A 230,686-nucleotide genomic window follows, 5' to 3' on the forward strand; every position below is an offset into this window, starting at 1 on the left:
CCGCCGGCGGCGCCGCCCTTGACGCCGAAGTTCGGACCGAGCGAGGCCTCGCGGATACACACCACCGCCTTCTTGCCGATGCGGTTCAGGCCATCGCCGAGCCCCACCGTCGTCGTCGTCTTGCCTTCGCCGGCCGGTGTCGGGTTGATCGCCGTGACCAGGATCAGCTTGCCGTCCTTGTTGCCTTTGACCGACTTGATGAACTCGGCCGACACCTTCGCCTTGTCATGGCCATAGGGCAGCAAATGCTCGCTCGGTATGCCGATCTTGGCACCGATCGCCTGGATCGCCTGCTTCTTCGCGCCGCGCGCTATCTCAATGTCGCTCTTAAATTCGGCCATGGGGTTCTCCTCCCTTGTCTCGTTCGTTCCAGGTTTGTCTCTTGAACTGGCTTCGCTTCAGCTTTGTTGCCCGGTGGCGCGCGTGGCGGATGCCAGCGTGTTCGACATCAGAAGCGCGATCGTCATCGGGCCGACGCCCCCGGGGACAGGTGTGATCGCGCCGGCGGCGGGCAACGCCTCGTCATAGGCGACGTCGCCGACCAGCCGTGCCTTGCCGTTGTCGCCAGGAGGCAGCCGGTTGATGCCGACATCGATGACGACGGCGCCGGGCTTGACCCAATCGCCTTTGATCATCTCCGGGCGGCCGACGGCGGCGACGAGGATGTCGGCGGTGCGGCAGAGCTCGGGCAGGTTTTTGGTCTTCGAATGGGCGACGGTGACGGTGGCGTTGGCGGCCAGCAGCAGATTGGCCATCGGCTTGCCGACGATGTTGGAGCGGCCGACAACGACTGCGTTGAGGCCGGACAGATCCGGCCCCAGCGTGCGCTCGATGAGCAACATGGAACCCGCGGGCGTGCAGGGCACGAAAGCCTTTTCCAATTCACCTGCGCCCAGCTTGCCGACATTGACGAAGTGGAAGCCGTCGACATCCTTGTCAGGCGAGATGGTCTGGATGATGCGGCCGGCATCGATCTGCTTCGGCAACGGCAACTGCACGAGGATGCCGTGGATGGCGTTGTCGGCATTGAGGCGTTCGATCAGCGTGACGAGTTCGTCCTCTGACGTATCCCCGGGCAAGGTGTGCTGGATGGAATGGAAACCGCATTCCTTCGCCTTCTTGCCCTTGGACGAAACGTAGACCTGGCTGGCGGGATCTTCGCCGACGATGACAACCGCGATGCCGGGCTGGGTTCCGGTCCGCGCCACCAATTGCTGGGTGGCGTCCCTGATGTCGGCTACCAGCGCCTCGGCCACGGCCTTGCCGTCGATGATCTTGTTCATGAGACGGTCCTTGCTGTCGGAGTGATCCCGTTCAATGCGACGAAAGCCGGGAAGGGGAGGTTCGCGCGCCGGCGGTGTCGAGACCGGCGGGCGAAGGACCAGGTCCGTATGCCTTGCGGCAATGGGACAACATCAACCGGGCGCCGCGCGCATAGATGTCGCCGCTGTCTACGAGGTTGCTCTCATGCGCCGCAGCGAGCAGGGCATTGATGGATTCGCGGATGCGAAACGGTATCAGGTCAGTGCATTCCAGCATGGCGCCGAAGACGGCGGTTACCGGAACCGCGCAGCCTTCGACGAAAACGGAAGGCTCGTTCGACCCACTCTCGGTTTCGAGTGCGTCGAGGGCATCGTGAAAGGCCTGATGAAGGGTGATCGGGGCATGGCCCTGGTGAAGATCATGCAAAACTTTCGACACGGCTGCCTCATCGTCTCGAGTGAGCTTTCGCGACGCGTCGACGGCACAGTCTCGTCTTTGCATCTTGGGAAAGATATTTGCACACAAGGAAATATCAGGCAAGGCGTGAATCGCGCGAAATTGTCAGCCTTTCGTCCACATTCGCGCGCTCAAAGCGGTGCCGGTGGCGATGTGGCCAATTCTGTCGCTGCCGGTGCGAAGAGGCGCCAGAAGAAAAAAGGGCGGATCGCTCAGGGAGACAAGCGACCCGCCCGTAAGACGGCTCAAGAACGCGGCCTGGTTTTCTGCGGGTCGTAGTGAGCAAAGGGAACGACACGGGCAGGGAGGCGCTTTTGATGACCGTCGAGCTTGCCGACCTCGACTTCAGTACCGACCTCGGCATGGGTGACATCGAGCCTTGCCAGCGCAATGTTCTTGCCAAGGATCGGCGAGCGCATGGAGGAGGTGACCACGCCGATCTGGGCGCGGCCGATATGGACGCAGTCGCCATGGCCGACATCGACATTGCCGTCAATTTCCAGGCCGACGAGTTTATGGGTCGGATTATCCTTGCGCCGGATCAATGCCTCGCGGCCGATGAAGTCGTCGGTCTTGGACTTGAGCGGCACGGTGAAACCGATGCCGGCCTCGAACGGGTCGGTCTGGTCGGAAAACTCGTAACCGGCGAAGATCAGGCCCGCCTCGATGCGCACCATGTCGAGGCCCGCCATGCCCATCGGCACAAGACCGTGCGGCTGGCCTGCCTGCCAGACCGCGTCGAAGACCTTTTCAGCGTCGCGCGGATGGCACCAGATCTCATAACCGAGTTCGCCCGTATAACCCGTGCGTGAGACGACGATCGGCACGCCTTGGGCATCGCCGATGCGGCCGATGGTGAAGCGGAACCAGTCGACCTCGGCGAGCGCCGGCTGGTGCGGCGGCGTCCAGACGATCTCCTTCAGGATATCGCGGCTCTTGGGGCCTTGAACGGCGATGTTGTGCATCTGGTCGGTCGAGGACCGCACCAGGACCTTCAGGCCAAGTTCCTCGGCTTTCTCGCGCAGCCACTGGCCTGAGTACTCATCGCCGCCGATCCAGCGGAAATTATCCTTGCCGAGCCTGAGCAAGGTGCCGTCGTCGATCATGCCGCCGTGCTCGTAACACATGGCCGTGTAGACGACCTGGCCGATGCCGAGTTTCTTGACGTCACGGGTAAGCGTGTATTGCAGCAGCGCTTCGGCATCCGGGCCGGTGACCTCGAATTTGCGCAAAGCCGAAAGGTCCATCACCACCGCCTTCTCGCGGCAGGCCCAATATTCCTGCAGCGGCCCTTCCTTGGCGAAGGCGTTGGCGAGCCAATAGCCCTTATATTCGATGAAGTTGCGGGTGTGTTTGGCGAAGCTGGAATGGAAGGCGGTTTCGCGGGTCATCTTTGGCTCTGCGTCCGGGGTCATTCTTCTGGCGATCGCACGGGAGAATTTGTGCTGTCCGGAGTAGGTCCGGACATGGATGTCGGTCAGGTTCCAACCATTGGCCGGCGTGGTGTCGTCCGGGCAGGCCGATGACACGCAGACGATGTCGGTGAGCGCGCGCAGCAGCACATAGTCGCCGGGCCGCGACCACGGCTCGTCCGAGAACATGACGCCGTGCGCGTCGATGCCGGTGTTGAAGAAGAAGTTGACCGCCATCCAGCCGCCACGAGCGGTGACACCGTGCGGGGTCAGCGCGCCATTGAAGTTCTCCGAGCAGTTGATGTGGCCCGGATAGCCGATGTCGTCGTAATATTTGGCGTAGCAGGCGAGCGCGAAGGCATCGTGGCGACCGCAGGTGTCCTGCACGACCTCGACCAGCGGCTCGAAATCCTGGTCGTAATATTTCGAATGCAGGCCAGGCATCGGATAGGCGTGGCCCATCAAGGACCGGGTGGCGGTGACGTCGAGCGCGAGGTCGCGGCCCTTGTCCAGCTTGCGCGCCGAAAAGCACTGGAAGTCGGTGCATTGGCGGCCGTCTACATCGATGATCTGGATGTAGTCGCCGGCCTTGACGAAATAGGATTCCGCAGTGCGCGACTTCACCCTGAGATCGAGCACGGGGTCGGCGAGGGGATCGGGCAGGTCCGATTTTCCCTTGGGGCGAAGCGCCGCGCGGCGCACCATCACCACCAGCGGCGTTGCCGTGTCGTGGCCGTCCACCGCCATCGGGCCTCCGGGCGCCGCCACGACAAGCGAGCCGGCGCGCGTGACGGTGAAGCTTTCCTCGGTTCCGGCTGGCGTGGTGCCGGAGAAGATGCGCAAGGCGTCTGCCTTGGCCAGCTGCAGCTTCCGGCGTTCCAGCCCTACGCGCAGGGCCCGCAGGCTGTCGTCGCCACCGAGCAGCAGAGCCTTGAGGCCGGCGGCGTTGCTGTTGGTCTTGGCTCCAATGATACCAGGATCGCTGCGGCCCGATTGGTCGAAAGCTAGCAGTTCACTGGCCTGGCCACCTTCGGAATTGCGGACGGTGATCCTGTCGCCGGCTTCGATGTCGATGACGATGGCGCCACCACCGGTCACATGATAGCGCTCGGTGCCCGGCAAAAGCAGGCCCGGTCGCAGAATGAGGCTCGGCCGAGGGGGGCCGGCGACCACAGTGGGATAGGCTGTCTGCTGCATGACCACCTCACACGAATTTGCCCGTGTGTAAAATAATTTCAATGTAGAGAATACTCAATTCACCCTGCCGCGCAAGCGTTCGTTTCGGCATTGCAGGCGGGACGGCGGATTCAGATCCTCGTTCTTTCGTCCAGTTTCGGGCACCGAAGCCAGGTTCCGCAAGGCTTGATGACAGTTTGGACGCAAAGCTTATTGACAGCGGCAAAATGCCGTTATTATCATCACAGTGAAATTTTTTTCGCTATGGAAATCAACTGGGAGGTATTTCCGTATGAAAGCGCGCGTCGCCGTGATTGGAGCTGGCCCGTCGGGCCTCGCACAGCTGAGGGCATTTCAATCCGCCGCGGAGAAAGGCGCCGATATCCCCGAAATTGTCTGCTTCGAAAAGCAAGCCAATTGGGGCGGCCTGTGGAACTACACCTGGCGCACCGGTCTCGACCAGTATGGCGAGCCGGTCCATGGATCGATGTACCGCTACCTCTGGTCGAACGGTCCCAAGGAGGGCCTGGAGTTCGCCGACTATTCCTTCGAGGAGCATTTCGGCAAGCAGATCGCCTCCTATCCGCCGCGCGCCGTGCTGTTCGACTATATCGAGGGCCGGGTGAAGAAGGCCGGCGTTCGCAAATGGATCCGTTTCGAGACGGTCGTGCGCATGGTCACCTGGAACGAAAAGACCAGGAAATTCACCGTCACCGTGCAGGATCTGCCGAAGGACCATTGCTACTCCGAGGAATTCGACAACGTCATCGTCGCCTCGGGCCATTTTTCGACCCCGAACGTGCCTGAATTCCCCGGCTTCGACCGCTTCAACGGCCGCATCCTCCACGCCCACGACTTCCGCGATGCTCGCGAGTTTACCGGCAAGGACATCCTGATCGTCGGCACCAGCTATTCGGCCGAGGATATCGGCTCGCAGTGCTGGAAATATGGCGCCAAGTCGGTCACCAACTGCTACCGCACGGCGCCGATGGGCTTCAACTGGCCAGACAACTGGGAAGAGAAGCCGCTGCTGGAAAAGGTCGACATCAATACCGTCACCTTCAAGGACGGGTCGACGAAACGCGTCGACGCGATCATCCTGTGCACCGGCTACAAGCACCACTTCCCGTTCCTGCCTGACGATCTGCGCCTGAGGACTGCCAACCGGCTGGCGACCGCCGATCTCTACAAGGGGGTCGCTTATGTCCACAATCCGGCGCTGTTTTATCTCGGCATGCAGGACCAGTGGTTCACCTTCAACATGTTCGATGCGCAGGCCTGGTGGACACGTGACGTGATCCTCGGCCGCATCAAGTTGCCGGCTTCCAAGCAGGCGCTGATCGCCGACGTCCAGGACCGGGTAGTGCGCGAGGATGCCGGCAAGGATGCTCACGATGCGATCGAATATCAGGGCGACTACGTCAAGGAACTGATCGCGGAAACCGACTATCCGAGCTTCGATGTGGACGGCGCCAACGAGGCCTTCTTCGAGTGGAAGGAACACAAGAAGAAGGGCATCATGGAGTTCCGTAACCATTCCTACCGTTCGGTCATCACCGGCACGATGGCGCCGGCGCATCATACGCCGTGGAAGGATGCTCTCGACGATTCACTCGAATCGTATCTGCGCACCGCTTCGTCCGTTGCCGCCGAGTGAAGGCAGTCGGTCGAAACCCGAACCCGCTTGGATAAGCAGGCCAGATTGGAAAAAGCCCGTCGCACAGCGCGGCGGGCTTTTTCGACGGATAATTTGGCCGGCTCTATCGACTGCCGGATACCCCGGCTATCCGATTGGCTGTCTTGTATTTCATGCGGGCCCGGCGGTAGGCATCCGGGATCGACAGCGCCCACACGAACAGGCCGCCGGCATGACGGCCGATGAAGGATTGGTCTGGTGTCGTCGTCACATAGGTGAGCACGGAAAAGAACAGCACGAAGAAGGCGAAGACTAATCCACGCGGTGCTTCGCGGATGGCGACGTGGCCGGCGCCCGGCAAGACGATTGCCAGCGCCAGGACGAGATAAGGGTTGATCGTTTTTTTCATTCTCATGCCTCGATGGGCGCCAACGCACTGGCTTGCATGGTTCCGGTGCGGTCACCTGCCAGCGTCTCCGACAGCAATTGGGCTTCCGCAATGGCCGTGCGGATCAGATCGGCCGGTACCTGCTCGATCGGGAAACGGACCTGCCGCAGCACGAGATGCGCGCCACGGTCGCCCTCGGCGACCTGGCGGATCAGACGTACGCCGCGCGGCGTGATGACGGCTTCCTTGACCGTGGGATTGCGGAACAGGGCCTGGAAGATCGACGAAGCCTGTTTGAGCTCGGCCGGCGTGGCGGTCCCGTCGCCGCGCAGCAGAATGGAAGCCTCGGTCTGGGGCGGTGCCAGCCATTCGGGCAAATCATGCACCATGGAATAGAATTCGGCGCCGGTCGGTCGCGACAGCGCGCCGATCGATGGCCGGGCGACAGGCTCGTGTTCGGCCAGCGTCAGCTTCAGCCAGAGTTGCGGCAGCCGCCGGCAGACCAGTGTGTCGGCAATCAATTCGATGCGGATCCGTCGCCCGTCGGAAAGGCTGCCGTCGAGGATCGGAAAACCGTCAGGGGCGGCGCGAAGCCGGCTGTTGTCGAAGAGGCCAGCCGCGGCATCGAGAAGGCGGCTGCGCTGCCGGTTGAGTCTCAGGCGGTCGCGTTGCGCGACCGCCATGAACACGGCGATAGCGGCTATTGCCAGCAGGACAAGGGCGAGGTTGTCCATCATGTTCTAATCCGACGCCGCGCGGCAAGGTTGAGTTGATCGCGCGGCGTCATGGTTTCAATACCCGCTCGGCCGTGGCCACGGCATGGTGAACTGATCGCCGCGCCTGACGAAGCGATAGCGCCAGAAATGGAACCACAGCGAAGCGATGATGTAGAAGCACATCATGGCGATGAGCTGCGTGCCGTAACCGAGGAAGACCGCGACATAGGCGGTGGCGCAAAGCACCAGCAGAAGCAGCGCCGGTATTGGGTGGAACGGGTGCACATAACCACGCTTGATGGTGTCCAGCGGCCACTTCTTGCGGAACATCACCATGTTGAAGGTCATGAAGGTGTAGCCCAGCAGGCCGGACAGGATCGAGAACGTCACTACCTGATCGAGCGGGGCGCCGAGCGCGAAGATGAGCGCGATCGGGACCAGGAAGACGATCGACCGGTACGGCGTGCGGTAGGTGGGGTGCACGGCACCGAACCAGCTTGGCAGATAGCGGTCGCGTCCCATCGAGAACCAGGCGCGGGACGCGTCGTTGATGCAGCCATTGGCCGAGGCCAGCGTGGCGAAGGTTGTGCCCACGAAAAGCAGCAGCATCAGCCCGGTCGAGCCGGTGACGCGCGCCGCATCGAACAGCGGCGTGCCGGACTGGCCGAGATATTCCCACGGGATCAAGCCAGAACAGACATACCAGGTCAGGGTCGCCGCGATCAGCAGCGTCATGATGCCGGCCATTGTGCCGTAGGGCAGCGAGCGCGCCGGCGAACGCACTTCCTCGGCCGCCTGGCAGGTGCCCTCGATGCCGAGATAGTACCAGAGGCCGAAATGCAGGGCCGCGACGATGCCGACCCAGCCATAGGGCAGGGGATCGCTGGTGATCGCCGAGAAATCCAGCGGGACGGCCGAGGCGCCGAACTGCACCGAAAGGAACAGCACGATGATCGACACGAAGGCGATCGCGGTGATGACGAGGTTGAATGTCAGCGTTGCCAGCACGCCGCGATAATTCAGCCATGCCAGGAACATCACCGCGAGGATGATGAAGGGCTTCTGGTTGAGACCGGAATGACCCTGCATGCCTGCCACGGTGTCGAGCAGGAAGCCGACGGTGATGGCGTTGGCGGCCTCCAGCATGGTGTAGGCCATGACCAGGAAAAGACCGACGTTGAAGGCCATCAGTGGCCCGACGATATGCTTGGCCTGGGCATACTGGCCACCGGCGGCGGCGACCGTCGAGGTCACTTCGGAATCGATCATCGCCACGCAGGTATAAAGCAGGCCGGCCACCCAGCAGGCGACAAGGCCGGCGATCATGCCGCCTTTGCCGACCGAGAAGTTCCAGCCCATATATTCGCCGACCAGAACGATGCCGACGCCCAGGGCCCAGACATGGGCCGGACCCAGCACGCGCAGCAGTTGGAGCCGCTCCGGCGCGGCGGTTGAAGTCACGTTTGCCATCGCCGTTTCCCTCAGATCGTGTGACGTTCGGCCGTGGCCTCGATCTCGCCTTCGCGCGAAGAGGTCAGCAGATCGTTGTCATAGGTGGTATCGACCTTGATCAGGTCGATCAGCATCAAGGCGCCGAACAGTGCGGACAGCGCCCAGGCGGCGTATTCGAGAATGTTCCAGGTATCCATCGCGCGCTCCTATCGTTTCGGGCCGAAGCGTTCTTCGATGACTTCGCGGTATTCCCTGTCCGACAACCGCACGACCATCACGAAATAGCCGATGACGAGAACGGCCATGACGGCCAGCGCCACCCAGCTGAAGGAATAGTCGAAGCGGGCGGTGACGATGTCGCTGGCGGCTGCAGGGTCGGTAATGCCGAGCGCCGCCCACTGCTGTTGTTCGGTGGCGTTCTGGCCAAGCGCCTCCCAGGTCGGGTTGGCGATCGGCTGCGGCGTCTTCGCAGCACCCGCAAGGCCCAGATAGAGCGGGATATAGAGTGCGCCGACGGTGAGCAGGAGAAGGATGAAGACGTCGAAAACCTGTCCTGTCAGGCTCTGTTTCGGAGGTTTGTAAGCCATCGGTTTCTCCTCAGCCGCGTCGCTTGCGCATCTCGTCGAGATGCTTCAGGTCGAGCCCGTAGATGAAATGCTTGTCGTCGCCATAGTGGCGCAGCATGGCGATGATGGCCGCGGTGTTCAGAGCTAGAACAAGGGCTGCGGCTATCGCCAGGATCGCCCGGATCCCCGGCACGGTGATGTAAGGCCAGACGGTAAACAGCGTGAACAGTATCGCGATCCACGTTGCGGCCACAAAGGCGACCGCACCCATGCGGTCGCGGCCATGCATCTTGTCTATGCGTTCGTCAAAGGTGGTTGAACCAGCATGCTGGCTTGATGTCGCATCCATCTTCCCCTCCATGAGGCTGCGCGACTGCGGGGCATTGTTGTTGATTTTGCAGAAAACTATTTGCCCAAGGGGAATATTGAGAAACTGCGACAAACTGTCAAGGAAAAGCGCATGTTGCGGCGCATCAGTTCGCCATTGCACTGCGAAGGATGGCGCTTACAGTCCAGTCGGAGGGGGTGTGAGGCGGTGCCGGGGCTATTGCGAGCCGATATGGGTGCCGCGATTCCTTTCGCTGGCGAACAATGCAACAGCCATGGCGCGATTGCGGACGTCCAGCTTGTCGTAAAGATTCTTCAGGTGATATTTCACCGTGTTTTCTGAAATGCCGGTGCGCGTGGCGATCTGCAGGTTGGTCCAGCCGTCGGCCAGAACAGCCAGCAGTTCGCGTTCCCGTGGGGTCAGCCGCGACAATGGCGTGTCGTTGATGCGCGAGACGTCAACATAGGGGATGCAGATGCGGCCATGGGCGACCGCGATCAGCGTATCGAACAGGATTGCCGGGTCGTCGAACTGGTAGCAGAAGCCTTGCACGCCAAGGCGCACGCATTGCTTGAGGATGGCGATGTCGTGGTCATTGGAAAAGATGACGACGCGGGCGTGCAGGTTGCGTTTTTGCAGTTCCGCCAGAACGCCGCTGCCGTCCATGTCCGATAGTTTCCAGCCGAGAACGGCGAGGTCGAAACCTGGTTCTCCACCAGAGACCGCTGCGAGAAACGCCTCGCCACCCTGCACGGCGCCGACGAGATCGAAGCGGTCATCACGCCGGATCATGTCGCCCAGCGCCGCAACGACGAGCGGGTTGCGTTCCGCGATCAGGACCCTGAACTTCTTCTCTTCCGTCATGGGCGTGACATCGGTCTCCCAACCCGGATGCTGAACTTTCCATACAGCGGTCATCGGCTTCACGTGGGCTCCAGCGCGACCTAAATTAGTCGTAGATCGGGAATCGCCGCACCAGGGCTTCAACTTCCTCGCGCACTTCCGCTTCGATTTTGCCGTTGGCGTCCTCGCCATTGGCGGCCAGTCCGTCGATCACCCGCATGGTCAGTTGTCCAACCTGCCGGAATTCATCCGCACGGAAACCGCGCGTGGTGCAGGCCGGCGTGCCCAGCCGGACGCCGGAAGTCACGGCGGGTCCCTGCGGGTCGAACGGAATGCCGTTTTTATTGCAGGTGATATGCGCGCGCCCGAGTGCCGCTTCCACGGCCTTGCCGGTCAGGTTCTTGCGTCTCAGGTCCACCAGCATCAGATGCGTATCGGTACCGCCCGACACGATATCGACACCACCCGATGCCAGGGTTTGCGCAAGCGCCTTGGCATTGTCGACGACATTGGCGGCGTAGGTCTTGAACTCCGGTGCCAGCGCCTCGCCAAAGGCCACCGCCTTGGCGGCGATGACATGCATCAGCGGTCCGCCCTGCAGGCCGGGGAACACCGCCGAATTGACCTTCTTGGAGATCTCCTCGTCGTTGGTGAGCACCATGCCGCCGCGCGGGCCGCGCAAGGTTTTGTGGGTGGTGGTGGTCACGACATGCGCGTGGTCGAGCGGGTTCGGGTGGACGCCGCCGGCGACCAGACCGGCGAAATGCGCCATGTCGACGAACAGCTTGGCGCCGACCTCGTCGGCGATCTCGCGGAATGCCTTGAAGTCGATGAAGCGCGGATAGGCCGAGCCACCGGCCAGAAGCACCTTCGGCCGATGCTGGCGGGCAAGGTCGCGCACCTCGTCGAGGTCGATGCGCTGGTCCTGCGGACGCACGCCATAAGAAACGACCTTGAACCACTTGCCGGACTGATTGACAGGCGAGCCGTGGGTCAGGTGACCACCGGCGGCGAGGTTCAATCCCATGAAGGTATCGCCCGGCTGCATCAGCGCCATGAACACCGACTGGTTGGCCTGGCTGCCGGAATGCGGTTGCACATTGGCGAAAGCGCAGCCGAACAGTTGCCGGGCCCGCTCGCGCGCCAGTTCCTCGACCTCGTCGACATATTGGCAACCGCCATAATAACGACGACCCGGATAGCCCTCGGCGTATTTGTTGGTCAGAACCGAACCCTGGGCCTCTAGCACCGCCTTCGAGACGATGTTCTCGGAAGCGATCAGCTCGATTTCGTCGCGCTGCCTGCCCAGTTCGCGCGCCATGGCTGCACTGACGGCCGGGTCGGTTGTGGCGACGCTAGCGCGAAAGAACTGGCCGAGATTGCCGAGGCCCGGTCGCTGGGGGATGTTCATGCGTCCAATCCTTTCCGGCGCTGGGCGCCTGTCCCGTCTCTACCCTGTCCAGCCGAGGCCGGAGGATATGCAATTGATCGAGAGCAGAAGTGCGTTGATCGGGCGCCGCGACGCCGAAGCGTTTGCGGCCTGATCGCGCACTTCTCGCAACAGTTTCACCTGGAGCGCGTGGATGCTGTCCATTTCCGGCCGCAAACGGTCGAAATTGCGCTTGAAAGCGGGGAAGCGTGTCGAAAAGTCGGTATTTCCGACGATCTCGCGAACCATGCGGCTGGTGAGTTCGTATTCGGCTTCGATCTTTCCAAAGATGCGCCTGCCGGTCTCGCGCTCGACGACAAGCCCGGAATAGAGCCGGCCCACTTCGAGGTCTGCCTGGTAGAGCGTCTTGTCGACCTCATCGATGATCAGGCGAAAGAAGCGGGAGCGTTCGAACATCTGGCGAAGCAGGTCGCGGCCGGCCTCGCCACGAACGGCGATGAAGGAATTGATCGCGCTGCCGATGCCATACCAGCCCGTCAAAAGATGGCGGTTCTGGCTCCAGGCGAAGACCCAGGGAATGGCGCGCAGATCGCTGATGTCGCGGGCGCCGAAACGGCGTGCCGGCCGCGAGCCGATCTTGAGCAGCGACAATTCCTCGACCGGGCTCGCTTGGTTGAAATAGTCGATGAAGCCGGGCTCGTTGATCAGGCTGACATAAGAAGCCAGCGACATGCCGGTGAGCGCCTCCAGCGCCTCCTCGAATTCCGGAACGTCCTTCAGCTCGGCCTCATTGGGCGATTTGACGCTGTGCGCGAAGACGCTGGCGGCGAGAATTTCGAGTTGATGGAGGCCAGTGCCTCGGTTGGCGAATTTGGAGGAAACGACCTCGCCCTGTTCCGTGACGCGCATGGAACCGTCGATTGTGCCCGCCGGTTGCGCGGCGATCGCCCTGCCGGTCGGCGCGCCACCGCGACTGACCGAGCCGCCACGCCCATGGAAGAAGGAGATCCGGATCTTGTTCTTCTTGCCGAGTTTCGTGAGCTGCTTCTGCGCCTTGCTCAGTTCCCAGTTGGCCGCCAGGAAGCCGCCATCCTTGTTGGAGTCGGAATAGCCCAGCATGATTTCCTGGCGATTGCCGAAGTCGCGGATCGAGCGGCGGACGACGGAAATCCCAAGAAGCTGGTCGATGATCGCGGGCGCCGCGCGCAGGTCGGCAATCGTCTCGAACAGCGGCACGATCCGCAGGTTGATTGTGCCGCTGCCATCCGGGGCCGTCGCCAGACCGCAGAACTGTGCGAGCAGATAGACGGCGAGGATATCGTCGACCGATTGCGTCATCGACAGGATGAATGCGCCGACCGCACAGCTCTTGTCGGCGGAGGCCTCGCGGATCACGTCGAACAAAGCGAGCAACTCGCGTGTTTCTTCCGACAGGCGGGTGCGATCCAGGCCTGGGTCGAGCTGATCGCCTCTGCGGATGGCGTCGCGGATACGCCCGGACCAGCGCGGCGAAACCGCGGTGACCGGTTCGGCTTTTGGGTCGATGACGGTGAACAGTTCGGCAAGGGCCCGGTTCACCACCGTCGAATTCTGACGGATGTCCAGAGCAACCGTGCAGAAGCCGAAACTCTCGATTTGTTGCAGCAGCGGCCGGACAAGGCGTTGTGCCACCACCTTGCCGCCGATTTTCAGAAGCGTGTCGGAAAGGCATTCCAAATCGGTCCGGAAGGCCTCTGCATTGGGGTAGGGTACGCCGCTGCCCTTGCCCAGCATCGCCTCCAAACGCCGCAGCATGGCGGCGGTGAACTGGCGCAGCGGCTCGTCGACATTGCGGTGGGCGATCGCTTCGGCGCATCCGCTTGCACGCAGAATGCCCGCCAGGGCGGGAGCGAATTCGTCCGGTATGTCGACGACATTGGCGCTGACGCTCAGCATGGTCGTCAACCGGCGGACCTGGCCAAGATACCACTTGATCGCCGCATGGCGGTTTTCGGCCAGTGCATAGGCGGTCGTCTGGGCGGTGACGTTGGGGTTCCCGTCGCGGTCGCCGCCAATCCAGGAGGCAAAGCGCATGAAGGACGGAACGGTAAGCGCGTAGTCCGGGAAGTGTCGCTTCAACGCGCCCTCGACGAGGTCGTAGAGCTGCGGTGTGGTCTCGAACAGAACCTCCCGGAAGAAATGCAGGCCCCAGGCGATCTCCCGCTCGACCGACGGGCGCTCGAGCCTGAGTTCGCCGGTCATCCACAAGAGTTCGATCTCGCTCTTGAGATCGCAGACGAGCAGATCGTGTTCGCGCGGCGCCCAGCGCTGCTGCCCGATCTCCGTCAGTTTGCGATAGATGCGGCGATGGATTTGAAGGACCGTGACCCGCTTGGCTTCGGTCGGGTGCGCGGTCATGGTCGGGCCGACGCACAGACCGTCCAGAGCCTCCTGCACGGCTTCGGCGGAATAGCCCTCGGCGGCGATCTCGCCGACGACATTGGAAAAGGAGCCCACCACGTCGTCGGGATTTCCCGACTGTTCGGTTTCGCGGCGGGTGCGCATCGCCTGAAGTTCGTTGGAAATGGCGATCAGCTGAAACCAGATGCCTGTCGCCTGCAGCGCCGGGATGCGGAGTTCCCCGGGCAGCGTATCGAGCGACGCGCGACCCAGCAAAACTTCGGCGATCTCCGGTTCACGGGCCCTCACGACCGAAACGAGCAGCTCAAACAGCAACTCGCGCACGTCGTTGCGAGAGGCGAGGGGCTTGCCATCCTCCACCGCTACGATGGGCACGTCTTTCCAGGACGTGCGGATTTGCGCTGATCCGAGAATGTCCGTTGCCTCCTCAACAAACACTGGCGATAAATTCCTACCATGAATGTTTTTTTCATAATAGTGCTTTGGCAAGCATAAGCCATTCGCCGGCGTTGAAAACGCCTGGACGGGTAGAATCCTCGCCCGTTCGGGTAGTGCGGAGATTGGGCGAAAGAGCGAGATTTTGACGCCAAAGTCGCAATCCGGGGCCTAAAAACTAACATTTTGCCGGGTTCGCTAAAATCGCTTGACGGCGATCAGAATTCCGATGATCTTCACTTGTGGGAAACAAATAAGACTAAGCGGAAACCCGCTACGCATAACCCGCAATGTCGGGACGTCCGTGACGGGACAGTCAACAATGGGAAACCTAGCCATGAGTGCCATGGAAGATACCTACGTGGCGGAAGCCAGCGGGAACCTGCGTCGAACCATCGATTGGCGCGGCGCATTCTGGGTCGCCAGCGGCGTGCCGCCGCTGGTTCTGTTTTCGATCGGCGGCATCGCCGGCGTCGGCGGCAACATCGCCTTCGCGGTCTGGACGCTGTCCATCCTGATGGGCTTCATCCAGTCATTCACCTATGCCGAAATCGCCGGCCTGTTCCCGAACAAGTCGGGCGGTGCGTCGGTCTACGGGGCAACCGCGTGGTTGCGTTATTCGAAGTTCATCGCGCCGCTGTCGGTGTGGTGCAACTGGTTCGCCTGGTCGCCGGTGCTGTCGCTCGGCTGTTCAATCGCCGCCGCCTATATCCTCAACGCGCTGGCACCGATCCCGGGCTTCACCGAAACCTCACCGGAAGTGGTGGCCTATCTTGCCGCCCATGCCGGCACGAGTGCCGCAGATGCGGTGACGGCGGTGACCGCCGCAGCCACACCTGCGATCCGCAGCTGGACGCTCTACACCCATGCGCTCGGTCCGGTCTCGTTCTCGCTCAACGCCACCTTCTGGATTGGCGCGGTGCTGATGCTGATTACTTTCGCCGTGCAGCATCGTGGCATCCTCAGCACCGCAAACGTGCAGAAGGTCGTTGGTCTTCTCGTCATCGTGCCGCTGCTGATCGTCGGCATCGTGCCGATCCTGACCGGCCAGATCAACTGGGCGAACTACTCGCCTTTCGTGCCGCTCGCCGCCGCCTACGCCCCGGCGCCCGGCGCCTGGAACATAGCCGGCTGGACCCTGGTGCTTGGCGCCATGTTCATCGCAGCCTGGTCGACCTATGGGTTCGAGACGGCCGTCTGCTACACGCGCGAATTCAAGAACCCGGAGACGGACACGTTCAAGGCCATCTTCTATTCAGGCCTTCTGTGCGTGCTGCTCTACATCCTGGTTCCGTTCACCTTCCAGGGTGTGTTGGGCCTCAACGGGATGCTGGCCACGCCGATCGTCGACGGCTCCGGCGTCGCCGATGCGCTCGCTACGATGGTCGGTGGGGGCGGCATCGTCAAAACGCTGCTGATCATGTTGATGATCCTGGCGCTGCTGCTGGCGATCATGACGGCCATGGCCGGCTCCTCGCGCACGCTTTATCAGGGTTCGGTGGACGGCTGGCTGCCGAAATACCTCAGCCACGTCAACGATCACGGCGCGCCGACGCGGGCGATGTGGACCGACCTCGTCTTCAATCTGCTCCTGCTGGCGATCGCCGCCGCCGACGCCACCAGCTTCTTCTTCATCCTGGCCGTCGCCAATTGCGGCTACATCATCTTCAACTTCCTCAACCTCAATGCCGGCTGGATCCATCGCATCGACAATGGCCACATCAAGCGGCCGTGGCGGGCGCCGACCTGGCTGATCACGGCGGGTGCGGTGTTCGCCTTCGTCAACGCCGTCTTCATGGGGGCCGGTGCCAAGGTATGGAACCCGATGGCGCTCTGGGCGGGGCTGTTCACGGCCGCGCTGATCCTGCCGGTGTTCTGCTTCCGCCACTACGTTCAGGACGGCGGCAAGTTCCCCGATCACATGCTGGACGATCTCGGCATGAGCGAGAGCAGCCTGCGCGAGCGCAAGGCGGGCGTATTGCCTTACGTGACGCTGATCGCAGGTCTGATCGTGGTGCTGATCGCCAACTGGTACTTCGTGCTCTGACCGAGGACTGACCGCTGATCCCGCGCGGCCTCGACGGTCGCGCGGGGTTCTCCATAACAACCAGGGGAAGTGCTCCACGGAGCCACAGGGGAAGCCGAGCCATGACGACTACAACTGACATTGCAGCCCATGCCGGAGATGGTCAGCTTCATCGTTCCATCGACTGGCGCGGGGCATTCTGGGTGGCCAGCGGCGTGCCGGCGCTGGTGCTGTTTTCCATCGGCGGCATCGCCGGAACGGTCGGCACGCCCGCCTATCTGATCTGGACGGCCTCCATCATTCTCGGCCTGATCCAGTCTTTCACCTATGCCGAGATCGCGGGCCTGTTTCCGTCGAAGTCGGGCGGCGCGTCTGTCTATGGAGCCACGGCCTGGCTGCGCTATTCGAAGTTCATCGCGCCGTTGTCGGTGTGGTGCAACTGGCTGGCCTGGACGCCGGTGCTGTCGCTCGGCTGCTCGATTGCCGCCGCCTACATCTTGAATGCCCTGGCGCCGATCCCGGCTTTCACGGAAACCTCGCCGCAGGTTGCAACCTGGCTCGCCGATCCGGCCAATGTCGGCAAGACGGCGGCCGACGCCATCGCCGTGCTGACAAGCGCCGCGACGCCGGCCATTCGCAACTGGTCGCTGTTCCACGGCACGCTCGGGCCTGTCAGCTTTTCGCTGAACGCCATCTTCTTCATCGGCGTCGTCCTAATGCTGATCACCTTCGCCATCCAGCATCGCGGCATTCTTGGGACAGCCAGCGTGCAGAAGTACATCGGGCTGCTGGTCATCATTCCGATGCTGATCGTCGGGGTCGTGCCGATCATCACCGGCCAGATCAACTGGGCGAACTATTCGCCGCTCGTGCCGCTGGCTGCTGCCTACGCCCCGGCGCCTGGCGCCTGGAACGTCGCGGGATGGACCCTCGTGCTCGGCGGCATGTTCATCGCGGCCTGGTCGGCCTACGCTTTCGAAACCGCGATCTGCTACACTAGCGAATTCAAGAATCCGGGCCGCGACACGGTGCGGGCGATCTTCTATTCGGGCCTTCTTTGCCTGGCACTCTACACGCTGGTGCCGTTCACCTTCCAGGGTGTGCTCGGGCTCAACGGCATGCTGGCCACGCCGATTGTCGATGGCTCCGGCGTCGCCGATGCCATGGCCAGGATGGTTGGCGGTTCGGGCTTCATCACCTCGATCATGGTGATGCTGATGATCCTCGCTTTGATGCTGTCGATCATGACGGCGATGGCCGGGTCGTCGCGCACCCTCTATCAGGGTTCGGTCGACGGCTGGTTGCCCCGCTACCTCAATCACGCCAATGAGCATGGCGCGCCGACACGCGCGATGTGGACCGACCTGACCTTCAACGTTTTCCTGCTCGCGGTTGCGGCGGCCGATGCCACCAGTTTCTTCTTCGTGCTGGCCGTGTCGAACTGCGGCTACATCATCTTCAACTTCCTCAACCTCAATGCGGGCTGGATTCATCGCATCGACAATGGCCACATCAATCGGCCGTGGAAGGCACCGACGATCCTGATCGCGGTCGGGGCCGTTCTTTCCTATGTCAACGCCATGTTCATGGGTGCCGGCGCCAAGGTGTGGAATCCCTGGGCGCTGTGGGCCGGCTTCATCGCGGCCGCGCTGATCATTCCGGTGTTCTGCTTCCGGCATTATGTGCAGGACGGTGGCAGGTTCCCCGAACACATGCTCGACGACCTCGGCATCGCCCAAGAAGACCTGAAGGTGAGGAAAGCCGGTATCTTGCCTTATCTCACCCTGATCGCCGGTGCCGCCGTGGTGCTCGCCGCCAACTGGTTCTTCGTCATCTGAGCTTTCGGCTGGCGGCGGGCGGGACCCGTCGCCAGCCATCTCCGCTCGACATCTCCCCCATCGCTGAAATCGTCCAACGCGGACCGCTGCACGATACCTGGCGTCAGGGATCGGCCGTGCAACGTCGTGCATTCAAGGCCGATTTCGGACGCGGTTCGATCATCTCGCGACCATAAATCCAGTGAGTGGATTTATGACTTGATAAATCCACTCACTGGATTTACCTTGGCGGCCGCCGTGTGAGAACGGCGGTCAGTTTAGGGTTGGGAGGAGGATTTCATGAAGCATGTATGGGGTGCCGCCGCTTTGGCGGTTTCGCTGTTTGCCGCCGTGCCGTCATGGGCCGAGACGGTTTCGCTGTTCTGCTCGTCTTCGGGCGCCGAATACGAACTCTGCAGGAACGGTGCCGAGGCCTGGGCCAAGAAAACCGGCAACGAGGTCAAGATCAACAAGATGCCAGCCGCGTGGGACGAGGCGCTGCCGCTTTACCAGCAGCTTCTCTCCGCCCAATCGCAGGATGCCGACGTGCTTCTGCTCGACGTCGTCTGGATCGGCCTGCTGCAGAACCATCTGCTCGATCTTTCCGCCGTGCTGCCGAAGGAAGACATCGCCGCCAATTTCCCGTCGACGGTCGCCGCCGGCACGGTCAACGGCAAGTTCGTGGCCCAGCCCTGGTACACCGACACCGGCCTGATGTTCTATCGCAGGGACCTTCTGGAAAAATACAAGAAGCCGGTGCCGAAGACCTGGGCGGAATTCACGGAAACGGCCAAGGCCGTTCAGGATGGCGAGCGCGCCGCCGGCAACAAGGACATGTGGGGTTTCGCCTGGCAGGGCAAGTCGTATGAAGGCCTGACCTGCGATGCCATCGAATGGGTGAGCAGCTTCGACGGCGGCACCATCGTCGACGACAAGGGCAACATCACCATCGACAATGCTGGTGCCGCCGCGGCGCTCAAGCAGGCGCATGGCTGGGTCAACACGATCAGCCCGCAGGGCGTGCTGAACTACGATGAAGAGTCCTCGCGCAGCGTCTTCGAGGCTGGAAATGCCGTCTTCCTGCGCAACTGGGCTTATGTGTGGGGTACCTCGCAGGGCAAGGATCAGCCGCTGGTCGGCAAGGTCGGTGTCGCCGCGTTGCCGGTCGGCAAGGATGGCGCCAAGTCCAGCGGCTGCATGGGCACCGCCCATCTCGGCATCTCCAAATACACCAAGCACAAGGATGCCGCCGTCAGCCTGTTGAGCTTCATGGCCGGTAAGGACGAGCAGAAGCGCCGCGCCATCGAGGGAGCGTACAATCCGACGATCGCCTCGCTCTACGACGATGCCGATGTGCTGAAGGCTTTGCCTTTCCTCAAGGATGCGCAGACGGCTTTCGCCGACAGCGTCGCACGCCCCTCGGCGGTGACCGGCTCCGGCTACAATCGTGTCTCGCAGGCCTTCTACAAGGCCGTGCACGGCGTTCTGGCCGGAGAGGAGCAGCCGGAAGCGGCGCTGAAGGCGCTGGCGGCCGATCTCGAGACCATCAAGAAGCGCGGCAAGTGGTAACACGAACCGTGTGACGGCCGGCGCGCTCCTCCCTGCGCGCCGGCAATCCTTTTCAAACAGCAAGAGATCAGCATGCAAATCGGCAATGCGCCCTGTTCCTGGGGCGTCTTTTATCCCACTGGCAACAGCATCAACGCTGAGGGCTACCTCGATGCGGTGGCGCGCGCGGGCTATCGCGTCACGGAACTGGGGCCGCTCGGCTTCCTGCCAACCGACACTGGACAACTCGCCGACGCGCTTGCCGCACGTGACCTGACGCTGGCCGGTGCTGCCCATGTGCATGTCCTGGCCGAACCGGGATCATGGCCCGTGCTGAAGACGGCACTCGACAGCCTCGGCCCTATACTCGCCAAGCTGAATGCACCCAACCTGATCCTGATGGACGAAAGCGAATGGTATCCGGCCGACAGGCCGGGCGTCGTCGATGAAACAGGCTGGAAGACCATGATCGCCCATGTGCGTGATGCCCAGCATCATGTCGCCGAGACCTATGGTGTCAAGCTGACCTTCCATCCGCATGTCGGCACTTGCGTGGAGCGGGAAGCGCAGATCGATCGCCTGCTTGACGAAACGGATGTCGATTTGTGTTTCGACACCGGCCACCACGCCTTCTGGGATCAGGACCCCATCGCTTATATGCGCAAGGTCTGGGACCGGATCGGCTTCATGCATCTGAAGAATGTCGACGCCAAGGTCCGCGCGCGCGTGCTGGCGGGTGAGTTGGGGCCGAACGAGTCCTTCGCAGCCGGCGTGATGTGCCCGCTGCCGGACGGCGTTGTCGACATCCCCGCGGTGATCGCGCTGCTCAAGGAGAAGGGCTACTCGGGCCCGTGCATCGTCGAACAGGATCCGAGCGAGGATGCCGCTGAGACACCCGAGGCGCTTGCCGCCCGCAATCGTATCTATCTGGAAGGGCTGCTGGCATGAGCGCGATCAAACCACAGGTCTTCGACAATGCCGAAACGCTCGGTGACGCATTCGCCGCTCGGCTGCTTGGCATGATCGCGGACGCGGCTTCGGCCGGTCGAGATTTTCTCCTCGGCTGTCCCGGCGGACGTTCGCCACGCCCGGCCTATCAGGCGATGGGACATATGCTTGCCGCCGCGCCGCAGGACATCAGCCACGTCACCATCGTCATGATGGACGACTATCTGGTGGAGACGTCGGCAGGCCTGGACCATGTTTCGGTCGACAGCCATTTCTCCTGCCGGCGTTTTGCTTATGAAGAGATCGTCGGCGTCTTGAACGCCGCTCTGCCGGAGAATTTTCGCATTCCGGCCGAACAGATCTGGTTCCCCGACCCGAAAGATCCCGCGGCCTACGATGCCCGGATCGAGGCGGCGGGCGGCATCGATCTGTTCATCCTGGCATCGGGCGCGAGCGACGGCCATGTCGCCTTCAATCCTCGCGGCAGCGGACGGTGGAGCCGCACGCGCGTGGTGCCGCTGGCTGAGGAAACGCGCCGCGACAACATGAAGACTTTTCCGGACTTTCGGTCGCTCGACGAAGTGCCGGGCTTTGGCGTCACCGTCGGCATCGATACGATTGCAAGGCTGTCCAAGGCTGCGGTGATGATCGTCTGGGGCGATGGCAAACGCCTGGCCTTTGACCGGCTGACGTCGGTGCCCGACTACGATCCCGACTGGCCGGCGAGCGTGGTGGCTGCCTGCCGCGCCGGCGAGATCCTGGCTGACAGGGCGGCGGCCCAAGACTGATGCGCGCAGCCATTGGCATTGACATAGGCGGCACCAAGATCGCCGGCGGCCTGGTCGATCTAACCGTTGGCACTCTGGTCGACCAGGCCGAACTGCCCACGCCTCACGGGCAGGGGGCCGATGCGATCCTTGCGGTCGCGGCCGATATTGCGGAGCGCATGCAACGCAGCGCCGAGGCGAAAGGCATCGCTTCGGCCGGCATTGGCATCGGCCTGCCGGAATTGGTCGGCCTCGACGGTGTTCCGGCCAGCAGCTGGATCGCGGACTGGAGCCAAAGCGACATCGCCAGAGCCTTTGCCGGCCACGGTCCCGTTGCCGTCGACAGCGACGTACGTGTCGCAACGCTCGCCGAACTGCACTACGGCCACGGCAAGGCGTTGCCCAGCTTCGTCTTCGTCTCGGCGGGAACGGGTCTCAGCTTTGCAAGCTGCGTCGGCGGCATCGTCCAGCGCGGCGCCAATGGCTTTGCCATCCACTTCGCCTCAAGCGAACTGGTTGCGTTCGACGGTGTTTCCGGCCGGCGTGCGGACTTCGTGCTGGAATCCTTCGCCTCCGGCCTCGGCATGGCGCGTGTCTACAAGGCACGCACGGGACGGACGGCAACGGCACGCGATATCGTCGAAGGCCGCGCTGGCTCGGAAGGCGCGCAATTGCTTGACGAGGCGACGACGGCGCTGGCCAGCTATCTTGGTCAGATGATCAACATGATCGACCCGCATGGCGTCGTCATCGGCGGCGGCCTCGGCACGGCGCAGCCTTATTTCGACAGGCTTCGGTCGAAGGTTCCGACCTATGTTTGGGCCGAAGCCTGCCGGGGGCTGCCCGTTCTGGCGAGCGCGCTCGGGTCTGCTGCCGGCGTGATCGGTGCCGCCGCGCTGCACGCGGACAAGAATTCAGCTGGGGAATGAAACGATGTCCACCATTAGCCTGAAATCCGTATCCAAGAGCTTCGGCTCGGTCGACATCATCCGCAATGTCGACCTTGAGATCGCGGATGGCGAATTCGTCGTGTTCGTCGGGCCCTCGGGCTGCGGCAAGTCAACGCTGCTGCGCCTGATTGCCGGGCTGGTGCCCGTGTCGGCGGGCGACATCGACATCGACGGCGAAGACATGACCGAAGTGCCTGCCTCCAAGCGCGGCATCGCCATCGTCTTCCAGTCCTACGCGCTCTATCCGCACATGACGATCGCCCGCAACATCGGCTTCGCGCTGGAGACCAGCGGCATCGGGCGGGAGGCGATCCGCACCAAGGTTGAACAGGTTGCCGCGACGCTGAAGATCGGCCATCTGCTCGACAGGTTGCCGCGCGAGCTTTCCGGCGGCCAGCGCCAGCGTGTCGCCATCGGCCGTGCCCTTGTGCGCCAGCCGAAGGTGTTTCTGTTCGACGAACCGCTATCCAATCTCGACACCGACCTGCGCTCGGAAATGAGGGTCGAGATCGCGCGGCTGCACGAAGACCTCAAGACCACCATGGTCTATGTGACGCATGATCAGGTCGAGGCGATGACCCTGGCCGACAGGATCGTCGTTCTGAACGAGGGACGCATCGAGCAGGTTGGCACGCCGCAGGAACTCTACCATCGTCCGGCCAACCGTTTCGTCGCCGGTTTTATCGGCTCGCCGCGCATGAACTTCCTGCCGGTGACGGCGGCAAAAGCGGATGACGGCTGGCGGCTGAGCGGCGCGGGCGGGCTGGACCTCGCGATCGGAGCAGGCGCCTCTTCTCCCGCTTCGGTCGGCATCAGGCCGGAAGCATTGGCCATCGCGGGCGCGCGGCAACCTGCGCGGATTTCGGGTGAATTGCTGCGCGCCGAGGATCTCGGCCACGAGCATCTCGCTTATGTGCGCGTCGCCGAAGATCTGGTCTGGACGGTGCGTCTCTCGAACCATCTGGCGCTCGCGCGTGGAGAAAAAGTCGGGCTGACCTGGTCGGACGATGCGCTTTTTGCTTTCGACGGCGACGGCCGGCGGCTGGTCACCTCTCTTGCCAGGCAGGCCGCGGCATGAGCACGCGTCGCGGAAACGCATTGCAACGCAAGGAAACGCGCGCGGCGTGGATGTTCCTGACGCCGGCTCTCGTCGCGCTGACCCTCGTTGCCTTCTGGCCGCTCGCCCGCACGCTGTATTTTTCCTTCACCAATGCGACCCTCGACGATCCCTCGGTCTACGATTTCATCGGTTGGCAGAATTTCGTCGACATCGCGATGGACGGTCAGTGGTGGCGGGCGGTTGCCAACACGGTGGTGTTCACGATCATTTCGGTGTCGCTAGAAACCCTTCTCGGGCTGGGCATCGCGCTGCTGCTCAACCAGGCGCTGCCGGGCAGAGGCGCCTTGCGCGCTGCCATCCTCATTCCCTGGTCCATTCCGGTCGTCGTGTCGGCCAAGATCTGGGAATGGATGCTGCACGACCAGTTCGGCATTCTCAACAATTTGCTGATCGGTCTCGGTTTCATCGACCACGGCATTGCATGGACGGCGACGCCGTCGCTGGTCATGGGCGTCATCATCTTCGTCGATGTGTGGATCACCACGCCGTTCATGGTGCTGCTGATCCTGGCCGGGCTTCAGGTGATCCCAGAGGAGGTGCGCGAGGCCGCACTTGTGGATGGCGTTCCGTGGTGGAAGCGCTTCTGGTCGATCACCCTGCCGCTGCTCAGGCCGGCGATCGGCGTGGCGGTGCTGTTTCGCGCGCTGGATGCCATGCGCATGTTCGACCTTGCCTACATCCTCGCCGGCAATGGCGAGCGCACGCAGACCATCTCGATCTATGCGCGCAACCAGCTGATCTCCTTCCAGGAGACAGGCCTGGGTTCGGCTGCTTCCACCTGGGTGTTCTTCGTGATCGCGCTGGTCGCGATCCTCATCATCGGGACGATGCGGCTCGACCGCGCGGCGGGGAAATGACCATGGCCAGCACAACAGCGACGGCGAGACGCCGATCTTCCACTCGCTACCGTTGGCAAAGACGGGCACGCTCGGCCGGCCTTGTTATGCTCAGCCTGCTTGTGCTCGCCTACACGCTGTTCCCCTATTATTGGGCGATCGTCTCGTCCTTCCGCTCCGGCTCGGAACTGTTTTCGACCAGCCTCGTGCCGAGCTTTGACCTGGCCCACTACAAGGCCCTGCTGGCCGACCCCGTCTTCACCGGCTCAATCATCAATTCGCTGATCGTCGCCGGTTCGACCACCGTGATCTCGCTGGCGCTCGCAGTCGCCGCCGCCTATGCGCTCGGCCGGCTGAATTTCAGCGGCAGGCAGGCCATGCTGATGGCGATCCTGGTGGTCTCGATCTTCCCGCAGATCGCGGTGATGTCGGGCATGTTCGAACTGGTGCGCTGGCTCGGCCTCTACAATCGCGTTGGCGCGCTGATCCTTGCCTATCTGATCTTCACAGTGCCGTTCACGGTGTGGGTGCTGACCTCCTTCATGCGCGAATTTCCGCGCGAGCTGGAGGAGGCGGCGATCATGGACGGTTGTTCGCATTGGCGCATCCTGACCAGGATCCTTTTGCCACTGATGGGGCCGGCGCTGGCAAGCACCGGTCTGCTCGCCTTCATCCTGGCGTGGAACGAATTCCTGTTCGCGCTCACCTTCATCCTCAGCGACGAGAACCGTACCGTGCCGGTGGCGATCGGCCTGATCTCCGGCAACAGTCGCTACGAATACCCGTTCGGGCCGGTGATGGCGGCATCGATCATTGTCACGCTGCCGTTGCTGGTTCTGGTGCTGATCTTCCAGCGGCGGATTGTCAGCGGGCTGACCGCCGGTGCCATCAAGGGCTGACGGCCCATGCGGCCGGTCTCAATCCAGCCCGTAGAAGACGTCGACGATCTCACCGGCGATGTTCCATTTCGCCGAAGGCTGCGCTTCCAGGGTTGCCAGCAGGGGCATCGTCGCGGCGCCGAGCGCGATCATGTTGCGGTCGAGCAGGCCTTTCTGCAGGCGCGGCTCGGCGCGGTCGTCGCGCAGCGCGATCGTATGCGGCAGGGGTTCCAACCGTGTCAGCAGCCGGTCGAGCAGCCATTCGGGCAGATCGCTGCCGAGGATGATCGTTTCCGGGTCCAGCATGTTCTCGAGTGTGCCGACCAGCCAGTTGAGATGCGGCGCCACATCGGCCAGCCAGGCTTCCGCCCTGTCGGGATGGGCTCTGATGAGGCTGGCAAAACCATCTTCCGCGTCGCGCGCGCTGCCGCTGGCGCCGATCATGTCCAAAAGATGCTCCACGGACACGATCCGCTCCAGATAGACGCTCTCCCCATGATGCTGAATGAGGATGCGGCCGATCTCGCCGGCGTTCGACCAGCCGCCACGAAACAGCGCACCGTCATGCACCAATCCGGCGCCGAGGCCGTGCCCGAGCAGCAGATAACAGAAGTTGCGAACCGCACGGCCCTGCCCGAAGGTCAGTTCCGCCAGTGCGCCGGCATTGGCGTCGTTCTCGATGATGACGGCCATGCCCGTCTGCTCGGCCAGGCGGCGGTCGATTTCGTAACCGTGGAGTTCGCTCCAGAACGAACCTTCGAGATGGGGAGCGTCGAGGGTCAAGGCATCGCGCAGGCGCGGCGAAGCGATGCCGATGCCCCAGACGCGATCGGCCGGGACCGAAGCCGAAGCGACAAGATCATCGATCACGGCGGCAAGGGCGGTATGGACACCTTCGACCGTGCGCGCGCCGAGCGGCCGGCGCAGACCGACACACTCGACGAAGTTGAAGTCGACAAGGCTCGCCCGCACCAGGTCGCGATCGATGTGCAGGCCGATGCCGTAGCCGCGTTCGGCGGCGATGCGGTAGTTGGTCGGCGGCTGACCCTTGCCGCCATAGACCTTGCCGGTGCGTTCGATGAGCCCGGCCCGTTCGAGATCGTCGATGATGTTGGACAGCGATTGCGGACTCAACCGGGTCAGGCGAGCGAGATCGGCTCGGCTCTGCGCGGGCTCGCGGCGCAGAAGATCGAGCACCGTCTGGCGGTTCAGGCGTTTGGTGAACTCGTTGTTCTTGCCGAGACCGGCTTTTCTGACTTTCACGCGATCACCTAAATCCACTCAGTTGAATAAATCGACGATCCGTGTCATCTACCACAGGAATTCCTTGTAGTCCTTAGCATTTTGGAGACCACCATGGACATCCGCGTCGGCCTGATCGGCCTTGGCGAAGTCGCCCAGCTCATGCACCTGCCGCTCCTGGCCGACGACAGCCGCTATCGCATCGAAGCGGTGATGGACGTCGCGCCGTCCCTGGTCGATCATATCGCCGAACGCTACGGCGTCCCGCGTCGCTACCAGCGCGCCGAAGACCTGTTGGCCGATGCCAATCTGGACGCCGTTTTCATCCTGACGCCGGACCATATCCATGGCCGCCTGCTTGGGCAGGCGATGGACGCCGACAAACATATCTTCATCGAAAAGCCGGTCTGTCTGACCGCGGACGAGCTGACACCGCTGCTGCCGCGCGCGGAAAGCTACAGGAAGACGATCTTCGTCGGCTACATGCGTCGCTTCTCGCGGCCATTCCTGGAATTGAAGAAGCGCATGCCGGCCGTCGACACGGTGCTGCACGCCCGCGTGCGCGACATCATCTGCGAAGGCCCGTTCTTCATCCGCCAGACGCGCAACGTATTCTATCCGAAGGACGTGCCGCAGCCGATCATCGACGAGGGGCGGGTGGAGACCGAACGGCTGCTGCGTTCGGTCATGGGTGCCGACGCGACCCGCGATCAGCTGCGTGCCTATCAGGTGCTGACAGGCCTTTCATCGCACTCCTTCTCGGCGATGCGCGAATTGCTGGGTGCGCCGAAGGGGGTGCATGCGGCGCGCCAGCATCGCGGGGAGTCGATCTCCGTGCTGTTCGACTACGGTCATTTCACAGCTGTCTACGAAGCGCTGATCCACAACGTGGCGCGCTTCGACGCCGGTATCGATATCCTGACTGACCGGCAGCAATTCCGCGTCAATTATGACACGCCCTATATCCGCAACCTGCCGTCGCGGCTGGAGATCATCGATTCCACGGATACTGAGACGCGGACTGAAACCTTCGGGCCGAGCTACGAAGATCCGTTCCGCATCGAGCTCGACGCTTTCCACGACTGCGTGGTCAACGGAGCTAAGGCCAAGACGACGTTGAAGGATTCAGTTGCCGACCTTGACCTGTTCACCAAGGTGGGCCGGGCCTTCATGGCCGCATAACAATGATATCGCCCAGCCGGCCAGTGGGATTCCCCGATGGCCGGCTGGGTCGGTCCGACGCCTGGTATCAGGACGCCGGGGCCGGGGCCGGGCTTGCCGTTTGGGGGTTTACCGGCATGCCCGGCCCGATCTTCTGAAGGTTGCCGCTGATGATCTTGTCGGTTTCGCTGATGCCCTTGGTGATGGCGACCAGCTCACCGTCTGTCTGGCCGAGCTCGACCAGCCGCATACCGACCTTGTTGCCCTCGTCGATCACGTAGACATATTTGCCAAGCTGGCTGGAGCCGAGCGCGACTTGCGGCACCAGAAGCGTGTTCGGCGTCTCGCCGACCAGAAGGCGGATGTTCACATACTGGCCGGGCAGCAACGAGCGGTCGTCATTGGCGATGGTGGCACGGGCGATGATGGTGCCAGTGGCGGCATCCACCTTGTTGTCGATGAAGGTCAGTTCACCCTTGCGGGATGCATTCTTGTCGCCGGGGACCGAGACCTCTGCCGCGATCGCGCCATTCGTCCTGGCTTTCTGGATCAGCACGAGGTCGCCTTCGCTCGGCGTAAATGTGACATAGACCGGACTGATCTGGACCAGCGTGTTGAGCGAAGTGCCGCCGACATTGACGAGGGTGCCGACCGTTGCCTGGTTGCGACCGAGGCGACCGTCGAAGGGGGCATGGATTTCGGTGTAGCCAAGATTGATCTGGGCGGCCTCGATCGCGGCCTTGTCGGCCGCGACTGACGCTTCGCCCTGCTGCATGGTGCTGCTGCGCAGATCCAAACCATCCTTGGACAGGAAACCTGTCTTAATCAGATCGTTGCCGCGCGTCAGGCTCGCCTTGGTGTATTCGAGCGAGGCCTGATTGCGCTGCGCCTGTGCCTTCACCTGATCGAGCGCCACCTGATAGTCGCGCGGGTCGATCTTGTAGAGCAGGTCACCCTTCTTGACGTCGGCGCCGTCGTTGGCCGCCTGTTCGAGGATGTAGCCGGAAACCTTCGCCTGCAGGGCGACGGTGCGGATCGCCTCCGTGCGCGCGGTGTAGTCGAGATAGACCGGGAGCGTCTTCTTGACCACGCTGGTAACGGGGACGGGCATGGCCTGATGCGCGGCCGCGGGCGCGGCAGCGTCGGCAGGCTTGGCGAGCAGGCCGGACAGGACGGCCGGTTCACCATTGAAGTGGACATAGGCTGCCGCCGCCGCGATCACGGCAACGGCTGTGGTGATTTTCCAGGGACGCATGGGAGACTCCATTATTCGGCTGCCTCGGCCTGCGCCGGCAGCGCGGGCTGCTGGTCGCCGTGAGGCTTGGTATTGGTATGTGCAGTTTCAGCGCCGGACCGCCGTTCCCGCCATTGTTCGATGATGGCGTAGAAGACCGGCACGAAGACGAGCGTCAGGATGGTTGCGGCGAGCATGCCGCCGAACACCGCCGTGCCGAGGGACTGACGGCTGGCGGCACCCGCGCCGGTGGCCAGCATCAGGGGCACGACGCCCAGGATGAAGGCAAAGGCGGTCATCAGGATCGGGCGAAGGCGCAGTCTGCCCGCTTCCATGGCGGCCTCGACGATGCTCATGCCCTGCTCGCGAAGGTGCTTGGCGAATTCGACGATCAGGATCGCGTTCTTGGCCGCCAAGCCGATCAGCATGACGAAGCCGATCTGCGAATAGACGTCCATCTGCATGCCGCGCAGCCAGATGGCGAGCAGCGCGCCGAACAGAGCGGTTGGCACCGACAAAATCACCATGAACGGCATCGACCAGCTCTCGTACTGCGCGGCCAGGATCAGGAACACGAAGACGATGGCGAGTGCGAAGACCAGAATGGCGACCGAGCCTGCCTTCAGCTCCTGGTAGGTGATGCCCGTCCATTCGAAGCCGAAGTCGTTCGGCAGCGCGGTCGCGGCCGCCCGCTGCATGGCCTGGATGGCCTGGCCGGATGAGAAGCCGGGAGCCGCATTGCCATTGATCGAGGCCGAGCCGTAGTTGTTGTAGTGCGAGACCGTTTCGGGGCCGACGACCGACTTCATCATGCCAAGCGTCGACAATGGCACCATCTGACCGGTGTTGTTTCGGACGTAGAGCTTGGTCAGGTCGGTTGCTTCCGCGCGTGCGGCCTTGTCCGCCTGCATGGTGACGCGGAAGGTGCGACCGAACATGTTGAAGTCGTTCACATAGAGTGACCCGAGATAGATCTGCAGGGTGTTGAAGACATCGGGCAGGGCAAGGCCGAGCAGCTTGGCCTTGTTGCGGTCGAGGTCGAAGTTGAACTGCGGCGTCGAGGTCGAGAAGGTCGTGAACAGCGTTTGCGGGTTGAGCTCGGGCTGCTTGCGGGCTTCCGCCAGCAAGGCTTGCGTGGCCTCGTTGACCGCGTTGGCGCCACGGCCGGCAAGATCCTCAACCTGGAACTCGAAGCCGCCAGTGGTGCCGAGACCCTGGATGGACGGCGGTTCGAAAGCCAGCACAAGTCCGTCAGGCATGCCGAACAACTGTGGACGTACCTTGTTGACGATGTCGGTGGCGCTCATCCCCGCGCCGCGTTCATCCCATGGCTTCAGGATCGCAAACAGCGCCGCCGAGTTCGACTGGTTGGCGAAAGTCAGGAAGTTGAAGCCTGCAACGGTGATGACGTACTCGACACCAGGCGTGGCGAGCAGCTTTTCGCGCACCTTCCTGGACACCTCGTCCGTTCGCTCGAGCGAGGCGCCGTCGGGTAACTGCACGATGTTGAAGAAATAGCCCTGGTCCTCGACCGGAAGGAAGGCCGTCGGGACGCGCGTCGAGATGAGATAGGTCGCGGCAATCAGCGCCACGAACACGCCCATCATCAGCCAGCGCAGCTTGATGAACCCGCGCACGGATGCCGAATAGGCATGCGAGAGCCAGGTGAAACCGCTGTTGAACCAGCGATAGAGAACGAAGTTGGACGGCGGGCGATGGCGCAGGAAGGCCGCCGACAGCGCCGGTGAAAGCGTCAGCGAGTTGAAGGCCGAGATGCCGACCGAGATCGCGACTGTCAGCGCGAACTGGTTGTAGAGCTCGCCGGTGACACCCGGAATGAAGGCGACCGGAATGAATACGGCCATCAGCACCGCCGTGGTGGCAATGATCGGGCCTGTGACTTCCTTCATCGCCAGCCGGGCAGCTTCCAAAGGCGGATGTCCGGCTTCGAGCTGTCGCTCGACGTTTTCGACCACCACGATGGCATCGTCGACCACAAGGCCGATGGCGAGCACCATGCCGAGCAGCGATAGCATGTTGAGCGAGAAGCCGAGCGCCAGCATCACCACCATAGTGGCGATCAAAGAGACCGGGATGGCGATGACGGGGATAAGGGTCGTGCGCCAGTTCTGCAGGAAGATGAAGACGACGGCCACGACCAGGATCAGCGCTTCCAGCAGGGTCTTGACCACGTCGTCCATGGCGGCCGACACGAACTTAGTCGTGTCGTAGAAGATCGTATACTGGATGCCTTTCGGGAAGCGCGCCGACAGCTCCTTCATCTTGGCTTCGATGTTCTTCTTCAGCTCAAGCGCGTTGGAGCCCGGCATCTGGAAGGTCGCGATGACGACGGTCGGTTTCTCGTTGGCATAGGTGGACGAGTTGTAGAGCAGCGAACCCAGCTCGATGCGGGCGACGTCGCGCAGGCGCACCAGCGAACCGGTCGCGGAATTGGCGCGCACGACGATGTTGCCGAACTCCTTGGGATCGGACAGGCGGCCGGTGGCGTTGACCTGCATCTCGAAGGCCGTTCCGGCCGGTGCCGGGGACTGGCCGATCTTGCCGGCCGCGACCTGCACGTTTTGCTCAGCAATGGCGCTCTGCACGTCGACGGCGGTGATGCCGAGATTGGCCAGCTTGTCGGGATCGAGCCAGACGCGCATCGAATAGCGGCGCTCGCCGAAGATTTGCACATCGCCGACACCGGGGACGCGCTTGAGCGGATCCGCCACCTGCAAATAAGCATAGTTGCTGAGCGCGACGGGATCGACCGAGCCGTCCGGCGAGGTCAGGTTCACGATCAGCACGAAGCTCGGGTTCTGCTTTTTGACGGTAACGCCGGCCTGGTTGACGATGGCCGGCAGGGAGGATGCCGCCTGCGAGACACGGTTCTGCACGTCCATCGCGGCAATATCGAGCGGATAGCCGACATCGAAGGTCACGGTGATGCGCGAGGAGCCGTCATTGGAACTTGCCGAAGACATGTAGGTCATGCCTTGGACGCCGTTGATCGACTGTTCGAGCGGCGTCGTCACCGTATCGGCGACAACCTGCGAACTGGCGCCCGGATAATTGGCGCTGACGACGACCTGCGGCGGCGCGATGTTGGGGAACTGCGCGACGGGCAAAAGATAATAGGCGATCAACCCGGCGAGCACCATGATGATGGCGATCGCCGAGGCGAAGATCGGACGCTGGATAAAGAAATTGACCATGTTCAAACGGCTTTTCGGAGATCGGGAACGGGATCCGCCGGGAGAAAGGCGGCGTCGATGCCAGGGAGCGGCGTATCTTGGTCGGCGGCGCGCAGGCGCGCTGCGGTGCGGACAAGCATCGCCTTGAGAGCGGCCGGATCGACATGATCAGCCTGCATCACGGCGAGGGTCATCGGGTCATTCAGCAGCTGATCAATGGTCAGGGCTCTGTAATGAAATGCCATCGTGTGCCTCCTGATCGATGTTGCGGCGACAGATTCCCGATGACGAAAGCCGCATTTTTCGGCCATCGCCCTGATCCATCACCTTGTCCGACTTGGCCTATGGTCGACCTTGACGGGGACATTAAGGAATGTTACCGCTCGGTAACAGCCAGATAGTTACTGACCGGTAACACTCACGTCAAGCTATGAACGACAAAATTTTGCAGCATGCTGACATCAACGCTCAGGTAAACCTGCGTCCGCGCGAGCGCATCGTGTTGACGGCGCGCGAGATGTTTTACCATCACGGCATCCGCAGCGTCGGTATCGAAGCGATCACCGAAGCCGCCGGCACCAACAAGATGACGCTCTACCGGCATTTTGGTTCCAAGGACGATCTCATCGTCGAATGCATCCAGAAGGCGGTCGCGGAGGGATGCAACTTCTGGGACGAGCTCGAAGGCAAATATCCGGGCGACCCGAAAGCGCAATTGGCGGCCTGGGTCCAAAACTGCGCGGAACGCCTTGGCTCCGACGAACGCGGCTGCGAGATGGCCAACGCCGCGGTGGAACTTGCGGAAGAGGACCATCCCGCCCGCCGCGTCATCGAAGACGCCAAGAAGCGGTTTCGCGGCCGGCTTGCGGAACTTTGCGAAAGGGCAGGGCTGGAACAGCCCCGGATGGTGGCCGACATGCTCGGTCTGCTGCTTGAAGGGGCCAAGATCAGCCGCCAGAGCGAAGGCGCCGAAGGGCCGAGCGCCCGTTTCAAGCGCATGGCCGACGAAATCATCGCAACCGTGGGCGGGCAGGGCGACAAAGCCTGATCTGCCCCTGACTGCTTTCCGCCAGCCTCCCATCCGGTGACCATGTGCTGTTTGCCCACACGGCAGCTGTACGTCTGCGAGAAATGTTCGCTTTCCGATGGTGAATATGATGCGGCTGCAAGCATTGGGACAGGGCTGGGGTTTGGCGTTTCGTTATAGGCCGCCACTGTCTGCGCCTTCCCGCCATGGCAAGGTCAAGTCTTGTTTCGAAGGCGGATGACCGCCAGGCCGGCGCGGAAAATATGCCGCTTGACCTTCCCATGACTGGAAGCTTTATCTGTGTTGGCAACTGCTCAAGAAGAGAGTTGCAAAGTCATGAACGCCATACCCCAAAACCTGCCGGTGCAAACCGCTTCGAAATCCGCCACCACAATGCAGTTCGGCATTGAAGGCATGACCTGTGCCTCCTGCGTGCGCCGCGTGGAAAAGGCCATCGCGGCGGCTCCCGGTGTCATTGCCGCCAACGTCAATCTGGCCACCGAACGTGCCGAGGTCGTCTTTTCGGGCGAGCCGGACCTGCCAGCGGTGCTGACGGCGGTCACCGCTGTTGGCTATCAGCCGCGCAGCGAGACGGTCGAGTTGGCAATCAAGGGCATGACCTGCGCATCCTGCGTGGCCCGCATCGAGCGGGCATTGAAAGCGGTGCCGGGGGTCTCGAACGCCAACGTCAATCTGGCGACCGAACGGGCGACGGTGGATTTCACGCTTGGCGTGGTCGACGGCGCCGCCCTGGAGGCGGCGGTGGCGGCCGCCGGTTACGAAGCCCGGCAGATCGTCGCCAACCGGGCTTTCGAGCGCGACGCGGACAATCGGCAGGCGGAAATCAGGGCGCTTGGCCGCGCGCTGGCGATAGCTGCGATATTCACGCTGCCGGTCTTCATCCTTGAAATGGGTTCGCATCTGATCCCGTCTTTCCACCATTGGGTGATGGGCACGTTCGGGATCTGGAGCTGGCGCCTGCAATTCGTGCTGACCACGATCGTGCTTTTCGGTCCGGGTCTGCGGTTCTTCACCAAGGGCCTGCCGGCGCTGTTCAAGGGTGCTCCTGATATGAACGCGCTGGTGGCGATGGGCGCCGGCGCGGCCTGGGTCTATTCCGTGGTCGCCACCTTCCTGCCGGCCGCGCTGCCGGCCGGAACCGCCAATGTCTACTACGAGGCCGCGGCGGTCATCGTGACGCTGATCCTGCTTGGGCGCACCCTCGAAGCGCGTGCCAAGGGTCGAACCGGCGAGGCGATCAAGAAACTCGTCGGTCTCCAGGCGAAGACCGCGCGGGTCGTTCGAGATGGCGTCACCAGCGAGGTGGCGTTGGGCGACGTGCGCGTGGGCGACGTCGTCCTCGTGCGGCCCGGCGAGAAGATCGCAGTGGACGGAGAGGTTGTTGAAGGTTCATCCTTCGTCGATGAATCCATGATCACCGGAGAACCGGTGCCCGTTTCCAAGGGGATCGGCGCCGAGGTCGTGGGTGGCACCATCAACAAGACCGGCAGTTTCTCTTTTCGCGCTACCAAGGTCGGCTCGCAGACCCTGCTTGCCCAGATCATCCGCATGGTCGAGGCCGCGCAAGGGGCCAAGCTGCCGATCCAGGCCCTGGTCGACAAGGTAACGGCCTGGTTCGTGCCGGCGGTGATCGTTGCGGCGCTGCTGACATTCGCGATCTGGCTGGTCTTCGGCCCGGACCCCGCTTTGTCCTTCGCTTTGGTCAATGCCGTCGCCGTGCTGATCATCGCGTGCCCCTGCGCGATGGGCCTGGCCACGCCCACCTCGATCATGGTCGGCACCGGCCGCGCCGCCGAAATGGGCGTGTTGTTCCGCAAGGGCGATGCGCTGCAGACGCTGCGGGACGCTTCCGTCATCGCGCTGGACAAGACCGGGACCTTGACCGAAGGCAGGCCGGAACTCACCGACTTCATCGTCGCCGACGATTTCGAGGAGGATGAGCTGCTCGCCGTTGTTGCTTCGGTCGAAGCACGCTCCGAGCATCCGCTCGCCGAAGCGATCGTGCGGGCTGCCGAGGGACGCGGGCTGGAGTTGGTCGATGCCACCGACTTCGAAGCCATTCCAGGCTTTGGCGTTCGTGCCCGGGTCGGGGCACGCCGGGTCGAGATCGGGGCCGACCGCCTGATGGCGCAAATCGGCCTCGACGTCTCCGATTTCGCCGCCGTGGCCGAGCGACTGGCCGGCGAGGGCAAAAGTCCGCTCTATGCCGCGATTGACGGTGAACTCGCGGCGGTTGTCGCGGTCGCCGATCCGATCAAGCAGTCGACACCGGCCGCAATCAAGGCGCTGCAGGCATTGGGCCTCAGGGTGGCGATGATTACCGGCGACAACCGGCACACCGCCCAGGCGATCGGCCGCCAGATCGGCATAAACGAGATCGTCGCCGAGGTGCTGCCGGACGGCAAGGTCGAAGCGTTGAAACGGCTTCAGGCCGGCGGCGCCCGCGTGGCGTTTGTCGGCGACGGCATCAATGACGCGCCGGCCCTGGCGGCAGCCGATGTCGGCATCGCCATTGGCACCGGCACCGACATTGCCATCGAAAGCGCCGACGTGGTGTTGATGGCGGGCGATCTCCGCGGCGTTGCCAATGCAATCGCGCTGTCGAAGGCAACCATCCGCAACATCGGCCAGAACCTGTTCTGGGCCTTCGGTTACAACGTCGCGCTGGTTCCCGTGGCCGCTGGCCTGCTCTATCCGTTCAACGGCACCTTGCTGTCGCCGATGCTGGCCGCCGGCGCGATGGCGTTGTCCAGCGTGTTCGTATTGACCAATGCGCTGAGGTTGAAACGCTTCCGCGCTCCGTTGAAGGCGGGCTGATTGGGAGCGTGAAGGAAAGCGTATTGCGTAAACGCTCGTAAGTCATCCGCGGATAACGGATCAAGGGCGCGGTCTCTTCGTTGGACATAGTCTGATGAAGGGATCGCGCCTTTCGCTTGCGCGGCATTTTCCACAAACCCGGCAGCCGGCCGGGCGAGCAATCGCTGGACCTTTCGTAGTACCCATCTGACGGTTGCCGACGGCATCGGCTTCCCCTACACCCTGACCTCTCCGGAAGACGCCGAATCCAAACAGGACTATCGAACGGTTCGTCGCTGATGCGATAGCTGTGACGTATCGCCGGGGTTACGGTGGCGCAGGTATTTTCCCGGTCAATCCGGGTAGGCGGCCTTGCCGTTCAATCGAAGCCTGCCGGGCAAGATGCCTGGCGATGGGATCAGTTGGGAGAGAAAATATGAAAACACGCGCCGCCGTTGCCGTAGCCGCAGGCAAGCCGCTTGAAATCATGGAAGTGGACCTGGAAGGGCCGCGCGAAGGCGAAGTGCTGGTCGAAGTGAAGGCGACCGGTATCTGTCATACCGACGAGTTCACGCTGTCGGGCGCCGATCCGGAAGGCATCTTTCCGGCGATCCTGGGCCATGAGGGCGCCGCTGTCGTCGTCGATGTCGGCAAGGGGGTGACAAGCCTCAAGAAAGGCGACCACGTCATTCCGCTCTATACGCCCGAATGCCGTTCGTGCCCGTCTTGCCTGTCGCGCAAGACCAATCTGTGTACCGCGATCCGCGCCACCCAGGGCCAAGGCCTGATGCCGGACGGCACGTCGCGCTTCTCGATCGGCAAGGACAAGATCTTCCACTATATGGGCTGTTCGACGTTTTCGAACTTCACCGTGTTGCCCGAGATCGCGCTCGCCAAGGTCAATCCGAACGCGCCCTTCGACAAGATCTGTTACATCGGCTGCGGCGTGACCACCGGTATCGGTGCCGTCATCAACACCGCCAAGGTGGAAGAGGGGGCGACAGCAGTCGTCTTCGGTCTGGGCGGCATCGGTCTCAATGTCATCCAGGGCCTCCGCCTCGCCGGCGCCGACATGATCATCGGCGTCGATCTCAACAACGACAAGAAGGAATGGGGCAAGCGCTTCGGCATGACGCATTTCGTCAATCCGAAGGAAGTGGACGGCGACATCGTGCCTTACCTGGTCAACCTGACCAAGCGTGGCGCCGACCAGATCGGCGGCGCCGATTACACCTTCGACTGCACGGGCAACGTCAAGGTCATGCGCCAGGCGCTGGAAGCGGCGCATCGCGGTTGGGGCAAGTCGGTGGTCATCGGCGTTGCGGGCGCGGGCCAGGAGATTTCCACGCGGCCGTTCCAACTGGTGACGGGGCGCACCTGGATGGGCACCGCATTCGGCGGCGCGCGGGGGCGTACCGACGTGCCGAGGATCGTCGACTGGTACATGGACGGCAAGATCGAGATCGACCCGATGATCACGCATACGCTGAAGCTGGAAGAGATCAACAAAGGCTTCGACCTCATGCATGAGGGCAAGTCGATCCGGAGCGTCGTGGTGTATTGATGCCCGAGGTTGCGTTCGAGACGGACCTGCGGCGGCTGGACGAGTTTTCGGCACGCGACCTCTATACGATGCTGAAGATGCGCGTCGACGTGTTCGTGGTCGAGCAGAAATGCCCCTATCCGGAACTGGACGGCCGCGACGAAGACGCTTTACACATACGCTTGCTCGCTGGAGACGATCTGCTGGCGAGCGGTCGCATTCACCTATCTTCCGACGAGGACGGCCCCGCCTATATCAGCCGGGTCGTCGTCTCGCCGAGGCATCGCGGCAAACGGCTCGGCGAACATTTGATGAGCGAGGCAATCGGCGCCTGTGAACGGCTTTACCCAGGCCGTTCCATCGCATTGTCGGCACAAAGCCATCTGCAGGGTTTCTATTCGGCCTTCGGTTTCGTTGCCGTTTCGGATGAATATCTCGAGGACGGCATTCCCCATATCGACATGCAGCGGCCCTAGGGTTGGTGCAGTCGCGTCAGAAGCAGCCGACCGGAGTTTTTCGGCTGGCAAGACATCACTTGATTGGAAGGCAAGGCGGATGAAGACCGTTTCCACGTCCAGGTCGCATGGCGGTGTCCAGGGTGTCTATTCTCATGCGTCCGAGGCCTGCGCCTGTGACATGACTTTTGCCGTGTTCGTTCCACCGCAGGCCAAGGACGGGCCGGTGCCGGTGCTGTGGTATTTGTCCGGCCTCACCTGTACCCATGCCAATGTCATGGACAAGGGCGAATACCGTAGGCTGGCGGCTGAACTTGGCATGATGGTCGTGTGCCCGGACACCAGTCCGCGCGGCGATGGCGTGGCGGACGAAAAGGACAATTGGCAGTTCGGTCAAGGCGCTGGCTTCTACGTCGACGCCACACAGGAGCCATACGCGAAAAACTATCGCATGTACTCCTACGTGACCGAGGAATTGCCAGCTCTCATCGGCGCAAATTTTCCGGCGGACATGTCGCGCCAGGGAATCTTCGGCCATTCGATGGGCGGCCACGGAGCGCTGACCGTTGCACTGAAAAATCCCGATCGCTTCAAAAGCTGCTCGGCATTCGCGCCGATCGTGCAGCCGAGCACGGCCGGCTGGTCGAGGCCGGCGCTGGAAAAATACCTCGGTCCAGACAGTGCGGATTGGCGGGCTTATGACGCTACGTTGCTGATCGATGACGGAAACCGGTTCCCGGAATTTCTGGTCGACCAGGGCACGGCGGACGGCTTCCTCGATGAAGGCCTGAGGCCATGGTTGCTGGAAGAGGCGTGCAAGAAAGCAGACATCGCGCTCAGCCTTCGTATGCAGGATGGCTACGACCATTCCTACAATTTCATCTCGACCGTCATGGAAGATCATCTGCGCTGGCATGCCGAAAGGTTGGCCCGCTAGGCGCCGCCAGGCATCCGCTGGCTTTTTCGCAGCTGACCGGGTGAAGCGCTGTCCTAGCGGGCAGCGTCTTGAAGGAAGCTTTCCTCGAAAGCCTGGTCGATGATGGCCAGTTTGACCGCCTGCGCGTTCATGTATTCCTCGTAGAAGCCGCGCGAGACCCACATGACGGAACGGCCCCGTTGGCCGAGCCAGCCGATGCTGCCAAGATGCTCGGCGTCGCGCAGCTTGCGGGCGAGGTGGGTGCGGGACAGGTTCAGCCACTTCGCGAAGTCGCCGAGCGATACGACGCCAGTCGGGATACGGTCGATGTTGGCCTGGTCCGGATCGATGCTCGAGATCAGCCATTCCATGACGACGCCGCCATTGTTGAGCCAGGTGAACAGCGAAAAGGTCTGTTGCGGCTCACGCACGGGAGTAGACGTCAACAAACCATCCGCGATCGGCGGATGCAGCCGCGCGATCGCATCGGGATGCGCGGCGAAGGTCGCCAGCCTGGCGCCCTGGTCCAGGCCGTCGAGGGTGGCCAGATGTACCATCGCCCAGCCGGCCAGGACTTGCAGAGTTTCCTCGGTGGGCCGGAACGGGTGCGAGCGGCGGTCGGTCTTTTCCGGCAAATGCTCGACATAGTTGTATTTGAGCATTTCCTTGATGAAGGCATCGGCCGTGTTGCGACTGGCAACTGCGTGTTGCTCGACCGCCTGCAGGAAACGGGCGGTCGTCAAGGCGTCGTGACGAGTATGCGGGTCTGCACGGAAATGCAGGGCGAGGCCGGCATGCGCCATCAACCAGCGCTGTTGCGTCGCAAAGACCGACGACAGGCGCGGCGACCCCTCATAGGCGGAGAGCAGCGCCGTCGCTTGGCCGCGGACACACCGATGCAAGGCCGGATGTTCGGCAATTTCCTGCGCGCTGAACGCCATCAGCTTCTCCCGCCCAACACGTTCTTCATAACGAAACGCGCAGCAAAAGGCGAAGAAAACCGAACGCTAAGGAGCGTTTACGGTGACCGGAGTTCAGAAGAAATCGAGTTTCGGTAACCTGATTATTCGGCTGCAGCGCGCGATGCCGCCCTGGCGGCCGAATGCGCCCGCACGGCATCGCCGAAGGCCTTGAAGATGCGCTGCGAAACGCTGTCGGTCTGGACCCAATATTCCGGATGCCATTGTACGCCGACGGCGAAGGCGCGCGAATCGCGCACTGAAACCGCCTCGACCGTGCCGTCGGTGGCGACAGCCTCGAGCTGAAGCTTCGGCCCCAGTCTCTCCACTGCCTGCCGGTGCACGGAGTTGACCATCAGGTCGCCGGCACCGAACACGCCCGCCAAGCACGAACCCGGCTTGATGCTGACGGTCTGGCGGATGGCGAAGCGTTCGTCCTGGTTGTCGGAAACAGGCGCCCGATGATCGAGTACGCCCTCGCGTTCCTGGATCTCCGTGGCGAGCGTACCACCCAGCGCGACATTCATCTCCTGGATGCCGCGGCAGATCGCCAGCAGCGGCACGCCGCGCTCGATCGCCTTGCGGATCAAGGGCAGGGTGGTTGCGTCGCGATCGGTATCGTAGGGGCCGTTGGCTTCGCTGGCGTCGCCGCCATAGAGCGACGGATGCACATTCGACTTCGAGCCGGTCATCATGACGCCGTCGACCGAGGACAAGAGTTCATCGAGGTCGAGCCGATCGCCGAAGGACGGCACCAGGACAGGAAAGACGCCCGCGCCGGCAATGGCGGCTTCCAGATATTGCCTGGGAGCGGCGTGCCAGGTGTAGTTGTCGAACTGGCGGACATCGGTCGAGACGGCGACGAGCGGCTGGTGCATTTTGGGATCGTGTTCCATTGGGTCCAAAGCTGGAATGCCCATAAAATAGGCGATACCGGCGCGGTTTTCCACGACAAGTTTGCGGCTTTGCCAAGGCAAGTGAGCCGGATTGCACTGTGACGTTAGACTATAGTTGCAGAGCCGGGAAAGCTGGCCTTCTGGCGGTCCGGCCTCGCTGGACTCGGGTTTTACGGCGTGTATTGTTTCGCGCCATTACCAGTACTTAGTACATTTCTCGAAACGCACTTTCAGCAATTGATCCACAAGGGAGGAACTTCATGGATCGTCGTTCGTTCATCCGCAAGGCTGGCGCAGCCGGGGCGGGAGCGGCAGCCGTCGCCACGACGCTTGCCACACCAGCCATCGCCCAGTCCAATCCGAAGATAACCTGGCGTCTGACCTCGTCGTTCCCGAAGTCGCTGGACACGATCTATGGCGGTGCCGAAGTCTTTGCAAAGATGCTTTCGGAAGCCACGGACGGCAACTTCACCATACAGGTGTTTGCGTCGGGCGAACTCGTTCCCGGTCTGCAGGCGGCGGACGCAACGGCGGCGGGGACCGTCGAAGCCAGTCACACCGTAGCGTATTATTACTGGGGCAAGAATCCGACCTGGGCGCTCGGCGCGGCGGTGCCGTTCTCGCTCAACGCACGTGGCATGAACGCCTGGCACTATCATGGCGGCGGCATCGGCCTGTTCAATGAATTCCTCGGCAAGCAAGGGCTTTACGGCCTGCCCGGCGGCAATACTGGTGTGCAGATGGGCGGCTGGTTCCGCAAGGAAATCAACACCGTCGCCGATCTCAAGGGCCTCAAGATGCGCATCGGAGGTTTCGCCGGCAAGGTGATCGAGAAGCTTGGCGTGGTGCCGCAGCAGATCGCCGGCGGCGACATCTATCCGGCGCTGGAAAAGGGCACGATCGATGCGGCCGAGTGGGTCGGCCCCTATGACGACGAGAAGCTCGGGTTCCAGAAAGTCGCGCCGTATTATTATTATCCCGGTTGGTGGGAAGGCGGCCCGACCGTGCATCTGTTGTTCAACAAGGCGAAGTTCGAGGAACTGCCGGCAAATTACAAGTCGCTGGTGCACACGGCGGCCCAGGCGGCCGATGCCAACATGGTCCAGAAATACGACTACGTGAATCCGAAGGCTGTGAAGTCGCTGGTGGCTGCAGGCGCCAAGCTGCGTCCGTTCAGCCAGGAAATCATGCTGGCCTGCTTCGACAAGGCCAATGAGGTTTATGCCGAGATGGAAGCCGGCAACGCCGACTTCAAGAAGATCTGGGAATCGATCAAGGCCTTCCGCAAGGAACACTATCTCTGGGCGCAGGTGGCCGAATACAATTACGACACCTTCATGATGCTGCAGCAGCGCGGCAGCAAGCTCTGACATCTGTTGCGTAAGATGACGAAAAACCCGGGACTTGCTCCCGGGTTTTTCATTGGGTCCGGCTAAGACCACGGCTCAGTTGAAGCTAGGCGGTTTCGAAAGATCCGTTGCCGGCGATGCGGGTGGGGTGGGTTGCGCCGGTTGATCTCCGCCGAAGTTCGGTGGTTGCGAGAGATCGGTTCCGAGGGCGGGCGGTTGCGCTGGCGCGGTGCCGTCGGCGCCTGGTGGTGACCCCAGCGGCGGCAGGCCCATGCCCGGCAATTCCGGCACTTTGATCTCGATCGTGCTCGGATCGACGGTGGGGCCCTTGTAGTGCATGACCATCTGCGGGAAGGCGATGGTCAGGCCGATCATCACCACCTGGATGCAGACGAAAGGCACCGCGCCCCAATAGATCTGGCCGGTCGTGACCGGCGCGATCTGCTTGCCGGTGATGCGGTCGAGATAGGGCACGCGTGCCGCCACGGATCGCAGATAGAACAGCGCAAAACCGAAGGGGGGGTGCATGAAGGACGTCTGCATGTTGACGCCCAAAAGCACGCCGAACCAGATCAGATCGATGCCGAGCTTGTCGGCTGCCGGCGCCAGCAACGGCACGATGATGAAGGCCAGCTCGAAGAAGTCGAGGAAGAAGGCCAGGACGAAGACGAGGATGTTGACCGCGATGAGGAAGCCGAGTTCGCCGCCCGGCAGCGAGACCAGCAGGTGCTCGACCCACAAATGGCCGTTGACGCCATAGAAGGTGAGCGAGAAGACGCGTGCGCCGATCAGGATGAAGAGGACGAACGACGACAATCTGGTGGTCGAGGCGAGTGCCTGTTTGATGACGTCCATCGACAGCCGCCCTTTCAGGCCGGCCATCACCAGTGCACCAACCGCGCCCATGGCACCGCCTTCCGTCGGCGTGGCGATGCCGAGGAAAATGGTGCCGAGCACCAGGAAGATGAGCGCCAGCGGTGGGATCAGCACGATGATCACCTGCTGGGCCAGCCGCGACATCAGGTTGAAGTTGAGGGCGCGGTCGGCGAGCGCGAAGATGTAGATGACGATGACGCCGACGGTGGCGCCGAGGATGTCGGCATTGGCGCCTTGCGTGGGCGACAGATAGACATGCGCCGCATAGGCGATGACCGCGGTTACCAGCAACACGACGATCAACGAGGTCACGCCATGCCCCAGCGTGCGCGCCTCGAGCGGCAGGGCCGGCATCGAGTTGCGCTTCCAGAACGACATGATCAGGATATAGCTCATGTAGAGGCCGGTCAGCACCAGGCCGGGGATGAGCGCGCCCTTGTACATGTCGCCGACGGAGCGGCCGAGCTGGTCGGCCAGAACGATCAACACCAGCGATGGTGGAATGATCTGCGCCAGCGTTCCGGATGCGGCGATGACACCGGAAGCGACGCGCCGGTCGTAGCCGTAGCGCAGCATGATCGGCAACGAGATCAGGCCCATGGCGATGACCGAGGCTGCAACCACGCCGGTGGTTGCCGCAAGCAGCGCGCCGACGAAGATCACCGCATAGGCGAGGCCGCCGCGGATGGGACCGAACAGCTGGCCGACGGTATCGAGCAGGTCTTCGGCCATGCCGGAGCGTTCGAGCACGATGCCCATGAAGGTGAAGAACGGGATGGCAAGCAGCACGTCGTTCGACATCACCCGGTTGCCGTAGAAATTCTCCGGCAAGGCCCATAGCAATGGCCAGGACAGGTTGATCGACCCGCCGGAGAATGGCGCCAGTTCGACGCCGATGGCGAAGAAGGCGAGGCCGGTCGCTGCCAGCGAGAAGGCAACGGGGTACCCAACGAGCAGGAAGACGACCAGCGAAGCGAACATGATCGGCGCCATGTTCTGCGCGATGAATTCGATCACGAACGTACCTCGTCGGCCAGCGCCTTGCCTTCGAGTTCAGCCTGCTCGTGTACCGAAACAAAGGGGTTCGGATCGTCCATCTCGCCACGCATGATGGCGACCTTCTTGATGATCTCGGAAACACCCTGCAGCGCCAGCAGGAAGAACCCAACCAGCAGGATCGCCTTGGCCGGCCAGATGATGAGGCCGCCGGCATTGGTCGACACCTCGCCGGACCGGAAGGAGTGGAGGGTGTAAGGCACGAACATGTAGACCATCAGCAGCACGAACGGCATCAGGAAGAACAGATGGCCGATCAGGTCGATCCAATGCTGCACGCGGCGTGACCACATGCCGTAGACGATGTCGATGCGGATATGTTCGTTCTGCTTTAGCGTGTAGGCGGCAGCCAGCATGAAGGCGGCACCGAACAGATACCACTGCAGCTCCAGCCAGGCGTTCGACGAGATGTTGAATACCTTTCGGATGATGGCGTTGCCGGCGCTCACCAGGATCGACACCAGGATCAGCCAGGACACCCATTTTCCGATGATTTCGTTGAGACGATCAACGCCCCGGGACAGAGCCAGAAGCCCTTCCATGAAATTCCCTCCCTCTTTTGCAGGACGCGCCGCTCCCCTTCGTCGCGCAACACCCGCTTGGACCAACGGTATGCCGCGTCTGGTCGGCGGGTCAACACGAGGTCAGGCAGCTGCAACAGTGGGAGCGCGGCTCGCTCCAGCTTTCCCAAGGGTGCTGAGGACGCTCATGCAACGAAAGTTTAATGCAATCAGGCGGTTCGGTGGCTGTCGCGGCCGGCGCCGACCAGCACCAGGACGGCGACCAGGAACAGGAACATCCATGCGTCGCGCCATTCGATCGGGAAGTAGCCGGTCCAGAGCGACTCGGCCAAGCCGAAGGCTGCCGCGCCCAAGGCTGCGCGAGGCGGCGAGAGATAGCCGCCAACGGCCGTGACGAAGAGAACTTTCAGGCCGTAGATCATTCCCGCGCTGAAGCCGAGATTGCCATAATAGAGCGCCGCGAGCACGCCGGCGAGTGCGGCGCAGAGGCTGCCGCCAAGCACCGAAAGGCGAAAGACCCTGCGGACATTGGTTCCGCACATGGCCGCCGCGCGCGGATCGTCGGAAACGGCCCGCCACTGCCGGCCAAAGCGCGAGTAGGCGAGCGCGAACGTACCGATGAGGAGGACAAGGACAATCAGCGCGCAATTCAAGAGCTGAATGACAGTGAGCGTTGCTTTGAAACCATCCGCTTCGGCGAAGACGACGGGTTGGGCCAGCATCGGCTGCAACCAAAGGTCATGCGTGTTTGCGGCGATGCGGGAAAGCTCGGTCAAAACCAGGGCGACGCCGAGCGTGGCAGCGGCGATCGTGTTGGGGGAGCGGTTGGCAAGCGGTTCGAACAGCGAGCGCGCCAGCAAGCGGCTGGCCAGCGCGGCGTAGATGAACGTCACCACCGTGCCGAACAGGATGGTTGCCGGCAAGGTGAGCCACAGCACCTGGTAGCCGAAAACCGCGACAAGGATCATCGTTTGACCGCAGAAGGCGAACAAGGCGCCATAGGCGAGGTTGGTGCGATGCAGGATGCCGTTGGTCAAAGCATAGCCGAACGCCAGCAGGGCATAGAGCGCGCCCGAATGCAGCCCGTTCAGAATCTGCTGAATGAAATAAAGCATGCCACGCCCGTTCGGCCGCCGATGACGCGGCGCCCGAACAAGGCTGCACATATCGAATCTAACTTGTCAAATTGGTTTTACAGGTTAGATTTGAAGCATGACGGTTTCATGGATCCCTCATCGCTTCGCCGGTGGCATTCTGGCGCTCGACACAGCCAACACCGTTGTCCTGCGTGGTGACCCGGAGCGTGGTTTCGATCGTTTCGAGAATCCGGCCGAAATCGCTCGTTTCGCCGATGCGGCCAGCACCTTTCGTGCAGATGAACTGGGCGGGCGTCGATTGGAGGCAAGCGAACCGGGCCGGATCGCACCGGCGGTGCTGGACATTCGCGAGGCGACCGATCGCCTGTTTCGTGACGCGGTTCAGGAGGGCGCGGTCAACGCAGCCCATTTGCCAGCCTTTCTCAAGGCCTGTGCCAAGGGGCTTGCCGGCAGCGACGCCAGGATTGGCGGTCTTGAACAACCGTTCGGCAACCCGGCCACGCCGCTTGCCTTCGAGGCGGCGCTCGCCGTTTCGGCGCTGTCGTTGCTCAGCACGGAGACGGCCCGCCGTCTCAGGATATGCGCCAACTGCCACTGGCTGTTTGTCGACCGCAGCCGCAACTCCAGCCGGCTGTGGTGCGACATGGCGGTCTGCGGCAACCGGCGCAAGGCCAGCCGTCACTATCATCGTCGCAAGACGGCTCTGGGGGCAGATCATGTCTAGGAACGCGAAGATGGCCGGATGGTCCGGGCCGAAGCTGGGGGCGATGGGGCTGGCGCTGCTGTCCACGATTGCACTCGGCGCCTGCCGCCAATCCGAGGATGGCAAGTACTTCGAGGTTTCCGGACGCCTGTTTGAATTCAACTATCGGCTGGCGCGCGCAACCTATGTCGTCACGCTCAACCCGATGCGGCCCATGGAAGACGGACAGGTGGCGGTCGTGACCTTCGAGAACCCGGCTGGCGGGGCGCCGTTTGTCGTGGACCAGCCGATCTGGCCGAAAATGCAGCATGTGACGCTGACCAGCCCGGCGCTGACATGCGTGGTGAAGGATCGCCCCTATGCGGTTTCCATTCGCATCCAGGATGCGACGGGCAAACTGCTGCAGACGCTGCAGACGACGCTGATCTCCGACGAGGACCAGAGTGTGCTGCCTGACCGGCCGTTGGTTCTAGGTTCGGTCTATGAACTCAATCCGGAGCTGGCGGATCATCCGGATGGGCGATTGCCCGGCGAGCCGAAGCCCAACTGCCCCAAGGCTTGAAACCGGACCTAGCGTTCGCGCGACGCCATGTAGTTTAGCAGGGCCTTGCTGGCATCGCGGAAATGCCCGGTCAGATGGCCGACCGCGGCCACCCGGTCGCCTTGCATGCATGCGAGGAGCATGGCGCGATGTTCGTCCTGCGAGCGCTCACGGTAGTCGAGGTTGGACAGCACGATGCGCACATAGCGATCCGAGGCGGTGTGCTGCGCTTCGATCAAGTCGAGCAAGCGCCGGTTGCCGCAATCGCGATAGAGGGCCAGATGGAATTCGCGGTTGAGCTGTCCCCAACGGCCGACGTCGTTTTCGCGGTCGAGCTGCTCTAGCACTTCGGCGGCGAGGCGCAGGCTGTCGGGATTCTGCTTTTGTATCGAAAGCCTTAGCGCTTCGGCTTCGAGCAGCTCACGCAGCGCATAAAGCTCGCTAATGTCGGTGGCATTCATCGCCGCCACCACGGCACCGCGTGTCGGGTGGATGGCGACAAGACCTTCGGCTTCGAGATAGCGCAGAGCGTCGCGCACCGGCATTCGGCTGACGCCGAAATTCTTGGCCAGTTCGTCCTGCCTGAGCATGGCACCCGGCGCCAGCGTGCCGGTGGCGATCGCCTCCCGCAGGATCGCCGTTACGCCGTCGGCCGCCGTTTGCGGCCTGACGCTTCTGCCTTCCGCGATCTTGGCCAGCCTGTCCATGTGCCCATCCAGATTGTGAAACACGTCGTGCAGCAAAGCTCCTTGAACGTCAAATCGAATATGTATACTCGTATACGAGAATACAATAGGGGAGGGAAGAATGGAAAAACGAATGACGGAAGCGGTCGTCATCGGCGGCGGCATCGCGGGATGCACGCTGGCCTACGAACTGGCCTCGCGGGGTGTGGGGGTGACCGTGATCGAACAGAGCCTCATCGCGGCCGAATCGTCAGGGCGAAACACGGGGACACTGCTGTCCGGTCCTCAGCGCGCCGTGGTGGAGATGCTCGACAAAAGCGTCGAAGTGTATGGCGAACTTGCCGATGGTCCCGTTCCCTTCGAGTTCGCACGGATCGGCCACCTGCTCATTTCCGAGGACGACGCCAGTTTGGAGGAAGCAGCCACGGTCGCGGATCGTTATCGCGAAGCCGGCGTAGGCATGGAGAAAGTCAGCGGGGGCGAACTCGCGCGGGACCATCCGCGGCTCGGCTTCAACGTTGCCGGCGGCTACTTCGTCGAACGGGCATGGACGCTGGAACCGATGGGCGCCACCCACGCCTTTGCCCATGTCGCGCGTTTGGCAGGAGCCCATTTCAGAACCGGTCTCAGGGTCGCGCAGATCGCCTCGCGTGGCGGCAAGATCGCTGGTGTGCTGACGGATGACGGTATCATTGCCGCCGACATGGTGTTCATCGCCAACGGTCTGTGGATGTCGGACATGTTGCGCCGTACCGTGGGTGACGGGCCATTGCCCGGCTTGCCGTTCACTGCCGGGCGCGGTTGGCTGATCCAGCTGGGCAAGCTGGACTTCGAACTGCCTTGGATCGTCGAGGAATTGACCTGGCCCGACCAGGACGAACTCGGCCGCCGTATGTCCTTGGCGGGCCTCGCGGACGTCGCGGCCCAGAACGACGACAGGGCCGGGGTCGAGGCTATCTGCCTCAATCCGATGATGGGCGGCGATGCGCGCCTTGGTGCCTCCGTGCAGCCGGCTTTCCGCGATCTCTTGCGCAACACCGATATGCCGAGCCGCATCGCCGCGCGGGCGCTGCGCATGATTTCCGGGCTCGGTTCACCAGCCGTGAAGAACGTCTATCCCGGCAACCGGCCGATGCTGTCGGACGGCCTGCCGGTCGCCGGCCGGACAGCGGTCGAAGGCCTTTTCGTGCATGGCGGCATGGGTTCGATCGGCATGCACGCGGCGCCGGCGACGGCTCGCTGGCTGGTCGACGCGGTGCTGTCGGGAGACGGAAATCCGCTCCAGACATGGTTGCGGCCACAACGTTTCGCCGGATGGTAGACACTGAGGCCGCTCGACTACACAGATCAAAAAGCAGAGCCTGCGGCTGGAACGGCTCGCCACAAATCCAGCCGAATTGAATTGACGTTTGCGGATCGTGGCAGGAAGACTGCTTCCATTCCAGTCGCTGTAGCGAATCCCAACGGCTTCGCGCGGAGGTATCATGACGCTGCACGACGTTGCGCTCGACGACAAATTCGATCTCACCAAGGAACGGGTTTTCCTTTCCGGGGCGCAAGCCGTGGTGCGCATGCTCTTGATGCAGCGCGAGCGTGACCGTCAGGCTGGGCTTAAGACAGCTGGTTTTGTTTCCGGCTATCGCGGCTCGCCGCTCGGCGGGCTCGACCAGCAGCTGTGGCGGGCAAAAGCACAGCTTTCGGCCGCGGATGTCGTCTTCCAGCCTGGGCTCAATGAAGAGCTTGCCGCAACCGCGTGCTGGGGATCGCAGCAGGCCGAATTGCTGGGCGAAGGCAAGTATGATGGCGTCTTCTCAGTCTGGTATGGCAAGGGGCCGGGCGTCGACCGTTCGGGTGACGTTTTCCGCCACGCCAATCTTGCCGGCTCTTCCAGACATGGCGGTGTGCTTGCCCTGATGGGCGACGACCACAATGCGGAATCATCCACCAACGCGCATGCCACGGAATTCGCATTCGTCGACGCGATGATCCCGGTTCTCAATCCTGCAGGCGTGCAGGAGCTGATCGACTACAGCCTGCTCGGCTTTGCCATGTCGCGTTTCTCCGGAACCTGGACCGCGATCAAATGCGTGAAGGACAATATCGAATCGACCGCTTCGGTCGATGCCTCGCTTGGTCGTCTCAATATCGTTCTGCCCGATTTCGACATGCCTCCCGGCGGTCTCAACATCCGAAACGAGCTTGACCAGCTTGGGCAGGAAGCACGCCTGCACGAGGCCAAGCGTGCCGCCATGGCGGCTTTCATCCGCGAGAACGGATTGAACCGCATCGTCTATTCCGGCGGTCGCAAGGCAAAGCTTGGTATTGTCACCGTCGGCAAGAGCTATCTCGATGTACGCCAGGCGCTCGAGGATATCGGCATCGACGAGGCGACGGCCAATCGCCTCGGTATCCGCCTGTTCAAGGTCGGCTGTCCTTGGCCGCTCGATCTCCAGCACGTCGTGGAATTCGCGCGGGGGCTGGAGACAGTGGTGGTGGTGGAGGAGAAGCGCTCGCTGATCGAAGTTCAGCTGCGCGAAAATCTCTACGGCACGGCCAACCAACCCGTCATCGTGGGCAAGAAGGATGAGCGCGGCGACTGGCTGTTTCCGGCCAAGGGCGCGCTCGACCCGAACGAGATCGCGATCGCGCTTGGCGAACGGATCATCAAGACCATCGGCCCGTCGGACGAAATCACCCAGCGCGTCTCGAAGCTCAAGCAATTCCAGGCGATGCTGGCCGACACCAAGGACATTGGCTCGCGCACGCCTTTTTTCTGCTCAGGCTGCCCGCACAATTCCTCCACCAAGGTGCCGGATGGTTCCATCGCCGCGGCGGGGATCGGTTGCCATTTCATGGCATTGTGGATGGACCGCTCCACGGTCGGTTTCACCGCGATGGGCGGGGAGGGCGCTCAATGGGTAGGACAGGCACCGTTCTCCAAGCGCGACCATATTTTCCAGAATCTGGGCGACGGCACCTATAACCATTCCGGCACGCTGGCGCTGCGCTTCGCGCTGTCTTCGGGCTCCAACATCACCTACAAGATCCTCTACAACGATGCCGTGGCCATGACCGGCGGTCAACCGCATGAGGGTGGCCTGACCGTCGACATGATCGCCCGCCAGGTGCGTGCCGAAGGTGTCGACCGCATCGCCGTCGTCACCGACGAGCCGGAAAAATATGCCGGCAGGGCGGAGTTTCCCGTTGGTGTCACCATCAATCATCGTGACGACCTCGACCGCGTCCAGCGCGAGCTGCGGGAAGTCAAAGGCGTGTCGGTGTTGCTCTACGATCAAACCTGCGCGGCCGAGAAACGCCGGCGTCGCAAACGCGGCACCTTTCCCGATCCCGACAAGCGGGTCTTCATCAATGAACTGGTCTGCGAGGGATGCGGCGATTGCGGCGTGCAGTCCAATTGTGTTTCGATCCAGCCCGTCGAGACCGAATTTGGCCGCAAGCGCAGGATCGATCAGTCATCCTGCAATAAGGATTTTTCCTGCGTCAATGGTTTTTGCCCCTCCTTCGTGACGGTGCATGGCGCCAAGATCAGAAAGGCCGTCGGCGTTGCCGGCAAAGCGGATCCGCTGGCGGGCTTGCCAGAGCCGGAGCAGTTTCCGCTCAATAAGGACGGATGGGCGGCGATTATCGATGGGGTTGGTGGCACCGGAGTGGTCACCGTCGGCGCGATACTCGGTATGGCCGCGCACCTGGAGGGCAAGGGGTGCGGCATGATCGACATGGCCGGTCTCGCGCAGAAGGGCGGTTCGGTATTCACCCATGTCCGTGTTGCGCGATCGCCCGACGAGATCCACGCCATTCGCGTCTCGGCCGGCAAGGCCGACCTCGTGCTCGGCTGCGACCTCGTCGTTTCCGGCGCCAAGAAGGTGCTGGGGGCAGTGCGCGAGGGGCATACCATCTTTGTCGCCAATACCGCGGAGATCATGCCCGGTGAATTCGCGCGGTCGGCGGATTTTTCATTGCCGACTGAGCGCTTGAAGAAAGCAATCCGCCAAGCCGCAGGTGACGGCCATGCACATTTCTTCGACGCCACCCGCGCAGCCACCGCGCTGTTCGGCAATTCGTTAGGCGCCAACATGTTCATGCTGGGTTTTGCGTTCCAGCATGGTGGCTTGCCGCTGTCGGCGGAAGCCGTTGAGAAGGCGATCGAACTGAACGGCGAAGCAGTGGCGATGAATATTGCCGCCTTCCGTTGGGGACGCCGCGCGGCGCACGAACCGGAATTCGTGCGCGGTCAGGTAGACCGCCAGGCCAAGGGTGGCCAGCCGACTGAAAAAGCCGAGACGCTCGACGAAGTCATCGCGCGGCGTGTCGCGTTCCTCACGGCCTATCAGAACGCGGCCTATGCCGAGCGGTACTCCAGGCGCATCGCCGCGCTGCGCACCGCCGAGGAGAAAGCAATCCCGGGCTCAAAGACCGTCACCGAGATGGCGGCGCGGAACCTGTTCAAGCTGATGGCGATCAAGGACGAATACGAGGTTGCGCGCCTTTATACGGACGGTTCCTTCACACGGGCGCTCGCGCAGCAGTTCGAGAGCTACGGCAAGCTCGAATTCCATCTCGCGCCGCCGATCCTCGGCAGCCGCGATGCCGACGGCAAGGCGCGCAAGTCGAGTTTTGGCCCGTGGATGATGAAAGGCTTTGGTGTGCTTGCAGCACTCAAGGGGCTGCGTGGCACGATTTTTGACATCTTTGGCTATGCGACCGAGCGCCGACAGGAGCGGCAACTGCTTGCCGAATATGAACGCGATCTCGATCTGATTGCCCGCTCGCTGACCCCGGCTCGCATCGAAGCCGCCGCGGCCCTTGCCTCAGTGCCGGCGATGGTGCGCGGTTATGGCCACGTCAAGCATGCGGCGATGGAGAAAGCTGCGGGCGAGCGATTGCGGCTTCTGGAGCGATTGGAGGGCGCTCAGACAGGCGCACAATTGCAAGCCGCCGAGTGAAGTCTATAATCCTTGTGGCCGCGTGTTCGGCATCTGTCGTGTGCGCAGCTGTGATGCAGTAGGGAAACGTCTCTAATTTTAGTCTTTCTAAGCCTTTCTTAAGGCGGCTGTGTCAGGAGTTAGGTCCCGAGCACGGGAACCAGACGTGACAATCACGCGAACGAAAGAACTGCCAGACGACGTCTACGTCCCCTTCGTGGAAACCCTTTTTCGCGACGGGTTCACGTTGGCCATCGGCATTTCCGCGCAATCCGTGCTGATTTCGCTGGTTTGGGCGAAAACCGGCAACATAGCTTATTTCGCGGTGGTGCTTTGTCTTTTGGCTGTCGGCTTCGTGCGCGTGGTCAACATGCGCAACTATTCGGCCTTGCCCGTAGCTAAAACGCGTGAAGAAGCACGGCAGCGAGAAAACAGGTACATCACCTACGGTGCCTTGCATGGAGCCACGCTCGGTCTCTTCAGTCTCGTAGCTATCTATACCGCTGAAGATAGTTTCTCCGAGACTGCGGCAGTCTGCATTTCACTGGCGACAGCGACCGGTATCGCAGGGCGCAACTACGGTTCGCCCCGGATGGTCATTATCCTGATCATCACGCTGACCTGCCCAATGTCCCTTGGCTTTCTTTTGCGGGGCGATTTCTACCACATCGCTTTGGGTCTGCTCTCTGCGCCGTTCTTGTTGGCGATTCATCGGTATGCGGACACTGTCCGTGACGTTCTCTTTACCGCGATCTCCGCTGAAAAACGGGCTAATCGGATTGCCGGCCGCTTCAACCGCGCTCTAAACACGATGTCGCACGGCCTGGTCATGCTCGATCCTGACGGCAAGGTGATTGTCGCCAACGCCGAAGCCGCGCACCTGATGTCACTCAACTCGGCAGATCAGCTGCTCGGCAGGTCGATCCATTCGCTGCTGATGCGCGGCGTTGCCGGTGGTCTGCTGGCAGCCAAGGACTGCCGTTATGTCGAGGCGCAATTGACACGCGCCCTGCGCGAAGGTCGGGACCGCAAGGTGCTGGTGTCGTTGACCAATGGCCAGCACTACGAATTTTCGGCACGCGAAGGCTCCCAGGAACTTGGTGTCATCACCTTCGAGGATGTCACTCAACGTGTGTCGGCCGAGGAACGTATCCGTTTCATGGCACGCTACGACAGCCTCACCGGATTGATGAACCGCGCCTATTTTCACGAACTGGTCAGCGAGGCGATGTCGGGTGGCGACCGCAGCCGACTGTGTGGGCTGGTTGTCATCGATCTCGATGATTTCAAGAGCATCAACGACACGCTCGGTCACCCGGTTGGCGACGGGCTGATCTATGCGGCAGCGGAACGCTTGTCCGCCTTTGCGGCTCCCGGTGTCACGATCAGCCGCTTCGGTGGCGACGAGTTCATGTTGTTCTTCGACCGGGTCGAGGATGAAAGCTATCTGTCCGGTTTGATGGAGCACATCTTCTCGGGTCTTCAAGGTGAAGTGGATGTGGCTGGCCACGCGCTACGGATTCAGGCCAGCGCCGGCGCGGTGCTATCCAGGGTCGACAGCACGACTGTCGACGAGATGATCGTCAAGGCGGATCTCGCGCTCTACAAGGCCAAGGAACTCGGCAAGAATGGCTGGCGGCTCTTTGAAGCCTCCATGGATGCTGCCTTCCGCAATCGGCAATTGATGAAGGCCGATTTGCGTTCCGCGGTCGAGGCCAGCGCGCTGCGTATTGTCTACCAGCCCATCGTTGCCATGGAGACGATGCGCATCGTCAGCTGCGAGGCGCTCTGCCGATGGGATCATCCCGACCTCGGCCCGATCTCTCCGGCAATCTTCATTCCGCTCGCCGAGGAGATGGGGATCATCTCGCAGATCAGCGAATTGGTGCTGAAGGCGGCTTGCGCCGAATGCGCCAAATGGCCAGAGCAGATTTCGGTTTCGGTCAATCTTTCGGCGAAGGATTTTCGCGACAACGATGTCCTCGATAAGGTACGCAGAGCCCTTGCCGCCGCAAACCTGACGTCAAGTCGGCTGGAGATCGAGGTAACCGAAACGGCCCTTCTCGACGACAAGGCGCAAACGCGCGAGCTGATCGAAGAAATCAAGAAGCTGGGCGTGCGCATCGCCTTGGACGATTTTGGCACCGGTTACTCCAGCCTGAGCTATCTGCACAAACTGCCGCTGGACAAGGTCAAGATCGATCGCTCCTTCCTTATGGATGTGGCCCAAAGTCCGCGTTCGCTGGAATTGCTCAAGGGCATCGTCAACGTTTCGCGCTCACTTGGGCTTAGCGTTACGATCGAAGGGGTTGAGACCTTCGAGCAACTGAAAATCCTGTCTCAGCAGGTCGAACCTGACCTTGTACAAGGTTTTCTTTTTGGCTCTGCGCTCAGCGCTTCGGGGATCGAGACTATGTCGAGCACGATCTGGCCCTTTGTTGACGAGATGCAAACGGCCCCACGCGCTGTCAAACGCTAAGCCCCTTCAACGAGGGAGGGCGATTCCCGTTTGGCGCTACCGACAATGGAAGGGCTCTGATACATATTCGCCGGGGAGGGCGTTAACCTTAACAATCGGTAAATGAGATCGAGTGCTTTTTGACCTTTACATGCAGACGCCGTTGCATACCCTCCCCATCGCGGTGGAGTACGGGGTAAAGTGATGGGTACGCTGAGTGAACCGGGCAAGGATGCCGGGCTGGCACGAACTGTTGTGCCTGAAGGACCTAGTCTGAGCGACAAGGTCTTCGCGCTTCTCAACAAATCCGAGTACCGCCGTTGCGACAAGGGCGAAGACCTCGAAGACATCTATCGTCTGCGCTACAAGGCTTATCGCTCCAACGATATGATCCCCGACAACATCGCTCATATCATCAGTGATGATTTGGACGAGACCACGAATGTTTATCGCTTCGGAGTCTATGTCGAACAGCGCCTCGTAAGCACGATGCGCATCCATCACGTTACGCAGCAGACCCCGATATCTCCGTCGACAAAGGCCTTTGGCGATATTGTTTTCCCTATGCTTGAAGCCGGGGACACCTTCGTTTGCATGAGCAGATTTGCGTCGGACCCGGATTGGACGCGTGTTTATCCGCAGCTTGCTTACGTGACGCTGCGACTGGCGGGCATGGCCTGTTTCTACTTCGAGGCACCTTACGGTCTTTCGACCGTGCGCGAGGATCACGCGGGCTTCTATAAGCGCGTCTATTATTCGGAACAGATCAGCGAGCCGCGTTCCTACCCAGGTGTGTTCAACCGAGTTGTTCTGTTCCGCACGAATGCATATGCGAATCGCGACCGCTATTATGCGCGATTTCCGTTCTTTCGTTCGACCGCCGCTGAACGGCGCATGCTGTTCGAGAAGCAACGGCCCGGCGAACTGGCACCATTGACCATCTTGCCGACCGCAAAATATTTTCGCGACGCGGCCTGACGGAGCCGCCAAGACGGCGCCTTGACGCGATTCTAACGACGAAGCGGATTCTTCGTTGCCACTTGGGAGGAGCCGGGGATGACCATGTCCACCATCACCTTGACGCCGCTGATTTCGCTGATCGCCGGTGTGCTGATCCTGATCATGCCCAGGCTGTTGAACTATATCGTGGCGTTCTATCTGATCGTCGCCGGTCTGCTCGGTCTGTTCCCGCATCTGGCCGGCTGATAATCCGGACGATTGCCAGCGCTTTTGGACGACAATCGATCCGACCTTTGCGAGTTGATCGGAAGCTGGCTTTCAAGATTATCTTGACGCAGTTGGCGCTGGTTGTGCGGCAACTGCGCCATTGCCCTTGGCGGCGCTTTTCGCTATGTGCGCTTGAGATGTTTCCGGAGGGGAATTCTAATGGCCGATCACTCGCCGACTGGTCCTGTCGAACTGGGCGCCCAGATGGACTATGCCGAACATGAGCGCACCTATGCGGGATTTATCGCGCTCGCCAAATATGGCTCGCTTTTCTGCGTCGCGCTGCTGATCGCCATGGCCTTCGGTTTTTTTGCCGGCGGGTTCTTCTCAGGCTCGGTGCTGTTCGTGATCGTCCTGGCGATCGGCGGCTTTATTCTCCGATAATACCTTCCCATCCTGTGTGGGGCGGCACCGGCCGCTAGGCCGGCGCTCTGTAGGAAACTGAGTTCCAGCCGAAAGGATCATGCGGTGGGACAAGTCGTATTCATACCTCGCGAGATTGATGCGAACGAGGGGCGCGTTGCTGCGTCTCCCGATACGGTAAAACGCATAACCGGCCTGGGTTTTGATGTTGTCGTCGAAGCGGGAGCCGGAAACGCCTCGCGCATCCCAGACGCTGATTTCGCCAAGGCAGGTGCCACCATCGGCAAGGCCACCGACGTCGCCAAGGCTGACGTGGTTCTGAAGGTTCGTCGTCCAATCGAGGCCGAACTCAAGGCCTACAAAAAGGGCGCCACCGTCATCGCCATCATGGACCCCTACGGCAACGATGCCGGGGTCGCCGCCCTCGCTAAGGCTGGCGTGACATCCTTTGCCATGGAATTCATGCCGCGCATCACCCGTGCCCAGGTGATGGACGTGTTGTCGTCGCAGGCGAACCTTGCCGGCTACCAGGCGGTGATCGACGGTGCCGGCGAATATGACCGGGCACTGCCGATGATGATGACAGCCGCCGGAACAGTGCCGGCGGCAAAGGTGTTCATCATGGGGGTTGGCGTTGCCGGCCTCCAGGCCATCGCCACCGCGCGCCGCCTTGGTGCCGTCGTCACCGCCACCGATGTGCGGCCGGCAGTGAAGGAGCAGGTCCAGTCGCTTGGCGCGAAGTTCATCGCTGTCGAGGACGAAGAGTTCAAACAGGCCGAGACCGCTGGCGGCTACGCCAAGGAAATGTCGAAGGAATATCAGGCCAAGCAAGCGGCGCTGACAGCCGAGCATATCGCCAAGCAGGACATCGTCATCACCACGGCGCTGATCCCGGGCCGTCCGGCGCCGAAGCTGGTTTCGGCTGAAATGGTGGCGTCGATGCGACCTGGCTCGGTTCTGATCGATCTTGCGGTGGAGCGCGGCGGCAATGTCGCCGGTGCCGAGGCCGGCAAGATCGTCACCACCGGCAATGGGGTCAAGATCGTCGGCCATCTCAACGTGGCCGGTCGCGTCGCGGCGTCCGCTTCGTTGCTTTATGCCAAGAACCTGTTCGCCTTCCTCGAGACGCTGGTCGACAAGTCCTCGAAGCAGATCGCCATCAATCGCGAAGACGAACTGGTTAAGGCAACGCTGCTGACCGACGACGGCAAGGTTGTGCATCCGAACTTCGCCAAGGTTGACCAGAAGCCTCAAGTCGAACCAGCTGCCATCCCTGCCTCGACCATGGTCGCTGATGCATCGCCCAAACCTGCCGCGAAAAAGAAATCCGCCGCGGCTAAGTCGAAGGGGACCGCCTGATGGAAGCCTTGCAGAAAGCCCTCGATCAGCTTGACCAGGCTAGTGCCGCCGTTCGCCTGGCCCTCAAGGAGGCAGCCAACGCACCGGGTACCGCCGACGCGGTCGGCGGCGCCGCACATGCGCTGTCGGGCGGCGCGATCGATCCGTTCGTGTTCCGCTTTGCCATCTTCGTACTCGCCATCTTCGTTGGCTATTACGTTGTCTGGTCGGTGACGCCGGCGCTGCACACGCCGTTGATGGCGGTCACCAACGCGATTTCCTCGGTTATCGTGGTTGGCGCGCTTCTGGCCGTCGGTGTCTCCGCCGCGGGTGCCGCCACCGGCTTCGGCTTCATCGCCCTGGTGCTGGTCTCGGTCAACATCTTCGGCGGGTTCCTTGTCACCCAGCGCATGCTGGCGATGTACAAGAAGAAGGACAAGTGACGTGAACATCAATCTCGCCTCTTTCCTCTATCTGGTCTCCGGCATCCTGTTCATCCTGGCGCTGCGCGGCCTTTCGCACCCGACCACCAGCCGCAAGGGCAACCTCTACGGCATGATCGGCATGGCGATCGCCATTGTCACCACCTTGCTTTTGGCCAAGCCGTCCTTCGGCGGTTTCGCGCTCATCGTGCTCGGCCTCGCGATCGGCGGCAGCGTCGGCGCCTATACGGCGCGGCGGATTGCTATGACCTCGATGCCGCAGCTGGTCGCGGCCTTCCACTCGCTGGTGGGTATGGCTGCCGTGATGGTGGCTGCCGCCGCCATGTATGCGCCGGCCTCTTTCGGCATTGGCGAAGCTGGCGCGATCCACGCGCAGGCGCTGGTGGAAATGAGCCTCGGCGTCGCCATCGGCGCCATTACCTTCACCGGTTCGGTCATCGCCTTCCTGAAGCTCGACGGACGCATGTCGGGCAAGCCGATCATGCTGCCGTCGCGCCACCTGATCAACGCGGCACTTGGCATCGGCCTGGTCGTTTTGATCGTTCTGCTCGTCGCCACCCAGTCGACCACCATTTTCTGGCTGATCGTCATCGCTTCGCTGGCGTTGGGTGTACTGCTCATCATCCCGATCGGCGGCGCGGACATGCCTGTCGTGGTGTCGATGCTCAATTCCTATTCGGGCTGGGCGGCAGCCGCTCTCGGCTTCACGCTGGGCAATCTGGCGCTGATCATCACCGGTGCGCTGGTCGGTTCTTCCGGTGCGATCCTGTCCTACATCATGTGCAAGGGCATGAACCGCTCGTTCATCTCGGTCATTCTCGGCGGCTTTGGCGGCGAGACGGCCGCCGTTGCCGATGACGGCGTCCAGCGCACGGTCAAGACGGGTGCCGCCGACGATGCGGCGTACCTCATGATGAACGCCCAGAAAGTCATCATCGTGCCGGGCTACGGCATGGCGGTGGCGCAGGCCCAGCATGCGCTGCGCGAAATGGCCGACAAGTTGAAGGCCAACGGCGTCGAGGTGAAGTACGCCATTCACCCGGTCGCCGGACGTATGCCCGGGCACATGAACGTGCTGCTCGCTGAAGCAAATGTACCTTACGACGAGGTGTTCGAACTGGAGGATATCAACTCCGAGTTCGCGCAGGCCGACGTCGCCTATGTCATCGGTGCCAACGATGTCACCAACCCGTCGGCGCGTGACGACAAGAGCTCGCCGATCTACGGCATGCCGATCCTTGACGTCGACAAGGCCCGCACCTGCCTGTTCGTCAAACGCTCCTTGGGTTCCGGTTATGCAGGCATCGACAACACGCTGTTCTACAAGGACGGTACCATGATGCTGCTCGGCGACGCCAAGAAGATGACCGAGGAAATCGTCAAGGCAATGGACCATTGAGCATGGCCGCGCTCGCGGGCCAGCGTTGAGGACAAAGAAAAAAGCCCGGCACGTGCCGGGCTTTTTCTTTTTTGCGAAACTGGCTCGCTTGCGCACTGAGCGTCATCAGTCCGTGGTTGCGGAAATCTGGCCTGTCTTTGTATTTGATGATGGGGCCAGGGCCGGGGATCGCCTTCTCGTGAAGGGGGCGCCAGCACGTCGACGACCGCGCATTTGCCCGATTTCTTCGCCCTTGAAGACGGGCAAATCGGAAGTGCAGCAACTGTCGCCCGAAAATGCGGCCTTTTCTTCTGCGAAAGCTTTGGTTATTGGACCTGCACGAAGGAGAGGTCATTCGTAGCGGCGCACAGTCGGCCGACAGACCATGCTTGCCGGAAAGGCAACAGGCCCTTTGCGCGATATGCGCTCAGCCACGCTCGACCCACGACGAAAGAGAACGGAAATGGACCACGGTGTTGACGACGCCGAGCTCGACCGAGACAAAGCTCAGGGTTCGGCCGAAAAGTCGAAAACGGCGCCAGGCTCCCGAATGGCCGGGCGTCCCCAGATATTGACGGGTGCCGACTTCGCACAAGCCGGGCAACCGGGCGAACGGCTCGACATATTCTTCGAGCAACTTGCCGGGAAGTTCGCCACTTCGCCTGCTGTTATCTCGGATGGACGCGTCTGGACATATCGGGAACTGGACAAACGCGCAAATCAGTTCGCCCGTTTGCTCGTCGATCGGGGTGTGAAGCCGGGTGACCGGGTGGGTCTCCTGCTCGACCGCTCCGCGGAAACCTATGTCGCATTGCTGGCCGTAATGAAGGCCGGCGCGGCCTTCGTTCCGCTCGCCACTGCTTTCCCCGAAGAGCGGATGACGCTCATCATCGACGATGCGAGCGTGAAGCTGATCGTCACGATCGCGGCCTATTCCTCCCGGGCTGAGGGGTTGCCCGTGCCGTATGTCCTGGTCGATGGTCCGTCGGCCGAAATCGGGAAGAAGTCCGACAAGCCGCTGTCGCGGAAAGGGGCCACACCCGCTTCCGACGAAACCTGCTACATCCTCTACACGTCAGGCACGACCGGCCGCCCGAAGGGTGTGGTCGTCAATCACCAAAGCATCTGCAACTTCGTGCGTGTGGCCGCAGCATCCTATGGATATCGGCCGAGCGATCGCGTCTACCAGGGCATGACGATCGCCTTCGACTTCTCCACTGAGGAGATTTGGGTTCCGTTCGCGGCAGGCGCGACGGTCGTGCCGGCTCCGGGCCAGCTTACCCTTGTGGGCGAGGAGCTCGCCGATTTCCTCAGGGACAACAAGGTCACCTGCATGGCCTGCAGTCCAACCCTGCTGTCCTCGATCGAGAGCGATGTGCCCAGCTTGCGGGCGCTACTGGTCGGCGGCGAGGCTTGTCCTCACAATCTCGTCGTGCGCTGGTCGAAGCCGGGCCGACAGATCCTCAACACCTACGGCCCGACCGAGGCCACCGTTACGGCGACGATGGGCTTGCTCACGCCGGACAAGCCGGTGACGATCGGTGCACCGTTGCCCACCTATTCTGTCGTCATCGTCGACCCGACGGAAGCTGCGTTGACCAAGCCTGGTGAACTGGGCGAGATCGGTCTTGCCGGCATCGGGCTTGCCGTCGGTTATCTCAACCGGCCGGATCTGACCGAGCAGAAATTCATCCCCGACTTCGTTGGGCTGCCGAACAACCCTTCCAAGCGCATCTACCGCACCGGTGACCTTGGCCGCATCAACGATGACGGCGAGATCGAGTATAACGGGCGCATCGATACCCAGGTGAAAATCCGCGGATACCGTATCGAGCTCGGAGAGATCGAGGCCGTTCTGCTGGACCAGCCCGCCATTGCGCAGGCTGCGGTGACAACCTGGGAAATCGAACCCGGTCGCGTGGAATTGGTTGCCTACTACGCGCCCAAGACAGGGCTGCCGCCGATCTCGCGCGGTGACGTTGCCCGCGAACTGAAACGGCGTCTGCCCGACTACATGGTGCCTTCCTATCTGGAAGAGCTGCCAGCCATTCCGATGACGGTCTCAAACAAGGCGGATCTACGTCAGCTGCCAAAGCCGACAAATGTCCGGCTGACGGCGGATCGGGCGATCGTGCAACCGGGTAACGAGGACGAACGTTTTCTGGCTGCGGCGCTCTCCGATGTCTTGAATCTCAGCGAAGCCTCCGCCGGGGACAATTTCTTCGTATCGGCCGACGACAATTTCTTCGACGATCTCGGCGCCAATTCCTTGCTGATGGCGCGCTTCTGCGCCCGCGTCCGCACCAAGCCGGAATGGGCAACGGCATCGATGCGGGACATCTACCTGTACCCGACCGTTGCAAGCCTCGCGCAGCATTTGCGCATTCCCGAAGAGACGACGATAGCCACCGATGAGCGTGTTCTCACGCACCAGGCATCGAACTTCGCGTACTGGACCTGCGGCGCGGCTCAGCTACTGTTCTACGGCCTCTACAGCTATTTTAGCCTGTGGGCGTTCAACCTCGGTCTCAATTGGGTCTATGACAAGCTCGATGAGCCGTTCCAGCTGTATCTACGCTGCGTGCTGCTCTCGGGCGGTGTCTTCTTCGGCATGTCGGGTTTCGCCATCGTTGCCAAGTGGTTGCTGGTGGGACGCTGGAAAGCGGAAGCCTTTCCGATCTGGGGCCTGCGCTATTACCGGTTCTGGGTCATCCAGACCTTGATCCGCACGGCCCCGGTCGTTCTTTTCCGCGGCAACCCGCTGTACTCCATCTATCTGCGCCTTCTCGGCGCCAGGCTTGGGGAAAACACCGTCATCGAATGCCGCACCGTGCCCGTGTGTACGGACCTCATATCGATCGGCGACAACACGATCCTGCGCAAGGAATCGATGATCCTCGGCTACCGGGCGCAGTCCGGCTACATTCACACCGGACCGCTGACCATCGGCAAGGACGCCTTCGTGGGTGTCGGCAGCACCATGGATATCGACACCAGGATCGGGGATGGTGCCCAGCTCGGCCATGCGTCCTCGTTGCAGCGCGGACAGAGCATCCCGGACGGCGAACGCTGGCATGGGTCGCCGGCGGTGCCGACCGAGGCGAATTATTGCAAGGTCCGCAACGTCGATGCGTCCAACTATCGACGCATCCTGTTCGAAGCGGCTCAGCTCGTCGGGCTGTTCATGATCGTCACGCCGCTGCCGCTGCTCTTCCATGCCTACTGGCAGAATGTCAGCGACGACTATCAGGAGACGATTGGCATCGTCGCCATCGGCACCACGGTCACGCTGTTCGGCTACCTCGCGGTCGCCTTGCTGGCCGCGACGCTGCTGCCGCGCTTGATCCGCCTGATTTTGAAGCCGGGTCGTACCTACACGCTCTACGGGTTCCGGTACTGGCTTCAGACGGTGGTCGAGTTGTTCAGCAATGCACGCTTGCTGAATCTGCTGTTCGGCGACAGCTCGGCGATCGTGTATTACATGCGCGCCATTGGCTGGAAGCTCAACAAGGTGGTTCAGACCGGCTCCAACTTCGGTAGCAACCAGCAGCATGAGAATCCGCTCCTGTGTGAGATCGGCACCCAGACCATGGTGTCGGACGGGCTTTTCATGATCAACATGCACAAGTCCGCCTCCGCCTTCCGGCTCGACCACACACGGCTCGGCGAACGCAACTATCTGGGCAACAATATCTACTATCCGCCAGACGGACGGACCGGAAACAACTGCCTGCTCGGCACGAAGGTGATGGTGCCGATCGACGGACCGGTGCGCGAGAATGTCGGCCTGCTGGGTTCGCCTTCCTTCGAAATCCCGCGCATGGTCAACCGTGACAAGGAGTTGATCGCGGGCATCAACGAGGACGAGCGCCTGCGTCGTCTCAAATCCAAGAATGTCTACAATGCGGTGACGGCGCTTCTCTTCCTGTTCGCGCAATGGGCGATGTTGTTCGTGACGCTGGTGATCTGGGACCGCGCGCTGAACTATTACACCGACTGGGCGGAAATGGCGCTCTTTGTAGCGGTGCTGCTGACCTCGGCGATCACCATTCCGTTCTACGTCCTGTTGGAGCGGGCCAGCCTCGGCTTCGGCAAGCTGAAGCCTCGGATGACGACGATCTACGACGTCAGCTTCTGGCACCACGAGCGTCATTGGAAACTGTCGGATTCGCCGATAACGCGCCTGTTTGGCGGCACGCCGTTCCGGCCGATGATCATGCGCATGTTGGGCGTCAAGGTGGGTCGCAGGGTGTATGATGGCGGCAGCAACCTGACCGAGCGCTCGCTGGTCGAAATCGGCGATGATGCGACCCTCAACGAAGGCTGCGTCATCCAGGCCCATTCGCTGGAAGAGGGTGCCTTCAAGTCGGATTACATCCGGATCGGCAAGGGCTGCACGCTGGGACCGGCGGCGTTCATCCACTATGGCGTGGTGATGGGCGACGGGTCGGTCGTCGATGTCGATTCCTTCGTGATGAAGGGTGAAGTGCTGGAGCCCAATTCGATATGGCGGGGCAACCCAGCCAAGCTCCAACGCTTCGTCACGCCCGTTACGCGCGATGAGATCAAGACGGCCGCTTGAACGCCGGATCGACCACGAAAGGCGGTAGCCCGCTTGTCGTGGTCGAGGCGTCCGCGACATTCAGGCTGACGGCGGAGGCGATGTGTTGACGACGCATGTTCAGAAGGCTGCGCAGGTTCATCTCGTGCCGGTGACCGAGGCTAATCGGGCCCAGGTCACCGCGTTGGAGCTCGCACACGACCAGTTGGATTTCGTCGCCAGCAACACCGAGTCCCTCGAGGAGGCCGATCTGGACGAAGACGCCCGGCCACGCGTGGTGATGGCTGGTGATGGCGTTGTCGGCTTCCTGATGTATGAGGCGCCGCAGGATGATGACGAGGCGCGCATCTACCGCTTCATGATCGACCGTCAACATCAAGGCAGGGGCTATGGCAGAGCCGCGCTGCTGCAGGTTCTGGACGAAATTGCGCAGCTCGGCCATATCAGGCATATCTCGATTTGCTACGCGCCTGACAATGAAGGTGCACGGCACCTCTACCGCTCCGCCGGCTTCGTGGAAGAAGGCCTTGACGAGGACGGCGAAATGATCGCCGATCTCGTTGTGCCGTCGCCGACGGACGATCGTTGACGCGGCCGCCACCCATTCCCGCACGCTCCGCCGAGGAAGTCTCGTTGCTTGAAGCAATGGCCGCCATCGCGCCGCCTGGCGTCGGCGTCGGCTGCCGATCGATCCGCGACGGCGATGAGGCCCATCTCTTGCCCGAGGAGGCCGGTTCCATCCCGGCGCGCCGCCCGGCCATGCGCCGTGCCAGCGGCGCCGCGCGTTGGATCGCACACAGTCTGTTGTCGAATATCGGCATCAACGATTTCCCGGTCTTGCGCTCACCTTCCGGCGCTCCAGTCTGGCCTGACGGCATCTCCGGCTCGCTCGCCCATGACGATGAGATGGCGGTCGCTGCGGTTGCGTCGATTACCGACGTCGGCTCCCTGGGCATCGATGTCGAGCCTGCCATCGCGCTACCGGACGAGATCGCCGCGCTCGTCGCAACAAGCATAGACGTTGTCGGGGCAGTGGATCGGCAACTCGCCGGCCGCATCCTGTTTGCGGCCAAGGAAGCGGTCTACAAGGCGGTCTATCCGCTTGATCACGAAATCCTGGATTATGGGGATATCGCGATAGACCTGAGTGCGAGTAGGGCGACGACGACCACCGGACGTCGTGCAACGCTCGCATACTGCCTTGCTCCCCGCATCGTCGTGCTGGCGTTCGTTCGCTGAAAAAAAGCTCTGGTTCGGAAGACGCTCGCGATGCGGCTGAGATGCTGTGCCCGGCGCGGACGTCCGCCTCTCGAATGAATCGCGTTGTTTCGTCTCGATGCGATTAGACAGATCGTTCCGAACTCGGACGATATTCGCAAAAAGCTTTCTAAACTAATTCTACAAATTCAGTAGCGTTTAAGCCGATCAGCGACGTGCGCTGATGGTTCGGGGAACAAACCTCGATCAGCAAAGGGGTAAACGCATGCGCAAACTGTTCACCGCCGCTCTCGCGGGTCTCTCCATCGGCGCTCTCATCTCGTCGGCCTTTGCCGCTGACGAAAAGAAGGTGGTCATCGCTTATCAGACCGGCTCGGTGCCGTATTTCGTCGGTATCGCCAATGGCGAGATCGCCAAGAGGACCGGTTGGAACATCGAATTTCGCCGGTTCAATTCGGGCGCGGATATCTTTGCCGCCATTGCTTCCGGCGCTGTCCAGATCGGCGATGTCGGTTCCAGCCCGTATTCCGCGGCGGTTTCCAAGGGGCTGGACGTCAAAGCCTTCTACATCTCTTCGGTATCGCGCGACGGCGAGGCGCTGGTGGTGAGGCCGGAGATCAAGACGCCATCCGATCTCAAGGGCAAGAAGCTGGCCGCCGCACCGGTTTCGACCGACCATTATCAGCTGCTTGCCGTGCTCAAGCAGGAAGGCATTTCGGAAAAGGAAGCACAGGTCATCGCCATTCCGCAGCCTGAAATCGTGGCGGCCTGGAAACGCGGTGACATTGACGGTGCGTTCGTGTGGGATCCGGCGCTGTCGGAATTGAAGAAGAACGGCAAGGTGCTTCTGACGGCGGGGCAGGTGGCTGACCGCGGCGCGCCGACCTTCAGCGCCCTGGTGGCGACCGGCGAGTTCGCCAAGCAGCATCCCGAATTCCTGACGCAATATGTGCAGCAGGTGGATGGCTATTTTGTCTCCTTCGCCAAGGACAAGGCGGCCTGGGGTCCGGAATCGGAGAACGCGAAGCTCATTGCCGGGCTGCAGGGCGGAACACCGGCCGAGAATGCGGAGCGGCTGAAATCCACTGTGGTGCCGCCTTTGCAGGAACAGCTTTCCGACAAATGGCTGGGCGGCGGCGAAAAGAGCGGGGTCGCGAAAATCCTCAAAGATACGGCGAACTTCCTCAAGGAACAGCGCAAGATCACCGCCGTCAAGGACAGCTACGCTGCCTTCGTCGACCCGCGATACGCGGAAGCCGCCAAGGTTTCCAATTGACAAAAGCCAGAGCGATACGGGCCGGTTGAGGCCCGTATCGCCCGGAGGTTTCGATATGCTCCGCATCCGCGATGCCAGTGTCACCTTTCCAGCTTCCGACGGCAGCAGCGTTCACGCGCTCGACCGTGTCTCGCTGGATATTGCCCCGGATTCCATCGTTGTTGCCGTAGGGGCATCGGGGTGCGGTAAGTCCACATTGCTCAATGCCGTCGCCGGTTTCCTGCCGCTCACCGAGGGGTCGATTACCCTGGATGGGGAGCCTGTCGACCGCCCTGGCGGCGACCGCGGCGTCGTTTTTCAGAAGGATACGCTGCTGCCCTGGGCCAGTGTCATCGACAATGTCGCGCTCGGGCTGAAGTTCCGCGGTGTCGCCAGAAAGCAACGCCGCCAACAGGCGCAGGAATTGCTGGATCTGGTCGGGTTGTCCGAGTTTGGCGACAAACCGCCCTACGAACTTTCCGGCGGCATGCGCCAGCGTGTCGGTTTGGCACGGGCATTGGCCACCGATCCCAAGATTCTCTTGATGGACGAGCCGTTCGGCGCGCTGGACAGCCTGACACGCGAGACGATGCAGCAGTTGCTGGCGTCGGTGTGGGCGCGCACCGGCAAGCAGATCCTCTTCATCACCCATTCCATCGAAGAAGCACTGACGCTTGGCACCACCGTGGTGGTGATGTCGCCGAGGCCTGGCCGCATCGTCGCCCGCTTTGACGCGGATTTCGCGCGCGAATTCGCCGAGACCGGCGATATTGGTCCGATCCTGTCCGACCCGCGCTTCATCGAACTGCGCGAGGAAATCCGCGCTTTGATCCACCGTCCGGCAGCATCCGGCAAGGGAGTTCTGCAATGACGCTTGCCGCCGATCCGCGCACCGTATTCGCCCATGTTCAGCCGGCGCCGAAGCCGCACCGCTCGCGACCGATTGTTGGCACCACCACCACCTTGCTCATCAGCAGCATCACGCTGGTCGCGCTGATCGCGCTGTGGTTCGTCGCGACGCAATTCGGCTGGGCTTCGCCGCTGTTCCTACCTTCGCCTGCGGAAGTGCTGGCGCAGTTCCACGCGGTTGCCCAGGACGGCTATGCCGACGGCACGCTGCTGGAGCACACGCTGGCCAGCCTTGGCCGCATCCTGGCCGCTCTTGCCGTCGGTGTCGGTCTTGGTGTTCCGATCGGTCTTTTGATGGGGCTCAATCGTTGGGCCAAAGGCGTGCTTTCGGTGCCGATCGGCCTCTATTGGGGTCTGCCGCCGCTGGCGTACTTGCCCCTGCTGATCATCTGGCTGGGCATCGGCGAAACCTCGAAGATCGTGCTTTTGTCGCTCTCCACCTTCGCACCGATCTGCTTTTCGGCGCAAGCCGGAGTGCGTTCCGTGCCGGCCGAGCGCATCAACGCGGCGCTGTCGTTGGGCGCAAGCCGGCTGCAATTGTTCTTCAACATCATCTTGCCTTCGGCACTGCCCGAGATTTTGACCGGCCTGCGCATCGGCATCGCCGCCGGCCTGTCGACATTGGTGGCGGCCGAGCTGATCGCGGCACGATCCGGCCTTGGCTACATGATCATGTCGGCCGCGAACTTCCTGTCCACCGACGTCGTCTTCGTCGGCCTCATCATCATCGCGGTTCTTGCCTTTGCCTTCGCCACCGGCATGCGCTGGCTGGAGCGGCGGCTGGTGCCCTGGAAGGGCAAGCTCTGACCGTTTTCGAACAACGACCGCAGAAGGAAAATCCCATGTCCGATCCGAAGCGTCCGCTCGATCTCTACTGGTACCTGCCCACCCATGGCGACGGGCCGTATCTCGGCACCGACGAGCGCCACAGGCCGGCCACGTTCGGTTATTTGCGGGAGATCGCCCAGGCGGCGGATCGGCTGGGCTTCAAGGGCGTACTCTTGCCGACCGGCACGCGCTGCGAAGACGCCTGGATCACGGCGGCGGCGCTCATCCCGCAGACGGAAAGGCTGCGTTTCCTGGTTGCACTGCGCCCCGGCAGCGGCACGCCGGCCCTGTTTGCCCGCCATGCCGCCACGCTCGACCGCATTTCCAACGGCCGCGTGCTGCTGAATGTCGTTACCGGCGCCGATCCGAGCGACCTTGCCGGCGATGGCATCAAGCTCAACCACGGTGAACGCTACGCGCAGACGGACGAGTTCCTCTCGATCTGGCGAAGCATCTTGTCGGGCGAAGAGGTGGATTTCGAGGGCCAATATCTCTCGGCGCGTGGGTCCGACATTTCTTTCCCGCCGGTACAGCGGCCTTATCCGCCATTGTGGTTCGGCGGCTCGTCGGATGCCGGCATCGCGATCGCCGCCAAACATGTCGACGTTTATCTGAGCTGGGGTGAACCCGTCGAACAACTTGTCGAAAAGATCGAGCAGGTGCGCAAGGCCGCCGCGAAGGAAGGTCGAAACATCCGTTTTGGATTGCGCATCCATCTGATCGTGCGGGAAACCGAAGAAGAGGCATGGGCCGCCGCCGACCGGCTGATCAGCCATGTCTCCGATGAGGTGATCGCCGAAGCGCAGAACAACTTCGTCAATGTGTCGGAATCGGTCGGCCAGAAACGCATGGCCGCGCTGCATCAGGGCCGTCGCGACAAGCTGGTTGTCGGCCCCAATCTGTGGGCCGGGCTGGGGCTTGTGCGGGGCGGTGCGGGCACAGCGCTGGTCGGCAGTCCCGACAATGTCGCGGCGCGCATTCGCGAATACCAGGACATCGGCATCGAAACCATCATTGCATCGGCCTATCCGCATCTCGAGGAGGTCTACAACGTCGCCGAATTGCTGTTCCCGAAACTTGACCTTGCCAGCGCGTCGTCGCCGGCGCTGCGCGGTTGGGACGTCGAGTTTGGTCGTGGTGTGCGTCCGCGCGTTGCCGCATCAGCTTCCTGAGAGACCGAGCATCGAGAAAAGGGAGTTCGCCCGTGGCCAACACCAGCATTGTCGGCTTTTCCGGCAACATCACACGCCCGTCCAAGACCTTCGGCTTCGTCGACCATGTCGTGTCACAGATCGGACGCCGCAACCGGCTGTCTGCCGCGAGCTGGGACATCGAAGATCTGGGGGCGTCCTTCGCCACGGCGCGGCGGGCGTCCGATCTGGGGGATCAGGCAGGGACAATTCTGCGCGCCGTTGCGGAAGCCGATCTGCTGGTCGTCGGTTCACCAACCTACAAGGGCAGCTATACCGGGCTGTTCAAACATTTCTTCGATCTGCTCGATCCGACGGCACTGCGCGGCAAACCCGTGCTCTTGACCGCGACAGGCGGCGGCGACCGCCATGCGCTGATCGTCGAACACCAGCTTCGGCCACTGTTCGGGTTCTTCGAGGCTTATTCCCTGCCGACGGCCATCTATGCGACGGAGCGCGATTTCGCCGATGGCCAACCGGCATCGGAGGCCTTCGCGCGCCGTATCGACCAGGCACTCGACGAAGCCGGAGCGGCTCTCAGATCGCGTATTGGATTCGCCGTCGCTGCCGAATGATGCCGGCGGCATGGGCGTTTACGATGAGGCAGCGACCGAAATTTTGATGTCGGCCGCTGCCTGCAGCAATTGTGAAATTAGAGGCCGTTGTCCTTCAGGATCTGCGGCGCGTTTTCCTTGGTGATCTTCAAGGTCGGCAGGATAACGGTCTTTTCGACCTTCTCGCCGGCGAGATATTTCAACGCCTGGCGCAACCCCTCCGCTCCAGGCGTTGCGTAGAGGAAAGTCGCCGTCAGTTCACCCTTGTTGACGAGCTGCACGCCTTCATTGGGCAAGGCGTCGATGCCTATGAATTTGATGTCCTTGTCGCGACCGACATCCTTGGCGGCGAGATAGGCGCCATAGGCCATCGGATCGTTGTGGCCGTAGACCAGGTCGATCTTCTCGTTGTTGCGCAGTGCGGTCGCCATGATGTTGTAGGCCTGGTCCTGCTTCCAGTCGCCCGACTGCTTGTCGAGCAGATATTTGATGCCCGGTTCCTTGTCGGTGAATTCATGGAAGCCATCGTGACGGTCATGCGCCGGCTCGGTACCCATGCCGCCCCATATCTCGACGACATTGCCGGCTGCCTTGCCTTTGCCGCCCAGAAGTTCGACCGCATATTCACCGGCGGCGCGGCCGATCAACTTGTTGTCGCCGCCCACGAACTGGATGAAATCCTTCGTGTCGACGTTGCGGTCGAGCACGAAGACGGGGATTTTGGCATCGATTGCCTTCTGGACGACGCCGGTAAGACCGGCGGATTCCTTCGGTGAAATGAGCAGCGCGTCGACCTGCTGACGGATGAGGTTTTCGACATCCGCGACCTGCTTTTCGGTCTTGTCTTCGCCGTCGGTGATGATGAGATTGACGTTCGGGTGTTTGGCGGCTTCAGCAAGGATGTCCTTGTTGAACTGCGCCCGCCACGGCTCGATCGTGGTGACCTGGCTGAAGCCGATGGTCCACTTTTTGTCTTGTGCGAACGCGCTTTGACCCGGGACGAGCGCTGTCGTGGCGACAAGTGCTGTTGTCAGGGCCACCAGTCCAAGAAATTCACGGCGTTTCATTTGCGTTTCCTCCGATTGTTCGAGACTTGGTCTCTTTGATCGCCCGCTCATCAACGGACGTTGGCGTGTGCGCCGATCGCTTCCGCGAAAGTCGCATATGGGCGAAAAGATCAGCGGCGTTGCGCTCCTGGACCAGCACCGTGCCGATGATGATCAGGCCTTTGAGCACAAGCTGCAGGTTCGAATTGATGTTGTGCAGCTGCAGGATGTTGGACAGCAGCCCGAAGATCAGCACGCCGCACAAGGTCCCCGCGAGGCTGCCGCGCCCGCCCATCAGACTGGTGCCGCCAATGACGACGGCGGCGATCGCATCGAGTTCCAGCCCCGCACCCGCATCCGGTTTGCCCTGGCGGTATTGCGCCACATAGAGCACGGCGGCGATGCCGGCGAGCAGGCCCGAAATGGCATAGGTGGCGATCTTCACGCGACCGGCGGCGATACCCGAAAGCCGCGCGGCTTCCTCGTTGCCGCCGATCGCATAGACATAGCGGCCAAAGGGCGTGAAGCGCAGCACGGCGCCATAAATGACGATGGCGCCAAGGAAGAACAGGCCGGGCATGGGAATGATGCCGAAGGCGAGCGAGCGCAGGATTTCGAAATCCTCGGTGGCGTTGGAACCGGTATAGACGGGCAGCACCGCATTGTTCTGTCCTGCGGTGAGGCGGGCGATGCCCAGGGCCGTTACCATCATCGCAAGCGTGACGATGAAGGGCTGCAGCCGGCCACCAACGATGATCAGGCCGTTGAGCGCTCCGAACAGCAATCCGACGCAGGGTGCCACGATGAGAACGCCGAGCACGCCGAACTTCGTGTCGACTTGCGGCAGAAGAAACCAGAGCGTGAGGGCACACAGCAGGATGCCGACCACGGCCGGCAAAACGACACCACGCATCTTATCAAGATGTGGCATGCGGTGGAGTGTGACCCCGTTCGCCGACTTGGCGAAGTTGGCGAACAGGAAACGCGTGGTGGCAACGCCAATCAGCAGCGCAACCAGGCCGACCGCGGGTATGCCCATGAGGGCAGCCGGCGTGGCACCAGGCATTGTGAGCAGCATCGCCGTCACCACGGAGCAGATAGCCATCAGCGAACCGACCGAAAGATCGATGCCGCCGGTGATGATGACCGCCGTCATGCCCGTGGCAATGAGGCCGGTCGTGGAAACCTGTCTCAGCACATCGAGCAGATTGCCGTAGGACAGGAAGATGTTGGTGCCCTTGGAAGTGACCGGCGAGCCCAGAACGCCAATCAAAAAAATGGCGATCAGCCCCCAGTAGAGCTTTGTACGCGACACAAGTCTCAACGCATTCATGCTGCCGTCCGTCCGTTTGCGCGCCGGGGCGCAGCCAACTGCATGATCCGCTCCTCACTGGCTTGATGGCGTTGAAGCATGCCGGTCTGACGGCCCTCGGCCATCACCAGGATGCGGTCCGAAAGGTGCAGCAGTTCCGGCATCTCGGAACTGACCACCACAATGGCTAGCCCCTGATCAGCCAATCGGAAGATGAGATCGTAGATGTCGCGTTTGGCGCCGATGTCGATGCCGCGCGTTGGCTCGTCCAACAGCAGAATGCGTGGCTTGGTCGCCAGCCATTTGCCGATCACCACCTTCTGCTGATTGCCGCCTGAAAGGGTGTTGGCGACCTGGTCGATATCGCTGCAGCGGATTCCCAATGTCTTGACCGCTTCGTCGGCCAGCGCTTTCTCGCCGGCAACGGAGCGCAAGCCAAAACGGGAAAGGGCGTCGACGAGCGGAAGCGCGACATTGTCGGCGATGGAGGCCTTGAGATAGAGGCCCTCCGCCTTGCGGTCCTCGGTGACGAGGGCGATGCCAAGATGGCGGGCATCGCGGGGCGAGCGAATGTCGATGCCTTTTCCATCCAGCCTGATCTCGCCGCTAACCCGCCCTTGAGCACTGCCGAAGATCGATTGCAGGATTTCCGTTCGACCGGAACCGAGCAAGCCGCCGATGCCCAATATTTCGCCGCGTCCGAGATCGAAGTCGATATCCGACAAAACCGTCCGCCATCCGTTTCGGTCCGGCTTGTCTAGGCGAAGGTTCCTCACCGTCAGGATCGGCGTGTCGTAATGGGCATTGCGCGCGGTTGTCGAAGGATCGAGCAAGGTGCGGCCGACCATGGCGGCGATGAGCGCGTTTTCGTCCAGTCGATCCATCGAGCGTGTCAGAACGTGACGCCCGTCCCGGAAGACGGTGGTGCGGTCGGCCAGATGCATGACCTCATCGATGCGGTGCGAGATGTAGACGATCGCGACGCCTTGCGAGGCCAATTGGCGGACGATGCGGAACAGCCTTTGGCATTCAGCCGGCGACAAGGCGGACGTCGGTTCGTCCATGATGAGGATGCGTGCCGACTTGGACAGCGCCTTGGCGATCTCGACCAGCTGTTGTTCACCGACGCGCAATCTGCCGACACGCGCCTCGGGATCGAGTTCGATGCCAAGCGAGGCGAGGAGATCTCGGGCTGCCGAGAAACTCGCCTTGCGGTTGACGATCAGCCCACCGATCAGCTTTTCGCGGCCGAGGAAGATATTTTCGGCGACGCTCAGTTCGGGAACGAGGTTGAGTTCCTGGTGAATAATGGCGATGCCGGCATCCTCGGCGTCGCGTACGCCGGAAAACCGGACTGGTTGCGTGGCAACCGAAATCGTTCCCTCGTAATCCGTGTAGACGCCGGAGAGGATTTTCATCAGCGTCGACTTGCCGGCGCCGTTCTCGCCCATCAGGGCATGGATCTCGCCGCGTCTGAGGTCGAAACTCACATCGCTGAGCGCCGCGATGCCGCCGAAGGCCTTCGAAATGTTGTCGGCAGCAAGAATAGGTTGCCCCGGCGAGGGGGCACCATGATCCGGCGAAGTCGCAAATTCACGAGTGGCCATGACAGAAACGGCCTCCCTACCGCGCTGCCAGTCATGCGAAAAAGCTAATCTAAACGTTTCGATAGAGTCAAGATTGACGATCGTCCCTCCAGCCCATGTTTTTTTGATTCTTGCAAAAAACAAGGGAATTCCATAGGTGTTACGTCGACGTACACGCTGAAACGTTTAGAAGATGACCGAGCTAAAGGCGAGAAAGCATCGAAAAACCGGCGCTCCTACCATGTTGCACGTGGCGGAAGCAGCGCGTGTTTCCGTGGCGACCGTTTCGGCCTACATCAACGGCACGACGACCGTCAGCCAGGAGCTCAGCGCCCGCATCGAGCAGGCGATCCGCGAGATCGGCTATAAGCGTAATGCCATCGCGCGCAGTCTCAAGGTCGGCACGACCCGCACAGTCGGTCTCACCGTACCGCACATTACCAACCCCTTTTTCACCGACGTCGTTTCGGTCATCCAGCAGGCCTTCGACCGGGCAGGCTATGCGGTGATGTTGTGCTGCACTGATGAAGACCTGAACAACCAGGACGACCAGATCCGGCTTCTCCTCGACCGTATGGTCGACGGTCTCATCGTGGCCCGCGTGGGCGACAGCGCTTTCCTCAAGGAAACGGTCGAACGCGCCAACGTGCCGGTCGTTCTGCTCGATCGCGAATGCGAGAATGTCGACACCGACAGGGTCGTGCTCGACAATCATCAGGCCGTGTTCGAGGCGATCACCTACCTCGTCGATCTGGGCCACAAGCGTATCGGCTACATAACCGGCTCATTCGACATCTCGCCGATGCGCGACCGCATGGCCGGTTATCGCGCGGCGCTGCTCGCCGCCGGGCTGACATTCGACCAGAGCCTTGTCCGCTCCGGTGATCTGCATGAGGCCGACGGCTACACCGCCGCCATGCAACTGCTTTCCCTGCACGAACGCCCGACCGCGATCTTCTCCGCAAACAACCCGATGGTCGTCGGAGCCATGAAGGCGATCCGCGACATCGGCTTGTCCTGTCCGGAAGACATTTCGATCATCTGCTTCGACGATTTCCCATGGGCCGATGTGTTCCATCCTCAATTGACCACGATCGCGCAGCCGGTGCAGGCCATCGGCGAGCAGGCTGCCATGCTTCTGCTTGACCGCTTGAACGGCAATCGCGATGCGCCGTCGCGCCGCCTCGTTCTCAAAGGGCGCCTGATGGTGCGAAATTCCTGCCGGCCCTTGTCGGCAACAACTGGGGCGGCCACGCCAAAGATCGCCACCTCGCTGGTTTGACCGAACGACAGCTGGTGTTTTGCGTCGGCGGGAAGAGGGGATTCGTCTGCTGCTACTCCGGAGCGTGGAGGTCGCGTGCGATCGCCTCGCCAACGACTAACTGCGAAAATGATACGGTGAAACCCGGCCCTTGAGGCGAGCAGGCCGTGACGCCGATTTCAGCCCGCGTGGCCGAGAACGGGCATAGCCGCGCCATCTGCCAAGCCATTGCACCCACGGCATATTGCACGCGCACGGCATCGTCATGCCGCGTCAGCCGGATGCGGACCGGATCGCTCGGTCGAGCCGATGGCAGCGGTATCACGGACCAGTCCGAAACATCACGGGTGACGACAACGGAGAAATGCATCATTCCGTCGGTGTATTCGATCCCGGCCTTGATCCAATTTCGTTCGTCGAGCCGGAAAAAGAGACCAGCTTGGTCATAGAGTTCGGAATAGTCGCCAAGGACTGTCACTTCGGCTGTGAAATCGCCTTCGACCGGCCGCAGGTAGGCATGGCCGCTATCGCGGATGAAACCATAGAAGGTCTTGCGCCAGAAATCCGTATCGGCGTCCGTTTTAAGTTTTAGTCCCAGCGCATGACCAGACCAGGATTTGGGCTCGTTGAACCAGGAAAATTGCGATGCCATTCACGAAGACCGTTTGCTCGAGCGAAGACTTTGACGGCCCTTAATGTGATCAGGCGCCGATTTTTGTCAAAGCCGCATCGTGGCGGAAACGGTCAAGGCGGAGCGGAACATCGCATGGTCCGACCGCCCTTGGGTACCCTGTGCAAAGGGAACCAAGGGCGGCTCTATACAACTGGCGCTCCCGAACTGTTGCTGACGATCACATCAACCCAATAATTGGTGGAATTGTAGCTGCTCGTCGGGAAAGCGCTGGCGCCATAGATGTAGACCCCGTTGCCGCCGGCGCTCGCGCTGTCCGGTGCGAGCAGCATCGCGCTGGTATGGCCGGTGGTGAAGTAGGCGGACGTGGCGGAATAGTAGCCCGTCGTGGTGTGATATGACGCCACATAGATCGTGTTCGCGGTCAGCGGAACGGGCGAGGCAAAGGTCACGGTCTGCCAACCGCTTGCCGTTTCGCCGGCAAAAGTGGCAGTTGCCAGCAGCGTTCCCGTGCTGCTCCACAAATTGGCAACGTGGGGGCCGGTGTTTTGCGGTCCCTTGTAGAAGCGGATGCCGAGAGCCTGGACGGCACTGCTGCTCTGGAACTTGACCCCAAGTTCAACGGCATTCGGATCGTTTTGCGTTACCGTGGCCGGTGTGTCGTTGAGGCTGAAGAGGCTGTAGGTGCTCTGGCTGGTCGGCTGGAAGACGACGTCGACCCAGTAGTTGGTCGCGTTGTAGCTGCTCGTGGGGAAGGCGCTGCTCGCGCCATAGGCGTAGAGGCCATTGCCGCCGACAGGGCCGGTCGCCGGTGCTGTCAGGACCCCGCTCACATGCGCGGTCGAGAAGTAGCCGCTGTTTGCGGAATAATATCCGGTCTGCGTGTGATAGGACGCAACATAGACCGTGTTCGCGGAAATCGCGACCGCCGGAAAGGTTACCACTTGCCAGCCGCTTGCCGTCTCATTGACGAAGGTGGCGGTGGCGAGAAGGGTTCCGCTCGCGGTCCAGAGATTGGCGATGTGGGTCCCGGTGTTCTGCGGCCCCTTATAGAAGAGGATGCCGGTCACCTGTCCGGCCGCGGACGATTGGAACTGGACGCCCAATTCAACGGCGTTGTTGTCGTTCTCCGTCACAGTTGCCGGGACGTCGGATATACTGAACAGACTGACCGTGGTCTGTCCGCTCGGGTTGACGGCCAATGCCACATTCGCCGAGGCCGTGCCCCCATGTCCATTGGTGATCGAGTAGACGAAGCCGGCATCGCCGACATAGTTCGTCGTCGGCGTGAAGGTCGCGATCTGGGTTCCGGCATTGTAGGCAACCGTGCCGTTGGTCGGGCTGCTGACACCAGTCACCGAAAGCGTGTAGCCGTTGGGGTCGGTGTCGTTCGCAAGCAAGGACGATGCCGGAATGGCAAGCGCGGTGTTCTCCGTGGTGACGAATCCGCTGTCGTTGTTGGCGGTCGGCGGAAGATTTCCAGCCCCGCCGGCGCGGTTGAAGACGACATCGACCCAATAATTGGAATTGAGGAAGGAGCTCGAGGGGAACGAGCCGGCAGAACCGTAAACGAACACGCCGTTTCCCACGCTCAGCCCAGAGGGCGCGACCAGCGACCCAATGCTGCGCTGGCGATAGAAATAGTTGTAGTCGACCGAATAGAAGCCGTTGGAGGAATAGGAGACGACATAGGTGGCTCCCACGGTCAGCGTGACGGCTGTCGTCAGGTTCGCCTGCTGCCAGCCGCTGGCCGTCTCATTGGAAAAGCTGGCTGCCGCCAGCAGCGTCCCCGTCGAACTCCAGAGATGGCCAATATGCGCGCCGACATTGCTCGGGTTCTTGTAGAAGCGGATGGCGCTCACAGTACCGCCCGTGGTCGCCTTGAAGCGGAGCCCGATCTCCAGGGCGTTGTGATCGTCGGTGCTGAGGGTGAAGGGCACATCCTTCTGCGTGAACAGGCTGACGGTTGCAGCGGGCGTGACAGTGACGGAAACGCCCGCGCCGGGCGTCTCGACATTCATGCTGTCGTCGACCCCGCGCGCGGTGATCGTGTAGTTTCCGGGAAGCAGCGGTTGCCAGGTGAATGTCCAATTGGTGGTGCCCGTGGCGGGATGCCAGGTCGCGCCGCCGTCGGTCGAGACCTCCACGACCGCGACCAACCCGCCAGCATCTGAGGCAGTGCCACTGACCGTCACAGCCTGCTGCTGGACCAAGCTTGCGCCGGCCGCTGGCGTCGAGATTGTGGAGACAGGCGGCGTCAGGTCCGTCGACGCCGATGCCGTCACCAGATTACCCTGCAGGGTCTGCGGCTGGACGCCCATGTCGGCTAAGAGATTGACCGTCGCCTGCTGGACGTTCGGATCTTCCGGCGTGACCGTGACGGGGCCGTCATTGGCGTAGTCATGGTCGGTGTCGAGGCCGAACGACCAGAACACGGTGCCCGCCCCGAAAACGAGCGCGCCGCTGGGTGCGCGGTAGAGTGCAAGATTGTGCGTCGCCTGCGCCGGACCGACGGTGTTGCCGTAGTCCAGCAGATAGGTGTTGACCGAAAGCGTGGTTGCAGAAAGGTGGATCAGGCTCGGTGGGCGAAAGCCGTTGTCCGGCGATTCATCCCATTCGTAGCCCAGAATGCCTGTCGCCAGTGAGGCCACCTGGCCGGACTGGGTGCCCGCTACGGAGGTGTTGCGCCAGAACCGGAACTTGGATGGGCCGTAGGGAATGGTGATGGTGTCCGCCCGGAACGAATCCACCTGGAAAATGGTCCCGGTCAGCGCGTTTTCCGGTCGGCCGCCGTCAGAGATCGGCGTGAAGCTCGGATCGCGCCACGTTCCCGTCCATTGGCTGGAAGGATCGATCTTGGCGACGGCATGCGTTTCCTTGTAGGTCACCAGTGTCCGGTTCGGGGCGCCGCTGGCGTCCGCTTCCCAGCGCGTTTTCCAATAGACCTCATTGCCGCTGATGAAAATCAGATGGACGCCGGCATCGCGCGCGGCCTCGACATTGGCCCGCTGGTCGCCGGACCAGTATTCGTCGTGGCCGACCGACATATAGACCTTGTAGTTGGTCAACGGGTAGGCGCCGGGGCCGACATCGACGCCGGAGACGTAGGCGACGTCGAAACCGTTGCGCTCGAGCCAGCGGATCGCCGCATATTCGGCGCTGAACACAAAATCCTGCGGCCCCGCATAGGTGCCGATGCCGTCGCGGGTCACGAACGGCCGATTGTAGCTGACCTTGTAGGCACGGCCGTCCGAACTCGCTGTGGCATTGCCGCCATAGAGATTGGCGCCGCCCCAGCCATTATAGGCGTGCCAGGTCGTGTCCGAGGTCTGGAAGACGATGTCGCGCCGAACGCCGTCGTTGCGCACGATGAACGGAATGTGGCTGGCGCCTGCAGTGCTGTCCTGCCGCACCAGCTTGGCGATATAGATGCCGGAAACGGCATCCGAAGGAACGGCCCATGTGGCGGTGACCGCCCAATTGCTGGCATCGACTAGGCCGATGGCCGGCGTTCCGCCCGGCGCCGGCTGTACGGAAGCCGTCGTCTTCTGGATCGTTGTGATCAGCCGGGCGCCCAGTCCCGCATAGTATCCGAGCCGGTAGATGGCGATCCTGTAATTGGCCGAATCGGTGTTGATCTTGAGGGATACGGTGCCGCCCGCGTTGACGCTGATGGTCGTGGCAAAGCCCTGGATGTTGCTGGACGACGGTCCGTCGAGGTCCCACTCGCTTTGTGGGTTACCAGTCTTCTGGTTCTCGATCACAATCGGATTCAGGCCCGCCATCGCAACAGACTCCTTTGGACTGCGGCACGATGAAGTCAGGAAGGGCAATAAGTTTCGAAAGCGAATTCGCTGGCTGCCAGCATAGCCGTTACCGCCTCGCGAAACCAGCGCAACTGCTATGGCAAGGGGCTGGTCGATACAACCTAGCCATCCGTTGGATGGTGCCTGCCTATATTAGGAAGCAACTGGTTATCCACTTCAGGAAAGGCGGACCAGTTTCGTCAGATCACATGAGCCGCCAACCCGCTGTGGCAATTGACATGATCACACTGGCGGCATGTACCGGCAGCGGCGAGTGGCTGGGGGCCGTGTGATACTGCTCCTGCAGCGGACAGCCGCAAACTCGGTGCATCTAGGTACAAAATTATTCTGACAATGACACTCGTACTTAAGTGAGCCGGGATTGGGTCGGCTGCTTTGCGCCTTCATGTCAGTCGTTGAAATTCAGTTCGCGCCTCGTGGAAGCAGGCATGGCGGAGCGGTTGTGCCCGCCGAGTTCACGATTGGGCACTCCGGTCTCCAGATTGATCGCAGGCGCCTTCGAGTGGTCAGCGCGACTGGCACCTAAATGACCCTGCGTACGTCCTCTTCAAAGCTCAGAACGTGATGCAGCGCGATGCGCTCGGCAGTTTCGCCGTCGCCGCGGCAGACCGCTTCGAGCATCTGGGTCTGCTCGTGCAGGACCTTGTCGAGACCGGACATCAACTCGGGGAATCGCCGCGTCGCCACATGCAGGATCCGCAGCGACAGGTTGTGGTAGTGGTCGAGCGTGTCGAACAGATAGGGGTTCTTGGCGGCGCGGTAGATGAAGCGGTGAATACGACGATCGAGCGCCAGCAGGGGCTCGGGTTCTGGCCGATCCGAAAAAGCCGCGAGCTCCTCGAGTAATTTCCGCGCCTCCCTGCGTTCCGGTTCGCGCAGACGCTCCGCCGCCAGCCGTGTCGCCCAAGACTCGATGGTCGCGCGCGCTTCGTAGATCGCCGACAGATCACTGATATCGATGGTGCTGACGGAGGTGCCCCGGCGGCCGTTGACATCGACGAAGCCGTCGCGCTGCAGCCGCAGCAGCGCCTCGCGCACCGGCGTGCGACCGACGTCGAGCCGCCGCATCAGCTCGCTTTCGCGCAGCAACGTGCCGGGCGCCAGCTTTACCGTGATGATGTCCTCCCGCAGTTGCAGGTAGGTGCGCTCGGCCAGTGTCGTGCCGGCCTCATCAGCGTCTCCCTCACGCATCCGCGCGTCCATCACCTTGTCTCCACCGTACCGGGAAGCGATCGCCGAGAATCACTTGACAATGGATATGTATAATATACTGATCGATATATTACAAATATATTGATACGATGACAGGGAGGTATCGGTCATGAAAAAGGGGAAATTTTCGTCGTCGTCGCTCAAGGGAGGTTTCGCTGCCTTGCTGGGTTTCGGCATGGGATTGCTGGGCGTGTTTCAGCCGGCCTCAGCGGAGGATCTCGAAACGCTGAAACCCGGCGTGCTCCAGGTCACCATCCAGCCCTACATGCCTTATACGGCGATGAAGGATGACAGACTGGTCGGGCTGGACAGCGATATCCTCGCCGCGGTCGCCGACAAGCTCGGCCTCAAGATGGAAGTCAACGTCACCGATTTTCCCGGCATGCTTGCCTCGGTGCAGTCGCGGCGCGCCGACATCACCATCGGCGGTATCGCTTGGTCGGATGCGCGCCAGAAGGTCGGCCTGTTCACCGACCCGCCCTATTATTCGCCGCCAGCCATGGCCGTCGCGGGCTCCGACAAATATCCGGACGTCAAGAGCCTGGAAGGCAAGGACCTCGGCACGGTCACCGGCTATGTCTGGGCGAAATCGATCGCTCAGGTGCCGAATGCTACGCCGCACACCTATCCCTCGGCCGACAGCGTCTTCCAGGACCTCGCGTCGGGTCGGCTGAATGTCGGCTTCCTCGATCCGTTGCTGATCGTCTACCAGCAGAAGCAGCGGCCGGACATGAAGTTCAGCGTCGAATACCTGACGCCGCCGACCGCCGAAGAGGTCAAGGCCCATCCTGACTACCAGTATTTCCAGTCCTACATGACCGGCTTCTACCTGCCGAAGGAGGCGCCCAAGCTGGCCAAGGCGGTGTCCGACCAGATCGACGCCATGTACAAGGATGGCTCGCTCTCGGCGTTGATCACCAAATGGGGCGGCGACCCCAAGCAATTCCTGGTTCCTTCGCCGGAGATGGCAGCTCAACGCCGCGGCGTCGATCGTCCCGCGGACTGGTCGCCACCCTCGATCGCCCCTTGAAGAGCGGAGGGCCGGACAATGTCCCCTTCCGATGTCTTCACCGGATTTCTCCAGGTTCCCTGGAGCGACTACGCGGGCAATATCGGCTGGGGTCTGCTCAGGACCCTGGCCTACACAGTCGCCAGCTTCGCCGGTGCCGCGGTTCTCGGTCTGGTGCTCGCGTTGATGCGCCTCAACCGTCTGCGCCTGGTCCGGCTGCCGGCCGCCCTCTACACGGAGGTCTTCAAGAACGTCCCGCTGCTGGCGATCATCTTCGTCACCTATTTCGGCTTGCCGTCGGTCGGGGTGAAACTCAGCGTCTTCGCCGCCGGTGTGCTCAGCCTCGTCCTGTTCTACGCGGCCTATCTGTCCGAGATCTTCCGCGCGGCCATCGCCGGCATCCATTCCGGCCAGAACGAGGCGGCGCAGGCGCTGGGACTTGGCCGTGGCACCACCTTCGGCCATGTCGTCTTGCCACAGGCGCTGCGGCTGGCATTACCCGGCACCAACACCATGTTCGTCGACCTGCTCAAATCGACCTCGCTCTTGGTGACGATCTCGGCGGCCGAACTGATGACGCAGGCGCAGCTGATCGCGTCCGAGACGTTCCGGGCGCTGGAGGTCTATCTCGTCATCGCGGCCATCTATTTCGCGGTCTGCTATCCGCTGTCGCAAAGCCTGCTGTGGCTGGAGCGGACGATCCAGGCGGGCGTACCGCTGTCGCGCGGGCGGCGGCGGCGGTTACGGCTGGCCAGGACCTTGCTCGCGGGAGGAACCGCATGACACAGCATATCGTCAACGTAGCGGAGGCCGCCACCAGGCCGGCCGTCACCATCCGCGGCCTCAAGAAGTCCTTCGATGGCAGGCAGGTGCTCGGCGGCATCGATCTCGACGTGCCGGGCGGCCGCATCGTCAGCATCATCGGCCAGAGCGGCGGCGGCAAGACGACGCTGATGCGATGCGTCAACCTGCTTGAGCAGCCCGACGACGGCGTCATCGAGGTCAATGGCGAGGCGATCTGCGCCAGGGGGGCGGTGACATGCAAGGACCTCGCCAAGCTGCGCCAACGCGTCGGCATGGTGTTCCAACGCTTCAACCTGTTCCCGCATCTGACAGCGGTCGAGAACGTCGTTCTCGCGCAGATGCACGCTGCGGGGATCGGCGAGCGCGAGGCGGTGGAGCGTGCCGTGCGCCTGCTCACCCGTGTCGGCCTTGCACATCGCGCGACGGCCTATCCGGAGCGCATGTCGGGTGGCGAGCAGCAGCGCGTGGCGATTGCCCGGGCGCTCGCGCTTGGGCCCACTGTCCTTTTGTTCGACGAGCCGACCTCGGCGCTCGATCCGGAATCGACCGGCGAGGTGCTGCGGGTCATGCGCGAACTGGCCGCCGATGGCATGACGATGATCCTGGTCACCCACGAACTGCCCTTCGCGCGGGAAGTGTCGGACTGGGTCGTCTTCATCGACGGCGGCAAGATCATCGAGCAAGGCACTGCTGCGGATGTGCTCGACCGGCCACGCGAGGCGCGCACGCGCGCCTATGTCGCCAAATACGCAGCGTCCGGCTGAACGCCGGCACCGGTCGGCCCCACAACCGGCGGCGCCATGTGGTGGCGCCGTCCCCCTCCCAACCTGGTATGAATCAGATGAGCAGGATTTCGACCGACGTCGCCGTGATCGGCGGCGGCGTCATCGGTCTGGCAATTGCGCTTCGGCTTCGCGCCGACGGCCGCGAGGTCGTGGTGATCGAGCCGAACGAGCCGGGCAGCGGTGCCTCCTACGGCAATGCCGGCACTATCGCGGACTATGCGGTCCTGCCGGTGGGCACGCCCTCGGTCCTGCGCAACCTGCTGCCGCTGCTGTTCGACGCGGACAGCCCCCTGTCGATCCGCGCCGCCGCCTTGCCCGCCCTGTTTCCGTGGCTGGCGCGCTTCGCCTATGAATCGCTGCCGCACCGCTACCGTGACAACACCCGCCGCATTGCGGAACTCCTGTCCGACGCCCCGGCGGCATGGCGGGAGTTCGCGGCGCAAATCGGTGCATCGGACCTGCTCTCGGCGGAAGGCTGCCTCTATCTTTACCAGACCCGCAAGGCTTTCCAGGCAGCCGCGACAGACATCGCGCTGCGCCGCAGCTACGGCGTTGCCCTGGAGCTGCTCTCGCCCGACGAGGTGCTGCGACTGGAACCCCGGCTGACGCCTGTCGAGGGCGGCGGCCTGTTCTTTCCCGATGCGATCAATCTCGTCGATCCGGGCGAGACGATGCGCCGTCTTTCGATGGCGGCCCGCAGGGCGGGTGTCGAATTCGTGCCGGCTTGCGCGCACACGATCGCGCGTGCGTCCGCCGGGGTCCGCATCCTGGCCGGGCCGTTCGAGATCGGCGCGCGAGCCGTGGTCATCTCCGCAGGCGCACATTCCCAAAGGCTGGCGGCCCAGATCGGCGATCCGGTCCGCCTCGACACGGAGCGCGGCTACCATATCGAGTTCGACATGGAGAAGCCGCCGGTGGAACGGCCGGTCTGCCCGACCGCACACGGCTTCTATTTGTGCCCCATGCGTGGCCGGCTGCGCGTCGCCGGCCTGGTGGAACTCGGCGGTATCGCTGCTCCGGCCAACACCCGGCTGCTGCAGTCGCTGGTTGCGAATGCTCGCCGGGTTTTCCCGACCCTTGGCGAACCAGACCGCAGCTGGCTCGGCTTCCGCCCGTCCATGCCCGATTCCGTTCCCGTCATCCGGCCATCGAAGGGAGGGCGAGATGTTATCCTTGCCTTCGGCCATGGCCACATAGGGCTGACGCTTGCACCCCGTACCGCCCGTATGGTGAGCGCTATTCTTGCGGCTTAGTTCGATCGCTATTTCTATTGCATGTTCGATGGCAGCTAAGCGCCATCGCGTCGGACGTTCCGCCGGGCTATCGGCAACCAGAAACGGACATAAATGGCGGCCACGCTGAAGGTGGCGATGGTGTGAGACATTATGTCGGTTGTGGTAGGGCTTCACCACTAAGAATTAATTCAGCTGCTCTCGGCAGGACTTGGCCGCGCTAGGTCAATGACCTCAGCTATCGCCCCATATCGCGTCCGGCGCCACCACAAGCTTGCCGACAAAGCCCTTGGCCATGAAGTCAGTCTGGACACGGTGGAAGTCTGATAGCTTGTAGACCCCTCCGGCCAGAGGCTTGATGTTCTTTGCCCCGACATAGCGAACGATGGGACGGAAATCCGCTCGCGTGCCTTGGCTCGAGTCGAGCAACTGCAACTGCTTCAGATACACGGTGCGTAGGTCGAGTTGCACGACCGGACCGACAATAGCGCCTACCGTTGTGTAGCGTCCTTCAGCGCGCAGGATGCGCAGCAGGTTGTTGAAGATGACACCGCCAACAAGATCGGCAACCACGTCGATCGGCGGGCCTCCAGTCGCCTCATCGACGGCGGCCGGCAGATCAGTGACGCCGCGCGTGATCACCCTCTCGGCGCCAATGCCGAGCACCGCTTGCTCCTTGCCCTTGCCGACGGTGTGCGCACCATGTCGGTACCCTGGATGCGCGGGAAGGTCAGCGTGTTGCCTTGCCGGCGCCAGGTCAAGACCGCCCAGGCATCTTCCTCCGTGCCATAGGCGCCCTGGCGCATCCGGGCGTCGGGGTTGTTCATGCCACAGACGCTGACCTTGACCAGCACCTCGCCTGCAGCCGGTGCCGGCACCTTTACATCCGTGCGGTAGACGAGCTTTTCCAGGCCGCCATGGCCAGTAAGTTGCACTGTGGCCATCGTGGCGGGGATGGTTCGGGGCACGGCGGTCATGTCGCTTCTCAGATGTTGGCGAAGACGCTGTTCACCGCGTCGGCGGTCCTGGCGACGATGGTGTCGGCCTCCTCGCGTGTCAGGCAGAGTGGCGGAGCGAAGCCGAGGATGTCACCTTGCGGCATGGCGCGGCCGATGACGCCATTGGCCGCAAGCGCCGTGGCAATCTGCGGTCCGACCTTGAGCGCCGGGTCGAAGAGGACGTGGTCGTCGCGATCCTTGACGAACTCCACTGCTGCCAGCATGCCGTCGCCGCGCACCTCGCCGACGTGTTTGTGGCCGCCAACGGCCTTGGCAAGTTCGGCACGAAAATAGGCACCGGTCTCGCTGGCATTCCGCGCTAGGTCCATCTCATCGATCAGTTCGAGATTGGCCACGCCTGCGGCAACGCAGATAGGATGTGCCGAATAGGTCCAGCCATGGCCCAGCGAACCGAGCCTGTCGGAACCGTTGACCAGCACCCGCCAGACCTTGTCGGCGACGATCACGCCGGAGAGCGGCGCATAAGCCGAGGTCAGGCCCTTGGCGATGGTGATCAGGTCCGGCTTGATGCCGTAGTGGTCGGAACCGAACATGGTGCCGAGACGGCCGAAGCCGGTCACCACCTCGTCGGCGATGAGCAGCACGTCATATTTGGTCAGCACGGCCTGGATCTTTTCCCAATAGCCGGCCGGCGGCGGCACGATGCCGCCGGTGCCGAGGATCGGTTCGCCGATGAAGGCTGCGACCGTGTCCGGGCCTTCGGCGAGGATCATCTCCTCCAGCTTGTCGGCGCAATGTTGCGAGAACTGCTCCTCGCTCATCGAACGGTCGGCGCGACGGAAATAATACGGTGCCTCGGTGTGCAGGATCGGCGCCCGCGGCAGGTCGAAAGCGTTGTGGAACAACTCAAGGCCGGTCAGCGATCCCGTCATCACGCCGGAGCCGTGATAGCCGCGCCAGCGCGAGATGATCTTTTTCTTTTCGGGGCGTCCCAGAACGTTGTTGTAGTACCAGATCAGCTTGATGTTGGTCTCATTGGCGTCGGAACCGGAGAGGCCGAAATAGACCCTCGACATGCCTTTCGGCGCGCGGTCGATGATCATCTTGGCCAAGGTGATCGATGCCTCGGTGCCGTGCCCGACATAGGCGTGGTAATAGGCGAGGTTCCTGGCTTGGTTCGCTATGGCGTCGGCGATCTTCTGGCGGCCGTAGCCGACATTGACGCAATAGAGGCCGGCAAAGGCGTCGATGCTCTTCTTGCCGGTGTTGTCCCAAACGGTCACGCCTTCGCCGCCGGCCATGATGCGCGCCGGCGACTCGCCGCGCGCATGCGTGCCCATATGCGTCGAAGGATGGAAGAAGTGGTCGCGATCCCAGGCTGAGAGTTCGTTGGACTGTTCGAGCATTTTTTGACTCCTGAAATTTCCGGAATGGCCTTAGGTCATGTCCAAGCAAAGGTATTTGAGATCGGTGAAGGCTTCGAGGCCGTGGCGCGAGCCTTCGCGGCCGATGCCGGACTGCTTGACGCCGCCGAAGGGGATCGGCGCACCGGTGATCTTGACACGGTTGATGGCAACCATGCCGTATTCCAGGGCGCGGCCCAGGCGCGCCTGCCGGGCGCCGTTCTCGGTCACGACATAGGCGACGAGGCCATATTCGCTGGCGTTGGCGCGAGCGACAACCTCCGCCTCATCGTCGAACAGCGTCACCGCGGCGACCGGACCGAAGGTTTCCTCCTTCATGATCAGCGCCTCGTCGGGGACATCGACCAACAGCGTCGGCTGGTAAAACAGCAGGCCCGCCGCATGGCGCTTGCCACCGGTCAGGCAGCGCGCGCCTCGAGCGATTGCGTCGGCGACCTGCTCTTCCAGCTTCTTGACGGCACGTTCATGCATTAGCGGCCCGATCTCGACATCGCCGGAGAGCCCGTTGCCGGTGCGAAGCTGTTCGACGCGGCGGGCAAAAGCGGCGCAAAAGCGGTCGTAGATCGGGCGCTGCACATAGATGCGATTGGCGGCGAGGCAATCCTGGCCAGATGTGGCGAATTTGGCGTCGAGCGCAATCGCCACCGCCTTCTCGATATCGGCGTCGTCGAAGACGATCAGCGGTGCATGGCCGCCGAGTTCCATGACCAGCCGTTTCATCGTTGGCGCGCTCTGCGCGGCGATCAGCCGGCCGACTTCGGTCGAGCCGGTAAAGCTCATGGCGCGCACCCTTGCATCGGTACACATCGCGCTGACAATCGTGCGGGCGTCGCCGATCACGACGTTGAAAACACCCGCCGGCAGCCCGGCGCGTTCGCCGAGTTCGGCCAGAGCGAGCGCCGAGAGCGGCGTTTCGGAGGACGGATGCGCCACCACCGTGCAGCCGGCGGCTAAAGCGGCGGCGGCCTTGCGGGTGAGCATGGCCGACGGGAAATTCCATGGCGTGACGATGCCGACAACGCCGAGCGGTTCGCGGTGTACCGTCATCTGAGCATTCGGCAGATGGCTGGTGACGCTCTCGGTATTGAGACGCTTGGCTTCTTCAGCGTACCACTCGACGAAGGACGCGGCATAGTCGATCTCGCCAAGCGCCTCCTTCAGCGGCTTGCCCTGTTCCAGCGTCATCAGCAGTGCCAGATCGTCCTTTGCGGCGATGATCAGGTTGAACCATTTTCGCAGGATTTTGGCGCGCTCCTGCGGCAGCGCCGTGCGCCACGCGGGCAGGGCACGGGTGGCCGCGTCGACTGCTTCCGTCGTCTGCCCTGCGTCAAGCGCTGCGACGAAGGCCACGGTGGAGCCTGTCGCCGGATCCGTGACCTCGAAACTCGCGGCCGCTTCGCCCGCGGTCCAGTGGCCGTCGACATAGCCGAGATCGCGTAGCAAGCGGCGATCGGCAAGCCGGTCGAGTGCTTCGTGGCGGTGCGGGCGAGCGAAATGCGCGGACATCGGCGTCTCCATTCGATGCCGAAGCATCAGCCGTGCCGGGCAAAGAGTGAGACTGTTTCGACGCCTGTCGGTAGAGAGATTCTCTCTATTGGTGTCGAGCGGTAGACAATCTCTCCGCCTGCCAGCCCTGTTACGGCAGCAGGTCGGTCACCGGCAGCACGGTCTCGTCCTTGACCGTCTTGGTGACGATGTAGGTGAAGTAGCGATCGATTCCGATCTCGCGTTCGAGCAGGCTGTCGACCAGCCGCTGATAGGCATCGATGTCGCGCGCCATGACTTTCAGCACGTAGTCAACGCCGCCGCCGACCGACCAGCAGGCGACGATTTCTGGAACATCGCGCACGACGCGTTCGAAACGGTCGAAGTCCGCCTGGCGATGATTGGCCAGGGTGACCTCCATCAGCACCGTCGCCACTGGCGCGATAGCGCGCATGGCCACGGAAGCGTGGTAGCCGGTCACGATGCCGGCTTTCTCCAGCTTGCGCAGCCGCATCCAGCACGGCGTCGGCGACAGACCGACCTTCTCCGCGAGCGCCAGCTTGGTGATGCGCCCGTCGCGCTGGATGGCGTCGAGAATCCTGAGGTCGATCGGGTCAAGTTTCGATACCGCCATGCGGGGTTCCGCCTTTCGTTCGCGCCACCATGAGGGCGCAACATTTCGATTGTCAATTGCACTGATTTCGATCTCTATTAAGTCATGACATTGTGGCAACCAGATCCAGCTCTCATCCGCCGTCCGGCCTATCTCTCGCTGGCCGACCAGATCGCGCGCGCCATCCATGACGGACGGCTCGCCAATGGCGCGCAATTGCCGACGCATCGCCACCTTGCCGACGATCTGAAACTTTCCGTGCAGACCGTCAGTCGCGCCTATGAGGAATTGATCCGCCGAGGGCTGATTTCCGGCGAAGTCGGCCGCGGCAGTTTCGTGCAGACGCAACACCGCGAGCCCGAACCGCCCTACATCCCGGAGCGCCTGGGCGAAGTCATCGACCTTTCCATCCTGAAGCCGGTCTGCGAGCCGATGCATCTGGAGAAGCTGAAGCAGGCGCTGGGTTGGCTGGCCGAGAATTTGCCGGCGAGTTCGGCGCTGTCGTTCCGGCCGAACATGGTGTTTCCGCGCCACCGCGCGGTCGCGGTCGACTGGCTAAAGCTCTGCGGCCTTGAGGCCTCGCCCCAGAACATTAGCCTCACCAACGGCGCCACCGCCGGCATGACGGTGGCGCTGATGAGCGTGGCGCCGCCTGGCTCTACCGTCGCCACGGAGGCGATAGGCCACCACACGCTGATCCCGCTTGCCCGCTATCTCGGCTTCAACCTTGAAGGCCTGCCGATCGACGGCAATGGGCTGATCCCCGAGGCGCTCGACGAGGCCTGCCGCCTCTCCGACATTCGCGGCGTTTTCGTGCAGCCTTCGGTCATCAATCCGACGGCGACGTTGATGGATGCTACGCGTCGCGAGCAGATCGCGGCCGTTGCCCGCAAGCACGACATCGCCATCATCGAGAACGATGTGCTCGGGCCGTTGGTCGAAGGTCGGCCGCCCGCGGTCGCGGCCTTCGCGCCCGAACGCACGCTTTTCGTCACCTCCTTCACCAAGATTACCGTGCCCGGCCTGCGCATCGGCTACCTCGCCGTGCCCGACCGCTATGTCGCGGCCGTCGCCAACCGTCACCTTGTCTCTAACTGGATGGCGACGCCGATGGTGGCGGAGATCGCAACTCGTTGGGTGAGCGACGGCACGGCGCTGGAGCTGGTCAATTGGCAGCGTGGGGCATTGAGGCAGCGCCAGGAGATAGCGGCTGAAATGCTGGCGGGGGTCGAGTATCGCGCCCATCGCGACGGGCTGCATCTGTGGCTCGAGTTGCCGGGCGACCATGCGGAGGAGAGCTTTGTGTCGCAGGCGCGCTTACGCGGCGTGGCGATCGCACCGGGTACTTCGTTCCGCATCGCCGACACGCCGTGGCGTCCGGCCGTACGCATCTCACTCGGATCGACCACCGAGGGGGAACTGCGCGCAGGCCTCGGCGTTGTTGCCAAGCTTTTGCGTGGCGATCCGGAGCATTTGCTGCTCGCCATCTGATGCAAAAGCAGAGCGCAGATTACCCTGAAATTGTGCCGCATCGGAAAATATTGTCATGATATTATTTTCCCAATTGACATGATTTGGTGTGTTTCGCATCGTTAAGGGCATAGCATTCTCCAGAATGGGGAAAACAGATTGCCCACGCCCACTATCAAGGTTGACGCGATTTCGAAGAGCTTCGGTGCCTTCAAGGTGCTAGACGGCCTGTCGATGCAGGTCATGCCCGGCGAGAAACTGGCGCTGATCGGCCCGTCCGGCTCCGGCAAGACGACGATCCTGCGCATCCTGATGACGCTGGAGAAGATCGACGGCGGCCACATCGAGGTCGACGGCGAGCAGCTCTACCACATGGAGCGCAACGGGCAGCTGCTGCCGGCCAACGAGCGGCATCTGGCAAAAATGCGCCAGAAGATCGGCATGGTCTTCCAGCTCTTCAATCTGTTTCCGCACAAATGTGTCATGGACAACGTCACCCTGGCACCGATGCTGACCAAGGGCGTTGCGCGCGCCGCCGCCGAGAAGCGGGCGATGGAACTGCTCGATATGGTTGGCCTTGCCGACAAGGCGAAGGCGATGCCGGCGCAGCTTTCCGGCGGCCAGAAGCAGCGCGTGGCGATTGCGCGGGCGCTGGCGCTGTCGCCCAAGATCATGCTGTTCGACGAGGTCACCTCAGCGCTCGACCCGGAACTGGTCGAGGAGGTGCTCAACGTCATGCGCAAGCTCGCCGCCGAAACCGATATGACGATGCTTCTCGTCACCCACGAGATGGGCTTCGCCCACGACTTCGCCGACCGCGTGCTGTTCTTCGACCGTGGCCGGATCGTCGAGGAAGGCAAGCCCGACGAGATTTTCCGCCATCCCAAACAGGAGAGAACGCAGAGTTTCCTGAAGAAGATCATCGCAGCAGGACATCGTATCTGACCGCAATGCAAACGGGCGACGTAGTTGTCCACGGACGGCCAACGGCCGTCCCGAACCAAGCATGCCAAAAACAGAAACAAGGAGTTGGGAACAATGAAGAAACTTGGCATTCTGGCTGGTGTCGCCGGCCTCGCACTGACCGCCATGCTCGCCTCCACGAGCGCCGGTTCGGCGGATGACAGCAAGCTCGAGAAATTGAAGTCGCAGGGCTTTGCCCGCCTCGCCATCGCCAATGAGCCGCCCTATACGGCGGTGGCCGCCGACGGCAAGGTTTCGGGCGCGGCGCCTGATGTGGCGCGCGAGATCTTCAAACGGCTGGGCGTCGCCGATGTCGTAGCCTCGATCTCCGAATATGGCGCGATGATCCCAGGCCTCCAGGCCGGCCGCTTCGACGTGGTCACCGCCGGCCTGTTCATGAAGCCGGAGCGTTGCGCGGCCGTCGTCTATTCCGAACCGGTGCTGTGCGATGCAGAGGCGCTGCTGGTGAAGAAGGGCAACCCGAAGGGTTTTAAGAGCTACGAGGACATCGCCAAGGATACCTCGGCGACTGTCGGCGCGCCGGGTGGTGGCACCGAAGAGAAGCTGGCGCTCAACGCCGGCGTGCCGCGCGATCGCGTCATCGTCGTGCCGGATGGCCAGAGCGGCCTGAAGATGGTGCAGGACGGCCGTATCGACGCCTATTCGCTGCCCGTGCTGTCGATCAACGACCTGCTCAAGAAGGCTAGCGATCCGAACCTCGAAGTGATCGCGCCGGTGGTCGGTGCTCCAGTCTACTGCGACGGCGCCGCGTTCAAGAAAGGCGACGAGGCGTTGCGCGATGCCTATGACGTCGAACTCGCCAAGATGAAGAAGTCCGGCGAGTTCGCCAAGATCATCGAACCCTACGGCTTCTCGGCAGCGGCCGCGATGTCGACGACGCGTGAGAAGCTCTGCACGGCGAAGTAGCTCCTTCCTTCCTTCTCCCTGCTCGCGGGGAGAGGGTGGCCCGAAGGGGCGGGTGAGGGGCGGTGCCAAACTTTTGCAAGTTCGCGTTGCCCATCATCTGCCCGTCCTCCGCAGTTGCGCTGCAGCTACGGAGGGGGAACCGGCTTGTCTCCCCTGGACGGGAAGACGGGCCAAGAGCAAACGTTGGAAACCTCTAATTCATGACCCAGTGGCCCGGCTATTTCGGCCTGATATTGCAAGGGGCGCTTGTCACCATCGAGCTGACGCTGATGGGGTCGGTGCTTGCGCTGATCATGGCCTTCCTTGCCGGCATGGGCCGCCTGTCGCGCTTCTTCGTCGTGCGGGCCATTGCCACGACCTATATCGAATTCTTCCGCGGCACCTCGATCTTCGTGCAGTTGTTCTGGGCCTATTTCGTGCTGCCCTTTGCCGGCTTGTCGTTGACGCCGCTGCAAGCCGGCGTACTGGCGCTGGGGCTCAATGTCGGCGCTTACGGGGCGGAGGTGGTGCGCGGCGCCATTCTGTCCGTCGGTCGCGAGCAATACGAAGCCTGCACGGCGCTCAACCTCGGCCGTTGGCAAGGCATGCGCCATGTCATCCTGCCGCAGGCACTGCTCGTCATGCTGCCGACCTTCGGCAACAACGCAATCGAGTTGCTCAAGGCAACATCGGTCGTGTCGCTTATCTCGCTCGCAGACCTCACTTTCCAGGCGCAGGTGGTGCGCTCGCAGACCGGCAGCACGTTGACGCCGTTCCTGTCCGCGATGGTCATCTATTTCTCTCTCGCGCTGATCATCTCCTGGGGTGTGCGCACGCTGGAGCGCCGCATGGCGCGTGGCCTCGACGGAGTGCGCGTCTGATGGATTGGGCCAAGTAAATGGATTGGGATTGGGATTTCGTCCGGCAGATCATGCCGGTGCTGCTCCAGGGGGTGAAGATCACCATTCTGGCGACGGTCCTGGGCTCGATCCTGGCCGCGATCGTGGGGCTTGGGATAGCGTTGGCGCGGCGCTCGTCGAACCGGCTCGTCTCGCTCGGTGTCGGCTGGTTTGCCGAGTTCATCCGCGGCACGCCGCTTCTGGTGCAGCTCTATTTCATCTTCTACGTGCTGCCCGACATCGGCATCCTGTTGCCGCCGCTGGTGGCAGGCGTCATCGGCCTTGGCCTGCACTACGGCACCTATACGGCCGAGGTCTACCGCGCCGGCATCGACAACGTGCCGCGCGGCCAATGGGAAGCGGCCAAGGCCTGCAATCTCAGCGGCCGTCACACCTGGACGCACATCATCCTGCCACAAGCGATCCCGCCGATGATCCCGGCCTTGGCCAACTATTTCATCGCCATGTTCAAGGAAACGCCGCTGCTTTCAGCGATCACCGTTCTGGAACTGATGAACCAGGCCAAGAGCGTCGCCAATACCTACTACCGCTACATCGAGCCGATAACGCTGGTCGGCGCCTTCTTCCTCGTCATCAGCCTCTGCTCGGTCATGCTGCTGCGCTGGCTGGAGCATCGCTACGGCCGGATCGAAAGATGAAAGCCATGAAACCGTTGCCCGAGATTCGCCTCGAAACGACGCGCCCCGCGCTCGACAAACGTCCGCTGGAAAAGCGCGTTGGCCTGATCGCTCTGGCCACCGACCACACCAGCGAGGTGGACTTTCGCCGCATGGTGGCGAGCGAGCGCATCGGCGTCTACGTCGCGCGTATTCCCTATGCCAATCCGACGACACCGGAGAATTTGCGCAAGATGCAGCCTTCGCTTTCGGCGGGCTCAGCGCTGATCCTGCCCGACGAGCCACTCGACGCCGTCTGCTATTCCTGCACGTCTGCTTCCGTGGTGATCGGCGATGCCGAGATCGAAGCGGCGATCCAGGCGGCAAAGCCCGGTATTCCGGTGGTGACGCCACCGATGGCTGGCATGCGCGGCCTCAACGCCCTTGGCACGCAGCGGGTCAGCATCCTGACCCCTTATACGGTCGAGACCAGCCAGCCGATGGCCGCCTATTTCGCGGCGCATGGCTTCGACATCCAGAGCTTCACGTGCCTCGGTTTCGAGGACGACCGCGAGATGGCGCGCATCACACCAGTTTCGCTTGTCGAGCTCGCGCGAAAGGCAATGCATCCCCAGGCTGACGCGCTCTTCGTCTCGTGCACCGCGCTGCGCGCCGCGCTCGCTGTTCCGGGCATGGAAGAGGCGATCGGCCGACCGGTCGTCACCAGCAACCAGGCCAGCGCCTGGAACTGCCTTCGGCTGTGCGGCGACGACACGCCACGGCCGGAGTTCGGCCGGCTGATGACCAAGCCGCTGGCCGCGTGATCGAAATGACGGTTGAGCTTCAGCATATTCGCGCCGCGCGCGAGCGTATTGCCGGCAAGGTCGAGCGGACACGCTGTGTGGTATCGCAAAGCCTTTCGGATTGTACCGGTGGTCCGGTTCATCTGAAGCTGGAGAATCATCAGACCACCGGCGCGTTCAAGCTGCGCGGCGCGTCCAACGCAATTGCCGCCTTGAATCCGCAGGAGAGATCGCGCGGCGTCGTGGCGGCCTCGACCGGCAATCACGGCCGCGCACTTGCGCATGCCGCCAAGCTCGAAGGCATGCGCGCGGTGATCTGCATGTCGAGGCTGGTGCCCGACAACAAGCTCGACGCCATCCGCCGGCTCGGCGCGGATGTCCGCATTGTCGGCAATAGTCAGGACGACGCCCAGCAGGAAGTCGACAGGCTGGTGGCGGAGGAAGGGCTCGTCATGCTGCCGCCTTTCGACCACCCCGATATCATCGCCGGGCAGGGCACGCTCGGGCTGGAAATCATGGAGCAGGTGTCGGACGCTGCGGCCGTGCTGGTGCCGCTCTCCGGCGGCGGGCTGGCGGCGGGTGTCGCCGCGGCGATCAAAGGCGTCAGTCCGAGTACGAAAATAATAGGCATCTCGATGGTGTGCGGCGCGGCGATGAAAGCGAGCCTCGATGCTGGCCGGCCCGTGCAGGTCGAGGAACTGCCGACGCTGGCAGACTCGCTCGGCGGCGGCATCGGACTCGACAACCGGCTGACCTTTGCCATGTGCCGCGCCCTGCTCGACGACGTTGTCCTGCTTTCCGAAGACGAGATCGCCGCCGGTATCCGCCATGCCTACGAACAGGAACGCGAGATCGTCGAGGGTGCCGGCGCCGTTGGCATAGCGGCGCTGCTTGCCGGCAAAGTCGGGGTGAGCGGGCCGACTGTGCTTATCCTCTCCGGCCGCAACATCGACATGGATCTGCACCGCCGCATCGTCTGCGGCGAGGCACCTGCATTGAGGGAGCGCGCCGCATGAGCCGCATGACCATTCTCACCGAAGCAGAACTGCGCAAGATCGTGACGCTCGATCTCGACACTGTCGCCGGTATCGAGAACGCTTTCCGCTCCTTGGCCACGCTGCCAGTGGCGATGCCACCGATTCTCAGGCTCGACATGCCCGAGCAGCGCGGCGAAGTCGACGTGAAGACGGCCTATGTGCCGGGCATCGACGGTTTCGCGATCAAGATCAGCCCCGGTTTCTTCGACAATCCGAAGCTTGGCCTGCCCAGCGTCAACGGGATGATGATTTTACTTTCGGCAAGGACAGGCCTGATCGAGGCGCTGCTGCTCGACAATGGCTATCTTACCGATATCCGCACGGCGGCCGCTGGAGCGGTCGCGGCCAGGCATCTGTCGCGTGCTGACTCGAAGGTCGCGGCGATCTTCGGCGCCGGCATGCAGGCTCGATTGCAGCTTGAAGCGTTGCGTCTCGTCAGGCCTATCGAGGAAGCGCGCATCTGGGCGCGCGACGCCGCCAAGGCCGAGGCGACCGCAGCCTACTTGCGCGACAAGCTCGGCATTCTGGTGCGTGCGGAACCGGACGCGGCAAAGGCGGCGGCCGGGGCTGACGTCATCGTCACCACCACGCCGTCGACCGAGCCGCTGATCAAGGCCGGTTTCGTCTCGGTCGGACAACACATCACCGCCATGGGTTCGGATGCCGAGCACAAGAACGAGATCGCGCCGACAATCCTTGGCATGGCCGATCTCTATGTCGCCGACTACGCTAAGCAGACGCGGCGTCTGGGCGAGCTTCATCATGCCATCGAGGCGGCAGTCTTTGCCGCCGACGCCGAGGTCACCGAACTCGGCCAAATCATAGCTGGAGAAAAGCCCGGCCGCCGCTCGGCAAGCGACATCACCATCGCCGACCTCACCGGTACCGGCGTGCAGGACACCGCGATCGCTACGCTCACCCGCGACCGCGCGCGGGCGGCCAATGCCGGAACCATTTTTGAGAGCTGATGCCTGGCCAAAGCGTGATCCGAAAAAGTGGGAGCCGGTTTTCCGAAAAGATCGCGCTCGAACACCAAACTGACGACGAGCCGGATTCAACGGAGTTGAAACAGGCTCCAGGCCCAACAAACGAGGACCAAGAACGATGCAGCCGAACCTGAAATTCTCGCGGAGCGAATTTGCCGATCGCCTCGCCAAGACGCGCAAGGCCATGGAGGTGAGGGGCGTCGATCTTCTGATCATCAGCGATCCCTCCAACATGGCCTGGCTAACGGGATACGACGGCTGGTCCTTCTATGTGCATCAGGCCGTCATCGTGCCGCCTTCGGGCGAACCGGTCTGGTATGGTCGTGGCCAGGATGCCAACGGTGCCAAGCGCACCGCCTATCTCGCCCACGACAACATCGTCGGTTACGCCGATCATTATGTGCAGTCGACCGAGCGCCATCCGATGGACTATCTCGCCACTGTGCTTGCCGAGCGCGGTTGGGACAAGCTCACCGTCGGCGTCGAGATGGACAATTACTGGTTCTCGGCTGCTGCCTTCGCTGCCCTGCAGAAGCACCTGCCCAATGCTCGCTTTGCCGATGCCACCGCGCTGGTGAACTGGCAGCGCGCCGTGAAGAGCCCGACCGAGATCGACTACATGCGCAAGGCCGCCCGCATCGTCGAAGCCATGCACCAGCGCATCGTCGACAAGATCGAGGTCGGCATGCGCAAATGCGATCTGGTCGCCGAAATCTACGATGCCGGCACGCGCGGCATCGACGACATCGGCGGTGACTATCCGGCGATCGTGCCGCTGCTGCCGTCGGGCGCAGATGCCTCGGCGCCGCATCTGACCTGGGACGACAAGCCGATGCAGGTGAACGAGGGCACGTTCTTCGAGATCGCCGGCTGCTACAACCGCTACCACTGTCCGCTGTCGCGCACCGTCTTCCTCGGCAAGCCGACGCAGGCCTTCCTCGATGCAGAAAAGGCGACGCTGGAGGGCATGGAGGCCGGCCTTGCCGCCGCCAAGCCCGGCAATGCCTGCGAAGACATCGCCAATGCTTTCTTCGCGGTGCTCAAGAAATACGGCATCGTCAAGGACAACCGCACCGGCTACTCGATCGGTCTGTCCTATCCGCCGGACTGGGGCGAGCGCACGATGAGCCTGCGCCCCGGCGACCGCACCGAACTCAAACCCGGCATGACTTTCCATTTCATGACCGGTCTTTGGTTGGAGACGATGGGGCTGGAGATCACCGAATCGATCCTGATCACCGACACCGGCGTCGAATGCCTGGCCAATGTGCCGCGCAAGCTCTTCGTGAAGGACTGAGGCCGATGTCAGCACTGCGTCCGTCGCCGATCACGGCGACCGTCGACTTCGAGCGCGACGGCGTCCAGCACGGTTTCCTGCGCCTGCCTTACAGCCGCGACGATTCCGCCTGGGGTTCCGTGATGATCCCGGTCTGCGTTATCCGCAACGGCAAAGGCTCGACGGCGCTGCTCACCGGCGGCAATCATGGCGACGAGTATGAGGGGCCGCTGGCACTCTATGAACTCGCCCGCGCGCTCGACCCGAAAAAAGTTTCCGGCACGGTCATCATCGTGCCGGCGATGAACTATCCGGCCTTCCGCGCCGGCACGCGTACCTCGCCGATCGACAAGGGCAACATGAACCGCTCTTTCCCCGGCCGGCCCCACGGCACGGTGACCGAGAAGATCGCGGACTATTTCCAGCGCGAGCTGCTCCCCCGCGCGGACATCGTGTTTGACTTCCACTCCGGCGGCCGAACGCTGGACTTCGTGCCGTTCTGTGCCGCGCACATGCTGGCGGACAAGGCGCAGGAAGCGAAGGCCTTTGCAGCGGTCGAGGCCTTCTCGGCGCCGTTCTCGATGCGCATGACCGAGATCGATGCGGTCGGCATGTACGACACCGCGGCCGAGGAGATGGGCAAGGTCTTCGTCACCACCGAGCTTGGCGGCGGCGGGACGTCGCGGGCGGAAACCGTGCGCATCGCCCGCCGTGGCATCCTCAACGTGCTTCGCCACGCTGGCATCGTCGATGGTGTGGTCGAGAAGCGCAGAACCCAGTGGCTGGATATGCCCTCGGATGATTGCTTCGCCTTCGCCGAAGATGACGGCATGATCGAGACCATGGTCGACCTCGGTGAGCCAGTCGAGGATAGCCAGGTGGTGGCGCGCATCCATTCCTTGGGCCGCACCGGTCAGACCCCGCAAGAGATCAGGGCCAGAATGTCGGGCCTGCTGGCCGCGCGCCATTTCCCCGGCTTGGTCAAGGCCGGCGATTGCGTCTCGGTGATTGGTGCGCTGGTCTCCTGATGTTTCCGACGAGCCAGTTGCGATGTCCGCCTGGGATAAGTTCAATTGGATGCGTGGGGGACGCCTGAATTCCAGTGTGAGGCATTCCGGCCTCGAGGCCGTCATTCCGCTTCCGCGTCTCGCCGCGGTCACTCGTCAGCACGCGGCCTAGACCTTCGCAAGGACTGGCTTTTTCTACCCACCGGCGTGGCCCTGTGGTATGTAGGTGCCGCAATTCCACTGAGGAGACGGGGATATTCCGCTCTACCATGCAGGGCGCTCCAGCAGGGCTGGTATGGCGCGGATTGTCTGACGTGCGGTGATAATCAGGGAGCAATGCCATGCGCGTGATAGCGCTTCTTGCGGTCTTGTCCATCGCGACGTTTGTCAGCCACCCCGCGCAGGCGCAGGACGCCGCCGCAGGTGAAAAAGTGTTCACAAAATGCAAAGTCTGCCATATCGCCGACCAGGATAGGAACCTGATCGGCCCGTCGCTGCACGGCGTCATTGGGCGCACCGCCGGCACGCATCCCAACTTCGCCTATTCGGCTGCGATGGTCGCGGCCGGAAAATCCGGCGTCAAATGGGATGAGCCGACCTTGACGACGTATCTTCACGACCCCCGGGCCATGGTCAAGGGAACCAAGATGACATTTCCCGGTCTCAAGGACGATCAGGACATAACCAACGTCATCGCCTGCCTGAAACAGGTTTCCAAGTAAGTGGGGAGCGATCCAGGCTCCTCGATGGCTGCATGCTCATCCCGAAAGACGATGGTCAGCCGGCAACTTCACGGTTGAGAGTGTCGCGTCCTTGCCGTCACGACGGCAGGGCACAAAACCCCAACAGCAGCAGAATAATGATGCCAAGGCCGAGTATGAGAAGCGTCTGATTGTCCATGACCTTCACCTTCGACCGGGGCGCATGATCCCAGAAATCGGGAGCGATCTTCTAAAAGGGTCAGGCACCAATCTAAGTGGTACAGCGTCCTTGACGCCCAAGAGGGCGAACGGCGGCGTATCAGAATACCGAAGAAAGGCCTGTGGAGCCAGCGCGTCGCTTCGGCAGCGATCACGCCTTCCGACGAAAGCGGGACAAAAAGGGCACGAAGGAGTATGTTGGTCATGGGTTGAGGTCGCGGTTTGCGTGGCCAGCCATGCTGAGCGGTAGCCCTGCGAAACCCGAGACCTTGCCGGACCTGATTTGGAGGAACGGCCATGGCAAGCTTTCACGTGATTGCAGGCGCCAGCGAAACGCTGGTGCACACCAAAGTCAGAAAAATCCGCGTTTCCGACCTTTTTGATGCGCTCAGGCGCGGTATCGACGACTTCATGGTCAAGCCCTCGCATATCGTGTTTTTGTGCATGATCTATCCCCTCGTCGGCGTGGTACTTGCCACCTGGACATCGGGAGAAAACGCACTGCCGCTGCTGTTTCCGCTGTTGTCCGGCTTTGCGCTGATCGGTCCGTTCGCGGCGATCGGTCTCTACGAGATCAGCCGAAGGCGGGAAGCCGGGCTCGATTCATCCTGGCGCCACGCCTTCGAGATCAGGCACTCTCCGGCGCTGCCTTCCATCGCGGCGGTCGGGATCATGCTGTTCGCGATCTTCATCACGTGGCTTTTGACAGCCAAGGTTTTCTACGAGCACCTGTTCGGCCCCGAGCCGCCGGCGTCACTGTCCAGCTTTATCGCCGAGATATTCGCCACAGGCCGCGGCTGGACGCTGATCGTGCTCGGTCACGCCATAGGGTTCGCATTTGCCGTGGCCGTGTTGTGCACGACCGTGGTCGCTTTCCCGCTGCTGCTTGATCGCGACGTCGGCGCCTACGAGGCCATACACACATCGGTGCGCGTCGTCCTCGCCAACCCGATCGTTATGGCCGTCTGGGGACTGATCGTCGCCATTGGGCTGATCATCGGCTCGCTGCTTGTATTCGCGGGATTGGCGGTCGTGCTGCCAATTCTCGGTCATTCCACCTGGCATCTATACCGCAAGGTGGTGGAGCCGCCGCCGTCGAGAGCGGGCAAGCCAGCCTAGGAAGTCGTCTCTCATCATGACGGCGCGGGCATCGGGTTTTCAGTGTGCCAGATGGCTGAAGCGGGCGACCCGCGCACCTTGCAACAGGGAACGGAAGTCATCGGCATTGACGTGCACCAGCGTCTTGTGGTCTCCGGCTTCGAAGTAGACGTCTGTGTCCACATCGAAGCTTTCGTCAAGAATGACCGGCACGTCGTAGGCGGCACCTACCGGTGGCACCGCGCCAATGTCGCAGTCGCTGAACAATTGGCTGACTTCATCTTCCGAAGCGAGGCCGAGCCGTCTGTCCACGACGGCCTGCAGCGTGTTGAGCTCGATACGGTGGTTGCTTGGCACAACCGCGAGCGCATAGCCCGTCTCATGGTGAACCAGCACCGACTTGGCGAGCCGGCGGCCCGGAACATGCGCTGCCTGCGCCGTCTGGCTGCTGGTCGCGGTCCTGTGGTGGGTAACGGTATCGTAGTGGATACCCTTGCCGACAATATAGTCCTTGAGTTTTGTTGCGATCGTCATCGTGGGCGCCTTTCGGTTGGAGGTGGTGACGCATCGGAGAACGAGGCCGCCATTGTCCTCCCATCATTTTTCCTGTCAACGAAGAACGCGACCTGGCGCGGGCCAAACGGCGAAAACACCTACGGTCCCATGCCGAACGACAGCACGCGTGTAAGCTCGGTATAGTCGGACTCGAGCGCCATGATCGTGACGAAGACCAGGATCAGCAGTGGGGGCACCAGGATCGCATAGGCAAGCGCGAGCCGCTCCCACGCCATATGCATGAACACGGCGACGATCAGCCCGGCCTTGAGCATCATGAATGTAACGATCAGGCCCCATCTGAGAAGTCCCTGAAGGCCGAAATAGTCGATGCTGTAGGAACCGGCGCTGAGGACGAACAGCCAGCCCCAGACGACGAGATAAAGCTTGATCGGATGCTGCTGGCCCTCCGCATGTACCGATGCAGGCGCGGGGGCGGCGGCGCTGCCATGCAGCCCGTGATCTTGCGCTTCCGCTTGTGCCATCGCTCCACCTCACCAAAGATAGAAGAATGCAAAGATGAACACCCACACCAGATCGACGAAGTGCCAGTAGAGCCCCAGGATCTCGACGCTTTCGTATTGGCCGCGGCGGCTGGTGAAGAATCCCCGCGCGCCGGTTTCGAAGTCGCCGCGCCACGCCTTGCGCGCGGTGATCAAGAGAAAGATCACGCCGATCGTGACATGGGTGCCATGGAAGCCGGTGATCATGAAGAAGGACGACCCAAACTGAACGGCGCCCCACGGGTTCGCCCAGGGCCGCACGCCCTCGGTGATGAGCTTGGTCCATTCGAAGGCCTGCATGCAGACGAAGGCCGCGCCGAGAGCGGCTGTAAGCAGCATGAAAGCCGCGGTCTTCCTGCGGTCGTGCCGATAGCCGAAATTGACGGCCATCGCCATAGTGCCGCTGGAGGATATCAGCACGAACGTCATGATCGCGATCAGGATCAGCGGAACATCCTGGCCGAACAAATGCAGCGCGAAAACCTCGCTCGGATTGGGCCAAGGCACCGTCGTCGACATGCGGGCGGTCATGTAGGACAACAGGAAACAGCCGAAGATGAAGGTGTCGCTGAGCAGGAAGATCCACATCATGGCCTTCCCCCAAGAGACATTCTTGAAAGCCCTTTGGTCGGAGGACCAGTCGGCGACGATACCGTGCAGGCCCGGCGGTCGCGAAGCGGTATGATCGCCATGTCCCTGCGTGGTCTCGGACATCCGCTACTCCTCTTCAATCACGATCCTGTTGCCCCGTCCTGGGACACGATCGAGCGTCCGAACAAGCACCTCTGAGCCCTCGCGCGTCTCGCGAGACCCTAGGCAAGCAGTCCGCGGCAGATATCGATCAGATCGGCCGCCCAGCCGTTGAGCACTGAGACAAGCACCAGCCAAACCAGCAGCAGGACATGCCAGTACATCGCGCAGAGCTCGGTCGACAAAACGAGCTTTTCCGGCCTGACGCTCCGCCATGCCCGGATGTTGACCCGGCTCAGCGCGACCAGTCCGCCAACGATGTGCAGGCCGTGCATCGCCGTGAGCAAATAGAAGAAGCTGGCGGCCGGGTTCCCGGTCGCGAAATAGCCCTCGGCGGCGAAGTCGCGCCAAGCCAGCAACTGCCCGCCCAGGAAGGCTAATGAGGCCAGCGCGCCAGCGAGAAGGGCAAGTCGCACATTCTCCAGCTGTCCCTTGTGCGCAGCGAACACCGCGCCTTGAAGCGCCATGCTCGCTAGCGCCAGCATCGCCGTGTTGGGCCACAGGATCGCCGGAACCGGAGCTGGCTGCCAGTCGGTATAGATCATGCGCATGAAATAGGCGCTGATGAGCAACGCAAACAGCGCGCCGACCACCGCGAGGAAGACGCCAAGCCCGATCTTGGCCGGGTGCATGAGCGACGCTTCGGTACCGGGGAAAGCCGTTACCGGCCCGGCCTCCAACCACGGTTTCGACATCAGCCTCTGTCGCGACAGCCACCAGCCGACCACCGCGGCTATCGCCGCAAGGAAGAACAGTGCCGCGCTCATGTGCTGCCGCCCTGGGTCAGCGGGCGCGGATCGTTCTGCGCAATGAAGTCCTCGGGCGCGCCGGGCACGCTGTAGTCGTAAGCCCAGCGATAGACGACCGGCAAATCCTTGCCGAAATTGCCGTGCGGCGGCGGCGTGCCCGCAGTCTGCCATTCCAGCGTCGTTGCCCGCCATGGATTGTTGCCGGCCTCACGGCCATGCCGGATGCTCCATATGAGGTTGAAGAGGAATACCATCTGGGCCATGCCGACGGTCAGGGCGGCAATGGTGATGAACTGGTTGAGCGTATGGACCGATGGCGGGACAAAGGCAGTATCGCCGATCTCGGGGTAACGCCGCGGTACGCCGACCAGCCCGACATAATGCATGGGGAAGAAGATAAGATAGGCGCCGAGGAAGGTGACCCAGAAATGGAAACGCCCCATCGCTTCGTTGAGCATCCGGCCGGTGATCTTGGGGTACCAATGATAGATGGCGCCGAAGACGACAAGCACGGGCGCCACGCCCATCACCATGTGGAAGTGTGCGACCACGAACATCGTCTGCGCCAGCGGCACGTCGACCACCACGTTGCCGAGGAACAGGCCGCTCAACCCGCCATTGATGAAGGTGACGATGAACGCCAGCGCAAACAGCATCGGGGTCGTCAGATGGATGTCGCCGCGCCACAGCGTCAATACCCAGTTGTAAACCTTGATGGCGGTGGGGATCGCGATGATCAGCGTGGTGGTGGCGAAGAAGAAGCCGAAATAAGGATGCATGCCTGAGACATACATGTGATGCGCCCATACCACGAAGCTCAGCGCGCCGATGGCGATGATGGCCCAGACCATCATGCGGTAGCCGAAGATGTTCTTGCGTGCATGGGTGCTGATCAGGTCGGAGACGATGCCGAAGGCGGGCAGCGCCACGATGTAGACCTCGGGATGGCCAAAGAACCAGAACAGGTGCTGGAACATGATCGGGCTGCCGCCGTTGTGCGGGAGCGGGGTGGCGCCCATCTCCACGATCGCCGGCATGAAGAAGCTCGACCCGATCAGCCGGTCGAACAGCATCATGACGCAGGCAACGAAAAGCGCGGGGAAAGCAAGCAGTGCCATCACGGTGGCCGTGAAAATGCCCCAGACGGTCAGCGGCAGGCGCATCAGCGTCATGCCGCGCGTGCGGCCCTGGAGCACGGTCACGACATAGTTCAGGCCGCCCATGGTGAATCCGACGATAAATAGGATCAGCGAAACAAGCATCAGGATGATGCCCCAATCCTGTCCGCCTGGGGTGCCCGAGGTGATGGCCTGCGGCGGATAGAGCGTCCAGCCGGCCCCGGTCGGGCCGCCGGGCGCAAAGAAGCTGCTGGCCAACACCAGAACGGCGAGCAGATACACCCAGTAGCTCAGCATGTTGACATAAGGAAACACCATGTCGCGCGCGCCGACCATCAACGGGATCAGGTAGTTGCCGAAACCGCCGAGGAAAAGCGCGGTCAGAAGATAAATCACCATGATCATGCCGTGCATGGTCATGAACTGGTAGTACATGTCAGGCGTGATCGCGGTGAACGTCTCGGGAAAACCAAGCTTGAGGCGCATCAGCCAGGATAGCACCAGCGCGACAAGGCCGATGGCGGTGGCCGTGCCGGCGTACTGGATGGCGATGACCTTGGCGTCCTGCGAAAAGACGTATTTCGTCCACCAGCTGTGGGGGTGATAGAGCTCGGCCTCGGCCACTTCCGCGGCCGGGACGAGACCTGCTCCATGAGGCGTGACGTCGACCATCCTGCACCTCTTCGTTCGTTTCAGCCTTCCCGCGAAGCAACGCCTTCGCCGCCGCGCAATGTGTTTTCTACTCGGCCTTCACCCTTATCGGCACGGTCAGTGCGCCCGTCTTGGCGGGCGCCGACAGTTGAGCAAAAGTCGACTGCTGCTGCAGCCATGCCTGGTAATCCTGTTCGGTATCGACCTTCACGACGCCACGCATGAAGGCATGCCCGACGCCGCAGAGCTGGGAGCAAAGGATCTCGAACGTTCCAGTCCTGGTCGGCGTGAACCAGAAATAGGTGACCATGCCCGGCACCATGTCCATCTTGGCGCGGAACTCCGGAATGTAGAAATCATGGATGACATCGATCGAGCGCAGCAAAACCTTGACCGGCTTGCCGACCGGCAGATGCAGATCCGCCCCTACGACAACGATGTTGTCCTGACCGTCAGGGTCCTGCGGGTTGATGCCGAGCGCATTGTCGGGGCTGATAAAGCGTGCGTTCGTCGTGCCGAGCTTGCCGCCCTTGCCGGGCAAGCGGAAGCTCCATTGCCATTGCTGCGCGAAGACCTCGATCTCGGTCGCGTCTTTGGGAACAGTGACGAATTGGCTCCACACGAACAGGCCGGGCGCCAGCAAAGCCGCGACGCCGATGGCGGTGAATACGGTCAGCCAGGATTCAAGTTTCCTGCTTTCGGGCTCATACGCAGCCTCCCGTCCTTCCTTGTGCCGGAAGCGGAAAATGCAGTAGGCCATGAACAGGACGACGGCTGAGAAGACCGTCCCGGTGATCCAGAAGGTGATGACAAGGGTGTTGTCGATATAGCCCCAATTGGAGGCTATCGGCGTAGACCACCACGGGCTCAGCACGTGGAACAGGACCGAGCCTACGACAATCAGAACGAGTACGAGCGCTACGGCCATCCTTCGTTCCCCCGGCATCCAAGGGATGCTATCCCGCAGGAACGCCAAGCTCATACTAGCTCAATTTGCGGCTGCAATTCCAGAGCGATTGTTTTTGAGCAAGTGTAGCTAAGCGCGACCAGCCTGATTTGTGGCACCTTGGCATAGCAAGGTCCGGCCACAACCGACGCCGCGTGTGCTTGGGCGGATTTGGCACAAGGCGTTCGGCTTTAGCTGGATTCTAGAGGCGGCTTTCCGGTCCGGTTAGCCCGAAAGCGGGCATTCCGCTAACCGCCCCAATACAGCCTTCTTGACTATGCCTTCGAGTGGCCACTCGTGGCGCGAAAGTGACTAGGCGGCGAATTCGAAATCGATCCCGCATCGTTGAAGTGTTCATGCTCTGCGCTTCGAAAGTCGCATAAAGGGCAGTCCGGAATTCGATTGTTGGCGCCTAGAAAGTGGAGATTGTCGCGGGGCTCTCATTGCGGCAGCAGAGCGTGCGATCGAAGCGCAGATCGCACCGGATACACGATTGATGAACTATGAAGCAAAGGCATTCATTGCGATTGATGAAAGCTTTGCCGATTATGAGACGGTAAACCATTCCAATCGCGAGTATGTTCGCGACGCCATACACGTCATTCAGCCGAAGGTTTCCATTTGCGGATCCGCCAAACCATCGCGGGCGTATTTCACCACATCAGTCCACAGCACGCCGACCTAAATTTTCACGAGATAGGATTTCGTTGATCCCGCCGTGGCGTTGATGGTCAGGTTGTTCACAAGACCCGCGGTGGCCGCCAAGTCATCAAGACCATGTGGTCGCGTGTCCCGCCAGCGCTGCAATTGGTGCAGGCAGTCCGCTTCGCCACCGACGCCAGATGCGCAGAAGCCCTCAAGGCGGAAACGTCGTCAAATCTATTGTTGTTGTCTTTGGTTGAAAAAAGACTGCCTGTCCAGAGAACAGTTCTTGTTCCGACCCGAATAGAACCGCTTTAGAATTCCTAAGCGTCGCCGTGCGAGGGTCCCCCGTACGGTCGTGTATCCACTGTGGATCGGCGCGAGCGACCCTGTTGCGCTTGGGCTCGGAAGGTCCGAGGTAACGTCCAGCCAGGAACGCCAGAGACGTCTTATCAGGTCTGAAGCCCCCTTTGCGGATTGGATCGATACGCCGCCGAGCGCGAATTGCGCGAGGGGACGGTCTATGGTGACAGCCGTTAAACCCGGGCCATCGCGGCCCTCGGCTCCAATCCCGGCTCGCGCGAAGCGATTATTATTTGGGCCATCAGCCCGCCGAACTTCTGACCGAAGAAATCGCCGTCTGCGTCAATTCGGTCGAAGGTTCAATTCGTGCGTCCACAGGACGGTCGTGGAGGTCAAGACCAGTCGGCTTCGTGTCCGCGAAGTTCGTTGACGAGTAGCGATCCCAGCAATGCGGCGCCGCCTTGCGCAAGCTGATGGACCATGGCACTGGACAGATCATCGCGGCAGCCTTCCCTTTTTTGGGCTCATCCACATTCGAGGCGACCATGTATTTGAACCGGACGCGAGCCGAACAATTGATGACGGCCGCCGGCGTTGAGGCCCTCGTCCTTTTCTCGCCCGAAAATTTCCGATACGCGACCGGGACCCCCGCGGGGGCCGCGGCAATGTGGAGGCGCGCTGGGGGAGCAATCGCCGTGGTTCCGGCATCCGCCGATGCGCCGATTGCTTCCATCATCAGTGACTTTCAGTTGGAAAGCTCAGAGCAGTCCAGGCGTCTGGAGGATGTGAGGACATTTCCCGCCTGGGTCGATATGGCAGACTACCGAGACATTCCGGATGACGCCGGGCTGGCCGAAAGCTTCCAATCTTCGACATCGGCCCTGGTGCGACCGGCCACCTTCGACCGCAATCGGGTATTCGATCTCCTTGACGACGTACTGCGGGAACGTGGCCTGCAAGCAAGCAATATCGGTGCGGATTTCGATTTTCTGCCCGCCCGCGATCTGGCTTCGTTGTCAGCGCGCCTGCCAAATCAGCGCTTCGTCGATGCAACAGATCTGATCCGGCGCCTCCGCTTGGTGAAATCGCCGGCAGAGACGGCCAACCTGCGTTCGGCGTGCCGCCTAGCCGAAGCCGGGCTGAAGAACCTTTCCGAAAATATTGCGGCGGGCCATAGCTCGACCGACCTTTCGAGTGCTTGGCGATCCGGAGTGGATACGACCGCCCGATCAACAGGTGTCGGCGCGGTCGATACGTGGGATTACATTTCCGTAGGCGTAGACCCTTGGGACGGCAACGCCAAGGTGGTACCGGGATCTGTCGTGAAAGCGGATGTCGGGTGCATCGTCTCCGGCTATTGCTCGGACAGTGCAAGAACTTACGTTTTTGGTGAGCCCAGCCGATTGGCGGCAGGTATTTTCAGTTGCCTTGAGCAGGCTTTCATGGATGGCCTTGGCATGTTCCGGCCGGGCGTGATGTTGCGCGATATCCATGCCGCAACGCTGGCTTCGATCCAACGTTACGGCCTGAAGTCCTATTCGCGTGGACATTTCGGTCACTCCGTCGGGGCGGCGGTTGGGATTGAGGAATGGCCGTTCATATCGGCCGACAGCGAGATTGTCCTTGAACCCGGAATGGTTATGGCGTTCGAGACGCCGTTTTACGCCAATGGTCTTGGCGCACTGATGATAGAGGATCAGCTTCTCATCACCGAAAGTGGCTGTGAAGTCATGAACACGCTGCCACGTGGTTTGACCAGAATGTCGTAGCTTGGCGCGGGCGCATTTGATGCCGCGTCACACCAATCAGCAATGCCTATCATCGCGTAATCATCGAGAATTGGTATGCCAAGGCTCTGCGCAGCACCGCGCCCATCGCAACCGGCCCACGCCGCACAATCTTGGGCGGACAGCTTTTTGCCATCCGGTCTTCCACATGCACGAAGACCTGGGACAGCCAAGAAACACAGTCATGCTCCCTGGTCAAAGCCGGTAAGGCGTTGGAAATCAACGCTGTCGCGGCGGACATGCAGCAGTCTGTGAGCTTCCCGATTTCGATGAGCGGCTTCGGCAGCGCGCTGGCCCGCACGACCACGCTCTCGGCTGACTGAATGTCGTCAACGTCCTTGCAGTGGTGAGGCGAGCCGATCACAGATGCAGGCGTGCCGTGCCAAGGTATCGGTTTCGATTCCCAGACGTTCAGATTGCCGCTCGGATCGTCAATAGCTGCTCCATCAGAACCAGCAACGCCCCGTGTTAGGCCATCAGCGATATCTTCTCTCCAACAGAATGTAGAAATTACTTCGATCCCGCAGGATATGGGTTTGCATCGACGTCCGACGCTCTGCTGTACGACCATTGCGAATGAAGGTTTGTCTTCACTGATCTCGATCTTGCGACAGCGCGTGCCGCCGTCATCTTCTGACTCCGGTGCATTAATTGACACGTTCCTGGCGTAGGTGTACGTGTAACGGCGCCCGATAGACGGGCAGGTGGCAACGAGGCCACCCAATCAGATCAAGGCAAGAAGGCCTCCCTTTGACTTCGGAAACGAAGCCATCGGGGGGCCTTTGTCGTTTTGGCGATACCGACCGAGATGCCGATGGGGAACCGGCGCCGGACGGCTATGACAAGGGGCTTGCGCCGGCGAACCGCCAATGGTTCCGCCGCGCGCCTTTCGGACCATGGCCTGAATGCGCTTCCACCGGGAAAAGCGGGTGAGGACAAGGACGTCCAATCGCGACGACAGCCGCACACGCAACGCGTTTGACCCCTGGGAGGGTGGCATGAACAACAAAGCGGAGATCGAGACGCTCGATAGCGTCGATCACATACTGGGAGAAGAATACGAACATCAGCCTGTGCCGACGGCGGCCCGGCGCTCGACCTTTTCGGTGACGACGGTCTGGATCGGCTTTCCGATGATCATCACCGGCGCCATGACCGGCTCCATCCTCGTGCTCGGCATGGGCTTCACCAGCGCGCTGTGGGCAATGGTGATCGGCAACCTCATCATGTTTGCCTATGTCGGAGCGCTGGGTCTTCTGGGTACCAACCGCGGCATGAATTTCGCGCTGCTGGCCTCGATTGTGTTTGGCCGCAAAGGCTACGTTTTCGCTTCCGGCCTGCTGTCGACGCTTCTGCTCGGCTGGTACGCGGTGCAGACCGGCATCACCGGCGCGCTGATCAGCTCTGCCTATGATCTCAACTATGTGGCGATGACCATTGTCGCCGGCCTTCTCTATATCGGCATCACCTTCGTCGGCGTGCATGGTCTGCATCTGATTGGGCTGGTTTCGGTTCCGCTCTTCGTCATCCTCGGCGGCTGGGTGGTGTTCGATACGGCTTCCGCCACCAGCTGGCAGGCGATCCTCGCCTATCCGGGCAACAATGGCGCGGCCACCATGTCCATGGGCGTGGGGCTGACCGTCGTCATTGCGCTCTTCATCGATGCAGGCACAGTCAGCGCCGACTTCAACCGCTGGGCCAAGGATAGTAGGAGTTCGCTGATCGCCACGTTCAGCGCGTTCCCGTTCGCCAATCTGATTGCCATGCTGGTCGGCGGTATCATGACGGCCGCCCTTGCCGTTCCGAATGCCAACCCGTTCGGCGCCGACAACATGTTCGGCCACATGAACGGCAAGCAAATGGCTTTCCTCAGCGCGCTCGCCTTCGTCTTCCTCTATCTCAACCTGGGTTCGGTCTGCGCGCACTGTCTCTACAATGCCGCCACCGGCTGGTCGCGCATCTTCGGTACCCGCATGCGCGTGATGGCCGTCATCCTCGGCGCCATCGGCATCGCGGTCGCGGCGGGCAATGTCTGGGCCTTCTTCATCCAGTGGCTGTCTCTGCTCGGCATCCTGGTTCCGCCGATCGGCGCGATCATCCTGGTCGACCAGTATCTTGCCCGCAGGAACGCTGAGATCGACCGCGACTGGCGCCCGAGCGCCTTCATCGCCTGGATCATCGGCTCGGCGGTGGCGGTCATCGTCGAATTCTACCTGCCGCATTTCTCGACCGCCATCAGCGCAGCCCTTGCCGGTGGCATCGCCTATGCGGCGCTGGCGCTGCGGCCGTCGCCGGAACGCGTAACCGCATGATTTCAGGTGAGGCCCGGTCACCGGGCCTCGTCTCCACATTCGAAAGTAAAGGAAACTGCCTGATGCCTGACTATGAAATCTATTCGCTGGGCGATTTTGTCCTGCAACGCGGGGCGACGCTGCGCGACGCCAAACTTGCCTACAAAACCTTCGGCAAGCTGAACGCCAAGAAGGACAATGTCATCGTCTTCCCGACCTGGTATTCCGGCCAGCACGTCGACAATGAATGGCTGATCGGCAAGGGCATGACGCTCGACCCGGCTAAATATTTCATCATCATCCCGAACATGTTCGGCAACGGGCTGTCGTCGTCGCCAAGCAACACGCCGGAGCCCTACAACAAGTCGCGCTTCCCGCAGGTAACGGCCTACGACAATGTCCGCGCCCAGCACCAGCTGGTGACCGAGAAATTCGGCGTCAAGAAACTGAAGCTGGTTGTCGGCTGGTCGATGGGTGCGCTGCAGACCTTCCATTGGGGGGCGATGTATCCCGACATGGTCGAGCGCATCGCGCCGTTTTGCGGTTCGGCCAAATGCTCGCGCCACAATTTCGTGTTCCTGGAAGGCGTCAAGGCAGCGCTGACGGCCGACTCCGCCTGGAATAATGGCTGGTATGACGACAAGCCGGAAAAGGGCCTGCGCGCCATGGCCCGCGTCTATGCCGGCTGGGGTTTCTCGCAGGCTTTCTATCGCCAGGAGCTCGACCTCAAGGCGCTTGGCCATTCCTCGCTGGAGGATTTCCTGGTCTCCTTCTGGGAAGGTTTCTTCCTGCCCAAGGATGCCAACAACCTTTTGACCATGCTGTGGACCTGGCAGAATGGCGACATCAGCGACAACGAGCTCTACAAGGGCGACTTCAAGAAGGCGCTCAAGGCCGTCAAGGCCAAGGCCTTCGTCATGCCGAGCCGCACCGATCTCTACTTCCCGCCGGAAGACAGCGAGTTCGAGGTGGCCAACATGCCGAACGCCAAGTTCCTTCCGTTCGAATCTGTCTGGGGGCATTTCGCGGGCGGGCCGGGAACCAGCCCGAACGATGTCAAATTCCTCGATGGCAAGCTGAAGGAACTTCTGGCCAGTTGACCCGCAATGCGGCCGGCCTCAAGCTGCGCGGCCGGCCGCAGCTTTCAGCAAGAACAAGAACCAAGCGGCACTGGGGAATCGTGGGAGCGTATATTGACGAGATCAAGCAATACCTCCGAACCGTGGCGCGTTGGCGTCCTCTTCTCGCGCTCCGGCTTCATGGCAGTGATCGAGGAGACGCAGCTGCGCGGCACGCTGACGGCGATCGAAGAAATCAACGCCTCGGGCGGCATCAACGGCAGGCCGCTTGAGCCAATCGTCTATGATCCCGGTTCAGAGGCTAGCGCCTTTGGCCGCTATGCCAAGAAGCTGATGGTCGAGGACGGCGTTTCGACAATCTTCGGCTGCTACACCTCGTCCAGCCGCAAGGCCGTGCTGCCGGTGGTCGAGCGGCTGAACGGGCTCTTGTGGTATCCGACGCTCTATGAGGGCTTCGAATTCTCGCCCAACGTCATCTACACCGGTGCGACGCCGAACCAGAACAGCGTCGAGCTCTGCCGCATCCTGATGGAGCGCTACGGCACCCGTTTCTATTTCATCGGCGCCGACTACATCTATCCGCGCGAATCCAACCGCATCATGCGTGAATTGATCCGCAACAGCGGTGGCACCGTCGTCGGCGAATCCTATGTGCGCATGGGCGCTTCGCGGGAGGAGTTCCTGCCGGTGATGCGCGACGTCAAGCGCGCGCAGCCCGATGTCATCTTCTCGACCGTCGTCGGCGACGGCACGGTTTATCTATACCAGGCCTATGCCGACCTCGGTCTCGATCCCAAGGTCATGCCGATCGCCAGCCTGACCACGACGGAAGCTGAAATCCGCGCCATGGGCTTCGATGTCGGCGAAGGGCACATTACCGCTGCCCCCTATTTCCAGGGCGTCGGCAGCGAGCGCAACTCCAGCTTCGTCCGCGATTACAAGAAACGCTATGGCGATGATGAACCGACTAACATGTGCCTGGAGGCGTCCTATTTCCAGGTCAACGCTTTCGCCAAGACGCTCGAGCAGACCAACTCGATGGACACCGAGATCCTGCGCGCTTCCGTGATGGGGTCGGAGTTCGAAGCGCCGCAAGGCGATGTCGTCATCAACCCGATCTGGGGCCATGCCGATCTGTGGACGCGCATCGGCCGCGCCAATCGGGAGGGCCAGTTCGACCTTGTTTATGAATCGCCTTCCTGTGTCCTGTCCGACCCGTATCTGCTGGGTTATGGGCGCAGTCTTGGCCAGAAAAATCTCGAGCTTGCGTAACGGCGGCGGGGAGGAATAGACAGTGCAGGAAACCATCGACATCGCAAGATTTGCCCGCGAGCGACAGGCTGCCGGCGCCAGGAAGGATGCCGGCAATCGCGATGCGCCTTCCGGCCCGTCGTCGTCGCGTTCGTTTTGGAATCTCAAGGTGGCGGTCATTGTCGACCGCGACGATGACGGCGAAAGACTGGTGCGTGAGTTGCAGCGCCTGCGCTGCGACGTGCAGCACGAATGGCCGATGCCGTCGCAGATACCGGCGCAGTATGACGTGGTCTTCTGCGTGCTTTCGCCCGACCTGCCACAGCGACTGCCCTGGATTCCGGGCGAGCCCGCCTCGGCGCTGGTGGTCATCGATCCCGGTGCCGGCCTGCTCGACCTCAACCTGCTCCACAATTGCGCGGCTCACGGCGTGCTGCATTATCCGGCGACGGCGCGCTCGGTGCAGTCGACGCTGGCGCTGGCGCGTGGCCATTTCCTCTATGAGCGCAGGCTCAGGGGGCGCATCGAAAAACTGGACGAAAGCCTGCGCACCATGCGCAGCGTCGAGCGGGCGAAATCGCTACTGATGCGGCTGAAGAACGTCAGCGAGGAGGAGGCCTATAACTATCTCAGGCGCCAGGCGATGGAGCGGCGCGTGACCATCGGCGCGGTGGCCAGCGCCATCATTGACTCCTACGAACTTCTTGGCTAGCGTTCCACATCGGCAGCAACGACGCTGCCGGCGAAATATAGGTAACGGAACCTCACGACTTTCGCGGAAGCGGGACGTGGGGTTTTTTGTTGCGTACGAGCTTACTCTAGCGAGCCATTAGGTTCGCAGCGGCGTTGCTGCCGCAAAAAACAACAGGGCAATACGGCCTCGAAACGGTCTGCTTCGGCAGCTCGCTTCGGGGCTTTTTTGTTTTCAGGGGAGAAGAAGGTGAAAAGCAATCGTCGCAGTTTTCTGAAGGCCACTGCCGCTTTCGGCACCGTGTCCCTCGTCGGTTTCCCGCATATCTGGAACAAGAATTCGTCGCTGGCCTACGCCGCCGACGGCGAGATCAAGGTGGGCGTGCTGTTCTCGCTCACCGGCACCACCGCCATCATCGAGGAGTCGCTCAACAAGGCGACGATCATGGCGATCGAAGAGATCAATGCCGCCGGTGGCATCAACGGTAGGAAGCTCGTGCCGGTGGTCGAGGACCCGGCCTCCGATCCGGCGACCTTCGCCGAAAAGGCACGCAAGCTGGTGCTGTCGGACAAATGCGTTTCGGTGTTCGGCTCCTACACCTCGGCCAGCCGCAAGGCGGTGCTGCCGGTGTTCGAGAAGCAGAACAATCTCTATTGGTACCCGACCCTCTATGAGGGCCGCGAATGCTCCAAGAACGTCATCTACACCGGCGCCGTGCCCAACCAGCAGCAGGACGATTTCGTGCCGTGGCTGGTCGAGAAGTTCGGCAAGCGCTGGTACCTGATCGGCTCGAACTACATCTATCCGAAGGAAGAAAACAACTACTGCAAGAAGCTCCTGGCCGAGCTCGGCGCGGAAGTGGTGGCCGAGGAATATGTGCCGCTCGGCCATTCGGAATTCTCGTCCGTCATCAACAAGCTGAAGGCTGAAAAGCCGAATGTCATCTTCTCGACGGTGGTGGGCGATTCCGTCGTGGCGCTGCACCGCCAGTATCACGCCGCCGGCCTCGATCCCGAGAAGATGCCGATGGCAAGCCTCACCACCTCCGAAAACGAAGTGGCGGCGATGGGCGGCGAGGCAGCCGCGGGTCACTTCACCTCTGCGCCCTACTTCATGGTGTGGGACTCGCCCGAGAACCACAAATTCGTCGACGCCTACAAGAAGCGCTGGGGCGGCGACAAGGTCACCCACTTCGTGTCCGAGCCGTCTTATTTCCAGATCTACTTGTTCAAGCAGGCGGTCGAGAAACTGGCCGGCTCCGACATCTCTCCCAACGCCATCCGCGAGGCGGTGAAGGGGCAGGAGCTGGTTGCTCCGCAAGGCAAGGTGCGTATCGAGCCCGAGAACCTGCACAGCTGGCTGTGGCCGAAGATCGGTCAGTGCCAGGCCGACGGCCAGTTCAAAATCCTGAAGCAGTCGGCCAACTGGCTCGAGCCGTCGCCCTACAAGGCCTACCCCAACCAGCACTGCACGGCTGAAGGCCTCAAACAGAGCTGATTGTGCCCGCGCATCGGCCCGAAAATCGGAACCGATTTTAGGAAAGCGCGATGCGCAATTTCAAGGCGTCCGGTGGCGGGCTTCGTACCGCCACCGCCTCTCTATCCTGGAAGAAGCGGCGACATGGAAATCTTCGTCTCCCAGATCATGACGGGCCTGAGCATCGGCTCCATCCTGCTTTTGGTCGCGCTGGGCCTCGCCATCATCTACGGCGTCACCGGCGTCATCAACCTTGCCCATGGCGAGTTCGTCATGCTCGGTGCCTATGCGGCCTGGTTCCTACAGACGCAGTTCGGGCTCGGCCTGCTCGCCAGCCTCGTGCCGATATTCCTGCTGCTGGCGCTGTTCGGCTGGCTCATCGAAGCGCTAGTCATACGCCATCTCTACGACCGGCCGCTCGACACGATCCTCGCGACCTGGGGCATCGGCGTCATGGCGCAGCAGGCGATACGCCTGACCGCCGGCGGCGAACTGCGCTACGTGAAGATGCCAGAATCCCTATCGCAGAGCGTCAACATTCTGGGCGCGACGGACTCGGCTTACCGCCTGTTCATCCTGTTTCTGGCGCTCGCCTTGTTCGCGCTGACCTGGGGCATCTACCGCTACACCAATTTCGGCCTGAAGCTGCGCGCCATCACCCAGAACCGCGCGGTTGCCTCCGCCTTCGGCATCAATGCCGGCCGCATCTACCGCACGACATTTGCCTATGGTGCAGGCATGGCCGGCCTCGCCGGGGCGCTGGTATCGCCACTGAAGAGCGTGTCGCCTGAAATGGGCACCACCTATGTCGTCGACGCCTTCATGGTGGTGGTGCTCGGCGGCACCCAGAGCCTGATGGGCACGCTGGCCAGCTCCGGCATCCTCGGCGAATTGTCCGGCTACCTAGCCTTCTATTCCAACGACACGATCGCCAAGGCGCTGGTGCTGCTCGCTATCGTTGTCCTCATCCGCTTCCGGCCGCAGGGCCTGTTTACCGCGCGCCTGCGCGCCTGAAACGACGATCATGTCCAGCCAGGGAAACAACAGAGTGCTCGCCAGAACAAAGACCGAATTCGCGCTCTACGCGGCGGTGTGCTTGGCCATCCTGCTGGTGCCGGTGTTTTTGCAGGACGCCTTCCTGCTCAACAAATACGCCCGCTACCTCGTCTTCGGCATGCTGGCCGTCTCGCTCAGCCTGTCCTGGGGTTATGCCGGCATCCTGAATCTCGGCCAGGCGATGACCTTCGGCATCGGTTCCTACTGCATGGCGATGATGCTGAAGCTGAAGACCATTCCGGTGCACACGGGGGCCGACGGTCTTCCTGATTTCATGGTCTGGAACAACGTCACCGAACTGCCCTGGTTCTGGACGCCGTTCCATTCACCGCTGTTCGGCGTGCTGGCTGGCATCCTGCTGCCCGCCGGCGTCGCCGCCTTGCTCGGCTGGTTCGTATTCAAGGGCAGGGTGACCGGTGTCTACGCGGCCATCATCACGCTTGCCGCCATGGTGGTGGTGCAGCTCGTCATCATCGACCAGCAGGCTTTCACCGGCGGCTTCAATGGCATCACCGATCTCGGCCAGTTCGATATCGCCGGCATCACCTTCGATGCCTATGGCTCGTCGAGCTATTATCTGGTCGCGATCTGCCTGACGGTCACGCTGTTCCTGGCGCTGGCCATCACCAAGAGCAAGGCCGGCCTGATCGTACAGGCGATCCGAGACGAGGAGGACCGCGTCCGCTTCTTCGGCTACGATGTCGCGCTCTACAAGATCTTCATCTTCTCGGTTTCGGCGGCGATCGCAGGCCTTGCCGGCATGCTCTACACCATCGTCATGGAGTTCGCCTCGCCGACCTTCCTCGGTGTGCCGCTCTCGCTCTCTGTCGTCATCTGGGTCGCGGTCGGTGGTCGCCAGAGCCTGCTCGGCGCGATGCTCGGCGCCCTCATCGTCACCGGCGTGCAGGGCGCGCTGTCGGAATCGGAAACCTTCCTCGACACCTGGACCCTGATCATGGGCCTGCTGTTCGTCCTCGTCGTGCTGTTCCTGCCGCAAGGCATCGCCGGTGCCTTCGCCAACCTTGCACGACGCTTCGAACGGCAACGGCCCGCCCCAGTGCCGAAACCCGCGCCGCATGCCGAACCCATCGCCAACGGCCGCGAGATCGAGAGCACACGATGACCACCGAAAATCAACTGGTTGTAGAAAATGCCAGCGTGTCCTTCAGCGGCTTCCGCGCCGTGTCGGACCTGTGCCTCAAGGTTCGCGCTGGCGAACTGCGCTGCCTGATCGGTCCGAACGGTGCCGGCAAGACCACGGCGCTCGATCTGATCTGCGGCAAGACCAGACTGTCGGGTGGCGAGATCGTCTTCAAGGGCAAGCCCATCCACCGGCTCAGCGAACACGCCATCGCGCGGTCCGGCATCGGCCGCAAGTTCCAGGTGCCCAGCGTGTTCCGGGCGCTCAGCGTGCGTGACAATCTGCATATCGGCCATTCAAGGCAGCCCGGCGTGCTGGCCAATCTGGTGACCTTCGGTCATGGCGGCGACAATGACGAGATCGAACGGCTGGCCGAGATGGTCGGCCTCGAGGATGAGCTCGACACGCCGGCGGCCCATCTTTCGCATGGACAGACCCAGTGGCTGGAAATCGCGCTGATCCTGGCGCAGGACCCGTCGCTGATCCTGATGGACGAGCCGACCGCCGGCATGACGGCGCAGGAAACCAAGAAGACTGCGCAGCTTTTCAACCGGCTCGGCGGTCGCCACACGTTGATCGTCGTCGAACACGACATGGGCTTCGTGCGCGACATCGCCCAGACCATCTCGGTCATGCACCAGGGCAAGCTGCTGGCGGAAGGCAGTATCGCAGACATCGAAGGCAACCAGGCGGTGCGCGACGCCTATCTCGGTTCGGGAGGGATCGGCCATGCTTGAGCTTGCCAATGTCGACGGTTTCTACGGACGCAGCCGCGCCCTGCAATCGGTGTCAATGAAAGTCGAACAAGGCGACTTCTTCTCTGTGCTCGGCCGCAACGGCGTCGGCAAGACCACGCTGCTGCGCACCGTGCTTGGCCTGATGAGCCGCACCACCGGTTCGATCCAGCTCGACGGCGAGGAATTGGTGGCCAAGCGAACCCATGAGCGCTCGCTGGCCGGTCTCGGCTACGTACCGCAGGGGCGCGGTATCCTGCCCGGCTTCACGGTGCGGGAAAACCTGATGGTCGGCACTTTTGCCGCCAAGGGTGGCGGCGGCCGCATCGCTGAATGGGTGCTCGACCTGTTCCCGATCCTCAAGGAATTCCTCAACCGCCGCGGCGGCAACCTGTCCGGTGGTCAGCAGCAGCAACTGGCGATCGCGCGGGCGCTGCTGTCGGAACCCAAGGTGATGCTGCTCGACGAGCCGACCGAAGGCATCCAGCCCAACATCGTCGAGCAGATCGAGGACGTGCTGATCGACCTCAACCGCAAGCAAGGCCTCACCATCGTGCTGGTCGAGCAGAACATAGCCTTTGCCCGCCGCGCCTCGAAACATTTCGCGATCCTCAATCGCGGCAGCGTCGCCGTCGGCGGCCCCATCACCGAACTAAGCGACGACCTCATCCACAAACATCTCGTCGTCTAGCCAACTACGTTCAGCAACCACAGGAGGAGATTGAAAAATGTACCATGGCGATATTTCGAGCAGCAACGACACCGTCGGTGTTGCCGTCGTCAACTACAAGATGCCGCGGCTGCATTCGCGTGAGGAAGTGCTCGCTAATGCCCGCAAGATCGCCGACATGGTGGAAGGTATGAAGCGCGGCCTGCCCGGCATGGATCTGGTGATCTTCCCGGAATATTCCACGCACGGCATCATGTATGACCAGAAGGAGATGTACGAGACCGCTTCCGCTGTCCCTGGCGAGGAGACCAAAATTTTCGCCGAGGCCTGCAAGAAGGCGCGTGTGTGGGGTGTGTTCTCGCTGACCGGCGAGCGCCATGAAGAGCACCCCAACAAGGCGCCCTACAACACGCTGATCCTGATGAACGACAAGGGCGAGATCGTTCAGAAATACCGCAAGATCATGCCCTGGGTGCCGATCGAGGGCTGGTATCCCGGTGACTGCACCTATGTCTCCGAAGGCCCGAAGGGCCTGAAGATCTCGCTCATCATCTGCGACGACGGCAATTATCCCGAAATCTGGCGCGACTGCGCCATGCGCGGGGCGGAGCTGATCATCCGCTGCCAGGGTTATATGTACCCAGCCAAGGAACAGCAGATCTTGATCTCGAAATCGATGGCCTGGGCCAACAATGTCTATGTCGCGGTTGCCAACGCCGCCGGCTTCGACGGCGTCTATTCCTATTTCGGCCATTCGGCGATCATCGGCTTCGATGGCCGCACGCTCGGCGAATGCGGCACCGAGGAGAATGGCATCCAGTATGCCCAGCTGTCGACCTCACTGCTGCGCGACGCGCGCCGCAACATGCAATCGCAGAACCATCTCTTCAAACTGCTGCACCGCGGTTACACCGGCCTCATCAACTCCGGTGACGACACTCGCGGTCATGCTGCATGTCCGTACAACTTCTACCATCAGTGGATCACCGATCCGGAAGGCACGCGCGAAAAGGTAGAGGCAATGACCCGTCAGACGGTCGGCACGCCGGAAAGCCCGATCGATGGCATCCCGAACAAGGTGGCGGCGCACCGCTGAACGGCGCGGCCACTGGCGTGTCGCGGCCACCTCGAGCGTCGCGCGTCCTCTTGGACGCGCAAGGGACGCTCCAGCACGTTGGGTGGGCGCATGATCCTTTCCGGAAATCGTTCCGATTTCGGGGTCATGCGCCAGGGGCTGCGGCACGTTTGGCCCAGGTTTTTACTCCGCCGGCACTTCACGGTGGCTTCGTCGCCGTTCATCCCGCTGCTCTTCAAAGGAAGGATGAGGGGAATTGACCGACATTGTATCGAGGTTGGAAATGCATAGTACAAGCGGCGCCAAATCGGCTCACAATCCCGCGCTCGACGATTTCAGGATCATCCAAGAACCGTATTACCGCTCCGTCGGGCATGAAGTCGCGCTGTTCGAGGCTGCTTATGGCGCGCGCATGCCGGTCATGCTCAAGGGGCCGACCGGCTGCGGCAAGACCCGTTTCGTCGAACACATGGCATGGCGGCTGAAGCGACCGCTGGTCACTGTTTCCTGCCATGAGGACATGACCGCTTCCGACCTTGTCGGGCGCTACCTGCTCGATGCCGACGGCACGGTCTGGCATGACGGACCGTTGACGCTCGCTGTCCGCTCCGGCGCGATCTGCTATCTCGACGAGATCGTCGAGGCCAGGCAGGACACCACAGTCGTCATCCATTCCCTGACCGACGACCGTCGCATCCTGCCGCTCGAAAAGAAGAACGAGGTACTGAAGGCGCATCCTGACTTCCAGCTCGTCATCTCCTACAACCCCGGCTACCAGAGTGTGCTGAAGGACCTGAAGGAATCAACCAAGCAGCGTTTCGCAGCGATCGCCTTCACCTATCCGGATGCCGCGATCGAGGCGGAGATCGTGGTCTCGGAAGCCGGCGTCAAACGACCCGTCGCGGAGACGCTGGTGCGGATCGCGCAGCGCTCGCGCAATCTTAAAGGCCATGGCCTGGAGGAGGGCGCCTCGACACGCATGTTGATCAACGCCGGTCATCTCGTAGCCGGCGGCATCACGCTCGACCAGGCCTGTGAGGTGGCGCTGGTGCTGCCGATCACCGACGATGCCGACATGCGCGACGCGCTCACCGCCGCGATCGCCGCCTGCCTCTGAAGCGATGATCGCCCAGTCGATGCAATCGGACGAGGCCATACGTTCCGCCTTTCCAGGTGATCTCTACGATGCCTGGGGCGATGTTTGCCGCCGCCTTGCCGGTGCCGGTTATGGCGATGTCGTTACCGACAGCTATCTCAATCACGCACCCGAACTGGCGCGATTGGCCTCGCCGCAGGCCGCGATTGCGCTTGCCGCGATCGTCTCAGGCCTGGCGATCAGGGCCGGCCGTCGCGCAGCCGCCTTGGCTCCGGTCGCCGCGATCACCGCCGCAAAGCACTACACAGATGCCGCCTCGCTGCAAGAATGGCTGCGGCTCGTCGAGCAGGTCGGCGATCAGGCGCCGGAATCGGCGGCGGCGCTGCTCGACCAGACCGCCAACCTAGTCGCGCGCCTTGACGCCCGAGCGCTGGCTTCCTGGGTCAGGATCGGGCTGCGCTCGAGCAATGGCGAGCCTGAACGACGCCTGCGCTTCTTCACGCTGGAAGACCCCAATGCGCGGCGCTGGCTGCTGCGCGAAAGTGGCGAGGTCGGGTTTCTCGATCTGGAATCGAGGCTGAAACCTTATCTTGCGGCCTTGTGGGGCGAGACGCCGCCGATGCGCGAGACGCCGGCCAACGCGCCGGAACAGGCGCGGCGTCGTCCGGGATTCGACGGCAGCGTCCTCAGGTTGCCCGCCGCCTATCCCGGATTTTCGGGCAGTGACGGCGAAAAGCTCTACCGCGCCGCCGTCGCCCATATCGGTGCTCATCTCAGATTCTCGCGCGAGCGCTTCCCGGTCGGCGGGTTGAAGCCGGCCCAGATCGCGCTGGTTTCGTTGATCGAGGACGCCAGGGTCGAGCAGTTGGCCACGCGCGAACTTCCCGGTCTTCGCCGCCTATTCACGCCTTTCCATGCGGCCGAACCATCCGGCACCGCCACCGCGCCCGGGCTGTTCGCGCGGCTGGCGCGGGCCCTTGCCGATCCGGCATATGACGATCCCGATCCCTGGGTGCAGAAAGGCCGCCGCGCCTTCTTCGAGGCCGAGGCCGATTGGGGTGGACAGCAGATCAGCCGCCGCATCGGCGACCTGCTCGGCAACGATCTCGGCCAGATGCGGGTACAGTTCGATCCGAAGAACTATGTCGTGCAGCCGCCCTATCGCGACGACAATCTCGGCCTCTGGGATTTCGGCGACGACGACCAGCAACAATCGTCGGAAGCCGAGCAGGTGCTGTCTTCGGCGCGTATTCGGGAAGAGCAGGACGACAGCCGCCCGCCCGATCGCACCGAAACGGAAATGGGCGACACTGGCGGGCGTGTCGAGGTGATCGAGCAGGCGCACGATGGTGTGCTCATTGCCCGTTATCCCGAATATGACTATGTCACCGGGCGCGAGCAGCCGGAGTGGACTTCGGTCAAGGAATACACGCCGAAAGCCGCAGCCAACGGCCCCGTCGCCCGGTTGCGCGAAGAGCATGCCGATCTCGTCGCGCGGGTGACGGCGCTGATCCGCTCCGCCCGTGTCAGCCGCGCAGAGCGCCTGCGCCGCCAGCCGGAAGGCGAATTCCTCGACATGGACGCCTGCATCGAGGCGACGGTCGCCCGCCGCATCGGCGAGGCTGCCGATCACCGAATACATGGCCGTTACGAGCGGCGCAGCCGTGACCTGTCGGTGCTACTTCTGCTCGACATTTCGCAGTCGACGGCCGAAAAGGTGCGCGGCTCAACGCGCTCGGTGCTGGATGTCGAGCGCCAGTCGGCAGCCTTGCTGGCACGGGCGATGGCGGGATTGGGCGATCCCTTCGCCATTGCCGCCTTCTGCTCCGACAAGCGCGACGACGTGCACTACTTCCGGATCAAGGATTTCAGCCGCGCCTACGACGATTTTGTCGATGCGCGGCTGGACGGTCTTGAAAGCGGGCTCTCCACCCGCATCGGTGCCGCCATGCGCCATGCCGGCGCCGACCTCGCCCGCCAACGCAGCTATCGCCGGCTGCTTCTGGTTGTCACCGACGGCGAGCCATCCGACCTCGATGTCGAGGACCGGCTTTACCTGGTCGAGGATGCCCGCAAGGCCGTCCATCACCTCAACCGCTTCGGCATCGATACGTTCTGTGTCGGGTTGGAGTCGAACGCGGAGTCCTATCTCGGCCGCATCTTCGGCCAGCGCAATGCGATCACCATCGCGGCGGTCGAGCGGCTCACCGATCTGTTGCCGAAACTCTATCTGACAATTGCAAGATAGGCTCGCATTCTCCGATGAGGCGGCAGGAATTCGCCGGCGCTGGTACGCGATTCCCAGTGTTGGTCCGGTAAACACTACAACGTTCCTAGCGGCGCCAGACGAATTCCTTGCGCTGAGCCCGGCGCTTCCGGTTGCACTCGATGTCGTCCGACTCACCTTTGTCGTGTTCAACAAGGTAGGGTGGGGTTTTGCGGCGTTTCTGCCCGCTTTCGTTTTGCTGAAAGCATGGGCGAGTGTCGTTCGTCTTGGTTGCCACATTTCAACTGCGCGTTTTACAGTGCGATCAACGCAACCAAGGTACGGGTGCTCGCTGCGGTTCACGAACACGCAGGGGAGCAGTGCGGCGCCATCGCATTGATTAGGAGGTCGCATCTGCCCCTGTAGGGGCAGTACAAAAACTGTTCCGCAGACACCCAGCTTTATCAACCAAAGATTACTACGGCTGATTTGATGGTGGTTTCGCCGCCCGGATATAAGCAGTTTCGTGATTGTCGTTGGGCCCTCAACTCCCGCACGCTGTATAGAATGCATGCGTCCAGATTGATGCCGCGCACCGCGCCACATTCTTTGTGGAAGATCAATTGCGTGCGATTCTGACAGTATCCATGACGGTAAAGGTTAATTCCGCGCTCTTTCAATCCCTTGATGATCGGCTACTTAACTCTCCAATTGATAATGGAGCGGGAATGACGGATAAAAACGGCGGCGTTAGCGTCCCTTCAGCGGCGATTTGTGCTGCTGCGCCGCTGCCATTTCGTCTGTTTCTGACTCTCGTTGAGCGGCATTGGCTTCCTTCTCAAAACTTGCACCTCCGATTTGTGAGTAGCCCCTGAGCAAAATAAAGCGGCTTCAAAGGGTCAGGGAAGTCCAGCGTAGAATAGCGTGCGCATAGGCGAGTCTGCTTTGCGCCCTCAAATTCAGTTATGGAAGACTACCATCTGCGTTCCCGAAGTGGATGCAACAAAAAAGCGCACCGCTCGGGCAACGGTTAGATGTGTTTATACCGGCCCCGAAAAATGCGTGGCTTTCATATTCCATACCGGCCGCCAACCTACATGCGCTTGGAGCACCTATCAGGCCTAGTCCGTCCATCGTCGAATGATTTGAGACGATTTGGACTTTTGAAGAGAGGCGTTTTCGGCGCAGTTTGCGGGTTGATTTAGAGCACGACTCGATCTGATGGAATCGGGATTCCTAGATCAGTGCTGAGGTGAGTCTAGTTATGTGTCGGAAGGAGGCCGGTAGATATGTCGAAAGCCTTATCGGTTGATCTGCGGGAACCTGTGCTGGCATGTGTTGCGGCGGCGCGACGCGCCGGGAAGCTGCGGTTGGTTCGGAGTAAGCGCAGCGAGCGTGAGCCATTGGCGAGCGCGTGAGCGTGAACAGAGTGAGGATCGTTCGAACGTGCTCGGCGGCGACCGTCGATCCGGCTGCATTGATGTTCATCGGCAGCGAGCATTGCGGTGCTTGGGACGGGGCGGACCGATCCATCTAGGAGGTAGGGCAGGTGCTTAAGGCACAGGGCCTGAAGTTCAGTTCCGGCACGCTACGACACTTCTTCGTGCTGTGCGATCCCCCAAAAAAGACCGCCCACGTGGCAGAGCAAAGTTGCCCGATATCATGAAGCGCGTCAGGATAGGTGCCTAGTCCGACGGCCAACTCGATCTCGATCTGGAACGACTTGTGCTCATCGATGAGACATGGGCCTAGAGCAACAGGGCATGTCGCTATCGCCACTGCCCCTCGGCAGTCGACATGTCGAACTGGTTGTCTTCGCGCGACGATTTTGGTGTGATGTGGTTCTTTGCGAGCGGCGCGTTGTTCGCGGACAATTGATGGCAACATCCTGGCTCGCTACTGGCGACGTACCCAGTGACTTGAGACGATGCCCACCATTTTGGTATAGCTCTGGAAGGCAGCCCGCCTTCAGCTTTGCCAATCGTCTCATGACGCCGGTGAGCATCCACGCAGTGTTGCGGTTGGTTCGTCGACGTGTCGCCGGTCTGAATGACGAGCTCTCCGTTCACAGCCTAGAACGGACTTGTCACGGCAATGATGGGCAGGGTCGAGGCGCCGTAGGAAGCGCTGCGCTCGCCAAGATCGCTGAGAAGCAGCCGCCTTTGCCGCCCCAGACGGACCGAGGGCCGCATTTCGCCGACGCGATCGAAAAGCCTTGCTAGCAGTTGTCTTGGCGCGGCTCCACCGAGCACGATCATTTCGGGATCGAGCAGATTCTCAACGGTGACGAGTGCCAGCGAGAGCGCGCGAGCAGCGCTAGCCAGCCAGGCCTCCTGCGCCGCCTCGGACGCTCCGTCTGGCTGCGTAGCCTGGAATTGCCGCAACGAGGAAAGCGACAGGTACTGCCCAAGGCATCCACTGTTGCCGCAATAGCAGCGCGGCCCGGTGGGGTCGACGATCAGATGACCGAACTCGCCCGCATTGCCGCTCTCGCCGCGATAGGGCTCGCCCTTCATCACAATGCCGCCGCCAACACCTTCGCCGACGAACACATAGAAGAAATGGTTGACCTCGCGCGCCACACCGTTGAGCCGCTCACCAAGCGCGGCGGCAGTGGCATCGTTCTCGAGGAAGACATCGACGCCAATACGCGTCGTCAGCGTTTCGACAAGTGAACGCGTCTGCAGCGCCGCTATGGCGCCGGGGGTCGGTATCCCCGGCCAGATTGCGTCGAATGGCCCCGGCGTGACAAGGCCAAGCCCAAGGCTGCGGCCCGCGCCGTATTTTTCGGCGAGACCTTCATAGAGCGCAGCGAGGAATTCCAGCAGTTCTTCCGGTTCCTCGCCTTGTATCTCACCCTGGCCGCTGGCAACCACCTCGCCTCCAAGGTCGGAAACGACGAAGTCGTAGCCGCGCGTGTCGACGCGCAGGCCAACCGCGTAGCCGCCTTCCCGGGCGATCTCGATCTCGATCGGCGGTTGACCGCGGGCGGATTTGCGTCGCCCGGCTTCCCGCACCAGCCCAGAGTCAAGCAGATCCTGGATGATGCCGGCGATGGCTGGCGGCGTGAGCCCGGTGGCGCGCGCCAACTCCGCTCGCGAAAGGCTTCCGCGCAAACGCAATTCATGCAGCATCAGCCGCCGATTGCGGCGGCGGACATCGGAAGCGTTGCTGGCCGGCAGGTTGGCTGGAGATTCAAGCACAAACCAACGCTAGCAGATTATATTAAATTAACAAACTTTATTTATTGACAGTGCCTGTTTTTGCCCCTTATCTTGCCCTCGGATCGCATGGCCGGCGGCAAATCCCGCCGCGACGATTGCGATGGAGGATGCGGCTGCCGCGTGCGAGCCGCGGAGGAGCCGCATGACCGAAGTCCCATCTCGCAAAAGCCCGGGTGGCTCGCATGCCGCGCTGTTGTCGCGCTATGCGCTGGTGATCATTTTCGTTCTTGTCGTCGTCGTCGCCGCGCTCGCGGTACCAAACTTCGCGACCTGGGCGAACATTGCCAACGTATTGCAGCGCAATTCCATCATCGGCATCGTCGCATGCGGCATGCTTTTGATGATCGTGCTTGGCGGTTTTGACCTTTCCGTCGGCGCGGTAGGCGCCATGGCCTCGGTCGTGGCCGCAGCCATGATCGTGCATGTTTCGGGGCCTCTCGGAATTGTCGCCGCGCTGGCGCTCGGCGCCGTTGTCGGCCTGTTCAATGGCTTCTGCATCGCCAAGATCGGCATCAATCCGTTCGTGGCGACCCTCGGGACACAGGTGCTGGTCACGGGCCTGCTCTTTATCGGCACGGCCGCTCAGCCGGTCTATGGCGTGCCGGAGGCCTTTACGGTACTCGGGCTCGGCCGCATCGGGCCGATCCCGATCCCGACCATTATCTTTGCGGCGATCGCCTGCCTGACTTGGGCGATCCTGCGCTTTACCACTTTCGGCCACCACATCTACGCGGTTGGCGGCAACAAGGTCGCGGCTCGGCTCGCCGGCATCAATGTCGACCGGGTGACACTCGCCACCTACGCGCTTGGCGGCCTGTTCGCGGCAATCGCTGGCGTGGTTCTGCTTGGGCAGACCGGTATCGGCCAGCCCGCAAGTGCTGCCGACTGGCCTCTCGCGGCAATCGCTGCCGTCGTGGTTGGCGGCGTACCGCTCAGCGGCGGCGTCGGCAATGTGGGCGGCGCCGTGCTTGGCACGCTGCTCCTTGGTGTCGTCGCCAACGCACTCAATCTGCTGGGCATTTCGCCCTACTGGCAACCAGCAGTCACCGGCGCCGTCATCCTCGTGGCGGTGGGTTTCGACAGTTATCAGCGCAAGCGCCGGGAATTGCGCTGAAACGACTCACGACGACAAACAACCTGTGAGCAAGGGGAACGACATGAAGAAACATTTTTCCCGCCGTACCGTTCTGAACGCTGCGGTCGCCATACTTGCCCTCGGATTCGCCATCGACGGTCAGTCCGCGATGGCCGCCGAGCGCAAGATCGGCATGATGATCTGGAACACTTCGGTTCCGTTCTATTCGAACCTCATCAAGGGCGCTCAGGATACCGCCAAGGACCTTGGCGTATCGCTGGACCTGCAGAGCGGCAATGGCGACCTGTCGACCGAAATCTCGGTCGTGCAGCAGTTCATCGCGCAGAAAGTCGATCTCATCCTGGTCACGCCGAGCAATGCCAAGGGCATCGTACCTGTCATCAAGCAGGCGAACGAGGCCGGCATTCCCGTCATTGCCGTCAACAACCGTGTCGATACGAGTTCCGGCGCCAAGATCGCAACCTTCGTCGGCGTGGACGACGTCGCTTTTGGACGTCAGCAAGGCGAGCTTTTGGCCAAGGCGATCGGAGGCAAGGGCAAGGTCGCCTATATCCTCGGCAAGCTCGGCACATCCTCGCAGATCGACCGCAAGGCCGGCCTGATGGAAACCTTGAAGAAATACCCCGACATTAAGATCGTCGAGGAACAGTCGGCCGACTGGGACAATGCCAAGGCATTGGCTGTCACCCAGGACTTCCTGAGCCGCTACCAGCCCGGTTCGCTGGAAGCGATCATCGACCAGGGGCCGGAAGGTGTAAATGGCGCCAGCTTCACCAGGCAGAGCGGACGCACCGACGTCAAGTTCATCCTGGGCGATTACCCGGCCGATGTGCGCGGCGCGATTCAGGCCGGCACGGTCTATGGCACCGTCAACCAGGATCCGGCGCCGCAGGGCGTAACCGGCGTGAAGGACGCGGTCAAACTGCTCGACGGAAAAACAGCCGAAGTGCCTTCCCCTGATCACTTCCTCGATCTGCCGATCGTGACCAAGGACAATGTGGAGCAGTTTCCTCCGGCCTGGGGCGGCTGATTCCGCGATCCAGCCGCACCTGCCTGCCTCCGCCGCGGCAGGCTCGCGCAAGTGCGATAGCGAGCCTGCCGCGATCAACAGCAAAGATGCGCAATCATGCTTCTTGAAATGACCGACATCCGCAAAAGCTTCGCGGGAAGCACCGTGCTTCATGGTGTGTCGTTCAAGCTTGCCAAGGGCGAGATCCATGCCCTTGTCGGCCATAATGGTGCGGGCAAGAGCACGCTGATGAAGGTGCTGGGCGGGCTTTACGCAGATCACGGTGGCACAATTGCCATTGCCGGCAAGACAGTCGCGCTGGCGACGCCGCGAGAGGCGCATGAACATGGCGTGGCCACCATCTACCAGGATTTCGCGCTGGTTCCCGATTTCACGGTCGCTGAGAACATAGCGCTGGGGCGCGAACCGCGCGGTGCTATGGCCGGCCTCGTCTCCCACGCGGCGTTGCGGGAGCGCTCGTTGCGCGAAGCGGCGGCCCTCGGCATCGAACTGCCCATGGATACGCCGGTGTGCAAGCTTGGCGTTGCCGCGCAACAACTGACCGAGATCGTGCGGGCATTGTCACAGAACGCCAGCATCCTCATCATGGACGAACCCACAGCCAGGCTCGCCCCCGCCGAGCGAGAGCATCTTTTCAGCCTGATGCGTCGCATGACCGCTGGCGGCATGGGTGTCATCTACATCAGCCATTTCCTCGACGAGGTAATCGAGGTCGCAGACCGTGTCACCGTACTTCGCGACGGTAGGGTCGTCGAAAGTGGCCCATCTTCCAGCTTCACGGTGGACAGCCTGGCGGCCCTGCTTGTCGGCGATGCAAAAGCCGCACCCCAACCGATTTCTTCCACATTGGGACAACGCGGAGCGGTGCGCCTCAAGCTAGAGAACTTCTCGGTCTCGGGGCGGCGGCCATTTTCCCTTGAGCTGCGCGCTGGCGAGATTGTTGGCCTCGCCGGCCTGATCGGATCGGGACGATCGCGCATAGCGCGCGCGCTGATCGGCGACGTCGAAAGCCACGGCATCATGAAGCTCGAGGGGCAGGCATTGCCCCGTCTCGATCCCGTCAGCGCGGGGCGACATGGCCTCGTTCTCGTACCGGAAGACCGCAACACGAACGGGCTGGTCCTGACCGGGTCGATACGCGCCAACATCGAACTTACGGCGCTCGCGCCGCTGATGTCGCGCCTGGGCGTGGTGCGCCGCGCAATGCGGCGGCAGGCTGTTGCCCAGGCGCTTCGGCGCTTCCATGTCAGGCCGGCGGAGCCGGAGCGAAATGTCGCAACGCTAAGCGGCGGCAACGCCCAGAAAGTACTATTGGCACGCGCGGCGACCGCCGAACCGCGAGTGCTCGTCCTCGACCAGCCGACGGCGGGTGTCGACGTGGGCGCCAAGGCCGAACTTCACCTCCAGATTCGATCGCTCGCGCAAGCTGGTGCAGCGGTGCTTTTGATCTCCGACGATCTGGACGAAATCCTCGCACTGTCCGATCTCGTTGCGATCGTGCAGGCCGGCACGGTGACCGAAATCGAGGATGGACGCGACCTCGATCGCGCGCGGCTGCTCGCGGCGATGAGCAGAAGCGCCGAGGCGTCCTCGCGGGCCACGACGGTCCACTAACTCCTCCTTCCTTGGCATAGGACGATACGATGATGGACCTGAGCGTCGGGGTGAAAATCTATGACAACGACTGGTTCCTGAAGCATGGGATGGAAATCGAGGCGGCCGCCGATCTGTTGCGGTCGATGGGCATTACCTATGTGATCACCCAAAGCCGCTATCTGCCGATGCAGGACACGGCTGTTGAAAGTGCCGTTCGCGGCCATGACCGAGCGCGCTACGCCGCGCAGGACGACCTGGCGTTTCGCAATGCGCTGAAGGACCGGGGCATCTCCTATTTCGGCTGCCTCAACATCTGTTTCGACCCCGCCTACACCCGCCGGAACCCGGATCTTTTGCCCATCGATCAGCATGGCAACCGGGCTGTCCAGGAGGACTGGTATGTCGGGATGGCGCCGGATCGCGAGGAGAACCTGGCTCACAAGATCGGCCTGCTCGAGACGGCCGTCCGCGAATTGCAGCCTGAGGGCATCCATCTCGGCTTCATCCGCTGGCCCGGCTTCTGGGAGACCTGGCTGCCGGACATGCAGCGCGCTTCCAAGCCTGATTACAGCTATGCGCCCGATACGCTGCGGCGTTTTCGCGACGAAACCGGCGCCGACATCCCGGTCGATCAGCCAATACAGGCAGCCCAGAGGATCGCTAGCCACTATCGCGAGGCCTGGCGCGACTGGAAGTGCGGCGTTACGGTTTCCGCCATTGGCGGCATACGCAGCGCCGTGCGCGCCATCAAACCCGACACCGAGATTGCCATCAATACGTTGCCGTTCTTTCGCACCGACTTCGACGATGCCGTGACCGAAGTGTTCGGCCAAGATGTCAGCCGTCTCGATGCCGTCGTCGATGTCTTCGAGGTGATGGCCTACCACCAGATTCTACGCCGCGACAGCGCCTGGCCGGCGAGGATAGCCTCGGACATCAAGCAGCGCGGCAAGGCGCGCGCGATCTGCACCTTGCAGGCAAAGGCCATCTATCTCGACGGCATACACGCAGGCCATGGCCGGGCCGATGACATCAGCGCCGAGGAGTTTTCGGATGCGGTCGGACGACTGGAGGCGAGCCCGGTCGACGGTGTTTGCGTCTTCACCCTGTCGCAGTTGATCGAGCGTAGCGAGACAGCCGACGGGAAGGCGATGATCGCGCGCCTGCGAAACTTCCGGCAGGCATAATTATCAGGCTTTGATGCTGGACTGATTTGAACTAGCTGGGCTATGCCATGGCCAGATCCCAGAATGCCTTGACCAGCTTGCCGCTGGCGCGTTCGCGCAGGCATATCAATGCCTCGTCCATCAGCACTTCCGGGGCGTCGATCTGGATCGGCTTCAATCTCCCGTCATAACCGAACTCGGCCCGGGTCACGAAGCCGACACCGGCACCCGACGCCACGATCTCGCGTATGGCTTCGCGTCCTTCGGCCTCGATCGCGGGCTTCAAATCCACGCGCATTTCGGCAGCAAGCGCCTCCAGCTTGAAGCGGGTTTTGGATCCGCGTTCGCGCAGGACGAGGGGGTGCGCGACAATGTCGGCAAGCGCCAGCTTCTTCGCGCTTGCCAGCGGGTGATTGTGGGCAACAAAGGCGATGATCGGGGACGAGTTGAGTTTCAGGATCTGGAAATCGGAACTTTCCGGGATTTCCCCAAGCACGCCCATATCGGCTTCATAGGCATATAGCCCGGCGATCACGGTTTCCGTGTTGCCTGCGCGCAGCGATACCTGCACACCCGGATATTTCGCCCGAAAGGCTGCCAGCACGTGCAGCAGATGGTGCGCGGCATCCGCGATGATCCGCAGTGTGCCGGCCCGCAACGCGCGCGATTCCGAAAGCAGATCGTTGGCCTGTTGCTCGCTGTCGAACATGCGGTGGGTGATCTCGAGCAGCCGCTCGCCTTGGGCGGTCAGCGTCACCTGCTTCTTGTGACGGTTGAAGAGCAGTACGTCATATTCTTCCTCCAGCTTGCGCACCTGGTCCGAAATCGCCGGCTGGGTCAGGAACAGGCTCTCGGCGGCGCGCGAGAAACCGCCGCAGATGGCGACATAGTGAAAAGCTCGCAATTGCACGTATCGCATCGCATCATTCCATAAGAATGGCCAATGAAATCATAGAAACTAACGAATTGACTTATGTAAAGGCCCGGCCGATCTTTTTTGAGCCACGGGATGCCGGCCATGCATTTTTCCCTTCTTTTGCTTCATCTCGCGGGAGCGACGCTGCTTTTGCTCTATGCCGTGCACTTGGTACGTACCGGCATGGAGCGCGCTTATGCCGGGCTGCTGCGCCGGCTGTTCGGCGAGGCCAAAGGGGGCACGATCCGCGCTGTTGCCGGCGGTGCCGCGATGGCGGTGACATTGCAGAACTCAACGGCGGTGGCGATGATCGCTTGCGGCTTCGTCGCCAGCGGTTTGCTCGCCGTACCGGTCGGCCTGGCGCTGCTGCTCGGTGCCGATTTCGGTTCGGCGCTCGTCGTGCGCATCCTGTCGTTCGATCTCGGCTGGCTGGTCCCGGTCTGCTTGGCTGCCGGCGGCGTCATGCATCTCAAACTGTCCGGTGAGAGGCTGCGTGAAACCGGGCGCATGGTGCTGGGCATCGGCTTCATCCTTTTGTCGCTGAGGTTCATCGGCGAGGCGACGGGCCCGCTGCGTCACGCCGAACTTTTGCCGGTGATCTCCGGTTATCTGGCCAGCGACGCCATGATGGCCGTTCTGCTCGGCGCGCTGTTCACCTGGCTGATCCATTCAAGCGTCGCGGCGATCCTGATGATCTCGGCTTTTGCCGCGCAAGGCGTCATCCCGTTGGAAGCGGGCGTGCCGCTGATCCTGGGAGCCAATATGGGCAGCGGGCTGATCGCCTTCTGGCTGTCGCGCAGCATGGACAAGGCAACGCAGCGCCTGCCGCTCGGCAATCTCTTGTTTCGTGTGACGGCGGCCGGGATCGCGCTGGTGGCGGTCGAAACCGCCGGCATGCCCACCATCATGCGCGGGCTGGATCCGGTGACTGCCCTGGTCGATTTCCACCTGGCCTTCAATGCGGCCCTTGCTCTGGTTTGCCTGCCATTCGTCGATCCTGTGGCTCGGCTGGTCACGCGCATGACGCAAGAGCCTGCGGGCGAGGGGGATGCGGATATCACCCGCCAGCGGCTGAGTGCGCTTGACCGATCGGTCATCAAGACGCCGACGCTGGCATTGGCCAGCGCTACACGTGAACTCCTGCGCATGGGTGAACTCGTCGAACGGATGTTTCGGCCGGTCATGGATATGTTCCGCTCTGGAACGGTTGAACAGATTGCCAGGCTGCGCGGCATCGACGACGAGATCAACGACGCGCACACCGGCATCAAGCTGTATGTTGCAGAGGTCAATCGCGGCAAGCTGACGGCCAACGAGGCGCGCCGCGGCATGGAATTGACCGACGTTGCCATCAATCTCGAATATGCCGGCGACATCGTCGCCAAGAACCTGCTCGTGCTCGCATCCGAGCGTGCGCAAAAGGAACTTCAATTCTCCACCGAAGGCTGGCGCGAACTCGATGAGCTGCATGCCCGGGTTGTCGAGAACATGCAGCTTGCGTTGAATGTACTCATCTCCAACGACGTCGCCTCGGCGCGCCAATTGGTCGCCGAAAAGGAACGTATCCGCGCCATGCAGCGCGAGAGCCATGAACGGCATCTGCGCCGGCTGCAGTCCGGAAAGATCGAGAGCATCGAAACCAGCGATATCCACCTGGAAGTCGTGCGCGCCTTCAAGGAGATCAACTCGCTGCTCGTTGCGACAGCCTATCCATTGCTGACGCAGACGGGCGACCTGCTCGGCAGTCGCCTCGCGCGCGTCGCCTAGTAATCATAAGTGCATGTTATGGTCGGATACAAAATAACGATTTTTCAGATATCTCTTTCTCTGCAACAATCCCGACATCGAAACGCCAGAACCTAAGTGCAGTGGAGGACAGTCGATGCGATCCGAGTTTTCGCCTGTAGAGGGTTTCGATCCGCCGGCTTTGGGTGAGCCTTATCTGCTGACGCCGGGACCGCTGACGACAGCTTACACCGTCAAGCAGGCGATGTTGCGGGACTGGGGTTCGTGGGATGGCGATTTCCGTTCCATGACCGCGGATTTGCGCCGGCGCCTTCTGGCGCTGATCGGCGACGCCAAGGGCGAGTATGATTGCGTGCCTATCCAGGGCTCCGGTTCCTTCTGCGTGGAAGCGATGCTCGGCTCCTTCGTGCCGAAGGACGGCAAGGTGCTGGTGCTTGCCAATGGCGCCTACGGCCTGCGCGCCGCCCAGACTATGCAATATCTCGGCCGCGCCTTCACGCTGATCGACAAGGGCGATTATCTGCCGCCGCGCGGCGACGAAGTGGGCGCGGCGCTCGATGCCGATCCCGCCATCACCCACGTCATCGCCATTCACTGCGAGACGAGTTCGGGCATCCTCAACCCGGTCGCCGAGATTTCGGAAGCCGCCTACGCCAGGGGCCGCAAGCTGCTGGTCGATTCCATGAGCGCTTTCGGCGCCATTCCGCTGGAGGTCGGCAAGATCCGCTACGAGGCGATGGTCTCCTCGGCGAACAAATGCATCGAGGGGGTGCCGGGCTTCGGCTTCGTCATCGCCAAGAAGAACGAGTTGGAAAAGGCCAAGGGCAACAGCCATTCGCTGTCGCTGGACATTCATGCGCAATGGGCTGCGATGGAAAAGACCGGCCAGTGGCGGTTCACGCCGCCGACGCATGTGGTTGCCGCCTTTCTCGAGGCCTTGCGCATGCATGAGGCGGAAGGCGGCGTGGCCGCGCGCGGCGCGCGTTACATGAAGAACCGCAATGTCATGGTCGAAGGCATGCGCAAGCTCGGCTTCGAGACCTTGCTGTCCGATCGCTGGCTTTCGCCGATCATCGTCACCTTTTTCTGCCCGTCCGACAGCAATTTCGTCTTCGAGCGTTTCTACGAGCTGATGAAGGACAAGGGCTTCATCATCTATCCCGGCAAGCTGACGGTGATCGATTCCTTCCGGGTCGGCTGCATCGGCCGGATGGATGAACACGTCATGCACCGTGTCGTCGAGGCGGCCCGTCAGTCGCTGGCCGAAATGGGTGTGGCGAGTGCTGCACCACCCCAGGCCGCCTTAGCCCAACGCGCCAAACTCGCCGCCTGAACCCGACAAGAAACAAGGAAAATCCCGATGAACCAGATGTCCCCGGTGGCTGTGTCCGCCAATGGACGCGACTATGCATGGCCGCGGGTGCCGGCCATCGCGATCTGCCTGGATGGCTGTGAACCCGCCTATCTCGACGAGGCGATCGAGGCCGGGCTGATGCCGGCGCTGGAGCGGATCAAGCAGAGAGGCACCGTGCGCACCGCGCATTCGGTGATCCCGAGCTTCACCAACCCCAACAATCTTTCCATCGCCACCGGCCGTCCGCCAGCCGTGCACGGCATCTGCGGCAACTACCTCTACAACCCCGAAACGGGCGAGGAGGTGATGATGAACGATCCCAAATTCTTGCGCGCGCCGACCGTCTTCAAGGCGTTCTACGACGCTGGCGCCAAGGTGGCGGTGGTGACGGCCAAGGACAAGCTGCGCGCGCTGCTCGGTCATGGCCTGGCCTATGACGACAACCGCGCGGTCTGCTTCTCCTCCGAAAAGGCCAACACCACGACCAAGGCCGGCAATGGCATCGACAACGCTTCCGCCTGGCTCGGCCGCCCGGTGCCGGAAGTCTATTCCGCGGAATTGTCCGAATTCGTCTTCGCGGCAGGCGTGAAGCTGCTCAAGGAATTTCGGCCAGACGTCATGTACCTGACCACCACCGACTATGTGCAGCATAAATATGCGCCCGGCGTGAAGCAGGCGAACGCCTTTTACGCGATGTTCGACCGGTATTTGGCAGAACTCGACGCGCTCGGGACGGCGATCGTGGTGACCGCAGACCACGGCATGAAGCCCAAGCACAAGGCCGATGGCTCACCCGACGTCGTCTACGCCCAGGACCTGCTCGACGAGTGGCTGGGCAAGGATGCGGCCCGCGTCATCCTACCGATCACCGATCCCTATGTCGTGCATCATGGCGCACTGGGTTCCTTTGCCACCGCCTATCTGCCGAAGAGCGCCGACCGCGCCGACATCATGGCCAAGCTTGCCAAGGTGGAGGGTATCACGCTGGTGCTCGGCCGGGAGGAAGGCTGCGCCCGCTTCGAACTGCCCGAGGACCGCATGGGCGACATCATCTTCGTCTCCGGCGAGAACAAGACGATCGGCACAAGCGAACACCGCCACGATCTGGCAGCGCTCGACGAACCTCTGCGTTCGCATGGCGGCCTCACCGAGCAGGCCGTGCCCTTCATCACCAACCGGGTGCTGACCGGCCAGCCCGATGCGCCGGCGCTGCGCAATTTCGATGCCTTCTATTACGCGGTGATGGCGGCCGCGCAGCCGGCGCAGTGAGGACGATTGCCATGACCAAGGCTGAGACGTCGATCAAGGTCCGGCACGAGCCGATGCGGATCGCCGGCAGGAAGGTCGATGCCGACGATGTCATCGAGGTGCGCTACCCTTGGAATGACACGGTGGCCGGCACGGTGCCGGCCGGCGGCGCGGCCCATGCCAGGGAGGCCTTCGAGATCGCTGCAGGCTACACCTCGAAGCTGACGCGATACGAGCGCCAGAAGATTCTGTTGAAGACCGCCGAACTGCTGAATGCCCGCAAGGAAGAGATATCCGATCTGGTCACGCTGGAACTCGGCATCTCCAAGCAGGATTCACTCTACGAGGTCGGCCGCGCCCATGATGTCTTCACCCTGGCCGGCCAGATGGCGATCCAGGATGACGGCCAGATATTTTCCTGCGATCTCACTCCCCACGGCAAGCAGCGCAAGATCTTCACGCTGCGCGAGCCGTTGAAGGCGATCTCGGCGATCACGCCGTTCAACCATCCGCTCAACATGGTGGCGCACAAGGTCGCCCCGGCGGTCGCCACCAACAACTGCGTCGTCGTCAAGCCGACCGAACTCACCCCGATAACCGCGCTGGTGCTGGCCGACATCCTCTATGAGGCGGGTCTGCCGCCGCAGATGCTCTCGATCGTCACGGGCTGGCCGAAGGACATCGGCGACGAGATGATCACCAATCCCAATATCGACCTGATCACCTTCACCGGCGGCGTGCCGGTCGGCAAGATGATCGCCTTGAAGGCGGGTTACAGGCGCCAGGTTCTGGAGCTTGGCGGCAACGACCCGCTGATCATCCTCAACGATCTCTCCGACGACGATCTCGCCAAGGCAGCTGACCTTGCCGTGGCCGGCGCCACCAGGAATTCCGGCCAGCGCTGCACGGCGGTGAAGCGCATCCTGGTGCAGGAAAAAGTGGCCGACCGTTTCGTGCCGCTTGTCTTGGAACGCGCCAGAAAGATCGTGTTCGGCGACCCGATGAACCTTGCCACGCAACTCGGCACAGTCGTGCACGAGAAGGCCGCGGCACTTTTCGAACGCCGTGTCCACATGGCGGCCGAGCAGGGCGCCGAGGTGCTCTACAATCCGGGCCGCAAGGGCGCGCTGTTGCCGCCGATCGTCGTCGACCGCGTGCCGCATTCGTCCGAGCTGGTGATGGAAGAAACCTTCGGGCCAATCATCCCCATCATCCGCGCGCCGGATGACGACGATGCCCTCATCGCGCTTTCCAACTCGACGGCGTTCGGGCTCTCGTCGGGCGTGTGCACCAACGATTTCCGCCGCATGCAGAAATACATTTCCGGCCTGCAGGTCGGCACCGTCAACATCTGGGAAGTGCCCGGCTACCGCATCGAGATGAGCCCGTTCGGCGGCATCAAGGATTCGGGCAACGGTTACAAGGAAGGCGTCATCGAGGCCATGAAATCCTACACCAACGTCAAGACCTTCTCGCTGCCCTGGTAGGTCGGGGCAGGGGTGGCAGGGCGCGCCTGCCACCGCTCGGGATTCAGGAAAGGTTGCCATGACGATCGTGCACACCGAAGGGGAGTCCAACAAGGCGCCCGCCCGCAGGGACTGGGACGCGCGCCAGGATCACGCGCCGTCGCGTGCGTTGTTGGAGCGCGACGCCGACGCCTTTCTGCATCAGTCACTGTCCAGCCCATGCGTGTCGACGATCGCCAGGGCCGAAGGCATATGGATCGAGGACTTGGCCGGCCGGCGTTTCATGGATTTCCATGGCAACAGCGTCCACCATATCGGCTATGCGCATCCGCGCCTGATCGCAGCCATCAAGCGGCAACTGGATGAGTTGTCCTTCGCGCCGCGCCGTTTCGCCAACGAGTCAGCTGTGGAGCTCGCCGAAAAACTTGGCGCACTTGCGGGCGCGGATCTGTCGAAGGTGCTGTTCACCACCGGCGGCTCCGACGCCATCGAGGTCGCCCTGAAGATCGCCCGCGCCGCCACCGGACGCTTCAAGACTTTATCCTTCTGGGATGCCTTCCACGGTGCTGGTTTCGGCGCGATCTCGGTCGGCGGCGAGGCGACGTTCCGTTCCCAGATCGCCGGGCCGTTGATGACGGGTGCCGAGCATGTCGCGCCGTGGGCAAGCCGCAACTGCGCCTACGGCCACGACAGCCTCGAGGCCTCGGCCCAGGCCTGCGCCAACATGATCTCTTATGTGCTCGGCCGCGAGGGCGACTTCGCCGCCGTCATCGCCGAGCCGATGCGTGCGACGCCACTGGTGCCGGCGCCCGGTTTCTGGAAAGCGGTGCGCGAAGCCTGCAACCGGCACGGTACATTGCTGATCTTCGACGAAATTCCGACGGGGCTCGGCAAGACCGGCAAAATCTTCTCGCATCAGCACGATGGGGTCGCGCCCGATATATTGGTGCTGGGCAAGGCATTGGGCGGCGGCGTGTTGCCCATCGCCGCGGTGGTCGCCAGACGTGCGCTCGATGTGGCGGGCGATTTTGCAATCGGCCACTACACCCATGAAAAGAACCCGGTGACGGCGCGCGCCGCTCTCACCACAATCGCCATCATCGAGGAAGAGGGACTGGCCGAACGCGCCGCCGAACTCGGCGCCTACGCCATGGCCTGGCTCGGCGAATTGATCGAGCGCTCGCCACATGTCGGCGAAGTGCGCGGCCGGGGTCTGATGATGGGTGTCGAACTGGTCGAGGAACGCGGCAGCTACAAGCCGGCGCGCGAACTGGCGGAGCGCGTCTATTACCGCTGCCTGGAAGAAGGCCTGAGTTTCAAGATCAGCGCCGGCAATGTGCTGACGCTGTCGCCGCCACTGGTCATCGGCCGCCCGGATCTCGAGCGGGCGCTCGCCATCGTCGAGCGCGCCATAATGGCCGGCTAGGCGGACACCCACAACAACAAGCAGGAACATGGGAGGCGATTTTGGCGCAGTTTGACTTGGCGGTGGTTGGGGCGGGGATCGTAGGCCTCGCCCATGCGCTTGCCGCGGCACGGCGTGGCCTCAGTGTGGTGGTCATCGACAGGGATGCCCAAGCCAACGGCGCCTCGATCCGCAACTTCGGGCTGGTTGTGGTCAGCGGGCAGGAGCCCGGCATTTCACGCGCGCGCGCTGAACGAACTCGTGCCATCTGGCTCGATCTTGCCGGCGAGGCCGGCCTCGACGTCCTGCATCGCGGCAAGCTGGTCGTCGCCCGCCGGGCCGAGGCGCTTTCCGTGCTGGAGGCCTTCGCGGCAACAGCGGACGGTGCCGAATGCGAGCTTCTGACGCCGGCGGACGTCATCGCCCGGCTGCCTGCCTTGCGTGGCGCGGAGATCGCCGGCGGCCTTTACAGCCCGCATGAATTGCGCGTGGAGTCGCGCGATGTGTTGCCAAAACTGACCGCGTTCCTGGCCGGGCAACTCGGTGTCGAATTCCGCTTCGGCGTAGCCGTGACCGCGATCGAGCCCGGCGCGGTGGTGACAAGTGCCGGACTTGTTCACGCTGCCAGGGTGGTGGTGTGTCCCGGTGACGATCTGATCAGCCTCTATCCGGAGCGCATCGGGCAATATGGCGTGCGCCGCTGCAAGCTGCAGATGCTGCGCCTGGCCAATCCCGGCTTCCAGCTCGGCGCGGCTCTGGTCTCCGATCTCAGCCTGTTGCGTTATGAAGGCTATGCGGCGCTGCCGGAGGCGGCAGCCCTCCGGCGCCGGCTGGAAAACGAGCAGGCCGGGGAGCTCGCCAACGGCGTCCATCTGATCGTCACCCAGAGCGCCGATGGCTCGCTGGTCATCGGCGATTCCCATCACTATGGCGCCACGCCCGACCCCTTCGGGTCGGAAGAGGTCGACCGGTTGATCCTCCGCGAATTCGCCAGGCTGCTTCCGCAGGTGCAGCCGGCGGTGACCGCACGCTGGACCGGAACCTACTCTTCCGCCAGCCACGCGGCGTTTCGCGATGCGCCGCATGAGGATGTCAGGCTGGTGATGGTTACCAGCGGCACCGGCGCCAGTACGGGCTTTGCCCTTGGCGAGGAGACCGTCGCCGAGCTCTTCGGCTTCTGATCGATTTTCAAGCGGTCTTTGAGCCGAAAAAAGCAGGAACGGCAGCCGGTTTCGACGTGCTCACGGCCGTCCATGACAACCCTGTGACAAACATCAGTCCAGCCTATTGTTTCATAGAATAAATAGATTTCACTTATCGTAATCCCTTCATCTAGAGTGGCTCATGGACGTCGTGTGCCGGCATTCTCTGGGCCGGCACAGCCGCAGGATCGGCGTCCCAATGCATCGAAGAATGTGCCACCAGACGGGGAATCCAAGCCATGAAATCTCGTATTGCATCCGTGCTTGCAGCGCTTGCTGCGACCTTTGCCGCCTCGACGGCGATCGCCGAAACCAATCTGACGGTCTATACCGCGATCGAGGCCGTCGACCTCGATCGCTACAAGGCGACTTTCGAAAAGGCCTATCCGGACATCAAGATCAATTGGGTGCGTGACTCCACCGGCGTCATGACCGCCAAGCTGCTTGCCGAGAAGGACAATCCGCAGGCCGACGTCGTCTGGGGGCTGGCGGCAACGTCGCTGCTGTTGCTGAAAAGCGAAGGCATGCTGGAAGCCTATGCGCCTGCCGGCGTCGACAAACTCGACAAGCGCTTCGTCGACAACAGCAATCCACCGTCGTGGACAGGCATGGACGCCTATGTCGCCGCCATCTGCTTCAACACCCTCGAGGCGAAGAAGCTCGGCATTGCCGCGCCGAAAAGCTGGAAGGATCTGACCAAGCCCGAATACAAGGGCCATGTCGTGATGCCGAACCCGAATTCCTCGGGCACCGGTTTCCTCGACGTCTCGGCCTGGCTGCAGATGTTCGGCGAGAAGGACGCCTGGGCCTTCATGGACGGCCTGCACCAGAACATTTCCGCTTACACGCATTCAGGGTCCAAGCCGTGCAAGATGGCCGGCGCCGGCGAGACAGCTATCGGCGTTTCGTTTGAGTTCCCGGGCGCGAAGGCCAAATCCGCGGGCGCGCCGCTCGACATCATCTTCCCGGAAGAAGGTTCAGGCTGGGAGGCTGAAGCCACTGCCATCGTCGCGGGCACTGCCAAGCTCGACGCGGCCAAGAAACTGGTCGACTTCTCGGTCTCGAAAGAGGCCAATGAGATGTACAACGAAGGTTATGCCGTTCTCGCCTATCCCGGCATCGCCAAGCCGGTGGAGCATCTGCCCGCCAATGTCGCCGACCACATGATCAAGAACGACTTCGAGTGGGCGGCGAACAACCGCAAGGCGATCCTGGCGGAATGGGCAAAACGCTACGACGCGAAGTCCGAGCCGAAAAGCTGAGCAATCCCAGCCGGGCGCCGTCAAAGCGGCGCCCGTTCTGCTTGAACATCAATGATGGGCCGCGAGATGAAACACGAGACCGTCACTGGAGCGGCCGCCGCTCCGGCGCGCTTTGAGCCGGGGGCAGGCAACCCTGCCAGGCCCGGTTACCTGGCGATCGACCAGCTATGGAAGACCTTTGGAGACTTCGTCGCGCTGAAAGGCGTCTCGCTGGAAATCAAGGAGGGCGAGTTCGTCTGCTTCCTCGGGCCCTCCGGTTGCGGCAAGACCACACTGCTGCGCGCCGTTGCGGGCCTCGATCTGCAGACGCGCGGAACGATCCGCCAGGCTGGCAGGGATATTTCGAACCTGCCCCCATCAAGGCGCGACTACGGCATCGTCTTCCAGTCCTATGCGCTGTTCCCGAACCTGACGATCGAGAAGAACATCGCCTTCGGCCTGGAGAATGCCCGGCGACCGAAGGCGGAGATCCAGGCGCGCGTCAAGGAACTGCTTGCCCTGGTCGGCTTGTCGGAACAGGCAAAAAAATACCCGGCCCAGCTTTCCGGCGGCCAGCAGCAGCGCATCGCGCTTGCCCGCGCCATGGCGGTATCGCCGGGCCTGCTTCTGCTCGACGAGCCCTTGTCGGCGCTCGATGCCAAGGTGCGCGTCCATCTGCGCCACGAGATCAAGGAGCTTCAACGCAAACTCGGCGTGACAACGATCATGGTCACCCATGATCAGGAGGAAGCGCTGTCGATGGCAGACCGCATCGTGGTCATGAACCACGGCGTGATCGAACAGGTGGGAACGCCGACCGAGGTTTATCGCCATCCGAGCACCCTGTTCGTGGCCGACTTCATCGGTGAAACCAACCAGTTCGCGGCGAGGGCCTTGGGAAACGACAGGCTGGCGCTCGCCGGGACCGAACTCGTCTGCGCGCCGCATATCTGTGCTGCCGGCGATGAGGTGATGGCAGTGATCCGTCCGGTCGATATCATTCCCCATGGCGATGGCGCGCGTTCGCCAGGAGCGCCAGACCCGATCGGAACGCCGGACAATCTGGTCGAGGTCACGGTCGAGGAAATGGAGTTCCTCGGCAGTTTCTGGCGTTGCCGGCTGGTCTCGCCACGTCTCGGCGAAAAGCGCCTGATCGGCGACTTCTCGCTCAATGCTGTCCGCCGGCTGCGCATCGAGACAAGCGGACATCTGCAGGTCGAACTGCCGCAGAACCGTGTGCTTGTCTTCCCGAAGGCAGCCTGAGATGAGCGCCGCCGCTATCGCTCTTCCCGCAGGACACGCGCCACGCCTGCAGCTGTCGTCCGACGATCTGGTCAAGCGCGGGCTGATGCTGATCATCGCGCTATATCTCGTACTGGCTCTGGCGGCGCCGCTTTATGTGCTGCTGTCGAAGTCGATGTCGACCTATCGCTTCGATCTCAACGCCTTCGAGATCGAGCGCAGCGACGAAAGCGGAACCGGCTTCGGCCCCGCACGCACGGTCGCCGCGCTCAACGCGGACGCCAAGGCGATCACGGAGCCCCAACTCGGCACCGGGTCCGACGGACGGCTTTCTTTGACCGGCCTCTACAAGGATTTCAGTTTCCGCAGCCCGGTCAAATACCGCATCCGCGGAACGACCGAGCATTCCGCTTTCCTGGTCGGTTCGGAGCTGAAGCGCGGCACCGATTGGGTGGAGGTTGATTCCAACAGCTTCCGCCGCGTTGTGCTGCGGCCGGCCCGCACCGTCGGCTTCGACAATTTCATCGCCTATTTCTCAACGCCTTCGCTGGCGCAGGCGATCTGGAACTCGGTCCTGATGGGGGTGATCAGCACGGTGCTGGTCATCGCCATCGCCTTCGGCCTTGCCTATGCGCTGAACCGAAGCCGCATGCGCTGCAAGGGCTTCTTCCGGCTTGTCATGAGCGTGCCGATCCTGGTGCCGTCGCTGCTTCCCGGTATCGCGCTTGTTTATCTGTTCGGCAATCAGGGCCTGCTGAAAAACTGGATGATGGGCTATTCGATCTACGGGCCGATCGGCATCGTCATTGGCTCGGTCTTCTTCACACTGCCGCATGCGTTGCTCATCATCTCGACATCGCTCAGCGTGGCGGACGCCCGCCACTATGAGGCAGCGGCCTCGCTTCGCGCCACAAGATGGCGCACCTTCTGGACGGTGACCGCGCCGGGCGCACGCTATGGCATCGTATCCGCGGCTTTTGTGGTGTTCACCATGGTCATCACCGATTTCGGCCTGCCGAAGGTCATCGGCGGCCAGTACAACATGCTCGCCGTCGACATCTACAAGCAGGTCATTGGACAGCAGAATTTCGAAATGGGGGCGGTGGTATCCGTCCTGCTCATCATTCCCGCCATCGCCGCTTTCTTCGTTGACCGCACGATCCAGAAGAAACAGGTGGCGCTCTTGTCCGCCCGCTCGGTGCCTTACGAGCCGAAACCGAACCGCGGTTTCGATTGGGGCTGCCTTGCCTATTGCGGGCTGATCGCCGCTTTCATCCTGACGATGATCGGGGTCTGCCAACTGGCCGCAATGGTCAAATTCTGGCCCTACGATCTGACGCCGAGCCTGAAGAATTTCCGCTTCGACCTGATGGATGGCGGCGGCTGGGCTTCCTATCACAACTCCATCAAGATGGCGCTGCTGACGGCCTTCTTCGGCACCATCCTCGTCTTCACCGGTGCCTATATGGTAGAGAAAAGCGATGGCTTCCGCGCCGGGCGCTCATTGTTTCAATTCCTTGCCATGCTGCCGATGGCCGTGCCCGGCATGGTGCTAGGCCTCGCCTACATCTTCTTCTTCAACAACCCGGCAAATCCGCTGCATACGATCTATGGCTCGATGGCCATCCTGGTGATCTGCACGATCACCCATTTCTACACGGTCTCGCATCTTACCGCGCTGACGGCGCTCAAGCAGATGGACCGCGAGTTCGAACCGGTGGCGGCCTCCTTGAAGCAGCCCTTCCATAAGCTGTTCTTTCGGGTGACTCTGCCGGTCTGCCTGCCGGCGATCCTCGACATCTCGATCTATCTGTTCGTCAATGCGATGACGACGGTTTCGGCCGTCGTGTTCCTCTATTCCACGCACACGCAGCTTGCTTCAGTGGCGGTTCTCAATATGGACGATGCGGGCGATGTCGCACCTGCGGCGGCCATGGGCATGATGATTTTCTACACCAACATCGCCGCCCGCCTGATCCACGCGCTGGTGTCGCGCTTTCTCCTGTCGCGAACGCAGATCTGGCGCGGAAGATAATCTTGTTCACAATACCGATGTTGCCGACGAGCGAGTGTTTGCTTTCTGCGTTTTCGCATCAAAAAGCCGCCAGTCCGCATCGGCCTCCTATAATTCTCCATTTGGCCATATTGGCCAAATGGAGAAATGTCACGGGTATCTCACAGTATGGCCCGGTCGCCAAAGGTCGGCCAGCCTGGAATGTAGGCAAGCAGGTCGGCGCCAAACGAGTGCTCAAAGTGAAGCAAATCTGGTTGATCTGGTTTTTCCTAGATCGCGAAGGGCGGATGCGTGACCGGGCATTGTTTGACTTCGCGATTGACAGCAAGCTTCGCGGTTGTGACCTCATCAAGATGAAGATCGGATCACTTGTTTCCGGTCCGGCAATACGGGCCCGATCAATGGTGATCCAGCAGAAGATCGGTCGGCACGTCTAGTTCGAGATTGCCGCAGACACGAGGGTAAGTCTGCTCGCGTGGCTCGAACGCCGTGGGCTGTATCGACGACTACAGTTCCCAGGCCGAGTTGACCGCGAAGGGCACCTCAGCATCCGACAGTACGCGAGATTGGTCGATGAATAGGTTACGGCGATTGGACTGCGTGCTGAGGAATACGGAACACGTTCGCTCCGCCGTACCAAGGCAGCATTGATCTACAAAGCCATCGGAAATCTTCGAGTTATTCAAATCCTGCTTGGACACACCAAGATCGATAATACGGTTCGATATCCCGGTGTTGATATCGATGATGCATTGACGCTCGCCGAGACGACGGAAATCTAAGACAAATTGCCTCGCTAGAGATGGCGGAGCAGATTCAGCAAGGCGCCTTCATTCCAGACGGTGAGTCGGCGAAAAGTCGATCTTACCTTGGGCGGGTTAATCAACACGAACGATCGCTGAACTATCAGCGCTACTTTCGGCGGATCTAGACAACAGTGAGTCTGCAGAACGATTATCAACGTTCGGCGATTGCAGAATTCGCCATCCATCCGGCTGTATTCTCGTTTACTTTGACACGAATAGATGCCCTTTGGCTTCCATAACCGAAACGTCGAGCCCCTTTGGGACGACAGTGATTACAGCGAATTTGGTGCCAGGTCCCTCGCGCAGGTTCATCGTGGTCTTCGCGTAGGGCATTGCAGCTTGTTCCGCGTCGTCCTCAATGCGAGGCTGCGATTGAACCACATCAGTTGCAACTACCTCGTCGCTTCAGAAGCAGATAGTTGCGCTGAGCTGTAGAGATTTTCATTCCCCCACTGGAAACGCACATAGCACCGTGCACACGCCACGCCCTTTTAGGGCAAACGTTCTGACATAGAATCGAGGTATTGCCAGATCGACATGAAACGCTGGCGAGACATTAGTGGGCGCTCGTGATTGGGCGGGGCACAAACTTCTGCTTCCGTTTTGGCGGATTGGCTGCCCAAAGGGCAACGGCCCGCTTGCGGCCCCACTCACGGCACTCGCCATGGTATTGCCAAGCGTCCGCAATTTATTCGTTGGCACCACAATGACAGCAGGCTCAGGCCTTGAAATCGTTCAGGGTTTTGCGGACGAGGCGCTACGACGCATCCACGTTTGTAGTATGATTTCAATTATTTTGAGAGTGATGGTAGCGGGAGAGGGACTTGAACCCCCGACCCCAGGATTATGATTCCTTGGTGCGAGTAATATCGCTTCTGCAAAATTTGTTTACCGATCTAGATATGCTGGCGAAAATTCGTTTCAAATATCTGAAAACATTTGGATTTTCGGCATTTTTCATCAAGTTTGAGTCAAATGCCCCCGCTAGATTGCAGGCTGCATCAGGCCTTGTAAACAAATTTGGGAGTGGTGTAGGAGTGGTGTGGAGAAATAACGCCATATTCAGGGACTCCCCATGCCGACGACCCGCGCGTACATCACACCCACCGAAGTCACGCGGGCTGTTTCCCCCGTCAAGAAGGCGGTCGCCGCCGGAAAGCCTGTGCCAGCCGGCATGGCTGTGATCTCCGACGTGCATCTCAAGGGGCTGCGGCTGATCTCGGTCGGCGGCATCGTCTCCTGGGCGATGAAGACCTCGATCCACACGAAGACTCTTGGGTATGCCTACCCTGACGACGAATGGCCGCTTACCGCGCCGGAGAAGGCGAGGGAATACGGCGGGTATGTGAAGGCACTCCTGAAGACTGATCCAGAGAAGGTCGACCCCTATCTCGCCCATCGCCACTCCGGGAAGGGGCACGAGGAGGCGCTGGCCGCCATTGCCGAGAAGCCGGCTAGCTGGACGCTGCGTGAGTGCTTCGAGCAGACGATCCAGGACAAGAGGCATCCCTCGGCACGGAAGAAAATCGGGGCCGCGCAGGAAAGCGATCTCAGGATCACGATGGCGAGGGACTGCGCCCAGCAGGTGATGGACGCGCCTGCTGCCGCTGTCACGCAGGGCGACATCGAGGGGGTCAGGGACACGATCGTCAAGGAAGCCGTCGCGAAGGGGCAGTCAGGTGTCAGCCCGTCGAACAAGTGGGTGACTCACGTGCGATCTGTTCTCGACCACTGCGCCGGCCATCATCAAAAGGCTGGCCTCAGCCCAGACAGACCTTGGTGGCAGCTGATCAAAACCAAGTTCGAGAACCCGGTGCGAACCAGGATGCCGTCGATCGAGGAGATCGTCAGCACTATGTTGCTCGCGGAGGAATACCTCGACAAACCCCTTCCTGGCCGGGCGATCCAGAAGGCAGGCGTCGGCCACGGAGTATTGGCAGGCCTCTGGTGGGTGATCTTAGCGGCGCAACGTGTCAACGCAGGACTGTCCTTGCGCGCTCATGACATCGTCGAGGATCCAGAGAGACCGGGTACGGGCTGGATGCTGGCGGCATGGGACAAGGAAGACATGAAGGCTGGCAAGAGCTTCGTGCTGCCAGTGCCTGCCCGCGCATGGAAGTTCATCGATGCCTTCCGCGAGAAGAACGTTAAAGGGGCGAGCGACGATTGGGCGTTTCCGAGCGAACGCAAGCCGGAGGTCCATGCTTCGGTGTCCGGAGTCTACCGTATTTTGTACCGTCTCGCCGGCCGCGACGCTCTCTTGCGGCCGCCCAAGGAAGGGGAGGTGAAACAGCCGCGTCTGAAGGCCGACGGCACACCCCGCAGGAAGCCTACGCGAACCGAGCGGCGGAACCTGATCGAGGAGGCCGGGATCACGTGGTGGTCGATGCATGACGACCGTCGGACGCTGACCGCGTTCCTCAAATCGAAGAAGATTCCAGGGGGGGCGTCAGCCATCCTGGCTCACGAAGTGGATGACTCCGAAGGCCTCAAGGCATCGGCGACCGAGCGGCAGAGGAAGGATTTTCAACGCCAGCGTACAGCCAAGATCACCGCGATGGCCTACGGCAACGAGGCCCAGTTTCTCGAACTGAAATCGGAGGCGATGGAACTATGGACGAATGCCGTCCTCGACGAATTCGACCGCCAAAAGGCGAAGCGTCGCGCTCAGGCCGTCGCGCCCGAACTCGGTGGCGAGATTGCGGCATAGCCCACGAAAGGTGTAACCCTTGACGGCCGCCGGCCACGCGCCAGGATCGAGCGATGGCGAGGGATATCGGTATCGGTGACAAGGTGGCGACCACTGCCACTTTGGGAAGCGCATCGAGGATTGCGTGACCCTGCGCATCCCCGGCTTCCACCACCCTTACTCGGGTCAGAGATGAGAAGGCGAAGCCCGGCGACGAGAAGCGCTTCGAGGCCGAGGTGAAGGGCGTTGACGAAGAGGACGGCCGGATCACGGTGCGAAGCGAGATCGACATCACAGTGAATGCCATCAGTGTGGAACTGGTCAGGAAATATCGACGGGCGGAGCCGTTGCGGAGGAAGCCGGACTAGCAGTCGATGGACAGCGACAGGGAGCCGCTTCCCTCCACCTTGATGATGCTCAGGTGGACCGCGTAGCCGAGCGTCGCGGCGGCTTTCATCAACGCGAAGAGCGCGATCCCGTCGCTGCCTCCGGCCGCGATCTCTTCCAGCGTCATCTCCGGCAGCCCCGTCATCCCTGAGGCTTCTGACGCGTCGCCGAGATCCCGCAGACCTTTGGCGATGGCGCGGCTGAGCGCGGTGCGGATGATCTCTTCGTCACCGTCCATGGGCCAGCCTTCCGGTGTGCTCAATGCTTCCTCCTGGAAGAGCTGAAGATGCGGTCGAGCATCTCGTCATACAGCACCTTCGCCGGGCGCGGGTCCGCGGCACCCGTCGTCGTCATGTACCAGCTGTCGGCGCAGCCGCACTTTGGGCATTCATTCGGCCGCTGGCCTATCCCCTCGGACCAGCATTCGCAGCACAGCCAGACTGTCAGCCGGGCCCCCGCGCTCACTGCATGTAGCTCCAGCGGCGGATGTCCGCGACCATCTCAAACAGCTCGTGCAGAATCTCGCGCATCGGGCGACTGTCAGTGCCGTGCTCCGCCGACGCGAAAACGGCGTCGGATTGGCAGTATGGGCATGCCTGTGGCTCGGCTCCACCGCCCTCGGCGTCGCACTCCGTGCAGAGCCAACGGCGGGGGTCACGTTTCAGGAGACTGAAGTCAAGCATTGCCTCGCCTTCTCGACGAAATCGCGGGTCTCGCGCGCGAGCCGCTCGTAGCCGTCGGCGCGCGCCTCAAGCACCGTCAAGGCATCTACCGCGTTCCATGGATCGCGGTACTGCCACGCCGTCCGGACATGCGCCTGGCCGCTACCGTCACGCCAGAGCACGACGGCGTATTCGGGCGCGTCGCCGGCGGACAGCAGCGGGACCGTAGCTAGGACCTCGACGCCCTCCGTCGGCTGACCCGTTTCTTCTAGCCACCTCATGAGGTCGAGCGTCAGCGTGCCCACGAAATCCTGATTAGCCATCCTTCGGCTCCCTCGGTGCCAGCAGTCCCCGCAGCCGCTCCACGGCAGGCTGCCTGTCATCGACAGTGGTTTTGTAGTTGTACCAAGCGTCATCCGAACCACATGTCGGGCACACTGCGGGTTCGTCGCCGCGGCCTTCTGATTTGCATGCAGTGCAGCACCAGCGCCACTCGCGCGGGGTCGGCAGTCCACGAGCCTTGGCAAGGAAAGCCTTGGTTTTGACGGCGGTCCGCTCGTAGATAGCGATCCGATCCTCGAGCGCTTGCAGCAGTGTCTCCGGAGCGATGTCGACACCGTCCAGGACATGAAGCTGCGGCTTCCCGTCCGGAAGGATTCGGAACAGGACAGCGGCGGAGTCGCCTTCCCAGCCGCTCCACAGGATGGGAGCATAGGCTAGCACCTCGAACTCAACGCCTTCGGGGAGATCAGGATCGTAGCCTAACCGCCGCCTCACATAGTCGAAGTTCTCGTCGCTCATTCTTTCCCTCCCTCCGGAACAACCGGGACCGCACCATCGGCATGGTCATCGCAGCGAGTGCAGAAAAAGCCTTCGAGGCTGCGGAGAACGCCCGACCGCCCGCAGACTTCGCAGCTGTGCGAGGCTTCCTCCTCTGCTCGCTCGTACGCTTCGTCGACCCTCCGGCGCACGTCATCCTCGCGTACAGTCATAGGGCGGGGCGCGGTCCGCGGCACGACGTAGTAGATGCGCAAGGACCCCATTTTCTCTTTGACTTGCCACAATTCAAACTGGGTGCCTGGATTCGCGGCGAGGGCCGCCGCGACCTCGCCGAAAAATCGCTCGAGGATCGGGTGCCACCCCGCCCAGCAGTCGAATCCGCATGTGACGAGCTTGGGATGGCTGTCCCGGATTCGCTCGTAGGATGCCCGTCGGGCAGCGCGGTATTCATCCGTATCCCAGTCAAATTCATACATCGCCGATCTCCTTCCGGATGCGCTGGAAGTCCTCCTGTAGGCGCTCGGCCATCACGCCTGCGGCTGCTACCGCATCGGCGAGGGTCATCGGGTCGATGTCCGACGGGGTCGTAAGTTCCTCGACCTCGAGCGGGCGCATGGTCATGTAGGCCCTACGGACCTCTTCAGAGAAAAGGGAGATTCCAGCTCCCTTAGGGTGCAGGCGCTGTAGTAATCCGAACGCGTCGACGAATTCGCGACATCCGCACTCGATCGCATGCCGCTGAGCCATTTCGGTCGTGTACGAGTCAGGATTAGCGATGCGAGCCACCGCCGTGAAATGACGGACAGCTCGCTTCACGGTGTCCTCTGCCTGCTGCCAGGTCACCATCACAACTCCACCACCAGTCGCGGGTCAAAGACCCGGTTTTCGCTCCCGTATCCCCGTGGGTTGCAGACCACCCGGGTGTCGCGCACGAGGTAGTCGAAGGAATCGTGCGTGTGCCCGTGGACCCAGAGCGCAGGGCGATACAGCTCCATCAGCTCCGACAAGTCCGAGGCGAACGCCGGATTCAAGGCGCTGTCTCGCCAGCGCGGATGGACGCTGTTTCGATGCGGCGCATGATGCGTGACGACGACCGTCTGACCGTCAAACGGCTTAGCCAACTCGTGTCGCAGGAACTCGCGGCTGCGCCCGTGCAGCTCAAGCGCCTTCATCGGCGTGAAGGCTTCGTATCGCGGCAAATGCCTCCACGCGACGAGACGGTGATCGTTGAGCATCCCTTCCGCGTTCGCCATCGCCCAGGCGCGTTCCTGCCTTCCGTGGCCGTCGAGGGCGTAGTCGGTCCAGAGCGTCGCCCCAAGGAAGCGCACGCCATTGAGGACCACGGAATCGTCCTCGAGAAAATGCACATTCGGGCACTCGGCAGCATGCGCCCGAGCCCATTCCAGGCCCTCCATCAGGCTGTTCCCGTAGTGCTCGTGGTTTCCGGCCACGAAGACGACGGGCATCACCGGAGCGACATGGTCGTTCAACCAATGGATAGCGTTGCCGACTCCGTTCGTCAGGTCACCAGCGACGACACAGACATCAGCATCAGGGCATTGCTGCGGCCTCCCTTTATGTAGGGGGCCGTCGAATTCCAGGTGTAGGTCGGAAACAACCCAAAATCTCATAGCGACACCCCCATTTCCTCGGTCTCAACCGCCTCCATCTCCATCGCGGCGGCGAGCTGCCGGAAAGTCGCCGGCGCGTAGCCCACGTCAGGGCAGTCCACCCCCACGTCACGGCTCCGTCCGAAGCCGGGCAATTTCCCGTGCGAGTGGCCGAAAAAGTGGTAGGCCTCCTTATGCTGGCCGGGCCACGTCCGCATGGCGTAGTGACTGAGCACAACGCGGTGACCCTCGTCGGTCGTCTCGACCATCGCGGCAGGCGGTCCGTCCCAGGCAAGCGATGCGATCACCGGATGGACCTGGTTGGCCTGGATGAAGTCATGGTTGCCCAGGACTAGGCGCTTGCGGCCCTTCAGGCGGTTGAAGATCGACCTGATACGGATCCCGTCTTTTAGTCCGAAAGCGAAGTCGCCCAAATGGAAGACAACGTCGTCTGGACGCACAACTGAATTCCACGCGCCGATCAGGTACTCGTCCATCTCGCGAGTGTCGGCGAAGGGCCGCGCGCATGCCGTTGGCGACAGCATGAGCTGGTGCCCGAAATGGGTGTCGGCAGTATAGAATTTCTGGGTGTAAACCATGACGATTGGACTCCTCGAAACGATAGCGTAAACGGGCGCGCCGAAAGGCACGCGGCGGCGTCAACCTGCTATTCGCTTCGGGTTCCTCATCATGACTGTGTCTCCTGTCCTGTGGAGGGATTTACCGCACAGGATCTAAGAAAGTGCGATCGCTATAGGGATCCTTCCTCGACGTCAATTGAGCTCTGTCGCCTATGTAGAAGTCGAAGGCATCGAGATGCTCATAAACAACTTCATGCGCCAGCCGCAGGTCGACGCGACCTCCAACTGGCTGCATGTCTTCAGGTATCCGGTCCAGTGACCCTCGGGTGTTTGTCGCCCTACTTGCCTTCATTCATGCTCCGTACTTTTCTGTCTGAATGATTGATTCGGATGGAGAGGACGCAAGGGCCTTCCTCGACGGATTGCGCCGTGGCGACCTGTCGGCGTTGCTGCTGCATGCCCGTTTCGAGATCGGAAAGGTCCAGGGCGACTTCGGGCAGCGGCAGGCATACGTTGCAGTACGCGCGCCGCAGCCGTTCGCCGATGCCATCTCGACGCTTTCCGAACATGACCGCAAGCGCATCGCCGAGGCGGCCGTGAGCCGGCACGATACCCAAGACGAAGACGGCAGTCCCTCGGACATCTCGGTAAGGGCGACCGGGGACATCATGGAAGGCCAGGTGACGCTCCTGCCTGACCTGATCATCCACCGCGAGATGATGATCGACGTCTCGGAAGGCAGGAAGCGCATCCAAGAGGTCGACGACTACTACGGAGCGCGGCAGGCTCGTCTCGTCGAAGGCTGTGCAGGCGCGGGCATCAAGTATGAGAATCCGCATAAGAGCCTGTGGGACTGGTATCATTTCTGGAAAGAGCAGGGCTGGGGTAGCTGGGCCGAACGCAGGGACTACGTCCGGAAGCTTTTCGCCGGGCCCGTAGCCGCCGCAGTGGGACGGGTCCACAATCCCAGCCCCGTCGCCGAGCGAGAGCCGACCGGATGGGAGTTGGTGGACCGTCAGATTGGCAAGGCAAGGATGCAATTCGACAGGGCTTCCGCCGAGGAGGACTGGCAAGGGGTCGGGCTGACCTGTCGCGAGGTGCTGATTTCGCTCGGGCAGGCGGCACACGATCCTGAGGTGCATCCCACCGTTGACGACAAGGGCACTCGGATCAGCCGCACGGACGCGCGCAGGCTACTGGATGCGTGGCTGCATCACGAGATGCCGGGCGGCGACAACAGGGAGGTCCGGGCGCACATCAAGGCTTCCCTGGACCTGGCCGTGCATCTCCAGCATCGTAGGACGGCGTCTCGTCAGCTGGCCGCTCTTTGCCTGGAAGCTACATCATCGGCGGTCGCGGTGGTCGCGATCATGGCCGGGCGGACGGTGTAGCTGATGAAACAGATCGAGGACACCGCCGACCGCCGACAGAAGTCCTGGTGCATTCATTGCGGCGGATGGATCGAGCAGGTGATCACCAACCGGGACCATGCGCCGTCGAAGGTGCTTCTGGACGAGCCATTTCCGGCGAACATGCCGTTGATGAAGGTGTGTCGGCCCTGCAACTCCAGCTTCGCTGAAGACGAGGAATACGTTGCTGGTTTCCTCGGTGCCGTCCTGTCAGGGAGCGCCGATCCGGACGCTCAGGTCGTGGAGCGCTCCGCGCGCATATTCCGCGGCAACCCGGGCCTGCGCAGCCGGATCGAGAAGGCCAAACAAGTGGACCGGAACCTCTTCGGTGAGGAGACGATATCGTGGGGGCCGGAGCATGCCCGCTTCGAACGGGTGCTAGTGAAGAACGCCCGAGGACACGCCTTCTACGAGATATCGGAGCCAATGCTCAAGAAGCCGTCCAAGGTCTGGTTCGGACCGCTTGCGGGGCTGGACGAGAAGCAGACGGCGGTTTTCGAGAACGCCGCTTGGCCGAATGGCCTTTGGCCCGAAGTTGGCAGCCGAATGATGACGCGGTTTCTCACGGGCGAGGACCTCGACGAAGGATGGGTCATCGTGCAGGAGGGGGTGTACCGCTACACGGTTATGCAGACTGGTGGCATGCTCGTGCGTATCGTCATGCGCGAGTATCTGGCAGCAGAGATCGTGTGGGAAGACTGAGCGGCTTGGTCATCCGCTTGAAGAACTCGGTTCTTGGCGAGTGTCGGATCCCGATCGCGGCACAAGGTTTCGATCCTCGCGCCGGCGATCACCAGCCTCGCGCACCCACGTCTGTCACCATTGCTTCGCGACACTGCGGGCACGTGACAAAGGAGCATGGCCTATTCGCTGCGGCTCCGCGCGTGTCCGAGCCCCGGTTCCCTCGGCCGTCATGAACCACGGCACGGGACGGCCTTGCTTGATCTTCTCCCGGACGACTCCAGCCTTCGCCGCCGCGTAAGCTGATAGGCCAGTTTCGCCGGCGGCCTCGAAAGCCCGCAAGGTCTCGATCGGGACAGATATGATGGGACCTGGGACTGCAGGGGTTGGCCTCCCATACATGGGCAGAATAGACCTTGCCGTAGCTGTCACCAGCCTCACTTTAGCTCTGTCGTGGTCCCGCCCTGCAGGATTCGGCACACCGATCTCCGACTTGGTCTGATCAGTGCCATCCATGTCCCGCTCCATCTCATGGGCCGTGGGGGTAAGACCCCCCTTTTTATCTACACAGCGATTTGGACGTCGGGCCTCACAAGAACGCCAGTGCTTGCTGACGGTCTTGCGGTCCAGTCCGGATACCCGGGCGACCTCGGCTCGGGTGAAGGGGGTGCCGCTGGCCTCGACTGCGGCCATCGCCTTCATGACGGCTTCCCGGGCGGCGCATTGCTTGGCATCGGCGGAGACACGTCCGGCAACCGCCTGGGCTTGCTTGGTCTCCATGCCGTCGACGAGATGGCGATCCCTGCCACGGGTGCCATGGCCGTCGGCGGCATCCGCTTTCGCGGGGTCCCAGCGCCTTGCGGCAAAGCCGACGACTTGATTGAGTACGTAAGCGGCGTTCCTCGGTTCAACAATGCCGTCACCGAGCGTCAGGACGATGTCCATGGGCATTGCTTTGGCAAGCATGGCGCGCAGCTTGTTCCGGTCGCCGAGAGCGGCTTGGTATCCCTTGTCGCGCCGACCGTGCCATTCCCGAAGGATTCGCCAGGCTTCCTTCGCGGCCGCGGTGAAAAACACGTTGCTGGCTGTTTTCGACAGGCCGGACTGTTCTTCGGCGGCCATGCGGGAGAGCGTGTCGAGGCCGATGCGCATGCGCTTTCCCAGGACCTTCGCGAATTGCGACAGGGACGGGAATGTCTCGTCGTTGAAGTTCTCGCTCCGCCACCAGGGTGACAGCGGGTTCTTGCCGCGCACCAGCATAGCCTTGGCATTCGGATCGGCGCCGAGTGGCAAAAGGACGTTACACAGTCCGCGGTAGACGGACTCGAAGAGGCGCTTCGGCGCTGCCTTTCCCTTCAAGCCCATGTTCACGGCCGCGGGAAGGATGAACCACAGGTGCGGTCGGACGAGAAGGTCAACGGTGCTGTCTCGCCAGACACCGTCGGGACCACGGTCGGAGCGGCGCAAGGGGGCGATGTCGCCGGCGACCAGATGGGGCATGCAAGGCAGCTCTCCGGCATCGACAAACTCCCGCAAGAGGCACCGGAGTTCGTCGAACGAGGTGAAGCAGCGGTCGAGGTCAACACGGAGCAGGGAGACCATTTTCCGGTTCCCCTCGACCCACGCGTAGTCCAGGTTCAGGACCTTGCGGCCGCTCTGAACGGTTATGAACCCTTTTTCGTTCGCGGACCTCAGGAACCGCGCCTTGCGGCACGCGATCACGAACAGCTTTCCGGCCCTTCCGAGATGGTCCGAGCGAAGTCCTTTCTCGCGGAAGGGGGCGCGTACGCGTCCTCCGATCTCTGTCGGCTCCGGATTTTCGAACCCGTGTTTCATGCGGCGGCGCACCTGTTCCCGCTCGGCCCTTGCGGTCTTGGCGAGGCTCTTGCGCAGCCGGGACGTATCGTCGATCGCCTGAAGAGCGGCCTTTCGCTCATCTGAATCCTCGATGGCGTTCGCGGCGTCGATGGCGGCATCGATCTCGGAGCGAGCTCTGGCGGCGCGGGCAGGCGCATCCCGGCGTGCCTTCTTCCGCCGGCGTTGCCGGCGCGCCTGTTCGATGTGGTAGGCGGTCACGATCAGCTCAACGTCGCCGGAAGCGCGGTATGCCTCCGTCGATCCTGATGTCGTGCCGCGACCAATGATCCCATCCATGGGAACAGGCTGGGGCATCGATGCGAAGGGCACAACAGCCGGCCGAGACGCCCAAAAAGCCATCCTTCGAAAACCGAAGGGCTCGTTTCAGCGGCGCCTCACCCCGTCAACCATATTGATGTCGAATAAAATTTAGGCCACCGGCGAGGAATTCAGGTTCCACTGCCTGCGACCCGAAAATGGCGCGGGCGGTCCCCAAATGACATGCGTCTACTCCGGCCGCCAAGAACCTTGCGCGCACGAAAAGCTATGCCGAGCGCAAAAAAAAGCCCCGGCCGAAGCCGGGGCTGTTGCTCACCTGGGTCTCGCCGCCAGTCGCATTGCCGCGAGGCGTTCGATCTGCTCAGGCGTCGTAGTTGTCGTCCGTTTTGGGCGAAAGCGGACATTGTGGATTTTGAAGGACGCCTTCAGTGCATCAGCCGCCTCCTTGCCCATGCAGAAGTGCACTAGGTCGAGGTAGATGGCTGCATACTGCCAGCCATGGGCTGCGCCGCCGCGTAGCTCCAAGGTCCGACTGCCGTGTTGCGACATCGGCGCCCAGGAGTACCTGTAACTGCAGACGTTGGTGCGCTCGTGAACGATGTGCGCCCATTCATGCAGCACCACCCAGTCCTTGCGAGCCCATAGTGGAATCGCAATTTTGTAATCGCCGTAAGCCAAGGCACTGCGGCAGCCGCGTCCATCTGTGACCATGAGCTTCCAGTCGGTGACGTCAACCGCGTTGCCGTAGCGGCTCCGCAGCGTCTGTCGACTGGACTGCTGCTGAAGATACCGCTCCACGTCGGAAACGGTCGGCAGCGAGGATGCAAGTGTTTCAAGAGCACGCTCGGCCCGATAGAGCCGAGCGCGCTGTGTATCGCGAACTTTCATGTAAACTCCTACAGAAATGTCAAAGAACGTACGGATTTAGCCGTGATGCTATTATACAACACCGCAAATAATAATGCAACATATTTGTTTTATACGAAAATACATGGAGGACGGTACTTAGAAAGTTTTGACGTACGATAAGGGTATTATTTTGCCATAATCAGATGACCCTGCCTTGATCATTAAAACTCGTGTCGAAAACTATCTTTGACCTCTTTGAGATCAATGGCGGTATCTGCGAGAAAGGAGCCGGCCCGGCTTACGATGAAATTTCGATTCCGCCCTGTCGGGGGCTTGCGTGTAGTCGCCACCATGTCAGTCCAAGATTGCGGTCCGCTTCCAGGACGAAGGGACAATCAGACCGAGCCGGGCGTCAGCGTGTTGCGGTTTCGGCCGAGAAGCTGCCTCTTCAGGTTCAGGTGCTCGCCCAGAAGGCCTCTTGCCAAGCTGGCGACAGTGATGCCGAATGCTCGTCGAGATCGCGAAGGGACCTCGATCCCCAGCCAGCGAATCCATGATCCCTTCCGCCTTTCGCGAGCGCCGCGCCTGGCGTCCCCAATCTGAGCCCATGTGTTTGTTGTCGCTTGGATGAAGGCTCCACGATCCTCAACCAGGCCGTGCCCGGATCGCAGCCTTGCCAACCCAGTTGGGGCTCCCGCAGCGTGTGTCGCCTCGGTTCACCAAATGGTGGGCGGGGATAGCTGTCGCACGGATAGCCGTCTCCCATTGGCACGCACTCCGATCCTGTCCGCCACCACGTGACGGTATGGCGACGACACCGATCTCCGCAAAAGACCGTTCATCATTCCGGTGAACATAAGATCCCGCCTTGAGATGGGCGTCTGCAGGCACGAAGGCATGTTGTCGTGGTCTTTCGTGTGACCGGAGGCCTGCAAGCCGACTGGCACGTACCGCGTCGGCAAGGCAGCCTGACTTTCTGATAATTCGAGTCAATTCGCCCGTAAGTCAGCTCAATTTGAGTTTGACACTTTTAAGTGCAATTCCGCGTCCGATAACTGATCCGACTATCTCGTCTGGTTCTTCAGTGGAAGGCCCGGGACCTCGACACTGTCGCTGATCCCGCGGCCAAAGCTTCTCAATGCGCGTTGCGTGACGACAGGTTTGTCACTTTCAGGCGGTCAGCCAAATGTGTGTACCGTAGTGACGCGTTCGTAGTGACGGGAGGAATGGAATGGCGAGGGTGGGAAGGCCGGGCAACGAAGGCCAGCGGGAGCGGCAACGTCGGTACCGTGGAAGGTTGCGCGCTATCGGAAGGCCAGAGGCTTCGGCCGTTGATATCGCCGTAGCGGCGGCGGTCGCAAGCCACGCGGCACGGGCGGCCGAAGACCGCTCGATGGACGTCGCGGTTCTGAGGGTGCTTCTTCGGGATGCCGTCGAGAGGCTCGTGGCAGCCGGCCACGCCCCTGAAGAGGCTCGCCGCAAGGTTGTCCGCCGTATCGGGCGGTATTCCAATGCCATCCCGGGAGGGGAGCCCGGAGTGTAACTGAGATGTGCCATGGCGAGAGGCATTCTCCCCATTACTTAGTGCAACGGAATCGGAAAACACGGGAAATTCGTAGTGACGGTGGGAAGGGCAGCCATGGAACTTTCGATCTGGGATGACGCGGACGCTGTCGTCGACGAATTGAACACGCGGGACGAGCCACGCGTCGTCGCGTGGCACACATCAAGGCGACCCGCAGCGCGGCCGGCTGAGTCTCCTGGCCGAGAAGGCCTCCCTTGCGACCTTCGGCATGCCGCTACGGGAACTGGACCGCGACGCCGCGAAAACCTTGCCGCCCAGGCATAAGCTGGAGGCCGCGCTCGAGGCCGTACGCACCGTGGCCTGCTACGACCCCCGATGTCGCTGCTCTCGACAACAATCTCGGCTTCGTCCGCTCGGACGTTCCGCTCGGCTACACGCTCGCCTCGGCTCCTCTGTCGTCAGCCATTGACAGCCCCGGCATGGCTCTGCTGGTGTGGCGGATGGCGATGTGCTACCGCCGCCAGGTTCCGCCGCGGCTGAACTTCGCCATCGGCTTCACAGACCAAATCGATTTCTTCGACTGACGGCTTGAGGGGCTTGTTCCATGCCGCCCGCCAGCCAACCCTTGTTGCAGGGGAATGCAACGGAGGAGCGGGACGGCCCGCAGGAAGTCAAAAAAGCGCGTAGGTCTCGCGGTCGATCCCAGTACGCCTGAGACTCGCCTGCTGCAGCTGCCCCGCGAGAAACGGTCCCCAAAATAGGCCATCCGCTTGCGGTTTGTTTCATGCCGCCGACTGGTCAACGATCTCCGTGGGGGCGGCGACAATCCGGAGGGGGACCATGGTAAGATCGGTCGACGAAGAACCGCACGTTCGGCTCGAACGCTGGGGGATCATGCAAGACGGCCATGGCTACCGCCTGGTGGGCATTCACGCCGGAACGGGCGGCGGCCGCGTCACGAGCCCGCTGGTCGAATGGAATGGCCACGCGCAGACCGCAGTGACGGAAAGCGGCAGGCAATACCACCTCGTAGGCGATCCAGATCCAGTGGTCGCCGCCCAGATCATCGTGGCACATGCGGCCCGCTGGGGCATCTCCGGAGACCAGGTTGCGATGGCTGAGCCGAGGGAGCTCGAAGAATTCTTAGGCCCAAAGCCCGGCTGGAGGATGAACTGATGAAGCAGGAACGAATCCTTTCGAGATGGGGCTTAGTCATGATCGGCGAGCACGGCCCGATCCTCGCCGGCAGCGAAGGCGGCGGGGTCTACCGAACGTCTACACCGCTGGTCGAATTCGATGCCGAGGCCGGCACGGGCGTGACTGCTTCCGGGAGGCCCTATCGCCTCGTCGGTGCCGGCGATCCCGGCTACGCCCTGAGGACCGTCCACGCCTTGTGGAGCGTGAAAGACCAGGAAGTCCGGGTCGTCTCGCCTGACGAGGCCGTCGACCTCATAGCCGCGAAGGGCAACGCTCCCTTTCGGAGGACTCTGGAGGAGCAGGCCAAAATCGACGGCCTGAGGCTGAGGCACATCTCCCGAGAGTTCCGCATACAAATGCTGATCGCTGGCATCGACGAGTTGGAGGCGGCCCAGCGCTGCGGACTGAGCGAGGATCAGATTCGCGGACTCCTGGAAGTCGACTTGTCGCGGGTCGCGGTCGACGAAGCGGACATGGCTTTCGTCACACTGACGCAGCTGAATTCGAATCGGATGAGGATGTAGGGGTGTCACCTGGTGACGGGTTGCCTCGAAGCCCCCCTCGATGCCTTGCGCCTCGTCGACGCCGCCGACCCTGACCATGCCAGGCGGGCGAACGGACGGGGCTTCTCGAAGTCCGACGGCCGCTGGGGCATGGCCTCGCCGCGGCCTCGGCGTCGTCACTGAGAGACGGTCCGGCGGCGGTGGCCCTCCGGCTTGCAGCTCGCTATCGCCGTCAGAGGGCGGCGTGTAGCGGAGAGAGGTGGGCATCATCCGATGCGCCTCCGCGTTTGGTACGAGCAACGGCCCACCTCATTTTTCGGTGGCAGGCAGTAAGAATTGCGACGCGGAATTTTTCCGGAGGTTCGCTCTAGACTTATCTTTCTGGGTGCCAAATCATCTTCACATCGGCACGGTGCTGGATTGGGAGAAGAGGCGATTTGAGTTCAGTTGCACAGCTTGTAAAGATCGAAGTTCCGGCAGGCTTTCAGATCGAGGAGCTCCGTCGTGGTCGTGTAGCGATCAGTGTTCCGCGCGGCAACGAAGGTACGGTCGAGTGGCTGAAGGCCCACAATGCGAAATGGGACAGGGAACGCCGGGCATGGGCAGTTCCCGGCACGAAGCGCTCTGATGTGGCTTCCCATTTCGGCCGGATGGTCGAAAAGGAAGTGCAGGTCGCTGCCGCCGAAATGGCAGAGAAGGAGGCTGCAAAGGCGGCGATCACCGAGAAGGCCGCGATCTTCAAGCAGATTGACGGTCTCCGGATTGTTGGCTCGGCGATTGAGATGGCATTTCCCTACTGCGATGGGGCGGTAGCAGTCGCCCGTAAACTGCCTGGCGCAAAGTGGATTGGCGAGCGCAAGGTGTGGAGGTCGATGCCGACTTCGACGGCGGATGTCGATGCCATCATCGCCGGCTGCCGTCAGATCATCGACATGGTCGCGGTTGCGCGCGAGGAGCGCCGGGCCGTGCGTGAGTCCGAGGACAAGGCCAGGATGGCTGTTCGTGCTGAATTGGAGTCCCGACGCATGCTCGTCGCAGTCGGCCAGGTCAGAGTGGGCCAGACGATGGAGATCCGCGACCGCCTGGTCACGGTGACCGATCTTGGGAAGGCCTGGATGATGCGCAGCGAAGACGCATGCATGTATGGCATGATGCCCGAGGACAAGAGGGTCCAGTACGCGTACCACCGGCCGGCAACCGATAAGGAGGTGTCGGCTCATGAGGAGCGTCAGGCCGCCACGCGCATTCGCGCGGAGGAGTTGAAGGCAAGGAAAGAAGCGATTGCCGCGGCTAATCGCGAGATGGATGCCCGCGGACAGTATCTCGATACTTCCGCCATCGACCACGCGTCAATCAAAGCGGGTGAGATCGTGCTGGAGGAGGCGGCCCATCTGCGACCATATGGCGGTGGCACGACGTGGGTCGTCGCCGACCAAACGCTCTGGCGGCTTTGCGGAAATGGCGCCGACGGCGACGACTGGAGTCGAAGCAATCACGGGTCCACCATCGCGGTCTGCATGCCAGCCGAGGAGGGGATAGTTTCAGGTCTTCGCGGCATCGGGGCGGCGCAATAATGTCAGCCACCAAGGGAAAACGCGGGGGCCCATCGATCCGTCCGGAGACTGCCGAGGGCCGCCGGCGACGATGGCGCGAGGAGGCGCAGGCCAGCGGCCTCCTGGTCGAGCAGATAGCGTACGTCGTTGGTGAACCCGATCGCCGCTGTGTGGTCGTACAATTCCGAGGCTAACGTCGTGCCGCACTTGTCGGCAATCAACGCGTTGTCCCGGCGCAATCAGGCCTTCGCGGAATCAAAGGTCATCAGGCTGGGCCTCTTCGACGATTGCTGACGCATCCTCGTTGTTCCTTGCGAGCTTGGCGCAGACCTTTTCCTCGAGAGGAAGAGGATCATGAACGAACGCCACGAGGGAATGCCTGATTGGCAAAGCCACGGCCGGGATGTGTCCGCTCACATCCACGAAATTTCCAACAACCACGGGCTGGACAGCCGAATGGCAATGGCTCGGTACGTGTGTGAAACCATTCTTTCCACGCTCCAGGACGTATCAGAGTCGGACTTCATGGTGGGGGGCGGCCTGCTGCACCCGCAGTCCCGGCGGCAAACCGACAATGGTGACATCCTGTATTTTACGCCCCGTACTGCCGCGGACATCTCGGACGACATCGATGCCGCCGAAGCTCACATTCGACAACATGGGATTCGGTGGTTGCCTGGCGAGATCGGTTCGCTTCGGACGGACGGCAAAGATGCGAGCTTCCGAATTCCGGTCAAGGCGAAGGTTGGCCCGACAAGCGTCGACACGCACCTGAACATCGGCTTCGCAACACTCCCGCATGGCGCTGTCCGTCGCGAGTTCAGGTCGATTTTTGGCGCACCTTCGTTCACCGCCTGGGCGCAACCCTGGGAGGCCGAGGCTGCCGAAAAGCTCGCGGCGATCCTCACCGCAGACATGGCAAACAGGAACATGAGAGATTATGCCGACCTGTTGGTGCTGAGCGGAAAAGACCTCGACCTCCGGGAAGTCGCAAGAGCCGTCTACAGGACTATGCGCGAACGCAAAGCGGACACGGCGCTCCTATTGGGAGTTCCTCACGCCTTCAGCTTCAAATTCGCCGGCGCGCAGACCTTGGCGTGGTGCTCTCTCGCGGCCGTGGATCGCCACCTGCCGGCTAACTTCACCGAAGTCGTCTACCGCCTACGGGGTTGGTACCTCGACCTACAGAACTGTCTGGTCGACCTCGCGTCCGCCGATGCGCTCGAGCCACGTAATCATCTAGTCGCCCCTGCCTCGGAGCCGGACAGCATCGTCTACGATTTTGCAGCCTATCGCCGAATGCGCGCGTGAGAAACCCACCGATTTCGAAACTCCACGAGCGATAAGCGTGTTCCTTGCGGGACGGCAGCGGACCTTTGAGGGGAGCCGCAGGATGACGGGAGGGTAAGATGATCGATATCCTTGAACTGAGGACCCGCGTTGAGCGGGCCGGCCGCGCGATAGACGGCGTGAAGGTACTACTGGCTCAGGAAGCGCCCGCCCCACATAGAAAATGCGAAAAAGCCGTTCTTCATGAGAAGCTGACTCAAGCTGAAATCCGACACGCGGAACTGGAATATGCTCTGGCAGACGCTGGAGCACCACGGCCTTGACCGCCGACCCCACCTGGCAGGAACCGGAGGTCCCCCTCCAGCGCTGGGCCTTCGTCCGCCATCCGATCGGTACGATCCACGTCGCAGGGCTTCGTGATGGAATAGGTCGGCTTTCACGAATGCGCATGTCGACAAACATCGTGGCGTTTGACCGACACGCGTCGACGGCGGAGACCGCCAGCGGCCGTCTCTACCATCTCGTCGAAGGTGGCTACTCCCCTGCCGTGGGCAGCCTCCTGGCAAGCTTCTTTTTCGGCCGCGCCATTGCTAACCAGGTCACGCATCTATCTCCAGAGGAGCTTGAGCTTGCCCTAGCCGGGACACCTTCCGCCTTCCGACATTAGCCCGTGTTTCGCTTTTGTCCGCCGGCACCTTCTCCTGCCACTCCCTGAGCTGCCGCACGGCCCGTCGGATGTCCGATCTCTTCGCTTTCGCCATGCCTTCCCGTTCGAAAGCTGTTTCGAGCGCATGGGATTCCGCACCCGGGCACCGAAGATCCCGGCCGCCAAGCAGCTCGCGGGCTCGCTTCACCCGCCATTTCGTGTTCGCGACCATTTGAGGAGTCATCTTCTTCTCTTTGGAGAGCCACTGCCCAAAATTGCCGGGTATCCCCGGCTGGCTCTCTCCGCGCGTCCTCCGCAGGATTTCCCTGCCGAGAGCTGCGGCCATCGGTGCTGGCACCGCGTTCGCGATCATCTGATCGATGTCCCTGCTCAAGCAGCCGCTCCAATCCCAGTCGGGAGGAAATCCTTGGATCCTTGCGGTGTCCGATTGCGTAAGAATGTACGCAGACGCTGCGGGTGTCGGATCGTTCGGATGAGGGCTTTCCAAATAGTTTGAACGCGGCCTCTCTCGCGAAGTCCGAACGATAGAAGGGGCTGGCTCATCCAACGAATAGACACCCCGCGCGTCATGGAACGGCCGGAAATAGAGACCGCTAGCCTGATGGTAGTTGGAGTCGTTTGGATGAGGCTCGTAGCTCGCTGGCTGTGGCCTCCTGGCGTTCCGGATCGTGGGACTCGGCTCGTCGACCGACCACACGCCCCGTCGCGCGGCGGAGCGAGGATGGCTGTAGAAATGATCGCCCATCAGATCGCCGAACAGCGCTCTGAGCGGCATCGGCTCGGGCGATGCGGCTTGCTGGATTGAACCGAGGAGGAAACCGTGGCGCTCCCCCCGACGTCCGACCACGATGAGGCGCTGCCGCTTTTGCGGGACGCCGTAGTGGGCGGCGTTCATCACAAGCTGTGTGAGCCCGTATCCCGCGTTGACGAGCATTTGCCGGGCTTCTGCCCACGCAGCCGAATTCTGGGCCCGCCGCACGTTTTCCATCAGGAACCATTCGGGAGCGGCCGCACAGACATAGACTGCGAATATTTTGGTATGATTGGCGCGTTCACCCTCGACCCTGGCACCTGCCGAGGAGAAATCCTGGCATGGCGGTCCCCCGACGATCAGGTCCGGGCGCAATTTCGAGATTTCCGGCGCGATCGAAGCAACGTCGCCGAGATCTGCGAGTACTGCGTGATAACCGATATTGCGGTTATAGACATCGACGGCACATTGCATGTGATCGTAGGCTCTGACCACGTCAAATCCAACTCGCCGCAGCCCCAGGGACATGCCGCCTGCCCCTGCGTAAAGTTCTACTGCTTTCATGGGCGGGCCTCGGTGCAAGGCCGACCCGTCCTGACTTGTAGTCGAACTGCCTCCGTCGAGATCGACGGCATTTTCATACTTCAAAATGGCACCCCGTGCAGTTACGCCCGTCTTGGCGTCCGAGGGTTAAAAGGAAGTAACTTTGCGGCACTCAGGAAGCGTACGCAGGGGAAGCTGTTCGATCCCGACTTCGTGAACCTCACACCGCGGGTCATCGGCCTCTATGTCTGCCTCCACGCTAGGCTCGATAGGGGGCCGATCGCGTGGACGGGTCCGCACCCGACCACCATCCGCGGTTGGGGAGGACTTAGTGAGTATGTCAGCCTGCGAGCGGCAGAGGCTAACCAACCGGGAAGACCTAGAAGGCTCGCTCCAGGAAGACCGACGAAATCGTCGACCGCATCGAGGACATGCATGGCCGCGCGAAGACGCGGGAGACGATCGCCAAAGGCAGACAGGCGAACCAGCAGCTCGACATCGTGTGCGAGGCGCTTCGAAAGCATCCGGAGATCGATGTCGATGCGCTTCGGGAGGGACGGTACACTCGGCGGAAGGTCGATGGGCCAGAGGCGCAATCCGCGATGAGCGCGGACGACAGTACGGTGATCCGCGGGCTTGTTGCTCGCTTGCACGACGAGAACGAGCTCGATGACTTTGACCTTGTCTACCGCAATGACCGCGTCAAGAGCGACAGTTCAGGGTTGGACCTGATCAAGCCGAAGGAGATGAAGCTTTTGGAGAGGCTGGCGGGACTGCAAGCGGGCGCTGGGCAAGAAGAGCCGCGGCACGATGAGCACCTCATGACGGCTGAGTTGTGAACGAAACCGAATGTGGGCGCCCCCGCTGACCGAACAGGCCATCGCTCCCTGATGGCGGATGTCAATCTTTTGACAGCCCGTCTATCGGGCGCAGCTGTGTACGGCAAAATCCGGTGGGTTGCTTCGACTCGGCTCCCGCCTTCGTTGGCACCCCGTACGAAGGCCATGAGAACCGCCGGAACGCGCGGCCGCATCGCTCTGCCCTGTCCCCGAGGGTCAAACCGGCTTGGATCGAGCGCGCTCGGCGCTCAGAAGCGGGAAGGGCGCCGGATGCCCTAGGGCGGCGAGGTGCGCCGACAGAAACAGAAGCCATGCTGCCGACCAAACGATGCCTGCCGTGGTCATTAGCGCATCATGATGGGGCGTGGCCGCTTCGGCCAGACAGCGCGCGGCCGTTGCAGCGAGGATCAGCCACAGCGCGATCCAGTGGCGCGTCAGCGGCATCAGGCCTTTGTCATGGGTCCGGCGCATCGAAACTCTGGCCGCCACCGCCATGATCATCGAACCCATTGCGCCCATTGTCAGCAGATGCGCCTGGACCAGCGGCGGAAGCATCCCCACGCGCGCGGCGGCGATGCCGAGAAGCCCGGCCGCGAGGGCCGCATAAGCCATGCACAGCATCCGGCTTGCCGGCCATGCCCCCACCCCGGCCCAAGCCCTGCGGAGCACCCACAGGGCAGCGATCGTCAGGGCCGATGTTCCGATCGCTCCGCTTGAGAAGATCCCCAGTCCCATCATGGCAAGGCCGGGCCAGGTGCGTGCCGCAGGCCGTTGCGGCAAGCCACGGCGCCGCCGCTCTTCGATCAGGAACGCCGCTGTCATCCGGTCGCCCACCGCTAGGATCACCGCGCCCATCGCCAAGGGAAGCGCCGCAGCAGGCATCTGCTGCCGGACCAAGGCCCCTTCGGCCATCACCAAGCCGAGCGGCACGAGGGCCAGCGGCGCCTTGTCCCATCGCCTTGCCCGCAGAACGGGCAGCAGGATCGCCAGGGCGATGACCAGCAAGGGCAGGGATGCCAGCCAGACCGACTCCGGCTCGGCCAGCGCCAGCGTTCGCGCGCCCAAAGCCAAGGCAGCCAGTCCCAGCGTCGGCAGAGGAGGCTCCGCCCCGGTCCATGCGCGCTGCGCGGTCAGAAGATAGCCGGAGACCGCCATGCCGCCAAAACCGAATATCCCCAGCCGGACATGCGCCTGTCCGGCATCTTCGAGCGGCAGTACCCACAGCCATGGCAGGATGACCGCGACAATGGCCGCGAGGGCGAAGAATGCGCCGGCCGGATGAAAGATCAGCGGACTGCGCGTCATCCCGTCCGCTCTCCGCGCTTCAACCATGCCGACAGGCATCTTCGTCAAGATCGTCGATTCCTGCCTGACAGGGAGGGGCGAACTCACTGGACCAGCGGCGACGCACTCGCTTCGAGATGGATGCCCTCGATCTCAGCCTGTCCGGCCAGAACGCTTACATACTGGCGCAGCGCCCTTTCCTCAACCCGTGACCGAAGCCGCGCCGCGATCCGCTCCTGGACGGCGTCGAACGGAAGCTTTCGGCCGGGGATGCGCTGGTCCACGGCCACGATGTGGAAGCCGTAACGCGTCCTGACGAGGTCGCGGAGGATTCCAGAGGCTCCGAACTTGAAGAGAGCTTTTTCGAATTCCGGCACCATGTCGCCGCGTCCGACCTGCCCCAGATTGCCGCCTTGCTCTCGGGAGGGGCAGTTGGAAAGGTCCGCCGCAAGCGCCGCGAAGCGGTCCGGCGCGGCCAGCAATTCGTTCAGCGCCTGTTCGGCACGCGCCCGAACTTGCGGCACGTTCACCTGGGGTGTCACCTGGAACAGAATGTGCCGCGCATGGACGAGGTCGCCGCTCTCGAACTCGGCCGGATTCTGTTCGTAATAGCGGCGGCACTCGGCTTCGGTCGGCTTTGGCGTCGCCACTTCCTTTTCGATCAGCGCCTCGATCGCCGCCTCGACCGCTTTCCCATCCTCGGTCGCCGGCCCGAGCAGGCCGACCGCAACCGCCCGCTGCCTCAGAAGTTCGTGCGCGGCGGCGAACTCGGCCGAATGGTCGGCTTCGACCGCCACCGCAATGCCGTTGACCGAAAGGATCATGAACGGGTCGGCTCCTGAGCGCGTGTCTTGGGCGTGCGCGCGATCTGGTAGGGACGGAACAGGTAGGCGAGCGCGCCGGCTCCGCTCCAGATATGGATCATGCGCGTGAAGGGCGAGACCAGGAACAGCGTGAAACCAAGGAGCACGTGCAGCTTGTAGGTGAGCGGCACGTCGACCATGAGCGCGGCGGCACCGCCGTCCAGCGTGACGATGCCTTTCACGTAGCCCGTCAGCGTCTCGAACAGGCCCCCGTCCATATGGAAGGCTGACAGCGGCACCGTGAGCAGCCCGAGAGCAAGCTGCAGCCAGAGCATGAAGGTGATGGCAATGTCCCATTTGCGGCTGTTCAGCCGAATGCGAGGGTCGGCAAGCCGTCGGTGGATCAGGATCGTCAGCCCGACGATGGCGACCAAGCCCGCAATGCCGCCCACCACCATGGCGAGAAGCTGGTGCGCCACCGGACTGAGCGCCCAGTCGACGGCCCAGTGTGGGGCGAGAAAGCCAGCGAAATGACCGAGGATGACGGTGATGACGCCGTAGTGGAAGAGGTTGGAGCCAAGCCTGAGCTCGCGCTGGCGCAGCATCTGCGAGGAATCGCTCTTCCACGTATAGGGCTCGCGGTCGAAGCGGATGAGGCTGCCGATCAGGAGCACAACGAGACAGATATAGGGATAGACGCCGAAGAGCAGCGTGTTGACGTAGGAATTGGCGAGCATGAAGAACCTCCTTCGTTCTCAAATCGTGGAGCCCCCGGGCGGGGCAGTATCGGCGAAGGCCGGGCGTTCGGCCCAGTCGCTGTCAAGCGTTTCGGTCTGCTCGCGGACCGGCTTCACCTTGGCCGCGTCGACCGGCTTCTCGCCGGCGATGACCAGCAGCGCCTGGATCACGGCGGCATATCGGCTTTGCCGGGCGAGCAACGAACGGCAGATAGAAGCGAGGATGGCCGCGCAGTCGGCCAGCAGTTCGCGCGCTTCCGCCATGTCGCGCAGGCTCAGATACTCCAGCACGACCGGCAGATAGTCGGGCAGTTCGGAGGCTGTGAGCTCGAAGCCGGCGGCGGCATAGAGCGCCTTCAACTCGACCATGGCGGCACCCCGGTCGCGGCCATCGCCGTGCAGGTGCTCGAACAGGTGCAGGGAGAGAGCACGGCCGCGGTCGAACAGGTCGACATAGCTCTCCTCCGCAGCGAGCAGGCTGCCTTGTCCGATCTCTTCGATCAGGGCGAGCAGGCCATCCCGCTCGCGCGCGGCCACGATCGACGAGGCGCGCACGACCCCGGAGATTTCGGGGAGCGCCTGGCGCATCTCTTCGTTCGGATAGGACAAGAGTGCGCTGAAGGCCTTGAAGATCAACATGGGATCATCTCACGTATCGAGCGGCCGCACGGGATTCAGCTTGCGGCGGCCCATCTTGCCGCCGAAAAGCGTCGAATGCGGCGGCCCGAAATCGCAGCCATTGCCGAAGGTGAAGCCGCAGGAGCCCTTCAGCCCGTATGCGTCCTCGGCGTCCTCACGGTGGCTGGTCGGTATGACGAAGCGGTCCTCGTAGTTGGCGATGGCGAGGTAGCGGTGCATGTCCTCGACCTGCGCCACGCTGAGCCCGGTCTGCGCCAGCACCGCGGCTCCATCGCCATCGCCGAGCTGGCGCTGGCGGAAATAGATGCGCATGGCCAGCATCCGCTCCAGCGCCGCGACGACCGGCGCTTCGGCTCCGGCGGTGAGAAGGTTGGCAAGATAGCGCACAGGAATGCGCAACGAGCGCACGTCGGGGATCTCGCCCACCGTCTCGATCGCCCCGGCATTGGCATGCGACTGTATGGGAGAAAGCGGCGGCACGTACCATACCATCGGCAAGGTGCGGTATTCGGGATGCAACGGGAAGGCGATCTTCCAGTCCACCGCCATCTTATAGGCGGGCGAGCGCTTCGCCGCCTCGATCCAGTTGTCGGCGATGCCGTCCAGGCGGGCCTGTTCCACGACGGCGGGATCGTTCGGATCGAGGAACAGCTTGAGTTGGGCCTCGTAGAGGTCCTGTTCATCCTCAACGGAAGCCGCGCGCTCGATGCCATCGGCATCGTAGAGAAGCACGCCGAGATAGCGGATGCGCCCGACGCACGTTTCCGAGCAGACGGTCGGCTGCCCGGCCTCGATGCGCGGATAGCAGAAGATGCACTTCTCCGCCTTTCCCGAGGTCCAGTTGTAGTAGATCTTCTTGTAGGGACAGCCTGACACGCACATGCGCCAGCCGCGGCACTTGTCCTGGTCGATCAGGACGATGCCGTCCTCCTCGCGCTTGTAGATCGAGCCGGAGGGACAGGAGGCGACGCAGCTCGGGTTGAGGCAGTGTTCGCACAGCCTCGGCAGATACATCATGAAGGTGTTTTCGAACTGTCCGTAGATGTCCTTCTGCACCGCCTCGAAATTGTAGTCCTGCGAGCGCTTGTCGAACTCGCCGCCGAGGATCTCCTCCCAGTTCGGCCCCCATTCTATCTTCTCCATCGGTCGCCCGGTGATCAGCGACAATGGCCGGGCGACCGGCGCGGTCGGTAGTTCGGGCGCCTTCTGCAGATGTTCGTAGTCGAAGGTGAAAGGTTCGTAGTAGTCGTCGATCTCCGGCATGTTCGGATTGGCGAAGATTTTCGCCAGAATGGCGAGCCTACCGCCCTGCTTCGGCACGATCTTCCCGTTCTTCTTCCGCTTCCAGCCGCCGTTCCAGCGTTCCTGGTTCTCCCAATCCTTGGGATAGCCGATGCCGGGCTTGGTCTCGACATTGTTGAACCAGGCGTATTCCATGCCCTGGCGCGAGGTCCACACCTGTTTGCAGGTGACGGAGCAGGTATGGCAGCCGATGCATTTGTCGAGGTTCAGCACCATCGCGATCTGTGCACGGATCTTCATGACGCGGTCTCCTCGGCAACCGGATCGACGGGATTGGAATGGTCGAGCCATTCGACCTTGACGAGCTTGCGCACGACCACGAACTCGTCGCGGTTGGAGCCGACGGTGCCGTAGTAGTTGAAGCCGTAGGAAAGCTGCGCGTAGCCGCCGACCATGTGGGTCGGCTTCAGCATCGTGCGCGTGACCGAATTGTGGATGCCGCCGCGCTGGCCAGTGATCTGGGAACCCGGCACGTTCACGATCTTCTCCTGCGCATGGTACATCATGCACATGCCTTCCTGCACGCGCTGGCTGACCACCGCGCGCGCGGCGATCGCGCCATTCAGGTTGAACAGCTCGATCCAGTCGTTGTCAACGATGCCGGCCTTCTTGGCGTCCGTCTCCGAAAGCCACACGATCGGCCCGCCGCGCGACAGCGTCAGCATGATCAGGTTGTCGGTGTAGGTGGAGTGAATGCCCCATTTCTGGTGCGGGGTGATGAAGTTTAGCACGATCTCCGTTTCGCCGTTCGCCTTCTTGCCCAGCATGGCGGCAGCGGTGCGGGTGTCGATCGGCGGGCGGTAGACGGCGAAGCCCTCGCCGAAATCGCGGAACCAGCGATGGTCCTGATAGAATTGCTGACGGCCGCTGATGGTGCGCCACGGGATCAGCTCGTTCACGTTCGTGTAGCCGGCCGTGTAGGAGACATGCTCGCTCTCGATCCCGGACCAGGTCGGCGAAGAGATGATCTTGCGCGGCTGCGCCTGGATGTCGCGGAAGCGGATCTTCTCGTCCTCGCGCGTTTCCGCAAGATGCGTGTGGTCGCGACCGGTGATCTTGCCCAACGCCTCCCAGGCTTTCACCGCAACTTCGCCGTTCGTCTCCGGCGCGAGATACATGACGGTCTCTGCGGCATCGATATCGGTGTCGATTCTCGGTCGCCCGTCGGTCGGCCCGCCGTCGTTCACGCGATGGTTCAGCGCTCCGAGCCCCTTCACCTCGGTCTCCGTGTTCCACGAAATGCCCTTGCCGCCGTTGCCGAGCTTGTCAGCCAGCGGCCCAAGCGCGGTGAAGCGGCGGTATGTGTTCAGGTAGTCGCGCTCTACCACGGCGACCTGCGGCGCGGTGACGCCGGGCACCAGTTCGCATTCGCCCTTCTTCCAGTCCTGCACCTCGAAAGGCTGGGCAAGCTCGGCCGGCGTGTCGTGCTGGATCGGAGTGAGCACCACGTCGCGCTCGATGCCAAGATGGCCCTCGGCCAGTTCGGAAAAACGCTTGGCGATCGCCTTGTAAGTCTCCCAGTCGCTTTTTGCCTCCCACACCGGATCCACCGCGGCGGAGAGCGGGTGGATGAACGGGTGCATGTCGGAGGTGTTGAGGTCGTTCTTCTCGTACCAAGTGGCGGTCGGCAGAACGACATCGGAATAGAGGCAGCTTGTCGACATGCGGAAGTCGAGCGTCACCACGAGGTCGAGCTTGCCTTCCGGCGCGGCATCGCGCCACTTGACCTCTGTTGGCTTCTCACGGCCTTCCTCGCCGAGGTCCTTGCCCTGCAACCCATGCCGTGTGCCGAGGAAATGGCGCAGGAAATATTCATGTCCTTTGCCCGACGAGCCGAACAGGTTCGAGCGCCAGATGAACAGGTTGCGCGGGAAGTTGACCGGATTGTCGGGGTCCTCGCAGGCCATGGCGATCTTGCCGGATTTCAGGCCCGCGACGACATGGTCCTTCACCTCTACGCCTGCCTTTTCCGCCTCCGTCGCGAGCGTCAGCGGGTTGACGTCGAGCTGCGGCGCCGAAGGCAGCCAGCCCATGCGCTCGGCCTTGACGTTGAGATCGATCATGCTGCCTCGATAGGGCGCGGGATCGGCGAGCGGCGACAGCAACTCGGCAACGTCGAGCTTCTCGTAGCGCCACTGGTCGGAATGCGCGTAGAAAAAGGAGGTGCCGTTCATGTGGCGCGGCGGCCTCACCCAGTCGAGCGCGAAGGCGAGCATGGTCCAGCCGGTCTGCGGCCTGAGCTTCTCCTGCCCGACATAATGCGCCCAACCCCCGCCGGACACGCCGACGGTGCCGCACATCATCAGCATGTTGATGATCGAGCGGTAGCCCATGTCCTGGTGGTACCAGTGGTTCATGCCCGCCCCGATGATAACCATGGAGCGGCCCTTCGTCTTCTCCGCGTTTCCGGCGAAGCCGCGCGCAACGTCAATGGCGTGCCCGGCCGCCACTCCGGTGATCTTCTCCTGCCAGGCCGGGGTGTAGGGCACGTTGTCGTCGAAGCTTTTGGCGCAATCGCCGCCCAGTCCCCGGTCAATCCCGTAGTTGGCGCTGAGCAGGTCAAAGACGGTCGTGACATAAGTCTCACCATCCGCAAGCTTGACGCGCCGCACGGGCACGTTGCGGACGAGGACATCGCTGCCCTGGTCGTTTCCGGGAAAATGCGGATGCGGCGTGCCGCCGAAATAGGGGAAGGCGACCGGCAGCACGTCGTCGCGCCGATCGATCAAGCTCAGGCCCAGCCGCACCTCCGCGCCCGTCTCGCCATCCTTCTCCTCGAGATTCCAGCGACCCTTTTCTTCGCCGTCCGCCGGCCAGCGATAGCCTATCGACCCCTGCGGAACGACGAGATCGTCGCTTCCTTCCGCGAACGCCACCGTCTTCCACGCGGCGCGGTCGGATTTCGGTGTCCTGCGGCGCGTTTTCGGGCCGTTGACAACGTCGCTCTGGCGCACATAGCGGTCCGGCACGAAGCGATCGCCATCCTTCCTCAGCCGCACCAGCATCGGCATATCGGTATAGCGACGGCAATAGTCTTCGAAGTACGGTGTCTTGCGATCGAGGAAGAACTCCTTGAGGATGACATGGCCCATCGCCATGGCGAGCGCCGCGTCCGTGCCTTGCTTGGGGTGAAGCCAGAGGTCGGAGAGCTTCGCCACCTCGGAATAGTCGGGTGTAACCGCCACGACCTTGGTGCCGTTGTAGCGAGCCTCGACGAAGAAATGCGCGTCGGGCGTGCGCGTCTGCGGCACGTTCGAGCCCCAGGCGATGATATAGGCGGAATTGTACCAGTCGGCCGATTCCGGCACATCGGTCTGCTCGCCCCAAGTCTGTGGGCTCGACGGCGGCAGATCGCAATACCAGTCATAGAAAGAGAGAAGCGTGCCGCCGATGAGGCTCAGATAGCGCGCCCCGGAGGCATAGGAGACCATGGACATGGCCGGGATCGGCGAGAAGCCGACGACGCGGTCTGGCCCCCACGTCTTGATCGTGTGGACATTAGCGGCGGCAATGATCTCGGCCGCTTCCGTCCAAGTCGAGCGCACGAAACCGCCACGCCCGCGCATCGCCTTGTAGGACTTTGCGATCTTGCTATCGCCGACGATCGAGGCCCAGGCCTCGACGGGACCGAGCGTCTTGCGCGCCTCGCGCCAGGCGCTCACGAGGCGGCCGCGCACCATCGGATATTTGATGCGGCTCGCGCTGTAGAGATACCAACTGTAGGAGGCGCCGCGCGAGCAACCGCGCGGCTCGTGGTTCGGCATGCCCGGGCGCGTACGCGGATAGTCGGTCTGCTGCGTCTCCCAGGTGACCACCCCGCTCTTGACGTAGATCTTCCATGAGCAGGAGCCGGTGCAGTTCACGCCGTGGGTGGAGCGCACGATCTTGTCGTGCTGCCAGCGCTGCCGATAGCCCTCTTCCCACATCCGGTCTTCGTCACGCAATTCGCCATGGCCATCCGCGAAGGATTCACGACGTCGGCTGAGGTAGGTGAGACGTTCCAGGAAGTGGCTCATATAGCTGTTCCTAATGCTGGAGTGTCAGGTTTGCGCAACGGCTGGTTGAGCAGCGTCTTCGCCCATGACCGGGGCACGCCGCACTTCGGTCAGATAGATCAGGATCAGCGATACCCAGACGATCCCATAGAGCAGCATGAAGCAGCTTGAATTGACGCCAAGCAGGTCGAGGATGGCGCCGAACATGATCGGAAGCAGGAAGCCCCCGAGGCCGCCCGCCATGCCAACGATGCCCGACACTGCGCCTATCGAGTCAGGAAAATCGTCGCCGATGTATTTGAAGGTCGAGGCCATGCCGCAGGCGAAAGCGATGCCGAGCCCGAACAGCAGCGGCGTGAACAGCCAAGGCACAAGCCAGATGGCAAAGGTTACAGGCCCCTTGACGGTGTATACGATCAGCTGCGTTCTCGGATAGGACAGCAAAAACAGGCATATCCAGGCAAGCCAGAGAACCCACCAGGTGACGGCATGGGCTCCGAAGCGATCGGATAGCCAGCCGCCCAGCGCCCGGAATGCCCCGCCTGGCAGTGAGAAACTGGCGGCGAGCAGCGAGGCTTGGGCGATGGAGAAGCCGTACTCGCTCCGGAAATACTGAGGCATCCACACCGAGAGCGCCGTGAAGCCTCCGAACACGATCGAATAATATTGGCAATATTTCCAGACCCGCGGATCGCGCAGCACCGCCAGCTGTTGCCGCGCGGACGAGGCGCCCTTGCCAGCGCCGGGATCGGGTGCCGAGAAGACCCAGAAGACCGCTGCGGTGGCAAGGAGGCAGATGGCATAGACTTTGGGCACCGCCTGCCACCCGTAGTTATCGACCAAGACGGGTGCCACGAACATGTTGAGCGCCGCGCCGATGGTGCCGGCACCGAAAAATCCCATAGCGAAGCCGCGGCGTTCCCTCGGGAAAAAACGCGCCACATAGGGCGTGCCTACGGAAAAGGACGCGCCGACGAGACCAAGCGCAAGGCCGAGCAAGAGAAGCTGCCAAAGCGCAGTTGCATAGGAGGACAGCCAAAGCGGAACAGCGCACCCGACCAGAAGAAGCAGCATGATCAGCCGCCCGCCGAAGCGGTCGGTCCAGATGCCGAGCGGCAGGCGGAAGAGAGCGCCGGTCAGAACCGGTGTCGCCGTCAGAAGGCCAAATTGCGTGGCATCGAGCCCGAGTTCCTCGCGGATCGGGATTCCGGTCACGCCGAACATCATCCAGACGGCGAAGCAGACCGTGAACGCCCAGGTACTGACGAGCAATACGGCGAGGCTTCGTGTTTCCGGCATGGGCTAATGCCCGATCCCGGTCTTGTCTCGGACGGTCCGGTCGATAGCCGAATCCCAACAAGACATCGCGACGCTCAGCACCCGCGACCAGTGATCGAAGAGCCGCTCCATGGCCACGACCGAGCGATGGCCGTGCGTCGTCGGCTCGAACGGGAAGGATGCGGGCCCGGCAATGCTGGTTGCAGGTGGAAGAGGGCGGCTACGCGCATCCTGAAAGGTGTCGCGGGCACAATTGGGGAATTTTAGTGGAGTGAGGTGCCAGACGATCGCGCCGAGGCTGGAGACTCCCCGGAGTCTAGCCGTCAAGGACGGAAATCCAGCGACCAGAAACGGCACAATCGCATATCGGAGCAAGGCGGCCTCCCTAACGCGATAATTTTTCTCCACGCCTATCGGACATATTGATAACGAGTGAAGGACGAAACGCAACCCGACGATTTGGATTTCGTCGAACGAAGACGAGCAGGGGCGTGTGGAAGTTATTTCAACCGCGTTTGCGGAACCTTTCTATTCTTCCTAACGGGAGAAGCAGGCTCTTCGGGCAATCACGGTTTGATGCCTGAACGAACAGCTCTGAAGTAGACGACTGCTTAGGAGCATCGATTCGCTCCAGGTCGCGACAGCTGCGCGGAGGCGGTCCGAGGTTCCGAAACGGGGCCAGCGGGGCTATTCCAGGTGCCGCTACCCGATTGTACGGCGTGGGTCCATTTGCCCAGAGCGGAGCCGTGGCAAGGGAAAGGCCGCCAGATCATTCGCCCTCGCCGGTTTTGCCGCTCGGGCTATGATGTGGCTTGGCGAGCTCCGGCCTGGAGGGGCGATAAAGTCACATTATGCCTTGGATTTTTGCCTGACACCGATCATCTTGGCCCCGTAAGCCCAGGTTCCAGTCGCACAGGGCTTCATTCTCGAAATGGCAACCAAGGCCACGAACTCGACTGGACGCGGAGACACCATGCTCGGAGATCTGATCGCTGCGCTGGAGCAGCCGGAGGTGGTTGCCGATGTCCTGTCGACCCTCCAACCGGAGCTCGCCGCAAAACTCGCCGAACGCGCAACGAATGCCTCGATGTCCGTGGGTGATTTCTCGGCAGGTGCCGTGCGGGCCTTTCTCGACGAGGCTGACGATGATCTCTGGTTCCAGCTTCTGACCCTAATGCGGAAATCGGAGGATCCTGGGCTTGTGGCTGTGCAGACGATCTTGCGTTGGGTCGTGGCGGCATAGCCCGTTTTGCCATTTTGAAATCATCGCCAAGACGTAACGAGCCCAGTGGCATACGTGGCTGTCGTCATTTGATCTCCGGGAAACTCCCGGTTCCTTGCAATTCCGGTAATAAGATATATGTAATATGTATCTTTACGGGCAATTAGGAGAATGGCGATGTCGTATGATCGCAAGACTCTATCGAAAGATGGGCGGCCCGAGCCGCCGACACTACGGTTATCCCGTAGCGATGCTGAAATCGAGTGGGATGAGGTGGCGCAGGCATCGTGGGAATCTTTCCCCGCCAGCGATCCCCCTGCATGGATCGGGTGTGGCACAGCCGCCGCTCCATTGAAAGCGCTCTGATTTGCGGGCGGATTTGGTGCAAGTCAGGATCGGGACGGTCGTGGGAACGTTATGATCGACTTTGGGCACATCGTACGGGCGGATAGCCTCTGGGCCATTTGACCTGTGATCGCGATCCGAGCGGCTGTCATCTGTTCTACGCTGACCCATGCCGGATGTCGCGAATGCCTTGCGCAGTGCAGTCCGTCGAGCCGCGATGCCAACTTGAGGGCGATAACATGATACGGATCGACAACTTGCTGGAGAAGGTTCGCGATCGCCTGCTTCTCATCGGCGACGACCGGCAGCTTACGGAAGCCGCATCGCTCCTTTCCGACGATACTAGGCATATGGTCGTCGTATGCGACAGCGCTGGCGCGATGGCCGGTGTCATCACCCGAACGGATATCGTGCGCCAGATACGCCATTGCCAGGGATGCGCGTGCACGACGGCCTGCACGGCCGTCATGACCAGGAATGTGGTCTCATGCGAGGCGGGCGACTGGCTGCACGAGGTTTGGTCGACCATGAAGGAAAGAGGACTGCACAGTGTCCCGGTCGTGGACGCGGAGCGCAAGCCGATCGGTTTGCTGTTCGCCAGGGATGCGTTGGAGATGCTCTTGTCAGAAGTCGAATATGAGGAAGAGCTTCTCAGGGACTACGTTATGTGCGTCGGCTACCGCTAGGCGGCAGCAGTTTCAGTCGAAAGGTTAGGCGGCGGATACCACGGCCAGCGACTGGAGACGATGGTTTCCGAGCTCTGGGCGCGAGCCTGCTGTTCGGAGGAGCCGCACCGGAGGCAGCGGAGCGAAATAACCGGAACTCCAGTTAGGCTTTCGACATGATTTTCGCTCGCGGTGGCAGGTTGGTCCAGGTCGTGAATCACGCTCGGCGCCGCAGGGCACGGAAGATTGCCATTGGCCATCTTTGATCGTCACCCAGTGCTCTGCTCACCGTTCTCCGCATCGGCGCGACATCATGCCTCGATTGCCTCTAGATTAAACATGCATTAAAAATGCATGTTATCTGCAGCGTCCCGCCATCGCCGATGAAGGCGTTGCGCGATCATATATCGGAGCATGCGATGGAGTTCCCAGGCTTCTTTTCAGAAGCGCCCACGATCACGCTGCGCGATCCTTGGCCGCATTCCTTGGCCTCTCGAAAAGCGGGGTGATGTCCTACGCCTATGCAGATGCCGTGAAGCTCGCTGGCCATTCCTGTCCCATCGTCGCCGGTGCCTATCTGATGGTACGACGCGGGCTCAGCCGGCTCTATGGTGACGAGTTGCCCGAGCGGGGCGATGTGAAAGTCTACCTGCGTGCCCCGCGCGACGAAGGCACGACGGGGGTGATCGCCGCAGTGGCAACACTGCTCACGGGGGCTGCGCCCGAGACTGGCTTCAGTGGCATCGGCGCGAGTCATCGGTTCATCCGCCGCGATCTCCTGCGTTTCGACACACCGTTCGACGGGATGATGGCGCTCCGGCGGAGCGACAATGGGCGGGGCGTGATCCTTGATCTCGATATGACCGTCGTCCCATTCGCGCCCGAGATGCAAGTATTGCTCCCCCGGGTCATGACAGAGCAGGCCGACGAGGGCGAGCAGGAACGCTTTGCCCGACTCTGGCAGGCCCGCGTCGAGCAGATGCTGATCCGGCACGCAGATGACCCTGTGCTCATCCGAGTTTGCGAATGGAAGGCTGCGGCCTGAGCAGGGAGCCGACAATCTCACACGGCGCGGCCGCGTGTGGCCAGGAAAGTGCAGAAACGATGCAGTCGAGGCTTGAAGACTCCGCCAATGCGTCGGAACGCACCCAGGCGGTTCCGGACCTAGATGACGCGATTGCGGGAGGCACGCTGAAGCTGACGCAGCCGGATGCTCGCGGTCGAGGGCCTGCTTCGAGGGTGAAGCTTCCGCCATTGCCAGGGAATGACGATGCCCGCGCGTTGAAGGATCGGCTGCGCCAGATTTTGATCGAGCTGGCGCAAACCGAAACCGTTGCAACCTACAGAATTCTCGCCGAGCGGCTCGGCCTCATGCCGCCGCAGACCGTTCACCGAGTCGCCGGCCTATTGGAAAAGCTGATGGCGGATGATGCCGAAGCAGGTCGACCGCTTCTGGCGGCTCTTTGCGTTGGCCGCCTGCGCCACGGCTTGCCGGCGCCAGGCTTCTTCATGGCCGCCGAAGCGCTACGGCTTTTTAAGGGTGCTCCCGAAGGCCCTGTGGCGCGGGATTTTCATGTACGCGAGTTGGCCCGTGTCTTCGATTATTATCGTCAGTTCCGCAGTGGCTGACATCTATTCGCTGACGGCACCATGCGGCGAACAGCGTCGCCGTGAGCTTTCCGGAAGGGCGAAAAGCGATATGGAGAGGTTCGATGAATGACGACGCTATTCAGGTAGGCCGGATTAGGCGTTTCGCGGAAGGCTTTGAAGGATGCCTTGAGCGATGGATCGGACACAAACAGGAAACGGTCTGGCGCATGTTGACCGACCCGCCGCAACTCGTCCAGTGGCTTGCTCCCGGTTCGATCGAGTTGCGTAAAGGCGGCCGGGTTCATATCGATTTCGGCGACAGCGGGGTTGTGATCGACAGCACCGTGCTAGCGTTCGATCCGCCGCGCCTGCTCGCCTATTCATGGAGCGGTGGCGATGTAGCTCATCGGCCGTTGCGTTGGGTGTTGGATACCGTTGACGGGGGCACAGCGCTGACACTGACCGTGCAGCTTCCGGCAGGGGAAGACATTGCCAAGGCTTGTGCGGGGTTCGAGGCGCATCTCGATATGCTCGTCGCGGCGCTGGAAGGGGTTCCGATTCGATTTCCCTTCGATCGCTACCTGGCGGCGAAGCGCGCCTATGGGGAGCTTCTGCCGGAATAGCAGCGACCCGCACGGTGACATTGTCTGGCAAGAGCAGCCTTGGCTGGTTCGGGGTTTATCTAGCGATCGGCCACTTTGCCAATTCCGCTGGTCGATAGATGGCAAGCTACGGGCTCGGCCGTGCGCGTAGCCGGTCAAGCGCTCCTGCAGGCCCCTCGGCGTCGCACAGCACTTTCTGCGAATTGTTTGCGTTTCGACAAATAAGCGGCCCCATACCGGGATAGATTTTCGCGCCGGGCTCGATGTTTAAAGCTAGGGCCTGTCTCGCAGCTTTCAGGAATTTATCGAATATGTCAGATACAGAAGTCGTGTCCCGGCGTCAGCTGGACGTGCGCGTCGTCTTGCCCGTGGAACGCCATAGGGGCCGGACATTTGGCGTGTCGAGATCATGAGATTGCGGCCACCCGGCAGCGATTGTTGCTGCGGCAGCTGACGAACCAATGCTCCACGGCGTGACCTAGCGGCGCGAGCCGTCTGGAGCAAAAAGCCAACCCATGAGATGCGAGAGCAATCCTCGCCATGAGAATCTCCTTGCAGGTTAATGGTCGGGCGGTCGAGACGGAGGTTTCGGCAGTTTCGCGATTAAGCGGCTTGCTCCGCAACGTCCTTGGCCTGACAGGCGTCAAGGAAGGCTGTTGCGAAGGGGAGTGCGGAGCCTGCACGGTGCTGCTAGATGGTCAGCCGGTCAATTCCTGCCTGATGCTGGCGTTCCAGGCCGCGGGGTGTGAAGTCACTACCGTCGAGGGACTTGGCGGAAGCAGCGGCCTGCAAAACGCTTTCCTGCAATTGGGCGCAGTGCAGTGTGGCTACTGCACGCCGGGGATGCTGGTAGCGGCTGAGGGACTCCTGCGGGCCAATCCCAGACCGACCGAAACCGAAATCCGCCACGCGCTGGCGGGCAATATCTGCCGCTGCACGGGTTTCGAAAGCGTCGTTCAGGGCGTCGCTGCCGAAGCTGCCGCTCGTCAGGGGACCCTTTGATGAGCGATCTGTCGGTCGCCATGCCAGCCAATATGGCGGAGCTGCAGGCATTGTTCAGGGCAGCCGCGGGGCCAATAAGGTTAATCGCGGGAGGAACGGATATGCTGATCGCAGGCCGTCCGCTGCCAGTCGGCGGCCTTCTGGTAGATATCTCTCGCATAGCGGACATGGCCTTCGTTTCCGCCGATGCCAGCGGCATCTGCGTAGGAGGCGCCACGACTGTCGCCGCGATCGCGGCGGATCTCGAGATCCGGTCAAGGCTGCCCGCCCTTGCCGAAGCCGCCGCACAGTGCGGATCAATTCAAATCCGCAATCGGGCGACCATAGGCGGCAATATCGCAAACGCCGCCCCGGCAGCCGACCTTCTGCCCGTATTGGTCGCTGCTGAAGCTCGATTGGCCTGCATCGGGCGTGATGGCGCAACGTGCGAACTCGCGATATGCGACTACTCGCCTGACCGTGGATACCTGATCGCCGAAGTATTCCTGCCAAGCGGCGGCTTCTTTTCGCGTAGCGCTTTTGTCAAGCTCGGACCCCGGCGTGACCTGAGCATCTCGCGCCTCAATCTCGCGCTGCTCGGCGAATTTCAGGATGCCCGTTTCGGCGATGTGCGCGTTGTCGCCGGCGCGCTGGGGCCTCGTCCTCGACGCCTGCCTCTCGCAGAGGAAGCGCTGACGGGCAATAGGTTGGAGCGCGCCACCCTGCGCGGGTTCCTTTCGGCGTTGGCCGACGAGGTCGATGCGGCGATCCCCGGGCGCAGTTCGCAAGCCTACAAGCGGCGCGCGATCGCGGGACTGGGGCTCGATCTGGTCGCGCAAGCGGTGGGGCTTAGCCCGCGCGAGCAGCTCTTTCAGGACGCAGTGGAATGAACCAGTTGTCGCGCCGCATACCGCTGGTTGACGGTCTCGTGAAAGTGACGGGCGCTTTGCGCTTCACCGCCGACTTGCCTATCGACGGCCTGCTCCACGGCGCGCTCTTGCTGAGCACGCGCCCCCATGCCCGTATCGTTCGTTTGGATGCCGCTGCGGCATTGGCGGTCGAGGGGGTACATGAAGTGTTCTGGCATGGAAACACGCCCGCCGACTTCTACAACAGCTCCATATGGTTTTCGGGGCAGAAGGCGCTGGCCGACGAACAGATGTTTCCGCAAGTCGTGCGCCACGTGGGCGATCGAGTGGCGGCGGTCGTTGCGGAAACGGAAGAAATCGCTCGCCGTGCGGTGCTGCTGATCGAGGTCGACTATGTGGACCTGCCTGCCATCTTTGATCCCGAAGTCGCGCTGGGTCATGGGGGGCTGCCGTTGCGGGAGGACGATACTCCAACGTTCCTGAACCCTGTAGCCGGCGAGACGTTCGTGTGCGGCGACCCGGAGGCTGGCTTCGCGGCCGCTGATCTGATCGTCGAGACCCGCGTCACGACCCCGCGCAGCCATCATTGCGCCGTGGAGACCCATGCCTGTATCGCCAAGCCCGAACCCGACGGCCGCATCCTGATCCTGTCGCCGTGCCAGAGCGTCTTCGCCGTCCAGGCGGTCGTCGGCCAAGCGCTAGGGCTGCCCCCCGAGAAGATAAGGGTCCAAAAAACTCCCATAGGCGGGTCGTTCGGAGGAAAGGCGGAGCCAATCCTCGACCCCCTGTGCGCTTTCTTTGCCGTGAAACTCGGCCGGCCGGTCATCATTCGCTTCGATCGCCATGAGACATTCACCGCAACTCGTACCCGTTCCAGCGTCACGGGCTGGATGCGGATAGGGTTTGATGTCGACGGCCGAATCCTGGCGCGCGAGACCTACACGCTCGTAGACATCGGCGCCTACTGCACCGGGGGCAACTACTTGCCCAGCTCGATGCTTCAGCGGCTCGTGCGGCTATACGACGTTCAGGCGGAGCGCTATAGCGGCCGCGCTGTCTACACGAACACCGTTCCGGCAGGCGCATTCCGCGGCTACGGCTCGCCCCAAATCCACACCATAGCCGAAGTCACGCTGGATATTGCCGCGCGCCGGATCGGCGTCGATCCGGTGGTCCTGCGCCAGAGGAACCTCGTTGGCCCGGGGGCGATTGAACCTTGGCAGGGGCTCGACGTGGGCAACGCCCGGGGCAGGGAGTGCTTGAGCCGCGGCGCCGAAGCGTTCGGCTGGGCTGGGCGCTACCGGAAGGATGTTGGGCGAGGGCGGTGGCGGCGGGGAGTTGGGGTCGCTTCGGCTACTCACATCAATGGCTGCTATCCCGGGTTCCATGAAGAAACAACGGCTTCGCTGCGGCTGCTGCCGGATGGACGGGCCGAACTCGTCTGCGCTCTCCACGACCTTGGTTGCGGGGCTGATACCACGCTGGCGCAGATTGCAGCCGAGACGCTTGGGTTGCAGGCGCCCGACATCGTGATAGTTCCCGCCGACACTGATACCTGTCCCTACGACCTCGGCACGCGTGCCAGCCGCATGACCTATATCTGCGGGGAAGCCATTCGTCGCGCCGGGGTATCGCTTGCAAAGTCAATCCTCGCTGCCGCGGGTCTGGAGCTGAATGCGCAAGCCGATGACTTGTCTCTGGAAGCTAGCACAGTGCGTCACGGGCATGGCTCCGCCATGGCGCTCCCGGATCTCGCCGCCCGCTTAGCCACCCGCGGAATCGAGCTGCCGGCGGCAACGGAAAGCTACCGCGCCCAAGCCAACCCTGGCTCGTACGCGGCCCATTTCGCGGAAGTTGAAGTCGACAGCCTCACAGGCCGCGTACGGGTGACCGATTATCTGGCCGTTCATGACGTGGGTCGAGCGATCAATCCGATGCTGGTGGAAGGTCAGATCCACGGTGGAATCCAGATCGGCATCGGCTACGCGCTCTATGAAGATGTCGCGATCGACCGTACCACCGGCCGGATGCGTGGCGACAGTTTCAGCCGCTACACGCTAGCCAATGCGCCCGAGATGCCGCCTATATGTGTGTTGCTCGTTGAAGAGGGCGAACCAACTGGCCCCTTCGGTGCCAAGGCGGTCGGGGAGATCGCCACGATTCCGGTTGCGGCCGCAGTTGTCAATGCCGTGAACAATGCCTTGGGCACTGAACTGACGGACCTGCCGCTTTCGCCCGAACGCATTCTCGCGGCGATAGCCTGAGTGCGCCTCCTTCGCCGGATTGCTCAAGTTCGAGATCCGTGCCATTGCCTTTGACGGAGGGTTTCCTGTCTATCCGGCGCTGACCCCGAAGACTGTCCCGACGGCGGCTGTTATACCCATTGCCAGCGCCCCCCAGAAGGTGACGCGCACTGCCCCGCGCACCATATCGGCTCCTCCGGCGCTCGCCCCCAGGCCGCCCAGGATGGCCAGCGCGACGACCGTGGATGCCGCGACCATCACGCCTGTTCTCTCCGCGGGCGATGCGAGCGCCACAATTAACGGCACGACCGCTCCTGAAGCGAAAGTGAGGGCTGAGACCAGGGCCGCCTGCACGGGGCGGGCCGCGGCAGTCTCGGAAATGCCGAGTTCGTCGCGGGCATGGCTTCCCAAGGCATCGCGCTCTGTCAGCTGGACCGCAACCCGCTCGGCGAGCTCGCGGTCCAGGCCCCTGTCGACGTAAATCTGCGTCAGTTCCTCCAGCTCCGCCTCGGGCGTTTCGGCGAGTTCGCGCTTCTCGCGGGCGAGGTCGGCATTCTCGGCATCCGTCTGGGAGCTGACCGAGACATACTCTCCCGCAGCCATCGACATCGCCCCAGCCACGAGGCCGGCCAGTCCAGCGATCAGGATCGCGGTCGATCCTGATCCTGCCGCCGCTACGCCGACGACGAGGCTGGACGTGGAGACGATCCCATCGTTCGCGCCAAGCACGGCGGCGCGGAGCCAGCCGATCCGGTGGACCATGTGGACTTCGGAATGCGAGAGACGGCTCATTTCGGGTGCACTCCTGTGAGGCTGGTTTCCATGACTGATGAAGTTGGCGATAGCCCTAGGGCCGGGGAGATGCGGAGCGCCCGGAGGGCATTGAGGATGACGGCGACATCTATCGCCTCCTGAAGAAGCGCGCCCTGGACGGGTGAAAGGAGGCCAAGCGCGGCCGCTACCATGCCGAGGACGGAGAGACCTATTCCGGCGACGACGCTCTCCAGCGCGATGCGGCGCGCGGCTCGCGCGATCTCGATGCCAGGTTCCAATCGGTCGATGCGGTCGACGAGGAGGACCACGTCGGCAGCCTCGGCCGAGGCGGCGGCGCCGCGCGCTCCCATGGCGATGCCGATATCGGCTGCGGCGAGCGCTGGCGCATCGTTTACGCCGTCTCCGACCATCATCACCGGACCCCGCTTATGCTCAGTGAGCACCAGCAAGACCTTCTGGTCAGGGGTCAGGCCCGCACGGATGCCGTCAAGACCTAAGTGCTCCGTTACGCGCTCCGCCACTTCGCGGCGGTCCCCCGTGGCCAGCAGGATTCGCTCGATACCTTGCTTTCGAAGTCCAGATAACATGCTGTGCGTTTCTTCGCGAAGCCGATCGGCCATGATAAGATGTCCCGCCAGCTGCCCGTCCACGCCCACTGCCGCCATTACCGACCCGGCGCCGATCTCCGGGTGCTCCGTACCCATTTGCCCGATGCGGTCGGTCACGAACCGATGTCCGCCTATAATGACGGCGCGGCCGTCCACTATTCCAGTCAACCCCTCTCCAGGCATTTCCGTCACTTCCGACGGCACCGGAAGGGGCAACCCCCTGGCCTTCGCGGCAGCGACGATCGCCTGCGCCACCGGATGCTTCGAAGCCTGGTCGAGCGCCGCGCCAAGGCGAAGGATTTCACCCTCCTCGATACCCGAATGGCTGTCGATCGAGACGAGGTGGGGCCGGCCATCGGTCAGCGTGCCCGTTTTGTCCAGGATGAGCGTCCGGACGTGAGCCATGGCTTCGAGTGGGCCCGCTCCCTTGATCAGCACGCCAAAATGCGCCGCGCGGGATAGCCCGGCGACCAGCGCGACGGGGACTGCGAGGATCAGCGGGCAAGGCGTGGCGACAACCAGAACGGCGACGGCCCGGATCGGGTCGTTTGTGAACCACCAGGCGGCGAAGGCAAGCCCGACGGTGGCGGCCAGGAAACCGAGCGACCATCGGTCTGCGAGCCGCGACATGGGTGCCTTCGATTTCTGCGCTTCCTCCACGAGCCGGACGATACCCGCGTAGGTGCTGTCCTTGGCAGGCCGCGCCGCGATCAGGTCGAAGGCCTCGCCTGCGTTGGTAGATCCGCTCAGCGCCTCGCCGCCTGCCTCCGTGCGGACGGGGAGCGACTCCCCCGTTAAGGCAGAGGTGTCGAGGAAAGCCAACTTTGAAGCGATGGTACCATCCACGGGGACGACGTCTCCCTGACGGATCAGCAGGCGGTCGCCCGGCAAGATGTCGTCTAGAGGCAAGTCCACAAGCGCGCCGTCGCGATGCTTCGTCGCTTTGCGCGGGACGCGCGACAGGAGGTCGTGCATCTCGCTGCGCGCACGCCCCTCCGCGAAACTTTCGAGAAAGGTGCCTCCCGAATACATGACGGCGACGACCGCCGCTGCCAGCGTCTCGCCGAAAGCCAAGGCGGCGGACATGGACAGCGCCGCAACGATGTCGAGTCCCACCTCGCCGCGCCACAGGCTGCGTAGGATTTCAACCAGCAAGACCGCCAGGACCGGAACTACGCCGACGAGCCAGATCGTCCGCGCGAGGTCAGACTGGGCTGTGAGATAGAAAGCGAGGCCAACGCCAAGGCCGCTTATGGCGACCACTAGCATTGCCGTTTTGAGAGTGTCTTCGTTCGAATGCTCCATCGCACCTCAACCCTCTGCCGTCGATGCTGACATCTGGCCGCCAACAAACACCGACCCGACGGGTGGGGTCCTACATCCTCGCCACGGCGAAGCAGGAGGCTTCGGGCCGAAGCGCGCAACCCAAGCGTCTTTGACGTGGGCTGAGGGTTCGGCTTGGACGCTACGGCTTGACGGTAAACTCCGTCCACATACCCGCCGCGAAGTGACCTGGCACATTGAGCACGTATTTTTCCGGCTTCAGGTAGGCGAAACCAGTTGTCATGGGCCCTTCGTCCCACAACGAAACCTGAACCGTGCTGGCGGCATCGGCACCACCAGCCAAGCAACGACTGCGGCAAGCGTCAGTGCCGCAGTCCTTAGCATCGTTTTCAAAGCGATATCCTCTCGGCAAACACCGATGGAACCGACACCGGCGATCGACCAGAGCCATGGCACCTGCCAGCGGCCCAACAGTGATTGCATGGTTGCATCTGCAGCCAACTTTATCCTTGCGCGGGATCAAAACGCCCGGCACGCGATGTGTGTCATTCGGCGAATCCGGAGACCGATGCCATTATGCGCAACATGTCTTGCTGCGCGTCGGTAGGCCCCTAATCCTGTTTGAAGTCCGTCTCAGCGGACATCGGAATCTCTGGTTGCACGGGTGGGCTGGCGATCGATCGCTTGATTCCACGCCAGCCAGCGAACGACGGCAGGTCGTCGGCCATTGCGGTGGCGTTGCGGATCTGGACCATCGCGCTGTTGCATCGCCTCGCTCAGATCCATCAACTCCTCCTAAGCGCCACGTAGATCGCTGGTATCACAAGGACGGTCAGCAGCGTCGACGAGGCCAGGCCGAACAGCAGCGAGATAGCCAGTCCTTGGAAGATCGGGTCGGTCAGGATCACTGCTGCACCGATCATCGCCGCAAGTGCGGTCAGAAGGATCGGTTTGAAGCGGATCGCGCCGGCCTTGAGCAGCACGCCGAGCGGCCCGTCTGTCCCCCTGGCATGCCGGATGAAATCGACCAGCAGGATCGAGTTGCGGACGATTATGCCGGCGAGCGCGATGAAGCCGATCATCGAGGTTGCCGTGAAGGGCGCGGCGAAGGCCCAGTGGCCGAGCATGATGCCGATCAGCGTCAGCGGGATCGGCGTTAGGATGACCAGTGGCAGCTTGAACGATCCGAACTGCGCGACGACCAGGATGTAGATGCCGAGAATAGCCACCATGAAGGCGGCGCCCATGTCGCGGAAGGTCACCCAGGTCACCTCCCATTCGCCGTCCCACAGGAGGGTCGGCTTCGATTCGTCGTCCGGCTGGCCGTGCAGCGCGATCTGCGGCTTCGGCAACGCCCCCCAGTCCGCCCTGACGATGGCGTCGTCTACGGCGAGCATACCATAGACCGGCGCCTCGAACGCGCCGGCCAGTTCGCCCATCACCATCTCGGCCGGCCGGCCGTTATGGCGGAAGATCGGGTAGGAGGCCGGCTCCCGGCTCACCCGGACGATGTCGCCGAGCTCGACGACGTCGCGCGCGCCGGGCAGCGCGTTGGCGGCCACAGGCGTCGCCAGGGCGCGCTGGTCGACCACGCCGTTGCCCTTGGACAAGGCGAAGCGGATCGGGATCGGCAGGCGGCCGCCGCCTCGGTGCGAGTAGCCGACCGTGGTCCCGCCGTAGAGATAGCTCAGCGTGTCGTAAACGTCCGCCTGCTCGACCTTGTAGTATTCGAGGTTGTCCTGGTCGATTGAAAGCCGGAGCCGCTCTGGCTGGTTGTGGAAGCTGTCGTCGACGTCGACGATGAAAGGGATGCTGGCGAAGGTCTCGCGAACCTTGGCCGCAACCGCGCGGCGGGTCTCGGCATCCGGGCCGTAGATTTCGGCCAGGAGCGTGCCGAGCACTGGCGGGCCAGGTGGCGGCTCGACCACCTTCAGCACCGTGCCCGCCGGCATTGCCATTCCCTTCAAGCGATCGCGCAAGTCGAGCGCAATAGCATGGCTGGCGCGGCTGCGGTCGCCCTTGGGAAGGAGGTTGACGGCGATGTCGCCCTGTTCGGGGCTCGATCGAAGGTAGTAGTGGCGCACCAGGCCGTTGAAGTTGAAAGGCGCTGAGGTGCCTGCGTAGGTCTGGAACGAGACCACTTCCGGCACGGAGGCCAGCCGGTTCACGGCTGCCTGCAGCAGACGGTCCGTGTCCTCGACCGACGAGCCCTTCGGCAGGTCCGCCACAATCTGGAGTTCGGTCTTGTTGTCGAAGGGCAGTAGCTTGACCGTGACATGCTTGGTGTAGATCAGCGCCATGGACCCAATCGTGGCAATGCCCACGACCAAGAGGAACGTCCACGCCCGGAACCGCGACTTCAAGATCGGCCGCGCCACCGCGACATAGATCCGGCCCAGCACGCCGCCATGCGCGCTGCCGGCACGGCCATGCACGCCGGCCTGATCCTTTCCGCCGAGCTTCATCATCAGCCACGGTGTCAGCATCACCGCCACGAAGAAGGAGAAGAGCATCGCGGCCGAGGCGTTGGCTGGGATCGGGCTCATATACGGGCCCATGAGGCCGGAAACGAACAGCATGGGGAGCAGCGCCGCGACCACGGTCAGCGTCGCCACGATGGTGGGATTGCCAACCTCGGCGACAGCGTCGATCGCGGCCTGGGTACGCGAACGTCCATCGTCCATCGCCCAGTGGCGCGCGATGTTCTCGATGATCACGATGGCGTCGTCGACGAGGATGCCGATGGAGAAGATCAGGGCGAACAGGCTGACGCGGTTCAGCGTGTAGCCCATGATGCGCGATGCGAACATGGTCAGCAGGATCGTCGTGGGTATCACCACGGCCACCACCAGGGCTTCCCGCCAACCGATGGCGACGGCGACCAGGAGAACGATGGAGACGGTCGCAAGGCCCAGATGGAAAAGCAGCTCGTTGGCCTTCTCATTGGCCGTTTCGCCATAGTTGCGCGTCACGCGCATCTCGATGTCTTTCGGGAAGACTTGGCCGCGCACCTGCTCGAGGCGCTTGACGATCGTATCGGCGATGACGACCGCGTTGGTGCCCGGTCGCTTTGCGATCGCCACCGATACGGCCGGCGTGCGCTCGAGACCGGTGTCGGACTTGACGATGTTGGTGACGCGGTTCTCCGCCGGCGACGTCGCGAGCACCACGCTGGCGACGTCGCGGATATAGACTGGCCGGCCGTCGCGAGCCGTCAGCAAAAGGTTGCCGATGTCGGACAAAGCCTGCAGCGTCTGGCCAGCCACCAGAACACGCTGACCGCCCTGATCGCGCACCGTGCCGATCTGGAAGGACCGGTTGGCGCCCGCGATCTTGCCCGTCAGCTGCTGCAGCGTGATCCCATATAGCGAGAGCTTTTCCGGATCCGGCTCGACCTGGATCTCTTCCGGCTGCTCCCCGACTATGTAGGTGAGGCCGATATCGGGAAGCTTTGCGACCTCGACCTGCAGCTCATGTGCGAGACGCGTCAGGTCCGCCGAGGAGTAGCGTGCCGCCGCTTGCGGCGCCGGCGTTATCGTCACCACCACTATTGCCACGTCGTCGATGCCGCGTCCGACGATCAGCGGTTCCGGAATCCCGACGGGGATGCGATCCATATTAGCGCGGACCTTGTCGTGGACACGCAGGATCGCGGCATCCGAGCTGGTGCCGACCTTGAAGCGCGCGGTTACCAGCGCGCCGTCGTCCATCGTCTGCGAATAGACGTGCTCCACGCCGTCTATCCCCTTGATGATCGTCTCCAGCGGCTCGGTTACGAGCTTGACGGCATCCTCGGCCTTCAGGCCGTTCGCGGATACATGGATGTCGACCATGGGTACGGAAATCTGCGGCTCCTCCTCGCGCGGCAGCGTGACCAAGGCCACGAGCCCAAGCGCCAGCGCGGCCAGCAGGAACAGGGGAGTCAGTGGCGATGCGATAAAGGAACGGGTAAGCCAGCCGGCGATGCCGAGTTTCATGGCAGCACGACCTGGTCGCCATCGGCAAGACCACTCAGGATCTCGACGCGCGGCTGGCCGGCATCCCGGAATGTCCCGCCCAGCACGACCGCGACGTCTAGCGGGCCGTCCGCCGTCTCGACCCTGACGTAGTCTATGCCGTGGACGGTTCTGAGCGCCTCTGGGGGAACGCCGAGCATGGTCCGTTTGGCAACAGGTATGGACACGAGCGTGCGCTCATTGACGAAATAGGTCCCGATATCGGCGACTTCGACGTCGGCAATCACACGACCATTCTCGATCTCGGGATAGACCTTGGCGATCCGCCCTTCGCTGGCCTTGACGAAGCCGGCATTGGTGCCCGTGCCGCGTTCGCCGATGTCGACGTGGGCGCCTTCCGTTATTTCCACTGCGTGCCGTTCCGGCAAGGACAGTCGCAGATAGTATTGGCCCGACGCAACCCGTGCGACGGGTTCGCCTGCCATGATCACCGAGCCGGCAGCCACCGGAATCGTCAGGACCCGGCCGTCGGCCGGAGCCAGGATGTCGCCTTCCCTGGTGCTTTGCTCGATGACCGCCCTCTCGGCGATCGCAGCCACGAGTTGGTTCGTAGCGACATCGAACTGCGTCTTTGCGGCGTCTACCCGGCTTTGGGCGGCAGCACCCTTGGCGAGCAGGTCCTGCGCGCGCTGCAGATCGGTGCGGGCGCTATCGAGCTGCGACTTCAGCGCGGCGATCTTGGCGTCGGCCGCTCTGAGCTGCAATGCGAGCTTGTCGTCGACCACCGTGGCGATCACGTCGCCTTTGCTTACCTGGGTGCCCTCCGAGACCCGGACGGACGAGACCGTTCCCGAAATCCTCGCCCTTGCCGGCAGGATGGTGCGGCTCTCCACCTGTCCATACACCGCCTTCATCTCGGTGACGGTGGACGCCTTGACGATGAACTCGCCGGCGCGTGCATCGACCGCGACAAGGCCGGCGACGCCGATAAAAAAAATGTTCGCGAGGGCCGATCGTATGGTTCTCATCACGCTTGTCTCGGTTGTTGGAAAATGGGCCGGAAGGCGGCTGGATCGCCTCCCGGCCAGAAGCCAATTGCTCGATGATGCCGCTACTTGAACGCCACGCCCGACTTGCAGCCGAGCTTCTTCAAGACCATCGCTGCCGGGCAGAAGCCTGTGACCGAGGCTTGCACCATGTTGAGCCCGGCGAATGCGGTCAGCAGGAACCAGTAGGGCGAATAGTAGATGCCGAGCGCGAGCGATATCAGCACCATGAAGCCCGCGAACATGAGAACTGCCCTGTCTATCGTCATGATCCTTTTCTCCTGAATACCGCCGTCTATTCGGCCGGCTCGATGTTGATGGCCTTGAGTTTCTTGATGCCGAGAACGTCGAGCGCCAATCCTTCATAGAAGGTCTCGCTCTTTCCCTGCCGGACCTTGTGGAGGAAGTATTTCTCGAACCCGACCTTCGCCGCGTGGACCCACTTGCCCTGCGAGGACCAGTTGACGTTGCGGGGAGGGATTTGCGGCTGCGCGACGAAGGCTATGCCTTCATCGCCGAAATCGGCGAGGCAGACCGCGTTCCATGTCGCGACAGCCCGTGGTTCCTCGCCGCGCAGAAGCGCGCCGATGTTCTCGGCGGTGGCCGTCACCATGGATTCGATCATGAAGCCAGTCTTCGGCACGCCGACGGGAAGCGGCGTCTTGCCGACCGGCGGAATGGCGACACAGACGCCGATCGCAAAGACGTTCGGATGGGTCTGGTTGCGCTGATGCTTGTCTATGGTGACGAAACCGCGCGGATTGACCAGGTCCTCGGTTCCTATCAACGCGGGAACGCCGCGGAAGGCGGGCAGCATCATCGAGAAGGCGAAAGGCAGATCGTGCCTGGCCTTGGTGGTTCCGTCCTCGTTCACTTCCGCGATATGCATGATGTCGGCGTCGACCGAAGTCACCTTGGCGTTTGTGACCCACTTGATGTGGCGCTCGCGCATGGCGCTCTCGAGCAGGCCCTTGGTATCGCCGACCCCGTCGAGGCCGAGATGGCCGATATAGGGTTCCGGCGTCACGAAGGTCATCGGCACACGGTCGCGTACCTTGGCTTTGCGCAGCGCGGTATCGAGGATGAAGGCGAATTCATAGGCCGGGCCGTAGCAGGACGCGCCCTGGACCGCGCCCACGATGATCGGACCCGGCTTGCGGACCAATTCGTCAAACCTCGCCCGCGTGGCGACGGCATGGTCGATGTGGCAAATCGATTGGGTATGGCCGGCAGGTCCGAGACCCGGCACCTCATCGAACGCAAGGTCGGGGCCGGTCGCGATGATCAGATAGTCGTAGTCGACGAAGGCGCCGTCATTGAGCTCGACGCGGTTTTCCTTCGGATGAACCTTCTTCGCGCCCTGGGGCCGCAGCGCGATGCCGCGCCGTTTGAAGGTATCCGCCAGATCGACGGTGACGTCATCGCGCTCCCGCCAGCCGACGGCGACCCAGGGATTGGAAGGCACGAAGGAATAGGATGTGCCCAGCGTGACGACGGTCAGCCGGTCCTCCCGGAGCAGCTTGTCGCGCATTTCGTATGCCATGATCGTGCCGCCGAGCCCTGCTCCGAGGACGACGATGTGTGACATGATGATCCTCCCGTTGGTTCGATCTTCGCAGCATCCTGCGCGGGGAAGTCGCGTTCCGCGTTGACCGGGCTCAATTTCCAAACGGGGCTGCGCGAATGTAAGGTGGCGGCATCGGTAATCCCGAATGGCAAGCTTGCATGTAACATTCAAAGATTATAAATTCAAGAACATGAATGTAAGAGATTTGATCCCGGCTTCAGGCAAGGCGGCGGAACTGCTTCGGAGCCTGTCGCATCCACAGCGTTTGCTCGTGCTGTGCGCCCTCGGCAACGAGGAGCGATCGGTGGCCGAATTGCGGGAACTGCTCGGCATCGATCAAGTGCCGATGTCGCAACAGCTGATGCGGCTGAGGGCTGACGGGTTGGTCGAGGCCCGTCGCGACGGAACGACCGTCTATTACCGCATCGCGAGGCCTGAAGTGCTGACGGTTATCGAGGCGCTGCACTCGGCCTTCTGCCCGAAGTAGGATTTTCGACGGTCGGTCCGCAATGCCGTTCCTTGTTTGATCAAAGTCAAGGCAGCGCAACCGGGTATGCAATTTTCTTTCCACCAAGAAGCGTCAGCCGGATGAACGCCCGCCTGATCCGATAGCGGAGAGAACAAATGATTTTGAACAATGGCACCCTTGTTGCGGTTACGGACGGCGAGAGGCTTCGGTTGTTCTACAACAAAGGCCATGAACCTCATCTCGATCTGGTCGAAATCGAGGATCAGGTCCTTGAAGCGGCCCACGCCGGATCCGGCGGCAGGCATCGCAATTCAACAGCCAATCCGGACGAGTCCCGACTGCGCGAGGATGATTTCGCCGGATCGGTTGCGGCCTATCTCAACCGCGAGGCGCTCAAGGAGACATATGAGCACGTACTGGTGATCGCCAACCCGCGCACGCTTGGTGAAATGCGCAAGCATTACCTGCCGTCGCTGGAAGCGAAACTGGCGGGCGAGATCGGCAAGGACTTTGTCAAGCACTCGGTGGAATCGCTCAAGCAAGCCCTTTCGGCGGCTTAAGGCAGCGCGGGCGATTCCGAAAAGGACTGGCCAAGGTGGACCAACTGACGGCACGGCCCAGGAGTTAGTTCGAGTGCGGTCAGACGCTCAGTCGCCGAGTATCCGTGAAGCACGCATTGCGCATCATATCAGACTCGGTCGATGCTCGCTTATGCGCGCCGGACCTACCAAAGCGAGAAATGCGAGCCCAGGAACACGATAAACTGGCCCGTAGTCAGAGGGACCTTCAGGATCGGGCCATCCTCTCCACTGTCCTGAATAGGCTGCCCGCGAACATAGGGATGCCCCTTTAGGGTAGTCTTCCAGATCGTTGGAAAGTCCCATCCCATTTTTCTTTCGGCGTTACAAGCATCGATAAGCTTGACAACAGCATTGGTCATTGAACGGATTGCCTAAGCGCTTGATCTCAAGACATATGACCCACCACGGCAGGAAGGCGTTTGATTCCGATCAAAACCGTTGAACACAGTCGCTTACAACGGTACCCACCATCCTCCTCCTTGCGGTAGTCAGCTCGACATCAGCCGATTGAGCCAGACCTCGTCGAGCAGCGATCGGGTAACTCCGCCGAACACCCATTCCCTTAGGCGGCTATGTCCGTAGGCTCCGGAGACGATCAGTTCGGCATTGACCGAGGCTAGGAAATCAATAAGGCGACCGGCTTCATCACCCGACTTCAGGATTTCCGTCCGGGCCTTGATGCCGTGACCGGCGAGGAAGCTCGTGACATCCCCGATGCCGTCCTTGATCCAGTCATCTGGATCAGGATCGACCGCAACGACGGTGACTTCGTTGGCCATGGCCATCAGGGGTACGGCGTCTGCCACGGCTCGTCTCGCTTCACGCGTATCCTTCCAAGCCACAACGACCCTGCCAGTGGGTAAATGCGCCGTACCGTGAGCGGCGACCAGCACAGGCCTGCCAGCGCGCAACACCAGATTGCCCGGATCGGCTTTGCGATAGGGGTCGCCAGTGGATGCACCCTGGGAGGCGCTGGTGACGATGAGGTCGACGAGACGCGAGCTGCTGGTAAGGGCGTGGTCCGGGTTTTCGACGGCGTCTCTCCATTCCGAACTCACGGATCTGGCAACGAGACTGTTGAACTCGCCGTGCATATCCTTGAATCGCTTCCTTATTTCGTCTCTCAACTGCTCCCAGAGCTCGGCAGCAAGGGCCGCGCCCTCCGGCGCCATCGTCACTGGCAACGGCGCGTCAGCAGCGCAGAAGCCGATCAACCGAGCGCCAAAACGCTTGGCAAGGTCGATGCCCACCCGCGTGAGCGGCTCGATCGGGCTGTCGATGTCAAGGTTCAGGAGAATGGATTTGTAGCTCATTGGCCGCGCTTTCGGTTTGAACGTTCCTCGATCGTCTGAAGCTACGGCGCGGGGATGAGTGCGCCTTGATGCTAATCAAATCGGTTTCGCGCCTGCTCACGGCATGTGGGAATCAAAATGGGTCACTGGGTGGTTGCCCGACGACATCACCCCAGCTCGGAGCACGGCGCATCCTTGACGCAGGTCAAGGAACGCAACGACTGTTCGGCTACTGTGCCCTGTCGGACTGATCCGGCGAGGGCGTTTACGATGACTGTTCAGACCGGCGTTCAAGCTGTCCCCGCAACGGCTGTCGCTTCGCGAAACGTGTTGGCAATCAACCGGCTGATTGCGGGCAGGCTGCGTGACTATGCCGATCTGCTGATCCAGCAAGGCGAGGGCGGATTTCGGGCCAAAGCTTTCCGGCGGGCAGCCGACGTGATTTCGGGGCTCGATCGGTCGGTCGACCAGATCCTTTCGCAGGAAGGGCGCGAGGGATTGATCGCGCTGCCTGCGGTTGGGACGGGGATCGCCAGCGCGATCGCGGAAATGGTCAGCACTGGGCGATGGTCGCAACTGGATAGGCTGCGAGGCGAACTTGCGCCCGAGGTTCTATTCAAGAGCATCCCTGGGATCGGATCCAGGATGGCAGGACGCCTTGCTGCGGAAGCGAAAATCGAGAGTTTGGAGGAACTTGAGAACGCCGTTCGTTTCGGCAAGTTGGACGTGAAAGGCCTCGGCCCGCGACGTAGGCGGATGATCGCGGCAGGCATCGCGGAACGCCTTGGACGGCCGATCTTCGTGCCACAGGCCAGGGGCGCTCGACCGTCGGCCGCATTGCTCTTGCAGGTCGACCGGACATATCGCGAGCGCGCGGCTGCGGGACAGCTCCGCAAGATAGCGCCGAAGAGATTCAACCCGACGGGAGAAGCCTGGCTTCCCATTCTGCATGCTCGTCACAGCGACTGGCATTTCACCGCTCTCTTCTCAAACAGCGAGCTGGCTCACCGGCTCAACAAAACCGCCGACTGGGTGGTCATCCACTATAACAAGGACGGCCAGCCTGACGGCCGGTGCACCGTGGTCACTGTCTCGCGGGGACCTTGGGTCGGAGAGCGTGTCGTCCTCGGACGGGAGAGCGCTGAAGGCGAGGAGGAGGGATCGGATGAAACGCGGCACCGGAAGTGAGGATATCGAGACGCCCGAACTGGCGGTTCCTGTCCGGAAAGTCTGCTTCATAATCGACAAGGCACATGAATTCGACGTCAAGGTTGCCGTTACCGAGCCGAACACAGGGTCCAATCCTTCGGACGACAATGAGATTGCGGTGCTTCAAGATCACGCCTACGACCCTGTGGGTGAAGAGTTCTCGCTGATTTCGGAACTGTCTGTAGACGAGCAGACCGACCTCGTGGCGCTGATGTGGCTCGGCAGGGACAACGGACAGGCGGTAGATTGAGAAGAAGTTCCCAAGCAGGCCGCTGATGCCCACAACAAGCACACGGCTCGTTATCTGATCGGAGAGCCGCTCTTGGGGGATCACCTTGAAGCCGGCCTTGGCGCTCTTGGCCTGTCTTTCTACGACTGACGGAGCGGCGGAGAAGGCCGCAACGACGCGATCCACCGCGCCAATGAACTTGACGTGCGTCAAGGCGATTGCCGGAACTCCATGTTGATCTATCGGCTCCCCATGGAGTCTAGACATGATCTACACGACGATACTGGTCCACCTCGACATCGATTTACCGGCAGCGCCGCGTCTGATCTTTGCGCAGGAAATCGCGAGAAAATTTGAGGCCGATCTTATCGCGGTAACGGCGGGCGAGGCCGCCATGTTGATGTCGCCGAGCGAATCCTCGTTGGCGGCTGAGGCGGTTTTGCGTCGGCTGGAAGATCGCATGAAGGAGCTCAAGGAGGAATTCCTTGCGGTCGCCGGCAACAATGAGCGTGCGACGTGGCGTGCCGAACTCGACAACCCCACACGCGCAGCCGCCCTTCACGCGCGAGCAGCCGATTTGGTCATCGCGGGCGCTCCCACCGCTGTCGGCAACTCCCATAGGACGATCGATCCAGGCACATTGATCCTTTCTGCGGGAAGACCAGTTCTGCTTGCCGCAGATGACCTCAGCGCTCCCAAAGGGGAGAAGGTCATGGTCGCTTGGAAGGATTGCCGCGAATCGCGGCGCGCGGTGGTCGACGCGATGCCCTTCTTGCGCAACGCCAAGGAGGTGACAGTTTTCAACATTGCCGAGGAGGGGACGCTCGGCGCGCGCGATGGTGCCGCCGATGTGGTGCGTTTCCTAATGAAGCATGGCGTAAACGCCCGATCGCAGTTGATGGAGAGCGACGGGCTGTCGGCGGGCGATGCCATCATCGTCGCGGCGGATCAACTCGGTGCCGATCTCATCGTCGCGGGCGGCTACGGCCATGGCCGCTTTCGCGAATGGGCATTCGGGGGCGCAACGCGATCCCTGCTCGGATCGGGCTCATGCCACAGGCTGCTGTCGAACTGAATGACAATTGCACCGCTGCCCCCAACAGCGGCTTACGATCTACTCGCCGACGGCCAACTGAACATACCTTTGAAGGAAACGAGGCCAATGAAACTGCTAGCATCTCTGTTCTTGCCAACTTATCCCGACCCTCCGGGCCTAAAGGTCGTATCGAACGGGGTGGCGGTAGCCCGACACCTCGGCTCCGCGCTGGATGCCGTGATTGTCAATGTCGACATCCCGGACGTTTCAAATGCCTTGTCCAGTTTCCTGCTCGATCTTCCAGCCAAGATCCGGGAGGTGAACGCGGCCAGCCGGAGTCGCGGCAAGGAATTATTGGAATTGATCGCGGCGGAAGCCCAGCGATGCAATGTCCCCTTGACAAGCCAGGCACTGAAAGCCCAACCCGCGCTGATGGGAGACGTGGCCGCTAAAGAGGGCCGCTACTTTGACCTCTGCATGGTGGGTTGGACAGCCAAAAACCAGGCGACGCAGGCGACCGCTGAAGAGGTAGTGTTCAGCTCGGGTCGGCCGACGCTGATTCTTCCGGGCGACGAAGATGTCATCCCGCTCGATCATGTGGTTGTCGCCTGGGACGGCAGCCGCGTTGCTGCGAGGGCTGTGGCCGATGCGAAGCCGTTTCTAGAACGGGCGTCGACAATATCGATCGTCACTGTGACTGACGAGAAGGTACTGCCGCGCGAAGATACCGGCGATCGTCTGGCGCATGGCCTAGTGGCGCGGGGTTTCTCCGCCACGGCCGAGTCGATCCATGCCGGCGACAACGAAATCGGCGCTGCGCTTCAGGACCATGCCATAAGGATCAACGGTGGCCTCCTTGTCATGGGGGGATGGGGCCACTCCCGACTTCGAGACTTTGTACTTGGCGGAGCGACAGAAGGGATTCTGTCGGACTTGCGCCTGCCCGTCTTGATGTCGCACTAAAGCGCGTCGCGCTGGAACGGGTTCAGGCGACGCGCCTTAAGTCTTCGTTTGATGCATGTCGCCCAAGTTTGATGCATGTCGCCCAAAATCGCTGCGCACTTTGGGCGACATGCATTAGGCCTACGATCGTGGATCGCGATCAGGATCCCGCCTCGCGTTTTCCCAGCCAATCCGACAGCGCACCGGAAAACACCTTGGTGATGGCGGCCGTCGCTTCGGCAATGCCTTCGATGATGCCGACCGTCACCATCGATGCACCCATCACGGTGACTAGATAGATCGGCAACAAGGCGTGGATCGTCTCCGACGAGACACCCACCAGCAGCGAGACGAAGTTCAGCGCCCAGATCCCCGGAGGAATGGTCCTCAGGCGGACTGGTTTCCTCGAACTGTTCCATGCCCTTTCGTCGTGTCGCGTAGCGAACCGGCGGTGGCGCTGTCCATGCAGATCGACCGCACCATGGGAAGAACCGTTGCGCCACTGCGGGAGCATCCGCGAATGCGGTTGATCTCGCGCAAAGTGGAGATCGATCGACGGCGTAGAATGATGTCCATTTCAAAGATGGAGCAGGCCAATGCAGAAGGCTTTGGTGAAGTCGGCCGCGGCAGCGAACGCTGCTTTGGCTCTTGCCCCTGGCGCGGCATGGGCGCAGGTGCCGTCGGATGCCGGAAGATACGATTGGGGACCCCACATGATGGGGTGGGGCGGAGCTTGGTATGCCATGATTTTCGGTCCGCTGTTCATGATCGTCTTCCTCGCGGTGCTGGTGGCAGGCGCGGTCCTTCTCGTCCGCGGGCCGGGTGGATCGTGGTCGGGACCAATGTCGCCACATCGCTCGGTGACGAGCCGCGCACCGCTTGACATTCTTCGCGAGCGATTTGCGCGCGGCGAGATCGACAAGGAAGAATTCGAGGAAAGGCGCCGTGTGCTAGGCGGATAACCGGCGCCAGCGCCCAAGGCCATCGACCGCCTCTTGAAGGAGCGCGCCGGATAAGGGTCCGAAACGAGGCTATGGCTCGAACCAAGTGCCCTGCCGGCCTTTGACGATCTCGACCGCGTCTTCGAGCCGCCCGATCGCCGATGGGTTGCCGATGGCTTCGACAAATTCGATTGCGGCGCTGATCTTAGGCCCCATCGAGCCTGCTGGAAAGTCGAGCCCGGACAATTCTGTCGGCCCGACCCTGCGGAGCGCGCGAGCGTCTGGCGTGCCGTAGCCGATATAGACCGCATCGACATCGGTCAGCATGAGCAGCATGTCGGCCCCCAACTGACGCGCCAGAAGCGAACTCGCCAGATCCTTGTCGATGACGGCTTCGACACCGACCATGCTGCCATCGTCGCGAGCGATCACGGGGATGCCACCGCCGCCCGTGCAGATGACGACGACATCATGTGCGACGAGATAGGAGATGACGGATACTTCCAGGATCTCCAGAGGTCGGGGCGAAGGCACGACGCGGCGCCATTTGTCGCCGTCGGGGGCGATTGCCCAGCCGCGCTCGTCGGCAAGCCGTCGCGCGGTCGCCTCATCATAGATAGGGCCAATCGGTTTCGTTGGACGGTCAAAGGCCGGATCGCGCGGGTCGAGTTTCACTTGTGTCAGCAGTGTAGCGTATAGTCTTTGGGAGGCGAGATTGGCGAGCTCCTGCTCGATCATGTAGCCGATCATGCCGGCGCTCTCCGCGCCGAGAACGTCGAGCGGAAAAGCGCCGTCCGGTGACACCGCCGACTGTAGCGCAAGCAGGCCAACCTGCGGGCCGTTGCCATGCGTGATAACGAGCGAATGGCCTTGGTCGATAAGCGCCGCGAGAACGGATGCGGCGCGCTTGACGTTGCCGCGCTGATTTTCGGCGGTCATCGGCTCGCCACGCCGCAAAAGGGCGTTCCCGCCAAGAGCTGCGACGATCAGCATTTCAGTTCCCGATCGTCGCGACAAGCAGCGCCTTGATCGTATGCATGCGGTTCTCCGCCTGGTCGAAGACGATCGAGGCGCCGGACTCGAACACCTCGTCGGTGACCTCCATGCAATCGATCCCGAATTCGCGCGCGATATAGGCGCCGACTTCGGTCTCGGTGTCGTGGAACGCCGGTAGGCAATGCATGAACTTGACATGCGGATTGCCGCTCGCCGCCATCAAATCTTTCGTCACCCGATAGGGAGTCAGAAGACGGATGCGCTCCGCCCAACCGGACTTGTCCTCGCCCATCGACATCCAGACATCGGTGTAGATGAAGTCGGTATCCTGGACGCAGCCGGTCATGTCTTCATCGAGTCGGAAGCGGCCCCCGCTGCGTTCGGCGAGCCCCCTGACATGATCGCAGAATTCTTGGTCGGGCCACAGTTCCTTCGGCGAGGCGATGCGCATGTCGATGCCGACCTTGGCTGCCCCCAATGCCAGCGACTGGGCGACATTGTCCCGACCTTCGCCGACGAATGCGACGGTCATGTCCGACAGATGCTTGTGCGTGAATTCGCGCATCGTCATGAAATCGGCGAGGATCTGCGTCGGATGCGCTTCGTCGGTCAGACCGTTATAGACGGGCACCCCGGCGTGCGCTGCCAGCATTTCGGCCTGGTGCTGCGCAAATCCGCGATATTCGATGGCGTCATACATCCTCCCGAGGACGCGGGCCGTGTCCTTCATGGATTCCTTGTGCCCGATATGGCTGCCGGAGGGACCGAAATAAGTGACGTGGGCGCCCTGATCATAGGCGGCCACTTCGAACCCTGTCCGCGTGCGCGTGGAGTCCTTCTCGAAGATGAGGGCGATGTTCTTGCGAACGAGGCGCGGTATCTCGTGCCCGGCCTGCTTGGCCGCCTTCAGATCGGCTGCCAGCTTCAGGAGGAAGCGGATCTCCTCAGCCGAGAGGTTGTCCAGCGAGAGTACGGAGCGTCCATGGAGGTTGATCGACATTGAGGGTCCTTTCAGAGCGGGTCTCGGGCGATGGGGCAGGTCATGCAATGGCCACCGCCGCGCCCACGGCTAAGTTCGGCACCCTCGACGGTGATTACCTCGATACCCGCGTGGCGCAGAAGCGTATTGGTGTAGACGTTGCGGTCGTAGCCGATGACGACGCCCGGCTCGACCGCGACGACATTGTTGCCGTCGTCCCACTGTTCGCGCTCGGCCTCGTAGCGGTCGCCGCCGGTTGCGATTATCCGCAGCGATTTCAGCCTGAGAGCCTCCGCCACAACCGTTACGAAAGGTGCTTTTTCTTCCCTGACCTCGACCGCCGCATCGCCTTCTCCGGGCCGGATCGAGAAGGTGCGCAGCCGCTCGACCACGGGCGGATACATGGTGGCGAGGTCCCGGTCGCAGAAGGTGAAGACAGTGTCGAGATGCATGAAGGAACGGTCGCGCGGCATCAGAGCAGCGATCACGCGTGTGGCCTCTCCGGCGGCGAACAGGCTTCGCGCAAGATCGCCGACCGCCTGCGGCGTGGTGCGCTCGCCCATCCCGACGAGAACGATGCCTCCGCCGACAGGCATGACATCGCCCCCTTCGAGGCTGACGCCTGTTCCGGCCTGAGGCGAAACGAACGGGATGCCACTGTCGCGGAACTTCGGATGGAAGCGGTAGACAGCCTCGACGTTGGCCGCCTCGGGCCGCCTGGCGGGCCAATACATCGGGTTGGCCGACACGGAGCGGTAGATCCAGCAGGAGCTGTCACGAGTGAATAACTGGTTGGGCAGAGGCGGCAGCACAAAGTCCTGCGGCGCGAGCGTCCTTCCGGTCAGGCCCTTGGGCTCAAACGGAAGTTCGGCGCGGGCAACGCCGCCGACGAGACAGGTTGCCAGCAGGCCGGCCGACATTTCGTTCAGCCAGCCCCGCATCTCGTCAACCATGTCGAGGCCGACCACGCCGGCATGCACCCGGCGATCGAGTAGCCAGTCGCGGGCCTTGCCGAGGCCCATTGTCTCGGCAAGCAGCTCGCCGAACGAATGCACCACCACGCCGCGCTCGCGCAGCGCATCGACGAATACGTCGTGTTCCTGACGCGCCCGCTTCACCCACAGTACGTCGTCGAACAGCAGCGACTTGCAGTTGTCCGGCGTTAGCCTGCGCAGGCTGAGATCCGGCCTGTGGACCATGACCTCGCGCAGTCGTCCGACTTCCGAATGCACTCCCAGATTTGTCATCGCATGCCCTCTCAAAGCGCGCTGACGGCGCCGGTCCACATCTCGTAGACGGCAAGGATTGCGACTGCGACGAGCGCGGCTGCGATGACGGCTTCCACCGGGTGGAAGACACGCTGGCTGCTCTCGCGGCGGGCCCAGACGTAGAAGATGATGCCCGGGGCGTAGAGGATCGCGCACATGAACAGGTACGCAGGTCCCGCTGCATAGACGAGCCACAGCCCGTAGATCGTTGCCAGCACGCCGGCGAAGAGCGGTCCGCTGCGCCGCTCGCCGCTCTGGTAGCTTTCTCCGGTCAATGCCAGCTTTGCGGCGAAGGCTCCGGAGAAAATGTAGGGTACCAAGATGGCCGCCGAGGCGATGTAGAACAGCGCCTGGTAGGTGCTCTGGGCGAAGAGGGCGATCACCAGGAAGGCCTGAACGAGCAGGTTGGTGATCAGTAGCGAGGTCGAAGGAACGCCGCGCTCGCTTTCCCGGCCGAAGAACTTCGGCATGGTCCCGTCCTTTCCGGCGACATGCGGTACCTCCGCCGCAAGCAGCGTCCAGCTCAAGAACGCGCCGACGACCGAGACGACGAGCGCGAGATTGATGAGCACGGCGCCCCAAGGCCCGACAACCGCCTCCAGCACGCCCGCCATGGACGGGTTCTTCAGGGTGTCCGTCGTCAGAACATTTGGCGCTGATGGCTGCTTGATTTAGCGGAGTGTCGGCCTCGATCTTTGGTTGATGTTAAGCGGCGAGTTTGCGGTGCTGCAAGCGCCGGAGCTCGATTGTCTGTCGTTTGATCCTTTCTCGTTGTTCGATGATAGCAGAGGCCCTGCCGAAGTAGGCGTCGGCCGGGGTTACGTTGCCAAGGCTCTCGTGGTGGCGTCGGTGATTGTAATGCTCGACGAAGGCTTCGATCTGGCGTTCGAGATCGCCCGGCAGGAAGTAGTTCTCCAGCAGGATGCGGTTCTTGAGCGTCTGATGCCAGCGCTCGATCTTGCCCTGGGTCTGCGGGTGAAGCGGAGCGCCGCGGACATGGCTCATGCCGTTGGCGTCGATCCATTCGGCGAGTTCGCTGGCGATGTAGGACGGCCCGTTGTCGCTGAGCAGTTTTGGCTTGTGCAACACCCTGGCGCTGTCGCAGCCTGAAGCCGTAAGGGCCAGTTCCAGCGTTTCGGTCACGTCCTGGGCCCGCATGGTCGTGCACAGCTTCCAGGCGATGATGTAACGGGAGAAGTCGTCGAGCACGGTCGACAGATAGACCCAGCCCCAGCCGATGATCTTGAAGTAGGTGAAGTCTGTCTGCCACATCTCATTGGGACGCATGGTCTTGTCCCTGAATTCGTCGGCGGCCTTGATCACCACGAAGGCCGGGCTGGTGATGAGGTCATGGGCCTTGAGCAGGCGATAGACGGTCGCCTCGGACACGAAGTAGCGCTTCTCATCGGTGAAGCGCACCGCCAGCTCACGTGGTGACAGCTCGGACTGTTCCAGCGCCATGTCGATGATCTGGCTCTGGACCTCGGGGCTGATGCGGTTCCACACCCGGTTCGGCCGGGAAGGACGGTCCTCCAACGCCTCCGGGCCGCCTTCGACGTAGCGGTCATACCAGCGGTAGAAGGTGCGCCGCGCAATGCCGAGCTGATCCAGCGTCTTCTTCGCCGGAAGGTGCGACTGCTCGACGATCTTGATGATCTCGAGCTTTTCGGATGCGGGGTATCTCATTCGTCGTCGCCCCCATCCGCGATCATGCTTTTTTTGAGCAGACGGTTCTCCAGCGTCAGGTCGGCGACTGCCTCCTTCAGCGCGCGGGTCTCGCGACGAAGGTCCTGCACTTCACCAGTCGTCGCAGCACGGGCCGTGTCGCCTGCCAGTCGCCGCTTGCCGGCTTCCAGAAATTCCTTCGACCAGGTGTAGTAGAGGCTCTGGGCAATCCCCTCCTTGCGGCACAACTCAGCAATGCTGTCTTCGCCACGAAGGCCATCCAGCACGATCCTGATCTTGTCTTCCGAGGAAAAGTGCCGCCGTGTCGTCCGGCGGATGTCTTTGACCACATGCTCGGCGGAGCGTTTGCCGCCAGTCGTCTTCGTATTCATGTTCGTTCCTTCGTCTTAGACGAGAACCGAACACTCCTTAAATCACACCCTCAATTCTGTGCCATAGGCGCTGATCCCGGACAGCCTCGCGTTTGCGCGGACCGGCATTGGAGTGAATGCTACTCGCGAGATGTCCTTGAGGAAAGCGCGGCCAGCTGACTGAGCTGCTGCATTGAGTGCGCGCCGCCCTTTGCAATTGCTGCGATGTCATCGAAGAGATGTGCGAAGTCCAGGTAAACGCTGCTATCCCGCTCGGCCTCTCCGATCTCCTCAAGGTCCTGCAAGAACAATAGAATGGTCCGGATATGCGCGCGTTGGAGGCGGGCGTTGGTCAGATGCTCGCGGGCCGCCGGTCCTACTTCCAGCGTGACGAAACGAGACAGCGCTTGGTCGAGCCTGGAATGGCACTCGCAGTCCAGCCCGGCTTCATTGATCAGCCCCGCCAGCCGAGCGATGGCATTCGCCATTTCTCCGGTGCCGTTTTCGGGGACGTCATACTTCATTGCTTCCTCACCCATGGCAATCCGGTGCATCTGCGGGTGCGTCCGGCCAGCCAGCGCCGAGGATCTGCCTACGCGCTTCCTACGCAACGAACCAGATTCCATTGAGATCGAACTCCTTAGAGAACGATCTCCAATATAACCGATGCTTCTGGGGGATGTTTGCGCTAGAACAAACTCCTGATCGATCCGAGAAGTGTCGATCTGTCTGTCCGGCGACGTGACGCAAGGAACCTTAGCGAGGTTGGCGTGAAACGCCGATCTGGTAGAAAGATAGGGCCCACCCCGGCACGGTCGGGATCCAGTCTGGTAGCGACAGGGCGAGCACGCTGAGGCCATACGAGAAGGCCAAGATTACCCGCGTGCGTGCAACAAGCCGCGCGAGAGCGAACGCACCATGCCAATGAACGTCACCGTCCACGCTGCCAGGGCGATGTAAAGGAATACGCGGGGCAGGTTCGACAGAAAGCCGAATTCCATGGCGCGATCCATCTGCCAGGTGCAAGCGGCGTACATGCCTAGCGGAAATACCGCTCCCCAATACAGCGGGTCGTACTCGAAAGGGAAACGCTCGTACCCGTAGCGCCAGATCCCCAACAGGAGCAGCATCGGTATCCACCAGGTTCCGGTCGCCCAGTAGAAGACTGTAAAGCCCTTCAGGAAAGGCAGGAGGGACATCAGGTAAGGTGCGTGCGGCGCGTTCAGTATCAGTAACGATCCAGCCAGTGTGGAAATTGCCATCGCGCCCATGTTGATCCAATAGGGCGGCGCGAGATCTCCGGGCGAGAAGCGAAAGAACGCATAGCGATAGAAGATCAGCGACATCATCCATATGTAGAGCATGCCGCCCCACAGCCACATGGACAAAGCCATGAGGTTGAGTTCCAGCCGATAGGGTTGGTCGATGCGCGCGGCAAGCAGAGCCGTGGATACGGATAGGGCTTGCGTCGCCACCACCGCCAACAGCCAGCCGCCGTTGATACCCTTGTCGAGAGTGGGCTTTGCGCGCTTGACGGTGAAAGCCGTGAAGATCGTGTAGGTCAGGCAGACCCACAGTACAACGGCCAACGCCCACAAGGCGGCGCCTGCGGCTATGTTTTCACGCAGGATCATAAACTGGCTCGCGAGGATGCCCGTGCCCGCCACCGTCGTAAAATAGCCCGGTCCAGCAAGGTGAGCGACCATGTCGCCGAAAAACCGCCGCGGATAGCGCCAAGCCCGAAGGCCATAGAGCAGCCATAGAGCGGCATATTGCCCTATGTTGAGAAAGAACAACGCGAGCGCAAGGTTCGGATGTTCCATCATGGAGGCCGCGAGAGACACAATGCCGGTGGCCATAACCAGCGCGAAATAGGCGGGTGACATATCAGCCAGGTTCAGGTCCCGCCGAGCCGAATTCGAGCCAGTGCTTTTGATCGCCATTTCTCTAACCGAACGAAATCAACCGGGAACGAGCGGCTGCGAAGCGAGACTTGCAACATCTCCCGGCGGCATTCGCCTGTGACGTCGCAGACTAAGATGACCGCTAGAATGACGTCCTGGCGTTGATTTGCATCAACCGAAGTCAGCGGCCCACATGGCCAGCGCTCAACTGGTCCGCTCATAATCACGACGGAGGCTGAGCCGGTCGCCGACCATCAAACTGAAAAGTCCGCGGCATCCGGCCCATCGATGAGCCGATCGGGGCCACATGCCGCGGCGAGGCGCGAGGTATCAAGAATTTCGACCGTCTGGCCATCAACCCTGATGCCTGACTTCCCTAGGCTCGCCAGTGCACGCGAAAAGGACTCGCGGGTTATCCCGAGCTCGGAGGCGATGAGCGTCTTCTCGAACGGCAGAACGGCTCGGTCCGGCGTGCCCTGCCGTTTCGACAAGGCCAGAAGATAGCAGCCGACGCGCTCGGTCGAGGTCCTCAGCTTGAGGTTCTTGATCTGCCGAACCATGCGTCGAAATTGTGCAGCGAGGCTGCCGATCACCGCACGCGCCAGCAAAGGATCTGCTTCCACCGCCGCGCGGAACGCCGCCGCGTGAATCAGCAGAAAGCGCGAAGCCTCAGGTACCCGGGCCTGCATGAGATAAGGCGCGTCGGTCAGGACGGCGGCAGGGATGATGAGATCCGGGGCTCGAACAGCTTCGATCAGGACTTCACGACCTTCGGCCGACCGCCCGAACAACTGCGCGGATCCCGCCAACACGACCAATTGGAAGTTAGGCACATCGCCTTGTTCGAACAGAACTACGCCGGAGGGCACGCTGTGCACCATCGCATTCCGCAGCAGGTCAGTCCGCCTGGAGGCGGGCAGCGCTCGAAACAGTGGCAGGGCTTCCGGTGCCACTTCCCGGTCGATCATTCCATGCAGCAACAGCTTCTCCAGTCTGGCTTCCCGTCACTCCTTGATCATTTGTGACAAAAGTCACGACGGGCTTTGACTTGGATCAATGCTGCCCAATCTCGTTTGGTCATTTTCGGCTCGGGCGGGCGAAAGTCCGCATCTTTCGACCAAACTGTTTGAGGGGCCGTGGACGATGCAAGGCGCGATGTATCGGAAGTCCAGTCAAATTCTGGGGGCAAGCACGGCCGCGTTTACGGTCTGCTTCGCGGTCTGGACCATTTTCTCTATCATCGGCATTCGCGTCCGCCAGGAACTCGGCCTCAGCGAGACGCAGTTCGGCCTGCTTGTCGGCACGCCGATCCTGACCGGTTCTCTGCTCAGGGTGGTGCTTGGTATCTGGACCGACCGCTACGGCGGCCGGATCGTCTTCACGGTGAACATGTTGGCGGCCGCGGCAGCGACTTTCCTGCTGTCTTATGCCCACACCTATCCGCAGATGCTGGTCGCTGCCCTAGGCGTCGGCATCGCCGGCGGTTCCTTTTCGGTCGGTGTCGCCTATGTGTCGCGCTGGTTTCCGCCGCAAAGACAAGGTACCGCGCTCGGCGTCTTCGGCGCGGGCAATGTCGGCGCCGCAGTCACCAAATTCCTCGCCCCCTTCGTGCTCGTCGCCTTCGGATGGCAGGCCGTGGCGCAGGTCTGGGCAGCGGCCCTCGTCGTCATGGCCGTCATCTTCTGGCTCACGACGGCTGACGACCCGGTCATCGTCGAGCGCCGGCGCTCCGGCATCAAGCCGAAAAGCGCCTGGCTCGAGTTCGAGCCTCTGAAGAACGTCCAGATCTGGCGGTTCGCGCTTTACTATTTCTTCGTGTTCGGCGCCTTTGTCGCGCTCGCGCTGTGGCTGCCGCAATATCTCATCAACGTTTACGGCCTTGACATAAAGACGGCCGGCATGATCGCCGCCTTCTTCTCGGTGCCGGCGAGCCTGTTTCGCGCGTATGGCGGACACCTTTCGGATACCTTCGGCGCCCGCCGCGTGCTCTACTGGACTTTCTTGGTGTCGGTCGCGGCGACCTTCGTTCTGTCCTATCCGCCGACCGACTATGTCGTCCACGGCATTAACGGCACCACCTCCTTCCATATCGAGATGGGTCTCGTCGGCTTCATTGTCGCCATATTCGTGCTGGGCTTCTTCATGGCCCTCGGCAAGGCTGCGGTCTACAAGCATATCCCGGTCTACTATCCCGATCATGTCGGTTCGGTCGGCGGCCTCGTCGGCATGATCGGCGGCCTCGGCGGCTTCGTGCTGCCGATCCTGTTCGGCTTGCTGCTTGACCTGACTGGCCTATGGACGAGCTGTTTCATGGCGCTTTTCCTGCTGGTCTCCGGCTCGCTGCTCTGGATGCATATGTCCGTCCGCCAGATGGAGCGCGGAACTGTCGGCGAGGCTCTCGCCAAGCTCCCGCCTTTCCCTGAAATGCAGGACATGCCCTCGCCCGTTGCCAAGACGCGAACGGGCGGTGCCCTTACCGACTGGCGTCCGGAGGATAGAACCTTCTGGGCTGAAACCGGCCGCCGCATCGCAAAGCGCAATTTATGGCTTTCGATCCCGGCGCTGCTGCTTTCCTTCGCCATCTGGCAGGTGTGGTCGGTCGTCGTCGCCAAGCTTCCGCTTGTCGGATTCACCTTCACGACCGACCAGCTCTTCTGGCTCGCCGCCCTGCCTGGGATCTCGGGGGCGACGCTGCGCATCTTCTATTCCTTCATGGTGCCGATCTTCGGCGGAAGGCTCTGGACGACGCTTACGACGTGGTCGCTCATCATACCGGCAGTCGGCATCGGCTATGCGGTGCAGAACCCCGACACCCCCTACATCGTCTTGTTGATGCTGGCGTTGCTTTGCGGGTTCGGCGGCGGCAACTTCGCCTCGTCCATGGCCAACATCTCCTTCTTCTTCCCGAAGGCGGAAAAGGGAAATGCGCTTGCGCTCAACGCCGGCCTCGGCAATCTCGGCGTAAGCGTCGTCCAGTTCGTTGTGCCGTTGGCGATCACCACCGGGATATTCGGCTGGCTCGGCGGCGATCCGGCCATGGTCAAGGGACCGGCCGGCGATGCGCCGCTCTGGCTGCAGAACGCCGGCTTCGTTTTCGTGCCTTTTATCGCGCTGTCGGCTTTTGCCACCTGGTTCGGCATGAACGACATCGCTTCGGCCAAGGCATCCTTCAGCGAGCAGGCGGTGATCTTCCAGCGCCGTCACAACTGGATCATGTGCTGGCTTTACACGGGCACCTTCGGATCGTTCATCGGCTATTCGGCTGGCTTCCCGCTGCTCTCGAAGATGCTGTTTCCGGATGTCAATGCGCTGCAGTACGCCTTCCTGGGACCGCTTGTCGGCGCGCTCTCGCGCTCGGGCTCCGGCTGGCTTGCGGACAAATATGGCGGTGCGCGCGTCACCTTCTGGGCCTTCGTGCTGATGATCGTCGGCGTTGCCGGGGTCTTGTGGTTCATCGGCATCAAGGATCAGCCAGGCGCGTTCATGGGCTTTTTTGCGGCTTTCCTCCTGCTGTTCTTCGCCACGGGCGTCGGCAATGCCTCCACCTTCCAGATGATCCCGGTGATCATGGCCAAGGAGATGGCCCGCCTGATGCCCGCCGCCGACGCTGAGGCGCGTCGCCAGCAGGCGGAAAAGGAGTCCGCCGCCATCACCGGCTTCACGTCGGCGATCGCCGCCTTCGGCGCCTTCTTCATCCCCAAAAGCTACGGCACCTCGATCGCGCTCACGGGCTCGCCGACCGCAGCCCTGTGGGCCTTCCTTCTGTTCTACGTGAGCTGCTTGGCGATCACCTGGGCTGTCTACACCCGCAAGGGCGGCCTCCTCCACGCCATCGAGCGCGCCAAGCGCGGCGCGCCCGTCCATCCGGCCGCGGCCGAATAACCAGGGACAAAGCAATGTCGCATTTTCTCGACCGGCTAACCTTCTTCCGCAAGACCGTCGACAGCTTTTCCGATGGTCATGGGATAGTCACCAACGAGGACCGCTCCTGGGAAGACGGCTACCGCAAGCGCTGGCAGCACGACAAGATCGTGCGCTCCACCCATGGCGTGAATTGCACCGGCTCCTGCTCGTGGAAGATCTACGTCAAGGGCGGGATCGTCACCTGGGAGACGCAGCAGACCGACTATCCGCGCACGCGGCCCGATCTGCCCAACCACGAACCCCGTGGCTGCGCGCGCGGCGCGTCCTACAGCTGGTACCTCTATTCCGGCGCCCGGGTGAAATACCCTATGATCCGTGGCCGGCTGCTGAAGCTGTGGCGGGCGGCCCGCACCAGGATGACGCCCGTGGCGGCCTGGGCTTCGATCGTCGAGGACGAAGGCAAGCGCAAGTCTTACACCTCGATCCGCGGCCATGGCGGCTTCGTGCGCGCGACATGGGACGAGGTGAACGAGCTCGTCGCGGCCGCCAACGCCTACACCGCCCGCAAGCATGGCCCGGACCGCGTCATCGGCTTCTCGCCGATTCCAGCCATGTCGATGGTCTCTTATGCCGCCGGATCGCGCTACCTGTCGCTGATGGGCGGCGTGTGCATGTCGTTCTACGACTGGTACTGCGACCTGCCGCCGGCAAGCCCGCAGACCTGGGGCGAGCAGACCGACGTTCCCGAGAGCGCCGACTGGTACAATGCCGGCTTCATCATCGTCTGGGGCTCCAACGTACCGCAGACGCGCACGCCCGACGCGCATTTCTACACCGAGGTGCGCTACAAGGGCACCAAGAGCGCGGTCGTCTCGCCGGACTATGCCGAAGCGACGAAGTTCGCCGACATCTGGCTCAACCCGAAGCAGGGGACCGACGCCGCGCTGGCGCTCGCCATGGGTCACGTGATCCTGCGCGAATACCATCTCGACCGCAGTGTGGCATACTTCGACGACTACGCCCGGCGCTACTCCGACATGCCCTTCCTGGTGCGGCTTGCCGAGCGCGACGGCAGGCTGGTCCCGGAGCGCCTGCTGCGCGCCTGCGAGATCAGGGGAGCTCTTGGCGAGAAGAATAACCCGCAGTGGAAGACTGTCGCCATCGACGAGGCAACGGACGCGTTGGTCGCGCCCCTCGGATCGGCCGGCTACCGCTGGGGCGAGGAAGGCAAATGGAATCTCGAGGAAAAGGACGGCCAGGGGCGGGACATCCAGCTGAGGCTCACCCTTGCCGGGGAAGGGGCTGATATCGCCGCCGTCGACTTCCCCTATTTCGGCGGCCGTGCGAGCGAGCATTTCGTCGCCACCGAGCATGACGAGATCCTGACCCGCAACATCCCGGTCCGCACGATCAAGACCGTTGACGGGGCAGTGAAGGTCGCAACGGTCTACGACCTGCTTATGGCCAACTACGGCCTCGACCGGGGCTTCGGCGGCACCAATGTCGCCTCTTCCTACGACGAGGACGTGCCGTTCACGCCCGCCTGGGCCGAGCGGATCACCGGGGTGAAGCGCGATGCCATCGTCACCGTGGCGCGCGAATTCGCTACCAACGCCGAAAAGACCAACGGTCGTTCGATGGTGATCCTGGGCGCAGGCCTCAACCACTGGTACCACATGGACATGAATTACCGGGGGATCATCAATCTCCTGGTCTTCTGCGGCGCGGTCGGCCAGTCGGGAGGTGGCTGGTCACACTATGTCGGCCAGGAAAAGCTGCGACCGCAGACAGGCTGGACGCCGCTCGCCTTCGCCCTCGACTGGTCGCGCCCGCCGCGCCACCAGAACTCGACGTCCTTCTTCTACGCGCATACAGACCAATGGCGATACGAGACGCTGACGGCGGCTGAGATACTGTCGCCGACCGCGCCCGAAGGCGACTGGAACCAGAGCTTCATCGACTACAACGTCCGCGCCGAGCGCATGGGATGGCTTCCTTCGGCGCCGCATTTGAAGCAGAACCCGCTCGACATAGCCAAGCGCGCCGAGGCGGCCGGCCTCGAGGTCAAGGACTATGTGGCACGGGCGCTGAGATCGGGCGAGCTGGACCTTGCCTGCGAGGATCCGGACGATCCGGCCAACTGGCCGCGCAACATGTTCGTGTGGCGCTCCAACATCCTCGGGTCCTCGGGCAAAGGCCATGAATACTTCCTGAAGCACCTGCTCGGCACCAAGCACGGCGTGATGGGCAAGGATCTCGGCGCCGAAGGCAAGGTGCGCAACAAGGAGGTCGTCTGGCACGACGAGGCGCCGCAGGGAAAGCTCGACCTTCTGATCACGCTCGACTTCCGCATGTCCACGACCTGCGTCTACTCCGACATCGTGCTGCCGACCGCCACCTGGTACGAGAAGAACGATCTCAACACCTCCGACATGCATCCCTTCATCCATCCGCTGTCGGCGGCGGTGGATCCTGCCTGGGAAGCGCGCTCGGATTGGGATATCTACAAGGGCCTTGCCAAGGCCTTTTCCGACGTCGCGCCGGAGGTGCTGGGCGTGGAGAAGGACGTCGTCCTCACCCCCATCCAGCACGACACACCCGGCGAGATCGCCCAGCCCTTCGACGTCGCCGACTGGAAGCGCGGCGAGATCGAGCCGATCCCCGGCAAGACGATGCCGGCCGTGACGGTCGTCACGCGCGACTATCCGAACCTCTACGCCCGCTTCACCGCGCTCGGCCCGCTGATGACCGAGATCGGGAATGGCGGCAAGGGCATCGGCTGGAAGACTGGGCATGAGGTCGAGGCGCTGGGTGCGCTCAACGGCGTCCAGCCCGCCGGCCCCGCCAAGGGCCTGCCGAAGATCGAGACGGACATCGATGCGACCGAAGTCATCCTGATGCTCGCGCCGGAGACCAACGGTGAAGTCGCGATCAAGGCCTGGGAGGCGCTCTCCAAGGCGACCGGTCGCGAGCACGCCCATCTCGCCATCCCTAAGGAAGACGAGAAGATCCGCTTCCGCGACATACAGGCCCAGCCGCGCAAGATCATCTCCTCGCCGACCTGGTCCGGCATCGAGAGCGAGAAGGTCTGCTACAACGCAGGCTATACGAACGTGCACGAACTGATCCCCTGGCGCACGCTGACCGGGCGCCAGCAGCTCTACCAGGACCATTTGTGGATGCGGGCCTTCGGCGAAGGCTTCGTCACCTGGAAGCCGCCGGTCGACCTCAAGACCATTCCTGCGGTCAAGGGGCTCAGGCCCAACGGCCACAAGGAGATTGTCCTCAACTTCATCACGCCCCATCAGAAATGGGGCATCCACTCCACCTACACCGACAATCTCCTGATGCTGACGCTCAATCGCGGCGGTCCGGTGGTGTGGATTTCCGAGGTCGACGCCAAGGCTGCGGACATCGTGGACAACGACTGGGTCGAGGTCTTCAACGCCAACGGCGCGCTTACGGCCCGCGCCGTGGTCTCCCAGCGCGTGAAGGAAGGCATGATGCTGATGTATCACGCGCAGGAGAAGATCGTGAACACGCCGGGCTCCGAGATGACCGGCAACCGCGGCGGCATCCACAATTCGGTGACGCGCACGGTGCTCAAGCCGACGCACATGATCGGCGGCTACGTCCATCAATCCTACGGGTTCAACTACTACGGAACCGTGGGCTCCAACCGCGACGAGTTCATCGTGGTCCGTAAGATGGCAAGGGTCGATTGGCTCGAAGAGCCGCTCGCAACCGAGGCGCCGAAGGAGGCTGCAGAATGAAGATCCGCGCACAAATCGCGATGGTGTTGAACCTCGACAAATGCATCGGGTGCCACACCTGCTCTGTCACCTGCAAGAACGTCTGGACGAACCGCGAAGGCGTTGAATACGCCTGGTTCAACAATGTGGAGACCAAGCCCGGCGTCGGTTATCCGCGTGAGTGGGAGAACCAGCGCAAATGGAACGGCGGCTGGCGGCGCAAGAAGAACGGTAAGATCGAGCCGAAGATGGGTGCCAAGTGGCGCATCCTCGCCAACATCTTCGCCAATCCGGATCTGCCGGAGATCGATGATTATTACGAGCCCTTCACCTTCGACTACGAGCACTTGCATACGGCGAAGGAGTCCAAAGCCTTCCCGACCGCGCGGCCGCGCTCGGCCATCAGCGGCGAGCGCATGGAGAAGATCGAATGGGGGCCGAACTGGGAAGAGATTCTCGGCGGCGAATTCGAGAAGCGTTCAAAGGACTACAACTTCGAAGGTGTTCAAAAGGACATCTACGGCCAGTTTGAAAACACCTTCATGATGTACCTGCCGAGGCTGTGCGAGCACTGCCTCAATCCGGCCTGCGCGGCGGTCTGTCCCTCGGGAGCCATATACAAGCGCGAAGAGGATGGCATTGTCCTGATCGATCAAGACAAGTGCCGCGGTTGGCGGATGTGCGTCTCCGGCTGCCCGTACAAGAAGATCTACTACAACTGGTCGTCGGGCAAATCGGAAAAGTGCATCTTCTGCTTTCCGCGCATCGAGGCGGGGCAACCGACGGTCTGTTCGGAAACCTGCGTCGGGCGCATCCGCTACCTCGGCGTGATCCTTTACGATGCCGACCGGATAGAAGCAGCGGCCAGCACGCCCGAGGAGAAGGATCTCTACCAGGCTCAGCTCGACGTTTTCCTTAATCCGAACGACCCGGCCGTCATCGCCCAGGCCCGTGCCGACGGCATTCCCGACAACTGGCTGGAGGCGGCCAAGTCGTCGCCGGTCTGGAAGATGGCGATGGAGTGGAAGATCGCCTTTCCGCTCCATCCGGAATACCGAACCCTGCCCATGGTCTGGTACGTTCCACCGCTCTCGCCCATCCAGTCGGCGGCGGCCGCAGGCAAGATGGGCCTGGACGGCGACATGCCCGACGTGCGCAGCCTGCGCATCCCGCTCCAGTATCTCGCCAATCTGCTGACGGCAGGCAATGAGGAGCCCGTGGCCCTCGCGCTCGAGCGCATGCTGGCGATGCGAAGTTACATGCGGGCAAAGACGATCGACGGCCGCCTCGACGAGTCGATCGCGGCGCGGGTCGGCCTGACGGGCGCAGCCATCGACGACATGTACAAGGTGATGGCGATCGCCAATTACGAGGATCGTTTCGTCATCCCGACGTCGCATCGCGAATGGAGCGAGGATGCCCAGGATCTGCGTGGCTCCTGCGGCTTCTCATTCGGGAATGGTTGCTCGGGCGGTTCCACGGAGACGAACCTCTTCGGCACCAAGCAGACCAAGCGGCCGACAAACCCGATGGAGATCGCGTGATGGCATCGCTCCCGAACAGAACCTTCAAAGCGCTCTCGGCGCTGCTCTCCTATCCGACCGAGGGACTTTGCGCGGCGATCCCGGAGGTTACCGCCGCGATTTCGAGCGAACGATTGATATCGGACGAGGCAAGCAAGCTTTTGCAGCCCTTGCTTGCCGATCTGGCCACCCTGGACCTCTACGATCTCCAGGAGCGCTATGTCGATTTGTTTGACAAGACACGCCGACACTCGCTGCATCTCTTCGAACACATCCACGGCGAGAGCCGAGACAGAGGCCAGGCGATGGTTGACCTGGCCGAGCACTACCGGCGTGGCGGCCTTGTCGTCGCGGCAAACGAACTGCCCGACTTCATTCCGCTTTTCCTCGAGTTCCTCTCGGCCCGTCCCTTTGAAGAGGCGAGCGGCCTGCTCGATGAAACGACCCATATCTTCTCGCTGCTGGAAGAGCGGCTCGCCAGACGCGACGAGGGCTACGCCGCCGTGTTCACGGCCATACGCTCGATTGCCAGCGAGTCCGCTGTGGTGGCGCAGGTTCCCGAAATCGACGAACCCGACGATCTGACGGCCCTCGATGCCGCGTGGGAAGAGACCGCTGTCGCATTCGGCCCCGGAAATGCGACCGACGGATGTTCTGTCGACCGGCTGAGAATCCAGATGCGCGCCGCCAATCGCGATGCACGCAACAGTCCAGCCTGAGGGAGGGAAGCTATGTCCGACACAATCAACCACGCGCTATTTGGCTGGTATCCCTATCTCTGCCTGACCGTCTTCCTGCTCGGCAGCCTGATCCGGTTCGATCGGGAGCAATATACTTGGAAGACAGGGTCCTCCCAATTGCTGCGGCGACGCCAGCTGCGCTGGGGCTCCAACCTCTTCCATGTGGGCATCCTGGTGATCTTCGGCGGCCATTTCGTCGGCTTGCTGACGCCGATCTGGATCTTCGATGCGCTTGGGGTCTCGCACAGTTTCAAGCAGGGCCTTGCCATCACCGCCGGTGGCATCGCTGGCGTGGCCTGCTTCATCGGCATTGCCCTCCTTGCCCATCGCCGCCTCTTCGACCCGCGCATCCGCAACACGTCGGCGCCAGGGGACATCGCGATCTTGTTGCTGCTCTGGCTGCAACTCACGCTTGGCCTTTCAACCATCTTCGTCTCACTCGGTCATATGGATGGTCACGAGATGGTGAAATTCATGAACTGGGCCCAAGGCATCCTGACCCTGCAGCCGGCGGCCGCAGCCTATGTCGCCGATGTCAATCCGATCTTCAAGGCGCATCTCCTGCTCGGTATGACGATCTTCCTGATCTTCCCGTTCACGAGGCTGGTCCATGTATGGAGCGCTCCGGTCTGGTATCTCGGCCGTCCCGGCTACCAGGTGGTGCGCACACGCTTCGCGACGCGCCGGCCGCCTGTGCCCGTGCCGACGGTACGATCAGCGGCGTCGGCTCGGCGTCCCGCTGCCGCTCCCTCTCACCAGCCTGCGGAGTAGATCATGGCTGCGCTCGTCATCGACCATTCGGCCGGCCGCAAGTCGCCCGAACATCCTCATGAACATCGGCCCTCAAATCCCGATACGGCACCGTCTGCCGAACGTGTGGCGATGCCGCCGGTGACCGTCAACGGGGTGGCGATATCGCGCAAGGCGATCGCCGCCGAGGTACAGAACTTCCCCGCTCGCAATCCCGGCGAGGGATGGCGTGCCGCAACCCGCGCGCTCGTTGTCCGCGAGTTGCTCCTGCAGGAGGCGCGGCGTATCGATATCGTGGTGGAGCAGATGACCGATGAGGATGGACGTCGGGAGACCACCGAAGATGCGTTCGTGCGAGGCCTGATCGAACGGGAGGTTCGCATCCCCCACGCGGACGAGGAGATGCTGCGGCGCTTCTATGAGAACAATCTTCGCCGCTTCGTGACGCCCTCGCTCTATGAAGCCGACCATATCCTCATAGCGGCTCGCCGCGATGAGCGCGAAGCCTTTGCCGCTGCGCGTGAAAAGGCGTCGTCGATTAGGTCTGTCCTTGCCGCGGCTCCAGATCGTTTCGCGGAATTTGCGCGAGACTGCTCGGACTGCCCATCGGGAGCCTTGGGCGGCAGCATCGGTCAAATCGGGCCGGGCGACACGACATCGGAGTTCGAGGCCGCTCTAGGCGATCTCGCCCCCGGTGAGATCTCGTCGTTGGTCGAAACCCGTTACGGCATCCACCTTATTCGCCTCACCCGCCGTATCGATGGCCGCCAGTTGCCGTTCGAGGCCGTGCGGGAACGCATCGCCGCCTACCTGACGGAGCACGTCAATCGGCAGGCGACCGCGCAATATATCTCTCTCCTTATCGGTCGGGCGGACATCCAGGGAATTGCCGTCGATGGCTCATCCTCGCCGTTGGTGCAGTGAGGAGGGTACGATGCTCGGGAACCTTATCGCTTCGCTGGACGACCCAAAAGCAGCAATGGCCATCGTTGCAGCTATCGACGAGCCGGCTTTGTCCGCGCGGCTGACCGCCGTCGCTGATGACTCCGGCTGTTCGCCCGCCGATATCGTCGGCTCGGCGGTCCGCAATTTCGTGGACACTGCACCCGATGATCTTTGGACGCAGCTCATAGGCATCATGAACCGTGCTCAGGATCCGGGCCTTGCAGCCATGCGCGCAATTCTCGAAAAGGCACTGCACGGAACGCAGGAGACTTTATGATGCCTCCGGTTCCAAGTGAGTGCTGCTTCCCGTTGAGCGCCCAGCTGGTGCCATTCGAAACGGCGCGGCTGACAGCTGCCGCGCTCGCCTTGCCTCTCAATCAGCGTGAGGACGTACCGCTGGCCTGCGCCGCCGGACGAATCTTGGCGGCAACAATCGAGGCTCCTCGCGCCCTTCCATCGTTCGACCAGGCAGCAATGGACGGGTATGCCATATGCCTGTCTGGGAGGACAGGTGTGCCTTTGGTTCTTCCAGTGGCGGGCCGGACGAGCGCGGGCGACTTGCCAGGCGTTCTGGCTCCAGGCACTGCGCACCGCGTAATGACGGGCGCGGCATTGCCCGAGGGCGCGGACACCGTCGTGACGCAGGAGCAAGCGACGCGCCGGGGCGATCTGGTGCGGTTCGGATTTGACGTCGCGCCCGGCACGCACATCCGGAAGGCCGGCGAGGATGTTGCCCAGCGATCCGCCATCCTCCAGTCGGGCCGCATGATTGGCTGGGCCGAAATCGCGCTCCTTGCGGCTCTCGGCATCGAGACGGTTCCGGTTGTCAGGCGCCTGCGGATCGCTGTTCTGTCGACGGGTTCCGAGCTTCGCTCCGTCGGCGCAGCGCTTCTTTCCGGCGCGATATACGACTCCAACGGCCCCATGCTCGCCGCTATGCTCTCGGGACCGAACGCGCATGTCACGCCGCTGACTGTTCGCGACGATCAGGCTGCTATCGCGGATATGCTCAAGAGCGTCGCGCGATCGGCCGATCTCGTGATCACCACTGCCGGCATGTCGGTTGGCGAGGAGGATCATGTGCGCGATGCCGTCATGAAGGCAGGGGGGCATCTGGATGTCTTCAAGGTGGCGATGAAGCCCGGCAAGCCGCTAGCGTTCGGCAAGTTAGCGGAGGCTTGCTTCGTCGGATTGCCTGGCAACCCGCAGGCAGCTGCCTATGGGGCGCTCTCTTTCGTGCGCCCGATCATGGCAACCCTCCTCGGCGAGGCTCCCGCGAGACGCATTGCGGCCGAACTGGCCTTCACATGCTCGCGCAAGCCGGATCGCACGGAATTGGTGCCAGTCAGCCTACAGGTCGAGCGGGGCCGATTGACCGCCCGCCGCAGCGGACCGGACGGCTCGCATAGAATAATGCCAATGGTGTCGGCGGATGCCATCGTGATCGTGCCCGGTGCATCGCAGCCTGCGGAGCCTGGCACGCTTGTAGAAGTGCTGCCATTCGACCGATCGTGTTTTCGGGGGTAGGCAGTTGTACGGCCTTTGCCGACTGAAACGCGTTGCGGTCGCAGGGATTAGTCGTGGCGCATTTGCCAAGCTTTCGGCGCAAGACAGAAGGAGTCTCAGGCATGCAGTTTGTTCATCCCGATTGCCCCATCACTGCCATCATCTATTCAGACAGCTCGGCGTTCGAGATTTTCTTGCGGGAAGCGACAACCGCCATAGCCGCACGGGGACTGCGGTTGGCGGGCCTGGTCCAGCACAGCGAAGCGAAGCCGGATCGCCTGAAATGCGACATGCATCTGGAGGACCTCGCGACAGGCAAGCGATACGGTATATCCGACGATCGAGGTCCCCACGCTCGCGGCTGCGTGCTGAATCCCGATCAACTGGCCCGTGCATGCCAGGCAGCCGAACAGGCGTTGTCCGTCAGAACCGATTTTCTGGTGCTTTCCAAATTCGGAAAAACGGAGGCGGAAGGCGGCGGATTCAGGGGGCTGATGGCGAGGGCGCTCGAGCTTTCCGTTCCTGTCTTGATCGGTATTCCATTGGTAAACCTCGCATCGTTCCGGGAATTTGCCGATGGCCTTGCGAGGGAGATCGAGCTTGTTGATCTGATGTCCGATCGGCTGACTGCGGTTGAGCGCCTGCTGCACAATCGTCCGTCGCAGCGCCAGAGCAGATCGGAGCTCGCGTGATGCTGCCTGTCGATCCGTCCTCTTCGGCCGGGCGGCGGGAGGCACCTCAGCCATTACAGCCCATAGTTGTCAGCACATGCCGCGATGATTCGACTGCTGGCGCTATGCGGCTCAAACGCATTTTGCAAATTGTCGCCGCGGGCGCGGCCACCAGTGGTTTGACGGCAATTGTCGACTTCGCGGGATGCCCCAGGGTGGTGGCCTCGCTGGGAGCCGTCCTGTTCATAGCGGCTTTTGTCGGGTTTGCGCCCAGGCATTGATCAGGCTGCATAGGCACCGGCAGTCTAGAAAGCATTGTGGCGGCTGCCGTTGCAGGTCGCCTTGCTGCCTGCGCGATCGCTCGCTCGACGCAGGCACCGGCAGACCTTGCCGCCCTTCGGCAACCAGCTTGCGTTTGCACAAAGATCAGAAATCCACAGCGGTTCAGAATGCAGCGGTGAAAAGATCGCTGCGCCTGATCGTCGACACATGACAATCGGCTGCGGGTGCGCTCGTCAACAATGGCAATCAAATGGATTTCGGCGCCGGTCCCAACGTTGGTACATGGAGGAAGTAATGATGCACTCCGCGCTGTCGCGCTGGACCATGGCCTACTTTGCGGCGGCGCTGGTGTGCTTGATCTCGGCCCAGGTTTTGATGACGGCTGGCTACGGCTTTCCGGCTGTCGCCGTCGAAGCGCCAGAAACGCTTGTGATCGTTCACATGATCACGATCGGCTGGCTCAGCCTGCTGATGTTCGGTGCGCTGTTCCAGTTCGTGCCCGTGCTGATCGCTAGGCCGTTGCGCGGCGAGCGGCTGGTACTGCCCGCCCTGTTGTGTCTTCTGGCTGGCCTTGGATGCCTGCTCTGCGGCTTCCTGGAGCTTTCGGGTGCATTCGAGACGGGAGTACCGCTGCTTGCGCTCGCCAGCGCGCTCCTTCCGACCGGCTTTGCGTTGGCGGCAGTTGTGCTCGGGCGCACGCTCTGGGGCGCTCGCCTTCCGCTTCCCGCGCGTTTCGTCGCGGCGGGACTGTCGTGTGCCCTTGCCACCGCAGTCCTCGGCGCGCTGTTCGCCCTGCTCCTGTCTGGCTACCTTCCAACACTGGCTGAGATCGACTTCCGTGCGCATGCGCTTCCCGTCCATATTGCAGTGGGGCTCGGCGGATGGCTGAGCTTCACCGCTGTCGGCGTCTCCTACCGACTTTTGCCGATGTTCCTGTTGTCGCCGGACAAGGAGCGCCGGAGCACCGGGGTCGTGTGGTGGACCGGGACCGTCGCGTTGCTGACCGTGGTCCTGGCGATGCCTTTTGCAAGCTTGCTGGGTGAAGTTGGAACTGCAGAGACGACCTCGGCCCGGATGCTGGCCGTCATGCTCGGCGGCGTAGCCCTCTTCTTCTACGGCATCGATCTGGTCTTCTTCTATCGCCATCGTAAGCGGCGCACGGTCGAACTGAACAGCCGCGCGGCGGAGGGAGCCTTTCTGGCGCTTGCCTTGTCGGCTGTCCTGATGCTCGCGTTGCTAGCGAGCGGGACCCTTGAGCAGCATATCGGCGCGCTGCTTTATCTCGTAGCACTCGGCTGGCTCAGCGGGCTCGGTCTTTCGCAGCTCTACAAGATCGTGCCGTTCCTGACTTGGCTGGAATGCTACGGCCCTGTGATGGGCAAGAAGCCCACGCCGCGCGTGCAGGATTTGGTCGTGGAGCCGCGTGGCCGACTCTGGTTTGCGCTATATTTCCTTGGGGTGTCCCTCGGTACTGGCGCCCTGCTTGCCGAGCAGCCCGGACTGTTTCGTATCGCTGCGGGCGGGACGCTTCTGGCCACGCTGGCTATCGTGACTGAACTTGTTCAGGCCCGCCGACTCAAAAATGTTCCTTACGCCTACCGTTCACCAGAAGACACCTTGCCGCCTCGTCTTTTCCTGCCGAGGCCACACTGAGCAGACAGATGGAGGCTGCAAATGACCCAACCGGACCATGAACTCGATGTACGCCCTATTCTGGCCGAAGGCGGGGAGCCTTTCGGCGCCATCATGGAGGCTGTAGCAACGCTCGCTCCCGGGCAAGGCCTGCGCCTGCTTGCGCCCTTCAAGCCAGTCCCGCTATTCCATGTCCTGGGCCAGCGTGGCTTTGAACCCACGGCGCGTGAGATCGGCGGCGGTGACTGGGAGGTGATCTTTAGGCCGACTGCCCAAAGGCGGGACACCGTCGCGGTGGAAGCGGATTTCCCGGCCAGCCATGGTAGTGATGCCGAGACTTGGCCCGAACCGATCGCGGAACTGGATAATCGTGGTCTCGAACCGCCTGAGCCGATGGTGCGCACTTTGGAAGGTGCCGAGAGCCTGGCCCCTGGCCAGACATTGGCGGCCCTGTTGCCGCGCGAACCGGTGTTCCTCTTTGACGAGTTGAAGGCGCGTGGCTACCTATGGCGTGGAACATTCGTGCCGGAAGGACACTATCGCATCGTGATCCGACGTTAACTGTGCCATTCGTTCCTCACCTAGCGGCGCATAGGTGGCGAGCCAAGGGCGCTAGCGGATGTCGGCCGGTCCAGTTGATCCCCGCTTCGGAGCACGTCGGGGCGGGTGGGCTGGCTTTCCGCCTATCTCGTGAAAAGATCGCGGACGATGGCGAGGCGCTTGACGGCGATGGTGGCCAGCGCCTGCGCCCTGTCTCGCGCGGCTTGCGAAAGCAGGCGTTCGCCTGCGTCGATGTAATAGTCGGCCAGCCACTCGCAAAGCACATCCAAGGATCGAGGTGGCGGCGGACCGACCCGCGCGGGATTCTCGAGAGGATCAGATGCCAGATCGAGGGAGAGCATCCGGGCTTCGAGAGCTAGTTCCCGGCATTCGGTCCCGTTCCCCTTCATGTCGGCATATTCCTCAAGGCGCATGCAGATCTCCATTTCCAGACTGGATAGATCGTATGGCTCTCGGACTGTGGGCTCGAGGTGCCGATCCTTGAAAAAGGCCTTCCGCCGCGAGCGCCGGAGCGTCTTTGCATGCTCTAGCTCTTCTCGTGCCATTCGCTCAGCGGCTTCCCGGATTTCCGGCGACACTCCGTTGGCTGCAACATAGGTCCAGAAAGCGAAGGCGCGCTCTTCGTTGCGGACGGCGATCGCAAGGGAACGATAGGCATCCACCAACTCCGGAGAGACGAGCCCGATGCCTTCCTCATCGAAAACATCGTGCGGCACGGCTTCGGGCGGCAGCGTTCCGGGTGGTTTATGGTCGACCTGCTGCGACCAGCTCACGACCGTGTCGATATGGCCAGTTTCCTCGCGCACGAGACCATCGAAGATCTCCGCCAATTCCGGTCGGCCGACCGAACGCATGTATCCGGCCAGGTCCGAGTACCTGTCGGCGGATTCCTTCTCCATCGCCAGCGCGACGGCGAGCAGGTCGCTCATCGACCGGATCGATGCCGTCGGCTCGGATGTCAGACGGGACATGCGACGATTCCCCTTGTTTATGGGTTGACCATACTGCCTCCCTGAATGCGTTTGTTTGCGTTTCATCAAAGAACATCGGCAAAACCGCAGGCATGTTTGACCCAGGTCGGCTACGCCTGAAAGGATTTGGCCAAGGGCGAGAGGTCGACCTAATTCGGTGATCGAAGAAAAGTGGGCGCGAGGGCATGCCGATGTTTGAGCGTGCACAAAGATCTCTTATGCGCACGGGGCTAGAAAGGCGCTGAAATTCCGCGCGCGCGACGTGCGCCTGGGGATGCTGCTATGGGGGGACACGATGCCAGACAAGCCGCAGCCGGACTGGGATCCCAGATCCGATACAGTCCTTTCCAACCAGATCGCGGCATACGATCGGATGCGCAGCCGCTGCCCGGTAGCATTTAGCGACTATCTGGGATGGTCGATGTTCCGGCATCAGGACGTAATACGTGCGCTGGATGACCACGAGACATTCAGCAGCGTGGTCTCCCGCCATCTATCGGTGCCGAGCGGCATGGATCCGCCCCTGCACACGGCATATCGGCGGTTGATCGAGCGTCATTTCGAGCCTGAGCGCATCGAATCCTTCGAGCCGCTTTGTCGGACGATCTCGGCCTCTCTTGTGTCCGGCTTGGAGAGAGGCGTGGAGATAGACTTGGTCCCGCAGCTTGCCCAGCGCTTCGCTGTGCGAATTCAATGTTCCTTTCTCGGCTGGCCGGACAGTCTGCACGTGCCGCTCCTGCGGTGGGTTCGGAAAAACCATGAGGCCACGTTGGCGAGAGACACCATCACAATGGCGGCCATAGCGCTCGAGTTCGACGGCTATATCAGCCAGTTGCTGGAAGCGCGGCGACGGGCTGGGCCAGCCGCGCCGGAAGACATCACCTCGGGTTTGCTGCGGGAAATGGTGGGCGACAGGTTGCTGAATCAGGAGGAGATCGTCAGCATCCTCCGCAACTGGACCGTTGGCGAGCTGGGCACCATCACTGCGTGCGTTGGGATCCTAGGCCACTATCTCGCCGAGAACCCGCAGGTCCAGCAGCGGCTTCGGAAAAGTCCACATCTGCTGCCTGCGGCCATCGACGAGATATTGCGGATGCATGCGCCGCTCATCTCCAACCGGCGGGTGGCGACAAGGCCGGTGGAAATCGGAGGGCGCAAGATTGCCGCCGGCGAGCGCGTCACGCTGATGTGGGCATCCGCGAACCGGGACGAGGCTGTTTTCGACAACCCGGACGAATTCCGCCTCGACCGCGACCCTGAACAAAACCTCCTCTATGGGAGGGGCATCCATGTGTGCCCGGGCGCGCAGCTAGCGCGACTGGAATTGCGCGTGCTCATGGAGGAATTGCTGAAGCGGACCGACAAGATCGCGCTGGTGCCCGGAGGGCCACCAACGATCGCTGTCTACCCGGCAAGCGGGTTTTCAAGCCTGCCCATGCTTATCCTGTGATTTGTGAGATCGCGCGGGTTGTCCGGGCGGGCAGTTGGCGGGTTGCTGTGAAGGGCTCACCATACCGCGAAAAGCAGGAACCATCCCGCGTTGGCCGGCGCCATTGCCGCGCAAAAGAAACCTAGCGCGACGGCTTGCCGGCTCCGCCCCGATGCGTGCAGAGCCGCTATCCGCCAGCAAAGGATCGCCGACCACACCGTCGCTATGACCAGCACGGCGGCGCGCACCTCGCCGACGAAGGGGACGATGATGTCGTCGGACCGGAGCTGACTCACGGTAAGGCTGGAGAGGCCCAGAAAGACGCCGGCCCCTGCGAGCGGGATCAAGGCCTGGGCGAGATGGTGGAATCTCGACGCGCTCCAGCTTCCCAGGCATCGCGCCGAAAAAAAGAGCATCGACATCGTCGCCGCGCCGCTGCCCAAGGCAACGGCGACCACATAGGCTACAAGCATTGCGCCGTCGAGCAGCGTCAGCACGTCGTTGCGTTCAGGATAGTTCGTCAACAGCCACCACGGCGCGGTGCTGTCGAGCGGCCATGCGACGCCTGCCTCGACGAGGCGTACCGCAGCCCATTGCTTGGCGGCGACGAACCATGGGCTTGATGACCACTGGAAGGCGCCGAGCGCCAGTCCCATCAGGCCGAAGACGATCAGGACGGTCTCCCAGGGCTTGGCCGCCTGGCCGGCGACGTGGACGATCTCGTGGCTCGGCGAACGGCGCGCTAGGCGAATCGCGCTGCGAAACCCGCTGCAGCGTCCGCACATATGGCAGTCGGACGCGCCGCGCATCGTCCTCAGCGGCACCAGCGGAGCGCAGTTCACCGGGCCGGGTTTCTCCCTGGCGAACTGGGACTGCTGCCAAAGGCCGGGGTCGACGCGGAAGTGCAGCGGCGCCAGCTTCGCCAGCAGGGCGAACACGCCGCTGACCGGGCAGAGATAACGGCACCAGAGGCGCTTGTTGCGGCCGTAGAGATAGCCAACCACGGCCGCTGCCGCCGTCGAGCCTCCCAGGATCAGCAGCGTCGGCCGCGGGTACTGGTAGACGCTGATCATCTGGCCGTAGAGGGTGGTCGAGGCGAAGGCGAGCGTCGGCCAGCCCGGCCATGTCATCCAGCGCGGCGTTGCCTTCCCACGCCCATAGGCGCTGGCGAATTCGCTGATGGCACCTTCCGGGCAAAGCAGCCCGCACCAGATCCGTCCGACCAGCGCGGTGCTCAGGAGCACGAGCGGCCACCATACGCCCCAGAAGGCGAACTGGGCGAAGCGGGTGAAGTCGGTCCACAGGAAAGCCATGTTTCCCGGCAGCGGCAGGAAGACCGGCACGATCAGCAACACCGCATAGATCGACACCACGCTCCATTGCGTGGCGCGGATCGTCCTCTGGTTGCGCCGGAGCCCGTCGCCGATCCTGGACCAGATGTCGGGCGGCGCCTCGGTTGTGACCGACGCGGGCTCAAGATCGGGGACGATCCGAATTGTCACGGCACGCTCGCGACGGTGCGCCTGTGTCCCGGAAGGAACAGCAATGCCCCGGCCGTCAGCCAGTAGAGCGCGTAGACCAGCGCGGACGCCAGCACGGGCCTCGCCCGATAGCCGGTCATGGCCGAGATGAAGCCGCCCGGTCCGGCCATGTCGTCGAGCAACCGCGACGTGTCCCAAAGCGGACGGGAGAGCGGCGGCACCAGATCTATGCCGATAGCCCGGTCGAGCGCCGTCATGAGCAGCGAGGCGGCGAGAAACAGAAGCAGGATCTCGGTGACGCGAAAGAAGAGACGCCACGAGAAGCGCCGGGAGCCGAGCTGAAGCAGCCAGTAGAGCGCGCCGGCCGCAGCGAACCCCGCGGCCATCGCCACGAGGCAGGTGAACAGGCTCGTCCCGCGCGCGGAGGCCAGGATGCCATACAGGAAGACGACGGCCTCGCTGCCCTCCCGCGCCACAGCAAGGGCGGCCAGAAGCAGGAGGCCCCACCAGCTGCGCTGGCTCATGGCGCGCTCGGCCCCGTGAACCAGGTCTTTCTGCAGGTTGCCGCCATGCCTGTGCATCCAGACCACCATCTGCAGGATGAGCGCGGCGGCAATGCCGGTGACGGCGATCTGGAGCAGATCCTCGCGGTCGCCTTCGAGTAGGCTGGCGAAGCCCAGCATCGCCGCAGCCAGGAGCGCCGACACGGCCAGGCCCGCCGCGACGCCGGTCCACAGAAATCGCCGGCCGGTCCTTGCGGACGCATGGTCGGCATGACGGGCGAGCCAGGCATTGAGGATGCCGACCACGAGCAGGGCCTCCATGCTCTCGCGCCAGACGACGAGGGCGATCTGCCCGAATAGGCCGCTGGTCATTGGCCGGCGCGCCCCCGCAATCACGGAAGGCGCGCAATGCGTGAAGTAGGAGGAGGGGCAGCAAGACGATCACCATGGAAAAAAGATGTACTTATAATGTATCTTTTTGAAGCCCTTCGGGCAAGGGGTGGGCGATGCGACTAGGTGAAGCGGCGGAGGCTGTTGGCGGCTTACGCTGCCGGCTGTATGCCGAAATCCTCGGGGCGGAGCAGAAGATCGGCCAAGGTGTAGCCGTCAAGCGTCCCCGCGAAGGCCGCGAGCGCCTCTTTCAGCATTCCGCGCAGGCGACAGCGGGGGGTGATCAGGCAGCTATTGTCGCTCCTGAAGCATTCGACCAGCGCAAAATCGGGCTCCGTGGCCCGCAGCACGTCGCCGAGTCGGATCTGCTTTGGCTTCTTGGC

General features: G+C 62.2%; 194 protein-coding genes and 5 pseudogenes (1 of these 199 cut by a window edge). 120 read left to right on the plus strand and 79 right to left on the minus strand.

From position 1 onward, the window contains the following. The coding region (locus tag AB4136_RS05270; protein WP_441930424.1) for a formate--tetrahydrofolate ligase at positions 1-341 on the minus strand (341 nt) is incomplete at its 3' end. A 57-nt stretch (positions 342-398) separates the two neighbouring features. Next, on the minus strand, positions 399-1,283 hold the full coding sequence (folD, locus tag AB4136_RS05275; protein WP_137901256.1) for a bifunctional methylenetetrahydrofolate dehydrogenase/methenyltetrahydrofolate cyclohydrolase FolD: 885 nt from the start codon (positions 1,281-1,283) through the stop codon (positions 399-401). Positions 1,284-1,467: 184 nt separating this feature from the next. Between folD and AB4136_RS05280 the strand changes: the two genes are divergently transcribed. After that, positions 1,468-1,998 carry a hypothetical protein gene (locus tag AB4136_RS05280; RefSeq protein WP_137901255.1) on the plus strand — a complete coding sequence of 177 codons (531 nt, stop codon included), beginning with the start codon at positions 1,468-1,470 and terminating at the stop codon, positions 1,996-1,998. On the opposite strand, the gene AB4136_RS05285 is transcribed toward AB4136_RS05280, so the two are convergent. Then, complete coding sequence (locus tag AB4136_RS05285) at positions 1,965-4,328, minus strand: aminomethyltransferase family protein (RefSeq protein WP_137901254.1); 2,364 nt, start codon at positions 4,326-4,328, stop codon at positions 1,965-1,967. The two genes, AB4136_RS05280 and AB4136_RS05285, sit on opposite strands and share 34 nt — an antisense overlap. Positions 4,329-4,599: 271 nt before the next feature. Between AB4136_RS05285 and AB4136_RS05290 the strand changes: the two genes are divergently transcribed. Beyond that, positions 4,600-5,964 (plus strand): flavin-containing monooxygenase, encoded by a 1,365-nt coding sequence (locus AB4136_RS05290; RefSeq protein ID WP_137901253.1) that lies wholly within the window; start codon positions 4,600-4,602, stop codon positions 5,962-5,964. Positions 5,965-6,067: 103 nt separating this feature from the next. Here AB4136_RS05290 and AB4136_RS05295 read toward each other — a convergent pair whose 3' ends face one another. The 9 genes from AB4136_RS05295 to AB4136_RS05335 form a co-directional block, all read right to left on the minus strand. Beyond that, complete coding sequence (locus AB4136_RS05295) at positions 6,068-6,352, minus strand: hypothetical protein (RefSeq protein WP_137901252.1); 285 nt, start codon at positions 6,350-6,352, stop codon at positions 6,068-6,070. A gap of 2 nt (positions 6,353-6,354) precedes the next feature. Then, the gene (locus tag AB4136_RS05300) at positions 6,355-7,068 is read right to left on the minus strand and encodes a hypothetical protein (protein WP_137901251.1); all 714 of its coding nucleotides are present in this window, start codon (positions 7,066-7,068) and stop codon (positions 6,355-6,357) included. 54 nt (positions 7,069-7,122) lie between these two features. Next, positions 7,123-8,517, minus strand: a complete 1,395-nt coding sequence (locus tag AB4136_RS05305; RefSeq protein ID WP_024925708.1) for an APC family permease — start codon at positions 8,515-8,517, stop codon at positions 7,123-7,125. An 11-nt stretch (positions 8,518-8,528) separates the two neighbouring features. After that, entirely contained in the window at positions 8,529-8,696 is a 168-nt protein-coding gene (locus AB4136_RS05310; RefSeq protein WP_137901250.1) for a hypothetical protein, read from the minus strand. Between the two features lie 9 nt (positions 8,697-8,705). Next, positions 8,706-9,086: a hypothetical protein gene (locus tag AB4136_RS05315; protein WP_024925706.1), complete on the minus strand. Its 381-nt coding sequence runs from the start codon at positions 9,084-9,086 to the stop codon at positions 8,706-8,708. Between the two features lie 10 nt (positions 9,087-9,096). Beyond that, positions 9,097-9,414, minus strand: coding sequence for a hypothetical protein (locus tag AB4136_RS05320; RefSeq protein WP_137901249.1), 318 nt, complete (start codon positions 9,412-9,414; stop codon positions 9,097-9,099). Positions 9,415-9,609: 195 nt separating this feature from the next. Continuing rightward, the gene (locus AB4136_RS05325; RefSeq protein WP_137901264.1) at positions 9,610-10,257 is read right to left on the minus strand and encodes a response regulator transcription factor; all 648 of its coding nucleotides are present in this window, start codon (positions 10,255-10,257) and stop codon (positions 9,610-9,612) included. A gap of 85 nt (positions 10,258-10,342) precedes the next feature. Continuing rightward, positions 10,343-11,647: a serine hydroxymethyltransferase gene (glyA, locus tag AB4136_RS05330; RefSeq protein ID WP_024925703.1), complete on the minus strand. Its 1,305-nt coding sequence runs from the start codon at positions 11,645-11,647 to the stop codon at positions 10,343-10,345. Between the two features lie 39 nt (positions 11,648-11,686). Next, positions 11,687-14,401 carry a phosphoenolpyruvate carboxylase gene (locus tag AB4136_RS05335; RefSeq protein WP_441930430.1) on the minus strand — a complete coding sequence of 905 codons (2,715 nt, stop codon included), beginning with the start codon at positions 14,399-14,401 and terminating at the stop codon, positions 11,687-11,689. 397 nt (positions 14,402-14,798) lie between these two features. Between AB4136_RS05335 and AB4136_RS05340 the strand changes: the two genes are divergently transcribed. The 9 genes from AB4136_RS05340 (at position 14,799) to AB4136_RS05380 (ending at position 25,372) form a co-directional block, all read left to right on the plus strand. Beyond that, a complete protein-coding gene (locus tag AB4136_RS05340; protein WP_137901248.1) occupies positions 14,799-16,508 on the plus strand; it encodes an APC family permease in 1,710 nt (569 codons plus the stop codon). 101 nt (positions 16,509-16,609) lie between these two features. Then, on the plus strand, positions 16,610-18,325 hold the full coding sequence (locus AB4136_RS05345) for an APC family permease (protein ID WP_137901247.1): 1,716 nt from the start codon (positions 16,610-16,612) through the stop codon (positions 18,323-18,325). A gap of 279 nt (positions 18,326-18,604) precedes the next feature. Then, complete coding sequence (locus AB4136_RS05350) at positions 18,605-19,873, plus strand: ABC transporter substrate-binding protein (RefSeq protein WP_137901246.1); 1,269 nt, start codon at positions 18,605-18,607, stop codon at positions 19,871-19,873. A gap of 72 nt (positions 19,874-19,945) precedes the next feature. Next, the gene (locus tag AB4136_RS05355; protein WP_024925698.1) at positions 19,946-20,800 is read left to right on the plus strand and encodes a sugar phosphate isomerase/epimerase family protein; all 855 of its coding nucleotides are present in this window, start codon (positions 19,946-19,948) and stop codon (positions 20,798-20,800) included. Further along, the gene (locus tag AB4136_RS05360) at positions 20,797-21,588 is read left to right on the plus strand and encodes a 6-phosphogluconolactonase (RefSeq protein WP_024925697.1); all 792 of its coding nucleotides are present in this window, start codon (positions 20,797-20,799) and stop codon (positions 21,586-21,588) included. Before AB4136_RS05355 ends, AB4136_RS05360 begins: the two co-directional genes overlap by 4 nt. Next, positions 21,588-22,496 carry an ROK family protein gene (locus tag AB4136_RS05365; RefSeq protein WP_024925696.1) on the plus strand — a complete coding sequence of 303 codons (909 nt, stop codon included), beginning with the start codon at positions 21,588-21,590 and terminating at the stop codon, positions 22,494-22,496. Before AB4136_RS05360 ends, AB4136_RS05365 begins: the two co-directional genes overlap by 1 nt. Positions 22,497-22,500: 4 nt before the next feature. Then, a complete protein-coding gene (locus AB4136_RS05370) occupies positions 22,501-23,595 on the plus strand; it encodes an ABC transporter ATP-binding protein (RefSeq protein ID WP_024925695.1) in 1,095 nt (364 codons plus the stop codon). Then, positions 23,592-24,494 (plus strand): carbohydrate ABC transporter permease, encoded by a 903-nt coding sequence (locus AB4136_RS05375; protein WP_024925694.1) that lies wholly within the window; start codon positions 23,592-23,594, stop codon positions 24,492-24,494. Before AB4136_RS05370 ends, AB4136_RS05375 begins: the two co-directional genes overlap by 4 nt. A 2-nt stretch (positions 24,495-24,496) precedes the next feature. Beyond that, the gene (locus tag AB4136_RS05380) at positions 24,497-25,372 is read left to right on the plus strand and encodes a carbohydrate ABC transporter permease (protein WP_024925693.1); all 876 of its coding nucleotides are present in this window, start codon (positions 24,497-24,499) and stop codon (positions 25,370-25,372) included. Between the two features lie 18 nt (positions 25,373-25,390). On the opposite strand, the gene AB4136_RS05385 is transcribed toward AB4136_RS05380, so the two are convergent. Continuing rightward, on the minus strand, positions 25,391-26,614 hold the full coding sequence (locus AB4136_RS05385) for an ROK family transcriptional regulator (protein WP_024925692.1): 1,224 nt from the start codon (positions 26,612-26,614) through the stop codon (positions 25,391-25,393). A 93-nt stretch (positions 26,615-26,707) separates the two neighbouring features. On the opposite strand from AB4136_RS05385, the gene AB4136_RS05390 reads away from it, so the two are divergent. Further along, positions 26,708-27,775: a Gfo/Idh/MocA family protein gene (locus AB4136_RS05390; RefSeq protein WP_024925691.1), complete on the plus strand. Its 1,068-nt coding sequence runs from the start codon at positions 26,708-26,710 to the stop codon at positions 27,773-27,775. Between the two features lie 67 nt (positions 27,776-27,842). On the opposite strand, the gene AB4136_RS05395 is transcribed toward AB4136_RS05390, so the two are convergent. The 3 genes from AB4136_RS05395 to AB4136_RS05405 are packed head-to-tail and all read right to left on the minus strand — an operon-like array spanning position 27,843 to position 32,427. Continuing rightward, complete coding sequence (locus tag AB4136_RS05395) at positions 27,843-29,009, minus strand: efflux RND transporter periplasmic adaptor subunit (protein WP_024925690.1); 1,167 nt, start codon at positions 29,007-29,009, stop codon at positions 27,843-27,845. Between the two features lie 11 nt (positions 29,010-29,020). Then, on the minus strand, positions 29,021-32,203 hold the full coding sequence (locus AB4136_RS05400) for an efflux RND transporter permease subunit (RefSeq protein WP_024925689.1): 3,183 nt from the start codon (positions 32,201-32,203) through the stop codon (positions 29,021-29,023). Positions 32,204-32,205: 2 nt separating this feature from the next. Further along, positions 32,206-32,427 (minus strand): hypothetical protein, encoded by a 222-nt coding sequence (locus tag AB4136_RS05405; RefSeq protein WP_024925688.1) that lies wholly within the window; start codon positions 32,425-32,427, stop codon positions 32,206-32,208. Positions 32,428-32,612: 185 nt separating this feature from the next. Here AB4136_RS05405 and AB4136_RS05410 point away from each other — a divergent pair, with 185 nt between their 5' ends. The 5 genes from AB4136_RS05410 (at position 32,613) to fghA (ending at position 38,961) form a co-directional block, all read left to right on the plus strand. Continuing rightward, positions 32,613-33,230, plus strand: a complete 618-nt coding sequence (locus AB4136_RS05410; protein WP_024925687.1) for a TetR/AcrR family transcriptional regulator — start codon at positions 32,613-32,615, stop codon at positions 33,228-33,230. A 372-nt stretch (positions 33,231-33,602) separates the two neighbouring features. Then, entirely contained in the window at positions 33,603-36,047 is a 2,445-nt protein-coding gene (locus tag AB4136_RS05415) for a heavy metal translocating P-type ATPase (RefSeq protein ID WP_441930943.1), read from the plus strand. A 415-nt stretch (positions 36,048-36,462) separates the two neighbouring features. Then, complete coding sequence (locus AB4136_RS05420; RefSeq protein WP_137901244.1) at positions 36,463-37,590, plus strand: S-(hydroxymethyl)glutathione dehydrogenase/class III alcohol dehydrogenase; 1,128 nt, start codon at positions 36,463-36,465, stop codon at positions 37,588-37,590. Beyond that, entirely contained in the window at positions 37,590-38,045 is a 456-nt protein-coding gene (locus AB4136_RS05425) for a GNAT family N-acetyltransferase (RefSeq protein WP_137901243.1), read from the plus strand. Before AB4136_RS05420 ends, AB4136_RS05425 begins: the two co-directional genes overlap by 1 nt. A gap of 79 nt (positions 38,046-38,124) precedes the next feature. Continuing rightward, on the plus strand, positions 38,125-38,961 hold the full coding sequence (fghA, locus tag AB4136_RS05430) for an S-formylglutathione hydrolase (protein ID WP_137901242.1): 837 nt from the start codon (positions 38,125-38,127) through the stop codon (positions 38,959-38,961). A 53-nt stretch (positions 38,962-39,014) separates the two neighbouring features. Here the strand turns inward: fghA and AB4136_RS05435 are convergent, their stop codons facing one another. Both AB4136_RS05435 and AB4136_RS05440 read right to left on the minus strand, forming a co-directional pair. Then, a complete protein-coding gene (locus AB4136_RS05435) occupies positions 39,015-39,881 on the minus strand; it encodes a hypothetical protein (RefSeq protein WP_137901241.1) in 867 nt (288 codons plus the stop codon). Between the two features lie 122 nt (positions 39,882-40,003). Next, positions 40,004-40,777 (minus strand): gamma-glutamyl-gamma-aminobutyrate hydrolase family protein, encoded by a 774-nt coding sequence (locus AB4136_RS05440; RefSeq protein WP_024925682.1) that lies wholly within the window; start codon positions 40,775-40,777, stop codon positions 40,004-40,006. Between the two features lie 278 nt (positions 40,778-41,055). Between AB4136_RS05440 and AB4136_RS05445 the strand changes: the two genes are divergently transcribed. Next, positions 41,056-42,165 carry a TRAP transporter substrate-binding protein gene (locus AB4136_RS05445; protein WP_137901240.1) on the plus strand — a complete coding sequence of 370 codons (1,110 nt, stop codon included), beginning with the start codon at positions 41,056-41,058 and terminating at the stop codon, positions 42,163-42,165. A 75-nt stretch (positions 42,166-42,240) separates the two neighbouring features. On the opposite strand, the gene AB4136_RS05450 is transcribed toward AB4136_RS05445, so the two are convergent. The 3 genes from AB4136_RS05450 to AB4136_RS05460 all read right to left on the minus strand — a co-directional run bounded on the left by AB4136_RS05450 (position 42,241) and on the right by AB4136_RS05460 (position 45,712). Further along, on the minus strand, positions 42,241-44,037 hold the full coding sequence (locus AB4136_RS05450) for a TRAP transporter large permease (RefSeq protein WP_171020994.1): 1,797 nt from the start codon (positions 44,035-44,037) through the stop codon (positions 42,241-42,243). Beyond that, the gene (locus AB4136_RS05455; RefSeq protein ID WP_137901239.1) at positions 44,034-44,618 is read right to left on the minus strand and encodes a TRAP transporter small permease subunit; all 585 of its coding nucleotides are present in this window, start codon (positions 44,616-44,618) and stop codon (positions 44,034-44,036) included. Before AB4136_RS05455 ends, AB4136_RS05450 begins: the two co-directional genes overlap by 4 nt. 188 nt (positions 44,619-44,806) lie before the next feature. Then, positions 44,807-45,712 (minus strand): branched-chain amino acid ABC transporter permease, encoded by a 906-nt coding sequence (locus AB4136_RS05460; RefSeq protein ID WP_137901238.1) that lies wholly within the window; start codon positions 45,710-45,712, stop codon positions 44,807-44,809. A 97-nt stretch (positions 45,713-45,809) separates the two neighbouring features. Here AB4136_RS05460 and AB4136_RS05465 point away from each other — a divergent pair, with 97 nt between their 5' ends. Together AB4136_RS05465 and AB4136_RS05470 are read left to right on the plus strand one after the other, a co-directional pair. Next, positions 45,810-46,418 (plus strand): CGNR zinc finger domain-containing protein, encoded by a 609-nt coding sequence (locus tag AB4136_RS05465; RefSeq protein ID WP_137901237.1) that lies wholly within the window; start codon positions 45,810-45,812, stop codon positions 46,416-46,418. A 10-nt stretch (positions 46,419-46,428) separates the two neighbouring features. Continuing rightward, positions 46,429-46,959: a hypothetical protein gene (locus tag AB4136_RS05470; protein WP_024925676.1), complete on the plus strand. Its 531-nt coding sequence runs from the start codon at positions 46,429-46,431 to the stop codon at positions 46,957-46,959. Between the two features lie 8 nt (positions 46,960-46,967). On the opposite strand, the gene AB4136_RS05475 is transcribed toward AB4136_RS05470, so the two are convergent. Then, on the minus strand, positions 46,968-47,645 hold the full coding sequence (locus tag AB4136_RS05475; protein ID WP_024925675.1) for a GntR family transcriptional regulator: 678 nt from the start codon (positions 47,643-47,645) through the stop codon (positions 46,968-46,970). Positions 47,646-47,757: 112 nt separating this feature from the next. Here AB4136_RS05475 and AB4136_RS05480 point away from each other — a divergent pair, with 112 nt between their 5' ends. The 17 genes from AB4136_RS05480 (at position 47,758) to msuE (ending at position 70,310) form a co-directional block, all read left to right on the plus strand. Continuing rightward, positions 47,758-48,945: an NAD(P)/FAD-dependent oxidoreductase gene (locus tag AB4136_RS05480; RefSeq protein WP_244431131.1), complete on the plus strand. Its 1,188-nt coding sequence runs from the start codon at positions 47,758-47,760 to the stop codon at positions 48,943-48,945. Between the two features lie 163 nt (positions 48,946-49,108). Beyond that, on the plus strand, positions 49,109-52,588 hold the full coding sequence (locus AB4136_RS05485) for an indolepyruvate ferredoxin oxidoreductase family protein (protein ID WP_024925673.1): 3,480 nt from the start codon (positions 49,109-49,111) through the stop codon (positions 52,586-52,588). 145 nt (positions 52,589-52,733) lie between these two features. After that, the gene (locus tag AB4136_RS05490; RefSeq protein ID WP_024925672.1) at positions 52,734-55,046 is read left to right on the plus strand and encodes a putative bifunctional diguanylate cyclase/phosphodiesterase; all 2,313 of its coding nucleotides are present in this window, start codon (positions 52,734-52,736) and stop codon (positions 55,044-55,046) included. 183 nt (positions 55,047-55,229) lie between these two features. Beyond that, entirely contained in the window at positions 55,230-56,003 is a 774-nt protein-coding gene (locus tag AB4136_RS05495) for an N-acyl amino acid synthase FeeM domain-containing protein (RefSeq protein WP_024925671.1), read from the plus strand. Positions 56,004-56,081: 78 nt separating this feature from the next. Continuing rightward, positions 56,082-56,231 carry a DUF3096 domain-containing protein gene (locus tag AB4136_RS05500; protein WP_065996723.1) on the plus strand — a complete coding sequence of 50 codons (150 nt, stop codon included), beginning with the start codon at positions 56,082-56,084 and terminating at the stop codon, positions 56,229-56,231. Positions 56,232-56,411: 180 nt separating this feature from the next. Further along, complete coding sequence (locus tag AB4136_RS05505; protein WP_024925670.1) at positions 56,412-56,636, plus strand: aa3-type cytochrome c oxidase subunit IV; 225 nt, start codon at positions 56,412-56,414, stop codon at positions 56,634-56,636. Between the two features lie 84 nt (positions 56,637-56,720). Further along, positions 56,721-57,974 (plus strand): Re/Si-specific NAD(P)(+) transhydrogenase subunit alpha, encoded by a 1,254-nt coding sequence (locus tag AB4136_RS05510; RefSeq protein ID WP_024925669.1) that lies wholly within the window; start codon positions 56,721-56,723, stop codon positions 57,972-57,974. Beyond that, the gene (locus tag AB4136_RS05515; protein ID WP_036254443.1) at positions 57,974-58,396 is read left to right on the plus strand and encodes an NAD(P) transhydrogenase subunit alpha; all 423 of its coding nucleotides are present in this window, start codon (positions 57,974-57,976) and stop codon (positions 58,394-58,396) included. Before AB4136_RS05510 ends, AB4136_RS05515 begins: the two co-directional genes overlap by 1 nt. A 1-nt stretch (position 58,397) precedes the next feature. Continuing rightward, a complete protein-coding gene (locus AB4136_RS05520) occupies positions 58,398-59,795 on the plus strand; it encodes an NAD(P)(+) transhydrogenase (Re/Si-specific) subunit beta (protein ID WP_024925667.1) in 1,398 nt (465 codons plus the stop codon). Positions 59,796-60,324: 529 nt separating this feature from the next. Then, positions 60,325-64,356: a Pls/PosA family non-ribosomal peptide synthetase gene (locus AB4136_RS05525; protein ID WP_373426401.1), complete on the plus strand. Its 4,032-nt coding sequence runs from the start codon at positions 60,325-60,327 to the stop codon at positions 64,354-64,356. A gap of 85 nt (positions 64,357-64,441) precedes the next feature. Next, positions 64,442-64,924, plus strand: a complete 483-nt coding sequence (locus AB4136_RS05530) for a GNAT family N-acetyltransferase (protein ID WP_024925665.1) — start codon at positions 64,442-64,444, stop codon at positions 64,922-64,924. A gap of 44 nt (positions 64,925-64,968) precedes the next feature. Further along, a complete protein-coding gene (locus tag AB4136_RS05535) occupies positions 64,969-65,574 on the plus strand; it encodes a 4'-phosphopantetheinyl transferase family protein (RefSeq protein ID WP_244440134.1) in 606 nt (201 codons plus the stop codon). A gap of 244 nt (positions 65,575-65,818) precedes the next feature. Further along, positions 65,819-66,829 (plus strand): taurine ABC transporter substrate-binding protein, encoded by a 1,011-nt coding sequence (locus tag AB4136_RS05540; protein ID WP_024925663.1) that lies wholly within the window; start codon positions 65,819-65,821, stop codon positions 66,827-66,829. Between the two features lie 55 nt (positions 66,830-66,884). Beyond that, positions 66,885-67,679, plus strand: a complete 795-nt coding sequence (locus AB4136_RS05545) for a taurine ABC transporter ATP-binding protein (RefSeq protein ID WP_024925662.1) — start codon at positions 66,885-66,887, stop codon at positions 67,677-67,679. Continuing rightward, entirely contained in the window at positions 67,676-68,524 is an 849-nt protein-coding gene (locus AB4136_RS05550) for an ABC transporter permease subunit (RefSeq protein ID WP_024925661.1), read from the plus strand. The genes AB4136_RS05545 and AB4136_RS05550 overlap by 4 nt, the downstream gene beginning before the upstream one ends. 35 nt (positions 68,525-68,559) lie before the next feature. After that, the gene (gene ssuD, locus AB4136_RS05555; RefSeq protein WP_024925660.1) at positions 68,560-69,717 is read left to right on the plus strand and encodes an FMNH2-dependent alkanesulfonate monooxygenase; all 1,158 of its coding nucleotides are present in this window, start codon (positions 68,560-68,562) and stop codon (positions 69,715-69,717) included. Between the two features lie 32 nt (positions 69,718-69,749). After that, the gene (gene msuE / locus AB4136_RS05560) at positions 69,750-70,310 is read left to right on the plus strand and encodes an FMN reductase (RefSeq protein WP_024925659.1); all 561 of its coding nucleotides are present in this window, start codon (positions 69,750-69,752) and stop codon (positions 70,308-70,310) included. 77 nt (positions 70,311-70,387) lie between these two features. Here the strand turns inward: msuE and AB4136_RS05565 are convergent, their stop codons facing one another. The 3 genes from AB4136_RS05565 to AB4136_RS05575 are packed head-to-tail and all read right to left on the minus strand — an operon-like array spanning position 70,388 to position 74,254. Next, positions 70,388-71,356 carry a substrate-binding domain-containing protein gene (locus AB4136_RS05565; RefSeq protein WP_024925658.1) on the minus strand — a complete coding sequence of 323 codons (969 nt, stop codon included), beginning with the start codon at positions 71,354-71,356 and terminating at the stop codon, positions 70,388-70,390. Beyond that, positions 71,343-72,668 carry an ABC transporter permease gene (locus tag AB4136_RS05570; RefSeq protein WP_024925657.1) on the minus strand — a complete coding sequence of 442 codons (1,326 nt, stop codon included), beginning with the start codon at positions 72,666-72,668 and terminating at the stop codon, positions 71,343-71,345. The genes AB4136_RS05565 and AB4136_RS05570 overlap by 14 nt, the downstream gene beginning before the upstream one ends. Continuing rightward, positions 72,665-74,254: a sugar ABC transporter ATP-binding protein gene (locus AB4136_RS05575; RefSeq protein ID WP_024925656.1), complete on the minus strand. Its 1,590-nt coding sequence runs from the start codon at positions 74,252-74,254 to the stop codon at positions 72,665-72,667. Before AB4136_RS05575 ends, AB4136_RS05570 begins: the two co-directional genes overlap by 4 nt. A 220-nt stretch (positions 74,255-74,474) precedes the next feature. Between AB4136_RS05575 and AB4136_RS05580 the strand changes: the two genes are divergently transcribed. Then, positions 74,475-75,515, plus strand: coding sequence for a LacI family DNA-binding transcriptional regulator (locus AB4136_RS05580; protein ID WP_024925655.1), 1,041 nt, complete (start codon positions 74,475-74,477; stop codon positions 75,513-75,515). Between the two features lie 52 nt (positions 75,516-75,567). Here AB4136_RS05580 and AB4136_RS05585 read toward each other — a convergent pair whose 3' ends face one another. The 3 genes from AB4136_RS05585 to AB4136_RS05595 all read right to left on the minus strand — a co-directional run bounded on the left by AB4136_RS05585 (position 75,568) and on the right by AB4136_RS05595 (position 81,155). Further along, complete coding sequence (locus AB4136_RS05585) at positions 75,568-76,146, minus strand: DUF1349 domain-containing protein (RefSeq protein WP_024925654.1); 579 nt, start codon at positions 76,144-76,146, stop codon at positions 75,568-75,570. A gap of 164 nt (positions 76,147-76,310) precedes the next feature. After that, positions 76,311-79,910 (minus strand): DUF4082 domain-containing protein, encoded by a 3,600-nt coding sequence (locus AB4136_RS05590; RefSeq protein ID WP_024925653.1) that lies wholly within the window; start codon positions 79,908-79,910, stop codon positions 76,311-76,313. A 564-nt stretch (positions 79,911-80,474) separates the two neighbouring features. Then, positions 80,475-81,155: a GntR family transcriptional regulator gene (locus AB4136_RS05595; protein WP_024925652.1), complete on the minus strand. Its 681-nt coding sequence runs from the start codon at positions 81,153-81,155 to the stop codon at positions 80,475-80,477. Between the two features lie 118 nt (positions 81,156-81,273). On the opposite strand from AB4136_RS05595, the gene AB4136_RS05600 reads away from it, so the two are divergent. From AB4136_RS05600 to AB4136_RS05615, 4 genes are all read left to right on the plus strand, one after another. Next, positions 81,274-82,194: a substrate-binding periplasmic protein gene (locus tag AB4136_RS05600; RefSeq protein WP_024925651.1), complete on the plus strand. Its 921-nt coding sequence runs from the start codon at positions 81,274-81,276 to the stop codon at positions 82,192-82,194. 18 nt (positions 82,195-82,212) lie between these two features. Further along, positions 82,213-82,956, plus strand: a complete 744-nt coding sequence (locus AB4136_RS05605; RefSeq protein ID WP_024925650.1) for an amino acid ABC transporter permease — start codon at positions 82,213-82,215, stop codon at positions 82,954-82,956. Beyond that, a complete protein-coding gene (locus tag AB4136_RS05610; RefSeq protein ID WP_024925649.1) occupies positions 82,953-83,741 on the plus strand; it encodes an amino acid ABC transporter ATP-binding protein in 789 nt (262 codons plus the stop codon). The genes AB4136_RS05605 and AB4136_RS05610 overlap by 4 nt, the downstream gene beginning before the upstream one ends. Before the next feature lie 77 nt (positions 83,742-83,818). Then, positions 83,819-85,015, plus strand: coding sequence for an NAD(P)/FAD-dependent oxidoreductase (locus AB4136_RS05615; RefSeq protein ID WP_024925648.1), 1,197 nt, complete (start codon positions 83,819-83,821; stop codon positions 85,013-85,015). Between the two features lie 213 nt (positions 85,016-85,228). On the opposite strand, the pseudogene AB4136_RS05620 reads toward AB4136_RS05615, so the two are convergent. The 4 genes and pseudogenes from AB4136_RS05620 to AB4136_RS05635 all read right to left on the minus strand — a co-directional run bounded on the left by AB4136_RS05620 (position 85,229) and on the right by AB4136_RS05635 (position 89,496). Continuing rightward, positions 85,229-85,971, minus strand: a pseudogene (locus AB4136_RS05620) (zinc-binding dehydrogenase). Positions 85,972-85,979: 8 nt separating this feature from the next. Further along, on the minus strand, positions 85,980-87,359 hold the full coding sequence (locus tag AB4136_RS05625) for an aspartate aminotransferase family protein (protein WP_024925647.1): 1,380 nt from the start codon (positions 87,357-87,359) through the stop codon (positions 85,980-85,982). A gap of 30 nt (positions 87,360-87,389) precedes the next feature. Further along, the gene (locus AB4136_RS05630; protein WP_024925646.1) at positions 87,390-88,883 is read right to left on the minus strand and encodes an NAD-dependent succinate-semialdehyde dehydrogenase; all 1,494 of its coding nucleotides are present in this window, start codon (positions 88,881-88,883) and stop codon (positions 87,390-87,392) included. A gap of 130 nt (positions 88,884-89,013) precedes the next feature. After that, on the minus strand, positions 89,014-89,496 hold the full coding sequence (locus tag AB4136_RS05635) for an Lrp/AsnC family transcriptional regulator (protein ID WP_036254440.1): 483 nt from the start codon (positions 89,494-89,496) through the stop codon (positions 89,014-89,016). An 84-nt stretch (positions 89,497-89,580) separates the two neighbouring features. Here AB4136_RS05635 and ehuR point away from each other — a divergent pair, with 84 nt between their 5' ends. From ehuR to AB4136_RS05695, 12 genes are all read left to right on the plus strand, one after another. Next, positions 89,581-90,966 carry a MocR-like ectoine utilization transcription factor EhuR gene (gene ehuR / locus AB4136_RS05640; RefSeq protein ID WP_024925645.1) on the plus strand — a complete coding sequence of 462 codons (1,386 nt, stop codon included), beginning with the start codon at positions 89,581-89,583 and terminating at the stop codon, positions 90,964-90,966. 138 nt (positions 90,967-91,104) lie between these two features. Then, positions 91,105-91,890, plus strand: a complete 786-nt coding sequence (gene ehuA, locus AB4136_RS05645) for an ectoine/hydroxyectoine ABC transporter ATP-binding protein EhuA (RefSeq protein WP_024925644.1) — start codon at positions 91,105-91,107, stop codon at positions 91,888-91,890. A 93-nt stretch (positions 91,891-91,983) separates the two neighbouring features. Continuing rightward, positions 91,984-92,835, plus strand: a complete 852-nt coding sequence (gene ehuB, locus AB4136_RS05650) for an ectoine/hydroxyectoine ABC transporter substrate-binding protein EhuB (protein WP_137901236.1) — start codon at positions 91,984-91,986, stop codon at positions 92,833-92,835. Between the two features lie 200 nt (positions 92,836-93,035). Continuing rightward, positions 93,036-93,695, plus strand: a complete 660-nt coding sequence (gene ehuC, locus AB4136_RS05655) for an ectoine/hydroxyectoine ABC transporter permease subunit EhuC (RefSeq protein WP_024925642.1) — start codon at positions 93,036-93,038, stop codon at positions 93,693-93,695. 17 nt (positions 93,696-93,712) lie between these two features. Next, complete coding sequence (gene ehuD / locus AB4136_RS05660; protein WP_024925641.1) at positions 93,713-94,372, plus strand: ectoine/hydroxyectoine ABC transporter permease subunit EhuD; 660 nt, start codon at positions 93,713-93,715, stop codon at positions 94,370-94,372. Between the two features lie 5 nt (positions 94,373-94,377). Continuing rightward, positions 94,378-95,154: an ectoine utilization protein EutA gene (eutA, locus tag AB4136_RS05665; RefSeq protein WP_024925640.1), complete on the plus strand. Its 777-nt coding sequence runs from the start codon at positions 94,378-94,380 to the stop codon at positions 95,152-95,154. A gap of 5 nt (positions 95,155-95,159) precedes the next feature. Then, positions 95,160-96,149: a hydroxyectoine utilization dehydratase EutB gene (gene eutB / locus AB4136_RS05670; RefSeq protein ID WP_036254473.1), complete on the plus strand. Its 990-nt coding sequence runs from the start codon at positions 95,160-95,162 to the stop codon at positions 96,147-96,149. Further along, entirely contained in the window at positions 96,146-97,138 is a 993-nt protein-coding gene (locus tag AB4136_RS05675; protein ID WP_024925638.1) for a cyclodeaminase, read from the plus strand. The genes eutB and AB4136_RS05675 overlap by 4 nt, the downstream gene beginning before the upstream one ends. 136 nt (positions 97,139-97,274) lie before the next feature. Further along, positions 97,275-98,453, plus strand: a complete 1,179-nt coding sequence (gene doeA, locus AB4136_RS05680) for an ectoine hydrolase DoeA (RefSeq protein ID WP_024925637.1) — start codon at positions 97,275-97,277, stop codon at positions 98,451-98,453. Positions 98,454-98,458: 5 nt separating this feature from the next. Then, the gene (gene doeB / locus AB4136_RS05685) at positions 98,459-99,460 is read left to right on the plus strand and encodes a N(2)-acetyl-L-2,4-diaminobutanoate deacetylase DoeB (protein WP_024925636.1); all 1,002 of its coding nucleotides are present in this window, start codon (positions 98,459-98,461) and stop codon (positions 99,458-99,460) included. A gap of 320 nt (positions 99,461-99,780) precedes the next feature. Beyond that, entirely contained in the window at positions 99,781-100,161 is a 381-nt protein-coding gene (locus AB4136_RS05690; protein WP_137901235.1) for a c-type cytochrome, read from the plus strand. A 495-nt stretch (positions 100,162-100,656) separates the two neighbouring features. Then, the gene (locus tag AB4136_RS05695; RefSeq protein WP_024925634.1) at positions 100,657-101,478 is read left to right on the plus strand and encodes a DUF2189 domain-containing protein; all 822 of its coding nucleotides are present in this window, start codon (positions 100,657-100,659) and stop codon (positions 101,476-101,478) included. Between the two features lie 39 nt (positions 101,479-101,517). On the opposite strand, the gene AB4136_RS05700 is transcribed toward AB4136_RS05695, so the two are convergent. The 6 genes from AB4136_RS05700 to AB4136_RS05725 form a co-directional block, all read right to left on the minus strand. Continuing rightward, on the minus strand, positions 101,518-101,991 hold the full coding sequence (locus tag AB4136_RS05700; protein ID WP_024925633.1) for an aminoacyl-tRNA deacylase: 474 nt from the start codon (positions 101,989-101,991) through the stop codon (positions 101,518-101,520). Between the two features lie 119 nt (positions 101,992-102,110). After that, positions 102,111-102,497 carry a cytochrome C oxidase subunit IV family protein gene (locus AB4136_RS05705; RefSeq protein WP_024925632.1) on the minus strand — a complete coding sequence of 129 codons (387 nt, stop codon included), beginning with the start codon at positions 102,495-102,497 and terminating at the stop codon, positions 102,111-102,113. Between the two features lie 9 nt (positions 102,498-102,506). Then, entirely contained in the window at positions 102,507-103,229 is a 723-nt protein-coding gene (locus AB4136_RS05710) for a heme-copper oxidase subunit III family protein (RefSeq protein WP_024925631.1), read from the minus strand. A gap of 98 nt (positions 103,230-103,327) precedes the next feature. Continuing rightward, the gene (locus AB4136_RS05715; RefSeq protein ID WP_024925630.1) at positions 103,328-104,032 is read right to left on the minus strand and encodes a cytochrome c oxidase subunit 3; all 705 of its coding nucleotides are present in this window, start codon (positions 104,030-104,032) and stop codon (positions 103,328-103,330) included. After that, on the minus strand, positions 104,029-105,804 hold the full coding sequence (locus AB4136_RS05720; RefSeq protein ID WP_024925629.1) for a cbb3-type cytochrome c oxidase subunit I: 1,776 nt from the start codon (positions 105,802-105,804) through the stop codon (positions 104,029-104,031). The genes AB4136_RS05715 and AB4136_RS05720 overlap by 4 nt, the downstream gene beginning before the upstream one ends. Positions 105,805-105,871: 67 nt before the next feature. Beyond that, positions 105,872-106,711, minus strand: a complete 840-nt coding sequence (locus AB4136_RS05725; RefSeq protein ID WP_024925628.1) for a cytochrome c oxidase subunit II — start codon at positions 106,709-106,711, stop codon at positions 105,872-105,874. Between the two features lie 436 nt (positions 106,712-107,147). On the opposite strand from AB4136_RS05725, the pseudogene AB4136_RS05730 reads away from it, so the two are divergent. Together AB4136_RS05730 and AB4136_RS05735 are read left to right on the plus strand one after the other, a co-directional pair. Beyond that, a pseudogene (locus AB4136_RS05730) lies at positions 107,148-107,631 on the plus strand (transposase); the annotation flags it as partial. A gap of 504 nt (positions 107,632-108,135) precedes the next feature. Continuing rightward, the gene (locus tag AB4136_RS05735) at positions 108,136-109,443 is read left to right on the plus strand and encodes a M24 family metallopeptidase (RefSeq protein WP_137901234.1); all 1,308 of its coding nucleotides are present in this window, start codon (positions 108,136-108,138) and stop codon (positions 109,441-109,443) included. A gap of 49 nt (positions 109,444-109,492) precedes the next feature. Here AB4136_RS05735 and AB4136_RS05740 read toward each other — a convergent pair whose 3' ends face one another. Beyond that, entirely contained in the window at positions 109,493-110,185 is a 693-nt protein-coding gene (locus AB4136_RS05740) for a hypothetical protein (protein WP_244431129.1), read from the minus strand. Positions 110,186-110,459: 274 nt separating this feature from the next. Here AB4136_RS05740 and AB4136_RS05745 point away from each other — a divergent pair, with 274 nt between their 5' ends. The 12 genes from AB4136_RS05745 to AB4136_RS05800 all read left to right on the plus strand — a co-directional run bounded on the left by AB4136_RS05745 (position 110,460) and on the right by AB4136_RS05800 (position 124,269). Continuing rightward, positions 110,460-111,773, plus strand: a complete 1,314-nt coding sequence (locus AB4136_RS05745; RefSeq protein WP_024925625.1) for a purine-cytosine permease family protein — start codon at positions 110,460-110,462, stop codon at positions 111,771-111,773. A gap of 62 nt (positions 111,774-111,835) precedes the next feature. After that, complete coding sequence (locus tag AB4136_RS05750; RefSeq protein WP_024925624.1) at positions 111,836-112,852, plus strand: alpha/beta fold hydrolase; 1,017 nt, start codon at positions 111,836-111,838, stop codon at positions 112,850-112,852. Positions 112,853-112,945: 93 nt separating this feature from the next. Continuing rightward, positions 112,946-114,103 (plus strand): transporter substrate-binding domain-containing protein, encoded by a 1,158-nt coding sequence (locus tag AB4136_RS05755; RefSeq protein ID WP_024925623.1) that lies wholly within the window; start codon positions 112,946-112,948, stop codon positions 114,101-114,103. Between the two features lie 22 nt (positions 114,104-114,125). Next, entirely contained in the window at positions 114,126-114,794 is a 669-nt protein-coding gene (locus AB4136_RS05760) for an ANTAR domain-containing response regulator (protein WP_024925622.1), read from the plus strand. Positions 114,795-115,022: 228 nt separating this feature from the next. Then, positions 115,023-116,270, plus strand: coding sequence for a transporter substrate-binding domain-containing protein (locus tag AB4136_RS05765; RefSeq protein ID WP_024925621.1), 1,248 nt, complete (start codon positions 115,023-115,025; stop codon positions 116,268-116,270). 123 nt (positions 116,271-116,393) lie between these two features. Further along, the gene (gene urtB / locus AB4136_RS05770; protein WP_024925620.1) at positions 116,394-117,263 is read left to right on the plus strand and encodes an urea ABC transporter permease subunit UrtB; all 870 of its coding nucleotides are present in this window, start codon (positions 116,394-116,396) and stop codon (positions 117,261-117,263) included. 34 nt (positions 117,264-117,297) lie between these two features. Then, entirely contained in the window at positions 117,298-118,428 is a 1,131-nt protein-coding gene (urtC, locus tag AB4136_RS05775) for an urea ABC transporter permease subunit UrtC (RefSeq protein WP_024925619.1), read from the plus strand. Then, positions 118,425-119,183: an urea ABC transporter ATP-binding protein UrtD gene (gene urtD, locus AB4136_RS05780; protein ID WP_024925618.1), complete on the plus strand. Its 759-nt coding sequence runs from the start codon at positions 118,425-118,427 to the stop codon at positions 119,181-119,183. Before urtC ends, urtD begins: the two co-directional genes overlap by 4 nt. Next, positions 119,176-119,871 (plus strand): urea ABC transporter ATP-binding subunit UrtE, encoded by a 696-nt coding sequence (urtE, locus tag AB4136_RS05785; protein ID WP_024925617.1) that lies wholly within the window; start codon positions 119,176-119,178, stop codon positions 119,869-119,871. Before urtD ends, urtE begins: the two co-directional genes overlap by 8 nt. A 37-nt stretch (positions 119,872-119,908) precedes the next feature. After that, positions 119,909-120,946, plus strand: coding sequence for an aliphatic amidase (locus tag AB4136_RS05790; RefSeq protein ID WP_024925616.1), 1,038 nt, complete (start codon positions 119,909-119,911; stop codon positions 120,944-120,946). Positions 120,947-121,208: 262 nt separating this feature from the next. Continuing rightward, positions 121,209-122,042, plus strand: coding sequence for a CbbQ/NirQ/NorQ/GpvN family protein (locus tag AB4136_RS05795; protein ID WP_024925615.1), 834 nt, complete (start codon positions 121,209-121,211; stop codon positions 122,040-122,042). Between the two features lie 19 nt (positions 122,043-122,061). After that, positions 122,062-124,269 carry a nitric oxide reductase activation protein NorD gene (locus tag AB4136_RS05800; RefSeq protein WP_137901233.1) on the plus strand — a complete coding sequence of 736 codons (2,208 nt, stop codon included), beginning with the start codon at positions 122,062-122,064 and terminating at the stop codon, positions 124,267-124,269. A gap of 2,030 nt (positions 124,270-126,299) precedes the next feature. Here the strand turns inward: AB4136_RS05800 and AB4136_RS05805 are convergent. After that, positions 126,300-127,430, minus strand: a complete 1,131-nt coding sequence (locus AB4136_RS05805; RefSeq protein WP_024925613.1) for an ROK family transcriptional regulator — start codon at positions 127,428-127,430, stop codon at positions 126,300-126,302. Between the two features lie 163 nt (positions 127,431-127,593). Between AB4136_RS05805 and AB4136_RS05810 the strand changes: the two genes are divergently transcribed. The 4 genes from AB4136_RS05810 (at position 127,594) to AB4136_RS05825 (ending at position 132,360) form a co-directional block, all read left to right on the plus strand. Beyond that, positions 127,594-128,565 (plus strand): ABC transporter permease, encoded by a 972-nt coding sequence (locus AB4136_RS05810; RefSeq protein ID WP_024925612.1) that lies wholly within the window; start codon positions 127,594-127,596, stop codon positions 128,563-128,565. Positions 128,566-128,608: 43 nt separating this feature from the next. Then, positions 128,609-129,577, plus strand: coding sequence for a sugar ABC transporter substrate-binding protein (locus tag AB4136_RS05815; protein ID WP_024925611.1), 969 nt, complete (start codon positions 128,609-128,611; stop codon positions 129,575-129,577). A gap of 96 nt (positions 129,578-129,673) precedes the next feature. Then, on the plus strand, positions 129,674-131,191 hold the full coding sequence (locus tag AB4136_RS05820) for a sugar ABC transporter ATP-binding protein (RefSeq protein ID WP_024925610.1): 1,518 nt from the start codon (positions 129,674-129,676) through the stop codon (positions 131,189-131,191). Between the two features lie 29 nt (positions 131,192-131,220). Beyond that, on the plus strand, positions 131,221-132,360 hold the full coding sequence (locus AB4136_RS05825; protein WP_024925609.1) for a hypothetical protein: 1,140 nt from the start codon (positions 131,221-131,223) through the stop codon (positions 132,358-132,360). 40 nt (positions 132,361-132,400) lie between these two features. On the opposite strand, the gene AB4136_RS05830 is transcribed toward AB4136_RS05825, so the two are convergent. Next, on the minus strand, positions 132,401-133,258 hold the full coding sequence (locus tag AB4136_RS05830; protein ID WP_024925608.1) for a LysR substrate-binding domain-containing protein: 858 nt from the start codon (positions 133,256-133,258) through the stop codon (positions 132,401-132,403). Between the two features lie 99 nt (positions 133,259-133,357). Here AB4136_RS05830 and AB4136_RS05835 point away from each other — a divergent pair, with 99 nt between their 5' ends. The 11 genes and pseudogenes from AB4136_RS05835 to AB4136_RS05885 all read left to right on the plus strand — a co-directional run bounded on the left by AB4136_RS05835 (position 133,358) and on the right by AB4136_RS05885 (position 149,689). Further along, positions 133,358-135,022, plus strand: a complete 1,665-nt coding sequence (locus AB4136_RS05835) for a Na/Pi cotransporter family protein (RefSeq protein WP_024925607.1) — start codon at positions 133,358-133,360, stop codon at positions 135,020-135,022. A 115-nt stretch (positions 135,023-135,137) separates the two neighbouring features. After that, the gene (locus AB4136_RS05840; protein WP_024925606.1) at positions 135,138-136,334 is read left to right on the plus strand and encodes a 2-aminoethylphosphonate--pyruvate transaminase; all 1,197 of its coding nucleotides are present in this window, start codon (positions 135,138-135,140) and stop codon (positions 136,332-136,334) included. A 27-nt stretch (positions 136,335-136,361) separates the two neighbouring features. Beyond that, positions 136,362-137,624, plus strand: a complete 1,263-nt coding sequence (gene phnA / locus AB4136_RS05845) for a phosphonoacetate hydrolase (protein WP_024925605.1) — start codon at positions 136,362-136,364, stop codon at positions 137,622-137,624. An 11-nt stretch (positions 137,625-137,635) separates the two neighbouring features. Further along, positions 137,636-139,090 (plus strand): phosphonoacetaldehyde dehydrogenase, encoded by a 1,455-nt coding sequence (gene phnY / locus AB4136_RS05850; RefSeq protein WP_024925604.1) that lies wholly within the window; start codon positions 137,636-137,638, stop codon positions 139,088-139,090. Positions 139,091-139,148: 58 nt separating this feature from the next. Next, entirely contained in the window at positions 139,149-140,495 is a 1,347-nt protein-coding gene (gene pbfA, locus AB4136_RS05855) for a (R)-1-hydroxy-2-aminoethylphosphonate ammonia-lyase (RefSeq protein ID WP_137901871.1), read from the plus strand. Between the two features lie 41 nt (positions 140,496-140,536). Next, positions 140,537-141,655: a TIGR03364 family FAD-dependent oxidoreductase gene (locus AB4136_RS05860; RefSeq protein WP_024925602.1), complete on the plus strand. Its 1,119-nt coding sequence runs from the start codon at positions 140,537-140,539 to the stop codon at positions 141,653-141,655. A gap of 260 nt (positions 141,656-141,915) precedes the next feature. Then, a complete protein-coding gene (locus tag AB4136_RS05865) occupies positions 141,916-142,938 on the plus strand; it encodes a putative 2-aminoethylphosphonate ABC transporter substrate-binding protein (protein ID WP_024925601.1) in 1,023 nt (340 codons plus the stop codon). 66 nt (positions 142,939-143,004) lie between these two features. Further along, on the plus strand, positions 143,005-144,180 hold the full coding sequence (locus AB4136_RS05870; protein ID WP_081766952.1) for a putative 2-aminoethylphosphonate ABC transporter ATP-binding protein: 1,176 nt from the start codon (positions 143,005-143,007) through the stop codon (positions 144,178-144,180). 1 nt (position 144,181) lies between these two features. Next, on the plus strand, positions 144,182-146,194 hold the full coding sequence (locus tag AB4136_RS05875; protein WP_137901870.1) for a putative 2-aminoethylphosphonate ABC transporter permease subunit: 2,013 nt from the start codon (positions 144,182-144,184) through the stop codon (positions 146,192-146,194). Between the two features lie 137 nt (positions 146,195-146,331). Next, a pseudogene (locus AB4136_RS05880) lies at positions 146,332-146,955 on the plus strand (tyrosine-type recombinase/integrase). Positions 146,956-148,054: 1,099 nt separating this feature from the next. Next, a complete protein-coding gene (locus AB4136_RS05885) occupies positions 148,055-149,689 on the plus strand; it encodes a hypothetical protein (protein ID WP_441930472.1) in 1,635 nt (544 codons plus the stop codon). 343 nt (positions 149,690-150,032) lie between these two features. On the opposite strand, the gene AB4136_RS05890 is transcribed toward AB4136_RS05885, so the two are convergent. The 7 genes from AB4136_RS05890 to AB4136_RS05920 form a co-directional block, all read right to left on the minus strand. Then, on the minus strand, positions 150,033-150,317 hold the full coding sequence (locus tag AB4136_RS05890) for a hypothetical protein (RefSeq protein ID WP_441930474.1): 285 nt from the start codon (positions 150,315-150,317) through the stop codon (positions 150,033-150,035). A 399-nt stretch (positions 150,318-150,716) separates the two neighbouring features. Further along, positions 150,717-151,040 carry a hypothetical protein gene (locus AB4136_RS05895; RefSeq protein ID WP_441930476.1) on the minus strand — a complete coding sequence of 108 codons (324 nt, stop codon included), beginning with the start codon at positions 151,038-151,040 and terminating at the stop codon, positions 150,717-150,719. Continuing rightward, positions 151,033-151,518: a hypothetical protein gene (locus AB4136_RS05900; RefSeq protein ID WP_441930478.1), complete on the minus strand. Its 486-nt coding sequence runs from the start codon at positions 151,516-151,518 to the stop codon at positions 151,033-151,035. Before AB4136_RS05900 ends, AB4136_RS05895 begins: the two co-directional genes overlap by 8 nt. Then, positions 151,515-151,973, minus strand: coding sequence for a hypothetical protein (locus AB4136_RS05905; RefSeq protein WP_441930480.1), 459 nt, complete (start codon positions 151,971-151,973; stop codon positions 151,515-151,517). The genes AB4136_RS05900 and AB4136_RS05905 overlap by 4 nt, the downstream gene beginning before the upstream one ends. Then, entirely contained in the window at positions 151,966-152,343 is a 378-nt protein-coding gene (locus AB4136_RS05910; protein ID WP_441930482.1) for a hypothetical protein, read from the minus strand. Before AB4136_RS05910 ends, AB4136_RS05905 begins: the two co-directional genes overlap by 8 nt. Then, a complete protein-coding gene (locus AB4136_RS05915; protein WP_441930484.1) occupies positions 152,343-153,128 on the minus strand; it encodes a metallophosphoesterase in 786 nt (261 codons plus the stop codon). The genes AB4136_RS05910 and AB4136_RS05915 overlap by 1 nt, the downstream gene beginning before the upstream one ends. Next, positions 153,125-153,706, minus strand: coding sequence for a hypothetical protein (locus tag AB4136_RS05920; protein WP_441930486.1), 582 nt, complete (start codon positions 153,704-153,706; stop codon positions 153,125-153,127). The genes AB4136_RS05915 and AB4136_RS05920 overlap by 4 nt, the downstream gene beginning before the upstream one ends. A gap of 178 nt (positions 153,707-153,884) precedes the next feature. On the opposite strand from AB4136_RS05920, the gene AB4136_RS05925 reads away from it, so the two are divergent. Genes AB4136_RS05925 through AB4136_RS05935 form a run of 3 tightly spaced genes read left to right on the plus strand, consistent with a single transcriptional unit; the run spans position 153,885 to position 155,799 of the window. Further along, positions 153,885-154,007, plus strand: a complete 123-nt coding sequence (locus tag AB4136_RS05925) for a hypothetical protein (protein ID WP_441930488.1) — start codon at positions 153,885-153,887, stop codon at positions 154,005-154,007. 58 nt (positions 154,008-154,065) lie between these two features. Next, positions 154,066-155,079: a hypothetical protein gene (locus tag AB4136_RS05930; RefSeq protein ID WP_441930490.1), complete on the plus strand. Its 1,014-nt coding sequence runs from the start codon at positions 154,066-154,068 to the stop codon at positions 155,077-155,079. 3 nt (positions 155,080-155,082) lie between these two features. Further along, the gene (locus AB4136_RS05935; RefSeq protein ID WP_441930492.1) at positions 155,083-155,799 is read left to right on the plus strand and encodes a hypothetical protein; all 717 of its coding nucleotides are present in this window, start codon (positions 155,083-155,085) and stop codon (positions 155,797-155,799) included. A gap of 114 nt (positions 155,800-155,913) precedes the next feature. Here the strand turns inward: AB4136_RS05935 and AB4136_RS05940 are convergent, their stop codons facing one another. Together AB4136_RS05940 and AB4136_RS05945 are read right to left on the minus strand one after the other, a co-directional pair. Beyond that, a complete protein-coding gene (locus tag AB4136_RS05940) occupies positions 155,914-157,932 on the minus strand; it encodes a hypothetical protein (RefSeq protein WP_441930494.1) in 2,019 nt (672 codons plus the stop codon). A 294-nt stretch (positions 157,933-158,226) separates the two neighbouring features. Further along, positions 158,227-158,802 carry a hypothetical protein gene (locus AB4136_RS05945; RefSeq protein WP_441930496.1) on the minus strand — a complete coding sequence of 192 codons (576 nt, stop codon included), beginning with the start codon at positions 158,800-158,802 and terminating at the stop codon, positions 158,227-158,229. 1,192 nt (positions 158,803-159,994) lie between these two features. Between AB4136_RS05945 and AB4136_RS05950 the strand changes: the two genes are divergently transcribed. The 6 genes from AB4136_RS05950 (at position 159,995) to AB4136_RS05975 (ending at position 165,154) form a co-directional block, all read left to right on the plus strand. Then, positions 159,995-160,306: a hypothetical protein gene (locus AB4136_RS05950; RefSeq protein WP_441930498.1), complete on the plus strand. Its 312-nt coding sequence runs from the start codon at positions 159,995-159,997 to the stop codon at positions 160,304-160,306. An 822-nt stretch (positions 160,307-161,128) separates the two neighbouring features. Beyond that, a complete protein-coding gene (locus tag AB4136_RS05955) occupies positions 161,129-161,464 on the plus strand; it encodes a hypothetical protein (protein ID WP_441930500.1) in 336 nt (111 codons plus the stop codon). Next, the gene (locus AB4136_RS05960) at positions 161,464-162,009 is read left to right on the plus strand and encodes a hypothetical protein (RefSeq protein ID WP_441930502.1); all 546 of its coding nucleotides are present in this window, start codon (positions 161,464-161,466) and stop codon (positions 162,007-162,009) included. The genes AB4136_RS05955 and AB4136_RS05960 overlap by 1 nt, the downstream gene beginning before the upstream one ends. Before the next feature lie 416 nt (positions 162,010-162,425). Next, the gene (locus AB4136_RS05965) at positions 162,426-163,562 is read left to right on the plus strand and encodes a hypothetical protein (protein WP_441930504.1); all 1,137 of its coding nucleotides are present in this window, start codon (positions 162,426-162,428) and stop codon (positions 163,560-163,562) included. A gap of 333 nt (positions 163,563-163,895) precedes the next feature. Continuing rightward, positions 163,896-164,852: a nucleotidyl transferase AbiEii/AbiGii toxin family protein gene (locus tag AB4136_RS05970; RefSeq protein ID WP_441930506.1), complete on the plus strand. Its 957-nt coding sequence runs from the start codon at positions 163,896-163,898 to the stop codon at positions 164,850-164,852. A gap of 98 nt (positions 164,853-164,950) precedes the next feature. Further along, entirely contained in the window at positions 164,951-165,154 is a 204-nt protein-coding gene (locus tag AB4136_RS05975; RefSeq protein ID WP_441930508.1) for a hypothetical protein, read from the plus strand. Between the two features lie 276 nt (positions 165,155-165,430). Here AB4136_RS05975 and AB4136_RS05980 read toward each other — a convergent pair whose 3' ends face one another. Further along, positions 165,431-166,813, minus strand: a complete 1,383-nt coding sequence (locus tag AB4136_RS05980) for a DNA cytosine methyltransferase (protein ID WP_441930510.1) — start codon at positions 166,811-166,813, stop codon at positions 165,431-165,433. Between the two features lie 410 nt (positions 166,814-167,223). Between AB4136_RS05980 and AB4136_RS05985 the strand changes: the two genes are divergently transcribed. After that, positions 167,224-167,631, plus strand: coding sequence for a hypothetical protein (locus tag AB4136_RS05985; protein ID WP_441930512.1), 408 nt, complete (start codon positions 167,224-167,226; stop codon positions 167,629-167,631). A 216-nt stretch (positions 167,632-167,847) separates the two neighbouring features. On the opposite strand, the gene AB4136_RS05990 is transcribed toward AB4136_RS05985, so the two are convergent. Genes AB4136_RS05990 through AB4136_RS06020 form a run of 7 tightly spaced genes read right to left on the minus strand, consistent with a single transcriptional unit; the run spans position 167,848 to position 177,690 of the window. Further along, positions 167,848-168,975, minus strand: coding sequence for an NnrS family protein (locus AB4136_RS05990; protein ID WP_441930945.1), 1,128 nt, complete (start codon positions 168,973-168,975; stop codon positions 167,848-167,850). A gap of 44 nt (positions 168,976-169,019) precedes the next feature. Continuing rightward, the gene (locus AB4136_RS05995; RefSeq protein WP_441930514.1) at positions 169,020-169,739 is read right to left on the minus strand and encodes a peptidylprolyl isomerase; all 720 of its coding nucleotides are present in this window, start codon (positions 169,737-169,739) and stop codon (positions 169,020-169,022) included. Continuing rightward, positions 169,736-170,455: a respiratory nitrate reductase subunit gamma gene (gene narI, locus AB4136_RS06000; RefSeq protein WP_441930516.1), complete on the minus strand. Its 720-nt coding sequence runs from the start codon at positions 170,453-170,455 to the stop codon at positions 169,736-169,738. The genes AB4136_RS05995 and narI (AB4136_RS06000) overlap by 4 nt, the downstream gene beginning before the upstream one ends. 18 nt (positions 170,456-170,473) lie before the next feature. After that, entirely contained in the window at positions 170,474-171,094 is a 621-nt protein-coding gene (gene narJ / locus AB4136_RS06005; protein WP_441930518.1) for a nitrate reductase molybdenum cofactor assembly chaperone, read from the minus strand. Between the two features lie 9 nt (positions 171,095-171,103). Further along, the gene (gene narH / locus AB4136_RS06010) at positions 171,104-172,636 is read right to left on the minus strand and encodes a nitrate reductase subunit beta (RefSeq protein WP_441930520.1); all 1,533 of its coding nucleotides are present in this window, start codon (positions 172,634-172,636) and stop codon (positions 171,104-171,106) included. Continuing rightward, positions 172,633-176,412 (minus strand): nitrate reductase subunit alpha, encoded by a 3,780-nt coding sequence (locus tag AB4136_RS06015; protein WP_441930522.1) that lies wholly within the window; start codon positions 176,410-176,412, stop codon positions 172,633-172,635. The genes narH (AB4136_RS06010) and AB4136_RS06015 overlap by 4 nt, the downstream gene beginning before the upstream one ends. Positions 176,413-176,436: 24 nt before the next feature. Continuing rightward, positions 176,437-177,690, minus strand: a complete 1,254-nt coding sequence (locus AB4136_RS06020; RefSeq protein ID WP_441930524.1) for an MFS transporter — start codon at positions 177,688-177,690, stop codon at positions 176,437-176,439. Positions 177,691-178,642: 952 nt separating this feature from the next. Here AB4136_RS06020 and AB4136_RS06025 point away from each other — a divergent pair. From AB4136_RS06025 to AB4136_RS06060, 8 genes are all read left to right on the plus strand, one after another. Then, a complete protein-coding gene (locus AB4136_RS06025) occupies positions 178,643-178,912 on the plus strand; it encodes a hypothetical protein (RefSeq protein WP_441930526.1) in 270 nt (89 codons plus the stop codon). Between the two features lie 563 nt (positions 178,913-179,475). Next, positions 179,476-179,922, plus strand: coding sequence for a CBS domain-containing protein (locus AB4136_RS06030; protein ID WP_441930528.1), 447 nt, complete (start codon positions 179,476-179,478; stop codon positions 179,920-179,922). A 487-nt stretch (positions 179,923-180,409) separates the two neighbouring features. Continuing rightward, positions 180,410-180,946 carry a hypothetical protein gene (locus AB4136_RS06035; RefSeq protein WP_441930530.1) on the plus strand — a complete coding sequence of 179 codons (537 nt, stop codon included), beginning with the start codon at positions 180,410-180,412 and terminating at the stop codon, positions 180,944-180,946. After that, positions 180,928-181,530 (plus strand): hypothetical protein, encoded by a 603-nt coding sequence (locus AB4136_RS06040; protein WP_441930532.1) that lies wholly within the window; start codon positions 180,928-180,930, stop codon positions 181,528-181,530. Before AB4136_RS06035 ends, AB4136_RS06040 begins: the two co-directional genes overlap by 19 nt. An 83-nt stretch (positions 181,531-181,613) precedes the next feature. Further along, positions 181,614-182,114: an SRPBCC family protein gene (locus tag AB4136_RS06045; RefSeq protein ID WP_441930534.1), complete on the plus strand. Its 501-nt coding sequence runs from the start codon at positions 181,614-181,616 to the stop codon at positions 182,112-182,114. A 519-nt stretch (positions 182,115-182,633) separates the two neighbouring features. Further along, positions 182,634-183,095 (plus strand): (2Fe-2S)-binding protein, encoded by a 462-nt coding sequence (locus AB4136_RS06050; RefSeq protein WP_441930536.1) that lies wholly within the window; start codon positions 182,634-182,636, stop codon positions 183,093-183,095. Next, positions 183,095-183,964 carry an FAD binding domain-containing protein gene (locus AB4136_RS06055; RefSeq protein ID WP_441930538.1) on the plus strand — a complete coding sequence of 290 codons (870 nt, stop codon included), beginning with the start codon at positions 183,095-183,097 and terminating at the stop codon, positions 183,962-183,964. The genes AB4136_RS06050 and AB4136_RS06055 overlap by 1 nt, the downstream gene beginning before the upstream one ends. Beyond that, positions 183,961-186,207 (plus strand): xanthine dehydrogenase family protein molybdopterin-binding subunit, encoded by a 2,247-nt coding sequence (locus tag AB4136_RS06060; RefSeq protein WP_441930540.1) that lies wholly within the window; start codon positions 183,961-183,963, stop codon positions 186,205-186,207. Before AB4136_RS06055 ends, AB4136_RS06060 begins: the two co-directional genes overlap by 4 nt. Before the next feature lie 69 nt (positions 186,208-186,276). Here the strand turns inward: AB4136_RS06060 and AB4136_RS06065 are convergent, their stop codons facing one another. The 7 genes from AB4136_RS06065 to AB4136_RS06095 all read right to left on the minus strand — a co-directional run bounded on the left by AB4136_RS06065 (position 186,277) and on the right by AB4136_RS06095 (position 195,442). Further along, on the minus strand, positions 186,277-186,978 hold the full coding sequence (locus tag AB4136_RS06065) for a VIT1/CCC1 transporter family protein (protein WP_441930542.1): 702 nt from the start codon (positions 186,976-186,978) through the stop codon (positions 186,277-186,279). Next, entirely contained in the window at positions 186,975-188,873 is a 1,899-nt protein-coding gene (locus tag AB4136_RS06070; RefSeq protein WP_441930544.1) for a heavy metal translocating P-type ATPase, read from the minus strand. The genes AB4136_RS06065 and AB4136_RS06070 overlap by 4 nt, the downstream gene beginning before the upstream one ends. A gap of 612 nt (positions 188,874-189,485) precedes the next feature. Further along, positions 189,486-189,638 (minus strand): hypothetical protein, encoded by a 153-nt coding sequence (locus AB4136_RS06075; RefSeq protein WP_441930546.1) that lies wholly within the window; start codon positions 189,636-189,638, stop codon positions 189,486-189,488. Next, a complete protein-coding gene (locus AB4136_RS06080) occupies positions 189,638-192,829 on the minus strand; it encodes an efflux RND transporter permease subunit (protein WP_441930548.1) in 3,192 nt (1,063 codons plus the stop codon). Before AB4136_RS06080 ends, AB4136_RS06075 begins: the two co-directional genes overlap by 1 nt. After that, positions 192,826-193,836 carry an efflux RND transporter periplasmic adaptor subunit gene (locus AB4136_RS06085; protein ID WP_441930550.1) on the minus strand — a complete coding sequence of 337 codons (1,011 nt, stop codon included), beginning with the start codon at positions 193,834-193,836 and terminating at the stop codon, positions 192,826-192,828. The genes AB4136_RS06080 and AB4136_RS06085 overlap by 4 nt, the downstream gene beginning before the upstream one ends. Before the next feature lie 83 nt (positions 193,837-193,919). Next, entirely contained in the window at positions 193,920-194,123 is a 204-nt protein-coding gene (locus AB4136_RS06090; RefSeq protein WP_441930552.1) for a YgaP family membrane protein, read from the minus strand. A 26-nt stretch (positions 194,124-194,149) separates the two neighbouring features. Beyond that, complete coding sequence (locus tag AB4136_RS06095; RefSeq protein ID WP_441930554.1) at positions 194,150-195,442, minus strand: NAD(P)/FAD-dependent oxidoreductase; 1,293 nt, start codon at positions 195,440-195,442, stop codon at positions 194,150-194,152. 169 nt (positions 195,443-195,611) lie between these two features. Between AB4136_RS06095 and AB4136_RS06100 the strand changes: the two genes are divergently transcribed. After that, positions 195,612-195,908, plus strand: coding sequence for an ArsR/SmtB family transcription factor (locus tag AB4136_RS06100; protein WP_441930556.1), 297 nt, complete (start codon positions 195,612-195,614; stop codon positions 195,906-195,908). Between the two features lie 137 nt (positions 195,909-196,045). Next, complete coding sequence (locus AB4136_RS06105) at positions 196,046-196,450, plus strand: baeRF12 domain-containing protein (protein WP_441930558.1); 405 nt, start codon at positions 196,046-196,048, stop codon at positions 196,448-196,450. 509 nt (positions 196,451-196,959) lie between these two features. Here the strand turns inward: AB4136_RS06105 and AB4136_RS06110 are convergent. Continuing rightward, positions 196,960-197,784, minus strand: coding sequence for a universal stress protein (locus tag AB4136_RS06110; protein ID WP_441930560.1), 825 nt, complete (start codon positions 197,782-197,784; stop codon positions 196,960-196,962). Between the two features lie 306 nt (positions 197,785-198,090). Here AB4136_RS06110 and AB4136_RS06115 point away from each other — a divergent pair, with 306 nt between their 5' ends. From AB4136_RS06115 to AB4136_RS06130, 4 genes and pseudogenes are all read left to right on the plus strand, one after another. Next, complete coding sequence (locus tag AB4136_RS06115; protein ID WP_441930947.1) at positions 198,091-198,951, plus strand: DNA-binding protein; 861 nt, start codon at positions 198,091-198,093, stop codon at positions 198,949-198,951. Then, a pseudogene (locus tag AB4136_RS06120) lies at positions 198,929-199,351 on the plus strand (DUF3775 domain-containing protein). Before AB4136_RS06115 ends, AB4136_RS06120 begins: the two are co-directional and overlap by 23 nt. 115 nt (positions 199,352-199,466) lie before the next feature. Beyond that, positions 199,467-200,276 (plus strand): universal stress protein, encoded by an 810-nt coding sequence (locus AB4136_RS06125; protein WP_441930562.1) that lies wholly within the window; start codon positions 199,467-199,469, stop codon positions 200,274-200,276. Between the two features lie 87 nt (positions 200,277-200,363). Next, a complete protein-coding gene (locus tag AB4136_RS06130) occupies positions 200,364-201,200 on the plus strand; it encodes a universal stress protein (RefSeq protein ID WP_441930565.1) in 837 nt (278 codons plus the stop codon). Between the two features lie 151 nt (positions 201,201-201,351). Here AB4136_RS06130 and AB4136_RS06135 read toward each other — a convergent pair. After that, positions 201,352-201,570, minus strand: a pseudogene (locus AB4136_RS06135) (MFS transporter); the annotation flags it as partial. A gap of 205 nt (positions 201,571-201,775) precedes the next feature. Here AB4136_RS06135 and AB4136_RS06140 point away from each other — a divergent pair. Next, the gene (locus AB4136_RS06140) at positions 201,776-202,141 is read left to right on the plus strand and encodes an SHOCT domain-containing protein (RefSeq protein WP_441930567.1); all 366 of its coding nucleotides are present in this window, start codon (positions 201,776-201,778) and stop codon (positions 202,139-202,141) included. Between the two features lie 69 nt (positions 202,142-202,210). On the opposite strand, the gene arcC is transcribed toward AB4136_RS06140, so the two are convergent. The 8 genes from arcC to AB4136_RS06180 all read right to left on the minus strand — a co-directional run bounded on the left by arcC (position 202,211) and on the right by AB4136_RS06180 (position 210,283). Further along, positions 202,211-203,113, minus strand: a complete 903-nt coding sequence (gene arcC, locus AB4136_RS06145) for a carbamate kinase (protein WP_441930569.1) — start codon at positions 203,111-203,113, stop codon at positions 202,211-202,213. A gap of 1 nt (position 203,114) precedes the next feature. Next, positions 203,115-204,116, minus strand: coding sequence for an ornithine carbamoyltransferase (gene argF, locus AB4136_RS06150; protein WP_441930571.1), 1,002 nt, complete (start codon positions 204,114-204,116; stop codon positions 203,115-203,117). Positions 204,117-204,127: 11 nt separating this feature from the next. Continuing rightward, on the minus strand, positions 204,128-205,342 hold the full coding sequence (locus tag AB4136_RS06155; RefSeq protein ID WP_441930573.1) for an arginine deiminase: 1,215 nt from the start codon (positions 205,340-205,342) through the stop codon (positions 204,128-204,130). Between the two features lie 11 nt (positions 205,343-205,353). After that, entirely contained in the window at positions 205,354-206,034 is a 681-nt protein-coding gene (locus AB4136_RS06160) for an amino acid permease (RefSeq protein WP_441930949.1), read from the minus strand. Positions 206,035-206,068: 34 nt separating this feature from the next. Continuing rightward, positions 206,069-207,420, minus strand: a protein-coding gene (locus tag AB4136_RS06165) for an IS3 family transposase (RefSeq protein ID WP_441930575.1) whose coding sequence is annotated in 2 segments (ribosomal slippage) — positions 206,069-207,084 and positions 207,084-207,420 — 1,353 coding nt in all. Because the reading frame shifts where the segments join, the coding sequence is not laid out codon by codon here. A 119-nt stretch (positions 207,421-207,539) separates the two neighbouring features. Continuing rightward, positions 207,540-207,923: a hypothetical protein gene (locus AB4136_RS06170; RefSeq protein WP_441930577.1), complete on the minus strand. Its 384-nt coding sequence runs from the start codon at positions 207,921-207,923 to the stop codon at positions 207,540-207,542. A 351-nt stretch (positions 207,924-208,274) separates the two neighbouring features. Then, entirely contained in the window at positions 208,275-209,342 is a 1,068-nt protein-coding gene (locus AB4136_RS06175; RefSeq protein ID WP_441930579.1) for a tellurite resistance/C4-dicarboxylate transporter family protein, read from the minus strand. Between the two features lie 215 nt (positions 209,343-209,557). Beyond that, the gene (locus tag AB4136_RS06180; RefSeq protein WP_441930581.1) at positions 209,558-210,283 is read right to left on the minus strand and encodes a helix-turn-helix domain-containing protein; all 726 of its coding nucleotides are present in this window, start codon (positions 210,281-210,283) and stop codon (positions 209,558-209,560) included. 163 nt (positions 210,284-210,446) lie between these two features. Here AB4136_RS06180 and AB4136_RS06185 point away from each other — a divergent pair, with 163 nt between their 5' ends. The 11 genes from AB4136_RS06185 (at position 210,447) to AB4136_RS06235 (ending at position 225,529) form a co-directional block, all read left to right on the plus strand. After that, positions 210,447-213,185: a nitrate/nitrite transporter gene (locus AB4136_RS06185; RefSeq protein WP_441930583.1), complete on the plus strand. Its 2,739-nt coding sequence runs from the start codon at positions 210,447-210,449 to the stop codon at positions 213,183-213,185. A 14-nt stretch (positions 213,186-213,199) separates the two neighbouring features. Continuing rightward, positions 213,200-216,940: a nitrate reductase subunit alpha gene (locus tag AB4136_RS06190; RefSeq protein WP_441930585.1), complete on the plus strand. Its 3,741-nt coding sequence runs from the start codon at positions 213,200-213,202 to the stop codon at positions 216,938-216,940. Beyond that, positions 216,937-218,463, plus strand: a complete 1,527-nt coding sequence (gene narH, locus AB4136_RS06195; protein WP_441930587.1) for a nitrate reductase subunit beta — start codon at positions 216,937-216,939, stop codon at positions 218,461-218,463. The genes AB4136_RS06190 and narH (AB4136_RS06195) overlap by 4 nt, the downstream gene beginning before the upstream one ends. After that, the gene (narJ, locus tag AB4136_RS06200) at positions 218,463-219,161 is read left to right on the plus strand and encodes a nitrate reductase molybdenum cofactor assembly chaperone (RefSeq protein WP_441930589.1); all 699 of its coding nucleotides are present in this window, start codon (positions 218,463-218,465) and stop codon (positions 219,159-219,161) included. Before narH (AB4136_RS06195) ends, narJ (AB4136_RS06200) begins: the two co-directional genes overlap by 1 nt. Before the next feature lie 12 nt (positions 219,162-219,173). Further along, positions 219,174-219,953 (plus strand): respiratory nitrate reductase subunit gamma, encoded by a 780-nt coding sequence (gene narI, locus AB4136_RS06205; RefSeq protein ID WP_441930591.1) that lies wholly within the window; start codon positions 219,174-219,176, stop codon positions 219,951-219,953. Positions 219,954-220,064: 111 nt separating this feature from the next. Beyond that, positions 220,065-220,856 (plus strand): peptidylprolyl isomerase, encoded by a 792-nt coding sequence (locus AB4136_RS06210; protein WP_441930593.1) that lies wholly within the window; start codon positions 220,065-220,067, stop codon positions 220,854-220,856. A gap of 55 nt (positions 220,857-220,911) precedes the next feature. Further along, positions 220,912-221,154: a hypothetical protein gene (locus AB4136_RS06215; RefSeq protein WP_441930595.1), complete on the plus strand. Its 243-nt coding sequence runs from the start codon at positions 220,912-220,914 to the stop codon at positions 221,152-221,154. Continuing rightward, entirely contained in the window at positions 221,154-222,404 is a 1,251-nt protein-coding gene (locus AB4136_RS06220; RefSeq protein WP_441930951.1) for a molybdopterin molybdotransferase MoeA, read from the plus strand. The genes AB4136_RS06215 and AB4136_RS06220 overlap by 1 nt, the downstream gene beginning before the upstream one ends. Before the next feature lie 101 nt (positions 222,405-222,505). After that, positions 222,506-223,075, plus strand: a complete 570-nt coding sequence (locus AB4136_RS06225; RefSeq protein ID WP_441930597.1) for a DUF2478 domain-containing protein — start codon at positions 222,506-222,508, stop codon at positions 223,073-223,075. A gap of 555 nt (positions 223,076-223,630) precedes the next feature. Next, positions 223,631-224,989, plus strand: coding sequence for a hypothetical protein (locus AB4136_RS06230; RefSeq protein ID WP_441930598.1), 1,359 nt, complete (start codon positions 223,631-223,633; stop codon positions 224,987-224,989). 21 nt (positions 224,990-225,010) lie between these two features. Further along, positions 225,011-225,529, plus strand: a complete 519-nt coding sequence (locus AB4136_RS06235; protein ID WP_441930599.1) for a DUF2249 domain-containing protein — start codon at positions 225,011-225,013, stop codon at positions 225,527-225,529. 122 nt (positions 225,530-225,651) lie between these two features. Here AB4136_RS06235 and AB4136_RS06240 read toward each other — a convergent pair whose 3' ends face one another. Further along, complete coding sequence (locus AB4136_RS06240; protein ID WP_441930601.1) at positions 225,652-226,458, minus strand: ferritin-like domain-containing protein; 807 nt, start codon at positions 226,456-226,458, stop codon at positions 225,652-225,654. Positions 226,459-226,795: 337 nt separating this feature from the next. Here AB4136_RS06240 and AB4136_RS06245 point away from each other — a divergent pair, with 337 nt between their 5' ends. Continuing rightward, positions 226,796-227,950 carry a cytochrome P450 gene (locus tag AB4136_RS06245; protein ID WP_441930603.1) on the plus strand — a complete coding sequence of 385 codons (1,155 nt, stop codon included), beginning with the start codon at positions 226,796-226,798 and terminating at the stop codon, positions 227,948-227,950. 56 nt (positions 227,951-228,006) lie between these two features. Here AB4136_RS06245 and AB4136_RS06250 read toward each other — a convergent pair whose 3' ends face one another. The 3 genes from AB4136_RS06250 to AB4136_RS06260 all read right to left on the minus strand — a co-directional run. After that, positions 228,007-229,419 (minus strand): 4Fe-4S binding protein, encoded by a 1,413-nt coding sequence (locus tag AB4136_RS06250; RefSeq protein ID WP_441930953.1) that lies wholly within the window; start codon positions 229,417-229,419, stop codon positions 228,007-228,009. 8 nt (positions 229,420-229,427) lie between these two features. Next, positions 229,428-230,285, minus strand: a complete 858-nt coding sequence (locus tag AB4136_RS06255; protein WP_441930605.1) for an FTR1 family iron permease — start codon at positions 230,283-230,285, stop codon at positions 229,428-229,430. Positions 230,286-230,455: 170 nt separating this feature from the next. Then, positions 230,456-230,686 carry the 3' portion of an Rrf2 family transcriptional regulator gene (locus AB4136_RS06260; protein ID WP_441930607.1) on the minus strand. 198 nt of this gene lie beyond the right edge of the window, so the window shows 231 of its 429 coding nt (coding positions 199-429); its start codon lies beyond the right edge, outside the window; the stop codon is at positions 230,456-230,458.

Source organism: Mesorhizobium sp. 2RAF21 (genome assembly GCF_052115345.1).
In the GTDB taxonomy this organism is placed as follows: Bacteria; Pseudomonadota; Alphaproteobacteria; order Rhizobiales; family Rhizobiaceae; genus Mesorhizobium; species Mesorhizobium terrae.

Coding starts and splice junctions, on each gene's coding strand:
- AB4136_RS05605 (WP_024925650.1), top strand. CDS start 82,213: ATGTCCCCTTCCGATGTCTTCACCGGATTTCTCCAGGTTCCCTGGAGC.
- AB4136_RS06030 (WP_441930528.1), top strand. CDS start 179,476: ATGATACGGATCGACAACTTGCTGGAGAAGGTTCGCGATCGCCTGCTT.
- phnA (WP_024925605.1), top strand. CDS start 136,362: ATGAACCAGATGTCCCCGGTGGCTGTGTCCGCCAATGGACGCGACTAT.
- AB4136_RS05820 (WP_024925610.1), top strand. CDS start 129,674: ATGCTTCTTGAAATGACCGACATCCGCAAAAGCTTCGCGGGAAGCACC.
- AB4136_RS05615 (WP_024925648.1), top strand. CDS start 83,819: ATGAGCAGGATTTCGACCGACGTCGCCGTGATCGGCGGCGGCGTCATC.
- AB4136_RS06210 (WP_441930593.1), top strand. CDS start 220,065: ATGCCGCCGGTGACCGTCAACGGGGTGGCGATATCGCGCAAGGCGATC.
- AB4136_RS05960 (WP_441930502.1), top strand. CDS start 161,464: ATGAAGCAGGAACGAATCCTTTCGAGATGGGGCTTAGTCATGATCGGC.
- AB4136_RS05690 (WP_137901235.1), top strand. CDS start 99,781: ATGCGCGTGATAGCGCTTCTTGCGGTCTTGTCCATCGCGACGTTTGTC.
- AB4136_RS05465 (WP_137901237.1), top strand. CDS start 45,810: ATGACGGTTTCATGGATCCCTCATCGCTTCGCCGGTGGCATTCTGGCG.
- AB4136_RS05825 (WP_024925609.1), top strand. CDS start 131,221: ATGATGGACCTGAGCGTCGGGGTGAAAATCTATGACAACGACTGGTTC.
- AB4136_RS05810 (WP_024925612.1), top strand. CDS start 127,594: ATGACCGAAGTCCCATCTCGCAAAAGCCCGGGTGGCTCGCATGCCGCG.
- ssuD (WP_024925660.1), top strand. CDS start 68,560: ATGTCCGATCCGAAGCGTCCGCTCGATCTCTACTGGTACCTGCCCACC.
- AB4136_RS05930 (WP_441930490.1), top strand. CDS start 154,066: ATGATTGATTCGGATGGAGAGGACGCAAGGGCCTTCCTCGACGGATTG.
- AB4136_RS05315 (WP_024925706.1), bottom strand. CDS start 9,086: ATGGCTTACAAACCTCCGAAACAGAGCCTGACAGGACAGGTTTTCGAC.
- AB4136_RS06050 (WP_441930536.1), top strand. CDS start 182,634: ATGAGAATCTCCTTGCAGGTTAATGGTCGGGCGGTCGAGACGGAGGTT.
- AB4136_RS05475 (WP_024925675.1), bottom strand. CDS start 47,645: ATGGACAGGCTGGCCAAGATCGCGGAAGGCAGAAGCGTCAGGCCGCAA.
- AB4136_RS05630 (WP_024925646.1), bottom strand. CDS start 88,883: ATGTCCGCGCATTTCGCTCGCCCGCACCGCCACGAAGCACTCGACCGG.
- AB4136_RS06045 (WP_441930534.1), top strand. CDS start 181,614: ATGAATGACGACGCTATTCAGGTAGGCCGGATTAGGCGTTTCGCGGAA.
- AB4136_RS05495 (WP_024925671.1), top strand. CDS start 55,230: ATGGGTACGCTGAGTGAACCGGGCAAGGATGCCGGGCTGGCACGAACT.
- AB4136_RS05370 (WP_024925695.1), top strand. CDS start 22,501: ATGTCCACCATTAGCCTGAAATCCGTATCCAAGAGCTTCGGCTCGGTC.
- AB4136_RS05470 (WP_024925676.1), top strand. CDS start 46,429: ATGGCCGGATGGTCCGGGCCGAAGCTGGGGGCGATGGGGCTGGCGCTG.
- AB4136_RS05295 (WP_137901252.1), bottom strand. CDS start 6,352: ATGAAAAAAACGATCAACCCTTATCTCGTCCTGGCGCTGGCAATCGTC.
- AB4136_RS06230 (WP_441930598.1), top strand. CDS start 223,631: ATGATGCACTCCGCGCTGTCGCGCTGGACCATGGCCTACTTTGCGGCG.
- AB4136_RS06090 (WP_441930552.1), bottom strand. CDS start 194,123: ATGACGATAGACAGGGCAGTTCTCATGTTCGCGGGCTTCATGGTGCTG.
- AB4136_RS05360 (WP_024925697.1), top strand. CDS start 20,797: ATGAGCGCGATCAAACCACAGGTCTTCGACAATGCCGAAACGCTCGGT.
- AB4136_RS05340 (WP_137901248.1), top strand. CDS start 14,799: ATGAGTGCCATGGAAGATACCTACGTGGCGGAAGCCAGCGGGAACCTG.
- AB4136_RS05700 (WP_024925633.1), bottom strand. CDS start 101,991: ATGACGATCGCAACAAAACTCAAGGACTATATTGTCGGCAAGGGTATC.
- AB4136_RS05815 (WP_024925611.1), top strand. CDS start 128,609: ATGAAGAAACATTTTTCCCGCCGTACCGTTCTGAACGCTGCGGTCGCC.
- AB4136_RS06240 (WP_441930601.1), bottom strand. CDS start 226,458: ATGAGCGACCTGCTCGCCGTCGCGCTGGCGATGGAGAAGGAATCCGCC.
- AB4136_RS05995 (WP_441930514.1), bottom strand. CDS start 169,739: ATGATCCTTTCGGTCAACGGCATTGCGGTGGCGGTCGAAGCCGACCAT.
- AB4136_RS05290 (WP_137901253.1), top strand. CDS start 4,600: ATGAAAGCGCGCGTCGCCGTGATTGGAGCTGGCCCGTCGGGCCTCGCA.
- AB4136_RS05865 (WP_024925601.1), top strand. CDS start 141,916: ATGAAATCTCGTATTGCATCCGTGCTTGCAGCGCTTGCTGCGACCTTT.
- AB4136_RS06100 (WP_441930556.1), top strand. CDS start 195,612: ATGAATGTAAGAGATTTGATCCCGGCTTCAGGCAAGGCGGCGGAACTG.
- AB4136_RS06035 (WP_441930530.1), top strand. CDS start 180,410: ATGTCCTACGCCTATGCAGATGCCGTGAAGCTCGCTGGCCATTCCTGT.
- AB4136_RS05840 (WP_024925606.1), top strand. CDS start 135,138: ATGCGATCCGAGTTTTCGCCTGTAGAGGGTTTCGATCCGCCGGCTTTG.
- AB4136_RS05420 (WP_137901244.1), top strand. CDS start 36,463: ATGAAAACACGCGCCGCCGTTGCCGTAGCCGCAGGCAAGCCGCTTGAA.
- AB4136_RS05285 (WP_137901254.1), bottom strand. CDS start 4,328: ATGCAGCAGACAGCCTATCCCACTGTGGTCGCCGGCCCCCCTCGGCCG.
- AB4136_RS05345 (WP_137901247.1), top strand. CDS start 16,610: ATGACGACTACAACTGACATTGCAGCCCATGCCGGAGATGGTCAGCTT.
- AB4136_RS06020 (WP_441930524.1), bottom strand. CDS start 177,690: ATGCCGGAAACACGAAGCCTCGCCGTATTGCTCGTCAGTACCTGGGCG.
- AB4136_RS05590 (WP_024925653.1), bottom strand. CDS start 79,910: ATGGCGGGCCTGAATCCGATTGTGATCGAGAACCAGAAGACTGGTAAC.
- AB4136_RS05885 (WP_441930472.1), top strand. CDS start 148,055: ATGCCGACGACCCGCGCGTACATCACACCCACCGAAGTCACGCGGGCT.
- AB4136_RS05910 (WP_441930482.1), bottom strand. CDS start 152,343: ATGGTGACCTGGCAGCAGGCAGAGGACACCGTGAAGCGAGCTGTCCGT.
- AB4136_RS05395 (WP_024925690.1), bottom strand. CDS start 29,009: ATGCGTCCCTGGAAAATCACCACAGCCGTTGCCGTGATCGCGGCGGCG.
- AB4136_RS05390 (WP_024925691.1), top strand. CDS start 26,708: ATGGACATCCGCGTCGGCCTGATCGGCCTTGGCGAAGTCGCCCAGCTC.
- AB4136_RS05515 (WP_036254443.1), top strand. CDS start 57,974: ATGGAAGCCTTGCAGAAAGCCCTCGATCAGCTTGACCAGGCTAGTGCC.
- narH (WP_441930587.1), top strand. CDS start 216,937: ATGAAGATCCGCGCACAAATCGCGATGGTGTTGAACCTCGACAAATGC.
- ehuD (WP_024925641.1), top strand. CDS start 93,713: ATGGATTGGGATTGGGATTTCGTCCGGCAGATCATGCCGGTGCTGCTC.
- AB4136_RS06170 (WP_441930577.1), bottom strand. CDS start 207,923: ATGAAGTATGACGTCCCCGAAAACGGCACCGGAGAAATGGCGAATGCC.
- AB4136_RS06075 (WP_441930546.1), bottom strand. CDS start 189,638: ATGGATCTGAGCGAGGCGATGCAACAGCGCGATGGTCCAGATCCGCAA.
- AB4136_RS05945 (WP_441930496.1), bottom strand. CDS start 158,802: ATGAAAGTTCGCGATACACAGCGCGCTCGGCTCTATCGGGCCGAGCGT.
- AB4136_RS06155 (WP_441930573.1), bottom strand. CDS start 205,342: ATGACAAATCTGGGAGTGCATTCGGAAGTCGGACGACTGCGCGAGGTC.
- AB4136_RS05435 (WP_137901241.1), bottom strand. CDS start 39,881: ATGGCGTTCAGCGCGCAGGAAATTGCCGAACATCCGGCCTTGCATCGG.
- AB4136_RS05410 (WP_024925687.1), top strand. CDS start 32,613: ATGAACGACAAAATTTTGCAGCATGCTGACATCAACGCTCAGGTAAAC.
- AB4136_RS05695 (WP_024925634.1), top strand. CDS start 100,657: ATGGCAAGCTTTCACGTGATTGCAGGCGCCAGCGAAACGCTGGTGCAC.
- AB4136_RS06015 (WP_441930522.1), bottom strand. CDS start 176,412: ATGAGCCACTTCCTGGAACGTCTCACCTACCTCAGCCGACGTCGTGAA.
- arcC (WP_441930569.1), bottom strand. CDS start 203,113: ATGCTGATCGTCGCAGCTCTTGGCGGGAACGCCCTTTTGCGGCGTGGC.
- folD (WP_137901256.1), bottom strand. CDS start 1,283: ATGAACAAGATCATCGACGGCAAGGCCGTGGCCGAGGCGCTGGTAGCC.
- pbfA (WP_137901871.1), top strand. CDS start 139,149: ATGACGATCGTGCACACCGAAGGGGAGTCCAACAAGGCGCCCGCCCGC.
- AB4136_RS05600 (WP_024925651.1), top strand. CDS start 81,274: ATGAAAAAGGGGAAATTTTCGTCGTCGTCGCTCAAGGGAGGTTTCGCT.
- urtE (WP_024925617.1), top strand. CDS start 119,176: ATGCTTGAGCTTGCCAATGTCGACGGTTTCTACGGACGCAGCCGCGCC.
- AB4136_RS06040 (WP_441930532.1), top strand. CDS start 180,928: ATGGAAGGCTGCGGCCTGAGCAGGGAGCCGACAATCTCACACGGCGCG.
- AB4136_RS06070 (WP_441930544.1), bottom strand. CDS start 188,873: ATGGAGCATTCGAACGAAGACACTCTCAAAACGGCAATGCTAGTGGTC.
- AB4136_RS05980 (WP_441930510.1), bottom strand. CDS start 166,813: ATGAAAGCAGTAGAACTTTACGCAGGGGCAGGCGGCATGTCCCTGGGG.
- AB4136_RS05895 (WP_441930476.1), bottom strand. CDS start 151,040: ATGGCTAATCAGGATTTCGTGGGCACGCTGACGCTCGACCTCATGAGG.
- AB4136_RS05720 (WP_024925629.1), bottom strand. CDS start 105,804: ATGGTCGACGTCACGCCTCATGGAGCAGGTCTCGTCCCGGCCGCGGAA.
- AB4136_RS05830 (WP_024925608.1), bottom strand. CDS start 133,258: ATGCGATACGTGCAATTGCGAGCTTTTCACTATGTCGCCATCTGCGGC.
- AB4136_RS05550 (WP_024925661.1), top strand. CDS start 67,676: ATGACGCTTGCCGCCGATCCGCGCACCGTATTCGCCCATGTTCAGCCG.
- AB4136_RS05405 (WP_024925688.1), bottom strand. CDS start 32,427: ATGGCATTTCATTACAGAGCCCTGACCATTGATCAGCTGCTGAATGAC.
- AB4136_RS05950 (WP_441930498.1), top strand. CDS start 159,995: ATGGCGAGGGTGGGAAGGCCGGGCAACGAAGGCCAGCGGGAGCGGCAA.
- phnY (WP_024925604.1), top strand. CDS start 137,636: ATGACCAAGGCTGAGACGTCGATCAAGGTCCGGCACGAGCCGATGCGG.
- AB4136_RS05425 (WP_137901243.1), top strand. CDS start 37,590: ATGCCCGAGGTTGCGTTCGAGACGGACCTGCGGCGGCTGGACGAGTTT.
- urtD (WP_024925618.1), top strand. CDS start 118,425: ATGACCACCGAAAATCAACTGGTTGTAGAAAATGCCAGCGTGTCCTTC.
- eutA (WP_024925640.1), top strand. CDS start 94,378: ATGAAACCGTTGCCCGAGATTCGCCTCGAAACGACGCGCCCCGCGCTC.
- AB4136_RS05310 (WP_137901250.1), bottom strand. CDS start 8,696: ATGGATACCTGGAACATTCTCGAATACGCCGCCTGGGCGCTGTCCGCA.
- AB4136_RS05575 (WP_024925656.1), bottom strand. CDS start 74,254: ATGGCCACTCGTGAATTTGCGACTTCGCCGGATCATGGTGCCCCCTCG.
- narJ (WP_441930518.1), bottom strand. CDS start 171,094: ATGTTGATCTTCAAGGCCTTCAGCGCACTCTTGTCCTATCCGAACGAA.
- narH (WP_441930520.1), bottom strand. CDS start 172,636: ATGAAGATCCGTGCACAGATCGCGATGGTGCTGAACCTCGACAAATGC.
- AB4136_RS05790 (WP_024925616.1), top strand. CDS start 119,909: ATGTACCATGGCGATATTTCGAGCAGCAACGACACCGTCGGTGTTGCC.
- AB4136_RS05400 (WP_024925689.1), bottom strand. CDS start 32,203: ATGGTCAATTTCTTTATCCAGCGTCCGATCTTCGCCTCGGCGATCGCC.
- narI (WP_441930591.1), top strand. CDS start 219,174: ATGTCCGACACAATCAACCACGCGCTATTTGGCTGGTATCCCTATCTC.
- AB4136_RS06085 (WP_441930550.1), bottom strand. CDS start 193,836: ATGAGAACCATACGATCGGCCCTCGCGAACATTTTTTTTATCGGCGTC.
- AB4136_RS05835 (WP_024925607.1), top strand. CDS start 133,358: ATGCATTTTTCCCTTCTTTTGCTTCATCTCGCGGGAGCGACGCTGCTT.
- AB4136_RS06055 (WP_441930538.1), top strand. CDS start 183,095: ATGAGCGATCTGTCGGTCGCCATGCCAGCCAATATGGCGGAGCTGCAG.
- AB4136_RS05540 (WP_024925663.1), top strand. CDS start 65,819: ATGCGCAAACTGTTCACCGCCGCTCTCGCGGGTCTCTCCATCGGCGCT.
- AB4136_RS05500 (WP_065996723.1), top strand. CDS start 56,082: ATGACCATGTCCACCATCACCTTGACGCCGCTGATTTCGCTGATCGCC.
- AB4136_RS05375 (WP_024925694.1), top strand. CDS start 23,592: ATGAGCACGCGTCGCGGAAACGCATTGCAACGCAAGGAAACGCGCGCG.
- AB4136_RS06110 (WP_441930560.1), bottom strand. CDS start 197,784: ATGAGCTACAAATCCATTCTCCTGAACCTTGACATCGACAGCCCGATC.
- AB4136_RS06065 (WP_441930542.1), bottom strand. CDS start 186,978: ATGAGCCGTCTCTCGCATTCCGAAGTCCACATGGTCCACCGGATCGGC.
- AB4136_RS05705 (WP_024925632.1), bottom strand. CDS start 102,497: ATGGCACAAGCGGAAGCGCAAGATCACGGGCTGCATGGCAGCGCCGCC.
- AB4136_RS05525 (WP_373426401.1), top strand. CDS start 60,325: ATGGCCGGGCGTCCCCAGATATTGACGGGTGCCGACTTCGCACAAGCC.
- AB4136_RS06140 (WP_441930567.1), top strand. CDS start 201,776: ATGCAGAAGGCTTTGGTGAAGTCGGCCGCGGCAGCGAACGCTGCTTTG.
- AB4136_RS05355 (WP_024925698.1), top strand. CDS start 19,946: ATGCAAATCGGCAATGCGCCCTGTTCCTGGGGCGTCTTTTATCCCACT.
- AB4136_RS05710 (WP_024925631.1), bottom strand. CDS start 103,229: ATGTCCGAGACCACGCAGGGACATGGCGATCATACCGCTTCGCGACCG.
- AB4136_RS05675 (WP_024925638.1), top strand. CDS start 96,146: ATGAGCCGCATGACCATTCTCACCGAAGCAGAACTGCGCAAGATCGTG.
- ehuB (WP_137901236.1), top strand. CDS start 91,984: ATGAAGAAACTTGGCATTCTGGCTGGTGTCGCCGGCCTCGCACTGACC.
- AB4136_RS05745 (WP_024925625.1), top strand. CDS start 110,460: ATGAACAACAAAGCGGAGATCGAGACGCTCGATAGCGTCGATCACATA.
- AB4136_RS05935 (WP_441930492.1), top strand. CDS start 155,083: ATGAAACAGATCGAGGACACCGCCGACCGCCGACAGAAGTCCTGGTGC.
- AB4136_RS05565 (WP_024925658.1), bottom strand. CDS start 71,356: ATGAAACGCCGTGAATTTCTTGGACTGGTGGCCCTGACAACAGCACTT.
- AB4136_RS05460 (WP_137901238.1), bottom strand. CDS start 45,712: ATGCTTTATTTCATTCAGCAGATTCTGAACGGGCTGCATTCGGGCGCG.
- AB4136_RS05485 (WP_024925673.1), top strand. CDS start 49,109: ATGACGCTGCACGACGTTGCGCTCGACGACAAATTCGATCTCACCAAG.
- doeA (WP_024925637.1), top strand. CDS start 97,275: ATGCAGCCGAACCTGAAATTCTCGCGGAGCGAATTTGCCGATCGCCTC.
- argF (WP_441930571.1), bottom strand. CDS start 204,116: ATGTCGATCAACCTCCATGGACGCTCCGTACTCTCGCTGGACAACCTC.
- AB4136_RS05350 (WP_137901246.1), top strand. CDS start 18,605: ATGAAGCATGTATGGGGTGCCGCCGCTTTGGCGGTTTCGCTGTTTGCC.
- AB4136_RS05415 (WP_441930943.1), top strand. CDS start 33,603: ATGCAGTTCGGCATTGAAGGCATGACCTGTGCCTCCTGCGTGCGCCGC.
- AB4136_RS05715 (WP_024925630.1), bottom strand. CDS start 104,032: ATGAGCGCGGCACTGTTCTTCCTTGCGGCGATAGCCGCGGTGGTCGGC.
- AB4136_RS06215 (WP_441930595.1), top strand. CDS start 220,912: ATGGCCATCGTTGCAGCTATCGACGAGCCGGCTTTGTCCGCGCGGCTG.
- ehuR (WP_024925645.1), top strand. CDS start 89,581: ATGACATTGTGGCAACCAGATCCAGCTCTCATCCGCCGTCCGGCCTAT.
- AB4136_RS05570 (WP_024925657.1), bottom strand. CDS start 72,668: ATGAATGCGTTGAGACTTGTGTCGCGTACAAAGCTCTACTGGGGGCTG.
- AB4136_RS05920 (WP_441930486.1), bottom strand. CDS start 153,706: ATGGTTTACACCCAGAAATTCTATACTGCCGACACCCATTTCGGGCAC.
- AB4136_RS06220 (WP_441930951.1), top strand. CDS start 221,154: ATGCCTCCGGTTCCAAGTGAGTGCTGCTTCCCGTTGAGCGCCCAGCTG.
- AB4136_RS05455 (WP_137901239.1), bottom strand. CDS start 44,618: ATGGAAGGGCTTCTGGCTCTGTCCCGGGGCGTTGATCGTCTCAACGAA.
- AB4136_RS06080 (WP_441930548.1), bottom strand. CDS start 192,829: ATGAAACTCGGCATCGCCGGCTGGCTTACCCGTTCCTTTATCGCATCG.
- AB4136_RS05990 (WP_441930945.1), bottom strand. CDS start 168,975: ATGCCTGTCGGCATGGTTGAAGCGCGGAGAGCGGACGGGATGACGCGC.
- AB4136_RS06105 (WP_441930558.1), top strand. CDS start 196,046: ATGATTTTGAACAATGGCACCCTTGTTGCGGTTACGGACGGCGAGAGG.
- AB4136_RS06190 (WP_441930585.1), top strand. CDS start 213,200: ATGTCGCATTTTCTCGACCGGCTAACCTTCTTCCGCAAGACCGTCGAC.
- glyA (WP_024925703.1), bottom strand. CDS start 11,647: ATGAACATCCCCCAGCGACCGGGCCTCGGCAATCTCGGCCAGTTCTTT.
- AB4136_RS05725 (WP_024925628.1), bottom strand. CDS start 106,711: ATGGCCGTAGCGCTCGTACTCGTTCTGATTGTCGTAGGCTCGGTCCTG.
- AB4136_RS06130 (WP_441930565.1), top strand. CDS start 200,364: ATGAAACTGCTAGCATCTCTGTTCTTGCCAACTTATCCCGACCCTCCG.
- AB4136_RS05545 (WP_024925662.1), top strand. CDS start 66,885: ATGCTCCGCATCCGCGATGCCAGTGTCACCTTTCCAGCTTCCGACGGC.
- AB4136_RS06060 (WP_441930540.1), top strand. CDS start 183,961: ATGAACCAGTTGTCGCGCCGCATACCGCTGGTTGACGGTCTCGTGAAA.
- AB4136_RS05955 (WP_441930500.1), top strand. CDS start 161,129: ATGGTAAGATCGGTCGACGAAGAACCGCACGTTCGGCTCGAACGCTGG.
- AB4136_RS05635 (WP_036254440.1), bottom strand. CDS start 89,496: ATGGCGGTATCGAAACTTGACCCGATCGACCTCAGGATTCTCGACGCC.
- AB4136_RS05445 (WP_137901240.1), top strand. CDS start 41,056: ATGGATCGTCGTTCGTTCATCCGCAAGGCTGGCGCAGCCGGGGCGGGA.
- AB4136_RS05300 (WP_137901251.1), bottom strand. CDS start 7,068: ATGATGGACAACCTCGCCCTTGTCCTGCTGGCAATAGCCGCTATCGCC.
- AB4136_RS05985 (WP_441930512.1), top strand. CDS start 167,224: ATGCATGGCCGCGCGAAGACGCGGGAGACGATCGCCAAAGGCAGACAG.
- eutB (WP_036254473.1), top strand. CDS start 95,160: ATGACGGTTGAGCTTCAGCATATTCGCGCCGCGCGCGAGCGTATTGCC.
- AB4136_RS05280 (WP_137901255.1), top strand. CDS start 1,468: ATGCGCCGCAGCGAGCAGGGCATTGATGGATTCGCGGATGCGAAACGG.
- AB4136_RS05750 (WP_024925624.1), top strand. CDS start 111,836: ATGCCTGACTATGAAATCTATTCGCTGGGCGATTTTGTCCTGCAACGC.
- AB4136_RS05320 (WP_137901249.1), bottom strand. CDS start 9,414: ATGGATGCGACATCAAGCCAGCATGCTGGTTCAACCACCTTTGACGAA.
- AB4136_RS05325 (WP_137901264.1), bottom strand. CDS start 10,257: ATGACGGAAGAGAAGAAGTTCAGGGTCCTGATCGCGGAACGCAACCCG.
- AB4136_RS06175 (WP_441930579.1), bottom strand. CDS start 209,342: ATGGCGATCAAAAGCACTGGCTCGAATTCGGCTCGGCGGGACCTGAAC.
- AB4136_RS05585 (WP_024925654.1), bottom strand. CDS start 76,146: ATGGCATCGCAATTTTCCTGGTTCAACGAGCCCAAATCCTGGTCTGGT.
- AB4136_RS05870 (WP_081766952.1), top strand. CDS start 143,005: ATGAAACACGAGACCGTCACTGGAGCGGCCGCCGCTCCGGCGCGCTTT.
- AB4136_RS05625 (WP_024925647.1), bottom strand. CDS start 87,359: ATGCTCGAACAGTCCAACGAACTCTCAGCCTGGGATCGCGACCACTTC.
- AB4136_RS05915 (WP_441930484.1), bottom strand. CDS start 153,128: ATGAGATTTTGGGTTGTTTCCGACCTACACCTGGAATTCGACGGCCCC.
- AB4136_RS05800 (WP_137901233.1), top strand. CDS start 122,062: ATGCAATCGGACGAGGCCATACGTTCCGCCTTTCCAGGTGATCTCTAC.
- AB4136_RS05905 (WP_441930480.1), bottom strand. CDS start 151,973: ATGTATGAATTTGACTGGGATACGGATGAATACCGCGCTGCCCGACGG.
- AB4136_RS06095 (WP_441930554.1), bottom strand. CDS start 195,442: ATGTCACACATCGTCGTCCTCGGAGCAGGGCTCGGCGGCACGATCATG.
- AB4136_RS06255 (WP_441930605.1), bottom strand. CDS start 230,285: ATGACCAGCGGCCTATTCGGGCAGATCGCCCTCGTCGTCTGGCGCGAG.
- AB4136_RS06125 (WP_441930562.1), top strand. CDS start 199,467: ATGATCTACACGACGATACTGGTCCACCTCGACATCGATTTACCGGCA.
- AB4136_RS06245 (WP_441930603.1), top strand. CDS start 226,796: ATGCCAGACAAGCCGCAGCCGGACTGGGATCCCAGATCCGATACAGTC.
- AB4136_RS05305 (WP_024925708.1), bottom strand. CDS start 8,517: ATGGCAAACGTGACTTCAACCGCCGCGCCGGAGCGGCTCCAACTGCTG.
- AB4136_RS05975 (WP_441930508.1), top strand. CDS start 164,951: ATGATCGATATCCTTGAACTGAGGACCCGCGTTGAGCGGGCCGGCCGC.
- AB4136_RS05595 (WP_024925652.1), bottom strand. CDS start 81,155: ATGGACGCGCGGATGCGTGAGGGAGACGCTGATGAGGCCGGCACGACA.
- doeB (WP_024925636.1), top strand. CDS start 98,459: ATGTCAGCACTGCGTCCGTCGCCGATCACGGCGACCGTCGACTTCGAG.
- AB4136_RS05365 (WP_024925696.1), top strand. CDS start 21,588: ATGCGCGCAGCCATTGGCATTGACATAGGCGGCACCAAGATCGCCGGC.
- narJ (WP_441930589.1), top strand. CDS start 218,463: ATGGCATCGCTCCCGAACAGAACCTTCAAAGCGCTCTCGGCGCTGCTC.
- AB4136_RS05440 (WP_024925682.1), bottom strand. CDS start 40,777: ATGCACCAGCCGCTCGTCGCCGTCTCGACCGATGTCCGCCAGTTCGAC.
- AB4136_RS05875 (WP_137901870.1), top strand. CDS start 144,182: ATGAGCGCCGCCGCTATCGCTCTTCCCGCAGGACACGCGCCACGCCTG.
- AB4136_RS05970 (WP_441930506.1), top strand. CDS start 163,896: ATGAACGAACGCCACGAGGGAATGCCTGATTGGCAAAGCCACGGCCGG.
- AB4136_RS06225 (WP_441930597.1), top strand. CDS start 222,506: ATGCAGTTTGTTCATCCCGATTGCCCCATCACTGCCATCATCTATTCA.
- AB4136_RS05795 (WP_024925615.1), top strand. CDS start 121,209: ATGCATAGTACAAGCGGCGCCAAATCGGCTCACAATCCCGCGCTCGAC.
- AB4136_RS05610 (WP_024925649.1), top strand. CDS start 82,953: ATGACACAGCATATCGTCAACGTAGCGGAGGCCGCCACCAGGCCGGCC.
- AB4136_RS06025 (WP_441930526.1), top strand. CDS start 178,643: ATGCTCGGAGATCTGATCGCTGCGCTGGAGCAGCCGGAGGTGGTTGCC.
- narI (WP_441930516.1), bottom strand. CDS start 170,455: ATGCTCGCCAATTCCTACGTCAACACGCTGCTCTTCGGCGTCTATCCC.
- AB4136_RS05940 (WP_441930494.1), bottom strand. CDS start 157,932: ATGGATGGGATCATTGGTCGCGGCACGACATCAGGATCGACGGAGGCA.
- fghA (WP_137901242.1), top strand. CDS start 38,125: ATGAAGACCGTTTCCACGTCCAGGTCGCATGGCGGTGTCCAGGGTGTC.
- AB4136_RS05380 (WP_024925693.1), top strand. CDS start 24,497: ATGGCCAGCACAACAGCGACGGCGAGACGCCGATCTTCCACTCGCTAC.
- urtB (WP_024925620.1), top strand. CDS start 116,394: ATGGAAATCTTCGTCTCCCAGATCATGACGGGCCTGAGCATCGGCTCC.
- AB4136_RS05505 (WP_024925670.1), top strand. CDS start 56,412: ATGGCCGATCACTCGCCGACTGGTCCTGTCGAACTGGGCGCCCAGATG.
- ehuC (WP_024925642.1), top strand. CDS start 93,036: ATGACCCAGTGGCCCGGCTATTTCGGCCTGATATTGCAAGGGGCGCTT.
- AB4136_RS05580 (WP_024925655.1), top strand. CDS start 74,475: ATGTTGCACGTGGCGGAAGCAGCGCGTGTTTCCGTGGCGACCGTTTCG.
- AB4136_RS05480 (WP_244431131.1), top strand. CDS start 47,758: ATGACGGAAGCGGTCGTCATCGGCGGCGGCATCGCGGGATGCACGCTG.
- AB4136_RS06185 (WP_441930583.1), top strand. CDS start 210,447: ATGCAAGGCGCGATGTATCGGAAGTCCAGTCAAATTCTGGGGGCAAGC.
- AB4136_RS06235 (WP_441930599.1), top strand. CDS start 225,011: ATGACCCAACCGGACCATGAACTCGATGTACGCCCTATTCTGGCCGAA.
- AB4136_RS05900 (WP_441930478.1), bottom strand. CDS start 151,518: ATGAGCGACGAGAACTTCGACTATGTGAGGCGGCGGTTAGGCTACGAT.